Here is a 221,758-nt window from a genome sequence, read left to right as displayed (position 1 = left end):
TCAATTAAATATGGCCTCTACTAATCCGAATATTAAATGGATCGTTGCGCTTGTCACATTTGTATCGCTAGCCAGTCCGTTTCTTTACTTTTACTTGTTTGCTTATTTGTTTGGAAGACGATTTAGTGAAAAAATTGAAAGACCTTTTAACGAGCTGATGACCGCAGCTAAAAACATTCAGCATAATAATTTGGATTTTTCGCTGTCCGTGACTCAAGACGCAAAAGAATTGAGTCAGCTGCTCCATGCCTTTGAAGAAATGCGAAAAGAATTAAAGGAATCGCTATCTAAACAGTGGAGGCTGGAAGAAGACCGCAAAGATATGACGGCTGCGATTGCGCATGATTTACGAACGCCTCTTACGATTATTCACGGTCACACCGAAATTTTAGTAGAAGGAAGCAAAAAAGACCCGGAGAGGCTTAATCGATATTTACATACGATCTACACAAATACACAGCGTTCGATTCAACTATTAAATCAGCTGCAAGAAGTATCTGTCATAGAAAATCCGGGCTTTACCGTAAAGAGTGAGCCTATTGATATCAACACATTTGTTCATGAGAAAGCAAACGAATTTCAGCTTTTATGTCAAAAAAAAGAGATTGCATTTGTATCTTCAATTAGTGAAGCAGAAGCATCAAACCCATTTTACGGAGATCCTCAGCGCATTTCTCAAGTGTTAGATAATATCATCACAAACTGTATTCGCTACACGCCTGAACGCGGAGAAATAGTTTGGAATACCATGATTCATCACAACGAAGTAATCTTTGAAATACATGATACGGGCCCCGGCTTTACGTTATCGAACAAAGAACAGCTGTTTAAAAAGTTTTACAGAGAAGATGCGTCGAGAACAAGCGGCCACGGAAACTTGGGGCTAGGCCTTTATATTGCTCATTCCATTGTGAAAAACCATGGAGGAAGCATCAAAGCCGATAATAAAGAGATGGGAGGAGCATTGTTTAAGATTGTTCTTCCGATGGGAAAAAAGTAAACGCATAAAAAAAGAACCCTCAAAAAAGAGAGTTCCAAAAAGGGTAAGTAAGAAAGAAATGTACATGTTCCTTTGGGGGGACTGCATCTGTACAGTAAAATTCATACCCGGTATACCTCTATTGAAACGTTGAAAAATAATCCAATAATAGAAAAGAATAGTTGATAATATGCTTTATAATCTATAAAAAAGACTGCAAAGCGGTTGTATACCGCACCTTGCAGTCTTTCTCTAGTTTATTTGCTTAAAAATTCTCTCATAAATTCATTCACTTTTTCTGGCTGCTCATGCTGGGGCGCATGTCCCACACCGTCTAAGCGGTGGATCGTTACATTTGGAACGTACTCTTCAATGCCATCTAAATTACTATTTTCAAACGCTTCGTCCGCATTTCCCCATACAATTAAAGTCGGAGACTCGAATACTTTATGCGGCAGAGCTACAGGTTTATGAACGCGCTCTTCAAATGGATAAAGGGAAGACGCACGATAGTAGTTAAGCATGGATTTCATTGCATTTGGCTGATTCCACGCCTCTACGTATTTAGCTTCTTCTTCTTTAGTTAAATAGCCTTTTTTAATGCCGGGCTCCGTCCGCATTTTTCTTAATTTTTCACTATTATTCGCGAGTAGCTCATCTTGAGAATTTGGCTGTTGGAAAAAGCTCATATAGCTGCTGGCTTCTCGTTGAGCAGGATTTTCAGCAAGCTCTCTTATAAATGTGTAAGGGTGCGGTGCATCAAACATCACTAACTTTTTGACATACTGCGGATATGTATAAGCAAAGGCCCATGCAACAGCACCGCCCCAATCGTGTGCCACTAGCACACATTCTTTTTCACCAAATGCTTCAATTAGCTGTTTTACATCTTCCATTAAGTGAGGCATGCTGTAAGAAGAAATTTCTTCTGGCTTACCTGATAAGTTATAGCCTCGCATATCTACAGCTACCACGCGGTAATCTTTCGAAAACTCGTCTAACTGATGGTGCCACGTATACCAAAAGTAAGGGAATCCGTGTAAAAACAGCATAAGCTCGCCTTCACCTTTTGTTACGTAATGAAGATTTACATCATTTACTTTCACATAACCATCTTTAAACATGTTACTCATCCTTTCGCTTTTAACCTTTATTATAGAAAAACTTTACTCTTTATTAGTTGATGCATCAAATAATATGGTTACTTTACGTAATAAATGAGCTATAAAGCTCTTTAAAAACCCTTATTTTGGTTATTGTTTGTGAAATATAACCTCGATGTTCCTAGGGTGTACGCGACGCTTCATCTGGCTCATGAGAAGCAAATATTTATAGAACGCTAGAAATAAAGAACTCGCGTTTGTAATGAATTCAGCAAAAAAGCTCTCTAAAAGTACTTTTAGAGAGCTTTTTTTTTAAAATCACCGGCTTTGGCAATTCCTAAATTGGATTCAAAGTCAGTAATGTAAACACAGCCATTGGTATATTTTTCAGATGCTTTATAGCTAAAGTCTCTACTTGTACTATAATCTTCACCTATAGGTTTATAAGCTTGAATAGATTTAATTTGGTTGTCTAAAGACAATTCAAAATTATGAGTGGCTTTTTTTAATTGTTCGAGCTGCAGTTTTGTATAACTATCACGATGTTTTTGGATTTCATCTTGCATAAGTTCTATTTTATATTTAGATAGGGTGTTAATATGATCGATCGCAGGTCCCATATCTCTTTTTATTTGTGCTTTAGAAGAACGCATATGTTTATTATCAAATAAGGCCAACTCGTTATGGTCTTCATCCCAATCTTTTGTTGCATCTATCATGTCATGCATATTGTTCATTAGCGTAACTTCATAGATAGTCTTGCTTGAATTAAATTTTTTATAAGATTTTACATACTCTTTTTCTGTTAATGCATCTACATCTCTTTTTGATTGCGCAATGCTTTCTTTTAGCTCGCTATCACTTTGCGTTTCTATTTTTGACGTACTATTGATAGACGCAGACAGCAGGTTAAAATCGTTTTTATAGCTTTGCAACGTTTTATCTTCTATCTTTCCGTCTTTATTGATTAAGCGTTCAGACTCATTTTGCGAAAATTTCAGCTCTATGGCTAGCTCTTTTTTTGCCTCGCTTCCATCTATGCTGTCATTGTTTGAACGTGTGGGACTGCACCCCATTAATCCAAGCGCCAAAGCTATCGTAATGGTCCCAGTTGTTATCTTGTTTATGTTCCTCATGTTGAAACTCCATTTCTATTTGTTTATTACTTACATATAAAGACTATATCATATAAATGGAATATTTATCTTTATATACTATTAAATGTTACATTTTATGTAGATAAACTAAAAAAGTATTATAATGGAATTTATAAAAATATTGTTAAAAGAAAAAACAAACAAATAACCATGCACTTATACTTTTTTACTATTAATATGACGTCTAAAGGAGGAAATCAATATGGCTGGAATCGCTAAAACCCCCGAACCACCTTATTATGCTGTTATTTTTGCTTCTGAAAGAACGGAAGGTGAGAAGGGCTACGGGATAATGGCAGACAAAATGGTAGAGATTGCATCTAAACAAAAAGGCTTTTTAGGAATAGAAAGTGCCAGAGATCAAGACTTGGGAATTACCGTTTCATACTGGGATTCCTTAGAATCAATAAAAATATGGAAAGAAAACTCAGCTCACCGCGCAGCACAGCACAAAGGGAAAACCGAATGGTATCAAAATTTTTCGCTTAGGGTTTGTAAAGTGGAAAGACATAGCTTTTTTGAGATGTAAGGCGTATATGGTTGATTGTTTTAAAAAAGGGGAGAAGCCGTTATGTTTTATGGCGTTATAGGATTTATAGCCGTTTTTATCACTTTGTGTTCATTAGAAGCAAAGCTAAGAACGATTGTTAAACAAAATGGTAGAATCATTGAATTATTGAGAAAAAGAATAGGTAGTAAGAAAACGCTAATAGACTCATCGTTTATAATATCATCTCCTGATTTTAGTTACGGGAGATGTTTTATTTTAAGTGTAATATCAAAGCACATGTTTAAGAGTGCATAAAAAAAACCTCAGTGGGAGGTCTAGTTATTACTATTTAATCAAAGCGCTTATAACAAGCTCATTTACTGTCGTATGTCATTCAAAGGTTGTGTCAAAAGCTAATATAAGGGAGGCTATATTTATCGTTCCACCTAGAATAATTAGCTGAACTTCGTAATTTTATAACAAAATATTTCATTTAATCACCGTATTTTTTTCTGTACGTGAGAAACGTTATTAAATATACAACTGAAATCATCGTTAGAAATATTAGCGGTGAAATACCATTGCTATCATAAGAACTTTTCCCTTGAAAGTCCGGTAAATGGACTCTACAACTTCTAAAATTAGCATACCTATAACTACCACAAATGCGTATGATTGAGCCTTCGTGCTGATAAATTTCCTTCTCTCATCACCTTTTCGAGAAGATGAGGTAACAAAAATCAAAATTCCGCAAACTAACAGGATGAATGAATACACAATTTTAACCCAATCCATTTTACTCCTCCTTATTATAAATGTAAAAAGTATTTTACATTTATTATTGTAGCATCAGTTCCAAAAATGTCAAACTCTTTTTACATTGTAAATTATTTGTATGGAAGAATCGCTATAAAAAAGTGGATATCTTTAAAATGGTTTTATAAAACAAAGTCATGTTACAAAGTGACTTAAATTAACTCAACTGGTAAAATGGAAGTAACAGGAATTTTGTGTTTCACTAACTAAAAGTGAGGTGGGTTGTTTGGTTCTTCATAAAAAAACAGTTTCTTTTGTCGCTCTTTTCTTACTGCTGTTAGTAATAAGCTCAAATTACGTGTTGTATCATTCTTCTTTTGGACTACAGTCTTTGCCTGCTGATCTAACCGAAGTGGTAGTAGGTTCTATTTTAGATTTAAGCCTTGTCGCTCCGCTCTTGCTTTTAGCCTGGCAGCGTAAGTTCAGCGTAAAATATTTTATTGTATTAATGGCCACAGGCCTTATTGCTGCGCGTTTTATCATTCCGAGTGAATACTTGGCTTCTTTTCAGTCGGTTATGTGGCTAGGTGTTGGAATAGAAGGGGTACTCATTCTATTCGAACTTTCACTGCTGTTTATGCTGGCTAAAAATTTATTGCCTATTTTTAAAAGAGTCAAACCAAGCTCTTTGCCGCTTTTATTTTCTTTTTCGCGTGCTCTAAACGAAAGATTCCCCAAACAAACTTTTATACACATACTGTGTTCAGAAATGCTGATGTTTTACTATGCGTTTGGAACGTGGAAGAAGCAGCCGAGTACTGAAGGGAATACGTTTACTCTGTATAAACGCTCCAGTTTTATTGGGTTTCAAATTATGATTATTCATGCGATTGTCATTGAAACATTAGGGCTTCACTGGCTGCTGCACAATACGTCTATCATTCTTTCAGGCGTTTTACTGATCCTTAATATTTATAGCATTGTTTTCTTCATAGGAGACATTCAAGCGTTGAGGCTTAACCCTTTGCGAGTTGAAGACGACCGCATATACGTTTCGTTTGGCTTAGCAAAGCGTATGGAAATCCGATTTCAAGATATTGAAGAAATAATTGAAGACACTCACACCTTAGGACAAAAAATACCCAGCACCACGATTGAATTTATCGCACGCGATTTTGAAACCATTCATCCTGATCTTTTACTAATACTAAAGTCTCCAATTGAAGCGACGCTTTTTATGGGAATCAAAAAGAAGTGTCAGCAGGTCGCCATTCGAGTAGATGATCCTCATGCGTTTAAAAAAATAGTTAAAGAACGTTTGGAGAAAGCTCAGAAGGCATTAATCTAAGATTCTAAAAAGCTAGGACCCTATAGATATATAAGGTCTTTTTGCTAATGATCAGTTACTGGACATAAATAGTGAAGTGTTAGCTGTATTTTAGTAAGATGGAAGTAATAGGTAATGCGGCAAAGGGGGATAGGGTATGGGAATTTTTTTTAGAGGAAAAGAGAAGTATTTAAACTCTATAGAATGGCTATCTGAAAACTCAATCCATTTAAGAGAACCAACTGAATGTATGCCTGAAGAGTTTGAATTTCTCCGTCATATAGTAAAAGATAAGAGAATTGTGTGGTTAGCGGAAAACGGTCACAACATAAGAGAACATAATATGATGAAGTCAAAAATAATAGAATTTCTACATAAAGAAATGAATTTTACCGTACTGGCATTTGAAAGTGGATTAGCGGAATGCCATAGCGCTAATGAGTTAAAGGAAGAGTTTACAGATGAAGACTTTTTAAAAAACGCGATTTATTCTTTATGGGCAACAAAAGAAAATCTGTCTTTGTTTCAGCTAATGAAAAAATCGGATTTAAGTTTAATAGGAATAGATATTAATCCTTCTTCTAATCCTGATCTTTTCGTAAAATTTGTTCAGCAGCTGAGTTCCGTAGTGTCTGAAGACGTGATAGAAAAGATAGAATACATTGAAGCAGGCGCGTATAAATGGTACTACCAACTAGGGCAATATAAAGCGAGAAGAAAAAAAGTTCCAGCAGAAATGCTACGTGAGTTTGCAAAGTTTAAAGAAAAAGCAAGCGCAGTGATAGCAGACTTAGAAGCTATACATAAAGAATACATTTTCAATCTTGAAAATCAAGAGCCTGTACGTCAGTTTAAAATAATCCTTCGCTGCCTGCAAAATCGCTTGTATTTTATAAAACATTTTCATAACAACTACCGAACATATAAAAAAGTAAGAGAAAAACGAATGAAGGAAAATTTAGAATGGATTTGTCAAGAACTGTACCCTAATGAAAAGATTATTATCTGGGCACATAACCTTCATATTTTTAAACAATATAAAACGTTTACAGGCTTTGAACCACTAGGAGCAATCGTTTCTAATGAAATAAAAGAACAGTCTTATTACTTGGGCTTATTTATGTATGAAGGTGAAATACATACGGATACAGGGCACCCTTATAAAATAGAGAAGCCGCCTAAAAAAAGTCTAGAGGACTATATGCATCAAGTGCAGTCACCGGCTTTATTTACAGATTTCTCACAGCTTGAAAAAAATTCAGGAAACAAGTGGATATTCACTAAAACCATCTTTTTAGAAAGTGGTACCATGCCAACGTTATTTGTACCGCGTGACCAGCTAGACGGTGCTTTACTTGTTGAATCTGTTTCTCCGCCCGAGTATCTTAAACGCAATAAAAATAAATAAGAAAACGTAATGACCAAAGGGAGTATGCACATTGAAAATCTATAAATTCAGTAAAGAACAAGGCAAAAAAGTAGAAAAATATCAGTCGCATTTAGCTACTTACGTAAAAGTGATTCAAACAAATGAAGCAGCTATCATTGGTTTTATGTATATAGACGGAGAAGGAACGATAGGGCATCATCAAGCTCCTATCTCTCAGCTATTTATCGTAGTCGAAGGTGAAGGGTGGGTAACAGGAGAGGACCAAAAGCGAATTTCGATTAAAAGTGGGGAAGCGGCACTGTGGGAAAAAGGAGAATGGCATACTTCGGGAAGTGAAACCGGCATGACGGCCATTGTTATTCAATCGGAGGAGCTACATCCTGAAACATTTATGGAGAGAAAAAAGCACGCTTAGATAAGTTGTCCAAGCGTGCGGCTTTCTTATAAAATGCTGAATTTTTTGAGAGCAAATTCAATTCCGTCTTCACTCGATTTCTTCGTGACAAAATCTGCGGCGCTTTTTAACTTATCAGATCCGTTGCCCATCGCAATTCCAAGGCCGGTTAACTCTATCATATCGATGTCATTTTCTCCGTCTCCGAATGCGATAGCCTCGGATTGATGGATGTTAAAATAGTTTAAGACCTTCAGAATAGCTACTGATTTTGTAATTTCTTCTTGAAGAACACTTACGACAAAAGGGTGCCATCTTTTAAACATTAACTGGGGAAATCGCTGTTTATACTGTTCAGCCGTTTTATCATCACCATACAGACACATTAAATAAATATCTTCGTCATAAATACGCTCATTAATTTGAGGGTAATCACTGAGCGATAATGTTTCTTTCAGTGCTTTTAAAATATTATCATCTTTAATTCCGTTCATGCTGAGTTCTTTTGTATAAAATGAAAGACCGTGATTTTGCGAGGCTGCATATTCAAAGACTTCGCGCGCGACGTGCTTATCCATGGACAGCTTATGAATGACTTCTTCATTATGTACAGTAAACGCTCCGTTTGCGGTAATAAGCGTATCTATGCCTAATTCTCTAATTTCTTCACAGAGAGATAAAGGTCTGCCTGTTGCGGCAACAACTTTTACTCCTTTGTGCTTTAAGCTTTTTACAATCTTTCGAGTTTTGCTAGAAATAGTCCCGTTTTCGTGATGAGTAAGAGTGCCGTCCACGTCAAAAAATACAATTTTATAGATCATAGTAATCTCCTTGCTTAAACAGCTTTATCTCTTTTTACATTTACAAACAATAGCGCACAAATTAAAATAGCAGCTACATATAAAAATGCAGAAACAACCGGTTTATGTAAAAAAGCAGTATGATTGTGTGAAGAGTCATACCAATAAAGAGCGGCTAAAAATAGAAAAGGCAGTAGTTTCTTCATGTTGTCACCTCCTGGTTTTATTATACATATTTTCCTTGTATTTGTATGTACTCTTACTAAGAGTGATAGAATAATAGTATTTTACATAAGCAAAGAGAAAGAGAAGTGACGAATATGACGATACATCACTATATAGGTTCTCCTTATGAATTGCCTACAGGAAGTTTTGGCACAAAAGAAACGCTGATGCCTCTATCCGAAGTTTCTCCTTTTAATCGAAATCAAAAGAAAGATAAGCTGATTACAATCTATGAAAAAGAAGAAGATGCGTACGGTATTAGTATCAATCACTTAACCGACGGGTACAGTGACATAAAGCACGTATTCACCTTGCCCTATATCTACGAATTATCTTGTGATGCACATTCTAAATCAATAAGAGAGTTGTTTACTTATATTGAAGAACAGCTGATGGAGGGCTGTCACATTGAATTATATTCTTGCTTGGACGGTGATGAAGCGGAAGAAAAAGATTCAAGTCTAGATACGAGTATTAACTTAAAAACCCTGTATTTTGGAAAACATTATAAATTAGACAAAAAGAAGTACATCTATGAATTAGGGGAAATGTTTAAGTTTGAAGATAAACAATTTGTAGTAGTGGTGAAATGAGTGGGTTAGCCTGTAACCTTTGGGTAAGAGTTATAGGCTAACCAGTTTAGGCAGACTGATATTTATAAAAAAGGCTTGATATATGGAAGGCTTAAACCAACGTAAATAACAAATGACATAAGCAAGTAGCAGCCGATAACACTTCTTCTAACTGGTTTAGAAGCTTTTTTTAGCCAGCCCCAATGCTTATCATCATGGTCAAAGATGAAGTAATCCAAAATGACAGATAATGTGATAATAACAGCAATTATTAATAAGCCCATATGTATCCTCGCTTTCAGTTTATAAAGTGATTTCCTATTTATAACAATATACCTTATTATCCAATTAATTACAAAACGATAAAACTTCTATGAAATCTATGGGGAGTTTTTATATAAGGTAGTTAACGGTTTAGTATTAACTACCTTATTATGGTGAAATCCATAGCGTATAGTATAGCTCTTCTTTAAAGGCAGCTATGACAGTATTGGATGTAGTAAAAGAAGCAAAGGTATTATAATCACTGAGATTTAAAAGGTAATATGTTTATTTTATAGATAAGGGAGGTTAGTTAAAGTGGCACGAATTATCAACTTTTGGTCATTTATCTGTGCATTACTATGCGTCGTGTTCTTTTTCATCGCATTTTATCATTCATCATTATTGAATATAAATTTATGTTTAGCAATTATGCTATTTTTCATCAGCATCGCAGGATTCTTTGGAATAAGCAATTGGACATCGGCTCTGAGAAGTATTCTAACAGTGGTAATTAGCGGTGTATTAATCTTCGTTACAGGGTTTATTCTCTTTACCGGCTACCTTTTCTCGTAGCACGTACATAAGAAGTACAACGATGAAATTATGAATCGATATGGACAAGAACTCTTGCAGTTTACTTACTCGTACGCAAACAGAGTAGCCGTTGCAGAGGATTTTTAATGATGAATTTTCTTAATAGCATATAAAAAGAACAAACAGCAGCTGCCGTTTGTTCTTTGTGATGTTTACTCTATTATTATATTTACATGAACTCAATTTAAATATATTGATCTATTAAAAAAAGAGAGCTAGTGCGCCTCTAATTAGTTATTTAGCGTTTTCACTAATTGAATAGCTTCAAATTCAATCTCTTCGTTTTTCTTTTCAATTGCTCCGCCAATCATAAACACATCAATGAAGGCCCAGATTCCGAATCCACCAAGCGTTAAAGTCATTGCAATTGCCATTCCGATGTTTCCTGCATAGTAACGGTGTCCGCCTAGGCCACCTAGAAAGAACCATAAAGCATAAGCAATTCCTTTTGATTTACTTTTTTTATTCATTTCTGATTGAACCATTGCTAGTTGCTCGGCTGTTAAATCTTTCTTTGCTAGTAAGTTCTTCAAATTTTACTTCCCCCGAATATTTATATATATATTTTTTCAACGAGTAATAATATACCACATATAGGTGACTCGAGACTCAATTAATTTCCATATGGTGTATTATACTCTTCTAATGTAACAATTTGTTCCTATATAAACGCTTTCTTACTATTAAATGGTTTTCGTGCACGTCGTTATGTACGAAAAGAGGGGAGTATGGCTGAACGTAAAGAAATGAATAAGCTCTAATTAACATTTTTGAAGTCTTTCTTTACTCTTCTTTAAACAAATAAATATCTAGTTTTCAGTTATCACAGCTTTTTCTGCTAGACGATATAGATAAATAGTCAAAAAACCTAGAAACACTATGTTTCTAGGCTTTTTAAAGCTAGTAGTATGCATCTAATGTAGAAATACTAATAACCTTATGTAAGATCATTATCTTCGTACGTTTCTTTTCGCCACTCGTGATAAAAAGTAAGTCATTTTAGTCTACAGTCGTCCCCGCAAATACAAACGTAATAATCCCTAATACAAAGAACAGCTGAGAAATCACGCCTACTATACTGCAGATCAGTCCGGCAATTGCGAGTCCTTTACCGCCTTGATTGGTAGCAGCTATTTCGTTTGATGCTTTTTTGTAGAGGATAATGCCGATAATACCTGTAATAAACCCGATGATTGGAATAAAAATGGACAGGATACCTAGAGTTAGAGAAACAATAGAGTGGGTGTTTATTTGAGGTTTTGTATTAGTTTCCAATAGATTCACTCCCTATGAATTATATTTTTTTGATTATACCATAAAAAGGAATAATATCCTTTTTATTAATAAAAGTAGAAATTTTTAGAATTATATGTGTCCCAGTATATTTTCTATACGTCATTTCATCAAACGTATAATGACATGTACAAAAAGAAACCTACTTTTTTGACTCCTATAAGGAAATCGGTTTTGTGGGCTACCTTAGATTAAAACTGCTTCACAAAACATTTAACCTAAATTAAGGGAAATATGATACAATAATCCATAAGGATGTGAATAAATGGAATTGTTTATACCGGATGCTTTTCTGTATTTATCATTTGCGATTATGACGGCATTCTTTGTGCATGCTGCTATTAAACTAGCTACGTTTCAAACAATACATAAGCATGTTTGTCTGCAGCAAAAGGACATGTATCTTATACAAAACGTGAATCTTTTACGCGTTCAGAATCTCATATGCTGCGTGTATTACAAATTTAAATTTATATATTCTGTTCACAGACAAGAAGCAATAGGTGAACAAGATGATGAAGGTCCGCATTCGCCAGTATTTTTTTCGTTTAACTAAAAAAATACTGGAGGAATATAAATGTTAAAACATAAAAAGAAGCTTTTCTTTATTTTTGTTTCCATTTTTCTACTTGCCGGCTGTGATTCAGCAAACGTTATTCAAAGTTCGCACACTCACTTTTTTGATCACTATTTTATTTATCCTTTTTCACTACTCATTTTGTTTATAGGAAATACGTGGCTTCATCAAAGTATTGGTTTTTCAATTATGCTTGTGACGGTTGGCGTACGTATGCTGCTGGCGCCTTTAAACATTCTTCAATATAAAAATCAGCTGAGCAATAAACGTATCCAGCCTCAGCTTCAACAGCTAAAAGATAAGTACAAAGATAAAGATCCTGAGAGTCAGCAGCAATATCAGCGTGAAATGATGGAACTGCTTAAAGAAAATGGAGCCAATCCTCTTATGGGATGCCTTCCTTTACTTGTTCAGCTTCCTGTCTTTTCAATCGTGTACTACGCAATTAGACGAATAGATGAAATTAGCGCATCATCTTTTTTGTGGCTTGCCTTAGGACATGCAGATCCGTATTTTATTCTTCCAATCGCAGCCGCAGTTGCTACGTACTTGCAGTCAAAAGTCATGCAAAAGGATGTAGAAGGAATGAATCAATCGCCCGCAGTGTTATCTCGAATTCTTTCGCCCATCATGGTGCTTTCATTTGGAATATTTTCACCATCTGGTCTTGTTTTATACTGGATGACGGGCAGTTTGTTTATGATTTTTCAGTCTTTTGTATTAAAGAAGGTTTTTCAAGAAAAAGTAGCGCTTGAAGCAAAATAAAGAAATTAAAAGGTTGCTCTGCTAGGAGCAGCCTTTTAGTGAAAGGAGGGGTACGGTGAAGAAATATATCATTTCATTCGGCGTAACAATTGGCACCATAGCAATTTTATTTTTTATCGGCAATACATTTCATATTTCGTTGCTTTCAGTTCAGTGGATTTATGTAAATGAACCGGAAAATTTTCAAATGGAAGCAAAAGGCGGTTTAATACCAGTAGCTATTGGACTTATTGTTGGTTTTATAACGGACTACGTATTAAGTGAAAAAGAAAAAAAGCAGGGTCATCAATTATAGTGAAGGAAAAGGATCTTTTATAGGAGATCCTTTTTTTATTTGTGATTTCGCTAAATAGGTCAGGCAAGAATAGTACAGGGAGCTGTTGGCTATTTAGTCGAGATATTAGCGGCATCAAGCTTACCGATCGCTTCTTCTTTGCATGTTTCTATCTTATATACTCTTTTTGGGATGATAATGTATATTGCTTCTTACTTTATTGCGCTGTCTATCTACCGGAAGAGAGAATTTTAGTGTGAATTGATTTTGAAGTAAAGACTAAAAAGCGTTCTTCAAGGCTATTTATCAACAAATAATTCAAACAAAAAAACAGCTACAACATTTGATAAACTAAGCAAGCAAGATCCCAAAAATATAGCCGATATTATTGGTAATCAAGCTTAACTTATTAAGGTTTTCACAAAAGTTAATTGTGTCCTCTATACACATGTATTATAGTAAAAGATGCAGTTTCAAAATGAGAAAGGAGATTATATGGGGAATTTGTTTAAACATGCTTCAAACGTATCAAAAACCGCTTTTATTGCTACACTGATTTTGTATATCATTATTGTAGCGTCTTTTATTCCGTCAATTGTATTTGCGGGGAATGTATTTGCTACACTAATCAAAATAGCAGCGGCACTTTTAATCTTAGTAACAATCCTAGGAATGATTTATTCGCTCTTCATTAAAGGCGGTCAAAAATTTCTTTTTTTACTGTTACATGCCGCTTCTTTATTTATTGTTTTGTTTTATATCTCTGCTTTTATGCTCGCTAAAAGCGCTGAGTTGACATAGTGAAGAGGAATTACATATGCAAAAAGGCAGGAGAAATCCTGCTTTTTTTATTTTTGTATGATTTCAAAAGGACTCTTATGTTCCGGAGAGGCGCTGCTGACTATTTGGCTAAATTTGTTTAACAAGAAGAAAAGAAGGAAAAGGAAGAAAAAGGAGATGTGATAATTTGGCAATATTCATAAGCTTGGAAGCTGGGGGTTGTTCTAACTTTATCCTGTTATAAAAGAGGGGACATTAATACAATGAAATGGTACAAGCATGCACTCATTCCTTTTGCCATAGGATTTTTAAGCTTTGTATGTTTTATGATTTATAGTAAAGCAGCAGAAAATGCGAGTTTTCAGCTGAACCAGGCGCTGTTTATTTCAATAGGTATAGGTATTGGTGCAGTTCCAGTCTCATTTTTTGTAGAGTACCAAAAGAACAAAGAAAATAAAAAGTTTCATAGCTAAGTTGTTTACGGAATGGCCCCTAGTTCTTTATTTTGTTGGAAAAGGGGGGCATGTGTATTTTATATCTGTCTGGTCCTCATGAACTAACCTATTGATATTTTAGTATTAGATGAAACAAATTTTTTAGGTGTTAAAGTCTGTAATCTATGAAATTCATGTAACTAAGCATCTCATGGATTCGAATGTAATTAAATCAACGGGCATAGTCCTGAAGTTCACTCGTTAATTCTTCTACACTGTCAAATTATGTTGATGGAACTCTGCACATATCTCGGCTGAAGCCTATTAAAGAGCTGAAAAGCCACTAATTACTATCAGTGGCTTAGAGAAATCCTTATTATCGCTGTTCTGATTCAACCAAAATTTTAACTTGGTTTTTTTCCTTAATCAGGCTTTCGAATCCTTCTTCAATTACATCGTCTAGAGCTATCTTTTTCGTTACTAACTTTTCGGCTGAGAAGTAGCCTTTTTGCATAAGAGATAATACCGCTGGGAACACGTTACGATAGCCAATGATTCCTTTAACAGTTCGTTCTTTAATTACAATATCATTTGGTAGAATTTCTGCTCCTTTTTCCCATATGCTAACGATAATAGTTTCTCCACCAATTCCTGTAGACTGGATTGCTTGACGTAATACGATAGGTACGCCTGTTACTTCAAATGATACATCTACGCCACCGTCAGTTAATCTAGCAATTTCAGCTACCGTATCTTTAACTTCAGCAGGATTAATGATGATTGCTCCTAATTCTTCTGCTTTCGCTTGTCTTTCTGGAGATAATTCCACTGCATAAATATCGGTTGCACCTGCTGCTTTCAACGCTTCAATGACAAGAAGTCCAATGGGGCCACATCCAAATACAGCAACTTTGTCTCCTGCTTTTACTTTACTTGAACGTACTGCATAAAGAGCTACTGCCGCTGGTTCTACTAGAGCACCTTGTTCATAAGATAAATCATCTGGAAGTTTGAATAAAAGTTCTTCGTCTACCGCAACATATTCACTAAGACCTCCACCGCCTCCGGCTAAACCTAAGAATCCCATTTGTTCATCTAGGTTATAAGCACCTTGATGTCCATGTGTAGCAAAGATTGGCTCAACTACCACACGATCACCCACTTTATAATGAGTTACACCTTCTCCAACCTCTACTACTTCACCTGAGAATTCATGTCCAAGCGTCACTGGAGCAACCTCATTAGTGAGAGGGTGCGGTTTATCAACTGGAATAAAGATGGGACCGCCTAAGTATTCATGCAAATCACTACCGCAAATTCCACACCATTTAACTTTCATTTTTACCTGACCAGCCTGTACAACCGGTTCATTTATTTCTTCAAGACGAATATCTTTTTGATTATGCCATCTTAGCGCCTTCATATACTACATCTCCTTGTGTCATTTCTTTTACTATACCTATAAGTATACAACCAGATATACTTATGGTAAATTTAGTTAATATTAACGATTGTTAAGTAATACTTAACTAAAAGAAAAAAGAGGGCATTATGAATATTGAACAGTTAAAACATATGGTGGAAATAGATAAAACGGGTTCACTAAAAGAAGCAGCTGATAACCTGCATATTACGTTACCTGCACTAAGCCAATCTATAAAAAATTTAGAGAAAGAACTAAATATAATGATTTTTCATCGTTCCAGAAGAGGATCTATTCCAACTGAAGAAGGTCACAGGTTAATTGAAAAGGCCAACTCTGCTTTATTGAAAATTCAAGAATTTATGGATGAAGCAGAAGCGTATACAAATACAATGAATGGTGAAATAAAGATTGCAACCTACCCAGGACCAATGGAGATTCTCGTTCACTTAATAACAGAAATTAAAAGAGAATATCCGAACATAAAGGCTTCTGTCTATGAAAATAGCACCGAGTATATTATAGATAAAGTTCTAGAGGGGGAGGTAGATGTAGGTTTTATTACTTATACAGAAAAAGAAGAAAAAAAGTATCGGAACTTGGTATTTAAAAAGTTATTAGATGGTCATATGGTAGCTGCAGTAAATAAGAAGTCGCCATTAGCTAAACAAACACTCATTACTGAAGAGATGTTGCTCAACCAGCCCATTGTTTTATATAACGACAAATATATTCAGGAATTTATGAAAGGTTTTAGTTCATTACCATTTGATATCTTGTTTACTACCAATAATGTAGATACAATTCGTAATACATTGGAAAATAATACGGCAATAAATATAGGATTTGACTACGCATTTAAAACAGATGCCGGCTTATCTAGAAGTGATCAATATGTAGTCGTTAACTTTGCTCCTCCGCATTACAAAACTTATTCTTTTGGCTACTTTTATAACGCCAATAATGGTCTTTCTAGAATAATAAGAGAATTCTTAAAGCGGATTCACAGAACTATAGTAAATAACGAATTATAAAGAATGAAGGTTAAAAAAGAATTATTTGAGAGAGAGGGAAAGGTGTGAACGTCATTTAACCTTAATTTTATCGTTATGTAGTAGTTTGCTCATTTTTTTATTGTCACTGTTTCAATGGGATTTAGATGATCGTATAGGGAAATACGTAAGTCCATATATATGGTTATTCTTTGTCATTCCTTTCTTTTTACTACTAACGCTGTGGACATGGATTTATCTGTTTAGCAGTAGAAAGTGGCTGCCTTTAGTTATTCAAGTGATAACCGTTGTGCTGTGGTTCTTCATTCCGTTTGAGCAACTTAATTTAGACATAAACTTTAAACTTCATCAGCAGAAGAGAGAAGAAGTGGCAGCTAAAATACAAAAAGGTGTCCTGAAACCCGATGAAGCCAACTACCCATCGTTCAATTTTTTACCCAATGAACCCGACCTCTCATCACTAATTGATTTACCGAAAGAGTATGTGAGCGTATCTAGAGGTCGAGATGATGTCGCAGTAGAAACCAAAGGAAAGGCAATCTCCGTACTTTTCTTTACAAACAGTGGGCTCTTCGGTCATTTCTCAGGTTTTGTTTATGACCCAAACAACCGTAAACCTTCATCAGGCGATTTTGGTCTGAAGTTTGAAGAAATAAAAAAGTTACAAAGGAATTGGTATTATATATCTTATTAGTTAAAAACAGAGGCTTTGAATTGTAATTCAAAGCCCCTGTTTTTTTAGATTTCTGGTAATTTGTTTTACGATATCCATGGTATATCAGCACTAAACGAGATAACTTTTTTAAAGTGTTCAAGTTTGTGATCAATCGGACTCATGCAACTAAGCGTCCTGTGAATTCGGATATAATTAAACCAATGGATGTAGTCCTTGTAGTCTACTTGACCTTAAAAATCTGTGCAGCCTGGCCACATAGACTCTATAGGTACTATAGGGTCTAGTTATCTTGTTTGATTAACAACAAAGAAATCTAATTCATCAAAAATAACTAAAAGAATAAATAGCAAGAATTTTTAAGAAAATTTTAATAACTTGCTAAGAAACTTCTAATTTCCTCTTTATTTTTTTGTAAGTTGTCTCCTTTAAGATAAAAGTAATCGAGTAGCCCACCTTATTTTAGATGGATGAAAGCTAGATAAGGTTGTATGACGAAAATACGAATGGGTAACCTCACTACTTAAAATGGAGGCTGATGTACACTTATGAATCTAGAGGTTTTTCGAAATTACTCCTTGCATCATTTGAAGAAAGATATACTATCGGGTATTGTTGTTGGCATTATAGCTATACCTTTAGGGTTAGGATTTGCGATAGCTTCTGGAATATCGCCTGTTACAGGACTTTATACAACGATTGTAGCGGGCTTGCTAATTGCTATTTTAGGTGGATGTAGGTTTCAAATTGCGGGACCTACCGGTGCGTTTGTTCCTGTTTTATTAGGAATTGTGTTGCAATATGGCTATGAAAACTTATTAATTGCCGGCTTTATGTCCGGAATTCTCCTCATTATCTTTGCGCTATGTAAAGTAGGAGCTTTAATCAAGTATTTTCCGTCCTCTATTATTGTAGGATTTCAGTCAGGAATTGCGCTGATTATCTTTAGCGGGCAGATTCCAAACTTCCTTGGATTGCACGCTATTGAAAAATATCAGTACTTTCATTTGAATATAAAAGAGATCTTTGGTAATTTACACTTCATCAACATCTATAGTATCGCTACAGCGGGATTGTGCTTAGCTACGATTTTAATTGTTCTTTACTTTTCGCCTAAGTCGCTGGGAATGTCCTATTTACTTGGAATTATTGTATCAACGGGCTTGGCATCTTTTTTCTTTGCAAATCAGTTTGAAACGATTGGTTCCATTTACGGAGAGATACCTCGTCATTTCCCGGCGCCAGCGTTTCCAGATATAACAGCGGAGAGGGTGGTAACTCTTTTACCTTCTGCATTTGTCATTGCTATACTTGTAGGGTTACAATCTTTACTGACAGCTCGCGTTGCAGATGAAATGACAAAATCAAAGCACAGCAGCAAAAAAGAACTGATTGGCCAGGGAATCGTAAACATGGTAACGCCGATGTTTTCAGGTATTCCCGCAGCAGGAGAGATTGCAAGAACGGTTACTAATATTAAAAACGGCGCTTCCTCTCCAATTGCAGGAATCACGCACGCTATCTTTGTGTTGATTGTGCTGCTAGTGCTCGCTCCGTACGCTTCATACGTGGCGCTTGCCAGTCTCGCGCCAGTACTAATGGTCGTGGCATGGAATATAAGTAAGAAGGAACAGTTTGCAAAGGTAGTAAAAGAAAAATCGTTTCATTCACTGGTTCTCCTCACGACCTTTTTGTTAACGGTGTTTACAAACTTGACAGTAGGAATAGCCGTTGGATTATGCCTGTCCGGTGTACACTTTATGGTGAAAAAGAGTCAAGAAAAACAAAAGCTATTAAGAAAAACTGGTTAATGTAAGTATATAAAATAATACGCGTAAAAACCCCCACTGTATGCTTAGACAGTGGGGGTTTTAGTAGTAATGAAAAAGACTATCTCAATTACTTTCTTCAAACCAACAGCGGGCGTTATCGAAAAGCATGTGCTGAATTTGCTGTTCGGTTACGCCTTTTCTTTTTAATTCCGGCACGACTTCTTCTAACACAAAGCTTATTGACCACTTTGGAAAACGTTCTTCAATTGCGTCTTCTGGAAACCAGTCCATTGTACAGCAGTAGTCTTGTGATAGAAACATGCGGTTTGAGTATCCTTGTTTGGCTAACTCAATGACCGTGTTATTTCTATTTTCAGTTGAACATTCTCTTGTCAAACCGTAGCGGTCCATTCCGATAAAGGCACCTTGCTTTAAGATGTTTGAAATATATTCAAGGTTATCCGTATCTCCCGTATGTCCAATCAGAATTTGATTCGAATTAGCGCCTTCTTCAAGTAAGATATCAAGCTGCTTTAAGCCTGTGCCGCTTGCAGGATGTGAAGGGGTCATAATCGGCACGCCCGTTTTTTTATGAGCTCGTGCGACAGCGCGCATTACTTTTTCTACATCCGCCGTTACGCCAGGTGCATCTGTAGCGCATTTTAGAAAGCCTGCTTTAATCGACGTGTTTTGAATACCAACTTCGATGTCTCGAACAAACAGGTCTGCCATATAGTCAATGCTACGGGTTTGAAAGTGGGTAGGGGTGTAGGTATACGTATAAATTCCTGTAGCTGTAATAATTTGAGTGTCCGTTTCACGGGCAATTTTTTCAATAAAACGAATATCGCGCCCTTGTTCCATCACCGTAGGATCACAGATTGTTTTGACTCCGAGCTTCTTTGCACGATTTACTTGTTCGACTGCTTTTGCAACTTCTTGTTTCTCATCATATAAATGAGGAAACTGTGCATAAACAGATTCAGAACGAACGCGCATATGCTCATGAATTAACGTTAGCCCTAGTTCTGACGTATCGACTGGGCCTGTTACAGAATTGATAAATGTCATAGTATGGTTTCCTTTCTAATATACCTGTAAATTAAAAAGCGGGTGATTAGGTACAGTTTTGATTTAATCTGTTTTGTTTTTATATATAGAGTTCTGTTATAAAAACACATATTGCATTACACAAAATATGTATTGTCTTATACAACACAAGGGTCTTTTACTTGCTATAACAAAAAATCCTTCTTTCTAAACAGAAAGAAGGACCATTCATATTGATGATTACCCAGCATTTACGCTGTAATCATCACCGTTTAATTTACGAAATTTCATATAGCTGCCAACTCTCCAAATAACAATATATATAAAGGCTAGCGTCATCGTTAAGACCGCGAAGTCTATCGAATCTAATCCTTTAAAGTACTGACTCAAAGCCATTCTTATGAAGATAATGGCGATAATCACATATTTAAAATTCTTATTTGGCTTTGAATAAATGAAGCCATCTTCTCTTACTTCATAGTCTGTTTGGCTAAGCATAATAAGTCCAAATATAACACCTAATACACCAGCAATCAGCATTTCCCAGTAAGGTGGTAAGTGAAAGGGCTGGCCCGGTATGTGCATCAGCTGACTTAGACTAAGGGAAAATGCAATCAATATGAAAAAAATAGGTGCTAATATACCAAGTCCATTCTTTTTAATGGGCTTATTTTTCTTTTTCATCTTTCTCCAAATAATGAATCCAATAAGAGCAATCACAAATATATAAATAAGCAGCATTTCCATCGTTATTTTGCCTCCTTTTTTATTTCTACGTTCGTACAATCCACTATTTAGTATAAACAATAAAAGGATAGAGATAAAAGTGCATTCTTTCATTTTTTACACATGAGAATTCTCACTATTTTTTATTACTGTCGTTGTAGGTTTTGGTATACGCCTCATTAACTGTTTCTTTCTTTTTTACCACAATATGTTAGAATTATAGAAAACGAGAAAACGTAAGGCAGGGAGATCCTGCTTACACGCTGCCATGGTTATAGAGGTGAATGAGTTGAGGTTAGGAAATCAATTGCAAAAACTAAGAGAAGAACAAAAAATGTCTCAAGAAGAGGTTGCTAAGCAAGTAGGGGTATCTGTCCAAAACATACATAAGTGGGAAAATAATCAGAGCTACCCTGAAATTCGGCATCTTTTAAAGTTAGGGGACATCTATGGAACAACCATTGATGAATTTATTAAAAATAATGCTGCATTACAAAATAGAATAAACATTCGGGAAGAAGAAAAAGAAGACGACGATGAACTGCTTCACCCAGGTTTTTATATCGGAATTGGTATTATGTTTCTTGGTACTTTTCTTAGCCTGATTATCGGCAATCTTACAATCACGATGGTGACCAACATCGCTGGAATGTTAATTACTTGTTTTTATAAAGATATCTTAAAACTTTTAAAAGACGTCAAAAAAGATTTTTATGAACAAGGGTAAAAGGGTAAGCAGCGTAAGCCATCCGATAGAATAGCAGAAAAATAATGAGGTGTACCGGGTGAAAGAATTAAATGTGAGTTGTATGACCATATCTTTTTTATGTTTAGTAAGCTATTACTTATTTCGAGTGGGGGCATACGCTTTAGCCAGCAGATATATACACAAAACGTCTGAAGGAAGTGTTTGCAATTGGGCGCTTAGTGTACTTGTTAGAGGCGGTAAAAAAATGGAGTTCAGTGATTATGTCACGTGGGCAGGGTTTTGTGTATTTTTGTACCTTGTGTAGTTACATTAAAAAAGTAAGGAACTATTTACTAAGTGGATGTCACGCTGTCATCAACACATTCGGTCAGCCTAACAAAGCTATCCCTTTATACAGCGAAGTTACCGAGGTAGTTATTCAGGTGATGAAAGAGCTTAGCATAAAGAGGTATATTGGTGTAACGGGGGGATCTTTAGATATAGACGGAGATAAAAAATCCATTCTTAATAAAATAGGAGCTATGGCATTTCATCTTCTTTATTCTGAAATGATAGATGATAAAAGAAAAGAACTGCAGCTTCTTCAAACACGCAGGCTAGATTGGACGCTTGTACGTCTTCCTTTTATTAAAGAGCACCGAAAATCTCAGGCGATAAAAGAAGATGCATTTGATATGCCGGGATTCAACATATCTTCTCGTGATATTGCGAGGTTTATGATAGAGCAGATACACAATTCATCTTACATAGGCAAAACCCCGTTTATATCCAATTAACGAGTTGAATATGTCAGAATGGAATAAAAAGGTAATTAAAGGAGGGCGTATGTCTTTTATTCTTAATAATTGTATGGCCATTAGCATCGTATTTGTGGTAATCCTTTTTGTAAGTATCGCGTTTAACAGAAGAATAGCTTCCCTAGTTATTTCCTTTCTTACTGTGTTATTCGGTTTATTTCTACTTCTTTATTCTTTTTCTAAAATAAGCGGGTTTGACGCGCTAGACATCCAGATAAAAGGGATAATAATTATCGGAGAAGGATTACTACTACTCGTTGTTACAAGCGTATTCATTTCCGCTCAAGAGGCAAAAAAAAGGGCTGTAACGTGAAAAATAAACGGCTGTTAAAGGTGAGGATAAAATGGCAATTGGAGTTGCATTACTTGTTTTAGTATTAGGTCTGATGTTTGCAAGCGGACTAAGCCAAGGGAAATCAGCTAAAAGAAAATATATAGTGTGGGGAACAACAACTATATTAATCATAGCTCCGTTCTTTTCGTGGGCCGTTTCGATTTTGTTTGCGGTTAGCCAGGAAGAAGGTTTTGCAGGAGCTGCATTAATGATGTTATTGTTTCCAGTTTTCTTTTTAATAGGACTCGTTACGCTTTTAATAGGAATCTTTAAAAAAGAGAGTGTGAATAAACCTGTTTAGGAATAGGGAGAGAGCTATCAAAAGTTCATATCCGCAGATGAATTAATGATGGGGAAAGATAATGCTGCTTTTGTGTATGAAAGTGTTCCTGGTATAGTAAAGGTTTCGGTGTTGAAATCCGAAGGGAAGTTACTGCTTCTTAATACAAGTTAATTTGCTGAAAATTCTAAATTGATTATTCCTATAATTAAAGTATGATTTTTGTTTATTCTGCACGTTTTTATTTAAAATTACTAGGGTTAAATCTAAAAAAAGCAATATAAATAAAGTAGAAAAAAGCATAAAAATCCTATTCTAAAAGGATTTTTATGCTTTTATTAATATTCAATAAAATGATGGGTAAATCATACCTTACAATTCTGATAAAAATAGTATAAATTATAATGTATATAGGGTAGTATGTTTACAGAATTTAAAGGAGTGTGTATGATGCCGTTTAGTTATGTTTCTCACTTATATTGTCCTAAATGTAAAAAAGAATATAGTCCAAAAGAAAAACATCAATTATGTGAATGTGGCTCACCTTTATTAGTAGCGTATGATTTAGAGAGACTGAAAGACAATCTAAGTCCAGAAGATGTCCAAAGCAGAGAACCAAATCTATGGAGATATCATGAATTGCTTCCAGTAGAAGATCCAGAAAACGTCGTTTCCTTAGGAGAAGGGATGACTCCGCTTATAAAAATGCCTAAGCTAGGTAAAGAAATGGACATTCCAAACTTATATATGAAAGATGAAGGCATTATTCCAACGGGATCATTTAAAGCTAGAGGCGCCGCTGTAGGGGTGTCAAAAGCAAAAGAACTGGGCGTTGAACAGTTAGCGATGCCTACAAATGGGAATGCCGGAGCTGCTTGGTCGCTTTATTCGTCACGCGCTGACATAAAAGCAACCGTTGTTATGCCAAAAGATGCGCCTGTTATTACACGAAATGAGTGTGCTGTCGCTGGAGCTGACCTTTACTTAGTAGATGGACTCATCAGCGATGCGGGTAAAATTGTCGGTGAAGCTATTAAAGCCTGGGGTCTTTATGATGCTTCTACGCTTAAAGAGCCGTACCGAATCGAAGGTAAAAAAACAATGGGCCTGGAAATTGCTGAACAGTTTTCTTGGAATCTCCCTGATGTGATTTTATATCCAACAGGAGGAGGCGTTGGTTTAATCGGCATCTATAAAGCGTTAAATGAATTAAAAGAGCTTGGCTGGATTAAAGGTGATCTTCCTCGTTTAGTTGCGGTACAAGCTGAAAACTGTGCGCCTATTGTAAAAGCATGGAATGAAAGAAAACAAGAATCTGAATTTTGGCCGGATTCTTCAACCATTGCCTTTGGTATTAACGTACCAAAAGCAATCGGAGACTTTCTTGTTTTAGAAGCCGTATACAATACAAATGGCTGTGCGATTGCGGTGGACGAAGATAAGATTGTGGAAGAACAAAAAAAGGTTGCACAGCTTGAAGGTTCGTTCATTTGTCCGGAAGGCGCTGCAACATTTTTAGCTGCACGCCGTTTGCGAGAAGAAGGATGGATCAAAGAAAACGAAACGGTTGTGGCTTTAAATACAGGGCTTGGAGTTAAATATCCAAACACGGTAGATATTGAAGTCCCTGTTTTAGAACGAAATGGCAGCCTTACTAAAAAATAAAGCAAGTAAAAAATAGATCTTCTTCTAAGCGGAGGTCTATTTTTTTATTTTATCGCAGATAAAACGTTTATCTAATGTAAAAAAATGTAATAATTGTGAATCTTTATATTCAAAACTATACGGGTGTATTTAGGTTTAAAGTTCGTCTTATGGGGTATCTAAGAGAAGAAAGAGAGTATCTTTCTAACCGGAAAAACAGCGTGGTGAGGGAGTGGAGCTGGCATATTACACAAGTTGAAGAATATGCCAAAAGTAACACTGTAAACCAGCTTGCTTTTACAGTAGAAAACTTACTTGAAGCCACGAATGATTATACGGAGAAAGGAGTTGAATTTTATCCCTCGAACCCCAGCCAACTCTTAAAGTTTTATTCTATGGACCGAATCATCCATTGCTGCACTTGTTAGAACGAGCTTTATATTTATTTTTAAGGCTACATAATTTTTGTAATAGAAACAGTGTATTTATTACAAAATAAAGCTTATATCTAATGAGTTGTAACAATAATTGTCAGATAACCTGAGTGGAAATTGCTACCAAGCACATTGTAAACCAGATGCGCTATCTTTAACGACAAGTTACTATTTCAGCTAGTGTAATTCCATCGAAAACGATCCCTATTTTAGGCGAAAATCGTTTTTTTAATAGCAATGAATTGTACGTTGAAATAAAAAAAGTTTATTTTGGTTTTAATTCATTTATTTGTTAGCGTTCCTTCCTCAGCATTTTTTGGCTTCAATCCCTTTAGCTATAACCTTTTTTAATATTTAACATCACATGAATAGTTTTCGTTTTTTACTTAAAAATAAAGAGTGTTACAACACATTTAAGAGTGAAATACAGTAAGTCAAATTTGACTTTACTACTCAGTCTTGTATAATCGTATACCGCGGAGGTGACGTAATGAAATGAAGTTTAACAAGAAAAAAATTAACGTCGTAGATATTGACAAAGCTAAAAAAAGCGTCTTTGCTACAGGAGTAGGAAACGCGATGGAATGGTTTGACTTTGGCTTGTACTCATATTTAGCCGTGATTATTAGTCAAAACTTTTTTAGCGCAGTTGAAAATGATCAGCTCAAATTAGTGTTCACATTTGCCACATTTGCGATTGCCTTTTTAATGCGTCCATTAGGCGGTGTTATATTCGGTAAAATTGGAGACAAGTTAGGAAGGAAAGTCGTTTTAACCACCACCATTATTTTAATGGCCTTTTCCACATTACTCATTGGGTTATTACCTACATATGATCAAATCGGTATATGGGCACCCATCCTTTTATTAATTGCACGAATCATTCAAGGTTTTTCAACTGGTGGTGAATATGCTGGTGCGATGGTGTATATTGCAGAATCGTCTCCAGATAATAAGCGAAATGTGCTTGGAAGTGGACTAGAAATCGGTACACTTGTTGGTTATATTCTTGCTTCACTGCTAGCTAGCTTACTATTTTTTATTCTGTCGGATAAACAAATGGCCTCATGGGGCTGGAGAATTCCCTTCTTATTAGGATTGCCTTTAGGACTTATTGGTTTTTATTTACGAAGAAGTTTAGGGGAAACACCTATTTTTGAAAATGAAATTTCCAATGAAGACGAAGTCGAAGAAGAAAGCTTCCTCTCTATTTTAAAAAATCACAAAAAAGATGTGTTTGTTTGTTTCGTAGCCGTGGCTTTCTTTAACATTACAAACTATATGCTATTATCGTACATGCCTTCTTATTTAAATGAAATTATTGGTTTATCAAACACAGTTGGTACTGTATTAATTACGGCAGTTATGATTTTAATGGTGCCGCTTGCTCTTATGTTTGGAAAATTGAGCGACAAAATTGGAAACAAGAAAGTTTTCTTAATCGGTTTAGGCGGATTGAGCTTACTGTCAGCCTTTTCGTTTTATTTAATCAACTTAAATGGTTTAGTCTTTGTTTCAATCGGTATTCTTATTCTAGGAATCTTCCTTGCTACGTATGAAGGAACAATGCCAGGGACGCTGCCAACAATGTTCTACACAGATATTCGCTACCGAACATTAGCGATCACGTTTAATGTTTCAGTGTCTATCTTTGGAGGAACGACGCCATTAGTTGCGACATGGTTAGTTCACGCAACAGGCAATCACTTGGCTCCAGCGTTCTATTTAACCATTGTGAGCATCATCGGATTTTTCGTGATTTTATTCTTGTTTGCAAACACAGCAGGAAAATCACTCAAAGGTTCATACCCAACGGTTGCTTCTAAATCTGAATACAATGAAGCGGTTGAAAATCCAAAAGATTCATTATGGTGGCATACAGAGCAAACAGAAAAATAAAGTAAATAAAAAGCAGCTGCTACATTAACTGCTGCGCAAAATATGAACACTTAAAAAGAGCCTTCTCCTTGTATAGCATAGAGAAGGCTCTTTTTATCATTCAATAATTTATCCCATTCCCTGTATTTGCTATCTTTGATTCTGTATGTTACGATTAAGTTAATTATTTTTGTTCGGTATAAGATTGAGAGAAGAGAAATCTCTTCCATAGAATTTTTTATCTTAAGATAGTATGGTTGGACAAGGGTAGTAATACAAGTGTGGAGTATTCCACACCAGGAGGCAATATTATGGAACAAGGTACAGTAAAATGGTTTAATGCAGACAAAGGCTTCGGTTTTATCGAAATTGAAGGCGGAGACGATGTATTCGTACATTTCAGCTCTATTCAAGGTGAAGGCTTTAAATCATTAGAAGAAGGTCAAAAAGTGACGTTTGATATCGAACAAGGCCAACGTGGAGCACAAGCTGCTAACGTTCATAAAGTAGCATAATTAAAACTAAAAAAGACTCCACATAGGGGTCTTTTTGCTTTGGATTTTAATAATTTAAAAAGATTACTTAAAAAATAAGTAGAGACATTTGTGACAGAATGCTATTAAAGAAGGTTTACCTATATGTAAAATCCTGTGTCGCAAAAAAATAGAAAAACCCCCTTATGGTTATAGAGCTGTATGCTTTAGGAGTACATATACGCCTGGAGGTATCAAAAATAACTAACCTTCGCTGGATTAGCCATTGAGAGATCACGTTATATTTCCCGATAAATAAAGTTAAAAATTTGATTATTTTTGATAGGAGAGAGGATGAGGGATATGAGTATAAGCTTATTTTCTAATGGAGAAATTGTAAATATAAAAGCATCTAATGAAAGAGTGATCATCTTAAAAAGCCATTATGTAAAAAACATGAAAAGATACTCTTATACAGTGGATAAATATCCAAGTACGTTTTTTTTTGAAGAAGAATTAATGAAACATGAATAAATATTGATTTATAGTTTGGGTTTTGTCTATACTATGCTATACTGAATTTACCATTTGTATTACCGATTACTATTTTTGTATTAATAAGCCCTATTCCTCAGTGGATAGGGTTTTATTATGACATTTTCAAGGAAATGAAAAAGACAGACTCCATGGAGTCTGTCTTTTTATATTTATGATGGATTACGCTTTTTGAACGTTAGAAGCTTGAGGGCCGCGTTGACCTTGTTCTACGTCAAATGTAACTGCTTGACCTTCGTCTAAAGATTTGAAGCCTTCGCTTTGGATTGCTGAGAAATGTACGAATACATCGTCTCCGTTTTCGCGTTCGATGAATCCAAAACCTTTTTCTGCGTTAAACCATTTTACTTTACCTTGTTCCATAATTGTTGCCTCCTAGTGTGACACGCACACATTGTGTTACTATCCTTGCCCAAATCTACAGACGAAAGTTATTTAACTTATCAATCTTTACCGAACAAAAATAATTCTTCTTAAACTTAACAGAAATAGGGACTTATTGCAAGGATAGAGTCTGTACAGCTAGAATTTCTCTTTTATCTATGTTTGCACTATGTGAGCTAAAAAACGATACGTAAGCCTCCTTAGTTCAAATAAAGAGAATGTTTATGGTACACTCAAATAGTAAAAAACATTTAAAAGTGAGGAATTATATGAACACAACTAAAAAACATCACAGGCCTAAGCGGCTAAAAATTGCTTTCCGAGCATTAATGGTCATTATCGGAGGAATTATTGCAGCTTACGGCTTAGAAACTGTCTTAATTCCAAACCATGTTTCAGATGGAGGGGTAACAGGCATTAGCATCGTTGCTTCAAACCTATTTGGCTTGCCACTTGGGGTTCTCATTGCCATTATCAACATTCCTTTTGTATGGTTAGGGTATCAACAAATTGGGAAAAGCTTTGCCATATTTTCCATCCTCGGAATTGTCTCATTAGCTGTCGGTACTAGCCTCATGCATCACACTCCAGCAATTATTGAAGGAGATACACTACTCGTAACCGTTGTTGGCGGTATTATCCTTGGGTTTGGAATGGGAATTGCACTTCGTAACGGCGGGGCCTTAGATGGCATCGATATGCTGGCCGTACTGCTTTCTCGAAAATTACCGTTTGGAACAAGTGATCTTATTTTGTTCTTAAATGCATTTGTATTTATTTTCGTTTCATTAGTATTTGGTCTCCAAGGCGCGATTCTTTCTGCAATTGCATACTTTATTGCATCCAAAGTTATTCACATCGTAGAAGTAGGGCTAAGCGGATCGAAAACCTTCCAGATTATCACTTCTCAGCCTGCGTTAATGGTAGAGACAATACGTGATCGTTTAGGTCGAAGCGCTACATACAAAGAAGCTTACGGCGGTTATTCTCATGAAAAATTTAAGGAAATCACATGCGTAATCAACCGCTTGGAAGAAAGCAAGATGAAAGAAATTATCAACGAAATTGACCCAACGGCTTTTGTTACGGTATATGACGTAGCCGAAGTTAAAGGCGGTAATTTCAGAAAGAATAATATTCACTAAGTTCACAAATCACTACATTTGTACGAACACTCTGCAATAATCCACCTTTAGGTTGGGGTGTAGAGATAAGAAAAGCAGCGTGATGTTTTACATCCGCTGCTTTTTTATATCGTAAAATCCATTTAGTACAAGGCGCCCGTTGTATAGCTAACGGCAGGTTTTAAAACCGGATATGCTAAAAAAGTGAAACGGTCAGAATTAGGGTGGATAAGGTATCAGCAGACATTAATGTGATGATTTTTCCTCGGTTTTTCTCTTCATCTAACAAAGCCAACAGAAAAAATCCCTGAACGTAGAAGAACAGGGATTCAACAGAATGATGATTCTTATATAATACAAAGGATGACTTTTCCTGTCTCAGAAAGGTCATCTTTATCGTACCATCACCAAGGACTTGGCGCTGTGCGTTTTCTCACAGCGGGAGAAGAAAAAATCTGCTATTGTATAGAGGTCGGAGTAAACTTTCTTAATTATGTGCGCTTCTTTCATATGTATCGAACCTGCTGACTGAGATCAGCAGGTTTTTTTATGTTACCAGCTAGCTGTCATCTTTAAGGGGGCAAGATCGGTTAATCTTTATAGACAAATAGACTTTATACCATTTTATCCCTACGTAAAATAGGTTAAAATAAAGAGGTGAGGCGTGGAGAGAAAAGAGTTAAATAAAAGGTATTTAACATCATAATCACAAGCTTGCTGAGTGATTATACTAAATGGTGAACGTTGAAAGGGGATACATAGTTTTGAATACAAAATATCTAGATTTACTTGCACAAAAGTATGATACGGAAGAAAAAGTGGTAACCGAAATTATTAACCTTGAAGCTATTCTTCATCTGCCAAAGGGGACTGAACATTTTGTCAGTGATTTGCACGGCGAGTATCAAGCTTTTCAGCACGTGCTGCGAAACGGTTCAGGAAATGTAAAAGAGAAAATTAAAGATCTTTTTAAAAACGTATTATCTGACAAAGAAATCAATGAATTTGCGACATTGGTGTATTACCCTGAAGAAAAATTACCGTTGATCAAAGCACAGTTTCGAAACAAAAAGGAACTCTATCAATGGTATACAGAAATCATTGATCGTATGCTTAATCTTATTTCGTACGCTTCTTCTAAATACACGCGCTCTAAACTGCGTAAAGCATTGCCGGATCAATTTGTGTACATTATTGAAGAGCTGCTATATAAAACGGATGAATTTACAAATAAAGAACAGTACTATACAAAGATTGTTCAGCAGATTATTTCTCTGGGACAGGCCGATAAGCTTATTATAGGGCTTGCTTATACGACGCAAAGATTGGTTGTGGACCATCTGCACGTAGTAGGGGATATCTATGACCGTGGACCTGAACCGGATAAAATTATGGATACGCTGATTAACTATCACTCCGTTGATATTCAGTGGGGAAATCACGATGTGCTATGGCTAGGCGCTTTTGCGGGTTCGAAAGTGTGTCTCGCCAATATTATTCGTATCTGCGCGAGATACGACAATCTAGATATTATTGAAGACGTATATGGCATTAACCTGAGACCGCTGCTTAACTTGGCGGAGAAATATTATGATGATAATCCTGCTTTTAGACCAAAAGTAAGCTCGAGTGACAAACTATCCGATCACGAGCGACTACAAATTACGAAAATTCATCAGGCCATTGCGATGATTCAATTCAAGCTTGAAAGTCCGATTATAAAAAGACGTCCTTTCTTTAATATGTCGGAAAGGCTGTTGCTTGAAAAAATCGATTATGATAAAAATGAAATTACGATATACGGAAACACGTATCAGCTAGAAAACAGCTGCTTTGCAACGGTTAATCCGGCGCAGCCTGATCAGCTATTAGAAGAAGAAGAGCATGTGATGGAAAGACTGCTGCTGTCTGTACAGCATTCGGAAAAGCTGGCGAGACATATGAAGTTTCTTATGAAAAAAGGCAGCCTTTATTTGAAATACAACGGAAACTTATTAATACATGGCTGCATTCCTTTAGATGAAGAAGGAAACATGGAAAAAATGACGATTGAAGATAAAACGTATGCAGGCCGCAACTTGCTTGATGTGTTTGAACATTACTTACAAGAGGCTTTTGCACATCCTGAAGAAACGGATGATTTGGCAACAGATATGGTCTGGTACCTATGGACAGGAGAATATTCATCACTCTTTGGGAAACGTGCCATGACGACGTTTGAAAGATATTTTATCAGTGATAAAGCAACGCATAAAGAGAAAAAGAATCCGTATTACTATTTACGGGAAAATGAAGAAGTCTGTCAAAACATCCTCGCAGAATTTAATCTGAATCCTGATCACGGCCATATTATTAATGGTCATACGCCGGTCAAAGAGATTGAAGGAGAAAATCCAGTCAAAGCAAACGGAAAGATGATTGTCATTGACGGCGGTTTTTCAAAAGCGTATCAATCCACAACAGGGATCGCTGGATACACGTTATTATATAATTCTTACGGCATGCAGCTAGTCGCTCACAAACACTTTAATTCAAAAGAAGAAATTTTATTAGAAGGAACGGACGTCTTATCCGTAAAGCGATTGGTCGATAAAGAACTAGAGCGAAAAATGGTTCTAGAAACAAACGTCGGAGAAGAATTGTTAAAAGAAATCTCTATTTTAAAAGATTTAAGAAAATATCGCTATAGTTAAAGATAAAAAAGAGCAGTATGCCCCTGGGGCTTCTGCTCTTTTTTATTTAGAGGTACTACACTGTCATTTCCCAGCTCGACATTTCCAGCCAGTTCTCTTGTTCACGATAATCGGGCATGATTTTCCCCACAAGACGCCAAAAGGACCGATCATGATTCATGTGAACCATGTGGCACATTTCATGAACGACTACGTAATCAATGACGTGCTGCGGTGCCATTGCCAGCCGCCAGTTAAAGGTTAGCTGACGCTTGGAATCACACGTGCCCCACGCTTTTTTGCTATCCGAAATCGAAATGGAGCGCGGCTTTGTTTTAAAATGTTTTTGATAGGAGGAGATACTCTTGGTTACTAGCGCTTTACATTGTTGATAGTAAAAGCGTTTGAGCGCTTGTTTAATCGCTTCATCGTCGTGCTGATTGACATAAATCTGAAGCGTGTTCGCTTCAAACACTACAGAATCCTTTGTAATAGTCGAATCGTGATGAATCTGTATCGGATAGTTTTTTCCTACATACAAAAACCTTTCTCCGTGTTCATAGACTTTTTTCTTTGGTCCATGCGTTCTATCTTTCATTTCGTTTATTTTTTGCTGAATCAATGCCCAGTTGTTCTCTAATAACATACGTACTTGTTCAGTAGACGTTCCTTTAGGAGCAAGGACTTCGACCGTTCCGTATCCGTCTACTTTAATTGCAAAAGAACTTCGGTTTTTATATCGTATTTCGTAATGGATACTCTGATTTGAAAAAGTGTGTATCATTTTATCCTCTATATTGTACGGTTAAGCCTCTTAGGAATTTTCGTGCAAAATTCTCTTTGCACGGTTTGTAATTTTTGTGGCCTTTTTTTCGCAATAAAGCACCTAATTCTGCTTTAGATACACGTATGCCACCGTCATCAAATACTTCTAACATCTCTTCACTGGTTAGGGACAAAGCAATTTTTACTTTCTTTAATAAGACGTTATACATATTTTGATTGCTTTGAACCGGCGCTGGCGGTGCTTGCCCTGGTTTAGGGTCTTGTTTTCCTCTTTTAAAGGTAATAAAACCGTTTAAAAAAGAATCTAACATATCGTTACTGCACGAGATGTGTTCGTCCGCATGAACTGCATCCTCGTCCTCTTCGTCCGGTGTTCTCGTAAGGATCTTTAATACGTCTTCTTTTGTTACGTCTACCCCGCCAAGATGAAAGATCTCTACCATTTCTGTATTTTTTAAATCCAAGGCATATCGTAATCTAATTAAAATATCGTTATTATCCATTCTTGCTCCTCCTATAACTTGCTTGCTGTATGTAAAAATCATGACTGCCACAATCTGAACGAACTTGGTTAATATCAGTACAATTATAGTAACAGGTTCCGCTGGAATTCTAGGTTATTCCATTCATTTCTACAAACATATAACTTCTCATATTTATCAGCCTTCGTCAACTCTTGAAAAAGAACGATTTGCTCATATTATGCCCGAACAGACTCTTTACCATAACAAAAATTAGGCGCCGCAGTCTGCTAAAGGAAGCTGAGGCAGCTTTATTTTTTTAAGAACGGATAGGACAATTTTTGAAGTTGGAGGATCCCTGTATGCTGCTAGAATGATATACCTTACTAAATAAATAGTTTTACGTATTTATTTAGTATGTAATTAGGAGTATGATAGTAGTAAAAAAAGAAAGAGGTCAACAGATGAATTCAACATACTCACCAAGAGAATCAACCAAAATCAAAGCTTTATCCATGCATGCGCTTTTTATCGCACTGACGTTTGTAGCGACAATGTTTATCAACATAAAGCTTCCAATCATGGGTAACGGAGGCCTTATCCATTTAGGCAACGTTCCTCTTTTTATAGCAGCCTTTATTTACGGCAAAAAAACAGGAGCCATCGCAGGGGCTTTTGGAATGGGGTTATTCGACCTCATCTCCGGCTGGACAGCATGGGCGCCGTTTACGTTTATTATCGTAGGGGCCATGGGCTTTTTAGCAGGTCTTATATCTGAAAAAGCACCTGGTAAAAGAGCACTTGTGAACACACTGGCAGTTGTTGCTGCGCTGATTGTAAAAGTCGTCGGCTACTATGTTGCCGAAGTGATTCTTTATCATAACTGGATCGTTCCACTCGGCTCTATACCGGGAAATGTGATGCAAGTGGTTATAGCGGGTATCATCGTCGTTCCGCTTGTAGCACGCTTAAAGAACAGAGCGGTACAGATTTAATCGCTCAATCGTAAGTCGTTTTACCATTATCCTATCCTTAAGTGATATACTTGATAGATATTCATCAAGTGAAAGGAGCGGAAAACACCATGAAATATTTAAAATCACAGATGAAGCAGCTCATTAAAGACAATCAGGAACTGCAAGGTAAGCTGAATGGACTGATGAAAGAGCACAGCCTTGAAAAAAACTTTGCTCTTAAAGCTCTGTACCATGCAGAAGTGGCTGAAGGCGGGAAATATCAGCTTGCCTATCAAGCATTAGACGCACCGAAAAAGTAATGGCCTTGTTGCTCATCCGTATATTTCTTCATCCTAAAAAGGTAGCCAAATAGCGTATTTGGCTGCCTTTTTTAGCAAATAGAATGACATAGAATCTATTCGTGTTTGCACGGTTTCTTTCTAACTGCTTAAATCTTGATAAATAGGGTATGTAAAAATAAATGCTAGCTATCGTTCTAATTATATAAGAAAAGAGGAAAATAGCGATGACCGTATCTGCTTTAGAACAAGAAAAAGTAGAATTACCAAATGGAGAAATAGTAAATTACCGAAAGAAAAAGGGCGGAAAAGAGGTACTTTTGTTAATTCACGGAAACATGAACTCTTCCCTTAACTGGGATGTATTAATGAACGAACTTCCAGAACATATCACAGCTTATGCGATCGATTTAAGAGGATTTGGAGACTCCACATATCATACACCTATCCACACAATCAAAGACTTATCAGATGACGTCAAGCTGTTTGCAGATGCTTTAAAGTTGTCTGCTTTTACAATAAGCGGCTGGTCACTAGGAGGAGCAGTGGCCATGCAGTATGTAATTGATTATCCTCATGATGCCAAAAATTTAATTCTCTTAAGCTCCGTCAACATCAAAGGCTATCCCATCCCGAGAAGAACTTTTCTAGAACTGCCTATTCCTAACAACTTTATACAAACCAAAGAAGAAGTAAAAGAAGCATTTAGAATGGTAGAAAACGCAAAAGAAACAAAAAATATATGGTTTTTAAAAATGATGCTGCGTCAATTTTTATATACAAAAAACAAGCCATCTGCTGATCAATTTGAAAAGTATTTACAAGAAACGATCAAGCAGCGCAATTTAATTGACATCAACTACGCACTCATGAGATTTAATATTTCAAATGATTTTAATGGTGTTGTTCAAGGAACAGGAGAGGTAGAAAAAATTACGATTCCTACTATGGTTATTCAAGGAGATGAAGATAAGATGGTTTCTACAAGAGATGCATCTGACATCGCGAAAGGCATAGGGGAAAATGCGACGTTAAAAATTATGAAAGGTGTGGGTCACTGTCCGCTGTTAGATGATTTAAGCAGTTTAATGGACTTATACAATGCTAATTTAAGCAGGGCTTAGAAAAATCGCGATTCTCTCTAGTAGCAGAAGTTTTATTATTGCTAGATGCAGCATGTTCTAAATTAACACAAGGAAAAGGATCTGCCTGCAAAATGCTGTGAGATAAACAAAGCCTGTTACCTTCTAAGGAAGCAGGCAACTAGTAAATAAAACAATTACAAAAAACGTAAGGTCTTTTAAAGATGCTTACGTTTTTTATTGATGACACTTATCAAATTTAATGTTGTTTTTCAAAATAAAGAAACAGATTGGTAATCCATTTTGATAGCAGTATCACACCGAGATAAAATACAAATAAATGACCGTAAGTAGCCCATTCATGCAGCTGGAAAAAGCCAATCCCTGTTAATAGCGGTTTGAAAATAAAAGCAAAAAACAAACAAAGAGCAGTTGCATATACATAGTAATTTTTATGATGGTTAATTGTCCATTGATAAAGAAGCATAAAAGAGACAGGAATAAGCGAAGCATCTAGGCTAAAGCTTACGGGTATGATTGTGTTGATTTGGTAAGGATACGTCCACAGCCCGTTATAAACTCCAGCGGTATCACTATAGTGAAACCAAACGTGCACGTTAAATCCATAAAACCCTAAGTGAAAGGCTTTTTTTCGGTCAATTGAAAAATAGAGAATGACTAAAGGTAAAATGAAAGCGCCCAAGGTAACCCAAAACTGCCAAGAGCCTGGAGTGGAGTAGTGCTGCCAATATTCAGCCCACGTTTTGGCTAGATTTTTTTGTGTGCTATGTATTTTTTTAAGATATTCCTGTTGGTTTGGTGTCAATGCAATCCATCCTTTTTAAGTAAGCAAAATTTCGTTACTTTTAAAATGCCCTTTTCTTAAGTTTTGGATACCTTTTCCTGTTGAGTTGTTTGTATTTTTCTGCACGTAAAACGATGTACGTATTTGGGGTGATCTGTATACTTACGTCGGTTTTGCTGCTGGGAGGGGCCGTTTATCAGCTCATCATCTAAAAATAAAAAGCAGTTACAGCGACTGCTTTTTTCCATTTTTATGAAACTTTTAGCGCGGTTATTACGTATAAAAGGTATCAATAAAACAGTAGAAAAAGGAGTGGTTTTTTGTCTGAAGAAAAGAAAAAGACAGATTATCTAGGAATGGGATTAGGTCTGGGCGTTGCGATGGGGACTTCTCTTGGGATTCTTATGGATAATATTGGGTTAGGTATTGCGATAGGAACGTCCTTAGGTGTTGCTTTTGGAACGGCAATGAATCAAAAACATAAAAAGGAATAAAATTCTGAAAGAAGGAGTGCAGAATGAAATATTTTGATGAAGCAAAAGAACTATGGTTAAATTATGTTCCCAGAAATGGGCAGTCGGATATCGTAGAAGGAGAGGTCATCCGAGCCATTGAAAGGCTTCGCTGTGAAGCTCAAGGCAACGGAAATGCCAATTGGGACGGCGGATTTGAGATGCTGGTGTTATATATACTAGACGTATTAAATGACTCGGATGTATTCAGCGCAGCTATGTTAGCCGAAATAAAAGCCGATGTTCACACCTTGCTCACTTCGGCAGAAGATCCATATTTAGAAGACGACGTATACGATCGTTTGACGGACCGCGTCATTGAGTGGCATATCGCCAAAGACGGACCTATCAAACGAGAAAAAAATCCTCAATTGTATAGATAAACGTGAGAAAGGAGCTGTTTTAAACAAGCTCTTCTTTTTTTGAGTTCCTGAATCTTTATTTAACCAACATGTATCTAATTACATCATGTGCTAAATAAATACAAATAAAAAATCAGCGGTTTACATCGCAGCAGTGTAGCATAAGCTTCTTAAAAAATCCATTCATAAATGGTTAAATGTTTGCTGACCTCCATAAAAAGTTCATAACTGACGCTGTTGCAAACACGTATAGTATTATATCTTTTACTAAATAAGAGATAAAGGAGAAGCGCTGATGTATATTCCAAAGTATTTTAAAGTGAATGAGGAACAAATAATGTATGAATTTATTGAAGATAATGGATTCGCCACTTTGTTTTCGTATCATAATGAAAAGCCTTATGCTACTCATTTGCCCCTGATGTTAAACCGGAAAGAAAAAGCTTTATACGGACATTTTGCTCGTCCGAATCTGCAGTGGAAAGATGCTGAAAATCAAGAAATTTTGGTTGTTTTTCAAGGGCCTCACTGTTATATTTCACCGTCTTGGTATGAAACGAATCAAGCTGTACCAACATGGAATTATGAAGCTGTTCACGTGTATGGCACCATGAAAATGATTGAAGAACCAACAGAACTGTTTGAGCTGCTGAGGAAGATGGTGGAGAAATATGAAAGCCCGAGCAGTACATATACACTAAATGACGTTGATCCTGCTTATATGAATGGTTTAAGCAAAGGAATCATTGGGTTTAAAATCGACATCAGCAAAATGGAAGGCAAACAAAAGATAAGTCAAAATCATTCAGTCGAAAGACAACAGTTAGTCATAAAAAAATTAGAGCAGACGTCTCGTGAAAATGAAACAAAAATTGCGGAGCTGATGAAGCAAAATGTGCAGCGATTCCTTAAGAAGTAACCGCTGTTGGAAAAGATCAGCAGTTTGTTAAAGGGAAGATAAAGAGAAACTAACTATGTGTTTAGTTTCTTTTTTATGTTCACAACATTTTCTTGTTATTGACAAACAGGCTGTATCTCCTTTAAAATTATCTTTAATTAAAGATAATTAAATTAAAGGTAATTTCAGTGAAAGTTAAAAAATTTATATATTATGAAAAGAGGCGGAGCAGATGGAATTGTTAGGGTTGCATCATGTATCTATTTTGACGGGGAAAGCTGAGAAAAACTATCAGTTTTTCACCAAAGTTTTAGGCATGCGATTAGTAAAAAAAACGGTGAATCAAGATAACACTCAGTCTTACCACTTGTTTTATGCAGATGGAGAAGGGACGCCAGGAACGGAAGTAACGTTTTTTGATATTCCGGGGCTTGCAAGAACGCATCAAGGTGCATCTGACATTTCGACTGTTTCGCTTCGCGTTAAAAGTACGGATTCTTTACACTTTTGGAAAGAGCGCTTCGAGCAGTACGGAGTGGAATATGAAGAAATAGCTAAACGAGCTAATCGTGATACGTTAGCATTTAAAGATTATGAAGGGACACGTTTGCTTCTTGTTGCGGACAACGGTGAAAAAGGGGTAAGAGCAGGCGTGCCGTGGAAGCGCGAAGACATTCCGTTAGAACATGCGATTATCGGTTTAGGACCGGTCACGCTAACGGTGGGTACGGCAGAACCAACTGTTGACGTACTGACAAATATTATGGGATTTCGCTACGTGGGTTCTTATCCATCTCTTGCAGGAGACCATAGAGATATTTTGGTTTATGCAACAGGTGAAGGCGGAAGCGGAGCCGAAGTTCATATTGAAACGAGACCCGATTTGCCGAAAGTTCGCTTAGGTCGCGGTGGCGTTCATCACGTTGCATTCCGTGTTCCAAATGAAGAAGAATACAATAAGTGGGCAAGCCGGTTAAACGAAAACAGTCTGCCGAATTCCGGTAAAGTAGAACGATACTATTTTAAAGCACTTTATTTCAGAGAACCAAACGGCATTTTATTTGAATTATCAACGGACACACCTGGATTTGCGACCGATGAACCGCTTGAAACGATGGGCCAAACATTAGCGCTGCCGCCATTTTTAGAGCCTAAGCGCAAAGAAATCGAAGAGAAGCTGAGACCGCTAGATTTGGACGAAACGCTATAGAATTCTTAAGGTGCCTGCCGCCTATTAAGACATGAAAAAACTCCAGTGTTTATACTGGAGTTTTTTAGGTTAACAATCATCGTGACGGAAACCGAAACCACAAGCACCAATAATAATGAGTAAAATAAACAGTACGATGATAATGGCAAAACCATTACCTCTGTGGCAAGGAGCTTCATATCCATAATCCGGCATGAAATATCCGCAGTGTGGTATCATGTGCTCATAAGTAGGAGCTGTATAGCCGTGGTGAGCCATAGCAGGTGAGAACGGCATATTTTCATTAGAACTAAAAGGTGCGTTTACGTTATTATGCATTTTGATATCTTCCCTTCATTTATAAAACTTTTATAAAGCTTTGATAACTTATTCATATGTTTCAAGACCCTCATATGAAGCTTATTCACAGCCCAATTATGGTTGATTAACTATATTTTATGGTGAATGGAAATGAAGCAGTGAGTTTTACGATGCTTGTGGCCTTATAAGTTATGTCAGAAGGGAAGGAGTTTACCTGTTTTGATTGTATACCGCTGTTTCTAGAACGTTTTATGATGAACGTTTTGATTTTCTTAATTCTATATCGTATACGTACCCAAGCCTTCGATGGTTCATAACGTCTTCAGGGGTTGTATTCCAAGGATACATCGGATCTCTAAAGTTTTGACCAAATGGCCCGTTTTTCATCGGCTGATAGTTTTGATTGCGATGAACAATTTGCCATACAGCCCAAATACGATCCACATTTGCGTGGTGTAAAAAGAAGACAGGATCATTCGGAGCAGTAGGGACAACGCCCATCTGTCCGCCAACCCAACGGTGTACGCGATTGTGAAGCTGCGGCCCGTTAATAAATCCTTCAAGCTGATTACGAAAGCTGTTTTGGCTGGTCATGTCCCAAGGCGGAGTGTCATACTGGGTTATTTTTAAAGCATCGAGAACATCATCTCGAGTAGGCAGTGTAGGTGCCTCTTTAGTTGCTCCAAAATTACGTTTTAGCCCTCCGGAAGGATTTCCTTGTTCATCGATCGTCGTCCAGCGCCCAGCTGCAAATGGCCCGGTATCGACGATAAAATCTTTTTTGGGATTTCCGTTTCCTCCCATAAAATCTGCACTCCAAATTTGTGATTGTGAGGGATCCTGCAGCTGTGCATCCGTTTCCCATTCCCAATAAGGAAGGGTTACTTCTGGATTGATTGACTGAAGGTCACGTTCGAATCGTAAAAGGTATTCACGATGCCACGGTAAAAAAGCAGAACTCATATGTGCTGCATTTCGATTGCTGCCCGGAGGAGTATGAAATTTACCTGCTGCACCATGCCAGGCTATATAGCGGTCATATATCCCTTTTTCCTTTAGTATTAGCACGGTACGAACAAAATCTCTTTTTTCCATGTCGGTAAGATGTAATACGTTTTTTCTAACTCTGTACTTGTTACTCATTTTTTAACCTCTTTCTAAAAAAGAAGCAAGGGGCTGTTTCTTTTTTATATTTAGACTATGTCCAAGAGGTAAAAGTGCTACTGTAAATTTACAGAGACTTTTTTAAAGGTGTAAATCATAAATAGAGGTAAAATAAAAAAAGCAGGCATGCGCCTGCTTTTATTCACTGCATTATTATTAATGACCAATTGGATACATGGTCGTTACGCTGTAGTCGTAGTCTTTACCTCTGTAGTCAGTATACACAACTCTAACTTCTTGGTTTAAAGAACTAATATACTTTTCTTTAACGTAGTTGCCAGATTTATTGTTGGTGCCGTCTTCACCTTCGTTAATGACTTCTTCAGCAATAGACATCGCTTGTTTTTCATTTAAATACTTGCTGAATTGGCTTTTACCTTGATAATTGTCAACGCCTGGTTTTTGCATATGCGCGACAATGTGGCAATATCCGTATTTATCATTTCCTTCTTGTAAGACAAGTTCTTTGCCGGTAAATAGCCTGTCGCTTTGAGTCTCTGCAGAGCATTGGTTGCTTGATGCAGTGTCCGATGTGCTACTCGATGTGCTGCTTGAATTTTCATGCTGCTGAATGAGGGAAATAGGCGAATTGTTGGTAAATACAGCGATGAGGGCAATCACAAGTGCTACAATAGTGTATAGTATTTTGCTGTTTTTAAAAAAATCCATTCCTTTATGCGTCTCCTTTTTGAATCAACATTAAAATCAAATCGACTTTCTTTTCTAGCTGATCAATTAAGTTTTGTTTTACTTGTTCTGATTGTAATAAAGCGCTTCTTAGTTCGTCCATATCTTTTTGCATATACGCACGGTTTTCTTTTTCTTGCTGCAGCTCTTTTTGAAGAGCGTGTATCGTGGACAGCAATTCTTTATCTTGGTTCATTTCTGCGTTCACCGCCTCTGTGTTGATAAAAAGCAACTTATGCCCACTATATAAAATACCACTATCTCCGCTGTAAATCGACTATTTGGATAGGAAATGAGTCCTCTCGGGTGAGGTTTTAGCAGGATATTGCTAGTTGAGAGGAGAATAGTATGGTTTACCGTAGATATATGAGCTACGCAGAAAAGAGGGAAGAAAATGTTTCCGGAATTAGAGACAAAACGGCTGATATTAAGAAAAATTGTAGAAGATGATGCCGGTGAGATTTTAGAATGCTTTTCTGATGAAGAGGTGCTGCGCTATTACGGGCAAAAACCTTTAGAATCGATCAACCAAGTGAAGGAGATCATTAAGAATTTTTCCAAAAGCTACGAAGAAAAGCAATTGATTAAATGGGGGATTCAGCTAAAAGGAAAAGAAAAGCTGATTGGAACAATAGGGTTTCAAGAGTGGTCTTCTGGGCATAAGAAAGCAAACGTAAGCTATGCTCTTTTTCCGGAGTATTGGAACAAAGGATACGCAACAGAAGCCGTTCATGAAGCGATTTCTTATGGCTTCAACGAACTTCAATTAAATCGCATAGGAGCGATTGTATTTACGCAAAATAGTGGATCGATCTCCTTGTTGAGCAAATTAGGATTTAAAAAGGAAGGGACGCTAAGAGAGTACATGTTCCAAAACGGCATCCCGTTTGATACATATATTTATTCGCTACTGCGCGGGGAAGCAAAGATATAATTATAAGCATAAAAAAGGAACATGGGGAGATGTTCCTTTTTTTATGCTTACATTTTTTATTAGAACGTACGTGCAGCTTCTTTAGCGCGCGCAATGCCGTCTTCTTTAATTTCTTGTGCTTTATCTGGCATTGCAGCCTGCCCTTCTACAAATAGGCTTCCGATAGAAGGAACCCCGAAGAAGTTCATCATAATGCGCATATAGCGATGACCCATTTCTAGTTCACCAGCAGGGCCGCGAGAGTAGATACCGCCGTTTGCTTGAATATGATAAGCTTTTTTATCTGTTAATAGACCTACAGAACCTTCTGCTGTATATTTAAATGATTTTCCAGCTACTGCTACAGCATCTAAGTATGCTTTCATCACTGGTGGGAATGAGAAGTTCCACATTGGTGTAACAAATACATATTTGTCCGCTTGAGCAAATTGGTCACTTAACTCGTTTAAGCGAGCAACTTTGCGCTGTTCTTCAGGAGTAAGCGCGTCAAATTCTGCGCCGCTTCCAAGTTTACCCCATCCGCTGAATACATCGCCGTCGATGTGAGGGATATGCTCTTGATATAAATTAACGTGAACCACCTCATCCGTTGGGTTTACTTCTTTATACTCGTTAATGAATGCGTCTCCCGCAGCCATACTGAATGATTGCGTAGCATTGTTAGGGTTTGCTGTAATATATAATACTTTTGCCATAATTCTTTTCACCTTTCTGTCTTCAATATATAAATGTTGTTTCATAATTAAAAATAATATGTTCGAAAACATCTACTACGTTATTAATAGTAACTTACGTAACAAATTTAGTCAAAGGTTTTTTATTGGGTTTTATCATATTCACAAACGTTTTTAAGAGTATTACGCTTTTGGATTTTGTAGCTAAACCCTTTAAAATAAAGGGTGTATTTCTGTTTAAAGCGTGATTTTAAACGTTATTGATTTAGAGGAACTATCTTTTTTGAACGTAGATAATTAAAAAATGAAAAAGAAAAATCGTGTATTTTTGTTTCGTACGTTATTAATGGTAACAAAAAATAACAGCGTTTAATGGTTCATTTAAGACATGTTTTTAGGGTAGAACGATTTAGAAAGAGTGGATTATTTCAAGGGAAATATAAGATAGAAAGGAGGGAAGAAAAGAAAAAGACCTCGATCAGCTTCGAGGTCTTTTTGATTTTTATTGAATTTAAAACGTCTTGGCCATTGAACGGGCTTTTTGGAGTGCTTTTTCTTTAATTTGCGGAATTTGATCCGGGAATTTCACTTGCCCTTCAATAATAATGCTTTTAAACGCTTCGATTCCAAAGAAGTCCATCATGATTTCCAAATAGCGATGGCCCATTTCTCTTGCTATTTCAGGGCCTTCTGAATACACGTCTCCGCGGGATTGAATGTGAATTGCTTTTTTTCCTTTAAGCAATCCCTGAGCGCCTTCTTTTGTATATGTAAAGGTTTTGCCTGACACGGTAATCGCATCAATGTACGTTTTCATAATCGCAGGAACGGAAAAATTCCACATTGGCGTAACAAAAATATATTTGTCAGCGAGTACGAACTGTCCGCCTAGTTCGGCTAATCGTCCCACTTTTAATCGTTCATCCGTTGTTAAATCCTGGATGGAAGAGTGAGAACGAAGCTTTTTCCATCCGTTAAATACGTCTGCATCTAAGTATGGAATATCTGCTTGATATAAATCTAAATGAACCACATCATCTTCTGGATGTGTTTGCTTATACACGTCGATAAATTCTTTCCCCACAGCCATGCTAAGCGATTCGTCTTCGGCTAAAGGGTGTGCAGTAATATAGAGAACATTTGCCATGATGCTCATCCTTTCTATGGAGTAATTTTAGTAACTGACATTAATCTTGGACCCAGCTTTCTGCCCACTGGCTAATCGGCCCTAATATTTTGCCTAGCTCTGTTCCTTTTTGAGTCAGCGAATATTCAGAACGAATAGGGCGGTCTGGAATAACATTTCGGACAACGATTCCGTGGTCTTCAAGCTCTTTAATCCGTTCTGTCAAAAGCCTTCTGCTTAAGGCTGGTATACTTTCATTTAATTCACTAAAGCGTTTAGGACCGCTCATAAGTACATAAATGATTAATCCTGTCCACTTCTTGCCAATCAGTTCGAAACTTTTTTCTACTTTAGGTTGAATATCTTTTGGTTCGTCCATATTACGTATCCTCCTTCAAACAATATGGATGAAAAATAACTTATGCATTTATTGTAACAGAAAAAGCATAAAAACATGTGGAAACTTTGGGTGAAGCAGGGTGAAATGAATAAATTCACTAATGTTTGTACCTTGCTTTTTGTTTTATAAAAACTTTTCACACATAGGCTTGTCACAACATACGATGTACGAATTCACTTGAAGAAAAGGTGGTATGAGCATGGCAGGAGTTATTAACATCTGTAACACGAGAATTAATGGTATGGCAAGAAACGGATCGATGAATTTTGGAGAAGTTCTTCACAACGGACACACAGCGGATGTTAAATCTGTTGGAATCAACTCAACCTATGGAGACATTTCAGCTGCTTGTGCGCGAATGAAAAATACGAATGTGGACCCCGATGTATTTGATCAAACAGATTTAGCGAATATTGATAGCGCGTATGGAAATCAGATATAAAGGTGAGCTGCTTATAACAATTGAAGTTGTAAGCAGCTTTTTAGCTTATTTTCTTGCTGCGGAGATATAGGATAAGCTTCCGCTTACTTTTTACAGTGCACGACATCTTTTCCATTCCCGTACATATAAAGCTAATCCCTTTATCTTAATACCAATAAAATAGTAAGGTATGACATGTTCAAGAAAGAGGCGAGACTATAAAAAGAGGCGCTATAAGAACAGTGTAGGTATGCGTCATCTATGTAAATCTAATAAAAATTGGTAAATAATGAATCTTTTTTGCCACTGGCTCGTATTAGTAAGTAGATTAATTATTTTGATGAGGAAAAGAGGTAGTACATTGAAAAACAAAGGTTTGATCGCTACGATCATTGTGTTAGTGATTGTTGCAATTTATGGAGTGAGCTCTTACAATAGCTTCGTGAGCGCAGAGGAAAATGTAGATAATAAATTTTCCCAAGTAGATAACCAATTAAAAAGACGATCTGATTTAATTCCTAACTTAGTGGAAACGGTAAAAGGCTACGCTAAGCATGAGCAGGAAGCGATTGATTCAGTCACTCAGGCAAGAGCGCAGCTAGCTGGAGCTAAAACTCCTGAGAACAAAGCTGATGCTGATCAACAGTTAAGCAGCGCATTAAACCGCTTGCTTGTAGTGGTTGAAAAATATCCCGATTTAAAAGCTAATGAAAGCTTCAGAAGCTTAATGGACAGTTTAGAAGGAACGGAAAATCGACTCGCTGTAGCACGTAAAGACTATAACGATGAAGTTACAGAATACAATAAATCGGTTAAGCGATTTCCTAAAAACATGTTAGCGCGTACGTTCGGTTTTGACAAAAAGCCATATTTTGAAGTAACAAATGAAGAAAAAGAAGCGCCGAAAGTTGATTTTGGGAGCGATAATTGATGAAATTTCTTGCTTCGTTTGCTTTATTATTGTCTCTTTTATGTAATATGGTAAGCGTTGCTTTTGCTGCACCTGATATTCCAAATCCGGTAGGCGATATTTACGTTCAAGATTTTGCTCATCTATTAAACGATCAGGAAAAAGCTAAAATAAACCAAATGGGCAGAAAACTGGATGATGAAACGAAAGCTCAAGTAGCTATTCTTACCGTGAATTCATTAGGTGATTCGGATGTAGAAGAGTATGCAAATGAAGCTTTTCGAAAGTACCAGCTCGGTGATAAAAAGCTGAATAATGGCGTTCTCATTTTGCTCGCTAAAGAGGAACGGAAGATTCGGATTGAAGTAGGATACGGGCTAGAAGGAGCCATTACCGATATCAAGTCTGGAGAAATTTTAGATTCTTATGCCATTCCTAACTTAAAAAATGACAAATACGATACGGCTCTAGAAAGTACATACAAAGCTGTTTATAACCAAGTCGTGAAAGAGTATGATTTAGGAACAGATTTTGAACAAAAAGTGCCAAAAGCATCCCCGCCTTCTGATAGCGGTGTTCATTTAACAACACTTCAAACGCTGCTGATTGCAGCTGTTATTGTGGGCTTGCTTATAGTCGACTTCGTCTTTTTTAAAGGAGCGATTACACAATTTCTGCTAAACTTCCTTGTGATGTTTGGAGGAAGAGGCGGAGGTGGTGGCAGCGGCGGAAGCGGTCCTCGCGGAGGGGGAGGCGGCAGCTCTGGAGGCGGAGGAGCGAGCCGGGGCTGGTAAAAAGATAAGAGTCAAAAGAGGCTGGGATAAAATTAGGTTAGTTGAAAGAAGATCCGAACGAGATGGATTCTTAATTGAGAATCCAACGCGTTCGGATTTTTTATTTGTATGGTGAACATAGCTTTCATATATTCATTCAGTTCCTTCTAGCAGTTGATTGGAGGGCAAGGCTAAGACTCACCAGCCGCCCGCGGAAAGCGAAGTCTTGCACGGAAATCAACTGCGGTGTCACAAGCAGTTCAGCTCATATATCCTATTTGTACGTATTTAAATCGAAATAATTAAGTATGTCTCAACCTCTTTTTTGCTTTGTACAGTTATACCTTAAAAAATAGATTTTTTCCATTATATAAGCATAATCAGAAAAATTTAGGGAACTAAGAAAAAAGTTAGAGATTTACAAATAAAAAGGAAGGGTTTATATGAATACATTTAGATGGATAGCGGCAAGGAAACAGCTTTCTCCTCGTGCGTTCAAAGATGAGTTAAATAGCCAAATATGGTTTAGTCCCTTAATTTATGCTTTTTTTTCTGTTCTTTTAGCTGCATTGACGCTGTTTCTCGACTATTATTGCAAAGTAGGAGAGAAAGTTCCTTCATTTTTTTCAATCAACATGAGTTTAACCAATACGTTAGTGAGTACGATTATGCCGGGCATTCTGTCAATTACGACATTTACTTTTAATTTAATGCTTGTTGTGTTTACATCATTTGCAGCTCAGTTTTCTCCTCGCGTGTTAAAAAACTTTGCTTCTTCTAAGTCTACTCAGCGAATTTTGGGTATTTTTATAGGGAGTTTTTTGTATACACTTTTTGTTTTTTTATTTTTAAACAGCTCTCAAGTAGACGGATATTTTGCGATTCCGTTTGTGACGACAGCCCTGTCTGTTTTTAGTGCTGGCACGTTTGTCTACTTTATTAATCATTCTGTTAGGTGGCTGCAAGTAAATCATATGACTCAATCGATGAAAACAGCGTCCATAAAAGCAATTAAGACAACGATTCGAGAGGAACTGGAGATTCATCGAACGCAGTCTAGTCATAGCGAACAATTTTCCTTTCCAAAAGGAGAGAAAAAGCCGGTATGTATTCAAACATCCGGTTATATTCAAACGTTGAACTACAGCCAACTGATTCACTGTGCCAAAGAGCATAATTTAGTGATAAAAATGGAGCGTGAAGTAGGGGATTATGTGCTCAGCGGAACCGTATTGTTTTATTATTGGCATAGAGATTCGACAGAGCACGATGAAATGGATTGCACCGTCTTTCACCAATATATCCATGTAGGGAAATCTCAGACTGATATTCAAGACACTACGTATATTATTACGAAGTTTGTGGAGATGGCGATTAAATCACTAGGAAATGATGACTTCAAAACGGCGGTTAACTCCATTCACCAAATTAGCGATATTCTTCGGGAAATTTGTGATGTTAGTCAATTTTCTTCTTACTTAGTTGATGACAGCGGCGTGATACGAATGGTGATCCCTGACAAAAAATTTGAGGACTTTTTATATGATGGATTTGCTAATATACGGCACTATGCGAGACGGAATATTATCATTACGATGGAGCTGCTCAAAACGCTTGGAAATCTCGCTGAGGCCATTGGACCAGCTTATTACGACGATATTTGGGAGTTTGCGGTATACATCTCTAAAGGCTTTGAAGAAGAATATCTATTTGTTCAAGATAAAAAATATTTTTTGCATATTCTTTATGATTTAGCTATTTCTACAGAAAAGGAAGAGCAATATGAACAAATAACTAAACAAATGAACGAGTAAAAAAGCCGAAGTCAACTCGTGACTTCGGCTTTTCTTTTCTTTATTTATTTGAACGTTTTAAGATGCTTTTTGCATGTGAAAATGTATCAAAGCTTGCTTTTCCGTGATACGCACCCATTCCGCTGTCACCTACGCCGCCAAATGGAAGGTAGTGAGATGTCATATGGTTAATCGTATCATTGATAGAACCGCCGCCGAATGACACGCTGTTTAAAATGTGATCTTGAATCGCTTCATCTTCAGAGAAAAGATAAAGTGCTAATGGTTTTGGACGTTTTACGATTGCTTCAATCACTTCTGAGATTTCGTCGTATACGATGACTGGAAGAATTGGTCCAAAGATTTCATCTTGCATTACATCGTTTTCCCATGAGATGTTGTCAAGAACAGTTGGTTCAATAAACAGACGAGAACGGTCCGTTTTGCCTCCAAAAACGATATCTCCGTTTGTTAAGAAGTTGCTAAGGCGATCAAAATGCTTTTCGCTCACTACGTGAGGGAAGTCTAGGTTTTGTGAAACATCTTCGCCGTACGTGTTTGTTACGACTTCTTTTAGGTTAGCTAGCAGCTCGTCTTTTACATTTCGCTGAACAAGAATGTAGTCTGGCGCTACGCAAGTTTGGCCAGCATTTGCAAATTTACCGCGCGCAATGCGTTTTGCTGCTTCTTTAATATTTGCATCTTCGTGTACAATTGTAGGACTTTTTCCGCCTAGCTCAAGCGTAACAGGCGTTAAATGTTTAGCAGCAGCTTCTGCCACAATTTTGCCGACCATTGTACTTCCTGTAAAGAAGATGTAATCAAAGTGTTCTTTTAATAAAGCCGTGCTTGTTTCTACTTCACCTTCGACTACAGTCAAGTATTCTTCGTGGAAGTTTTCATTAAACATCTTAGCAAGAAGGCTTGACGTATGAGGTGTTAATTCAGAAGGCTTTAACACCACGCAGTTACCTGCAGCAATCGCTCCTACTACTGGTGATACAGCAAGTTGGAACGGATAGTTCCATGGTGCAATCACTAGAGCTAAACCGTATGGATCTTGATAAATGTAGCTTTTTGCTCCTGCGTGAGTAGATGGTGTTTCTACTTCTTTTGGCGCTGCCCATTCTGCAAGGTTCTCAACTGCAAAGTCGATTTCGCTTAGCACAAGGCCAACTTCTGCACGTTTTGCTTCAAATTCTGGTTTGTTAAGGTCAGCTTTTACTGCTTTTAAAATGTCGTCTTCATGACGTACAACAAGTTCTCTTAATTTCTTTAGCGTTTCGATACGGAACGCAACGTCTTTAGTTTTACCGCTATTAAAGAATGAAAGCTGTTTTTTTGTAAGTTCTTGATAGTTATTCATCAGAAAATCTCCTTTTACTTCACATTTTTAACTCTTTATTCAATGAACAGAAATAGCTGCTGCTTATTTCCAAGTTGTAACCGTATTGACCGGTAAACGGTAAGAAGCATGGCCTTCGCTTGCTGCTTTGCCGATTGAGATAAGCATAATTGGAAGATAACGTTCTTTATCTAAACCGAATGCTTCTGCGATTAATTCTTTTTCATATCCGCCGATTGGATTTGTATCGTATCCGTGAGCACGAGCAACAAGCATAAGCTGCATAGATACAAGACCGGAATCTATTAAAACGATGTCTTTCATATCAGCTTTTGGCATGTTTTCATAAATCGGCTTAAAGAAATTTAGCTGCTGTTCTTTAATGTCTTGAGGCATATAGCCAAGCTCTACTGCTTTGCCGAAAATTTCATCTGCATATTCAACGTTGTTCATGTCACCAAACACGGCAATAACAGCTGAAGATGTATTAACTTGTTCACTGTTAAATTTTGCGAGTTTAGCTAGCTTTTCTTTTCCTTCCGGCGTTTCAATTACAACAAAGCGCCACGGCTGCATATTAACAGAAGAAGGAGCGCGCATAGCTTCTGTAAGAATTTCTTCCATTTCCTCACGGCTAATTTTTACTGAAGGATCATATTTTTTAATTGAACGACGTTTTAAAGCAATTTCGTTAAAATCTTTTATAGTCATAGTCATTATTCCTTTCTTTTTAGGCGTTAAGGTTATTTATTGTCATTTCCGTATTTTTGATTGTGGAAAATTGTTTGACATATCAATAATTGATACATCAACAATATAATGCATTGATTTAAGAATTGCAAGGGAAAAAGTTTAAACTTTTGAAGTGGTGTTAATTGGAAGTGTGAAACCACATCCTGCAAGGAACAGAGATGAAGAGAGTAAGTGATAAAAATAAATACTAAGAATGATAAAACAAAAAGTTTGACTACTTTATTTCTCTTGGTTACGATAAGTAACGAAAGAAGTAAAGATGAATTTGCTATTTTTCAAAGGAATGACAGTTTGAGAAAGAAGAGATAGAGAAATGTTTATTCTCTTTTTAAAACCTAAACTGTATTTATAATTAGTACAGTATAGCAAGACATATCACGCAGGAAAAGTAGGAGGACTTCAAGATGTATACAGATTTAAAAGATAAAGTAGTAGTTGTAACAGGCGGATCAAAAGGATTGGGTCGCGCAATGGCCGTTCGTTTTGGTCAAGAGCAGTCAAAAGTGGTTGTAAACTACCGCAGCAATGAAGATGAAGCGCTAGAAGTAAAAAAAGAAATTGAACAAGCTGGCGGTCAAGCAATTGTTGTTCGAGGCGACGTAACAAAAGAAGAAGACGTTGTGAATCTTGTAGAGACAGCTGTTAAAGAGTTTGGCACATTAGACGTTATGATTAATAATGCTGGTGTTGAAAACCCAGTTCCTTCACATGAATTATCATTAGAAAACTGGAATCAAGTAATCGATACAAACTTAACAGGCGCGTTTTTAGGAAGCCGCGAAGCGATTAAATATTTTGTTGAAAATGACATTAAAGGAAACGTTATTAACATGTCCAGCGTTCACGAAATGATTCCTTGGCCACTATTTGTTCACTATGCAGCAAGTAAAGGCGGTATGAAGCTAATGACGGAAACATTGGCTCTTGAATATGCGCCAAAAGGTATCCGCGTAAATAACATTGGACCAGGCGCAATCGATACGCCAATCAACGCTGAAAAATTCGCAGATCCAGAACAGCGTGCAGACGTAGAAAGCATGATTCCAATGGGCTACATCGGCAACCCGGAAGAAATTGCATCAGTTGCAGCATTCTTAGCATCGTCACAAGCAAGCTACGTAACAGGCATTACACTATTTGCTGATGGCGGTATGACAAAATATCCTTCTTTCCAAGCGGGAAGAGGTTAATAGGTAGAACTGAACGAAAAAGACCCCGGAATATTCCGGGGTCTTTTTCGTATTGTCATAAATGTACGGATTATTTACCGAATATTTGAAACTTTTATTGAAGTGTTACGTATATAAGCTAACGACGAATAAAGGACGTGTTGATATGCTATCGGAAACGATTCAACAAAAAGTAGATCAGTATAGAGGTTTTTATATCAGCTTAAAAAATGAACTCAAATGGAAAGTGGCAGATCCGAAGCAGTTTATGGCTATCGCTTCTATGTATGCAGTGAAAGGTAAATCGCTTCAGCTTCAGCCTTATCTAGAGTTAAGTGACTATATTAAAAATCAAGTAGGAATGTTTTCCACATTAAAATCATCGCAGCGTTTTACGATCGCAGCCATGCTAGATACCCGCTATGAGAATCCAAAAGAAACGTTTCATGAATTTCTGGATGTATATGATCAATTGGTACAAGGAGGGTTTACCAGAGGCGCATTTACGTATATCGCGGCTTCCGCTATGCTGTCGAATGAGTCAAGTCGAAGTCATAAAGAAATGGTTCGAAGGTCAGTAGAAATTTATCAAGGCATGAAAAAAAAGCATCTCTTCCTTACATCAAGCGGTGATGTACCTCTTGCTGTGCTATTAGCTGAAACGAGCGAATTTGTTGATGATTTGATGCGTGAAATTGAACACTTTTATACCACATTGGCGCAGCATGGATTTAAAAAAGGAAATGACCTTCAATTTTTAAGTCATATTCTCGCAATCGATAAAAACTTACATGGGGATACACTTATTGAAAGGTGCCTAGCAGTAAAAGAAATCTGTGAATCGGCAGGTATGAAAGTAAAAGCAATGCATTACCCGGTCATTGGCTTATTAGCACTGTTTGAAAAACCGGAAGCTGAAATTGAAATTATCCATGAAGCGGTAAAGCAGCTGAATGCAGATAAACTTTTTAAGTGGCATAAAGACATCAATGTTATGCTGGCGGTTAATCTGGTTATCAGTGAAAAGCTAAAGGATTCTAGAGTGATCGAAACAGGCATCTATACAACGATTGAAACGATTATTCAAGCCCAGCAAGCGGCTATGCTAGCGGTTATTGCGAGCACTTCAGCAGTTGCTACTACGACTACTACTTGATAAATTAACCGGCTATAAAAAGAGGCTGGGACATAACTACATGAATCTAACCTAAAGATGAACCAATGGAATAAATGAGCTGAACCGCTTATAACACCGCGGTTGATTTGCGTGCAAGGCTTCGCTTTCCGCGGGCGGCCGCTGAGCCTCCTCATCCCTTACGCTCCTGCGGGGTCTCACCTGTTCCGGTTTCCCCGCAGGAGGCCCTCCAATCAACCGCTAGAAGTACCCCTATACATGAAACCTGCGTTCACCATACCGATGAAAAAATCCGAACGAAGTTGATTCTCCATCAAGAATCTTGATTCCTCGTTCGGATTTACATTCAACTAGAATACTTTTATCTCAGCTTTTCTCTTAAAAAGTATAAACCTCGCCATCATCTGGAACAAAGACGTTAGATGTCATGTCTTTTTCTTTGATAAAGCTTTTTAATTCTTCTCTTGATAGCGTCCAGTGATTTACAGCTTCCATATGGACAGAAATAATCGTAGCCTGAGGAGCAGCTTTAAAAACTTGGTAAATATCTTCTTTCCCCATCACAAGAGAACCGCCTTCTAAAAACTGATTATCGCCGCCGTTTACGACAATGACATCCGGTTTATGTGTGTTGATTTCTTCTCCAACAGCAGGGTACCATACCGTATCTCCAGCTACATAGAGCGTTTTTTCGCTATCGTGGTTAAAGACAACTCCGCATACTAACCCGGCAAGTTTTAAAATTTCTCCTCTTCCGTGTTCGCCTTTTGTTTTGATTAATTGGATGCCTTGAAAGACTGTATTCTTTGTGAGTGCTTCTACATTTTTAAAACCAGCTTCTTTTACTACTGCGGCATCTTCTTCATTTTGAACGAACATTTTGATATCGTTTGGCAACGCCTGTTTAGCGGCATCGTCAAAATGGTCTAAATGGAGGTGAGTGACAATAACCGCATCTACATCAGCAATAATTTCTTCAAGCGATAACGGTAGGCTTACTAATGGGTTGTTTTGATCTTGTCTGATCGAATTTGGGAAAGGAGGGTACGTACCTTTTTCCGCTAACATGGGATCAATTAAAAACGTTTTTCCTCCGTATTCAACAATTAGAGTAGCGTTACGAATATGTGTAATCTTCATCTGTATCTCTCCTTTTTTTGATCTACGTATAGTTTATAGGATGCTCTAGTTACAAATACATAGATAAAATCAAGTCTTTTAACACTTTCACTTGATAAATGAAAGAATAGTAGTCAAAAGTAAAAAGAACCGAAACAGTGCTGTTTAGGTTCTTTTTAGGATTTCTTTTATCTCTTTATGTATACGTACTTGGTTGCGTCCATGTTGTTTGGCAGCGTACAGGGCGATATCTGCTTTATTCACCAGCTCATCTAACGTTTCATTTTCATGTTTTTCCGCTTGTGCTACTCCAAGACTTAGCGTAACAGAAATGGTTTCTTCATTAATCAGTAAGGGCTGAGTCTCGACGTGACGGCGAATTTGGTCAGCCAGCGTTTCGCCTTCGGATAAAGTATAGCCCTTTAGCGCGAGTACAAATTCTTCACCGCCGTACCGAGCAAAAAGAGCTCCTTGCGGTAATACGGACTGGGAGGCTTTTACGACATGTACAAGCACCTGATCGCCGGTATAATGACCATACGTATCGTTCACTTTTTTAAAATAATCTATATCAAGTAAAAGAAGCGTAAAAGAAGATACGGACTTTTTTGCTTCATCGAATGCTTGCTTGCTGCGCTGAAAAAATGCTCTGCGATTATAAATTTGCGTCAGCTCATCGTAATAAGCTTGATTTTCAAGCTTTAGCTGAAGTCTTTTTAGCTCCGTGATATCCGTAAAAATAAGCAGCAAGCCGTGACTGTTGTTAGCATATTGCAACGGAGAGGTGCGAACTTGATACGTATACTGAAATTGATCCGCAGAAAAAAGCTGCAGCTCTTGACTGCTTTTTCTATTTTCTAATGTAAAAGGAAATGAACTGTCCGATAACGTGAACCAAATATCAGCAAAACGTTTTCCAAACATCGCTTTTTTTAGCTGCGGAAACATGTTCTTCGACGCTAAGTTAAATTCAATTAATCTGTAAGCTTCATCAAGCACGATAACACCGTCATTGATGCTGTTAAATATCGCATCTTTAGCAACGGGCATGACCGTAAACATACGCGACGAGTTAATGGACCATAAATATAAAAAAGAAGAAACCCATAAAACCATCGGAACTGGATCAATTCCCTGCGGCGTAAAGCCCATTAAATAGACAAAAGCTGTAACGATAGGGACTAATTGCCCCACCATTAATGCAATTAGCTGCAGGCGGTAAGCTTTGGCTGTTTCTTTCCAGCGGTAAACGGCGAGCAAAAAAGCAACGAACATAGACGAAAAGATGAACATGCCGTGAATCGTGTACCATGGTCCAATTTCTTGATGAACGTAAGGAGCACCTAAAACTGGGTCAATTTCAAACACTCGGTAATGAAGGTGATGCCAGTCATTTGTTGCGACCATGATCAAACTAATAAACGGAATGATAAAAAGTGCAAAAGTATGTTTTTTCCTCACCTTTATGCCGACATACTGCATAACAAACAGCAGTCCTGCAGGAGGTGAAAAAGGCATGCCCACGTATTGAATGAAGGTCCAAAATTTCATTTCCTCGAGGTTAACGGATAGTAAGCTAAATGCCGCACCAATACAATAAACGGTGGTGAAGCCTGTATGAAGAATAAATAAATGCGCAATGTTAGCGTAGTGGTGACGCTTAATAAATACGTAAAAACATAAGTATAGATTAAGAACACCGGACGTGCAGATAAGCGTTATATAAGCTGTTAAATCTAAATTCACAATTGTATCCCTCATTAAGAAAGCATTTTTAGTTAAATGTAGCACAGTTGAAATAAAATGTGGATGTTTTATGTGGGAAATGAGCAGTGGATAGTAGAGGGATAACGCGTTTATAAGCAGCTTCTTTATGAGAATAGTAGATTGTTAAAAATTCAGTATTTTATGTATTGACATCGCTTTCATAGTAGAATATAATTTCAGTAATAACTTAAAACTGGATTGTTACTGATTCGATCAGGCATTACCTGTGTTAAAAATACGTGATGTGTTCATGTGTTTTTAAGATGGGATTTTTACGTTTGTTCTGATGTGGGGGAAGCATCTATGAAATTTGTTAAAGTATTTAATAATAACGTAGCATTGGTCAAAGACTCCTCTAATGTAGAATGGGTCATCATGGGAACAGGCGTCGGTTTCCAAAAGAAAAAAGGTGATCCAGTTGATAAGGCTGTCATTCGACGAAAGTTTGTGGCGGAGTCGTCCAATATTCGTAGACCGCTGGCTCAAATTCTAGAGAGCATCAAACCAGAAATTCTCGAGGTTTCTGTAGAGTTAATCAAGCAAGCAGAAAGAGAAATAGGTGAGCCTTTTCGCACTAATATTCACTTGACTCTTGCGGATCACTTAAATTTTGCGATCGAACGAAGCCATAATGGCCTTGAATACGCGCAGCCAAGCCGCTGGGAAGTTAAGAAGCTTTATCCGAAAGAGTATAATGCTGCGGTTAACGCTATTCGACTAGTGTATGACCGGCTTGATGTGCTGCTTCCTAAAAGTGAAGAAACGTTTCTCACCTATCATTTTGTAAACGCACAGAATGTACAAGCAAAAGTGGAAGAAACGATGAAGATGACTGAAGTGATTAATCGAATTATCGATGTTGTTCAATATCATTTTCAGCTAAAACTTGATGAAGAATCCATGAACTATTCTCGTTTTGTCACGCATCTACGATTTTTTGTTTTGCGTCAGCTGGATCAGAACCCACATGTTTCTCCTGAAGTTGATGCTACGCTGCTGGATGTCGTAAAAACAAAGTATGAAAAAGCATATAAAGCTGTTGAAAAAGTGGCTAATTTACTTCATAAACAGCATGGTTGGTCTTTGACTTCAGATGAAAAGCTTTACTTAACGCTACACATTTGGCGAGTGACGAATCTAGTAGAAACTGAATAATTTTTCTTCATTGGAGGATTGTTACTGACTCGATCAGGCATTACCCAAGCAGACATTTGCATGTTACAAACATGCGGTGATCTGTTTGGGTTTTTTTATTGAAAAAAGGAGGGATATAAATGACTTCATATAAAGAAACAGCTAAAGAAGTAGTAGATAAAATCGGTGGAGCACAGAATGTTAACCAGGCTTGGCACTGCGTGACGAGACTTCGCTTTAATCTTCATGATAAAAATAAAGTCCAGGTGGAGGAAATTAAGCAAATAAAAGGAGTGATGGGCGCTCAATTTTCCGGTGATCAGTTTCAAGTCATTATTGGAAACAGAGTTGCTGAAGTTTTTGAAGAAGTTGAACCTTTGGTAGGAAGCGGAAGCGCTGCTGAGGGAAAAAACGGCACGAAACAAGGGGTTGTTTCACTTGTGATGGACAGCATTTCGGGGATTTTTACTCCTGTTTTGCCAGCGCTTATTGGTGCGGGTATGCTAAAGGCTTTTGTCGCTTTATTCGCTACGCTAGGATGGCTGAGCATAGAAAGTGATACGTACGCAGTGCTGAATGCAATCGGAGACGGAGTCTTTTACTTTCTGCCATTTTTCTTAGCTGTTTCAGCAGCTCGCAAGTTTAAAACAAATGAATACTTAGCGCTTGCTTTAGCAGCTGCCATGCTGTATCCGACCTTTGTAGATGCAGCGCGAGGCATTACGAAAATAAAAGAATTCACGTTATTTGGAATCGATTTTATATCCATTCCAGTCGTGAACTATACGTCTAGCGTTATACCGATTATTTTAGGTGTACTTCTATTAAAGTATCTATATAAATTTGTTCGCTCATGGATGCCGGCTACTATTACTGTCATGTTTTCACCGTTGCTTGCACTTTTAATTGCGGCACCTATCACGTTATGGATAATCGGTCCGCTTGGAACGTATATGGGAGACGGGTTAGCCATTATGTTCTCATGGATGTTTGAAACAGCAGGTCCGCTGGCAGGTCTTTTACTAGCAGGTCTTATGCCTCTTATTATCATGACGGGTATGCACTATGCAATAGGTCCGATCGCCATTCAAAATCTAAAAGTATATGGATTTGACAATGTTTTAATGCCGATGATGTATATCAGCAACCTCGCTCAAGGAGGAGCTGCATTCGGAGTAGCGTTGAAGACGAAAAATAAAGATTTAAAGCAAGTTGCGTTTTCATCGGCCATTTCAGCTGTTATCGGAATTACAGAGCCTGCTATGTACGGGGTAAACATGAAGTTAAAAAAACCTTTTTATTACGCTATTGCGTCTAGTGCACTGCTCGGTGGCTTTGCTGGGTGGTATGGGTTTAAAGCTTTTACACTAGGAGGATTAGTCGGAATATTTGCTGTCCCTACGTTTGCAGATCCAAGCGGCGCAGCAGGCAATTTGATTGTCGCCGTGGCTTTAGCGGCAGCGGCCGTTATTTTACCAGCTGTTTTGGTACTAACTCTTGGATTTAAAGATATTGCTTCAGAAGAAACAGAAAAAAATACAATAAAACTTGAAGAACATCCTGTCAAAGAAGAAGCGCCACTGCAAAATGTTTCTCTAGCAGTAGAGGCGAAAAAAAGTGGTAAAACAAAAAGCGTCTTCTCTCCTTTACAAGGTGAACTTGTTCCGCTGCATCAAGTGTCAGATCCAACTTTTGCTCAAGAAATTATGGGGAAAGGAATTGCAATTGAACCTAGGGAAAACCGCGTAGTTTCGCCTATCGCTGGCACGGTTATGGTGCTTCCTGATTCTCAACACGCAATCGGCATTAAAGGAGAGGACGGAGAGGAGATTTTAATTCATATTGGAATTGATACGGTTTCTTTAAAAGGAGAGCATTTTAAGGCAATGGTGAAAGAAAAAGATTATATAAATGCAGGGCAGCCGCTCATTGAATTCGACCGGCATGCGATTGCAGAAGCTGGATTTGAAACCGTTACGATGATTATTGTCACAAACACAGCGGAGTATTTAGATGTGCTGTCTGTTAATGAAATAGGTCCAATTTTTGAAGGGGAACAGCTACTTTCTGTAGTCAAATAAATGCTATTTTTAATAAAAATATGAGAAAAGGACGTGGGGATTATGTTAACAAATGATACTGTATTTAAAAAAGGATTTTTATGGGGAGGCGCAACAGCTGCTAACCAAATTGAAGGAGCTTACGACGTTGATGGAAAAGGGCTGTCTACTGCAGACATGATCCGGTTTGTACCGAAAGATGAACGAACTGGTTACTCAATGGATGTAAAAGCAGATTATATTGAAGATGTGCTTAACTACAAAGTCAATGATCGTTTTCCAAAACGTACGGCTATTGACTTTTATCATCGCTATAAAGAAGATATCGCACTGTTCGCAGAAATGGGGTTTAAAACGCTTCGCATATCAATCAACTGGGCGAGAATTTTCCCAAATGGAGATGATGTGAATCCGAACGAAGCAGGTTTACAATTTTACGATAACCTATTTGATGAAATGTTAAAGTACGGCATTGAACCATTAGTGACCCTTTCGCATTATGAAATGCCGCTTGAGCTTACCCGTAAATACAACGGCTGGTACAGCCGCAAGCTAATTGGCTTTTATACACGCTACGCGGAAACGGTATTTACACGCTATAAAAACAAAGTAAAATACTGGCTGACGTTTAATGAAATTAATGTGATTACCCATAGCCCTTATACAGGCGGCGGTATTTTAGTTGAAAACGTTCCGAATCAGTCAGCGGAACAAATTGCGTATCAAGGGGCTCACCATCAATTTGTGGCGAGTGCACTTGCCACTAAGTTAGCTCATGAAATTATTCCAGATGTAAAAGTAGGGTGTATGCTTGCACGTATGACAACGTATCCTGTTACGAATCATCCGGATGATATTTTACTAGCACAGCATAAGAATGACTTGAACTTATTTTTTACAGATGTTCAAGTGCGCGGAGAATATCCAAAGGTAATGGAACGTTACTTTAAAGAGAACAACATTCAAATCGTAAAAGAAGTAGGGGATGATGAAATTATCAAACAATATCCCGTTGACTTTATTTCATTTAGCTACTATATGTCTCTTTCTGTCACAACTCAAAGTGAAGAAGACAATGTTCTAGGAAATATGATTGCAGGCAGTGTAAAAAATCCTCATCTTCAAACGTCCGATTGGGGATGGCAAATCGATCCGAAAGGACTTCGCTATACGCTACAAGATTTTCATAACCGTTACGGCAAACCGCTGTTTATCGTTGAAAATGGTTTAGGAGCTTATGACAAAGTAGAAGAAGACGGCTCTATTCATGATCCGTACCGCGTAGATTATTTAAGACAGCATATTGAACAGATGAAAGAAGCGGTCAAAGATGGTGTAGACTTAATGGGCTATACCGCGTGGGGACCTATTGATTTAATCAGTGTATCAACAAACGAAATGTCAAAACGATACGGCTTTATTTACGTAGATCAAGACGATGAAGGAAATGGTACGCTTGCACGATCTAAAAAAGATTCCTTTTACTGGTATAAACAAGTGATTCAGACAAATGGAGAAGATTTATCTTCCTCCACAAAAGTCAAAGTTTCTCAGTAAAAAACATATGCCTGAAAACACGCGATGTTCCTTCATCTGCGTGTCTTCAGGCATATTTGTATTTACAGTCTATTTAAGTTCACCGTTTTACAAAGGTGTCACCTGCATTTTTTTTTGTCTAAAAAAAACCCAATCGGTAAAGCCGATTTCTTTAAGACGTTTTTTTACTAGTTCAAAGTCGTCTCCAATGCGCTCCGGGTCATGAGCATCAGAACCGAATGTAATATGTACCCCGTAGTACAGAGCTCTTTCTAAAATATCATCTGCAGGATACCAGCCTCCGCAGTCTTTGGTTTTACCTGATGTATTCACTTCTATGGCAATGTCATGTGCTGAAATCACTTTTAGCGTCTGATCAATTACAGCTGTCTCGATAGAAGAAAAAGAGGGATAGAATCCTTTCATGGCATCAATATGGCCAAGAATTTGAAACATTTTGCTTCGGGCGGACTCTTCGATCAGCTGATAATACGTTTCTTTCGTGCGCTGCTTTTCTTGCTGAGAAAGTCCTTCCCATCGCGTTTTATGAAAGATGCTGATTTCATCAACTTGGTGGACAGAGCCGATTATGTAGTCAAACGGATATTTTTCATAATGGCTACGATATATCGCCGCATGCTCTGGAAAGAAATCAGACTCCACCCCTAACAGCACTTCGATTTTTTCTTTATATTCTTCTTTTAGTTTTAAAATCTCAGCTACGTATCCCGAAAATGCGCTTTTTCCCATCGCAATATGAGGGTACGGCTGATCTTCTTCGCTCGCAAAATAAGGAGAATGATCCGAAATTCCAATGATATCAAGCCCTTTATCAATGGATGCCTCTATATAATCTCGAATCGTTCCCCGAGCATGTCCGCATCGGTCGTGATGGGTATGAAAATCAAATTTTAAATCAGCGTTCATTTTTCATCACCTCTGTCATCTTTTTATGTGGTGTATAAAATATTCTACAAAGAAACAAAGTATCCCCCTTAGAAATGGATGAAGAGGATATTTCTTGGCTTGCTGGTGATTCATCTACTAAAAAGATTGTACAGAAACAAGTTATTTTATTTAATTTGCCGCAAAAATTGAAATGGAATCCATACCAAAAATTACATTTGATTCGGCAAGCTAAAACGCATATACTACTCATACACGATCTGAAACAACGTTCAGGTAATCGCTGCATCATTTGATGTAGAGGAAAGTCCATGCTCGCACGGTGCTGAGATGCCCGTAGTGTTCGTGCCTAGTGAAAAAATAAGCTAGGGCAGCTTGGCTTATAGCTTAGCTGACGGCGGGAAAAACCACCTAAGTCCTCGGATATGGTCGAGTATCCCTGAAAGTGCCACAGTGACGAAGCTTTGCTGGAAACAGCAAAGGTGGAACGCGGTAAACCCCACGAGCGAGAAACCCAAACAATGGTAGGGGAACTGTCTCTAAGGAATCAAACGGAGAGACGGACGGTTACATGTGTAATCGTAGATAGATGATTACCGCCTGAGTACGAGAGTAAAATCGTTTGCAGTACAAAGGTACAAAACATGGCTTATCGAACGTTGTTGAAACAGAGACTGACTTTACAATATGTACTCAAAACAAACCAATGAGGTTTGTTTTTTTGTTTGTTATTTTTTCAAATCATAGCGCAGACTCATTGATAGAGTGCTTGAATTTTCCTTATTGTAGTATGAGGACTTGCTATTCTTTTTTACTAGAAGGGTTTAAGTTTAACTGAGATTCGCTTTTTCTTTACATAGAGGAAAAGGGTATATGTAAATACATATTAACTAAATTGCTGTATAGTTTACTTGTACTTACTAAACATGGGGAAAGGGAGAATATTCATGATTAAGAAAATGGAACATACAGCAATTATTGTTGGAGATATGGATGAAACGATTCACTACTACGGGGATATGTTTGGCTTTAAAGTTCGCCTTCAAGGCTCTACCGAAAAAAGAGAGATGGCTTTTTTGTATCTTGAAGAACAGCCAAGTATCGAAATTGAGCTTATTCGAGATATTGATCCTATTGGCGAGTATAACAAAAGCGGGATTGTGAACCACCTTGCGTTTACGGTAGAGGATATAAATAAGGCTATTAAACATTATAAGAACAAAGGAATTGAATTTTTATCATCTGAGCCTCAGCCAACACTTGAAGGCGGCCGTATGATTTTATTTCACGGACCTAATGATGAACTGCTGCAGTTAGTAGAACGGGTTAAACTTTAAAAAGTTTACTTTAAGAGGTACATACAAGAAAAAATGCGTTTTACATTCTCAAAAAAGACCTTTCTTTGATTGCGATAGAAAGGTCTTTTTGAGGTGAATTTACTATGATATCTTAGTTAGCTTTTTAATAACTTTCCTTACGTTTCATGACAAATTCTTCTTTCTGCTAAAAAATGATGAGTATAAAATTTTATAAAGGCCGTATACAGCAATCATCAAGATGAATTAAAAACTTCCTCGAGTATGTTTCCATTTTTTATCGTAACACCCGCTATCTATAATGTATAATTCATTATAATCATATTTTTCATACATCTATGTAATGAATAGAACGGTTTGATAAGGAGATGGTACGAAGTGGAATGGCAGCAGTTTAAATATTTTCAAACGCTCGCACGTACGCAGCATATGACGCGGGCAGCAGAAGAGCTGTTAATTACGCAGCCTGCGCTCAGTCGTTCAATCGCTCGTTTTGAAGAGGAAGTGGGAGCGCCGCTATTTGACCGGCAAGGACGTTCCATTCGATTGAATCAATACGGTAAAGTCTTTTTGAAGCGTGCAGATAACATAATGAAAGAATTTGATAAAGGACAAGAGGAAATTCAAGCGCTGCTAGATCCTGAAAAAGGGCAGGTGTCACTTGGATTTTTACATACGCTCAGCACAGATTTGATTCCAGATTTAATCGCGTCATTTCGCAGCTTATATCCTAAGGTTAATTTTCAACTGAGGCAAAGCCCTTCTCACGTTCTTCTTGAGCAGCTGCAGCTGGGCGAATTAGATCTTTGTTTGATTGCGCCTATGGAAGAGAAATCGGTCATCAAGTGGCAGCATCTTTGGAGTGAAGAGCTGTTTGTGATCGTACCGAAAAATCATCAGTATGCTCGCCGTGAGAGTATCCCACTAGAAGAAATTGCTGAAGAATCATTTATTCACTTAAAAGAAGGTTTTTCTCTTCGTCTTACGTTTGAGCAGTTATTTGAAGAGACAGGGGTAAAGCCTCACATCATGTTTGAAGGAGAAGAAGCTGATACCGTAGCGGGACTTGTAGGAGCCGGCTTAGGAATTTCTATCCTTCCAGATTTACACGGAATCGATCAAAGTAAAATAGTGAAAATCCCATTAGCTAAAGCCAACTGCCACCGAGTAATTGGACTAGCATGGATTGAAGGAAGATATCTATCACCGGCTGTTAAACAGTTTAGAAACTTTGTTTTACATAAATTCCATGAGCAGAAATAAAGGTGTTTCGTAGCCTAGACTTGTTTACAAACTCAGTCCTTTTTTCTTTTAAATAACCTTTTTAAAATCGATCTCTTTTTACCTACTACGCTGCTTTCTTTTGAAGCTTCTACTAATTCTGAAATGGCCTGCTGTTCACGCAGGCTTTTACGCAAAGATTGAATAAGCTGCTTATCTTTTTCCTGAAGAATTTGTTTTGTATCAGGCTCTTGTTGGGGTGAAGGCTGTACCGGCTGTTCGGGAGATGTCGGCTGCTGGTCGTCGGCCTCGGGCTGGTCAGCTGCTTCTGCTGTGTTCTCTGTGTCCTCTTTGTCTTCTTCTATAGACACGGCAGCTTGATCCTCGCTTGTAGTTAAAGAGAATTCTTTTTGCAGCGCTTCATTGATTTCTTCTGCTTGATAGCCCTCATCGTAAAGCTGCTTGATTTTCATTAAAATGGTCGCAGCCGCAGCTTCGTATTGTTTTGGTCGATGATCTTCTTTTTGTATAAAGAAATATTGGAATTTATCTATATATCTTCTAATCGTTGAAGTAGGAATACTCGTTTCTTCAGATAACTCTTTTACACTAAGCCATTTTGTCATTTTCTCACCACTTTTTAAATGATTACTTATTCGTCAGCATCAATTTGAAATTGTACTAGTATCTACTGTTTATCTTATCATGTAACGCTTCTACGTACCTTGCTGTGTTGGTTTCTGTAACGTTTTTATAATCACAGTGTCATAAATGAGGTATAAGCTGCCACTCGCACAAAGATTTGTTAGTTGAAGAATAGGAAATATAAGCATTTGTTTGGAGTATGTTGAACAATGATGAGCGTACTTCTTATTATTATCTTATAATGGTGCTGAAGAAAAATCGAGTGATTACTTCACGTTTAATGATTATGGTAATGTTGTACTAAAGAATAAAAGGAGGAGCAGCATGAGTTTTACAGAACGAGCAGTAGCACTTATTAAACAAATACCATCCGGGAAAGTAATGACATACGGACAAATTGCCGGCCTGGCTGGTAGTCCGCGAGGTGCAAGGCAAGTTGTACGAGTACTGCATTCGATGAGTAAGAAACATAATCTCCCCTGGCACAGAGTCATTAATTCTAAAGGGGAAATTGGGTTTAAAGACGAAGAAATGTACGTTGTTCAAAAACTTTCACTCGAAGCGGAAGGAATACTCGTTTCTTCGGATGGAAAGCTTGATCTTAAAGTCTATCTCTATGAACCTGACGTGTATAAATGACGAAACAGATTGAGACAGAACGAAACCAATTCCATCTAAAGGCTAACAAATGAGATAAAGGAGCTGAACCGCTTGTGACACCGTTATTAAATTCCGTGCAAGACTTCGCTTTCTGCTGGCGGCCGGTGAGCCTCCTCGTCGCTTGCGCTCCTGCGGGGTCTCACCATTTCCGCTTTTCCCGCAGGAGACTTCGTCTTGCCCTCCAATAAATAGCTAGAAGCACTTACATTTACCTTGCCAATGAAAAATCCGAACGAGTTTGATTCTCCATCAAAAATCAAACTCGTTCGGAACTTCCTTCAACTAACATATTTTCTTATTTATGTTTTTCAAAAGCCAGCTTTAATCCAAACCCGATTAAAACGACTCCTGTTGCTTTATCCATAAAGCGCTGAACGCTAGGTGCTGTGAGCCATTTTCGTAAATAGTTAATAAAAAAGACGAATACGAAAAACCACGTGATAGCAAGGATCGTATACGTTATTCCCATAAGAAGTAATTGAAGCGTTACGTTTTGATCACTTTGAACAAATTGAGGTAAAAAAGTTAAGAAAAACACCGCCACTTTTGGATTAAGGACGTTTGAGACAAGACCTTGACGAAAAGCGGATGTTTCTTTTGACTTCTCCTCTTTTATAGGAGAAACTGTATCGATTTTTTTAGAAAGAAAAGCAGAGATTCCTAAGTACATTAAGTACAGGGCTCCTGCATATTTTACGATTTCAAATGCCAGAGCTGACTGAAGGAGAAGAGCAGATAAACCAAACGCGGCGGCGAGTGTATGAACTAAAGAGCCGCTCGCTAAGCCTAATGCCATTTTATAGCCGCCCGTTTGTCCATCTGCCATCGTTCGTTTGGTAATAAGAGCAGTATCGATACCAGGGCTCATAATAACAAACAATGTGAGAACCAAAAAGGTCAAGATGTCATTCATTTTTTTCTTCCTCCTTACTGTGATAGTATTAAACTGTCTTTTATTTATTAAATATAATTTAACATAAGTAGCGCCATTTATTAAGTTTAATTTAATAAAATTAAATGTAATTAAACACCTTTTACGGAGGAATCATCATGGAAAACATAGATATTGGAAAAAAAGTAGAGAAGTTTCGAAAAGCAAAGGGACTAAGCAGTCGAGAATTAGCCAAATTAGCGGAGATTACACCGTCTATGTTAAGTCAAATTGAACGGGGATTAGCTAATCCGTCCATTTCAACGCTTAAAATTTTAGCTAAATGCCTCGATGTTCCCACTTTCAGCTTTTTACTTGAAGAAATAAACACCTCTCATTTAGTCGTACGGTCGAACGAGCGTAAAACGATGAAAGTAAAAGAGTTAACGTATTCGCTAGTATCACCAGACTTTACGGGAAATCTAGCTACGGCGATTATGGAAGTACCGCCGATGAAGTCTTCATCAGAATCTCCTTTAGCGCATAAAGGGGAGGAAGTGGCATATGTCTTAGAAGGAAAAATTAAGGTGTATTTGGAAGAGGAAGTATACGTGCTAGAAAAAGGAGACAGCGTCAAAATCCCTTCGCATCTGAAGCACAAATGGGACAATCCGTTTGAGGAGAAAGCGGTGATTTTATTCTCAGTTACACCGCCTGTTTTTTAAAATACTTACGGTTTTCATACTGCTCATCTTCAGTGTTAGACATTTTTATTATATAAATGTGATAAAGCTATCATGTTCGTGGGGATAAACAATTGATAAAATAGCATTGTTGGTAATCTCTACCTAAGAGAATACATACTAAATACTTTTTTGAAAGGTGTTGAAGGGTAATGAAGAAATGGAAAGAGATGTTTCGTACTTCAAAGCTTAAAAAAATGATGCCTGTACTCGCTCTGTCGTGCGCGGCGGCTGTAAGCTTTTCAAGCAGCGAGGTACATGCTGAAACGGTAAAATGTCAAAGACAAGAAACTAAGAGTGATCGAGAGTTTGCTAAGCTTGAAGAAAAATATGATGCGAATCTTGGCGTTTTTGCATTAGATACGGGTACCAATAAAACGGTAACGTATCATCCGGATGAGCGCTTTGCTTATGCGTCTACTCATAAAGCTCTTGCTGTCGGTGCACTTTTACAGCAGAAGTCAATCGAAGATCTCAACGAGCGAATCTTTTATACGCGCGATGACCTTGTGAACTATAACCCAATTACAGAAAAACATGTTGATACAGGCATGACTCTTCGAGAACTCGCGGATGCATCGCTTCGCTACAGCGACAATACGGCAGGGAACTTAATTCTGCAGCAGCTGGGCGGACCGGATGGATTTAAAGAAGTTTTAGAAAACATAGGAGACGATGTGACGCTGCCTGAGCGCTTTGAACCGGATTTAAATGAAGTGAATCCAGGAGAAACCCACGATACAAGTACACCAAGAGCACTTGCTGCAAGTCTTCAAACGTATGTACTTGGACAGGCACTTCCTGAAGACAAACGTGCACTTCTAACGGATTGGATGAAACGAAATACAACAGGGGATGCGTTAATACGAGCGGGCGTGCCGAAAAGCTGGGAAGTAGCCGATAAGACAGGCGCAGGCTCATACGCGACGCGAAATGATATTGCCATCCTTTGGCCGCCAAAAGGAGATCCAATTGTTCTTGCGATCCTTTCTAATCGTACGGAAAAAGATGCGGAGTATAATGATAAACTGATTGCAGAAGCGGCTAAACAAACGGTGAAGAATCTTAAAGTTACTCGCAAATAAAGTTGGATAATAGTAGTTTAAATGTGAAAAAAAGATTGATAGAACATTCTATTATTAATTAGAAAAAATATAGGAAGGAAGTATCTCTTATGAAAAAGATTTTTCCAATTGTTCTATCTTTCGGTTTATTAACGAGTGTATCTTTTAGCACAGTTTCAAACGTAGATGCGGGAGCTAAATCTTATAAAAACTGCACGGAATTAAACAAAGACTATAAAGGCGGCGTAGCTCGTGCGGCTAATGTAACAAATAAAGGCGGCAAAACAAAGTACAAACCGTATGTGTCAAAATCACTGTATGATGCTAATACAAAGCTAGATCGAGATAAAGACTACATCGCCTGTGAAAAATAAATACTAGCTGACTCATCCAAGCGCTTATTGTAAGCGCTTGGATTTTTTATTATCATCAACTCCTGTATGTTGCGAGCCGAGGTCAAAAATTAGTCAAATCGCACAAAAAAATATCAGAAAATTCACATAAATAATAATGAACTTGCGTTGAAATTCGTATACACTATGTACATGTTAAGTTAACTTACATCTAATGTTAGAAATGAGAGTGGAAATAGTATAAAAAAGGAGTTGAGTGTATAGTGTCTACAAATGCAACAAGTTCCGTTATAGAAGAGATGCATTCTCATCAAGATACAGGTCTTGATCCGTCACTGAAGCCAAAAGCGGAAAGTGATCGAAAGCTAACTCCGATGTCCTATATGTTTATGTGGATTGGAGACGGCGTTAATTTAGGAAATATGACGCTTGGGGCTAGCTTGGTAATCGCAGGTACTGCGGTATTAAATCTTTTGCAAACGTTTGTGGCAGCGATTATTGCCATTGGTATTATTTCTACTTTTTTTGTGTTAAATGATCGAATTGGCTATAAGACGGGCATACCGTATGTGATGCAGCTTCGAATGTCTTTTGGAATAAAAGGTTCCGTCATATCGTCTCTTTTACGAGGTATTCCAGCTATCATTTGGTATGGTTTCCAAAGCTGGACAGGCGGTACAGCTTTAAACGAAATCGGGAAAATTGTGAGCAAAGGGTCTTTTGATAATCTTGTTCTTTGTTTTATTATCATTCAGCTGCTGCAAATTGTGCTTTCCCTATACAGCTTCCACGCGGTTAAATGGGTAGAGATGCTTGCTTCAATCATCATATTGCTTGGCCTTGTTTACGTATTTGGTGTTCTTTTAACTTCTCATAGTGAGGTAGTAGAGGAGAAGTGGGTACATACAAAAGGTTCATGGGGACTTCCGTTCTTTTCTTTCATTATGATGTTTATGGGAAATTATGCGGCGATTTTTCTAAGCGCAGCCGATTACTCTAGAGAACTGAAGCCAGGAATTAGCGACACAAAGCGTGGGTTCTTATACTTTACACCAATTCTAGTAGCCTACGGCTTCGTTCTTACAATCGGGGCAATGCTTGCTTCTGCTACGGGTATATCTAACCCTGTCAAAGCGTTTGCGGTTGTAGTGGATAATTCATATATTACCGTCGCTGTATCAGCTTTTATTGTGATTGGCGTAATTGCCGTAAACATGGTGGCAAATATTATTCCGCCTACGTATGTGATTACGCTGCTGACAAAAGCAAACTATAAAGTGGCGGTTACCATTACCGGACTGCTTGCTTTTTGTTCATTCCCTTGGGTGCTTGTTCAAGATTCGTCAGCTGCAGGACTTGGGCTGTTCATTTTAATTTACTCTGCTTTTTTAGGGCCGATTGTTTCTATTTTACTAGTCGATTACTATATTTTACGGAAACAAAGAGTAAACGTAGAAGAATTGTATCAAGAAAAAGGACCGTTTTCCGGCTACAATCCGTGCGCCATGCTTGCGATGCTCATCGGTGCAGGTGCTGCGTTTATCGAAGTTGATTTAGGTTGGATTATAGGAGTTGTAGTCGCAGGAAGCGCATATATTCTTTTGACGAAATTTACTTTTAAACATTCAAAATTTAAAAAAGGAACCATCTTTGAACAATAACATTCCATCTATAAAAGCCTTTGCTTGCCGCAAAGGCTTTTTGTTTGTTTTCTATCGCGTCAGATTAAAACTCTTTGTCTAGTTCCCAAAAGAAGTGGGTAAAGTAAAGAAGAGTAAAAAGTTACTTCTATTATGAGTTGCTTTTAACAGGAGCGCATCTAATGTATCGCATCAATCATAGCTTAAAGGAGAGGGCAGAGTATGTATGAATTTAGAGTGTATACTCTTCGAGATGGAAGCGAAAAGGTAATCAAAACGCTGAAACATGAATCGTTTGCTGATGAAATTCAACGAGCGGGAATTAAACAAACAGAAATTGCGCAAACACAGCTAGTAGATAAACCGAGATAAGAAATTTGCATTTATTCTTACACTTAAAAAAGATGGGTTCCTGTGTCTTTACGCAGGAGCCCATCTTTTCTAATTTCTTATAGTTCTTCACCGTTTGTTTCAATTACATGTTTGTACCAGTTAAAGGAATCTTTTTTGTAGCGCTTCATTGATCCGTTTCCTTCGTTGTCACGGTCGACATAAATCATGCCGTATCGCTTTTTCATTTCGCCTGTTGTAAAGGAAACAATATCAATAATTCCCCACGGCGTATAGCCCATTAAGTCAACACCATCGTACGTCACAGCTTTTTCTAACGCTTCGATGTGAGATTTTAAATATTCAATTCGTGATGCGTCATGAATGGATCCGTCTTCTTCAACCGTATCAATGGCGCCAAATCCGTTTTCTACGATGAACAGCGGAATCTGATAGCGGTCGTAGAAGCGGTTTAACGTATAGCGCAAGCCCGTTGGATCAATTGACCAGCCCCAATCGCTTGATTTGATATAAGGATTTGCTACGCCGTTTGGCAATCCGCCGTTTACGATATCGCCCGTGTTGTCAGCTTCAACGTCGCTTTTAACCGTTGTGGACATGTAATAGCTGAAGCCTAAATAATCCACTTTTCCGTTTCGTAAAATTTCTTCGTCGCCTTCTTCAAACGGAATATGATAGCCTTCTCGTTCGAATTCTTTTAACGCATAGCTTGGGTAATAGCCGCGAACTTGAACGTCAGGGAAGAAGTAGCGCTGTCTCATTGTTTCTTCTGCTAACATCACATCTTCAGGATTTGAAGAATACGGATAGATTGGCACGTGTGACACCATCGCTCCGATTTGGAAATTCGGATTAATTTCTTTTCCTTTTGATACGGCAAGAGCACTTGCAAGCAGTTCATGATGTCCCGCTTGATACATCACTTCTTTTGCATTTTCACCCGGCTTTACAGAAACGCCGGAGTTCGTCCATAAGAATAGAGGGTTGTTTACGTCCATTTTGTTGTTAATTTCATTGAACGTCATCCAGTACGTGACTTTATCTTTATAGCGGTCGAAACAAACTTCAGCGAATTTCACAAAGCAATCTACCGTTTTTCGGCTTCTAAATCCGCCGTATTCTCGAGCTAAATGGAGGGGCATTTCAAAGTGAGACAGCGTAATAACCGGTTCAATTCCATGCTTTAACAGTTCATCAAATACATCGTCGTAGAATTTTAGTCCTTCTTCGTTTGGCTCAGCTTCATCGCCTTTAGGAAAAATACGGCTCCAGCCAATAGATGTTCGCAAACATTTTAAGCCCATTTCTGCAAACAGCGCGATATCTTCTTTGTAGCGGTGGTAAAAATCAATTGCTTCGTGATTCGGATAAAATTTATCATCTTCTACTGTTTCAGTGATTTGTCGCGCTATACCGTGCGCACCTGCAGTCATAACGTCTACTACGCTCGGTCCTTTTCCGCCTTGGTTCCATCCACCTTCAAATTGATGAGCTGCTAATGCGCCGCCCCATAAGAAATTCTTTGGCATTTTTGTCATTGTTAGTTCCTCCTTATTTCACTACGGTAAATAATGTTTGATTCAACCCGCTATTTTCAATATCTTCAATAATCACTTCTCGATAAGCGCTTGAATTGGTGATAATAACCGGCGTAATCGTTTGTAATCCCTGTGTTTCAATAAATTCTTTATCAAATTCAATGAGTAAATCGCCTTTTTTAAACTTTACACCGTCTTCTACATGCAGCGTAAACGGCTTGCCGTCTAACGTAACGGTATCTAATCCAATATGAACAAGTAATTCAACGCCGTATTCTGATCGAAGGCCGATGGCGTGCTTTGTTGGGGCTACCATGACAACCGTTCCGTCAAAAGGTGCATAAAGCTTATTATCTGAAGGATCAATCGCTAATCCTTCTCCCATCGCACCTGAGCTGAATACTTCGTCCGGTACGTTAGAAAGAGGGATGACTTTTCCGCTAAACGGTGCGCTGATCGTTTCTTCATTGTCGTTCGGGTTGCTGACAGCTACTTCGTTTAAAGAAGCAGTAGCTGCTTCTTTTGCTGCATCTTCTCCGTAACCAAACACTTGAATAAGCACAACGGGAAGAATAATCGCAATGGCGCATCCAATTAAAATTCCCCAGATTGACATCGGGTAGTCTTGACTGATCCCGTTTACAATGGTCAAAGGACCGGGAAGTCCTGCGTAAGCAAAGTAATAAGGGTGAAAGAAGCTTGCTACAACAGCACCAATAGCACCAGAAACGCAGCCAAAGATAAACGGCTTTTTGAAACGTAAGTTTACGCCGTAAATGGCTGGTTCTGTAATACCAAATAATCCTGTTATCCCGGCTGATACGCTGACTTTGCGTGCTTCTTGGCTTTTTGCTTTTAAAATAACCCCAAGTACCGCTCCAACTTGAGCTACCACGGCAATTGTTTGATACGCTTGAAACGAATCTCTGCCGTTTAAGTCAAAGTTAGCAAGTACCATCGGCGTAATTCCCCAGTGTACTCCGAAGATAACAACAATTTGCCAGAACCCGCCAATGATTGCTCCGGCCAAAGCAGGTACGTTTTCAGCTAAAAAGTTATAGCCATGAGCGATTCCGTTGGCACCCATCGTAGTAACAGGACCAATAAGCAAAATTGTTACTGGAACCATAATTACCATACATAAAAACGGAACAAACAGCGGTCTAACTACTTCATGAATGCTCTTATTTAGGAACCTTTCAAGATAAGACAAAATCCATACTAAAAATAAAGGCGGTAAAACAGAAGAAGTATAGACCGTTTCGGATAAGGGAAGACCTAAAAACGTAATGCTGCTTCCGTCTGAAATTTTCGCCGCCATTTCTGCCCATGTGGGACTCACTAATGCTGCACAGCAAGCCACTGCGATGTAGGTATTAGTTTTAAAATGCTTGGATGCTGTGATGGCGATAAATATAGGTAAAAAAACAAACGGTGCCCATGAAATGAAGCTTAATACTTGAGACGTACCCGTTTTTGCAAAGCTATCCGAAAACAAATTAATTAAGATTAACGAGCCCTGCAAAATTCCTGCCGCTGCTAGGATGTATACAAACGGTGCAAACACAGCGGACATCGTAGCAATCACGCGATTTAAGATTGTCCCTTTGTTTTCAGTTTGCTCCTCTGTGGTATCCAAGTTTACTAAACTAGCAAACTCTTCATAAACGTCTCCCACGTGCTGCCCAATAACAACTTGGAACTGTCCGCTGTTTTCAACTACCGTAATGACACCTGGCATAGAAGACACCGTGCGGTTGGCTTCTGGCTTTGAGCGTTTTAACACAATTCGCAGCCTCGTGGCACAGCGTGTAGCGCTTACAATATTTTCTTCGCCGCCCACCGCATCTAAAATGTCTGCCGCAAGCTTGTGATAATCTCTAATTTTACCTCCCATACGTTTAACCCCCTTGTTGAGTATACGCTTTCAGTATAATTGTATCGATACAATTTATCAATACCCAAATAAAATAATAATCAATAAATAATTTAAGTTTAGGGTGTGCAGTTAGATTATGGTATAATCGTGTTATTCTCGAGACAAATTCAGTAAAGAGGTATAGCTATGATCAAATACCAACAAATTGCAATTGAAATTGAAACCTATATTGAAGAACATAAGCTTCAGCAAGGAGAAAAGCTGCCTGTATTAGAAACCCTGATGGCGCAGTTTAAGGCGAGCAAAAGTACCGTAACAAAGGCCTTAGATCTGCTGGAGAAAAAAGGCGTTGTTTTTCAAGTGAGAGGAAGCGGCATTTTTGTCCGCCGTCATAAACGAAAAGGATATATCGGTTTGCTTTCTAACCAAGGATTTACAAGTGAACTTGAGGATTTTCATTTAACATCGGAAGTGATTGAGCTAGATGTACGAAAGCCGAAGCAAGAAGCCGCGTTAAATTTAAACATAGCCGAAGATAGCGACGCATATTATGTCAAAAGAGTACGGTATATTAACGGCCAGACGCTGTGTCTAGAAGAATCATTTTATAATAAATCCATCGTTACATACTTAAATAACGAAATTGTGTCAGAGTCTATTTTTCATTACATTAAAGAAGGCCTTGGCTTAAAAATCGGGTTTTCTGATCTATATCTTCACGTTGGTAAGCTGAACGAAGAAGAAGCTACATACTTAGGATTAAAAGAAGGCGATCCTAAATTATTTATTGAAACGCTCTTTCACTTAGCGAACGGCCAGCCGTTTGACTTTTCAAAAGTGACGTACAACTATGAACAATCTCAGTTCTTTTTACAAGCAACGAGTCATGTTTTATAAAAAAGTGTCTGTCTCTCAATTAGTAAGGAACGAGAGGCAGGCACTTTATTTCATTTTTTCAATAAAAATATGAAATAAGATAATGATTGTAATAAATAGGAAATTAATATACGATAAAATGGATAAAGGGTTTATAGAAGAGATAAGGAAATGAGGTGCGAAGTTGAAAAAGATGCTGAGTTATCTTATTCCAATGCTTTTTATGTTTGGTTTGCTTTCCATGAATTTATTTCAGCCGACTAAAGGCGATTTTATCGCTGTAGGTGTGATATCGATTCTTGCAGGTGTTGTGATTGGTTTTATAATGAACATAGGCAGTGCAGTATTAAAAACAGTCAAAAGTAAGATGGAGTAAACTGATTGGAGGCGGTGGAGGTTTTGAGTGAAAGTATCATTATTCAGCCATATGCTAGCAAGTATCAACAGCAAGTAGTGGATTTAATTCTTCATATTCAGCAGCAAGAATACCAAATTCCAATAACGGAAAAAGATCAGCCTGATTTGTTTGAAATCGAAAACTTTTATCAACAGGGGAATGGAAATTTCTGGGTTGCTGTTTGCAACGAAAGAGTAGTAGGAAGCGTAGCTTTAATAGACATTGGCAGCCATCAAGTAGCGCTGCGGAAAATGTTTGTAGCAAAGTCTTATAGAGGAGCAAACTTTAAAACAGCTCACCGGTTATTGCATACAGCTATCGCTTGGGCAAAAGAGAGAGAAGTGGAAAGAATATATTTAGGAACCACATTACAATATAGAGCTGCTCATCGATTTTATGAGAAAAATGGGTTTCAACATATAGAGAAAGAAAAGCTGCCTGAGAATTTCCCGGTGATGAACGTAGATAAAAAGTTTTATACATATAAGGTATAAAGTAAGCCGCTAGATTCATAAATCTAGCGGCTTTTACTTTGGCAATGTCTCTTGATAATGAACTCTTCTTTTAAGTAGAAAATTGTCTAACTGAGCAATTAAAATCCCTGCGACCACAATAACAGAACCAATCAGTTCTTTAAGCGTAAACAGCTCATGCAAAAAAAGAACGGCAAACAGCGCAGCAAAAATAGGCTCTGTTGCAAAAATAAGTCCTGTGTGAGTAGGAGTTGTATAGCGCTGCGCAATAGCTTGACAAATGAATCCAATCGCGCTGCAAAGAACGCCAAGACCTAAAATCGCAATCCATGATGATAAAGTAGTTGGGATGCTAGGGTGTTCAAATAAAAAGCTGCAAGTCAGTGCAAATAATCCAGCAAAACCCAGCTGTAAAATGCCGAGAGCAATTGGATTTTCATTTTTTGTAAATGTGCCAGTTAACGTAATATGAATGGCATAACATAGTGCGGTTCCAATGCAAAGTAAATCACCAGCATTCATATGAAAGGAGTGCTTTAAAGTTAAAACACCTATACCGGTTAGGGTAGTGATAACGCCAAGCCCAATCGGCCAAGAAGGAAGCTTCTTCACTAACAAGCAGTTGAGCAACGGAACAAAAATAACCGTTAAACTGACAAGAAACCCGGCGTTTGAAGCAGACGTCATGCTGACGCCAAACGTGACAAATGCAAAAACGGAAAACAGTAAAAAGCCTAAAATAGCGGATGATAAAATCGTTTTGCGCGTGATTTGTCGTAAAGGCTTATGAAAAAACAGCCCGGCAATGAAAAAAGCAATCAAACATCTAAGCGCAATAATGGTAAATGATCCGAGCGAACTCAGCCCCATTTTCATAAACACGTACGACATGCCCCAAAATACGTTTACCCCAATCATCATCACATTTGCTCGTGTGCGGTAACTCACGTTCAACCCTCCATTTTTTATCATGTACCCACAGTATACAAAGGAATTTGATATTAATAAAATGAATCTTTATAATGATAAACGTGAATTAAATTCATGTTTAGGCGGGATAAAATGAGCTTAGTAAAATACGAAATTTTAAACAAAGTAGCGGAATTGCAAAGCTTTACAAAAGCGGCAGATGCGATGGCGCTCACGCAGTCAGCGGTCAGTCATGCCATTACAAATCTTGAATCGGAATTTGGATTTCCGCTTGTAAATCGAAACAGGTCGGGTATTACCTTAACAACAGAAGGCGAAACGATGCTTCTTGCCATTCGGAAAGTGCTGCAAGAAAATGAAAAAGTTCATCAAGAAGCAGCCAGTCTCTTAGGTCTTGCAAAAGGAACGATTAAAATTGGCATTTTTAAAAGCGTGTCGACCAAATGGCTTCCTGAAATTATTCAGCTGATGGAAAAAAACTACCCTGATATTCAAATTCAGCTCAAAGAAGGCGATTACCTTGAAATTGAACAGTGGCTGCTGAGCGGAGAAATAGACTGCGGCTTTATTAACATTACGCATTCAAGTCAATTTCATATTATTTCTTTAAAAAAAGATCGACTGCTGTGCGTCGTATCGAATCAAAGTGCTCTATATCATCAGCAAACCGTTTCTTTTGAAGATCTAGAGAAAGAACCTTTTATTATGCCGACATACGGCGGTTATCATGATATTAAGCAATTGTTTGAAGAACGTGGCATTCAGCCTGAAATCCGCTTTGAATTAATGGATGAAAGTGCTATTTTATCGATGGTTACGCATCACTTAGGAATTAGTATTTTACCTGAAATGCTTTTGGATTCGATCCCGCAAGAGCTGCGTGCGATTCCGTTTCAAGTGGACAGCTACCGTTCAATTGGTCTAGCTACTCGTTATCATCTTTCACCTGCAGCCAAAAAATTTGCTGAAACAACGCAAGCATGGCTGCAAAATTCGGACAAGTAAAAAGTTATTTATAAAACCAAAAACGGATATTTCATAAGACTCTTAGGAACTAAGCGCATCTTTGTGCTATAATAAAGCTATACAATTACCTATTAGTCATCATTGATGACTAATTTTTTTTGGAGGATAATATGGAAGATTTATTACAATTAAAGAACAAGAACATTGTTATTATGGGAGTTGCCAACGACAGAAGTATTGCTTGGGGTGTTGCAAAAGCCCTTCATCAAGTAGGAGCAAACTTAATTTTTACATACCGTAAAGAACGTTCACTAGGAAAATTGAACAAGCTGTTAGAAAAAAATGAAATTCAAGCATCATTAATTGCTGAATGTGATGTAAACAGCGACGAAAGCATTGAAGCAGCTTTCAAAAAAATCGGAGAAGAAGCAGGCACAGTTCACGGAGTGATTCACTCTGTTGCGTTTGCTCACTCAGAAGATTTAAACGGCGAGTTCATCAATACATCAAGAAGCGGATATGCATTTGCTCAAGATACAAGCGCTTATTCATTTATCGCGGTAGCGAAAGCAGTAAAACCTCTTATGACAGAAGGCGGTTCTCTTGTAGCAATGAGCTATCTTGGTGCAGAACGCGCAGTTGAAGGCTATAACGTAATGGGCGTAGCGAAAGCAGCGCTTGAGTCTTCAGTAAAATACTTAGCGTTAGACTTAGGGAAAGACAATATCCGCGTAAACGCGATTTCAGCAGGTCCAATTCGTACACTTGCAGCAAAAGGTATTTCTGACTTTAACCAAATTCTTCACAAAGTTGAAGAAAAAGCACCTCTTAAGCGTAACGTAACGCAAGCAGAAGTTGGCGACATGACGGTTGTATTACTGAGCCATCTTTCACGCGGCGTAACAGGAGAAATCGTACACGTAGACGCTGGTTATAATATCGTAGGTTAATTCCAAAACACCTTCTCAAATGAGAAGGTGTTTTTTTATGGGAAGACAAATGCATCCAAAAAAACACAGACCCCTTAAAGAAATATTATTAGCAATAACGTGAATCATAAGAAATATTCATTCTATACTTCTAGATAAATACGTGCTTCCACTTATAAAACAAGAGCTCATGCGTATAAGTAAAGATAGGAAATACGTAATTTAATTCACAATTAATCAAACGCCTATATTTTAAAATAGATAAGCTCTAAATCCTAAAAAAAACATATGATGTGGCAAAGGAAAAGGAGTTGAAGAAATATGCATCAAGGACAGCAGCATTATGTTCCATGGGAACAATGGCATCACCAGCATCCGCACGGCACATGGAATCAATGGCATCAGCAACATCCCCATGTACCTTGGGAGCAGTGGCATCACCAGTATCCGCACGGCACATGGAATCAATGGCATCAACAACATCCATATACACCTTGGAATCAGTGGCATCATCAGTATCCGCACGGTACGTGGAATCAGTGGCACCAGCAAAATCCATATGTGCCATGGAATCAGTGGCACCATCAGCATCCACACAGTTCGTGGAATCAATGGCATAATATTTATCATCAAAGCTAATCAGCTTTTTACCATAAAAGGTCCGGTTCTCCTTGGGAACGGGACCTTTTGTGTGTAGACGTGAATGATGCAGTAAGCTTGATTTTCAGCGCTGTATACGAGCGACGATGATGAAGAATATGTTTGGTCGATAGGGTAGGGGATACACAAATAAAGCGGATTAAAGACCACCATTCATGATGTTTAAGCTGTATAAAATGAAATAGTTCGCAGTAAAGCAACTATGTAAACAAGCAAAAATTAAACATAATTTTCTTGCTTGACAATATACCTATAGGGGTATAATAATAGAGCATGTAAACAACATCAAATTGATAGCAAAGCGGTGATTGTTATGCTCTATATAGCAGTGTTGTTGCTTGCTATTTCATTTATCGCATACAGACGTTATTATCCTGTTAAAGGAATACAGTGCATACGTGAATCTGAAGCAAAAGAACTTGGGCCAACGGTTGTAGATATTCGTCATTATCATGAAGTTCGCGATTCTATTGGTATAGTTATTCCGTATGCGTATCTCAAACGCTTTTATTCAGAAATTCCACAGGGCAGCGTTCATCTGATTGCCGCAGATAGAGTGGAGTTAAATTTAGGCGTACGGTTCTTACGAAAAAAAGGTTTTGAAGTGCGCAGCTATGAGTTAGCAGCGTGTAAGTGTAAAAATAAAGGAAAGAAAGGGGTATTCGATTATGGAGTATAACCAACAAGTGAAAAATCGCCTGCGCCGAATTGAAGGCCAGCTAAAAGGCGTGCTTAGCATGATGGAGCAAGGAAAAGACTGCCGAGACGTCGTGACTCAATTATCTGCTGCAAGAAGTGCCATTGATCGCACAATGGGAGTCATTGTGAGCAGCAATCTTGAACAGTGCGTCAGAGAAAGCCTGGAGCAAGGAGAGCCAACGGAAGGTTTAGTGAAAGAAGCTGTACAGCTGTTAGTGAAAAGTCGTTAATAATTGTCACCTTGTTTAAGGTTGACGAATATCATTATTCAGTATAATATACCCTTACAGGTATATGTATATAAAAAGGAGAGATAAATACTATGAAAATTGATCAAGTTTTAGATGCAAAAGGATTAGCGTGTCCAATGCCAATCGTAAAAACAAAAAAAGCAATGGATACTTTAACAACAGGTCAAGTATTAGAAGTGCAAACGACAGATAAAGGTGCTAAAAGTGATTTAACAGCTTGGGCAAAATCAACAGGACACGAGCTTATTGATTTTAAAGAAGAAGACAGCACATTTATCTTTTACATTCAAAAAGGCTAATTTTTTTAGATTTAAATATACCCCTTAGGGTAATAGGAGGAACAACATGACTGATCAAAAGAAACGAACAACGATTGTATTATTTAGCGGTGATTACGATAAAGCGATGGCAGCTTATATTATTGCTAACGGAGCGGCAGCTTATGATCACGAAGTGACGATATTCCATACGTTTTGGGGGTTAAATGCGCTTCGTAAAGAAGAAATGGTGCCGGTGAAAAAAGGGTTTTTAGAAAAGATGTTTGGCAAAATGATGCCGCGCGGTGCGGATAAAATGGGCTTATCTAAAATGAACTTTGCAGGTATGGGAGCTAAAATGATTAAAAACGTAATGAAAAAGCATAATGCCCTAACGCTGCCGGAGCTTATCGAAATGGCACAAGAACAAGATGTGAAGCTAGTGGCTTGTACGATGACCATGGATCTTCTAGGGTTACAGGAAAAAGAACTGCTAGATAATATTGAATATGCAGGCGTAGCGGCGTATCTAGCCGACGCAGAAGACGGAAACGTAAACTTATTCATCTAAAAGATAACTCATGAAGCGAGGGTTAATATGATTATCAATGCGCTTATTATCGTCTTTCTGTTGTGGTTTTTGTATCAACGTTTTGCACCAGTAAAAGGTATTCAGCAAATAGCCACAACGGAGTTAAAAGCAAAGTTGAAAAATAAAAATAACCAGTTGATCGACGTGCGAACACCGCATGAATTTCGTACCAAACATATTAAAGGATTTCGAAACATTCCTTTATCAGAACTGCCGGCGCAAACAGGCCAGCTTTCAAAAGACAGAGAAGTAGTCGTTATTTGTCAAAGCGGAATGAGAAGTATGAAAGCAAGTAAGCTTTTGAAAAAGCAAGGTTTTACATCCATCACCAACATTAAAGGCGGAATGAATACGTGGAGATAAATCAAGAAGGAGGAGACGTAGCGTGAAGGCAATAACAGCACAAGAAGTAGAACAATTAGTAAAAAAACAAGAACAAATTCACATTTTAGACGTGCGTGAAGTAGAGGAAGTAAAAACAGGTAAAATTCCAGACGCGTTAAATATCCCGCTTCCTTTATTAGAATTCCGTATGCATGAGTTAGATAAAGCAAAAAATTATATTGTTGTCTGTCGTTCTGGTGGCAGAAGCGGAATGGCAGTTCGTTTTCTTGAGCAGCAAGGCTACAGTGTAACGAATATGACCGGCGGAATGATGGAGTGGAAAGGGGAAACGGTCTAATTTTTTTAGAGAAAAATATACCCCTACTAGTATTTAAACCAAGGAGGAAAAAGAAATGATGCAAGCAAACTTCGTATTAGATGCAAAAGGGTTTGCGTGTCCAATGCCAATCGTAAGAACTAAGAAAAAGATGAATGAATTAGAAGCAGGTCAAGTACTAGAAATTCAAGCAACGGATAAAGGCTCTACGGCTGACTTACAAGCGTGGGCAAAAAGCACAGGTCATGAGTATTTAGGTACCGAGACAGAAGGTGACGTTCTTCACCACTTTCTTCGTAAAGGCGGTGCCGAAAAAAACGTAACGCCAATTCCTGAAATTCCATTAGAAGAATTTGCGAAAAAAGTAGAAAATGATGAACATCTTCATATTTTAGACGTTCGTGAAGTAGAAGAATATGATGCAGCTCATATTCCAGGCGTAGTTCATATTCCGCTTGGTGAAGTAGAAAAACGTTCGAATGAGTTAAATAAAGAGAATGAAATTTATATTATTTGCCACTCTGGAAGACGAAGTGAAATGGCAGGGCAAACGATGAAAAAGCAAGGCTTTAAAAACTTAATTAACGTGGTTCCTGGTATGTGTGACTGGACAGGTAAAGTAGAGTAACCAATGAATCATAGTGAATTAAAAAAATTTGATATTTTATATACCTAAGGAGGTATTTTAATATGACAGTGCATGTTCTTACTGCAAAAGAAGTTACATCTAAAATTATCAATAAAGAAGCGTTATTTATCTTGGACGTTCGTAACGAAAGTGATTTTAGCGATTGGAAAATTGAAGGTCATCAATTTCAGCATTTAAACGTGCCGTACTTCGATCTTTTAGACGGAGTAGAAGAAATCTTAGAAAAAATCCCTTCTGATAAAGAAGTGTTAGTTGTCTGCGCCAAAGAAGGTTCATCCGTTATGGTAGCTGACATGCTTTCAGAAGCGGGTCTTACCGTATCGTACCTAAAAGGCGGTATGAAAGCGTGGAGTGAATATTTAGAGCCTGTTAAAGTCGGAGATTTAAAAGACGGCGGAGAGATCTATCAGTTTGTTCGTATCGGTAAAGGATGCCTATCATATATGATCGTATCGAACGGTGAAGCTGCTATTATTGATGCGACGCGTATGGCGGATGTGTATATTAACTTTGCCAAAGAACTTGGTGTCACAGTTAAGCACGTGTTTGATACTCACCTTCATGCAGATCACATTTCAGGAGGAAGAGTTATTGCTGAAGCAACAAATGCAGCTTACTGGCTGCCTCCAAAAGATGCAGAAGAAGTGGTTTTTGACTACAAGGCGTTAGAAGAAGGCAGTGATGTCGTGATTGGTAACACAACGATTACGATTCAGCCTCTTTATTCACCGGGTCATACGATTGGATCAACTTCTTTTATCGTAGACGATCAATACTTGCTTTCAGGTGATATTTTGTTCATCGATTCAATTGGACGTCCTGATTTAGCTGGTATGGCTGAAGACTGGGTAGGCGATCTGCGCGAGACGCTTTATACACGCTATAAAGCATTATCAGATGAGCTAATCGTATTGCCAGCTCATTTTATGATTATTGATGAGCTAAATGACAACGGCAGCGTAGCTGAAAAATTAGGTACTTTGTTTGCGGAAAATCATGGACTAAATATTGAAGACGAAGCAGCGTTCAGACACTTAGTAACAGATAACTTACCGCCGCAGCCAAATGCATATCAAGAAATCCGTGAAACCAATATGGGAAAAGTAAGTCCAGATGAAGAAAAACAGCGTGAAATGGAAATTGGACCAAACCGCTGTGCGATTCGCTAAGTGAAAAATTCAATCTAACGAAAGGAGAGAAAGAAATGGAATCAAATAAAGTACTAGATGCAAAAGGGCTGGCATGTCCAATGCCGATTGTTAAAACAAAAAAAGCAATGAATGAACTTGAAGCAGGTCAAGTGTTAGAAATTCGCGCAACGGATAAAGGGGCGAAAAATGACCTTGCAGCCTGGGCTAATTCTGTCGGTCACGAGCTTCTTCAGACAGAAGAAGGCGACGTTCTTAAATTTTGGATTAAAAAAGGATAAGAAATAATGGACGAAAAGGGTATCTCTTGTAAAAGGTACCCTTTCCTTATATGAAACGGAGCGACTATAGATGGATCTTACATTTATCATCACGCTTTTTCTCATTGGATTTATTGGGTCGTTTATTTCCGGTATGGTCGGTATTGGCGGGTCTGTTATTAATTATCCGATGCTGTTATATATTCCTCCATTAGTAGGAGTAGGAGCATTAACCGCGCATCAAGTCTCAGGTGCAGGAGCTATTCAAGTATTCTTTGCGACAATAGGCGGCGTATGGGCATATCGAAAAAGCGGATTTTTAAACAAACCATTAATTTTATATATGGGCAGCAATATTCTAATCGGCAGCATGCTTGGAAGCTACAGCTCACATTATATGAGTGAACAAGGATTAAATGTTGTATATGGAGTTTTAGCTCTTATTGCGGTTATTATGATGTTTATTCCAAAGAAAAATTTAGATGAGATAAAAGAAGGCGAACTTCAATTCAATAAAGGATTAGCTTCTATTTTATCACTGCTTATCGGAGCCGTAGCAGGCGTGTTAGGAGCAGGAGGAGCCTTTATTTTAGTTCCTGTGATGCTCGTGGTGCTTAAAATTTCAACTCGAATTACCATCGCAACTTCACTAGCCGTTACCTTTATTTCTTCCATTGGTTCGACGGTTGGAAAGCTGATAACGCATCAAATCCCTTTTATACCTGCACTTATTTTAGTTGCTGCAAGCCTAATTGCCTCTCCAATCGGTGCAAAAGTGGGGCAGAAAATGAATACAAAAGTGCTTCAGTGGATCCTTGCCGGTTTAATTTTAGCAACGACAATTAAGATTTGGTGGGGATTGCTATAAAAAAAGCTAAAGCTATGGATTCCCATAGCTTTAGCTTTTTTTATAGTACTTCATCACTTTCCACAAACGTTTCAAGCGCAGGATGAAATTCTTTTTGATAGTGGTTAAACGGACATACTTTCACAACAGTAGAGCGAAGCGCATTGGATTTTGATGTATTTAACACTTGCTTGCATTTAGGGCATCGTTCATTAAACAGAAAATGAAGCCATTTCACTTTTCATCACTCCTGTACTAAAACCTTTAAATCTTATCGAGTTAATAAGGATTATAAAGGGTTTTATACGGAAGGTCAATGAAAAGGGAATTTTTAAATGTTACGAAGCTTTTTTAACTTACGCTGATACGCCAGGTAAGGAAGTCCTGGAAATACTAAAAGCACTGTTGAAATCATTAATAAAATGTCGCTAATCATTCCTACTGCTTCCGGCAGCCAACCGTATGAGCTCATAGCGTTAAAAAACAGAAAAAACACCATAGCAACAAGAATAGATAGAGCTGCTTTGCCTACCGAATGCTTTTCTCGTTTGTATCTATCAATAGTAGTTTCTACATCAGAATAGATAGGTTTTGTTCCCGGAGGTGCGCTGAAAATATGCATTGCATGACCTGTTGAACAAATGTGATGCCATCCAGCATCTTTAAAAAACAGAAAATATTCATCATCTGCATTTTCTTGAAAATCCAGTGAATATTGAAGGTCTTGAGGCTCTCCTTTTTTTAATGTATATCCTAAAAATGCAAAACGATCTAAGAGCCAGCCTTTTTTAGCATAGTCGCTGAGCTTTTGTAAATCTTCTTTCTCTGCAAAAGCCGTTCCGCCGCTCATTATGTATTTTGTCTTTTTCATTTATAAACCTCCTAAAGCATCTTCAGCGTGTTTAATCATTTCTTTACGGCGCTGAATTTCTTTTTTTAAAAACTGAATTCCTTTTTCCGTTGCAACATACGTTTTCTTTTTGTCTTTGCTTTCGCTAAAAGGCGTAATTAACTCAGCTGCAAGAAGCTTTTTAATCGTGGTGTACATGGATGCAGGTCCAATCGAAAACTGTTGATTGGTCATGTCTTCAATGGTTTTCATAATAAGATATCCGTGTTTTGCTTCTATGAGGGACACTAAGATGTAGTAGGACGTGTCGGTAAGTTCCCCCGTCTCTAATGAATCGTTTCGCGGCATATTCAGCCTCCTTATATCATTAAACGATATATCGTTAATTGATATATATCATTTAATGATATAAGCAGTCAATATAAAATGTTAAATTTCAGGTTTATGATTACCTCATGAAACGATTTAACGAGTATAAAAGGAAAGGAATCTTACAAAATAATTTACTGAAATAAGTATATTTGTATAAAAAATTAAGAATTTGTAGAATTTATTGTTTATTTATTTGATTTTTATGTTATCCTTTTTAACATACATTAAATACAAGGCCATAATTATCGTACAACCTTTGATTTGTATTACAAATAGTGAATGAGAAAAATATGTACCGAAAGGAGAACGTGGCATCAAGAAGAAATGAAGAGTCAGAGAGCAAGCAGATGCTGGTTGTCTATTAAAAAGGCATTTTCCAAGGCTTAAAAGAAGTCTGAGCTCATAGGGAAGGTTTTTGTTTTAATTTTTCTGACTATTCGAATAATTAACCCGTTATTAAAAGTTTAAAATCTAGAAAAGGAATGATCGTCAATGAAAGATAAATTTGCCCAACGAGCTAGTCTTGTAAAATCCTCTGAAACGCGTGAAATCTTAAAAGTAACGGAACGACCAGAAGTCATTTCGTTTGCAGGAGGACTTCCCGCACCGGAGCTATTTCCCGTTGAAGCAATGAACGATGCGTGCCGAGCCGTATTAAATGAAGACGGAGCGGCTTCGCTTCAATACAGTACAACAGAGGGGTATATCCCTTTACGAGAAGCAATTTCTAAACGAATGCAGCATATCGGCATCGAATCCACAGTTTCGAACATTTTAATTACGTCCGGATCTCAGCAGGCAATAGATCTTACCGGAAGACTGTTTCTTAATGACGGAGACGTGGTAATCTGTGAAAGCCCAACGTACCTAGCGGCCATTAACGTATTTAAATCCTACAATGCGACGTTTGTAGAAGTAGACATGGACGAAGACGGAATGATTATGGAAGAGCTAGAGAAAAAGCTTCAGGAAAATCCCCATGCTAAATTTATTTATACGATTCCTGATTTTCAAAATCCTACAGGGCGCACCTTAACGCGAGAAAGACGTCAGCGAATGATCGAACTTGCGAACGCATACGACGTGCTAATTGTAGAAGATAATCCGTACGGAGGAGTCCGATTTGCAGGAGAAACGCTGCCGCCGGTTAAGCATTTTGATACAGAAGGCAGAGTGATTTACATCAGCACATTTTCTAAAATCTTTGCACCAGGTCTTCGAATCGGCTGGGTATGTGCAGATGAAGCTTTTATTGATAAGTACGTAGCGTTTAAGCAAGTGGCTGACTTGCATACGGACAGCTTTGCTCAGCGCGTAACCGCTAAGTACATGGAGCTTTATGATATCGAAGAGCACATTCAAAAAATTAAAGCCGTATACAAAGAGCGATGTACCCAAATGCTATCGTGCATTGAAGAATTTTTCCCGGAGAATTTGTCTTACAGTAAGCCAGAAGGCGGATTGTTTATTTGGGTGGAACTGCCCCAAGGAATCGATTCAGCACATATCTTTTCAGAATGTCTAAAAAATAACGTAGCCTGTGTGCCTGGAACACCATTCTTTCCAAACGGCACAAGAAACAATGCGCTGCGCTTGAATTATTCTAATATGTCTGCTGAACAAATCGTTGAAGGCATGAAGCGCATGGGAGACGTATTGCATCGTGAATTGACAAGGGAAACGACTGTTTTATAAAAAGAATGGAAAAATCAAATAAAGCGATCTTATTGATTCATGAAATATACGGTGTGAACGATCATATGAAGTTTATGAAAGAGAAATTGTCTAAGTTAGAAGCAGATATTATCTGTCCTAACTTATTATCTAAAGACGTTTCTTATAGTTATGAAGAAGAAGGAATGGCTTATCAAAACTTTGTTCAAAACATTGGTATTGATGAGGGTTCAAGACAAATTAATAACATGTTAATTCAACTAAAACAAGAATATGAAGAAGTAGGAGTTATAGGCTTCAGTGTAGGAGCAACAATGTCGTGGCTATGCAGTGAAAACAATTTGTGTAACTTTGTGATTGGCTGTTACGGATCGCGTATTAGAGATTATGTAAATAGAAGTCCTGCTTGCCCAACTCTTCTTATTTTTCCTACTGAAGAGCAAACATTTGATGTAGACTCTTTAATAAATTCATTGGAGCAAAAAAGAGAGCCGCTTTTGGAAATCATAACGTTTTATGGCGTTCATGGTTTTATGAATCCTTTTTCACGAACCTTTAATAAAGAATCAGCAGACCAAGCCTTTCAAACAATAAGTGATTTTCTCGAAAAACAATTAGCTGATCACTAGCTATGTATTCTGAAAGTGATACCTTACAATAAGCAGAAACTGACCCTTTTTCAGTACATATACATGTATTAACATTTTCTTTAGACGTATCGAAAAGGAGCGAGATTATGCTAAAGTCAGGTGAACTTGTAGGAACATCGGTAAAGCTAGTGCCGCTTGAAAAAATGCATGAGCAAGGACTCTATGAAGCTGCAAAACCGAAAGAAATTTGGGAGCATCTCCCGGTAAAAGTTCATAGTCTAAGTGATATGAAACGGCTGATTGCAAGTGCTTTAAAAGCCAAGCAAGAGGGAAGAGAGCTGCCTTTTGCTGTGTTTGATATAGAGTCACATTCGATTGTAGGAAGCACAAGATTTTTAGATATATCACTTCCCAACAAAAGCGTAGAAATAGGGTGGACATGGTATCATCCGTGCGTGTGGCGCACCCGTGTTAATACGGAGTGTAAGTATTTATTATTAAAATACTGTTTTGAAGAGCTGAAGCTTCACCGCGTTCAATTCAAAACGGATGTACGAAACAATCGATCTAGAGAAGCTATTAAACGGTTAGGGGCCACGCAAGAAGGCATCAGCAGAAAACATATGGTTTTACCTGATGGAGACGTACGAGATTCGGTTATCTTCAGTATAATTGACGACGAGTGGCCGTTTGTCAAAAAGCGGCTAGAAGATTTTTTACATGCAGCCAGTCAGGGGAATAAAGAAAATGCCAGCAATTAATGGCATTTAACGATCAAAGGCACAAGCTATAGCTTGTGCCTTTGATCGTTAAAGAGCCTCTTTAATAATTTTTTTATAGTAAAGAACAGATAAAATACCAAAAATAGAGTACAGGGCAGTATAGACAATCATCACGATAATCATAGGCATCCAAAGTTCTGTTCCAAAAAAGAACCAGCCGGATTGGACGGCAAAATAGCTGTGAAGCAAGCCTATGGTTAACGGGATGCCGAAGTTAAAAAGCTGCTTAATCATTATGCCAGTTAGTAAGTCTTTTTCGGTAAAGCCTAATTTTCTAAGAGTCGTATAGTTTGGTTTTTCATCTTCACTTTCATCCATTTGCTTAAAGTAAAGAATGCACCCTGATGTGATTAAAAAGGCTAGTCCAAGGAAAGCGACAATGAACATAATTAGACCCATAGTCTGCTTTTGGCTTTTTACCGTTTCGATACGCGAATCATTGAAGGTATGATTGCCCAATTTCATTTCTTTGAAAATCTCATTTGCTTTTGGTAAGTCATTTTCTTGTGATATATCTATCCCTGTGTACATAGAAGATTCTCTTTGAATAGAAGGATCCACGTCTTTTTCCAGTTCATTAAACACGGAATCGGCTACAATCACAGTAGGCATACCGCTCGTAAAATAGGTAGATAAGAGAAATTTTCGATTTAAACCTATATACTTTTGCGGAATGACTTTTTTCTTTCCTTTTAGCTCAATTTCTCCGGAATCTTTAAATGAATTTACTCGTTGAAGCATATCATTATAGCCGGTAAACAAAGTTTCATTTTGAGCTACATTTACACCACTAACAGATTTTTCATTAACAACCGAAAAAACCATAGCGGACGAGTCTACCATCGGGCCTTCCAAATTATTTTCTAAGATGTTTTTTACGTTTGCTTTTACTTGGATGACGTCGATCTTTTTTTCCGTATATGCTATTTTCTTTCGATCCAGTGCGGCTTTAAACGAAGCAGCGTCTTTTGTATTATTGATAGAAAAATCGTTAGGCACATAATCTTCGGCCGACTTTTCAGCAGAATAATAAGAGATGTAGCTCAAGCACAATAGGCCAATAGCCAGAGCCGATACGGTTGTAATAACCGTCAGCAACAATGCGTTTGATTTCATCCGAAACATAATCGAAGAAAGAGATAGTACATCGTTAATTGACAAATAGCCTTTTTTGCTTTTTCGCATCAGATTTAATAAAAAGCGAACTGAGCCTTTATAAAACAAATAGGTTCCAATGATAACCGAAGCTAAAATGGATACCATTGCGATGGACAAAGCATTCATGCTTGTAAAAGATCCGTCAAACAATTTAGCAGAAATATAGTAGCCGGAAGCAATAAAGATCATGCCAAGAATTCCAATAATAATTTCAAGAATACTGATTTTTTTTGTTTTGCTTTCTGTTGATGACGTAACGCGGAATAAAGCCAAAATGGTCTGTCTTTTAATAAAAAGATAGTTCATCGTCATAATCAGCAAATAGATAGCACCGAATACAATCAGCGTTTGAATCAAGGCTTCTTCGGAAAAATGAAGCTTGGCAATGCCTTTTGTGTCGGTGATTTTAAACAAAATCATAATGACCGCTTTTGAAAACGAAAACCCGATTAGAATGCCGACAATCAGTGAGGCAAAGTACAGCATAAAATTTTCAACGGTCAAAATCCGGAAAATTCTTGTTTTAGTCATGCCAATTAGCTGAAATAAGCCAATTTCTTTACTGCGCCGTTTGATGAATATCATGTTTGCATATAATAGAAAGATAGAAACGATGGCAACAAGTAAAACAGAAGCGGCCCGAACCGCTGCGCCTCCTTTAATTGAACCTTTGGTTGCATCAAGAGCAGGGTCATACTGCAGCGTTACAAAAGCAAAATATAAAGCTGCGCTGAAAATTAGTGCAAAAACGTATAAATAATAGTTTTTTACATTCTTTTTGAAGTTGCGAAAAATCAGCTGATTAATGTTCATGTTGAACTCCGCCTAGCACGCCTTGAGTTTTCATAATATCGTCAAAAAAGGCTTTTTGCGTTTGGTCGCCTTTGTACAGCTGCGTATAAATTTGTCCGTCTTTTATAAAAATGACTTTGCTGCAATAGCTGGCTGCCACTGGGTCATGCGTTACCATCACAATACTTGCGCTTCTTTTGTCATTAAGCTCGGTCAGTTTGTTTAACAAATCGCTTGCCGCTTTTGAGTCAAGTGCACCGGTTGGTTCATCAGCAAAAATCATGCTTGGCTCATGAATAAAGGCTCTTGCAGCGGAAGTACGCTGCTTTTGTCCTCCGGAAATTTCACTTGGATATTTATCTTTCAGCTCATGGATGCCGAGCTGTTTGGCCAGCGCGTCAAATTTTTTGTGAGCTACTGCTGAAGGAGTTTTTGCAACAGAAAGAGGCAAGAGGATATTTTCTTTCACTGTCAGCGTATCAAGCAAGTTATAGTCTTGAAAGATAAAGCCTAAATGTGTTTTTCGGAAGTTTGCTAACTGCTTTTCTTTCATTCTGCTAATTTCATTTCCTTCGATTTTGATGGTTCCTCCGTTGATTTTATCAATGGAGGAAAGCACGTTCAGAAGCGTCGTCTTGCCTGATCCTGAAGCGCCCATAATTCCTACAAATTCTCCTTTCATAATCGTAATGTCTACGCCTTTTAATACTTCTTGTCTATTAAATTTATTTCCGTAGCTTTTATGAATATTAGTTGCTTCTAATATGTTCATATGTAATCACTCCTTTAATCTGATACGTTTATTATAGAAAAAGGGCTTTAGCTTTTCCTTTGATTCGCCGAACAAATAACGAAAGCATGTGACATTTTTGTCACATGCTTTTCATATCCACAAAATCATTTGATTTAGGAAAGGCAAGTGTAAATGTTGTGCCTTCATTAAGAGCAGACTGCACGCCAATGTGAATAGAAAGGGCCTGCGCAGCTTTTTTAGCCAGATATAAGCCCATACCTGTAGCACGGCTGTCTTCATGCTGCGTAGTTGAGGTGAAACCTTTCTCAAAAATGCGCGGCATATCTTGAGGAGAAATGCCCCGTCCGTTATCTTTTACCTCGATGTATACTTGACCGTGGTGCTCGTAGCTTCTAATCATTACATCAGATTCTTCACTGTACTTGACTGCGTTTGTTAACAGCTGTCTCATAATAAACGAAAGCCACTTTGCATCACACAGTACACGTTCTGCCTGTAGGTCTACATCAAACCCAATATTTTTTTGCATGCACCAAGCTTGCAGCGTTTTGATTTCAGTGAAAATAAGGGACTCTAAATCCAGATGTTCAATATACATATCATTTTCGATAAAGAAAATGCGCTTTTGATGCAGCTGTTGATCAAGTAAAAAGTGAATACGGAGCCATTCGAACGTCAAGTTTGCTTTAACTTCTCGATTTTCTAAACGTTCAATTATTAAATGCATCGCAGTTAAGGGCGTTTTAATTTCGTGAATCCAAGCTAACAGTTCATCTTTTTCCTGCGTCACGTGCAGCCGAGTTTGCACGCCATCTTTTTTCGCCTGTTCTAATTGTTGCATCAGATTTCGCTGAACAATCTTTTCAAACGGACGCAGCGGATGAGAAAGAGTAGAAGAATCAAAGAAGTCTTCTTCATCTTTTAGCTTTTGGTAAAATTTCGTTTCTTTCTGATAGCGGAAGACGCAGAAAATAAGAAAGATAATCGATGATAAAAACACGATATAGAGAATCGAAGACAGAGGAATGGATTCATCAATATACGCGATAAAAAGCATAAAAAAATGTATGATAAAAAAGAAAAGGATCCAGCTTAGACGCTCGCGAATAAAGAGTTTAATCATAGCGTTCCTCTTCAATGGCTACGTAGCCTTGACCGACTTTTGTTTCAATAAAAGTTCCCAGTCCAATTTCATCTAATTTTTTTCGCAGGCGATTGACGTTTACCGTCAGCGTATTATCGCTGATAAATCGTTTATCTTCCCACAAACTATTAATCAGTTCATCTCGGCTTACAATCGTATTCTTTTTATGTATTAAGCATTTTAAAATAAAGATTTCATTTTTGGTTAAATCGATAGCTGTAGATCCCGCTGATACTTTATTTTTTTCATAATCAATCGTTGCGCCTTGCCACGAAAGAAGGTTTACTTGTTCAACGCTGTAATTATATACGCGGCGGAGAAGAGCCTGTATTTTTGCTACAAGCACATCAAAATGAAACGGCTTTTGCACAAAGTCGTCTGCTCCAAACTGCATAGACATTACCATATCAGAAGGATGATCACGTGAAGATAGGAAGATGATAGGGATTTTTGAGTGAGAACGAATCATTCTGCACCAGTGAAATCCGTCATACTTCGGCAGCTGAATATCCATAATAACCAAATCAGGTTTTACCTCGCTAAACTCCTGCATAACGTTACTGAAATCACGGATGCCGTAAACATCATAAGACCATTGCTCCAACCGCTCTTTCAGTTCGTTAAACAGTGTTACATCGTCTTCAATTAAAAGAAGTTTAAACAATCACACGTACCACGCTTTCTGTTTTTATACTTATTTTATAGCAATATCCTTTTATTTACCATATGTGATAGTAGATTCACCGGCGTTCTTTATAAAATGTGAAAGAATAGCTTTCGAAGAGCATAGTTTATAAACATATATTGAACTCTAGTGAAGAAGGGAGAGCTATTATGAAAGCAATGGTATGTACAAAGTATGGTAAACCAGATGTTCTTCAGCTTCAAGAAGTGGAAAAGCCTATTCCAACAGAGAATGAAATACTGTTAAAAATTCATGCCACCACGGTCACATCGGGCGACTGCAGAGTGAGGAGCTTTAATAGTCCACTGCTATTGTGGCTTCCAATGCGAATAGTTTTAGGATTACGGAAGCCTAGAAAATCAATACTAGGCGTAGAGCTGTCCGGAGAAGTAGAGGAAGTCGGAAAGAACGTAACGCGGTTCAAAAAAGGCGATCAGCTTTTTGCAATGCCAGGTATGAAGTTCGGAGGATATGCGGAATATATCTGCTTACCAGAAAAGGGGACAATAGCCGTAAAGCCAGAGAATGTAACTCATGAAGAAGCCGCCTCTATTTCTTTCGGCGGCACGACGGCTCTCCATTTTTTTAGAAAAGGAAACATTCAAGCTGGGCAAAAAGTGCTTATCTACGGTGCTTCAGGTGCCGTAGGAACTGCCGCTGTACAGCTTGCTAGCTATTACGGAGCTGAAGTGACAGGCGTGTGCAGTGCTAAAAATAGTGAACTAGTAAAGTCTTTAGGAGCAGACCGCGTCATCGACTACCAACATGAAAATTTTACTGAAAAAGAAGAAAGATACGATCTTATCTTTGATGCCGTTGGGAAAATCACAAAAAATCAGTGCAAGGAAGCGTTAGCCTTAAATGGACGCTTTGTTTCGGTCGAAGGGCAAGGAACTGCCAAAGTGCAGACGAAAGATTTATTGCTTCTAAAAAAACTGATGGAAGAAGGGCAGATAAAATCAGTGATTGATAGATGCTACTCTTTAGAACAAATTCCAAACGCTCATGAGTATGTAGAAACAGGACATAAAATAGGGAGCGTAGTCGTTACGTTAAAAAAGTAAAAAAGAGAATCTCTATAAAAGATCCTCTTTTTTACGGTATTAAACTTTACTCTCCGCCTTTAATCCAAAGTTCAAGCGGAAGCCCTACAAGGTTCTTTCCGATCCATTCTCTGGCAATATTATTAGAAGGGCCCATAGCAATGCCCGCTCTGGCATCTCGGAACAAACGTTCAATAGGGCCTTTTTTATAGCCGTATCCGCCGCTTACATCCAATGCAATTCGCGTTGCTTTGTTGGCTACTTCTGAAGCGTGCACTTTAAATTCAGTTAGCGGGAGGGTAAGGACACCTTGTGCTTTTTGTTCAGCTTGTAAAATATCAAGCTGTTCTGCCAAGTCAATTTGCCATGGTTTTGTGCTTTCAATGAGGACTTTTGCTTCAGCAATCTGCTGGCGAATGACTTGATAGTCGCTAAGCTGGTTATTAAAATCGCGGTGAATCGTTCGCGTTGCATGGTTAACCGCAAGCTCTAGCGCATGTTCCGCTACTCCAAGCCAAGCAGAACCAAGGCCAATTAAATAAATAGGGGAAACACCGTTTAAGACGATTTCTTTCCCTGTTTCTTCACTGCCTAGAAGGTCTTCTTTTGGCACGTGTACATTTTTATAAGAAATCGGACCGCTGTGATTACCGCGAACGCCCAGCGCTTCCCATGGACTTGCAGTGATGCCGTCGGATTTTCCGTCTATAATAAAAAAGCTAATATCCGTTGCTTCTTGTGCTTCAGGACTGCGTGTTTGAACCACATAAAAATCAGCTTGCCCAGCGCTTGTAGTAAATGATTTGTCAGCATTAACTACATAATCTTCGTTATTTCGCTGCGCTTGACTGAAGTTGTACCACCAGTGTCCTCCTGAGGCTTTTTCACTTGTAGAATACGTACCAATCAGCCCTTGGTCAATTGGTTGTAACCAGCGTTTTTTTTGATCATCGTTTCCGTACAGCGTAATAGTTTGAACCGCTCCGACATGCATCACGTAAACTAAAGCAGTGGAAGCACAAGCTTTTGCAATTTCTTCAGCCACAATTGCAAAAGCCACGTGATCAAGCTCTAAGCCGCTGTATGCTTTTGGTACAAGAATGTTTCCCCAGCCTGCTTTAATAAGCGCTTCTAAATTTTCTCGTGGAAAAGCTCCTTCTTCATCTGTACGGGCTGCATTAGGCCGAATGACTTCATCTACGAGAGACGCAATTTTCTCGCGGATGGACGCGTAATAAGCGCGCGTAGATTGATTGTATACAGGACGTGCAGAAATTTCGACTGACATAACATACCTCCAAAGATTTTAATGTTCATTGTGATAAACTATTTACAATGCGCCCGCTTTTTCTTTTAGTTCCTGTTCTTTTTGTCTTACGAGCGGAATAATGGTTTCGCCAAACGTTTTGATTTCTTCATCATAATGTAAAAAGCCTGTCAAAATAATATCCACACCAATTTTTTTGAGTTCGATAATTTGATTGGCGACTTGTTCGGCTGTGCCGATAAGGCCAGTTCGGAAGCCGTCATTATACTGAACTAAGTTTTCAAATGAAGAGTTTGCCCACATGCCTTCACCTTGAGGAGAAGCTTTGCCCGCAAATTTTACTTGACTTTCAAATCCTTCAACGGCTTCTTTATCTGCTTGTAGAACAATTTCTTTTAGCACTTGTTTTGCTTGTTCTTCTGTTTCACGGACAATGACAAACCCGTTTACGCCGAATTGAATATTACGGCCGTTTGCGTTTGCTTTTACGTCTTCAATTTGGTTTTTTAAGTTTTCAATCGAGTTGCCGTTCATGAAATAAACGTCTGATACTCGGCCTGCCATTTCACGGGCGGCTTTAGAATTTCCTCCTTGAAATACTTTTGGCGGCTGAAGAGGCTTTGGTTTTAACGGTGCGTCATTTAATCGGTAAAAGTCTCCTTTGAACGTAGTCGTTTCGTTTTTCCATAGTTCTCGAAGCACGTTAATAAATTCTTCAGAACGGCGGTAGCGCTCATCATGATCTAGCCATGGTTCGCCGTAGCCGTTAAATTCGCCTTTAAACCAGCCGCTTACAACGTTCACAGAGACGCGTCCGCTGCTGATATGATCAATAGTCGAAATGATTTTAGCAAATACGCCGGGATGCCATAACCCCGGAAGAACCGCTGTAATAATGTTGATTTTTTTAGTAGTGGCGGCCAGAGCAGAAGCGAGAGTCGCAGCTTCTAGTTGATTTTCAGCTCCATAGCTTGCAAAAAATCTAGTTTGCAAGAGAACATAATCAAAGCCCACCTGCTCGGCAATTTGCGCATACCGGCTGTTTGCCTCAAATGACCACTCTGTTTTTTGAGGAATGTTGGAAATGACAAGGCCTCCGCTTACGTTCGGGGCCCAATAAGCAAATTGCAAACTCATATGTAACGCCTCCTTAGTTAAGTAGTGAAAATAAATGAGCTGGGTAAAACATTCATCTCCTTAAATGCCAAAGGCTCTTATCTCGCTTCAAGTTGAAGAGAAGATAAGAGCCTTCAGTAGCCTGACAGGCGGTACGGATGCTGAATGTACATATAGTTATATCACCGGTTATTCCGATAGTCAAAGTGAGTTTTGAGAAATTTAAAAAGAATGAAATCGTAATTAAGTTTAACTAAAGAAGTAAGAGATCATCTATTTTAACTAAAAACAAACTTGACTTATAGGAATAGTGAGTATACTATTCAAATATGCTAAATAAATGAGAGGTCAACAGCTATTTTCTCTAAATAAATAGCTGTTTAAAAATAATCGACCAGACGACTGGAGATGCTTTGAACAATCAAAGCATCTCTTTTTTATTTGTCGTAAAAAGGAGGAAGTATACGTTGAGTAAAAAAAGAAAGCTAATGCTAGGAGCAAATATTAAAGGACTTGGAAATACGACGGATGGATGGAGACATCCGGACGTAGAGCCTGATGCGAGCATTAATATTGAGTTTTACAAGAGGCAAGCGCGTATATTGGAAAAAGGACTGTTCAGCTTTGTCTTTATTGCGGATGGGTTAGCAATATCAGAAAAGTCCATTCCTCACTTTTTAAATCGTTTTGAGCCCATTACGCTACTGTCAGCTATTGCTGCTTCTATGAATCATATCGGTTTAGTTGGGACGGTTTCAACAAGTTTCAGTGAGCCTTTTACCATCGCTCGTCAGCTGATGTCTCTTGATCATATCAGCGGCGGGCGAGCGGGATGGAACTTAGTCACTTCTCCACAAGAAGGGGCAGCGCGCAATCACAGCAGAGGATATCTTCCTCTTCACAGCGAACGATATGAAATTGCAAAAGAGCATCTCGACGTAGTAAAAGGGCTGTGGGATTCGTGGGAAGATGATGCTTTTACCTATCAAAAAGAAACCGGTCAGTTTTTTGATCCAAAGAAAATGCATACTCTTGGATTTAAAGGCAAGCACTTTCAAGTTCAAGGGCCGTTAAATATTGCTCGTTCAAAGCAGGGACATCCGGTTGTGTTTCAAGCGGGTTCATCAGAAAGAGGAAGAGGATTTGGCGCAGAAAATGCGGATGCGATTTACACCAATGCACATACACTAGAAGAAGCGCAGGCATTCTATCAAGATATGAAAAATAGAGCAAGAGACCACGGCAGAACCCCTGAAGAACTTCTCATTTTTCCAAGTATTGATTTAATTATAGGAGATAGCGAGGAAGATGTAGAAAGAAGATATCAAGAGCTTGCCGCTTTAATTCCAATCGATCATGCCATTACATATTTAGCCCGTTTCTTTGATGATTATGATTTTCATCAATTTGACGTAGACGCACCGTTTCCAGAGTTAGGGGATATAGGAGCAAATGCGTTTCAAAGCACTACAAATAAAATTAAACAAGCGGCAGCTGCTAGGAAGTTAACGTTAAGAGAAGCGGCACTTGAAACAATTTTGCCTCGTTCGCCGTTTTCAGGAACCCCGGAGCACGTAGCGGATGAAATGCAAAAATGGCATGAGCAAGAAGCAGCGGATGGATTTGTGCTTCGCCCGTTTATGAGCGAGACGTTTCATCAGTTTGTAGAAAAAGTGGTGCCTATTTTACAAGAGCGTGGGCTTTACGACACTTCGTATAAAAGCAGTACGCTGCGCGGAAATTTGAACCTTTCCGTTCCAGCCAATCGATATAGTCAAACAGAGGAGGAGTATGTGTATGACAGTCAAATTAATCAGTGAATACAGCGTCACAGAAAGCTTAAAAAAGCAGGTAATTGAGTGGAGAAGACATTTTCATCGCTATCCTGAATTATCGTTTCAAGAGCACCGAACGGCTCAGTTCGTTGAAGATACGCTTCGTTCGTTTGGAAGCTTTATCATTACGCGTCCTACACCAACAAGCGTGGTGGCTAGATTAATAGGAAAAGCGCAGGGAAAAGTGGTTGCGATTCGAGCGGATATGGACGCGCTGCCGATTGAAGAAGAAAACACGTTTGCATTTGCTTCAGTTCATAAAGGCGTGATGCATGCATGCGGGCATGACGGTCACACGGCTATTTTATTAGGAGTAGCCTCTGTTCTTTCTCAATTGGGGAATGAATTTAAAGGAGAAATTCGCTTGATTTTTCAACACGCAGAAGAGCTGCTGCCCGGGGGAGCGCAGGAGCTTGTGAAAGAAGGCGTGATGGAAGGTGTGGATTACGTGATTGGCACTCATTTGAATTCTGGTCTTCCGGTCGGAGAAATAGGCGTGCTTGCAGGTCCTATGATGGCTTCGCCTGACACGTTTAATATATCGATTAAAGGAAAAGGAGGGCACGCTGCAGCGCCTCATGAAGCAGTTGATGCCATTGTTGTAGGAGCGCAAATTGTGACGAATCTCCAAACGATTGTTTCAAGAACGACGAATCCAATCGATAAATTAGTCGTATCAGTTACACAATTTCACGGAGGAACTACGCACAACGTACTTCCTGATAAAGTGGAGCTTAACGGTACCGTTCGCAGCTTTGACGCGGCTCTGCGAAAAAAAGTTCCGGCACAAATTGACCGGATTGTAAAAGGACTAACCGAAGCCTACGGTGCAGAGTACACCTTCACATATGAAAATGGGTATCATCCCGTCATTAACTCTGAAGAAATTACGCGTTTAATTGAAGAAACAGCTATCGAAGAATATGGAAAAGAACGTGTAAAGACGCTGTCTCCTAAAATGGGAGGAGAAGATTTCTCAGCTTACCTGCAGGAAACAAAAGGAGCTTTTTTTAACATTGGAGCGCGAAATGAAGAACAAGGCATCGTATACCCTCATCACCATCCGAAATTTACGGTAGATGAAGCCTCGCTTGAAGTCGGAGTAAAGATGTTTTTGTGCGTCGCAGAAAAGTTGTTGGCTCGTTAAAAAAGAGATTCAGACATAAAATTACCCCAATCTAAAGGCGGAAAAAGGGACAAAGGAGCTCGTATGGATGGCTTGTGACACCGCGGTTGATTTCCGTGCAAGACTTCGCTTTCCGCGGGCGGCCGGTGAGCCTCCTTGTCGCATACGCTTCTGCGGGGTCTCACCTATTCCGCTTTCCCCGCAGGAGTCTTCGTCTCGCCCTCCAACCACAGCTAGAAGCTACTACATACGTGAAACCTGCGTTTGTCCTAACCTCTCTTCTTTACGACATCTTACTTCGTATCCTTATAATTGGTCGCAAATCCTGCTGCAATTAAACCAATCAAACCCAACACACCTACAATAACGGTTATGACTATTACGTTCACCTCAACCGCTCTTAATAATACGCTTTCATTTGTTTAATTTTACCATTAGTCTTCATGTGAAAGAAGCTTTTCTTTTAAAGGCTCTAGCTTCTTAAATTTTTGATCGTAGCTTTGCCGTTTTAACATGTCATTAGTGATGATTAGCGCATCTTCTTTACGCCCTGCATACAAGTAAGCTTCAATGACTTCGTCAAATCCTTCTGAGTAAGGAAATTTTTCATATTTTGCTAGTTTAAATGAGGCGTCGTAGTGTTTCGTTGCTTGTTCATACTGCTTTAGTTTCAAAAGCATACGCCCGTTTGCTAAATGTAAATCGGCACGTTCTAAATCCGTAAGGGTATGAAGTTCAATCCCTTGGTTGCGTACATCAAGCGCATCTTCATATCGCTTTTTTTCTTCTAGCTCAAACGCTCTCTCATAAAAATGGCCAAACTTCGTTAACGGTCTTTTTGATTTATAGATTTTATAAATGCCGTATAGGACCAAAAGCAGTAACCAAAGCAAGTCATTCAACTCTCTTTCATATCTTTATGTATAATATTTATATTAAAGGAAATTAAATTCAATTGATAGATTTATTGAAAGAAAGACGTTTGGAGGTATACGATGGTCATCAGCCAGCAGATTTACCATGTGAAAGGACCTCAGTACCTCATTCGCTCAGCTGCCACTAGCGATGCAGGCGAATTATCTCACCTGAGAGTTCAGCTAGATGGAGAAACGGAAAACTTAGATCGTGAGTCAGGAGAAGGGTATATGGATAAAGGGGACTTTGAAGAGCTTATTAGTCGTGACACGGAGAGTAAACGAAGCTTATTTTTAGCAGCGGTTATACATAATGAAATTGTCGGATACTCAAGGTGCCAAGGCAACGAGTTGAAACGATTTGCTCATAAAGTAGAGTTTGGTGTGTGCGTCGCAAAAGAATGTTGGGGATACGGAATTGGCAAAGAGCTTTTACAGCAGTCCATACTGTGGGCAGATAGCGCGGGCATGAAGAAAATGACGCTAAATGTGCTAGAGAACAATAAAAAAGCGATTGATTTATATACAAAGTTCGGGTTTGAAATAGAAGGAGTATTAAAAAATGACAAGGTGCTGTCTGACGGCAAGTACTATAGTACGGTGATGATGGGTAGGTTTAATGGATAAGAGAACAAGGTGCTGTCTGACGGCAAGTACTATAGTACGGTGATGATGGGTAGGTTTAATGGATAAGAGAACAAGGCGCTGGGAAAACAGCGCCTTGTTCTCTTATTTTTTCGTTTCACGAACCCATTTCACAATATCATCAATGACATAAGAAGGAATGTTGGCTGAAACAGCATACTCAGCCGGCGTGCTTTTTTCACCGGTTCCTTCTGTGAAAAAGTGGTTGAGCTTTGGATAAAGCTTAAAAGAAGTGTTGGAACGCTGAGATAAGCTTTGTTTCCAGCCTTCAAAATCTTCGGTCGTTACTTGATAATCACGCGCTCCTTGTAAAAGAAGCAGCGGCGTGTCCTGAGATTTTGCGACTTCTGCAGGGTGCCAGTGAGCTAAGTCATACCAAAAATAAGGAGTTCCAAGGCGGAATTCTTTTGGCGGCTGAGCTGGCGAAAAGCTTGGGTCTTGTAAAATGGCAAACTGCTGCTGAAAAAGAGCAAGCTGCTCTTTTGGAAGCTGATTCAGCGATACAAGATAGGCATATTGTTCAAGCATTAACTCTGGAAGCGTGCGGCTCGGTGCAGCAAGTAAAACAGAGCCCCGCACGCTTTTGTCCGGCATTTGATTTAAAATTCTGGGCATCATCATGCCGCCTTGACTGTGTCCCAGTATAAAAATATTGCGGCTGTCGATGCCTTTTTGTTTCGCCATTGCTTTGACTGCGAGTACGGTGTCATCCGTTGTTTCATCGTCAACGTTTATTTTACTTTCACCGGACATTTTAGCTGTATGTTCGTATGTACGCTTGTTGTAGCGTAAAACGGCGATTCCTTGAGAAGCCAGTCCAGAAGCCAGATCTCGAAACGGCTTTAAGCTCATAAACGTTTCATCTTGATCAGAAGGTCCTGATCCGTGAACTAATATAACAACGGGTACATTTTGATGTTTTGAACGTGTTGGAAGAGTGAGCGTTGCTGGAAGTTCGTAAGGTGCTTTGCCGATTGAAAGCTGTTTTTCACTGTAGTTCTCAGGGGTGTCATAAGGCGGTGTGGAAAACGAAAACTGGCGCTCCACCGGTACGATTCGCCAATCATCAATTTGACGATTTTGACTAAAGCGAATGGTTAAAGTAGCTGATACGTGTTCAAATTCAATTGGAATTTCTATATTTCGATGAACGGTATTGACTTCACCTTGTACAGATGTACCAATTTTTTTTACAGAACCAAACTGAGCCGTTAGAGCTGACCACCATGTTTTTAGGTTGTCTTCACTCATTTTGGACTGCAGGCTGCGGGAAAAGTAGCGCTTAGCTTCTTTTGTTTTGCCGTTGGCCACATTCGTTAAAAATGCGTTTGCTCGTTTGACTTCAACTTTTGCTGAGTGATGAGCAGCATTTTCCGCTGCTTCAGCTTGAACAGTTGAAGTGGACATAGGGAGTACTTGAAGCCCGAGTGCTAAAGAAACAGCGAGTGGAAGTGCAGCTTTTACTTTTTTCATACATCATCCTCCTTGGCGATTCTTGTACTCTATCAGTATACCAATTTTAGGTAAAAAGAGTCATGTCATTCTAAGATAAAAAAAGCCGCTGCGTTATGAATATGGTAAAATAAAGAAGTTGTATTATTTAGAAAATTTAAACACCTGAAAAAGGAGGCGCTTTCATGACCTATGATCCGCATTATCATCCATATCCATCTTACCGAGTTCCCATTTATGCAAAAAAAGGAATGGTATCTACGTCTTAGCCGCTCGCAGCGCAGGCAGGCCTTGATATTTTTAAAAAAGGCGGCAATGCCATTGATGCAGCAATCGCGACAGCAGCGAGCCTTACAGTATTAGAGCCCGCCTCTAATGGAATCGGAGGAGACGCGTTTGCGCTTGTTTGGACCAATAATCAGCTGTACGGACTAAACGCTAGCGGACCTTCTCCGCAGTCTATTTCTATTGATGCACTAAAGGAAAAAGGATACAGAGATATTCCTAAGTACGGAATGATTCCCGTTACGGTTCCCGGGGCTCCGGCTGCTTGGGCTGCTTTATCGAAGCGGTTTGGCAAACTGCCTCTTTCTCAAGTGCTGCAGCCTGCTATTCAGTACGCCAAAGAAAGATTTCCGCTAGCGCCTACTCTCGCGAAACAATGGAAACAAGCGTACGATACGTTCAAACGAGTACATACAAGTGAAGAATTTGAGGCATGGTTTCAAACGTTTGCCCCAAATGGACGAGCACCAAAAGCAGGAGAGATGTGGTCATCCATACATCACGCCCGTACGTTTCAGCTCATTGGCGAAACAAATGCAGAAGCGTTTTATAAAGGTGAGCTTGCGGATCGTATTGATGCATTCAGCAAAAAATATAGCGGCTTTTTATCCAAGGAAGATTTGGCTGCTTATGAGCCTGAGTGGGTGAACCCGATTTCCGCTCACTACCGTGGATATGATGTGTGGGAAATTCCTCCGAACGGTCAAGGGCTTATTGCGTTAATGGCATTAAATATCGTTAAAGGCTTTGAGCTTCAAGAAAAAGATGCGGTGGGTACGTATCATAAACAAATAGAAGCAATAAAGCTTGCGTTTGCGGACGGGGAAAAATACATTACGGAAGAAGCAAAAATGAGCGTGTCTGTTAGTGCGCTTCTGTCTGATACATATGCAAGCTATCGCCGCGGCCTTATAAAAGAACATGCCCTGCAGCCTGAAGCCGGAGAACCTGTTGGAAGCGGAACGGTGTATTTAGCAACGGCTGATGAAGAAGGAAACATGGTTTCGTTTATTCAAAGCAATTATATGGGCTTTGGTTCTGGAATCGTTGTGCCAGAAACGGGAATTGCCTTGCAAAACCGCGGACATAATTTTTCAATGGATCCTGTTCACGATAACTGTCTTGCTCCTAATAAAAAAACGTTTCATACCATTATTCCAGGCTTTCTCACTAAAAATAATGAGCCCGTAGGACCGTTTGGCGTGATGGGAGGTTTTATGCAGCCGCAGGGACATATGCAAGTCGTCATGAATACGATTGACTTCCATCTTCATCCTCAAGCCGCTTTAGACGCGCCAAGATGGCAGTGGAAAAAAGATAAAACGGTGCTTGTAGAGCCAGCTTTTCCCTCACACGTAGCACAAGCGCTTGAACGAAAAGGACATATAATTGAAGTAGCCGTTGATTCAATGGCATTTGGGCGCGGACAGATTATTTGGTGAGATCCTGAAAGCGGCGTGCTATGCGGAGGAAGTGAATCACGAACGGATGGATTTGTAGCTGGATGGTAACGGGTAAAAGAAACAGAATAGTTGGAGGGAAAAGCCCGTACTGATTGGAGTTGGGCTTTTTTCATGTCTCAACCATATGTATAAATCTCTTCAAAGAACTTAAAACTAAAACAAACATGTACGTATGTAAGCAGAACGTGGTTAGAACAGCCGTCTCAAGCTGCCAATTGACATGAAGGTAGGCTAATAACACTTGGTGAAAGGAGCGAAAAGGTGATGAGAAATAAAAAGTTTGAAGTGAAATTTTTACGTGTAATGCTACTTATCGCCCTGGGGATTCTCCCTTTTTTATTTAGAAAACCACCAATTAAAGATTGGCTGCTGGCCTATGTATTTAACGCCTTAACAAATGGTATTATTGATAAATTTATTATAACTCACGGCCTTCTTCGATATCCAACTCGCTTATTGAAAAAACAGTTTAGAATTAACGTGTTGTTCGACTTTTTGCTGTATCCTATGATATCCGTCATGATTAACCAGGCTACGTATTACGATAAAGGGTTGAAAGTTCTATATAAAATTGTGCTTTTTACGATCCCGATGTTTTTTATTGAATTATGGGCTGAAAAACGAACGAAGCTCATCGAGTGGAAAACAGGCTGGATGTGGTACCACACTTTTACTAGCGTAACGTTAAAATCGTATCTTAACCGAATGCTGATTGGATGGATTCGAAAAATTGAAAAGAAGCAGGAAGAAACGAAAATACAATAACAGAGGTTCTAAAAACGATGTTAGAGAGGTGAACAAAGGTGCATATTTCTGTCCTTCTATGGCTGATTTTTCAAAATATCCATAAGAAAACGTGGAAAAAAATACGCGAGCTGTATGCTGGGATTTTATACGTGAGCTTTTTTAATATTCTCTACTACTTTTTATGTAATGATAAATTGCTTTGGGATTTTAAATCTTCTCATCTTTCATTAAAAGGACTGCGTATTTTACATCTTATGTTTATTACACCTCTAATGACTTTGTCGTTCTTAGCTACCTATCCGTCTACGCTCGCTAAGCAGGTGAAATATATTGCAAAATGGGTATGTACAGCTTCGTTTGTAGAATGGATTGGACTCAGTTGCAAGGGGATTACCTTTAGGCACGGCTGGCATTTAGGGTGGTCAGCACTTATTTATGTAATGATGCTTATCTTCTTGAGATGGTTTCAAAAAAAGCCTTTTGCGGTCTTACTGCTCTCAGTTTTAGCAACAGTGGTTCTCAGCGTTATCTTTAAAGTTCCCGTTAGCAAACGGATGCTAAAACATCCGCTGAAACGAATATTGACTCGGCCTTTAAAAGATCATGTGACTCAAGCTGTTGCGAATAAAGTAAAGCGAAAATGCCTGCTTCTCAAGCTGTTTTCGTAAGTTCCTGCTCTCTGTGAAGAGCAGGTTTTTTAGCTTACTGGAGGAATAACGTCCGTCAGCAGCAGAATGAAAAAAATCAGGCCCACTCCCGTAAAGCTTAAAGAAGCAAGAAAATAAGCCGTCCAGCGCAAACGAAACGGATTATGTTCAATATTGGCCCCAGACATTAACCTCATGGAATGAGCTTTATAGTGAGAATGAGCGCTGTTGCTTCCGCTGCTTGAAAACCAAAAAGTCAAAACTGAAAACAAAAGTCCGCTAAAAAACATAAGCTCAATAAAGCGAATAGACAAAAATGATGAGCACGCATAGGTTAATCCAGCTTCAATAAGCAGTGTAATAACAAAAATAAGCTGAGTTTTCTTCAAAAAATTCCCCCTTTTTTCTCTGTGTCTAATTTTCATTATATAATAATTAACATGTATAAAAAATCTCAAAAATTCTTTTATTATGATATAATGGTAATAAATGTATTATGTGAAAGAGTATTCAAAACCCGTACGCATCACGATTATAAGCTCTTTTATAATGATGAGACTTACTATATACGCTGCGCTTAGCTTCAAGTGCGTAGAAGTATGTATGGACTTAGGGGAGACTGTGATTGCGATACTAGCAGCGGGAGCACTTCTGTTATACGGTACGTTAGAGCTTTGGTTTGCGCCTCGTAATTCTTCCTTTTTTAAAGGGTGGAAGCAAAAACTAGCCGTCATTTTACCGTTATACGCAGTTACATTTGGCATATGGTTCGTGTTTTTTTCGTAACAAAAAAAGTCTTACAAAAAGGAGGAATGAAAAATGGAAATCAATTCATACCTCATTCGGTTTTCATGTATGCTGATGCTGATGTTTGGAGGGTTATTTATTATACGGTATGTAAAAACAAGTGACCTTTATTTAGATCAGCTTCTTGTCTTTGGAGCAGGTTTTGTTCTATTTATCGGCTCACTTATTTGGAAAAGAAAACATCAGCAGCAAAGAAATAGAAAAGCTTGTTAATCTCATAAAATTGTGACAGTATAAAATAGATAAAAAACGTAATCTCGTGATCGTACCATTGGTTACGAGCTGCTGCTGGAGGAAAAGAAAATGAGTGTACCTAATTGCCCAAGCTGTCAATCACAGTATACATATGAAGATGGAAACCTGTTCGTCTGCCCGGAGTGTGCGCATGAATGGAGGCAAGATGAAAAAACAGAAAGTACGGAAGAACAGCTTACTGTAAAAGATGCAAACGGAAACCTTTTAAAAGACGGCGATTCAGTTACTGTCATTAAAGATTTAAAAGTAAAAGGAAGCTCATCGGTTGTAAAAATCGGAACGAAAGTAAAAAGCATTCGTTTAGTAGAAGGCGATCATAACATCGATTGCAAAATTGACGGATTTGGAGCGATGAGCTTAAAATCTCAGTTTGTTAAAAAAGCATAAGAATTAAAAAAGCCAGGATGAAGAACAACTTCACTCTGGCTTTTTTCTATGTGTTTTAACGGATAAAGCAAAATATATAGACCAATTTGTCTATTTTAGAAGGAATCTAGCTAAATGTCCCGAACTTACTTAAAGTGTCTGAGAATTTGGATATTAATGGAATGGATGTCCGTTTCGTGAAAGCAAAAGGGAGGGAGAAATGTGAAAAAGTTTTTAGCGTTTCAAATTTTAATTGCATTAGTAATCGGAGCTGTTATCGGGCACTTTTTTCCGGACTTCGGGATGGCTTTAAGACCGGTAGGGGACGGGTTTATCCGCCTCATTAAAATGATTGTGGTGCCGATTGTCTTTTCAACCATCGTCATAGGTGCTGCGGGAAGCGGCAGTATGAAACAAATGGGGAGTCTAGGGTTAAAGACGATTATTTGGTTTGAAATCATTACTACCATCGTATTAGGAATCGGTCTGCTGTTAGTAAATTTGCTAAAGCCCGGAGTAGGCCTCGATCTTTCTCATCTTGTTAAAAAAGATATCGGTGAATTATCTCAGTACACCGACAAAGTCGTAGACTTTAAACAAATGATTTTGAACATCATTCCAACGAATATCGTAGATGTGATGGCAAAAAATGATTTGCTGGCCGTGATTTTCTTTGCTATTTTATTCGGTGTTGCCGCTTCAGGAGTTGGTAAAGCATCCGAACCTGCAATGAAATTTTTTGAATCCACGGCTAAAATTATGTTTAAATTAACGCAAATTGTTATGGTCACAGCGCCTCTTGGTGTACTAGCGCTAATGGCTGCATCTGTAGGGCAATACGGCATTGCACTTCTGCTTCCAATGCTAAAGCTAATTGGAACCGTCTTTTTAGGTCTTTTTATTATTTTATTTGTTTTATTTCCCCTTGTTGGGTTTTTATTCAAATTCAACTACTTTGAAGTATTCAAAATGATTTGGGATTTGTTTCTTATTGCGTTTTCAACAACAAGTACAGAAACGGTGCTGCCACAGCTGATGGAGCGGATGGAAAAGTACGGATGTCCTAAGCGAGTCGTGTCGTTCGTTATTCCGTCGGGCCTGTCGTTAAACTGTGATGGATCTACTTTGTATTTATCCGTTTCATGCGTCTTTTTAGCACAGGCTTTTAACATCGATATGCCGTTAACTCAGCAATTATTTATGATGCTTATACTGGTGATGACAAGTAAAGGAATTGCAGCTGTCCCGTCAGGTTCACTTGTTGTTCTTTTAGCAACAGCCAATGCAGTAGGTCTGCCGGCTGAAGGAGTGGCAATTATTGCAGGAGTAGACCGGATCATGGATATGGCAAGAACAGGAGTCAACGTTCCGGGCCACGCGATTGCCTGTATCGTCGTCTCAAAATGGGAAAAAGTATTCCGCATCCAAACGCCAATTCCGCCCGGATCTCACACGGAATCTCTATAAAACCAACCTCCGCTTTAGTCTATAGAGCGGGGGTTTTTTGTTACATCTTCAAACATTGATTAACGATATAGACTAGAGTGATTTGCCGTACTCAGCCTTCCTCACAAAATGAGCACCAGCCGCTTAAGAATGTTCACAAATTGTTCACTTACGAAGGAGGAATGTAAAAAGCTATACTAATCCAAGTAAAAAAGATGAAAAGGATGAGGAATGTGCCAACAACTAAAAAAGAAAGTATGTATTTTGGAATGATGATGTGCGGAGGGATGGTGCTTGTGATGACGGTGTATAACATGTTAATGAATGACGTCATCGGGCATATCACACTCGCAGAAGGTATTTTGAACTTGGTTATCACATTTGTCGTTGCCATGGCTGTCGAAACTTTTTTTGTCGGTCCCGTAGCAAAAAAAGTAGCATTTTTACTGCCGTTTGATAAATCGAAACAGTTAAAAGTCGTGTTGATTTTGTCGTCATGTATGGTGATCGGAATGGTGCTTTGCATGTCTGTATACGGATTAATTACGATGTCGATTACGAAAGGTTTAGGCGGAGAGCCGCTTCTTTCAAGCTATGCATTGATCGTTATGAAAAACTTTATCGTGGCATACCCGCTTCAGCTTCTCATAATGGGACCTTTAGTTCGCGGATTGTTTATGAAGTTTGTGAAAAAGAATACCACAGCTGCTTAAGTCAAAACCTTAAGAACGCATATTTTCTTAGGGTTTTGTTATGCAATGCTGTTTGGTAAGAAGAGAAGAAAGTCACTAAATGAAGATTGATTTGGCGTCATTTATTTAGAAATACTTACTCTTTAAAACGTTTCAAAGTAACGCTCTTGGGTACACACAACATTAATGAGGAGGAGATAATATGGAAGCAAAAGCAAAGAATGTTGTGGGGGTATACGAAACGGAACAAGAAGCAATTCAAGCTGTAGAGAGTTTGAAAAAAGAAGGGTATACATCAGAAGAAATATCTATCATCGGCAAACATAAAAAGACCAAAAAAGTTCAGAAAGAAACGAATACCAAAGCAGAAGGGGCAGCAACTGGAGCACTTACCGGAGGTACGCTAGGGAGCTTGACCGGAATATTAGCAGGTGCCGGCGCTCTTGCCATACCGGGAATAGGCCCAATTGTGGCAGCTGGTCCGATTGTAGCTACATTAACAGGTGCAGCAGCTGGTGCGAGCGTAGGAGGTCTGTCTGGTATTTTAGTAAGTATGGGAATTCCAAAACAGCAGGCCGAACAATATAATGATTCAGTCAAAGAAGGCAGCTTGCTTGTTTTAGTAGACAAAGAAGATTCAGATCATGATGGAAATCCGAAAGCGCCTTTAACCGGAATGATTTTATAGAACGTATGATATGTAGGAGAAATCTGTCGCAGTGCGGCAGATTTTTTTATGCACTGATTTAAACACATTCACCTAACAATAATATTCCATAATAGTTAAAAATATCAAAATATATCATGGTGTATCGAGTAATAATATGCCTTAAATTATAATGTAATATTATTGTAACAATAATGTATTTATTGTTTTATTCTAGAGTTATATTCTTGATAAAAGCTTTAACAATAGGGTTTATGTCCAATGATTATCCATAAATTAACTGTAAATTATTATACTTATTAGAATAATTTTCTAATTTATTTTCAGGAATTACTTTTTAGCAAATTATTCATGTTTGAAAGAGGGCTAAAAAGTATATTTCAAAAGTATGTTTAATTAAAAAGTTAAGCAGATTGATTAGTAGCATCATTCATTTAGCTAAATTTCAAAAGGAGCTGCTAAAAATGAGTATTCAAAAAAGTACAGATAGTTCTAGTTTAGCAGAAGTGATTGATCGAATTCTCGACAAAGGGATTGTCATCGATGCTTTTGCCCGAGTATCACTCGTAGGAATTGAAATTTTAACGATTGAAGCACGAGTTGTGATTGCAAGTGTCGATACGTGGCTTCGCTATGCAGAAGCCGTCGGGTTATTAACCGACAAAGTAGAGGAAGAAGGGCTGCCTGGCCGAACAGAGGAGCGAGGTGCAGGGCTTAGCTTTTAAGTCTTTTAATCGTAAGAAAATTCATTAAATAAATAATAATAAGAGAAAAGAGGATGAAACATGTCAACAACTGATAACAATGTGCAAAATGAAAAACAAGAAAATCAGCAGCAGGAAGAAAAAACGCAAAACTCTTTAAATCTTGCTATTTTAGGAGGCGTAGTAGGAGCAGGAATTGGGCTTCTTTCAAGTCCTCAAACGAGTAAAAAAGTACTCAGCCGCTTAGGACAATCAGAAATTGTACGTGCGACAGGACAAGAGTTAAGAAGAAACGCACAGGATATTCTAACGCAGCAAGCGATGGGAGCATTAAGACAGACGGCTACAGGCTATCTTGAAAAAGACAATTTAAGCAAGCTGCTGGCACCTAAAAAGAAAAAAGAAGAGGCATCAAATGAACAGGGAAATGCGCAGGAAGAAGTCAGCGAAAGCGCAGAAATGGAAACGTCTCAGTACGAAGAGCTAAAAGAAGAAAATAAAAATATGAACGATCAGCTGCAGCGCATTGAAGAGATGCTAAACAAACTCATGGACGCTAAAAAGTAAGATATTCGTCCTGAAGGGGAATTTCATGGATAAAAAAGATGTGGAGAAAGCAGCCTTAAAAGCAGGAAAAAAGATTATCGATCATACGCCTGAACCTGTTAAGGAAAAGGTAGAAGAAAAGGTTAAAGAAAAAGCGAAAGAAAAATTTGTCGAAAAAACTGAAGGGAAACTGCAGGAAAAAGCAAATGAAGCGTCAGAAAAACTGCAGGAAACAAAAGAAAAAAATGCCAGTAAGGTACACGGCAAAGGGGAAGACGCAAAAGAAAAGCTTCAAGACGTCTTACTATCAGTAAAAGATAAGCTTAGCGATGTGAAAGAAGCTGGAGAGGACTTTCAAGAAAGAGTTTCTTCTTCAGACGATAAAGAGAAGTTAAAAAATAAGCGGAAAATAAAAGGTGTAAATCAGATTAAAAAAGCAACGGATATTAAAAGCTCTACTAAGATTAAAAGTTCCACTGATATTAAATCATCTACAGATTTAAAAACAATGGGATCATAAGCGAAAGGAGAAATGAGATATGTCTATTCAAAAAAGTACTAATAGTTCAAGTTTAGCAGAAGTTATTGACCGTATTTTAGATAAAGGAATTGTTATTGACGCTTTTGCAAGAGTTTCTGTTGTAGGAATTGAAATTTTAACGATTGAAGCGCGAGTGGTTATTGCCAGTGTTGATACATGGTTACGCTATGCAGAAGCAGTAGGGCTTCTTCGTGACGACGTAGAAGAAAACGGTCTTCCTGAACGTTCAAATTCAAGTGAAGGGCAGCCGCGTTTTAGTATTTAATATGAAGTGATATGGAACCTTCCTTTTTTGAGGTTGGTTCCAGCTTTTAGATCTAACTATTGGAGGCTACTAAAAATGGAAATTAAAAAAATTATGCAAGCCGTGAACGACTTTTTCGGTGAACACGTAGCTCCTCCTCATAAAATTACCTCGGTGGAAGCTACTGAAGATGAAGGCTGGAGAGTTATTGTTGAAGTCATTGAAGAACGAGAATACATGAAAAAATACGCAAAAGATGAAATGCTCGGAACGTACGAGTGCTTTTTAAATAAAGAAAAAGAAGTTATTTCATTTAAACGACTCGACGTCAGATATAGAAGCGCCATTGGCATTGAAGCATAAACGATAAGATGGCAGGAGGAACGTAAAAATGACCGTCTTAACAGACAAAAGGAAAAAAGGCAGTGGAACTTTTATACAAGATGACGAGACAAAAGAGGTTCTTTCAAGAGCGCTGAGCTATTTAAAATCCGGCTATTCCATTCATTTTACAGGTCCTGCCGGCGGAGGCAAAACCTCTTTAGCGCGAGCGCTTGCTAAAAAGAGAAAGCGTCCTGTAATGCTGATGCACGGGAATCACGAGCTCAACAACAAAGATTTAATTGGCGATTTTACGGGATACACGAGCAAAAAAGTAATCGACCAGTATGTTCGTTCGGTATATAAAAAAGATGAACAAGTGAGTGAAAACTGGCAGGATGGCCGATTGCTTGAAGCTGTAAAAAATGGCTATACGCTGATTTACGACGAATTTACTCGTTCTAAGCCTGCAACGAATAATATCTTTCTATCGATATTAGAAGAAGGCGTGCTGCCGCTGTATGGAGTAAAAATGACCGATCCTTTTGTGCGCGTGCATCCCGATTTCCGCGTCATCTTCACAAGCAACCCAGCTGAGTATGCCGGCGTATATGATACGCAAGATGCGCTTCTTGACAGGTTAATTACCATGTTTATTGATTATAAAGACATCGACAGAGAGACAGCGATCTTAACGGAGAAAACGGACGTAGAAGAAAACGAAGCGCGCATAATTGTAACGCTCGTAGCAAACGTGCGAAACCGCTCTGGAGACGAAAACAGCAGCGGACTTAGCCTGCGGGCTTCCCTTATGATCGCTACTCTTGCCACGCAGCAAGACATTGCTATTGACGGAAATAATGAAGAGTTTCAAACGTTATGTATGGATGTTTTACATCATCCGCTTACTAGATGTTTGGATGAAAAAAATGCAAAAAGCAAAGCCGAAAAAATCATTTTAGAAGAATGCAAGAATATAGACAGTGAAGAAAAGTAAAGGAGTTTGAAAACATGAGTGAAACAAACGAAACAGGTATTTATATTTTTAGCGCCATTCAAACGGATAAAGACGAAGAATTTGGCTCGGTCGAAGTAGAAGGAACAAAAGCTGAAACGTTTTTGATTCGCTACAAAGACGCGGCTATGGTAGCAGCTGAAGTACCGATGAAAATTTATCATCCTAATCGCCAAAATTTATTAATGCATCAAAACGCAGTAGCAGCGATTATGGACAAGAACGATACGGTTATTCCAATCAGCTTTGGGAATGTATTCAAATCAAAAGAAGATGTAAAAGTTCTTTTGGAAAACCTTTATCCGCAGTTTGAAAAGCTGTTTCCAGCGATCAAAGGAAAAATTGAAGTCGGTTTAAAAGTAATTGGGAAAAAAGAATGGCTTGAGAAAAAAGTAAACGAAAATCCTGAACTTGAAAAAGTATCAGCATCCGTAAAAGGAAAATCAGAAGCAGCCGGTTATTATGAGCGTATTCAACTTGGGGGAATGGCTCAAAAGATGTTTACTTCTCTGCAAAAAGAAGTCAAGACAGATGTGTTTTCCCCGCTTGAAGAAGCAGCAGAAGCAGCAAAAGCAAATGAGCCAACGGGCGAAACGATGCTTTTAAACGCGTCTTTCTTAATTAACCGAGAAGATGAAGCGAAGTTTGATGAAAAAGTGAATGAAGCGCATGAAAACTGGAAAGACAAAGCCGATTTTCATTACAGCGGTCCTTGGCCTGCTTATAATTTTGTAAACATTCGCCTAAAAGTGGAAGAAAAATAACGTGCTTCACAAATTAGTAACCGCACCTATTAACCTTGTAGTGAAAATCGGCGAAAAAGTACAGGAAGAAGCTGATAAACAGCTATATGACCTTCCGACGATTCAGCAAAAACTCATTCAGCTTCAAATGATGTTTGAGCTTGGTGAAATTCCCGAAGAAGCGTTTCAAGAAAAAGAAGAGGAATTGTTAATGAGGTACGAAATTGCGAAACGAAGAGAAATTGAACAATGGGAAGAGCTAACACAAAAAAGAAATGAGGAATCCTAGATGGGAGAATTACTGTATTTATACGGTTTAATTCCAACAAAAGAAGCAGCATCCATAGAGCCGTTTCCATCTTATAAAGGGTTTGACGGAGAACATTCACTGTACCCAATAACGATTGATCAGGTGACGGCTGTAGTTTCTAAACTGGATGCTGACACCTATTCAGAAGAAGTGATTAAAGAAAAAATGGAGCAGGATATGAGCTGGCTGCAGGAAAAAGCATTTCATCATCACGAGACGGTAGCCGCTTTGTACGAAGAATTTACGATCATTCCATTAAAATTTTGCACCATTTATAAAAGTGAAGAAAGTCTGCAAGCAGCTATTGAGATTAACAAAGAAAAGATAGAGAATTCACTGACGCTGCTTCAAGGAAATGAAGAATGGAACGTGAAGATTTACTGTGATGATACGGAGCTTAAAAAAGGGATCAGCGAAACAAATGAAAGCGTGAAAGCGAAAAAAGAAGAAATTAGTCACTTATCACCAGGAAGACAGTTTTTTGAAAAGAAAAAAATAGATCAGCTGATTGAAAAAGAATTAGAACTTCATAAAAACAAAGTGTGTGAAGAGATACATGACAAGCTTAAAGAATTATCGCTTTATGACTCTGTTAAAAAGAATTGGAGCAAGGATGTAACGGGCGCAGCTGAACAGATGGCGTGGAACAGCGTGTTTCTTCTCCCGTCTCTGCAGATTGCTAAGTTCGTAAACGAAATAGAAGAGCTTCAGCAAAAGCTTGAAAATAAAGGCTGGAAGTTTGAAGTGACGGGACCATGGCCGCCCTATCATTTCTCGAGCTTTGCGTAAAGTGAGGAATTAACATTATGTCTCTTAAACAATCCATGGAGAATAAAGATATTGCTCTTATTGATATTTTAGATGTCATTTTAGATAAAGGAGTCGCCATTAAAGGAGACTTAATCATTTCCATAGCTGGCGTCGATTTAGTGTATTTGGATTTGCGGGTGCTTATTTCTTCGGTTGAAACGCTTGTGCAAGCAAAAGAAGGAAATCGCAAACCAATCACTTCTGAACAATTTGATAAACAAAAGGAGGAATTAATGGATGCAACCGGTCAGCCAAGCAAATGGGCGAATCCACTTGGATCCTGATCAAGCTGAACAAGGCTTAGCGCAGCTTGTGATGACAGTTATTGAGCTATTGAGGCAAATCGTTGAACGTCATGCCATGAGGCGGGTGGAGGGTGGAACGTTGACGGACGAACAAATTGAAAACTTAGGAATTGCACTAATGAACTTAGAAGAAAAAATGGACGAGTTGAAAGAGGTGTTCGGTCTGGACGCAGAAGATTTAAATATTGATCTTGGACCGCTAGGCAGCCTGCTTTAAGCGGTCGGTAGGAGGAACAGTATGGCAGTCGAACATAATATGCAGTCAAGTACGATTGTAGATGTGCTCGAAAAGATTTTGGATAAAGGAGTTGTTATAGCGGGGGACATCACCGTAGGAATTGCAGATGTCGAGCTATTAACGATAAAGATCCGCTTGATTGTGGCTTCGGTTGATAAAGCCAAAGAAATCGGCATGGACTGGTGGGAAAATGATCCCTATCTCAGTTCAAAAGGAGCCAATAACAAAGCGCTCGAAGAAGAAAATAAAATGCTGCATGAGCGGTTAAAAACGCTTGAAGAAAAAATAGAAACGAAACGTTAAAAACTGTACGCTACTTAAAAAATGGAGGGATTTACAATGGCAACTGAAACAAAATTAGATAACACACAGGCAGAAAACAAGGAAAATAAAAACACGGAAAACGGTTCAAAAGCAAGCAAAACAACAAGCAGCGGACCAATCAAACGAGCGGTAGCAGGAGGCATCATCGGTGCAACGATTGGATATGTATCGACTCCTGAAAATCGAAAAAGTCTCCTTGACCGCATTGATACAGACGAATTAAAAAGCAAAGCATCAGATTTAGGAACCAAAGTAAAAGAAAAATCAAAAAGCAGTGTGGCCAGTCTGAAAACATCTGCAGGAAGCTTGTTTAAAAAAGATAAAGATAAATCAAAAGATGATGAAGAAAACGTAAATTCTTCTAGTAGCGAAACAGAAGACGATAATGTTCAAGAGTACGACGAGTTAAAAGAAGAAAATCAAACTCTTCAAGATCGCTTATCACAGCTTGAAGAAAAAATGAACATGCTTGTTGAGCTTAGCCTCAATAAAAATCAAGACGAAGAAACGGAAGATACAGATTCCGACGAAGAAGAGAACGATGAGAATGAAGAAAACGAGCAGGACGATGAAAACGAAGAAGAAACATCTAAGCCTCGTAAAAAGGATAAAAAAGAAGCTGAACAAGAAGAGGAAGAAGAAAGTGAAAGTGACGAAGACAGCGAGGAAGAAGAGGAAGATTCTCGCTCAAACAAAAAAAACAATAAAGTAAAAACAGAAGAAGAAGACGAAGATGAAAGCGAAGAAGAAAAAAAGGAAGCGAAACCAAAAAAGTCAACAGCTAAAAAATCAAAAAACACAAAAGCAAAGAAAAACACGGACGAAGAAGATGATGAAGCAACATCTCTTTCTAGTGAAGACGATACAACAGCCTAAGGCGTAAAGGAGGAAAGAAAGACATGAGTACAGGCCCTTCTTTTTCAACTAAAGACAATACGCTTGAATACTTTGTGAAAGCTTCTAATAAACACGGCTTTTCACTTGATATTTCATTAAATGTAAACGGCGCTGTGATTTCCGGTACCATGATTTCAGCAAAAGAATACTTTGATTACTTAAGCGAAACGTTTGAAGAAGGCAGTGAAGTGGCTCAGGCGCTAAGCGAACAATTCTCTTTAGCAAGCGAAGCGAGCGAATCAAACGGAGAAGCAGAAGCCCATTTTATTCATTTGAAAAATACAAAGATTTACTGTGGAGACAGTAAATCTACTCCTTCTAAAGGCAAGATCTTTTGGAGAGGGAAAATAGCAGAAGTAGACGGGTTTTTCTTAGGAAAGATTTCTGATGCAAAATCAACGAGTAAAAAGAGTTCATAAAAAACGGCGGGGTGATTGCCCCGCCGTTTTTTAGTGATGTGATGAGATGTGCAGCTTCTTTTTTCGATACATGAGCGGAGTCATCTTCATTTCTTTTCGAAACTGATTAATAAAATAGCTTGTACTATTAAACCCTACTTGATAAGCGACGTCCGTCACATTTGCTTCTGCTTGCTGCAGCATAACTAAGCTTTGCTGAATTCGATAGTTTAATACATAGGTCAAAGGCGATTTTTTTAACATTTTCTTAAAATATCGACAGCATTCAGAACGGCTCAATTGTCCGGCTTTGGCAATATCATCGAGCGTAATCTTTTCAGCAAAGTGCAAATGAATCCAATTAAGCATTTGCTTCATCCGCTGATTTTTGATCATTTCTTTTTCATTGTATTTCAGCTGCAAACCGTTAAGAATTAAATTTTTCCAAAGTATGCTGAGTTCAGAGGCAATCTCTATTTCATAGTGGTGCGGCTGCTTATGAATCCATGTGTATATCTTATGTATAGACTCTAACACGTTATTTCCCCAGGCTTGCTTTGGACTGATGAATAAATGAGATAGATTCGTTGCATGAATGTAGGGATAAACATAATTTGTGAAAAGTTCTTGCGGCACAAGAAAATGAGGAGAAACATTTAAACAAATATACACGCAGCCGGATTTGTTTATGTCTTCAGTCATATGAAGACATCCGCTGTTAATAAACAGTCCGTAGCCTTGTTTGACAATCACTGTTTTTTCATTTATTTGAAAAGACGCATCACCTTTTATAACCAATACAAATTGAAGCTCATCATGCCAGTGAAGAGGGATGTAGCCGTTTATGTGATCGCCGATCGTCGTTTGATAACATGCTACTGGCAGCTCAACGGTGCGATGGGTCGTTAGCTCTTTTAAGTTTTCATCAATTTTAAAATGGGCTGCTGGCATACATGGTCACCTCAATATATTTATATTTTTTAATGCAATATGCGTATTTTCCGCCCCGTTTTTCACTTATTATAACACTATTATTATAATAAAAGTGAGGGATGAAAGATGAACGATCTTAGCAGAAAAAAAGGGTTCTTCTTTGTAACAACTGGAGCTATATGTTGGGGGGTGGGAGGAACGGTTGCTCAAAAGCTTTTTCAAGAATTTGAAATCAGTGTAGACTGGCTTGTTTCAGTACGGCTGCTCATTGCAGGTTTTTTGCTGCTAATGATTTCATGTATGAAAAATAATCGTTCTCACGTATTTGGAGTATGGAAGAACCGAAAGTCAGCTTTTCAGCTCGTCGTTTTTGCCATAGTTGGTATGCTCGCCGTTCAGTATACGTATATGGCTTCTATTAAGCATGGAAATGCAGCAGTAGCTACGCTGCTGCAGTATTTATCACCAGTGATGATTATCGTTTATTTGCTTTTGCGCAAGCAGTCTATATTTACGCGACAAGACGTCATCACTGTTCTGCTGGCACTCGGGGGCTGCTTTTTTTTATTAACAAACGGCTCTATTTCTCAGCTGTCTGTTCCTGTATCTGCCGTTGTTTGGGGAGTGCTGTCAGGTGTAGCAGCAGCATTTTATACGCTGTATGCCGTGCCGCTGATCAAAAAGTACAGTTCGCTTGTCATCGTTGGCTGGTCAATGGTAATTGGGGGAAGCGTAATGAGCTTTATTCATCCTCCTTGGGAAGCGTCAAGCTTATCACCAATAACCTGCGGATATATTTTATTTGTCATTATTTTTGGCACGATGCTTGCTTTTTGGTTTTATGTAGAAAGCCTGCAAAGTCTTTTACCTAAAGAAACGAGTTTGCTTGGAAGTTTAGAGCCTTTAGCCGCTGTTATTACAACTGTTGTTTGGCTGAAAGAGCCTTTTGGTTTTTATCAATGGATAGGCACAGCTTGTATTATTGGATTAGTTCTATTACTCACACGAACGAAACAAGCATCTTCTGAGACGACACTTTCAGCATAAATAGGGGCTTGCTAAAAGAAGAAGCAAACCAATGTCACTTTGCCGCCGAATCTGTAGAAACTCGTTTGACTTTTAAAATCTTTACATATTGAATAAACACTCTTTCTTTTGTAGAGACATTTAATTTAGCAAGTCTTGATGCGTCATCTCGGTTTTTAGCAGATTCTATCACAAAAGTTCCTTTGATTTTGGCTTCATCTTTTAGAACGGAATACTGTATTTCAAATCGTTTTGCTTTCGTTTTCTGCATAGTGATTGATAAGCTCCTTTGCCTGATAGATTAATGTATTGCTATGAAATAAGCTTCGATAAAAAGGAAGGAAAGAACGTAACATATACTACTAAATGAAATGCAGAGCGGCAGTGACTTTTATCACACCACAACCTAGTATTTCATCTTTTTACCAAAAAAGATAGGGTGTTTTACCGTTGCTGCTTATAAAATCTTTTATTCTTTCTGCTTGACCTAGAGTTAACTCTATGGTTTATCTTGTAGTAGTATCATTTCAAGGAGGGGCTTTATATGAAGTATCATACAATTGCTAATACTGACTTACACGTATCAAATTTAATTATGGGAAATATGCGTTTAACAGAGCTTTCTTTACAAGAAGCAGAGAAGCTAATCCGCACAGCGATGGAAGAAGAAATTAACTTTTTTGACCATGCTGATATTTACGGTCCTAATTATGTAGGACAATGCGAAGAGTATTTTGCAAACGCTATACAAATGAATTCAAGTCTTCGTGAGAAAATGGTGATTCAAAGTAAATGCGGCATTAACTCAGCGAAAAATTACTATGACTTTTCAAAGCAGCATATTATAGACTCTGTTAACGGCAGCTTAGAGCGTTTAAAAACAGATTACTTAGATCTTTTATTACTTCATCGCCCAGATCCATTAATGAATCCTGAAGAAGTAGCAGAAGCGTTTAATGAGCTTCAAAGCAGCGGAAAGGTACGTCACTTTGGGGTGTCGAACCATAACCCAGCGCAAATTCAGCTGCTTGAAAAATATATCAACCAAAAGCTTGTCGTAAACCAAGTGCAGTTCAGCATCGCACATACGCCAATCATTGACTCTGGTATTTCTTTAAATATGGGCATCGACCAAGCTGTGAACCGCGACAGCAGCGTGCTTGAATATTGCCGTTTAAATGATATAACGCTTCAAGCGTGGTCGCCATTCCAAAACGGATTTTTCGAAGGACCTTTCCTCGGCGATAAAGAGAAATTTGGAAAGTTAAACGAAGTGATTGATCGCATCGCAAGTAAATATAGCGTAACGAATACAGCGATTGCCGTTGCATGGATCACAACTCATCCTGCAAACATCCAAGTAGTGCTTGGTACTACAAATATTCAGCGTATGAAAGATGCAAGTAAAGGTTCAGAAATCAAGTTAACGCGCGAAGAGTGGTACGATATTTATAAAGCCGCTGGCAACATGGTGCCTTAAGCGCTGCAGTTCTTAAAATAAAGCAGGTAACTCCGTTCGGATATGGAACGGAGTTACCTGCGTTTTACGATAAGTAACTACTGGTTAAGCTAGAAAAAGATTTAGCAGCAGCTCAATTATCTTTGTGACGCCAAGACCTAACAAAAAGGCAATAAAACCGCCAATTACAATGGTAAGCATCATGTGAGCAGTATTCATCGTATTCATCCTTTCAGGTTTAAATATATGTTGCTGCTGCTTGTACAAAAAGTCTGCAGCATAAAGAGCTCAATGAAGAAGACTATAAAAGAATAAATCCTCGGGATAGCTGGAGGTCAAGACAAACTCATCATGTTTTTCTGAGAAGTTTAAGGTGTAGGAGGAAGCAGTATGACGTATACCATTTCACAAGTTGCAAAGAAATTGAACGTGACAATTTATACCATTCGCTATTATGATAAAGAAGGGCTTTTTCCATTTTTAGATCGTACAGCGTCAGGGAATCGTATTTTTAAAGAACAAGATATTGAATGGATTGATTTAATTTGCTGCTTAAAAAGCACAGGTATGCAAATCAAGGACATTCGGACGCTTATTGAAAACTGTACGCTTGAAAATGCCGTGCTTGATAAAAGTCTGCAAATGCTGATGGATCATAAAAAAGCGGTACAAAAAGAAATCGAAGAAATCCATCATAAGCTTGAGACGATTGATTATAAAATTAAGCACCTGCCGGAAATGTATGAGCGAATTGTTAACAAGCCTTCAAACTAAACAAAAAAGGAAGCGTAAAAATGATCGAAAAAGTAGTACCTCTCACTGCAGAGAATATGCAGCAGTGCATTAATTTGTATATGAATGTATTTACAAAAACACCTTGGAATGAGCCGTGGACAGAGAAATCAGCTAGAGAAAGGCTGACTGATTTAATGCACACACCTAAATTTATGGGCTATTTATTTTATGACCAAGGAGAGTTGATTGGAATGATTGCAGGTCACGCGAAAAAATCATACAGCGGTATGACCTTTTACGTGGCCGAGCTTTGCGTCAGCGCAAGTGCGCAGGGAAAAGGGTACGGTTCAGCTATCTTAAGCCGGTTTGAGAACGAACTTCAAAGACACGATATCAACAGCTTGTATCTCTTGACGGCGACTGGAGGAGCTGCACAGGCTTTTTATGAAAGAAACGGCTATACTGTCAATGATCAGCGCGTTGTCTTGAAAAAAACGTTTGTTTAATGTTTAGCATCTACATAGAGCAGGAAGAGAGTTGCAGAGTGACTCTCTTTTTAATTAATCTTTTTATCTATTAATATGTAGAAGAAAAGGAAGTATGAACAAGAAAAATAAGGTGATGGGAAGAAGCAGACAAGAAACGGCAGATTAAAAAAATCTATTTTTTTACAATGGTTAGTCTTATTATTACCTGGTTCATAAGCACATTTAAAAACAGTGCCCATTATGTGGACACTGCTTTTTCATAATAAAGTGGAAAGCTAGCTTTTGGTGAAAAAATTAGTGGAAATGAAGCTGTTCATCATTATTTCTAATGATTAGCAACCGCCAAATCCTCCCCAGCAAGCACAGCCGATGATGATTAATAAAATGAATAATACGATGATTAAAGCAAAGCCACTGCCAAACCCGCCGCCGCCGTAACCGTAACCGCCATAACCACAGCCACCATAGAAGCCCATATATTTCACCTCCAAGTTCTGAGTACATTTTTAACATATGCCTGAAATGCAAAAGTGCTCCAAAAATATCCAATGATTTCAATGAAAATAAAAAAAGATAAGAAAATAAGATGGACACGGTACTTTTTTTCACTTTTTACATAGGATGAATCATCCCAAGATCTCATATATGAGCCCCCATGTTATAACAAAGCAGGCTAATACCACTTCCTCCTTAGCCTGCGTACATAATGAAGGAGAAGCCGAAGAATTTTTTCTTCGGCTTCTTATTTTTTACTATGAAATAAACACGTTAGTACTTTCCCTATACCATTCTAAGTCAGGATCCGCTTTTAACGTAAGGCTTTATATCCATCCACAGTTAATCAGAGCGTGCACCCCACTTAATATAAAAAACTATCTGGTGATTTTCCAGGTGGTTTTTGCGTGGAACTTTTTATGTAGTGAAGAAGTTATATATTTACGCACTTACTGGGGGTCTGTGTCTAAAGCAGAAGATCACGACATGATGTTTATCAATACTTTAGTCGTGCACTTTATATGCTCATGGTATTAAGAGTCATGATTAATTCTATTGTATAGAAGATTAGTTTAATGAATGGCCTCTTTAATCACCTGACCTTTACGTTAATAACTTGCTTACTATCCTCGAAAAGCTTAACCCACATACTTTCATCCTGCTGCATGCAAAAATTAGCTTATATTGGGCATAATAGAGAAAAGAAAGGAGGCGTTTGCATGAATTTATTATTTGGAAACCCTTATTGGCAGACAACTGTAGCGAAGCCACCTGTATACCCATCTCTAGAGGAAGATATTGAGTGCGATGTTCTTATTATTGGAGGAGGAAGTTCAGGTGCACAATGTGCTTATTATTTATGTGAGCAGGGGCTTGATGTTGTGGTTGTTGATAAACGTAAAGCAGGGCATGGAAGTACAATTGTAAATACCTCTCTTATTCAATATTTAGGAGATAAATTGTTTTACGAATTAGTCAACACGTTTGGAGAAGAAAAAACAGTCCGTCATTATAAGCTGTGCGAACAGGCTATTACAGATATTGAGGAAGCAGCTAAAAAGCTTCCGATTAATGCAGAATTTATAAGAAGAGACAGCTTGTATTATGCAAGTTATGAAGAAGATATCACGAAGATAAATAAAGACTACTTTTATATGCAAAAGCATGGATTTGAAGCTGAAATCTTATCAGAAGAACAAATTGAAAAAGACTATGGATTTAAAAAACGAATGGCAATGCTTATTAAAAATGATGCAGAGCTGAACCCTTACAGCTTTACACTCGGTCTGTTACAGTATGGAAAACAGCATGGGGTTCGGATGTTTGAAGAAACAGAAATTGTCGGTCAAAAGTTAGAAAAAGATGAAGCTGTATTTTTCACTAAAAATAAATCACAAATCGAAGCTAAACATGTCATTATGGCAGGAGGCTATGAAAATCAAGAATTTAAGAGAGAGAAAAAAGCTGTACTTACAAGTTCGTATGCAATCGTTACGACTCCTGTAAAGGATTTTACAGGATGGAAAAATCGAAATTTAATTTGGGAAACAGCTCGACCGTATATTTACATGAGAACAACTTACGATAATCGAGTCATTATAGGCGGTCTTGATGAAAACACGATTGTGCCGCAAGAACGTGATGCTAAACTCGTTCATAAAAGAGACAAACTTTTAAAAGAGTTCAATAAGCTTTTTCCTCATCTTCAAGTCGAAGCTGATTATTACATAAGCGCTTATTACGGAGGCACTCATGACGGCCTTCCCCTCATCGGAATATATGACGAAATGCCTAACTGTTACTTTCTAAGCGGATATGGAGATAACGGAACGGTGTATAATATGGTGCTAGCTAAAATCATAGCAGAACATATCACAACGAAGAAAAGCAGTGATTTAGAACTTTACATTCAAACAAGAAAAGTTTAATATGTGAGAAAATGGAAGGTTTTTAAAAAAGCCTTCTTTTTTTACATACATTTCTTGAAGTAGAGGAGAGACATAGTATGATAGAGGGTCACGCTATTTATTTACGCCCGTTAACTGTCAGCGATGCGCATGACAGCCTTCAGTTGCAAAAGGACAATCGCGGCTTTTTTGAACAGTTTTCTATGATTCGAGAGGATTCTTTTTATACGTTGGAAGGCCAAGTAGAAAAAATTAAGCGTCATGAAGAGAACAGAAAAAACGATCAAGAATACTATTTTGGTCTTTTTCAAAAAGAGAATAATAAGTTAATTGGCACCATTAGTCTTTTTCAAGTGCTGCGCGGATCTTTACAAAGCGCGTTTATCGGCTATTTTCTAGATCAGCATCATAGTGGAAAAGGGTACGCAACAGAAGCGGTAAAAGCGCTTGTTGGCTACGCGTTTGAAGAGTTGCATCTTCACCGCATTGAAGCCGGTGTCATGCCTCGTAATATGCCTTCTCAGCGAGTACTTGAAAAAGCAGGGTTTCATAGGGAAGGAATAGCTAGAAAAAATGTACATATTAACGGTATATGGGAAGACCATCAAGTCTTGGCTATCCTTAACCCTAACGATGAAATAGAAGAAATAAATGAGTTCTTAAAATTTTGATATACGTTTTCGGATTTAAAATTTATAATGAGAATAAGAGAATAGAACAGTCTATATTTAAATAGTAGGTGACTAAGGTAATGGAAGAGAGGAACATCAATGAAAAAGCCGTTCGGGATGTATTGCAGATGGCTAGCGAAGTAGTCGGAAGCAGGACGCTGTTTGTAGGGATTTTCGACGAACAATTTTCAGTTATGAAAGCCTTTAATAAAGAAGGGGGAAGCCTTGTAGAGGATGGACTGACGCTGCCGTTAGAGCTTGCGGTATGCAACTTAGTCACGTGTGATGAACCCCTTGTTATTCCCAATACAAAACGCGATGTTAGAACGTCTAATTTAGCCATCATTGATGGTGCCCGGGTAGGTTCTTATTTAGGAACACCTATTGTGCTAGAAGACGGGAGAATGTTTGGTACTTTATGCGCGGTCGATCCGGATCCTTATCAGTTTAGCGAAAGTGAAATTCAAGGGTTAAACCGGCTGGCTGGTATTTTGTCTCATATTATTTATAAAAATCAAGCGGCTGTTTTGCCGAAAATTGAAGAGAAAATTCTGCAGCTTGATAAACTGGCGCTCGTAGGGCAGCTAGCAGCAGGGTTAGCGCATGAGATTCGAAACCCGATGCAGTCGGTGCGCGGTTTTATTCAATTTCTATTTAATGAAAATGAACAGGCAGAGCCTTTTCAAAAAATTGTTCTTGATGAACTGGACCGTATGAATGCACTCATTAACAACTTCTTGCTTGTCACGCAGCCAACAGCGCCTAAAAAAGAAATTGTATCGATTGTAGAAGTTATTCATGATACCGTTGCTTTCTTGAAAAGTGAAGCTGCGCTGTATAATGTCGAAATGAACGTAAGAATAGAAGGAGCCATTCCGCTTGTATCAATCGATCCTGCTCAAATGAGACAAGTGTTTATGAATCTTTTGAAAAACGCCATTGAAGCAATGGAGAAAAAGAAACGCGGGGAAGTAAATCTTATTATCAAAGAATGGGAAGGTTGGGCTCTTATTGACATTCAAGATACCGGCTCTGGCATTCCGCTATCTATTATTAATAAAGTAGGAAATCCATTTTTCTCAACAAAAGATGGAACAGGCATGGGGTTAGGGCTTTCTATTTGTAAAACGATCATCAACGAGCATAACGGTAAGCTTGCGATTGAAAGTGATGAGAACGGGACAGTGGTGACGGTGAAGCTGCCTTTGACGCTTTAAGATAAAACAAAAAAGAAAGGAGAGCAAGCACTCATCCTTTCTTTTTTGCTGACCTTTTTAATATGCTGAACTGTCTTCAATCCAGTATTCATAGTCTTCCGCATCTTTTTTATTTAACTTTTTGCCGTTGATGTAAATTTTGTCCCACTCGTAAATTTGTTTATCCAAATAAACGTTAAACACAATGCGTACATGCTCTTTTTCCGTATAATCGTAGCCGGTAAATTGTACAACGTGATGACGGCCTTCTTGCTTGATGTAGGTCCATTTTGGATGATCGTTGTACGTTTCAAGCGTAATTGCTTCGTCGCCGTAGCGAACTACATCTTTAATATTCGTTTTTGTTGGTAAAAATGATAATCCCGCTCCGACTCCAAAAGTAATCACAAGCGCTAAGATGCTTAAACCAATAGCAATTCCGATGTGAGTGCCGCCTTTTATTTGCAAATAAGCTTCTTTCCGCTGCTCCGGCTGAGCTTCGGCTCGAGCTAACACGTTTTTAACGTGCTTATAATACCAGCGGTTGGCACATAGCCCTGTAATAAGTGAAGCACCGCCGAACACAATTGCGTCGGACCACTCTGGTATGTCTACAAAGCACAAAAGGGAAAACCAAATTACTTCAATAAGCGATAAAATAAAAAAGTGCTTATACATTTTTCGGTATGCAAACCAAGCGCTTGTCAGAAAAAAGGCTGCCCAGTTCCACGTGTTGTTTTTAGCTGGATTGGCTGTTTTTCCCCATTTTAAATCATAATACGACGTATTCGTTCGAACTACTTTATGCTCTTCTTCAAAAGAAACGAGTTCATTTACTGCTTGTTCTTCCATTTAAAACACCTTTCATTGGTTATAATCTATCATCTAAAATGACTCTATTATTATACATTATTTCTAGTATTTTTCTATTCTTCCTTAAATTATTTTTAAAGTAAGAATATTTGTGCTATGGGTTTTTCAACAAGAACTTTCATAAAAAAGAAGAATATGGTAGATTTGAAGAAAAAGGAGCTGCTTGAACGTGAATCATTTAAAGAAAGCCCTGCACCAATCGTGGTCAATTCATTCAAGCACGAAGTGGACGGCTGATAATCCTTCTAAGGGACAGTGCGGCGTGACAGCTCTTGTCGTTCAAGATCTAAAAGGAGGAGATATTTTAAAAACTCCGTGTGAAGAAGGGTGGCATTTTTATAATAAGCTCAGCGAAAAGCGCTATGACTTTACACAAGAACAATTTCCTGAGCCTCTCCAATATGCAGACATTTTATCCAGTCGGGAAGAAGCGTTTATGGATACGAATAAAGAGCAATATGAGGCTTTAAAGAAAAACGTAATGACCTATTTTATACATAAAAATTCCCTTTAGAAAGGAACACATAAATGAAAAGTATTCAGTATTCCATTGTTGATGTATTTGCACAGAGAAAATATACGGGAAATCAGCTCGCAGTTTTTAAAGACGCAGGAAGCCTTTCAGACAAAGAGATGCAGCAAATGGCTAAAGAAATTAATTTTTCTGAAACGACGTTTATCACGTCTGCTTCTGCAAAAGGAGAATATAACGTGCGGATTTTTACGCCTAATGAAGAAGTACCATTTGCAGGCCATCCGACGCTCGGTACCGCTTATGTTATCCGAGAAGAACTAGAAGAAAAAGATACAGAGGAGCTTATTCTTCATTATAAAGCAGGTCCTACGCCCGTTACATATGATGAACAAAAAGATGTGCTATGGATGACACAAGGTCAGCCGACGTTTGGGAAAGTGCTTGATAAAAAGCGAGTGGCGGATGTGTTAAACCTTGATGAAGCTTATATCGACACGCGTTTTCCCGTTCAAGAAGTATCCACCGGTCTGCCGGTCATCCTTGTCCCGTTAACATCATTAGAAGCAGCTAAAGAGATACATGTAGACAAAGAAAAATATTTCAAACTGATAGAAAATACAGAAGCAAAAGCGATTATGGTCTTTTCGCCGGAAACCTATAACCAAGATCATCAGCTAAACGTGCGAGACTTTGCCGACTACTACGGCGTTCCAGAAGATGCGGCAACAGGCAGCGCCAACGGCTGTTTAGCAGCATATTTAGTTAAATACGGCTATTTTAATCAGACCGTGATTGATATACGTATAGAACAAGGATACGAAATAGGAAGACCTTCACTGCTGTACGTAAAAGCTAGTTATGACGGAGAGAAATTTCACATTCAAGTAGGCGGAAAAGTCGAGATGATTGCGAGAGGAGAATGGATTTTGTAACAAGCCGTTCATCTGCTGTTCACAATAAGTTCTTATCCTAATAAAAACGCAATATGACCGCGACGTTTGGTTACACTAGTAAACAGATAGATACTGAAAGAATAAATGATGGCGGCCAAAAGGCCGCCATTTTAAATGGTTGATAAAAGGAGTGGCAGAAGAAATGATTCATATTTTACTGGCGGATGACGATGAGCATATGCTGCAATTAGTTCGTCACTATTTGCAGCTTGAAGGCTATATGGTTCATGAAGCAAAAGACGGTGAGGAAGCTTCGGGTCTGCTTGCTAAGCAGCACATTCATTTAGCGGTTGTCGATATTATGATGCCTCATAAAGATGGGTATGAAGTTTGCGAAGAAATACGCAGCTATTATGATTTTCCGATTATTTTATTAACGGCAAAAGATCAGCTGGAAGACAAAGAAAAAGGCTTTTTAGCAGGAACAGATGACTATGTGACAAAACCGTTTGAACCAAAAGAATTGATTTTCCGAATCAAAGCCCTGCTTCGCAGGTACGAAGTGGTAAATGAAAAAATGATCGTGCTGAACAACACCTTTATCGACCGAAAAAGCTATGAAGTGCACTGCAGCGGGCGACTGTTAATTCTTCCAATGAAAGAATTTGAATTATTAGCTCAGCTTGCGAGCTATCCAGGAAGAATTTTCACAAGAGAAGAATTAATTCATCTGATATGGGGAGCGGATTTTAACGGACATAACCGCACAATCGATGTACACGTAAAAAGGCTGCGCGAAAGGTTTGAACATACCGATGATTTTGTCATTACGACGGTTCGAGGCGTCGGCTATAAGCTTGAGGTGACGGCAAAATGAAGACGCTCTATTTGCGGATCGTCCTGACAACCATTGCTGTAATGGTATTTAGCAGTCTCCTAGCGTTTATTTTAGCAAACGTTTATTATCAGTACAGCTTAAAACCTTATAACGATCAAAAGCTTACGCGTATGGCAAAAGACATTGCGAGCTTTTACGAAAGCAATAGGGGCGTGGATCAACAAGCTTATTTACAGCATATCAGTAAATTAGGCTATCAAATATATGTGGTGGACAGGAGCGGATATGAGACGTTTTACGGACGGGAATTTAGAAATCAGCGCTTAGAAAAGAGTGCTGTCAAACAAGTCCTGGACGGGAAAATGTATCACGGAATTGCAAACTTTCCTTCACAGGTGTTTGTGACGGGATTTTTTGATAATGTGTTAGCCAATACCATCGGCGTGCCGTTAAAAGGAGAAAGTAACAGGCAGCAAGCGCTGTTTATTCGCCCTGATATTCAGCTGCAGTTCGGGGAAATGCGCATTTTTTTCTCGGTCATTTTACTGCTGATGATTGTATTAAGTATTTTATTTGTACTTATTAGTACGCGTTATTTAGTAAAACCAATCGTCAAGCTAACGGAAGCGACAAAACAAGTGGCAAAAGGAAAATACAACGTTGAGCTGTACGTAAAGCGCCGAGACGAAATCGGCGCGCTTGCTTCACATTTTTCCGAGATGGCTAAAAGTTTAGAGCAGCTTGAAGAGATGCGCCAAGAATTTGTATCCAACGTGTCGCATGAAATTCAGTCTCCGCTGGCGTCCATTCAAGGGTTTTCGAAAACGCTCCGTTCTGCACATCTTTCTGAGGAACAGAGAAATGAGTATCTGTCTATTATTGAAGAAGAAAGTCGGCGCATGTCGTCGCTCAGCAAACAGCTGCTTACGCTTGCTTCACTTGATAAAGAAAGTCAGCATATCGACAAAATCCCGTTTGATGTTGCAGCTCAAATCAAGCAAGTGCTGTTCATGACGGAGTGGAGCTGGCGTGAAAAAGAGTTAGCTATTGAAATGGATCTTCCTTCAACGATGATTTCAGGCGATCAAAAATTGCTTCATCAAGTGTGGACAAATTTGATTACAAACAGCGTAAAATTCACGGAAGAAGGAGGAACGCTGTCTCTTCGCGTTGGTATGGAAGACACGCATTGCCACGTTGAATTTCAAGATACGGGAATCGGCATGTCAAAAGAAAGCCTCCCGCATATTTTCAATCGTTTTTATAAAGAAGATAAAGCAAGAAGTCGGACGGAAGGCAGCAGCGGTCTTGGCTTAGCGATTGTAAAGCAAATTGTTGAGATGCACGAAGGCTCCATTCATGTTGAAAGTGAAAAAGGAAAAGGCAGCACCTTTCACGTTTATCTTCCGAAAATGTAATGAGCCGTTCATCTTCCATTCATTTTCTATTTTTATACTTTAAATAGAATTAAAAAAGGAGATGAAAGAAACATGTTTTTGGCTTTACGTGAATTGAAACATGCGAAGCTGCGCTACTTACTCATTGGCGTGATTATGGTGTTAATTGTATGGCTTGTACTTTTTGTATCAGGCTTAGCAAAGGGGCTTTCCTCTGACAATGCTTCAGCTGTTCAAGAAATGAAAGGAAATTACGTTGTGCTTCAAAAAGAAGCGGATCAGCGTCTTACGCGCTCTGTTTTATCCATAAACAAAACAGAAGATATTCAACAACTAAGCGGCAAGAAAAAAGCTGAGCCTCTTAGTGTGATGATGACAGCCATTATAAATGAAGGAAAAGAGAAAAAAATAGACGCCTCGTTTTTTGCGGTAAACACAAGGGGCTTTTTAGCTCCGAGTGTCACAGAAGGAAAGATGATTAAAAACGATGCGAAAGGCGAAGCTGTGGCAGATTCTTCGCTAAAAGAAGAAGGCGTAAAATTAGGTGATACGATAAAAGATACGGCTTCAGGAAAAAGCTTTAGGATTGTTGGTTTTACAAAAAATCAGTCGTTTAGTCACGCGCCTGTCATTCATATTAATTTGAAGGAATGGACTACGCTTGAAAGCACAGGTGCTTTTAATGCAGTCGTATTAAATATGAACAACCAGCAAGCACAGGCTCTTCAAAAAAAAGAAGCTGACATCGATGTAATCAGTAAAGATGAAGCGTTAAAAGGAATTCCAGGTTATCAAGAAGAACAGGGCTCGCTTTTAATGATGGTGGCGTTTCTTTTTATTATTGGAGCTTTTGTGCTAGCCGTCTTTTTCTATGTAGTGACGCTTCAAAAAATGAATCAGTTTGGCGTGTTAAAAGCCATCGGAGCAAAAACAAGTTATTTAGCGCGGACGATTTTATCTCAAGTGGTTGTGTTAACTTTATGCAGTCTTGCTATTAGTATTGGACTGACATACGGAGTAGCTGCCATTTTGCCTGATTCGATGCCATTTACTTGGATTTATCGCTAATCGTAGGCTGTTCGGCGCTGTTTGTAGCTGTTTCTGTATTGAGTTCATTATTGTCGCTGTATCGCGTAGCAAAAGTAGATGCGGTTGAAGCGATTGGGAGGGGTGTTTAATGAGTGAAGAAAAATTAGTTTTAGAGAATGTTAGCAAGTCGTTTGGAGAAGGAGAAAACGCTGTAGTCGTATTAAATGACCTATCGCTGCGTGTGAAAGCCGGAGAGCTTGTGGCGATTGTCGGTCCTTCTGGTTCTGGGAAAAGTACCTTTTTATCTATTGCAGGGGCGCTGCTTTCACCGTCTAGCGGACGTGTAATTATTGACGGAGACGAGATTAATAAAATGTCTCCATCACAAATGAACAGTATTCGTCTGAAGAAAATTGGCTTTATCTTTCAATCAGCTAATTTAATTCCGTATTTAACGGTTCGCGATCAGCTTCTTCTTGTAACGGAACTAGAAGGAATTCGAAATAAAGAAGCGAAAAAAAGAGCGGATGATTTGCTTGAAAAACTAGGGCTTGCTCATCGAAAGCATCACTATCCTGAAAGTTTATCCGGAGGAGAACGCCAGCGGGCAGCGATTGCAAGAGCGTGGATGAATAACCCTGAAATTATCTTTGCAGACGAGCCGACGGCAAGCTTGGATTCAGAGCGAGGAAGAGCAGTCGTGCAAATGCTCGCAGATGAAGTGAAGCTAAGGGGCAAGTCAGCTGTAATGGTTACACATGACCACAGAATGCTGGATTTATGTGATCGTGTTGTGTGGATGGAAGATGGAAAATTAGTAGAATCAAATAGCGTGCAAGTTTAAAAAAGTGCTGCTCTTGACAAGAGCAGCACTTTTTTTGCGTTCTTCATTGTGCATATATTTGTCGTCTCGGTTTGGCGCCTCCATACGTTCAATTCTTTATTAGTAAATCAGTTAGTTATTCATATTCCACTTCTTTAAAAAGCGTGTAGCGAAAATAAAACAACGCTATTTAGGAAGGAAGAAAATAAGACACAGGAAATGAAAAAGCAATGAAGAAATAGTAAAAAGGTGATGAAACGATGAGAAAAAGGAGTGAAAGCAATGATTACAAAAGTCGGTCAAATTATGGTATATGTAAACGATCAAGATCAAGCGGTAAAGTTTTGGACAGAAAAAATGGGATTTCAGGTTATGTCTGAACAAAATAACGAACAAGGCATGAAGTGGATTGAGCTAGCGCCGGTAGCGGGGGCCGAAACAACCATTATCCTTCATAACAAACAGCTAATAGCAAAAATGCAGCCAGAATTAAATGTCGGGACTCCTTCGCTGCTGTTTTTTACAGAGAATGTGGATGAACTATACAGAGATTTAACAGCTAAAGGCGTAACGGTGGGAGAAATCGTATCTATGCCTTCAGGAAAAGTCTTTAACTTTTCAGACAGTGAAGGTAACTATTTTGCAGTTATGGAAAATGGGAATAATAAATAGAGCAAAAATACAAAACACCGGGAGCATATATATTCTTCCGGTGTTTTACAGGCAAAACAGGATGAGTTACTCTTCATTGTTATTAGTGAAATTAAATTAGCTTATTTCGCCCGTACTTTCCTGCGATTTGTCCACCTTGAGATGCATTTTGCCCGCCGTTTATAGCAATTTGTCCGCCTTCATATGCAATATTTGTATAATAATTAATGGTTACACAGCATGGTTTTTTCTTGCGAGAACGCTTTTTAGAAGAATAATCGCTTTCTACATAATATTTTCCATCTGCTGAATTGTAGTAGCAATAATATTTTTTTATAGAATTCACTCCTTTCATCATAACTACTATATTTTATTTGTTATGCAAAGGTGTGCTTGTACATATGTGTATTAATATTCGTTTTATTTCTACAGGACGTAATAAGCTATTTTATAAATCAAGGAGTGTTGCCCCTTATGATAAAACTAATGGAAGAAAAGGTGGTGCTAAGAGAAGCGACACGGGAAGATATCAATGAACTTTATTAATGGAAATACGAAGAAAAAACCAAGAAGCAAAAAAGTGGAACGGCATTGATTAATATAGTCTCATTATTTAAGGCTTCTTCCTTTATGAATGGAAGAAGCTTTTCTTATGTCAATCATGTCAATCATGTCATCTGTAAGACCTAGCGTGTATAAAATTAAAAGAAGGAACGTTTATATAGGTCTGCTCAAATCAGCTACTGTGTTAAAAACATCAGGGGGGAAATGCATGCGGGCAAACTTTAAAGAATCTACAAAAAGAAGCGTGAAAAAGGAGAGAACGCTGCAGTTTACACTAAATGTAATCGGAATATTTATGTTTATGGGGATTTTAATCAGGTGGTGGACCGTTCCGTTCGCTGTTAGTAATGATCTTCGAATTTACTATAATCCAGATTTTCAAATGAAGCCCAGTGAGTGCAAGGAATTTCTTGCGTTTACTTTATGGGCATCAAGCGTGTATTTTATGTTAATCAACGTTTACTTTTTAAGCAAAACAGGTAGAAGACTAGTCTGTACCGTGCTTGTTTTACTGGCTGTTTTTAACCTCTATATGATGCTTACGCTTCTTGTTGCAGTGACGCATTAAAGTTAAAGTGTGAGTGTAGCTCAAAAGAAAGAGGTCAACTTCTTGTTTCTCTTTTGGATTGAGCTACGATTTTTTTATGGGAAAAACAGATAGGTCTTCAAACATCTTTATTAGTTGAGCTTTCATATTACTTCCACCTTTTGATATTTTCACCTGACACATATGTAAATATTATGTATGTTTTTAATTTCATATAATTCTATCAAATCCATTAAAGCAGTTTTATTTTTTAAATTCAACCGAAAAGTATTTTCATTATTTTTCCATAAACTAAACGAGATAAGCTGCTATAAGGTTTAAAGAAAAAAAGAAAAATGAAATTATTTTTTACAAGTTTAATATCTTGACGAAAAAATATTTCAGGAATAAGATATGTTACATAAAGTAACGAGTGAAAGAAAAGTTACTTTTTAAAGATTATATTTTTCCTAACAGGAGGAAGAGATATGGAAGCGATGACTTTTGTTTTATTCGGTTCAACAGGTGATTTAGCGAAACGCAAAATTTATCCTGCACTCTATAATTTATTTGTAGACGGGAAAATCCCTAAATCAATTTCTGTTGTGGGACTAGGCAGAAAGGAGATGTCCGATGCTGATTTTCAGAAAAAGGTAGAAGAATCTATTCACACTTTTTCACGTCGCATCGAAAAAGATTCATCTCTTATGCAGCATTTTCTTTCAGCTTTTCGCTACAGCCAATTGGATGCAACAAATGCTGAAGACTATAAAAGTCTGTTAAATCTAGTAGAAGCACGAGAAGCAGAACTAAACATTCCAAGCAACCGGATGTTTTATCTCTCCGTTGCACCAGAATTTTTCGGTACGATCGCCGAGCATATTAAAGACAGTGGCTTAGGTGCTACAAAAGGTTGGAAACGGTTAATTATTGAAAAACCGTTTGGCCATGATCTACAGTCAGCTCGACAATTAAACGAAAACTTAAGCAAAGCGTTTAAAGAAGAAGAGATTTACCGCATTGACCACTATCTTGGCAAGTCGATGGTGCAAAATTTAGAAGCGCTGGAATTCGCTAATCCCATTCTTCAATCATTATGGAATAACGAACATATTGCGAATATACAAATTACAGCAAGTGAAACGGTCGGAGTAGAGGAAAGAGCAAGCTATTATGACCATTCAGGAGCCATTCGAGATATGGTCCAAAATCATATGCTGCAAATGCTGATGATGACGGCCATGCACTTACCGGCTCGCATTAGCGCTGATGATATTCGAAACGAAAAAATAAATGTGTTAAAAGCGCTTCGTCCGCTTGTAAAAGAAGATATGGATCTAGACGTTGTTCGCGGTCAATATGAGGCTGGAAAAATAAACGGGTCTTCAGTGGAGAGCTACGTAAATGAGCCCGGCGTATCACCATCTTCGCAGACGGACACGTTTTTAGCAGCTAGACTATATATCGATAATTCGCTTTGGAAAGGCGTTCCTTTCTACATTCGTACAGGGAAAAGAATGGCTGAAAAAGCGACGCGAATTGTTATTGAATTCAAAGACTCTTTAAAAGAGTTGTACTTAGACAAAGGAGAAACAACATCTCCAAATCTGTTGATCATTGAAATTAACCCGCATGAAAATATTACGCTGCAGTTGAACAGCAAAAATCCATTTAATCATGGTCATATTGAGCCTGTACAAATTAATTTTTCAGGTCAGCAAGAAGGAGCACCGGAAGCATATGAGCGTCTTATTGCAGATGCATGTGCCGGAGATTCTACATTTTTTGCTCATTGGAAAGAAGTAGAACTAGCTTGGGAATGGGTTCAGCCGCTTCTTGAAGCGTTTGAGGAAAATACAGTGCCGCTTCATAAATATGCTGCCGGTTCACATGGCCCTGATGCATCAAATGCACTTTTAGCAAAAGACGGTTTTAAATGGTGGCTGGATGAAGAAACAGCGAGTCAATCACGCGAAGGGCAGCCAGTTTAATACAAACAAAGCGAAAGAAGGATGACACATGAGTACCAACATAGACACACTTGCAGTTAACACGATTCGCACCCTGTCAATCGATGCGGTGAACGCAGCCAATTCAGGCCACCCAGGGCTTCCGATGGGAGCGGCTCCGATGACCTATGCGCTATGGGCGAATCACTTACAGCACAATCCGGCAAATTCAAGCTGGTTTAGCCGAGATCGTTTTGTCTTATCAGCCGGGCACGGTTCAAGCTTGCTGTATAGCATGCTTCATCTAAGCGGATACAATGTATCAATAGAAGATTTAAGAAGCTTCCGCAAGCTAAACAGTAAAACACCGGGGCATCCTGAATTTGGCCATACGGACGGCGTAGAAGCCACAACAGGTCCTTTAGGTCAAGGAATTGCAAATGCAGTGGGAATGGCGATGGCAGAAGCCCATTTAGCAGCAAAATTTAATCAACCAAATTTCCCTATCGTTGATCACTATACGTATACGTTAGTAGGCGATGGTGACTTGATGGAAGGCATTTCTTATGAAGCTATGTCCATGGCTGGCCATATGAAGCTTGGCAAACTTATCGCTTTATATGACTCCAACGATATTTCGTTAGACGGGGAATTAAATCTTTCGTTTAGTGAAAATATCCAAAAAAGAGCGGAATCTGCAAACTGGCAGTATTTGCGTGTAGAAGATGGAAATGACGTAGATGAAGTCACAAACGCAATCGGAAAAGCTAAGCAGCATACCGAACAGCCAACGCTCATCGAAGTGAGAACAATTATTGGCTACGGAAGTCCAAAAGTAGCGGGAACAAATAAAGCACACGGCAATCCGCTTGGAGAAGAAGAAGCAAAAGCAACAAAACAAGCCTATGGCTGGGAAACTGAAGAAAACTTCTATGTTCCAGAAGAAGTAAAAGCCCATTTTGAAAAGCTAGAAGAAAAAGGGATGAAAGCAGAAGCAGAGTGGAACAAGCTATTTGCTTCTTACCAAAAAGAATACCCTATGCTCGCTGATGAATTAGAGCATGCCATCACGGGCGAAGCGTTAATTGAAGTGAATGATATTTTAACATTCTCATCAGAAAAAGCGATTTCGACTCGTGTTGCAAGCGGAGAAGCTATTAATTATTTCACTAAATCTGTGCCATCTATTTTTGGAGGCAGCGCTGATTTATCGCATTCCACGATGACGGACATTAAAGAAGGAGGCCCTTACGCACCAGGATATTTCGGTAATCGAAATATTTATTTCGGAGTACGTGAACATGCAATGGGAGCGGCCGGTAATGGAATGGCCCTTCACGGCGGTGTGAAGCCGTTTGTCAGCACATTTTTTGTTTTTAATGATTACTTGCGTCCAGCGATTCGTTTAGCTGCACTGCAAAAACTGCCGGTCACATATGTGTTTACTCATGATTCCATAGCAGTAGGAGAAGATGGACCAACTCATGAGCCGGTTGAACATTTGGCTTCTCTTCGTGCAATTCCCGGGCTTACCGTAATCCGTCCGTCTGATGCAAACGAAACAGCAAGCGCTTGGGCTTATGCGCTTCAGCAAGTGGAAGGTCCTGTAGCCTTAGTGCTCAGCCGTCAAAACTTGCCTGTATTTGAAGAAACAAAACGAAATATCAACGACCTAGCTAAAGGAGCTTACGTACTAACCGAAACAAACGATAAACCGGAGATGATTTTCATCGCTACAGGTTCTGAAGTAGCACTAGCGGTCAGTGCTAAAGCTCAGCTAGAACGTGAAGGTACATCCGTACGAGTTGTGGCAATGCCTAGCTGGGAGCTGTTTAACAAGCAGTCAAAAGAGTATCAAGAGCGCGTCTTGCCTGAATCTATTTCAAAACGAATCTCTCTAGAAATGGGAATTTCACTTGGCTGGGAACGTTTTGTAGGACCAAAAGGAAAAGTGTTAGCAGTTGACACATTCGGTGCTTCAGGAACCGGAGCTGATGTGATGAAGCTGTTTGGATTTACAGAAGAAAACGTAGTGGCACAAGCAAAAGAATTGCTAAAGGCTTAAATAAGAAGATAAATAGAAGGAGCTGTTCACATGAAAGTAGGATTAGTTGGTTTAGGGAAAATGGGGATTAACTTAGGACAAAACTTATTGGATCAGCGTCATGACGTTGTAGCATTTGACGTAAATTCAAACGCAGTAGAACAAATGAAAGAGTACGGTGCTTCAGGAATATCAAGCTTGCAGGAGCTTGTTCAGTCACTAGAAACACCAAGAGTTGTCTGGCTGATGGTTCCTCATACGGTTGTTGATTCTGTTATTAGTGAAGTGACGCCTTTTTTAGCTGAAGGAGATATCGTAATTGAAGCCGGAAACTCTCATTACAAAGAGTCTATTCGACGCTATAACGAGTTAAAAGAAAACAAAATCCACTTTATGGACGTTGGAACATCTGGCGGAATGGAAGGCGCTCGTAACGGAGCATGTTATATGATTGGCGGAGATCGTGAAGCGTGGGAAATTGTTGAACCTATTTTCCGCGATACAGCAGTAGAAAACGGATATCTATACGCTGGAGAAGCAGGCAGCGGGCACTTTCTAAAAATGGTTCATAACGGCATTGAATACGGCATGATGGCTGCAATCGGAGAAGGATTTGAAGTTCTTGAAAAAAGCCAATTCGACTATGATTACGAAAAAGTGGCGAGAGTATGGAACAATGGATCTGTTATTCGTTCATGGCTAATGGAATTAACAGAAAATGCATTCTCTAAAGATGCTAAGCTAGATGACATCAAAGGAGTTATGAACTCTTCTGGTGAAGGGAAATGGACGGTAGAAACCGCTCTAGACCTTCAAACAGCTACGCCAGTTATTGCGATGTCTTTACTGATGCGCTATCGCTCGCTTGAAGATGATACCTTTACAGGAAAGGTAGTTTCCGCGCTTCGAAACGAGTTTGGCGGTCATGCTGTGGAAAAGAAATAACAAGTGAAATAGTGGGTATAGTAAAAAAAACTAATGGAGGAATGAAAAGATGAAATTTTTTATTGATACTGCAAACCTTGACGATATTAAAAAAGCATACAAATTGGGCGTTTTATCTGGAGTCACAACAAACCCTTCTCTTGTTGCAAAAGAAGGCGTAAAGTTTGAAGACCGTATTGAAGAAATTTTAAAAACCGTTCCAGAAGTAGAATCCGTTTCAGCAGAAGTGACGCCGGATGCCGAAACAGCAGAAGACATGATTGCGCAAGCAGAGGAACTAATCAAAATTAACGGCGGAGATCAAAACATTACGATTAAGCTTCCAATGACGATTGCTGGATTAGAAGCGACTCGCTACCTTGCTAAAAAAGGTGTAAAAACAAACGTAACGCTTATTTTTACTGTAAACCAAGCGCTTTTAGCAGCTCGTGCAGGTGCAACGTATGTATCTCCGTTCCTTGGTCGCCTTGATGATATTTCAGAAGACGGCGTACAGCTTGTGGCTAAAATTGCCGAGTTGTTCCGCATTCAAAATATCGACTCTCAAATCATTGCGGCTTCTGTAAGACATCCGGACCACGTTACACGCGTAGCCCTTGCCGGAGCTCATATTGCAACTATTCCATATTCAGTAATCGAGCAGCTTGTTAAACATCCTTTAACTGAACAAGGAATTGAAAAATTTGCGGCTGATTGGAAAAATGCTGTTCAAAACTAAGTAAAAGATAAAGAACGTGCGCATTCTAGAAAAAGAATGCACGCGTTCTTTCATAATATCCCTAAAGAGGTAAACATCATGAATACAATAGACGCTAAGATTATTAAAACCCAATACGGTTCAGAGGTTTATGTAGATGACGTAGAGCATATTAACTTTAAAAGCCTTCATGCGCTGAAAGTGAACCAGCCGCTCTATCGCATTGAATTTGAAATTGGCTACTTTTTATTAAAAGAACATAGATATTACGAATACGAAAAGAACTATTTTTGGCTTGCAGTAAGCGAAGATTTTAGTAAGCTCATTATTCAAGAGCCTGATATGGAAAGCTTATTTGGAGCTAAAAGTGAAGACGAAAGAAAGGCGACAAAAGAGCTTTTAAGTCAGTGGCTCATTCATACCGAGGCTTATAAAAAGCAATTAAACCAACATATTAATGACTGCAAAAAAAGTAATAAAACAAATGAGGGTATAACGCCTATTTTAGAAAAGTTGCTGCATATTTCAGCAGCAGACATTGAACAAGCCCCAATCGAGAAATTAGCTGCTTCACGAGCAGTTTAACTTAAAAAAGTAGATAGTATTCATAGCTGTAAAAGAAAAAAGATGCTTCGTTTAAAACGCGAAGCATCTTTTTTTCATTCTTTATAAAGAGCGGGTTTATCTTTAGGAAAGGCTCTTTTTACATAGATTATTTCCTGATAAGAGGTGATAAAATACTCTTTCAGGAGGCGGTTTCTCAATGATTAAAGACATCTATGCCACGTTTTCGGACTTAACCAAAGACGAGCAAATTCAACTATTTAACCTTTTAAAATTCCTATGTTGAAACGACTGTATTACTTATTCCGCTAAAGCCTCTGTTACTTGAATAGCTTATACCAGTATAAAGTGGTTTCAATAGTAGGATTATATGACTGCTTTAGTGTGTCAACGCCACCTAGTATGAATCCTTGTTTCACATAAAATCTGCATGCACCAAGATTATCATCTTGTGCTTCCAAGGACATTCCTATAAGTTTTCTTTGTTTTGCCCACTCTTCTGCTTTATTTAAGAGCAACTTTCCGACTCCACTGCCTCTATAATCTTTTTTAGTAGCAATGTTTTCATGGAGAAAGACCTAACGATTTTTCATGTCCGTACCCAAAGCAGCGTACAGCAGCTAACCCAACCATTATTTCGTCAAGTCCCACTGTATTTTCCTTATCTAAAGATTGGCCTGAACACGTTCATTCCTACGGAAATTGGTTTATGGACAGTGACCATAGCTATCAGCCGGAAGAGAAGCTTGAAAGGTTTTTAAAGGCTGGAGAACCGCCAGTTTATATTGGATTTGGAAGTGTTGGGGATAAAAAAAATGCAGGCGAAACGACTGCTTTAGTGATTAAAGCCTTAAAACTTGCCAAGAAACGAGGTATCATCAATACAGGAGGAAGCGGAATGAATCACACGGAAGAGATACAGAAGACATTTTATTTGTAAAAGATATTCCTCATGAGTGGCTGTTTCCTAAAATGTCTGCCGTTGTTCATCATGGAGGAGCAGGAACAACAGTCGAAGGCCTTCGAGCTGGTGTTCCAAGTATTATTGTTCCTTATGGAAATGACCAATTCGCTTGGGGAAGAAAAATTCACGAGCTAGGAGCTGGAGCAAAAGCCATTCCGAGAAAAGAATTGACCGCTGAAAAATTATCCGCAGCCATTTCCTATACGCAGGTTAATGAAATTCGATCCAAAGCACAAGAAATTGGAAAACAAATCCGAGCTGAAAAAGGAGTTGAAAAAGCAGCTCAGGTGATTATTAATACACTCGAGACATTCGGGAATAAATAAAAAGTAAGCGAGCGTGAAAAAAATGCCAAAAGTAAGGGAAGGATACGCTGAAAAAAAGAAGTAAGAGATTTTAGAAGCAGACAAAAGAGTATGTAAGAGCAAACCGGTGCATGATGTAGCCATGCGAGATATCGTCTTGGAATCTGGAATGAGTCAAGGAGGCGTGTACAAATATTTTTCAAACCTTGATGAAGTATTTGGCGGACTTCTTAATCAAGAAAGCGTCAGCTATAAAGTAAAAGATAAAATTGAAGCCCTACTTCAGACAAAGAAAGATTCCTTTGAAATGCTGCATGATTTCATTATGTATATTGGAGAGCATATTCAAGAATCGATGACAGCAAGAGGAGAAATTTACTTTGAACTAGTAGCGTTGTATTCAAAAGACCCTCAGCGTTTTATGAAAATTGAAGATCAGCTAGTTGAAGTATCTAACCTTAAATATATTCAAAAGAAGCTTCACGACTTTATCACGGAACAAATAGAAGTAAAGAATTTCTCTCTGGCTGTACCAACAGATGATCTGCTAGCTTTTATGGCTACAACGATCAACGGAATCACACAAAATCCAGCACCGGTTTACAACGTCGATGAACAGAAACAAGTTACAGAAGAGGCAAATGTAGAACGTCATATAATTACGCTGTCCATAGCTGTCCGAAAGATGTTAGGTGAATAAGTACAGTTGCAATCTTGAAATGTTCCTTGTAGTATTGCCAGCAGCGTTAAGTTTGTATAGAAAAAAGTTTTTGTAAATCCTCCACCTCCTCTGAATAGTTTTGCAAAAATTAAGCATAATACCATTGCAAACTATATTTAAGGAGATGGAAAAAATGAAAAAAGGACTTATCATTGCTTCTTCAGTTCTTTTTCTTTCAGGCTTAGCTGCATGTGGAGGAAATAAAGACAATAACGCAATGGACAATACTCAAAATGACTTACGCAACACTTCTACAAACAACGGAGTTGATAACAATATCCCAAGGGACAACACCGATCAGCCCACGAAATCAGTTGAAGCAGCGCAAAATGTAGAAGATATGAAGGAAGTTGATGATGCGTATGTACTTCGCGATAATAATAATGCTTATGTAACAGTAGATCTAGCCGGAAATGACGCAGCGGACAACAATGATAACGGTAAGGTTAACAACGTAACGTATAACGGCGATACTTACCATGAAGTTTCAACTGATTTTGAACAAAAAATTGCGGACCGCGTGAGAGAAGCAGATAATAAAATCGACAAAGTATACGTGGCGTTTGTAAACACAGGTCTAGATAACATGAACAACAATAACGTACCTGGTGTAGATAAAAATGACAAGATGTACAGAGATGATGAAAAAGACAATAACCGTGATCCGGAAGATATTATAGAAGATCCAAAAGATATGATGGACCGTAACAACAAAGATCAATAACATCAAAAAGGCCTCTGAATCCCCAGAGGCCTTTGTTTCATTAACTAAGTTCGAGTAAAGAAATAAAAATCGGAAGAACACAGCAAGAAACGGCTGAAATAAAATCAAGCTCGTTCTGTTTTTTTGCAGAAAGCGTGAACTCCATCAAAATAATTGTTAGGATACTCATGAAAAGCGTTGCATAAAAAAGAAAATCGCGCTGACTTTCCACTAAAAACAACACCGCATTTAAAATCAAAATAACGGCATAAAGAAACTTAAGCAGCACGTGAAGCTGCATGCTGAATTTATTCTCTTGTTTGTAGCGCAAGATATAGACAAAAAAGAAAATAAATAAAGTTAATTGCCATGAGGCAGGAAGTAGCTGCTGCCATAGATTGTCCAAGAAACTCATTCCTCCTATAAAACGATGATGCATATATATAAAGCACACGTTTTTATTTTAAAAGTGAAGAGTATCTTTAGGCAAGAGCAATTTTTCATTTTTTATAGACTTTTAATATAAAAAAAGAAAGGTCATCACGACCATTCTTTTTACTTCACTTCAATTAAAACCTTCGTACCGTCAGGAAACTCGTCTACTTGATGTGAGATCCAAGACCCGGCGCCTCGGTTGTCTGAAGGCTTTACATATTCAATATCTGCGCCGTTTCCGCCTTCTTCACAAAAGGCCATCGGAAACTCATCTCGGTCATAGCCGCTTTTAGTCGGAATGCCTTTTAAAGACTCACGGCGGTTTTCCTCAGCCCCGTCTCGGTCGATTGTACAAACAGCCGATTTTCCTTTATCGATTGCATGTTGAATGTGCGCTGCAGTTTCAGGGTAACGATCAGCAGGGAAGGTAATTACTTCATCGTAGGAGGTATTCGTTGAAGAGTTCTGCTCTAACGGATTTCCTTCAATCATAACAATAACGGCTAATACTAAAATTAAAATACCAGAAACAATTTTTTTCAATCTGTAAAACTCCTTTATAAAACGTTTATCACTTTTATTTTAAAGTAATAAGAAAAAAATGTAAAAACATATAATGGAACTAGCTAGAATCCATAAGAAAAATATAAGCTCACGCGCAGATGCTGAACGTGAGCTTATGTCTAATGATGAGAGTGATGATGATGCGTTTTGTTTTCAGCTGGCTGCAGTGAACGTAACTCTTCTTTCGATAATTTGCCTACTGCGACTTGCTGAGTAGGAAGGATGTGCTCACCGCGGGCATTAATATCGGTTTGAATATAGTAAATACCATCCTCTTTAAAGGCTGCTTTTGCTTTATACATACTGCCGTCATAATGTGCCTTTGCTGTTTCAACTTTACCGGGAGCATCTTTTTTCCACACTTTAAACTGAACGATTTTGGCATCATCCACCGTTTTATTTTCTTGCATTACATGCACTTCTAACACCTGTGTGCTCTGTGGCTCTATATTTTCAGGAAGCATCACATGCGCAGACAGAGGCTTTTGCTGCTTGTAGAGCTGGTCTGCGTTACTGTTTACAGAGCACGCGGAAAGTACAAGTGTACTAAATATGATCAATCCGGGTATTTTCCATTTGTTCATTGTTACTGCACCTCACATCGTTTCATAAATCATGCGTTTAAAAACCGCTTCAATGCTGGAATTCGTTTGATGACAAAGAAATCTAAAAGCCACACGATAATCAAGGACAGTCCGACTAAAGGAAAGACGAGACCAAACACCACGATTATACACGTCACGATTCGCAGTGCATTTCCTTCAGGAACTTTAGGAGCCCCCATATTTTTAGCTGGTTTTCGTTTCCACCACAGTAAGGCTCCGCTGATAGCGATACCAGCAATTCCGATACAAATAATAAGGCCCATAAGCTGATTTATAAATCCAAACTGTGTGCCTTTATGAAGCGTAATACCAAGTGCAATCAATTTGCCCATAAATCCATAGTTGCCGTACCGATAATCAGCTAAAACAGCTCCAGTATATTGATCAAGGTGAATGGTTGCTTCATCCTGAGCCCTTGGTGAAAAAACAGAAAGCGTATATACGCTTTGAGGTTCTTGCGGGATGGAAATGGTGTAGCCGTCGTGAATATGCTGTTCTTTTGCAATACCTACAATGTCATCAAGCGATACTTTTGTATATTGCTGAGCTGTGGAGCTTGGAACTTCTAACGTTTCAGCTCCCCAAGGCACGTCCGCTACATCTTTTGTTTGCACGCTTGAAGTAGGCGCACTGCCTACCCAAATAGACGGAGGGTATCCAACGCCTGCGTTTGTGGCGATTTGCTGAAACGCATTGCCCCACAGTCCTGACCACGGAAGGCCCGTTAGTACGAGAAAAAGCATACCAGCTGAAATCCAAAAGGCCGGTACCGCATGAAGATCTCGTACAAGCACGTTTTTACCTTTTGAAAAACGAGGAATCAGCACGCCTTTTATTTTGTCTTTTTTGCGCGGCCACCATAAAAAAGCGCCGGTTACAATTAAGACAATCGCCCAGCAGGCCGCAAGTTCTACAATACGATCACCCACGGTTCCTGCCATCAGCTCTCCGTGAAATTCTTCAATTTGATTCATTAAGCGACTCGAATCATCTAATTTTCCTATGATGTGACCATTATGAGGATTAACGAAAATCGTATATGTATGGTCTTTTAATGAGATTCCTACTTCTGAAGAACGAGTGGGGCGATCACTGGGCTTATAAGTCAACACGTCAGCACCTGGATACTTTTCCTTTACAGCCTGTACTTGTGCTGAAGGAGATACGGACTGTGACTGAGCTTGTACATGATACAAGTCGTGGTACAGTCTTTCCTCAATTTGAGGCTTGAATAAATACATACCGCCAGTAACAGCTAATATAAGAAGAAACGGAGTAAACACTAAACCCGCATAAAAATGCCAGCGCCATGTGGCTTTGTATAGACCTTGAGAACGCGCCGTGCTTTTTTTATTTGTACTCGTTGTCTCTTCTTGCTTTTCCTGCATCATTTTTTCCTCCTTTTTACTAACTAACGTGCTTTTATTATAGAAGGAAAGGGAGAATTAGCCATCACTCCTGAGAGTGATTGTTGGGACTTATAAGAGGAAGGTGCTAATAAAAAAACAGCTCGTGAAAGCTGTTAATTCATTAAGCCATTTTGAAACGCATAGCTTGTCAGCTGCACGCGGTTTTCTAAATGAAGCTTGCTTAAAATATTTTTTAAATGGCTTTTTACCGTGTGTTCAGAAATAAATAACTGCGCGGAGATATCGCGGTTCGACAGTCCTTTAGCCACTAATTGAAGTACTTCAAGCTCTCGTGCAGAAAGGGGAGTGTCGGGTTTTGTAATGGACGTTTCCTGAGGAAACTCTTTTAAAATTTGAAACGCAATTTCTTTTGACATAGGAACTTCATCTAAAGCGAACGCACGCAAATAGTCGTACCACACTTCAGACTGCAGGTTTTTTAACAAATAGCCCTGTGCGCCTTTTTTCAGCGCATCAAATAAATCCGTAATATCGTCTGAAACCGTGATAACCACAATTTTAACGTACGGAAACTGAAGCTTAATTTGTTTTGTCGCTTCTAAGCCGTCCATCACAGGCATTCCAATATCCATTAACACGATATCGGGCATTAATTTTTCAGTCAGCTCAATAGCTTCTTGCCCGTTGGTTCCTTCGCCAACAATAATAAAATCTTCATATTCTTCTAAAATATCGCGAATGCCTTCTCTCGCATGAGCATGATCATCTACAATTAAAATACGAAACGGCTGCATTTACGTAACCTCCTTTTTAATACTAACAGTCGTTTGATTCTGTTTTCGCTGAATAGAAAAGTCCCAGTTCATATCTTTAGCACGATCTTTCATAATTTGTAAACCAAGCCCGGCCTTGAGAGAGTCAGAGGTAAAACCTATACCGAAATCTGTAATTTCACAAATCCATCCGCCTGCCGTTTCACTGGCTGTAATCCAGATTTTATTTGTTTTTGCATGTTTAATGACGTTCATAGCAGCTTCTTTCACACAGGCAAACAGCTCATTTTTTTCTTTTCTCGACAGCGTTGTTTCTGACAGTCTCCAATCTAAATTTACATCTAGTAAATGAGTATGTGTTAAATCATCGACGTATTGATGAATGCTTTCAGTCCAGCTTTCTGAAGAGTCTGAAGGAGAGTGCTTTAAATTTGTAATCGCTTGGCGCGTATCGTCATGAACATGCTGCAGAGTTTGTTTCATTCGTATAAAATCAGGATCCTGCTCTAAGTTGTTTTTTCTTCCGAACTTGTTCATTTTAACAGATAGGAGGAACAGCGACTGCGCAATGCCATCATGCAGTTCACGAGCTAATTTTTCACGTTCAATAAGTGCTGCTTTCTTTTCTTTTTCTTGTCTTAGTTCCTCTTGTATTTTTTCTAAAATAGAAAATAAATAGCGGACAAACACAAGCGTGACAAAAAAGACAAGGAGCGGAGAAAGCACATTTCCCATATCCATTGAGATGTAAGGGAGCAAAAAGGCATGGCGAACATACTCCCAAAGCGCGATGGTCAGAGTTGGAAGAAGCAAAATCAGCCATTTAATTTGTCTATATTTCACGGTATCCCTTCTTTCGTCCATAAAATGTGTCTATATTTTATCATTTGAGCGGAAAATTACTAGAGGAAAGAAGAGAAATCACTCTTAAGAGTGATTAGTACCACCTGTAGCTGAACGGATAAAAGTAATGGAAAAAAGTCTTATCTGCAATATCATACAAGAAAAGTTTTCGAGTGAATAGTATGGTTAAAAAGCTTAGTATGTGACAAGGAGGGGTCGATTGATGACAAAAGAAATTCGCACGGCGCACGTTGATGCCGATTTACATATTGAAGCTTACCGTTTTAAAGGAATTATGCAAAAGTTTCCTGCTCATTTTCACGAGTATTATGTGATTGGATTTATTGAAGAAGGTCAGCGTCATTTAATTTGCCAAGGCAAAGAATACATCATTAACCCAGGAGATTTGCTGCTGTTTAATCCGTATGATGTCCATAGCTGTGAACAAATCGACGGCAAAACGCTTGATTATCGCTGTATTAACGTGACGCCAGAAGTAATGAAAAAAGCTGTTTTTGACATTAATGGCAGTGAAAGTCTTCCGCGTTTTAACAGCAGCGTGGTGCAAAGAAGTGATGCTGTCTCTAGTTTAAAAGAGCTTCATTTGCAAATTTTAAATGGTGAACGTGAGTTTAAGAAAGAAGAGTTATTTTTATATTTGCTAGAAGAACTCATGCAGGATCATTCAAATCTTTCTTTTCTTTCGTCAGCCGTTGACACGTCTCATGAAATCACAACTATCTGCAGCTATTTGGAAGACAACTATACAAACAAGATCACGCTGGATGAATTAAGTCAGCTAATTGGATGGAGCAAATACCGGCTGCTGCGTTCTTTTACAAAGCAAAAAGGAATCTCTCCATATAGCTACTTGGAAACAATTCGAATCAATCAGGCTAAAAAGCTGCTAGAGCAAGGAAAAAAACCGATTGACGTATCGTTTTTAACGGGATTCAGTGATCAAAGTCATTTGACTCGATTTTTTAAAAGTCAGGTTGGGTTAACACCAAAACAATACATGAAAATATTTGAAAGTGAAAAGAAAACAGGATGCTAGTAATAGCTCAAAAGGGAGAGAAGAACTGTGGATCATTTAGCTGCTTACATGCTGATGGCATTGGTCATGTCCATGATACCTGGTGCTGATACAATTCTTATCATGAAAAATACGCTTCATCACGGAGCAAAAGCAGGACGTTTTACCATACTCGGCATGGCTACAGGCCTCACGTTTTGGACGTTAATTGCTGTGCTTGGCTTGTCTGTTGCTATTGCGCAGTCGGTGTATCTGTTTAACACGATTAAATATATAGGGGCAGCGTACTTATTTTACTTAGGCATCAAAATATTTCTGACAAAAAATACGCTCTCATTGGAGGCCATTTCAGAAGAAACAAAAACTGTAAAGTCTTCATCTAATCGTTGCTATAAAGAATCATATATGCAAGGGGCTCTTAGTAATTTTCTTAATCCTAAAACGGTATTAGTTTATATTACGTTTATGCCACAGTTTATTAACTTGGATGCACACACAAATCAACAGCTTCTGATACTTGGTTTTATTCTGACGCTTATAGCGGTAGGGTGGTTTTTAATCTTGGTGTATGTAATAGATTACGTGAAAAAATGGCTTAAAAAACCGGTATTTCAAAAAGCTTTTCAACGATGCAGCGGAGTGCTGCTGATCGGTTTTGGAATAAAAACAATAGTGTAATAGTAGCTAGTAAGTAAAAAGAGGCTGGTATAAAAATTGTTAGTTGAAGGAAGATCCGAACGAGTTTGATTCTTGATTGAAAATCAAACTCGTTCGGATTTTTTTATTAGTATGGTGAACATAGCTTTCATATATTTATTCAGTTATTTCTAGCTGTTGATTGGAGGGCAAGGCGAAGACTCCCGCGGAAAGCGAAGTCTTGCACGGAAATCAACAGCGGTGTAACAAGCCACCCATACTAGTTCATGTATCCAATTTGCTCGTCTTTAGGTTGTATTGATTTAACTATGTCTCAATCTCTTTTCATAACGTTTAAAAACACGTAAACGAAACAATTTGTTGTGTATCCACACCGAAAATGGTCCAAAAACGTCCGTTCCATCTAAATCCTGCAACTGATCGCGGGCCTACAAAAATAGGAAAATACCAGAAGCTAGAGCCGTTTCTAAGCCATATGAACGTGTTGCGGAATAGACATAGAGAAATGGCTCCTGGATCAACGGCAAATGGAGTTGCCGTTTGTTGAGCTGGAATAAATGCCGGCGGAGGGGAAGTTGGGGCTTGCTGCGGGTTAGGTATAGGTAAACCGCCTGGTGGTCTAGGTGGGCCGGGCGGTAGTTGAGGTCCAGGAAATCTTGCTGAGTAAGAATAAAAATCCATGTAATTAATGTCCATTTTTTAATCATCTCTATTTTTTTATCACTATTTTATAAAGTATGAGAAAGCTGCCTAAAGGGATTGGGCAACTATAGCGTTTTTTACATAGGTCTTTTTTATGAAGAAAAGTTTGGTTCCTAAGTCGGAAATAAATTCCTTCATGAACTCGATAAAAGCTGAATAGGATAAAACAGAGTGTGTTTTTAGAGGAGGACTTTTCATGGATAACAATCCAAAAAAGATGTTTACACCGGTTAAGACCTATCAACCTTTCCACAGTATCTATGATCCTTGCCGGCCGATAGGAGTTAAATATTATTCTACGCCGCCTCAATTGTACATGGGATTTCAGCCGCCGAATCTGCAGCAGTTTTCACCGAAAGAAGCGCTAAAAAAAGGAACGCTGTGGCCGGCTTTTTGGGACTACTATGAAAATCCATACAAAGATAAGAAGAGGGATGAAGAATGAAAAATCTACCTCCGGAGTACTATCAGGATTTAGAGGAAATACAGGCCATTGATTTTGCACTAGTAGAATTAACGCTGTATTTAGATACCCATCCAAATGACCAGCACGCTATGCAGCAGTTTAACGAATACGCGCAGCAGGCTATGCAGTTAAAAAGAAACTTTGAAACAAAGTACGGGCCGCTCCAGCAGTATGGAAACAGCTATACCGACGGAAAGTGGAGCTGGGGAACAAGCCCTTGGCCATGGCAAATATAAGCAGATAAAGGCGGGAACTATATGTGGGTGTATGAAAAGAAATTGCAGTATCCAGTGAAAGTAAGCACGTGTAATCCAACGCTTGCCAAATATTTAATGGAACAATACGGGGGAGCGGACGGAGAGCTTGCAGCAGCACTTCGTTATTTGAATCAGCGCTATACGATTCCCGATAAAGTTGTTGGACTGCTAAACGATATCGGGACAGAAGAGTTTGCTCATCTTGAAATGATTGCTACGATGATTTATAAGTTAACAAAAGATGCAACGCCGGAGCAGCTGAAGGCAGCGGGATTAGCAGAACACTATGTGAACCATGATAGTGCACTTTATTACAATAATGCTGCTGGGGTTCCGTTTACAGCTACTTATATACAGGCAAAAGGAGATCCGATCGCAGATCTTTATGAAGACATAGCTGCAGAAGAAAAAGCAAGAGCTACATATCAATGGTTAATTGATATATCAGATGATCCCGATTTAAACGACAGCTTACGGTTTTTACGAGAAAGAGAGATTGTTCACTCACAGCGGTTCCGTGAGGCCGTGGAGATTTTAAAAGATGACAGAGACAGAAAGAAAGTCTTTTAACTAGTAAAAAAACATCCCCCTTGGCGAATGCAAACGAAAGGAGGGATGTTTTTTGTTGTGGCTGCGTTGATTATGCGCTAGAACTGCAGTGACAAGAAACAACCTTTAATTTCCCTTCAACATCTTTCCAAACTCGCGTATAGCTGTATTCGCCTCCGATCGATTCACCGGTCGCCAGCGACCCATTTAACGCTATTTTTGTAACCGTAACGGCAAGTTCTTGAAACAGGTTAATTTCTTGATCCAACACTTCGATGCCCGCTATATCAAGACTTTTTGAACGATGAGCATTTATATCTTCTTCTTTTGACAACCATTGCCCAAGGTGATTCACAAAAATAAGCTCATCTGAAAGTAATTCTTCTAATAGCTCTACGTTATTAGAAAGCATGGCTGAACGAAGCATTTCTTCGTATTCTATAACTCTTGCTTGGTTCATTTTTAATCCTCCTTTACGCCTTGTGTAACTCTTTTCTATTTCCACTTTGCTTTTCCTTTAAACTTCTGTCCTTAATAAATTATGTTATATTATGTTAATATAGGGGATAAGTGGACTAATTTTCTGTAAGCGCAAAAGATTCTGAAAGGCTCGGTTAATTACCTTTAAATGGTATAAAATTAGAATGAAAGAACCTTTTATTTCCACTTTTCTAGTTATCTTTTTACTATTAAGATGCAGTTTTTTATACTTGTAATTGTAGCGGAATGAACGTTCATTCCGTTTTTGAAAAGAGGTGATAAAGTGGAATCTACTCCAACAAAACAAAAAGCGATTTTTTCTGCTTCGCTTCTGCTGTTTGCAGAAAGAGGATTTGATGCAACAACGATGCCAATGATTGCAGAAAATGCCAAAGTAGGAGCAGGAACAATTTATCGCTACTTTAAAAATAAAGAAAGCCTTGTAAATGAATTATTTCAGCAACACGTAAACGAGTTTTTACAGTGCATTGAAAGCGGTCTGGCAAACGAAAGAGATGGATACCGAGATGGGTTTCATCATATCTTTGAAGGTATGGTGACATTTACTAAAAACCATCCTCGGGCTCTTGGATTTATTAAAACTCATAGCCAAGGAGCTTTTTTAACGGAAGAGAGCCGCTTAGCATATCAAAAGCTGGTGGAATTTGTTTGTACATTCTTCAGAGAAGGACAAAAGCAAGGTGTGATTAGAAATCTTCCTGAAAATGCGCTAATTGCTATTTTATTTGGAAGTTTCATGGAAGTATATGAAATGATTGAAAATGACTACTTATCTTTAACTGATGAACTTCTTACAGGTGTAGAAGAGAGTCTGTGGGCAGCACTTAGCAGACAATCATGAAACTTAACAAGTGAAAGAGGGATAACATGACAATTAAAGAAATGCCTCAGCCAAAAACGTTTGGAGAGCTTAAAAATTTACCGTTATTAAACACAGATAAACCAGTTCAAGCTTTGATGAAAATTGCGGATGAACTAGGAGAAATCTTTAAATTTGAAGCGCCTGGCCGTGTAACGCGTTACTTATCAAGTCAGCGTCTAATTAAAGAAGCATGCGATGAATCACGCTTTGATAAAAACTTAAGTCAAGCGCTTAAATTTGTACGTGATTTTGCAGGAGACGGATTATTTACAAGCTGGACGCACGAAAAAAATTGGAAAAAAGCGCATAATATCTTACTTCCAAGTTTCAGTCAGCAGGCAATGAAAGGCTATCATGCGATGATGGTCGATATCGCCGTGCAGCTTATTCAAAAGTGGGAGCGTCTAAATGCAGATGAGCATATTGAAGTACCGGAAGATATGACGCGCTTAACGCTTGATACAATCGGTCTTTGTGGATTTAACTACCGCTTTAACAGCTTTTATCGAGATCAGCCTCATCCGTTTATTACAAGTATGGTACGCGCGCTAGATGAAGCGATGAACAAGCTGCAGCGAGCAAATCCAGATGATCCAGCTTACGATGAAAATAAGCGCCAGTTTCAAGAAGATGTCAAGGTAATGAACGACCTAGTAGATAAAATTATTGCAGACCGCAAAGCAAGTGGTGAACAAAGCGATGATTTGTTAACGCATATGCTAAACGGAAAAGATCCAGAAACAGGTGAGCCGCTTGATGACGAGAACATTCGCTATCAAATTATTACGTTCTTAATTGCGGGACACGAAACAACAAGCGGTCTTTTATCATTTGCGCTGTATTTCTTAGTGAAAAATCCACATGTATTACGAAAAGCAGCAGAAGAAGCAGCACGAGTTCTAGTAGATCCTGTTCCAAGCTACAAACAAGTCAAACAGCTTAAATATGTGGGCATGGTCTTAAACGAAGCGCTGCGCTTATGGCCAACGGCTCCTGCGTTTTCCCTATATGCAAAAGAAGATACGGTGCTTGGAGGAGAATATCCTTTAGAAAAAGGTGATGAACTGATGGTTCTGATTCCTCAGCTTCACCGCGATAAAACAATTTGGGGAGACGATGTAGAGGAGTTCCGCCCAGAGCGTTTTGAAAACCCAAGCGCGATTCCGCAGCATGCGTTTAAACCATTTGGAAACGGTCAGCGTGCGTGTATCGGTCAGCAGTTCGCTCTTCATGAAGCAACGCTTGTACTTGGTATGATGCTAAAACACTTTGATTTTGAAGATCATACAAACTACGAGCTGGATATTAAAGAAACCTTAACGTTAAAACCTGAAGGCTTTGTTGTGAAAGCAAAATCGAAAAAAATTCCGCTTGGCGGCATTCCTTCACCTAGCACTGAACAGTCTGCTAAAAAAGTACGCAAAAAGGTAGAAAATGCTCATAATACGCCACTGCTTGTGCTATACGGTTCGAACATGGGAACAGCCGAAGGAACGGCGCGTGATTTAGCGGATATTGCGATGAGCAAAGGATTTGCACCACAGGTCGCAACGCTTGATTCTCACGCTGGAAATCTTCCGCATAAAGGAGCTGTTTTAATTGTAACGGCTTCTTATAACGGACACCCGCCTGATAACGCAAAGCAATTTGTCGAGTGGTTAGACCAAGCGTCTGCTGATGAAGTAAAAGGTGTTCGCTACGCTGTATTTGGATGCGGCGATAAAAACTGGGCGACAACGTATCAAAAAGTGCCTGCTTTTATCGATGAAACGCTTGCCGCTAAAGGGGCAGAAAACATCTCTGACCGCGGTGAAGCAGATGCAAGCGACGACTTTGAAGGCACATATGAAGAATGGCGTGAACATATGTGGAGTGATGTAGCAGCCTACTTTAACCTCGACATTGAAAACAGTGAAGATAATAAATCTACGCTTTCACTTCAATTTGTCGACAGCGCCGCGGACATGCCGCTTGTGAAAATGCACGGTGCATTTTCAGCGAACGTTGTAGCAAGCAAAGAGCTTCAACAGCCAGGCAGTGAACGAAGCACGCGACACCTTGAAATTGAACTTCCAAAAGAAGCTTCTTATCAAGAAGGAGATCATTTAGGTGTTATTCCTCGCAACTATGAAGGAATAGTAAACCGTGTAACAGCAAGGTTCGGTCTAGATGCATCACAGCAAATCCGTCTGGAAGCAGAAGAAGAAAAATTAGCTCATTTGCCACTCGGTAAAACAGTATCAGTAGAAGAGCTTCTGCAATACGTAGAGCTTCAAGATCCTGTTACGCGCACGCAGCTTCGCGCAATGGCTGCTAAAACGGTCTGCCCGCCGCATAAAGTGGAGCTTGAAGCCTTGCTTGAAAAGCAAGCGTACAAAGAACAAGTGCTGGCAAAACGCTTAACAATGCTTGAACTGCTTGAAAGATATCCGGCGTGTGAAATGGAATTCAGCGAATTTATCGCTCTTCTTCCAAGCATGCGTCCGCGCTATTACTCAATTTCATCTTCACCTCGTGTGGATGAAAAACAAGCAAGCATCACGGTTAGCGTTGTCTCAGGAGGAGCATGGAGCGGATATGGGGAATACAAAGGAATTGCGTCAAACTACCTTGCCGAGCTGCAAGAAGGAGATACGATTACTTGCTTTGTTTCTACGCCGCAATCAGGGTTTACGCTGCCAAAAGACCCTGAAACGCCGCTTATTATGGTCGGGCCAGGAACAGGCGTCGCGCCGTTTAGAGGTTTTGTGCAGGCTCGCAAACAGTTAAAAGAACAAGGACAGTCGCTTGGAGAAGCGCATTTATACTTTGGCTGCCGTTCACCTCATGAAGATTATCTGTATCAAGAAGAGCTTGAAAGCGCCCAAAATGAAGGCATCATTACGCTTCATACCGCTTTTTCTCGCGTACCAAATCAGCCGAAAACATACGTTCAGCACGTGATGGAACAAGACGGTACGAAATTGATTGAACTTCTTGACCAAGGAGCGCACTTCTATATTTGCGGAGACGGAAGCCAAATGGCCCCTGACGTTGAAGCAACGCTTATGAAAAGCTATGCTGACGTTCACAAAGTGAGTGAAGCAGACGCTCGCTTATGGCTGCAGCAGCTAGAAGAAAAGGGTCGATACGCAAAAGACGTGTGGGCTGGGTAAATAAAAAATAACCTCCGCTATTTAGCGGAGGTTATTTTTTATAGCGAGGTGAAGACACAACTAAACCCATATCATCTAAAGGCGAACAAATTTGAGAAATGAACTCGCATAGATCGCTTGTGACACCGCTGTTGATTTCCGTGCAAGACTTCGCTTTCAGCGGGCGGCCGATGAGCCTCCTCGTCGCTTGTGCTCCTGCGGGGTCTCACCTGTTCCGCTTTTCCCGCAGGAGTCTTCGCCATGCCCTCCAATCAACCGCTAGAAGCAATTAAACACATTAGAACTGCTTCCACTATGACAAAAAAACAGAAATATTAACTAATGATTTCACTTAATATTTCTGTTTCACCTTCAACTAAAATACTTTTGTCCCAGCCTCATTTTTATAGCGCCTTAGCGTTTCTTCTGCGTGATAGCAGATCTTCTCAATTAGCTCCTGAGGTTCTTCAATAAGGGCATGAGCACCTAAGGTATAGAAAAAAGAAGCCATGTAGCTTAGTTCATTTCCATCAGTTATCGTATCAATATAGCCACCGCCGTCATGCGTTACCTTCACATGATTTTCAAGCCACGGAACGCCTTTACACTGACGAACGCCTTCGTGCGTCAAGGTTACTTTCAACGAAATAGGCTGTGTGTTTACCGGAGTTGTTTCCAGCCATTCTTTTAACGTAAGAGACATATTTTCGTCTTTTTCTAAAATTTTTAACGAGTGAATACGATCCGCTCGAAACAATAACACTTTTTGCTTATCGTAGGAATAAGCGGGGCAGTACCATAAACCGTTATGAGCATAAATGCCAAGAGGTTTGACTTGTTTTCTTGTTAGCCCCGTCTTTGAATCATAAAGAAATTCAATATATTTTCCTGCAAGACTTGCTTCTAACAGCTCTTTTAAATAAGGAGTATCTAGATTTCTTTTTGGATTCCAAAATGCAATATGAGCACTCATTTTATCTACTTTTTTCTTTGTTTCCTCAGACAGATACATATAAAATTTTTGAAGAGCCGCATGAATTTCTGCATCAAATGGGAGGTTATGATAATGCTGCAGAGCTTGATAAGCAAAAAAGATAGAAATAGCTTCTTCTTCCGTAAACAAAATAGGGGGGAGAATACGATTTTTTAACACTCTGTAGCCGCCGCTTCGTCCTTTTTCACCGTAAAGAGGCAGTCCTAATTCACTTAAGTCCAGCAAATAGCGCTGAACGGTCCGCACGGAAAGACCAAATTCCTCCGCTAGTTCTTTTGCTGTAAACGTTCTTTTTGTATTAATAAACATGAGCATATCAACAAGCCGTCTAGACTTAGCCATTTATTTTCACCTTTTTCTTTTAATGTGACAAAATTTGTCGTATTAAGATGATATCATACAGAAACAGTAAAGTTGAAAGGAGAAAAGGGAATGAAGAAAAAAATCGCCGTATATATTGCGGCAAGTTTAGACGGGTATATTGCAAGAGAAAACGGAGAGATTGACTGGCTGGAAAGCGTAGAAGGAGAGGGAGACAACGGCTACGAAGCGTTTTATCAAACGTGTGATGCGGTCGTTATGGGAAAAGCTACGTACGACCATGTGCTAAAGCTCACCTCTGAGTTTCCTTATTCCGATAAAAAGTGCTACGTATTTAGCCGCTCAGTTCAAGGAAAAAATCAACATGTAGAGTTTGTAAACGAAAGCGTAACGTCATTTCTCAACAGCTTAAACCAAGACAATAAAAAAATATGGCTAGTAGGAGGCTCGGATATTCTCGCTGATTTCTTAACAGCAAAGAGGGTGGATGAATTTATCATATCGGTTATTCCCGTTTTGCTTGGGGGTGGTATTCCGCTATTTAAGCAAGGGATTCCAGAAATGAACTTGAAGTTCACTCATATGAAGCAGTACGGGCAAATTGCTCAGCTTTATTACGAAAAAGAATAAGCTCTTCGTAATAGAAACTCTTGCTGTAGTGTCAGTGTGCTCATCGTGTATTTGACATCCAGATATTGTTATTTTAGGGACAGTGACATCAAGACCGTGTTTTTTTCATAGTATATTTTTGGGGTGAAAAAATGCCAAGAGTAAGTTATCGAGATTCAGATGTTGCTTTAATGGCAAGGATGATGAGAGCAGAAGCTGAAGGCGAAGGAAAACAAGGCATGCTGTATGTTGGAAATGTCATTGTAAATCGTCTTAAAGCAAACTGTTTAGATTTTAAGAATTTAAGATCCGTTCCGCAAGTTGTTTATCAGGTGCAGGGAGGCAACTATTCGTTTGAAGCTGTTCAAAAAGGAAACGTATTTTACCAAAGAGCAAGAAGTGTTGAAAAAAGGCTAGCCAAAAAGAATTTGGATTACTGGAGAGAACACCCGGGGAAATATGCCTTGTGGTACTTTAATCCATACGCTCCATGCCCTCCAACCTGGTACGGTCAACCGGCTTCTGGTCAATACAAAAATCATTGCTACTATGAGCCAAAGCCTGGAACATGCGCTAGCGTTTATAACGGGTAGATAGCTTAGAAAATATGCTGCATTCTGAAAGTCTGGCCTCAAATCCAAACCTTTAGGTGCAGGTGACAAGGTAGTTGTTCTTCATATAATAAGAGAAAGCCCTCTTTTAATAAAGAGGGCTTTTGCTAATTCGTGGATTTCTCATTTTGCTTCAAATCTTATGTTTTTACCGGCATCAAATTCCGCTTGCACCTTCGTTTTTGTATCTTTTAATACCCAAGACGCCTTGATCTTACCTGTTGCTAAAATTTCTTTAATTTGCTTATTGTTTAAGCCTTTCGTATAAAGGAAAAATTCTCTTGTATAGATGTTTTTATTTTCTTGCTCTTCATCTGCACCGCTGCCAAACCAATATCTTGTTTGCTGATCGTCTTTCATGTTATTAAAAGCTTCTTTATAGTTAGGTAGCTTAACTTGAATATTCGACAGGTAATCCGTACCGCGTAAAGTAAGGATCATATGTACTTTGTGAAAATCTTTTTTAGAAGGGCTTGTTAACCCTGATGTTCCAACTTTACTAAATTCTTTTTTCGTCAGCGGTTTAACTGGAGTAGAGACAGAAACTTTTGGATCTGAATTATTTGTCACAACGTCTTCGGTACTGCAGGCACCTAAAATGAACAGCGTTAAAAGAGCATAGACTGCTCCAAATGCTTTTTTCTTCATGTTCATTCTCCTTTTTATTTGACAGATAATGGTACTCGTTCGCTATGTTCATTGTATTTACCTCCATTTGTTTCAATGTCATGATTAATAAGGAAAAGTGTAAAAACATTAAAAAGAGAAATGCCGCGGCATTTCTCTTTTGGTTCTATGAATCTGGATTAAGCGAAGTATGCGTATACTCCGGCATACGCTCTTCTTTTTCCGTTAGCTGAGTATCGGGGCTTTGCTGCTCTTGTGAAATAGGAGACAGCGTAGATTTTTGTTCATGATTCATGTTTGTTATTCCTCCTTATATAAAGTGAGCTGTTAATCAAGCGAAAGCAAATCATCTTGAATTCGCTGCGTTAAAGATGCCACTTGCTGCATTAAACTGTCATTTTCCGCCTGGAGCTTTTGATAAGACTGATTTGCTTTTGAACATAGGTAAGGGTCTGTTTCCCACCAGTCCATGCCAATTTCTCTTGCTTTATCAATAGAAGCGACAAGCAGCCGGATCTTTATTGTTAAGAGTTCAACATCAGCAATTTGCACTTTAATATCTCCAGCAATAACAAGACCTTTATCTAATACTTTTTCCAATACTTCTACAATGGTGCCCAGCTGCCCGTTATGTTCCGCCGCCATTTTTTCACTCCTTGTTATAACACTTTTCCTAGGGGACCTAGATCAATATTTAAATCTTCATTTGTAAAGTTAAACACTGATTTTAGCTCCTCCATTTTGTTCTCTAACGTCATTAGCGCCACGCCCAAATCTTCGATTTGAGCGTCCGTCAGGTTTCCGCTGTCGACTCGACGAATCGCATGTTTTTCAATGAGCTGCCGCAGTAATTCAATGACGGTTAAAACAAGCTGCGCTAGACCTTGTTCAGCATTTTCCGCACTCAGCTCAATGCGGCCGTTTCGTTTAGGTGTATTTTCCATCTCGCAACGCCTCCGTTTCCTGTTCAAGCTGCTGAGAAGAAATGATTTGACGATCATGAGAGCCTATCAGCGTTTCTACAGAAGAAATCAATACCCGCAAATCAAGATAGACTAAATCAATTCCGGCAATTGAAATCAACAAATCACCTTTAATGGCAATTCCTTTATCGAGGATCACATCTAATATATCAATGAGGGCGATGTCTTTTTGCTCGAGCGTTTGTTTTCGCAGCGATGTCATCCCGCATCTTTCTCCGAGCGCAGAGTGTCGATATGATAAGCAGGCCATGGTCCTGTTACTTCGATGTTCAGTCCCATTTCACTATAAAACGTTTGCTTGTCGCTAATGGCTTTTAAAAACGATTCCACATTGTTCTTTGAAAGAAGGTAGATGCTGTTCCAGCACATGCTGTAGCTCTCGCCGGTTATTTTTTGACTCCAGTTATTTTTGATTTTATGATAAGCGGCGTAAGGACTTATCTCACTGTGCAAGTGATCACAAAGCGAAAGCTGTTCTTTTTCTGTTTCTTCTTCAATCAGCCTTTCTATCTTTTTACGTTCGAAAAACTGCCTGCCGGGAGGCAACGCAGTTATTTCTTCTTTTTTCGTTTGGATCGTTTCATTATGGGTTAGCAGATAGTTCTTTAAAGAATTCGTATGGGCATACACTTTTATATTCCATTCTTCAGATCTTTTTAAAAGCTGAAGAGAAGAGAGGGTTGTTTCTTTGTTATCGACAATACTTTCTTGACAGCTTTCCTTACTTTTGTAGACCGTACAAAATTTCATGGGAAGAAGCGTGTAGTGACTTTGTAAGAAAAGAAGAGTCTCATGGTGATGCATGGCTTTGTCCTGCAGCCATTTCATATCGTGTTCAATCTTTTCTTTCAGCATTTCTTCCGAATACTCATCGCTTGGCAAGTCGCATACAAATGCGGTAATGTCATCAAAGTAAAGAGCATAGATAGGGTTGTTCTGATCCATGCCTTCAAGTGAAGGAAAGGGCATTTCCTTAGCTTCTTCGGTTGGAACTAGACCATATAAATAAATGAGCTTTTCCATCTTTTAACCTCACTTTTGTTTCTTCGTCATTGATTCCCATCTTTTTAATTCATATTCTTTTGCTGCTTCATACCTCAGCAGCAGTTCTTTTTCTTTTTCCATATATGCATCTTCTGGTATTTCTCCAAGCTCATACATCATTTGAAGATGAACGATTTTTTGCTGAATAAAAGAGACATCGTAAAGTTCTTTATCCGCTTCTTCCTTGATTTTCTGTCCGACTTTTACAATGAGCGTAACAGGAGACAGCAGCAGTTTATGAATCATACATTCTCTTCTACTTTTAGTTGAATATTAATAAAGTTATAAGCAGCCCACGGTCCGGAATATTTAAAATCGGCTTTGTGCTTCCATTTTTCATACAGGTCATTTACACGTTCATCAAACGCTGCTTCTTTTTCTCGGTCAATTAAAAAAGAAGCATTCAAAAGCATCGTTTCGACAATAGGAGGGTTGAGTCTCGATGCTTCAGCCATCGGTTCTAAATGTTGATACAGCTCTTTTTTACAGTCGTGCTGAAGCTTTAAAAAGAATTTCTGAGCTGTTTCTCCGTGCGCAATTTGCTTATAAAAATCAGCACTGGCAGAACGCAGGTTTCGTACTTGATGCAAAGAAGAATCTTGATTCACTTTTTGTTTCAGCCAGTCCGGTTTCCCAATTACTTTTAGTCCGACTTCTATTTTTCCTTTCAACTGGGGGAAAAGGGAGGCGAACTGTGGATATAAGTTTTCTAACAGCATTTCAACATCTTGTTGACTATGAAACACATTGCCAAAGCTGATTGGAATAACGGAATCATGTTCACTCATTACTTTGGAAATCACCTGCTGGTGCGCTGTGACGTTCTCTTTTGTAGGATGATAAATTTTAAGAGGAAAGGCAGCGGCCACTATAGCTGCATCTCGGTAGTGAATGGTAAAAGTAGCTCTTTCTTGATGATCAATCGTGACGCTGCCAAACGTATGCGTCTCGGTGGCGGGAATGCTGCAAAAAATATAAATACCTGTTGCTTCACTCATCGATTTTTGTTTCATTCCTTTCCATTAAAATGATAGGCTTACTTCTCTGCTGGGGAGCTTCGATAGCGCAGACTGGTGCGTGAAAAAGACGTAATGTTATGCTGCTTATTGACGAGCACTTCATAGATACCAAGCAGTTCATCTTTTGCATAGCGCCTCATATACTCCTGTTCTTCAAATGCTTCAAGTGTTATTTTCCATCCTCCATTTTGAATCGATTCATACGAAATAATTCGATGAGGAGGAGCAACGTGTTCTTTAAAAAAATCAGTCACGGATTCCATGATTTCGGCTACTTTCACTTCTCTAATCCACCTTTATGAGTTTATAAATCTAAATCTTGTAAAAGGTTTAGCTGTTCAAGTTTTTTTCCGCCGTTATTCGAAGAAAGAAAATCTTCTCTTTCATTATGAAGCAGCCGAACTGCCTCGGCATACCTCAGCCATGTGTCCACACTGGCAATCACGATTCGAGCTTCGATGGTAATTAATTCAATACCAATAACGGAAATACGAGCGAATACGTCAATTACCACGCCTTTATCTAAGATGCGGTCAACTACTTCAGCTAGACTAGAACAATCGTTTGATTTGTTAATCGTCATGATGAAATTCCTCTCATGTTGCATAGTAAAATATATACGTTTGCTAATCTTGCTATTAATGTGTGTGATATTGTAAAAAATATACAAATAAAACGCGCATAAATTAAAAAATAGTATAAAATACCATGATTATTTTTGTTTTAATACGGGTAGAGTTAAGTACATTACTTTTATCCATTGATGAATGAAAACACATACATAAAAAACAAAAGGAGTGGAGAAAGATGAGAAAAGAAGAGCAGCCGGTATTATCTGATTTTATTGAAAAGGACCAATTTGAGTTAAATTCATATTTAACTTCTTTACTTGAAACAACAAGTGAAAAGAAAGAAAATCAAAGTTGATGAATTGAAAACATAAAGGGCTACTTTCCATCTGGAAAGTAGTTTTTTCATTTGCGAACTTGATATACTTATTGGACAAAGAGGTGAGAAAGATGAACAAAAGCGACGTGGTTTCGAGAAGTATTTTAACAAAAGCGACCGGATTTTTGGCATCTGGTTATACTCATAGTTTAAATCCGTATGCCGGATGTGCATTTTCCTGCAAATTTTGCTACGTGCGAGAACTGCCAATTCAGCGTTTTAAAGAGATGGAGTGGGGGACATGGCTAGAGCTGAAAGTCAACGCAGCTGAAGTCTACCAAAAAGAAATACAAAAGCTGCGAAAAAAAGAGCAGCCGGTGCGCATCTTTATGTCTTCAGCGACAGATCCCTATCAGCCTGCTGAGCGTAAAGCAGGCATCACACGTGCCCTTTTAGAAACGATGATCAATCATCCGCCTGATTTTTTATTGATTCAAACAAGGTCGCCCCTTGTGACGAGGGATATTGATTTGCTTTTACAGCTTCAAAAAGTATGTAATCTTCGCGTATCGATGACTGTTGAAACGGACCGAGAAGAGGTAAAACAAATTTTTTCTCCTTATGCTCCGGGAATGAAACTTCGTATGAACGCGTTAAAAAAAGTAAAAGAAAGCGGAATTTCAACGCAAGTAACCATTGCTCCAATGCTTCCTTTCACGCCTGAATTTCCTGAAAAAATAGAAGGAATGATGGACCGAATTTGCATTGATACCTTGTACTTAGGAGACGGTTCCTTAGGTAAAACGTCTAAAAGGCTAGGGATGCCGGAATTATTTGAGAAGTACGGTTTCCTAGACTGGTATGACAAAGACATTCATGTCAAAGCCATTCGTTATTTTGAAAAGTTTTATCCTTCTTCGATGATTTATCTTTCTCAAGAGGGATTTGCCCCGTAAAAAAAGAAGGGCTAGAAGAGCCCTTCTTTTTTATATTAGTTTTTATACGTATCAAACATGTTCGTATCGTCAGGTACGTTTTCTAAGTAGCTGATTTTTCCGCTGTCATCTAGCTTAGCAATATCTTTTCCCGTTTGAGTAAAGACGCTGCCAGATGCACGTTTTCCGCATACTGCCCAAGGCGTTTCAAACTTATCTGTACCTTCAACTGCTTTCCAGACTTCGAACATATGCTTAATATCAGCATTTTCTTTAAACACCATTTTCACAAACAGCTTCCAGTTTTCAATGCCTTGCTTTTCGTGGCCGTTTAAGACAAATATGATATCTTCTGAAAAAAGCCCCACTAATTCTTCAAATGCTTGTTCGCTTGTACGTGATTGATCGAATAAATCAAAATATCTATTTAAGTTTTCCATAATGATCTCCTTTGGGTGCTACAGCACCATTTTTTCTTCTACTGTCGCTTTTAGCATGTCCAGGTTTTCTTTCGGACATTTTTTGTTAATTTCATTTGTGAGCATAGCAATGGTTTGCCGTTTTAAGATAGATTGCCACGAAGATTCGGCTTCTTCCATTAAATCGGATAATAAGCAAATATCTTTGTCTTTTAAGTTAAGCATATCGTGAAAAATACCGCTTGATGAGTAAAGAGACTGCTTACCTTCAATGGCTACGTATACGTCATAAATACGAATTTCTTCCGGCGTTTTCTTTAAGCGAAATCCACCTTTGCTACCAGGAACGGAAGCAAGTAAATCAGCGCTAACCAGCTTGCGAAGAAGCTTTTGAAAATACGTAGGCGAACCCCCAAGCTGAGTGCTGATGACATCTCCTGGCAGCACCGCTTTTTCAGGTAAAAACGTCAGCAGCAAAATGGCATACACCGATTGCTCAACGCCTGTTTTCATATGCAAAAACATCATCTCCTGCTTTATGTGTACAATTTGGATAATGATTATCCACATTTAGATTATCATACCGCTTATGAATCAAAAAATAAAGCAGTTACTTAATATGCACGCGATATTCGTGTATACTGTGAAAGAAGCAGCAACAAAATACGGAGATGAGAGAATGACAACTATTGCAGATATCGCTCGACTTGCAGGAGTAGCAAAAAGCACTGTATCCCGCTACCTTAACGGAGGGTCTGTGAGCGATGCGACGAAACGAAAAATCGAAGAGATTATTAAAGAAACAAACTATAGCCCAAATGCGTTTGCTCAAAGCTTAAAAGCGAAAAAAACAAATATCATTGGTGTAATTGTTCCGCGCATGGGTTCTTTTGCGACTTCCCGCACATTAGATGGTATTGACCAAGAACTTAGAGACCACCACTATCAAATGATTATTTCCAATTCTAATCAAGATTTAGAAAGAGAAATCGAAAATATCTATACGCTGGCTAAGCAGAAGGTGGCAGGTATTATTCTTCTTGCCGTTCAAATCACAAAAGCTCATTTGGAAGCGTTCCGCACAATTTCAATTCCCGTTTTGCTAATTGGACAGCAGCATGAAGAAGTCCACAGTTTAATTCACCAAGACTACGAGGCTGCATGCGACATTGGAAGGTACATAGGAGAAAAAGGGCATAAAAAAATCGCTTTTTTAGGCGTAACCGAAAAAGACATAGCTGTAGGTGTAAAGCGAAAAGAAGGCGTAAAGGAAGGTCTTAAAGACAGAGATTGCGAGATCCGCTGTTATCAAACAAGCTTTAACATGAGTGATGCAATCGAGGCCGCTACGGCTGTGATGAAAGAATTTAATCCGTCCATTATTGTATGTGCGACCGATAACATTGCGCTTGGCACGTTAAAGGCAGCTTATTTAAACGGACTGCGCGTTCCGGAAGATGTATCCATTACCGGCTTTGGAGGCTACGAAATTACAGGTGTGATTCATCCCAGCTTAACGACCGTAAAATATTATTATAAAGAAGCGGGACAAATGGGGGCACAGCGAATCATTAAGCTAGTCAACGGAGAACAAGTCGAAAAGCTGACACTTTCTAACTATGAATTGGTTGAGAGAGAAAGCGTTGACAACTGCTTTGCATAAAAAAACGATTGACAGGATGTAGGAGATGCTATAGTATAAGTGGTGTAAATACAAACAAATAATTGAACGTATCTCCTAAAGGGGAGTAGCTTTAACAGCAAAGTCGTCATTACAGAGATTATCTCTCGGCTTTGTTGGCGACATTATGTTGTTAGCAAGACCTTTACCGCTTATTTGGTAAGGGTCTTTTTTGTATTCAATTATAAAAAGGGAGGAAAAGGCTCGGACATTTAGAGGAGAAACGTTACAGAAAAAGAGAAGGTGGAGGTAACTATGGAGGAACTAATTGGCGTATCAGTGCAAGGTTTGCTGCAAATTATTTTTCTTGATTTAATTTTAAGCGGGGATAACGCAATTGTTATTGCAATGGCGGCTCGTAACGTACCAAAAGATTTACAAAAAAGAGCGATTTTAATTGGAACAGGCGGCGCGATTGGCCTTCGATTATTATTTGCGGCTATTATTGTCCCTTTATTGAAAATTCCATTAATCGGAGCGGTCGGCGGTTTGATGCTAGTATGGATTGCATATAAATTATTAGCGGACAATCACGATCACGGCGACAATCCTCAAGGTGGAGCAACGGTATGGAGCGCGGTTAAAACGATCATTATCGCAGATGCGGTCATGTCATTAGACAACGTATTAGCTCTAGCAGGTGTAGCTCATGAATTTGTCCCAATTATGATTGGTGTATTAATTTCAATTCCGATTATTATTTGGGGAAGCAGCTTTATTATGAAAGCAATGGAAAAATTTCCGATTATTATTTACGCTGGAGCAGCGATGCTTGCATGGTCTGCTGGAAAAATGATTGTTGAAGATAAAATTATCGGCGGATTTGTTCCAAGTACAGCTTTACATCTCGCTGTTCAAGTTATCTTAACTATTGCAGTTGTAGGTATTGGGTACATGAAAAACAAAAAAATGAAAAAAGAACAAGCCCATGCAGCTTAAAAAAAAGAGCGTACGGATAATCCGTACGCTCTTTCTTTTATGATTCGGGGTAGTGCATAAGCAAAAAAAAGCTTGCTTCTTCTTCAGAAGAATTGATATAGCTGTGAGAGGTGTTTCCTGAAAAATGCAGAGCGTCTCCCGAGGCTAATTCATGTTCTTCATTTTCAAAACGAACCGTTAATTCGCCTTCTTTAATAAGTAAGTATTCATCTCCTAAATGAGTTTTCGCTTCGTGCACGCACCAGGGCTTTAATGTGACGATGTAAATTTCAAACTTTTTTTCCGGATGATAAGGAAAAAAAGAATACACTAAGTAATCACCTTTGTTGTCCGTGATGGGATCTAGCTGCCTTATGCTTACTTTCTGCACATCCGGGGTGTCTTCTTTCATAAATACAGAAAAAGAGACTTGAAGACCGTTGGCGATTTTCCAAAGCGTGGTAACCGTGGGACTGGATTTACCTTTTTCAATTTGTGCAAGCATTGCTTTACTAACACCCGTTAATTCGGAAACTTGATCAAGTGTCAAATTTCGATTTTTTCGTAATTTAACAAGATTTTTAGCAATAATATCTTGAATCGCATCCATTGTTGTACTCCTTTAATTATTATAAAGATAGTATAACATACCGTTGTTTAATATAACGTATAGATGTATAATATAGCGGAAAAGGAGGGAGTATGGTGATTGCAGAAAAAGCAGTACAGCAAAGAGAAAAAGGGGATTTAACGTTCAGACAAGGGGCTAAGGATTGTATCCCTACGCTACTCGGTTACATAAGTATAGGGCTTGCTGCCGGGATCGTTGGAGTGTCCTCGCATCTTTCCGTTATGGAAGTTACTTTATTATCAGCGCTCGTGTATGCCGGGGCAGCACAGTTTATTATTTGTGCACTGATGGTTGCGAACAGCTCGATTTCAGCTATTATTCTCACAACATTTATTGTGAACTTACGACACTTTCTTTTGAGCGCTACGATCGCGCCTGAATTTACAAAATATTCGTTATTAAAAAACGTCGGAATTGGAGCCCTTTTAACAGATGAATCATTTGGGGTGTCTTCAAGTAAAATTGCAAAAGGTGAGCCAATTAATGACCGCTGGATGAACGGATTAAATATAACGGCTTACGTCAGCTGGATTATCGCCTGTACGACAGGAGCTATTTTTGGTCATATGCTATCGAACCCGGAAGCCTTTGGGTTTGATTTTGCCTTAACAGCTATGTTTTTAGCGCTGCTTGTTTTACAAATCGAAAGCGTGTTACCTTCAAAGCTTAATCATTACTTACGTTTGATTCTTTATATGGCGATTCTTATGATTGTGCTGTCTTTTTTCGTACCTTCACATGTGGCTGTATTGATTTCAACGATTATTGTAGCGACAATTGGGGTGGTGACGGATAAATGAGTATCCACTACCCAACACTCATCGTTATTTTAGGGTGTGCCCTTGTTACCGTAGTTCCTCGCATTGTTCCGTTTTTAGTTGTACGTAACATCGCGCTGCCAGAACCCGTATTAAAATGGCTATCCTATATTCCTATTTGTATTTTAACTGCACTTGTTGTAGAAAATTTTATCATTCAAGCAAATGACAGCGTAAAGATTAACTGGCCCGTCATTATCGTAGTCATTCCAACCTTACTGATTGCCCTGAAAACCAAAAGCTTATCCATCACCGTTATTAGCGGAGTTGGAATGATGGCGCTGCTTCGTTTTTTTCTTTGGTCATGAAAGCTCAAGTTATGCTCTTGAGCTTTTTTACTGTCTCCTTTACGTACGCTTTTTCATATAGTATGATAAGAGTGTAAATTAGAAGCCAATGAAAACAAAAATATAAATGAGGTGCTTTTATGAGCGGAGTAGTATCTAAATAGGAAAAATTAAATGAAATAAATTGAATAAGTAAGATGGGTATTTTTTTGAAAAAATAAGGTACCCTTTGTTTGCTTATGAATTTATTTCACTGCCTATGAAGATACCTACAATGCTTTATAAAGGGTTCGGCATTTGTCGTCAGGGAGGCGTCTGTTTTTACAGAGCTTTCTTTTGTGATATGTGCCCTAGACGCCTGATTAACGCAAAAAGCTGTGGGATCACCACAGCTTTTTTTGTTTACCTTTTTCATTGCCTTCTAATAAATAGGTATCTTCATATGTGATGACAAATCATAGTGAGGAGAAAAACCATGAATACGATGACATTTGAAAAATTGCAGTATCATGAATTAAAAAAAATCGTAAAATCTCACTGCGTAAGTGAGCTGGGAAAACAATTAATGGATAAACTTCAGCCGAGCACATCTCTTAAAACAGTAAAAAACCGACTTAAAGAAACAACGGAAGCACGAAGACTTCTAGATGCTGAGAAATCACTTCCGCTATCAGGTGTCTCAGGTATAGGAAGAGTCATCGAAAAGCTTGAAAAAGGCATGATTTTAGAACCCGAAGAGCTAATGCGCGTATCCGATTTTTTAAAAGGCTGCAGAAAAGTAAAACAATATATGGTGGATAAAGAATTTTTTGCTTCGCTCTTAAGTTCCTATGCCCATTCGATGAAAGAACTGACAAGTATAGAAGAGGAAATTAATTTTGCGATCAAGGCTGGAAAAGTAGACGCCGCGGCAAGCAAAGAGCTCAAGCGTATCAGAAGACATATAGAAGGAACGGAAGCTAAGATTTCAGAACAGCTTGCGAAATTTTTACGAAACAGTAAAAACAAAGAGTATATTCAAGACTTTTTTATCAGTAAAAAAGGGGACCGCTATACGATTCCGATTAAGGCCTCCTATAAAAATCACGTTGGAGGAACAATTGTTGAAACATCCTCTAAAGGGTCAACAGTGTTCATAGAGCCGGCATCTATTACAAAGCTGAATGCGGAACTAGCGATTTTGAAAGCAGAAGAAGAGGTAGAAGAATATCAAATTTTAGCGTCTTTAACAGGTTTAGTGTTAGAGAAGCTAGCTGATATTCATATTAATTTAGAGCTAATTAGCCAATACGACATGGTGTTTGCCAAAGCAAAATACAGTAAACAGGCAGACGGAATCGAACCTAAAATTAATGATTATGGATATATTCATTTAAAAGGCGCATATCACCCGCTGTTAACTGGTGAAATTGTTCCGCTTCACTTCGAAATTGGCGAGAATTATCGAAGCTTAATTATTACGGGACCTAACGCAGGAGGAAAAACCGTTGTCTTAAAAACGATTGGGCTACTGACACTCGCTACAATGTTAGGATTTCATATTACAGCTGATGAAGGAACAGAAATTGCATTGTTTGAGCATATTTTTGTCGATATCGGCGACAACCAAAGTATTGAAAATGCGCTGAGCACCTTTTCCTCACACATGAAAAATATATCGGCTATTTTGCAAAAAGCAACGAACAATACACTGCTCCTATTCGATGAAATTGGCAGCGGCACCGAACCGAATGAAGGAGCTGCACTTGCGATTGCGATTTTAGAAAAGTTTTATCATATGGGCTGCATAACGGTCGCGACTACGCATTACGGAGAAATTAAGCGTTTCTCAGAAATTCATCCTGACTTTATGAATGCCGCAATGCAGTTCAACAGTAAAACATTAGAACCGCTGTATCAACTGTTAATTGGAACATCTGGAGAAAGCAATGCGCTTTGGATTTCAAAGAAGATGAAGGTAGAAGAAGAGATTTTACAAAAAGCAAAGTTCTATATGGAAAGCAAATCGTATGATACAGAAGTCGTCAGAGAAAATAAAATAAAAAAACCAACTATTTTGAAGGAAAAGAAAAAAGACCATGTTGAATACCAAATGGGAGATCGAGTCAAACTGTTAGATTATGAAAATCATGCGATTGTTTATAAGTCTAAAGACAACACAAACAATATAGTCGTACTCTATCAGAATGAGTTAATTGAAGTAAACGTTAAGCGAGTAGCTCTTGAAATCAAAGCTGCTGAATTATATCCCGAAGGCTATGACCTCGATTCGTTATTTATTAGCTATAAAGATCGAAAAGAGCAGCATGATCTGCAGCGAGGATCAAAAAAAGCATTGCGGAAAATTGAAAAAGATATACGCGAAAATAGATAAAGCAGAAACCCAGCACTTATAAGAAAGTGCTGGGTTTTGTTTTTATGTAGCTTCTCAAAAATACATAGCGCCCTTTTGTTAATGACTTAAAAGGTAAGGAGGTTTCCTTTAGCTATATTAGTAATCTATAGGTATAAAAAACATCTCTCACCTCTCTAATGTACCCGAGAGATGCGTTTAATAAATTATTCGTTTGTCGGAACGGGAAGACTCTTGAGCATTGTAAAACAAAAAGCCATTTTTTTTGCAAAATGTAAAGGAGGCTCTACAGATTGAATATGAAGATACATAAGGACCGGTTCTGTAAAAAGCCAATGGTTATGCAAAGCGCTTACGATAAGACCTTGCCGCGCAGCAGCTTCTGTAAAACGAGGGATTTCTTCTTGTAAAATAGCAATCTCAGCCAAGTTTAACGCGTTTCCCTGTGCGTCTATCGCCTCAAATGATACACCAACAGGAACGACAGAGCTGCTTTTCCGCCCTTGAACATGAGCTTGAAAGCTTCTTTTAAGCGACACTGAGCATCCTGTTGGACTAACTTTGCTTTTAGCGTTTAAAATCTGGCCAAACTGCTGACAAATTTCACTTGTAGTATACATATAAGCTCCTGCCTTTCTTCTATACTCTTAGTAAGCTTTATGACATAAGAGCTTCACTTATGCAAACAGTGTTCTTATAAAAAAATCCCCTTCACGATGAAGAGGATTTTTTTATTATTCAGCATGCGATGAGCGTTCGTTTAACAAATTTTCATAAAAACGGGCAAGTGAAGCAGAAAGGTATGGAATAGACCATAAAAAGCCGATTCCTAGTGTAATAATACTTAATAAAAACCAGCCAAGAAAGCTTAGCAGCAGCAGGAAGTACTGTCCTTTGTAACCATTCATCAACCTGCGGCTTTCTGTAATCGCTTGATTCATCGAGTAAGTAGGATTGTCTTTACAAATATAGTACGTTTGTGAATATGCCAGTGCTTTGATAATTCCAGGAATTAGTAAAAGCAGTGACCACAGCATCACATAAAGAGTCATAAGTACATAAATTCCTAGTGACTTTACATAAAGACCGAAGTCTTGGAATGTTTTGAACAAGTGTCCCAATTGGACAGATTCACCTCGTGCTAAACCTAAAAATGCCCAGTAGTTCGCCATGAGAAGAGGCGAGAAGACAATAGCAAAGGCAGTTGAAATCCATGAGGACGAATCAGATTCATCTTTCATCCAATTGTCATAGCCGCCGCTTGCCACAATTTCAAATGGAATAGGCAGAAGCGTATATACTCCGTACGTCACCACCGTCAGTAAAATCGCTAGTCCCCAGCGATTCTTTAAAGAAGCTTTAGCTTCTCTTTTAATCGTACCGATGTTCATGTTGTTCCTCCTTTAATGTTGCAAAACAGTATCTTTTTGCTTGTATTAACATGTAAACCATGCACAATTGTTAATTTTGTATGAAATGAAAATAATAGTCAATAGGTTCTGAGATGAAAAGCAAAGCTCCTGCGAAAAATTTTTACTAGACAGATAGAAATCGCTAAATAGGTACAATCTGCTTTTGAACTGCTTTTGAAGAAAGAGGAGGTGCAAAAGCACTGTGTGCGATGCTTTATTTTAGCATGAAGTGAAACCCTCATGGACAGACTTTCTAAGATAGGAGGGATTTCTATGTTTGAAATGATCAAAATGATGCAACAAGTCTTAAATGAAAAGGAATTTTCTTATTGGGTTCATCAAGATCTTTTTAGTTTTCAATGGTGGCTCATAGTGGTGATAAACGCTCTTTTTCTGCTGCTTTTTTACTTTTTTATTGATAGACAGCGCCTCTTTTTTATGCTGCTCGTTTTTTTTATCAGCTTTGACATAGTCGGTTTGGTAGATGAATTCGGCAAATTTTTTAACCTGTGGTGCTACCCTCACCAGATGATTCCGTTTACAGATCGCTTCAATACGGTTGACTTTGCTATTATTCCAGTAAGTATCGCACTCGTCTACCAATTTTTTAGCAAATGGAAATTTTTCTTTATCGCACATGCCGTTAATTCTGCCATTATTGCTTTTATAGGCATTCCGCTATTTAGAGCGCTGCATTTATATGAATTGCTGAACTGGACAATTTTTTATTCTTTTCTTACAGTATTTATCATAGGACTTGTGGTGAAAATCATTAGCGATTGGATGGCAGGTAAGAAGAGACGCTATAGCGTCAGCTGAACAAACCATACTTCTATCTATACGGGATATGAGTATGGTTTGTTTGTATGAAAATAACGCGTTATTTCTTTATAATAGGCGTAAGAGGAGATGAATAAAAAATGGAGAACGCTACCCAAATATTTTATGAATTAGAATGCATGCACTTAAAATCAGAAGTACGAACCTCTGCTAAAGAGCTTTCAAACATTCTTGCAGATGATTACGTGGAGTTTGGCAGTTCAGGCACGGTATGGAAACGAAAAGATTACAATAACAATCATGTACTCTCGCCAGATATATTCCAAATCTCTCATTTCCATATAGACATATTGTCTCCTGACTGCGTATTAACTACCTATCATCTTATGAACCATACGGCAGAAAAAAAGACGCTTCGCAGTTCTATTTGGCGAAAAAGAGAAGAAAAGTGGCGTTTGTTTTTCCATCAAGGCACAGTGACAAACGATAATCAATAAATAAGATTATTTGGTTATTATTATACTTTCCCTCTATTTGATGCTATGATGAAAGTATATTTTGACGTAAGGGATGTTTTGAGATGAGCAAAAATAACGTAAAAAAAGAAGTATTTTCATGGATTAAGTCCATTGTTATTGCATTGGTTATTGTAGTGGGAGTTCGACATTTTTTATTTGCGCCAACTACAGTTCACGGTGAATCGATGTATCCAACGTTTGAAGATTCAAACCGCGTTATTTTAAATAAAATCAGTGATGTTGATCGCTTTGATATGATTGTATTTCATGCACCGGACGCAGATGAAAATTATATTAAACGTGTAATTGGACTGCCAGGAGATACGGTAGAAATGAAAAACGACGTTCTATATATTAACGGTAAAGCTTATAAAGAGCCGTATTTAAAAGAATCTAAAAAATCTCTTGCACCTAATGAAAAATTCACGGAAGATTTTACGCTTCAAACGCTGCCTGCAACTGATGGCAAAGTGAAGGTACCGAAAAATTCACTGTTTGTAATGGGGGACAACCGTCCTGTAAGTCATGATGGACGAGCATTTGGCTTCATTCCACAAAAATCAGTTATCGGAAAAGTGCAGTTTCGCTACTATCCGTTAAATGAAGTAGGCGAACCGAAATAAAAAAAGGGAAAAAGGCTGGCGGAATTTAATTCGCCAGCCTCTTTTATCGGGTTAAAAGAACTGATTTTAAAAAACGATTTGCTTTATGAGAGTTAAACATCTTCTAAGGAATTAGTAAATTAGACCTTGTTTTTTTCTTTGTTTAGGAAATCATAAGGGTGTTTAAAAAGGGACTTCTAGGTACCTATGTTACTTCAAAGTAAGAGGTGGTACTGGTAGGTAAGTAGTTTTTATGGGTATACAGATATATGAAGATAAAGAAGCAAGGATTTTGGAAAGGAGCAGGTCAGCATGAAAAACGTATTAATCATTAATGGACACGAGTATTATAAAAAGTCAAAAGGAGAGTTAAATCAGACGATTTTTAACGAAATGCAGCATTTACTCACTGATCAATTTGACATTAAAACAACGGTGGTTGATAAAGGCTACGAAGTAGAAGAAGAAATTGAAAAGTGGCTATGGGCTGATGTTGTGATTATGCAGACGCCTATTTACTGGTTCAGCATTCCCGGAAAGTTTAAGCAATATATTGATCGCTTGTATATGGATAACATTTTCTTTAAAGGCTCCAATCAATACGGGCGAGGCGGCTTATTAACGGGGAAAAAATACATGTTTTCTCTCACGTGGAATGCGCCGGAAGCTATTTTCGACAATGACGAAGCTTTCTATGAAGGAAAAAGTTTAGACGAAGCTATTATGCATTTGCATAAAATGAATCAGTACGTCGGTATGAGTCCACTTCCAACTTACTCTATTCATGATGTAGTCAAACATCCAAACGTTGATCACTACAAGCATAAATTAGAAAACCATGTAGCAGAAGTATTTGGAATAGGAGAGCATCAATAAAAGTATAGCCGTTCGTTTTCTGAGAGTATCCTTAGATTTTACAGCTAGTAAAAGAAAAAAACTGCTTTCTATCCATGTAATGGATAGAAAGCAGCTTTTTTACGTGACAGTTTCAAACTTCAGGGTGTGAGGTGGGATAGTTTTTGTTTACCCGTCTATACCTAAATAAAACAATCTAAATGATAATGAAGTAGAAATTATTTATTCCGTTTGTTTATAAATTGTTTAAATATAAGAAGAAGCAGTTTAGCTTTGGAAAATAAGGGAAGAAGCATACTAACTTGCCTGTGTATATTTAGAAAAGGAGGGATAAAGATGTCGTTAGCTCATTTTGATGATATTTCAGAAATTTGCTATGCATGTGAAAAACAGCCTCTTGGGAAAAGACAAAAACGCATTGGCGTTTGGACGGAAAAAGAAATGAGAAAGCCTGTTGAAGAGAGAGTAGAAAATCAGAAGGTGGTCGCACTTTCTCGTTAATGTAAAAAAGCCTTTAGCTCATCTAAAGGCTTTTTTACGTATTGGCGTTTGGATATGTGTGAAGGGTCATAGAAGCAATGGTTATAAATCTTCTAGTCTTTGAACTTTTTTGCCTTCTATTTTATGCTGTTCCATCGTTTCTTTTAACTCTTTGTTCGCCGTTGTCATCGTCGTTTCATTTGTTACGCCCATAAATGACCAGCCGTGAGATTCAAGCCAGTACTTGAATTCCCGCAAAAACTCTTCCTGCGTTCCTCCCGTATGATAAAAAGCTCCTTGAATTGTAATAGCCGGTTTCTCCGTGTTATACGTCACATACATTTTATTTGCACACATCCAAATAGACCTCCTTTATTAATAAACAAACGTAAATTGACAAAGAAGCGCTGAATCATTCCTCAATAGTTACACTATTTCTCTATCTGACTGCTGTTTTCCTTTTTATCTCTGCGATTAATCATAATAAAATCAAGTTTTTTACAGAAAGAGGAATGTAAGTAAACAGATAAAAAGCTCGTTTCGCAATGAAATCGTCATATTTCTACATATTCTTTAAGGGGCGTGTAAAAGTTGTAACATAATGAATGGCACTGTAAGAAACTTAATCCAATTAGAACAAATGTTACTGTTTTTTTTAATGAAAAGACGAATCTATATGCTAAGGTAATAACAGGTTCAAATTTTAGGAGGTAGTTTTTGTGAGTAAAAAACGTGTAAAAAAATGGGCAGTTGCTTCTGCAGCGTCTGTAGCATTTCTAGCAAGTCAAGGAACAGCATCAGCAGCAGCTTCGCACAAAGTCGTAAAGGGAGATACCTTGTGGGGGCTTGGCCAACAAAATGGGGTTACGGTAGATGAACTGAAAGGTGCTAATAACCGCCAAAACGACATGATTTACGTTGGAGAAACATTAACGATTCCTGACCAGGGACAAGCACAACCTGCCGCTAGTCCGGCAACATCTGTACATACAGTAGCACAAGGCGAAACGTTATATCATATTGCAGCACAAAACGGCATGACTGTGGATCAGTTAAAAGCTGTTAACGGTTTACAAAGTGATATCATTACCATCGGACAAACATTAAAACTTCAAGGAGAAGCACCGGCGCCGGCACAAACTGCTCCGTCTACATCGGTTTCTGCACAAGATCAAGATTTACTAGCAAGATTAGTAGAGGCAGAAGCAAAAGGTGAGCCGTACCAAGGAAAAGTAGCGGTAGCAATTGTGGTATTAAACCGTGTGGCTTCACCGGAATTCCCAAATAACATTCACGACGTTATTTATCAGCAGCTAGGAAACGGCGTATATCAATTTTCACCAGTAGCAAACGGAGCAATTAATCAGTCTGCATCAGAAGAATCAAAACGAGCGGTAAGCGAAGCATTGACAAACCCGCATGAAAACGATGCGCTGTTTTTCTATAATCCAAAAATCGCTGAAAGCCAATGGGTTGCAACGCAGCAAGTAACGGCAGTTATCGGAAACCATGTATTTGCAAAATAAGTAGATTTCTTTCAAATATAAACATATATTTCATATATATGTAGTATTGATACAAAGAGGCTGCCACAAAAGTATTTTGCTTAAAGTTAAATCCGAACCATTAATAGTTATTAATGGTTCGGATTTTTTGTTGTTATGGTAAATGTAGATTTCATGTATGTAGTGGCTTCTAGCTGTTAATTGGAGGGCAAGGCGAAGACTCCTGTGAAAAAAGCGCATGCGACGAGGAGGCTCATCGGCCGCCCGCGGAAAGCGAAGCCTTGCACGGAAATCAACAGCGAGCGATCCATACTAGCTCATGTATCAAATTTATTTGTCTTTAGATTGGATTAATGCTGTTATGTCCCAATCCTCTTTTATATGAAGAGAGAAATAGCTATTTTTAAGTCTAATTGAACCTTAAAATGCCTTAACAGATCCATCTGTTAAGGCATTTTTTTGCTTGAATTTTGAGAAAACCATTGATTATTTAGAGAATAATGATATGATAAAGAAAGTCAATTGATAATGATAATCATTTACACGTGATGAAGGAGGAGATAACTAGACTTATAGAGGAAAGAAAGGAGTAAGGAAAGTTGAAGTTTTATCAGTTAATTCTTGTATTTGCTGTACTATCCGTTTTGTCTCTTTTTGTAGGAGTACAAGATCTGTCAGCGATGGATCTGTTTCATTTAACAAAAGAAGAAAGCCAAACGCTGTTTTTTAGTCGTTTCCCTAGGCTCTTGAGTATTATTATGGCGGGAATGAGCCTTAGTATTTGCGGATTAATTATGCAGCAAATTACGCGAAATAAGTTTGTATCTCCAACAACGGCAGGGACGATGGACTGGGCAAGACTTGGTGTGTTAATTTCTCTACTAGTATTTGCTTCAGCAAGTCCTCTATTAAAAATGAGCATTGCTTTCATTTTCTCACTTGCGGGCAATCTATTGTTTATGAGAATACTAGACAGAATTAAATTTAACGATACAATTTATATTCCACTAGTCGGTTTAATGCTCGGCAGTATCGTAAGTTCCTTGGCTACCTTCATCGCCTACAAATACGATTTGATTCAAAACCTTTCTTCGTGGCTGCAAGGCGACTTTTCGCTAGTAGTCAAAGGGAGATATGAACTTTTATACCTGAGTATACCGCTCTTAATAATTGCTTATCTTTACGCAGATAAGTTCACGGTTGCCGGTATGGGAGAAAGCTTTTCAATCAATTTAGGCGTGAAATACAAACAAATCGTAAACATTGGATTAGTCATTGTTTCGCTTATTACGTCGATTACGATTTTGACCGTTGGCATGCTGCCTTTTTTAGGATTAATCATCCCAAATATCGTATCGATTTACCGTGGAGATCATTTGCGAAAAAGCCTGCCTCATACAGCGCTGCTTGGAGCTGTGTTCGTGCTTGCGTGCGATATTTTAGGCAGAGTCATTATTTTCCCTTATGAAATCTCTATTGGGCTAATGGTCGGTGTAATAGGAAGTGCGATCTTTCTTTTTATGCTGATAAGGAGAGGTCGTTATGCATAACAAACATAAAATCATCATTCTCGCAGCGCTGGCCGTTTTATCAGTGGCGCTGTTTATCAGCTACGATTTAGGCTACTGGCAGTACACGCTGCCGCGAAGAATTGAAAAAGTCGCTGCGATTGTTTTAACCGGAGGAGCCATTGCATTTTCATCCGTTATCTTTCAAACGATTACCAATAATCGAATTCTAACTCCTAGTATTCTAGGGCTGGATTCACTGTATTTATTTCTGCAAACGTTTATTGTGTACATCTTTGGCTCGACGAATATTGTCATCATGAACAAAAATCTTAATTTTCTTCTTTGCGTTTCGCTGATGATTATCTTTTCGGTCTTGCTTTACATACTGATGTTCAAAAAAGCCGGTAAGAATATTTTCTTTATTTTACTGGTTGGAATTGTGTTCGGCACGTTATTTAAAAGCATGTCTTCATTTATGGAAATGCTGATTGACCCGAACGAATTTCAAATTGTACAAGATAAATCATTTGCAAGCTTTAACAATGTTAATACTGATTTGCTATACATAGCAACCGTTATTTTTATCCTGCTTGGCATTTACGTGTGGCGCTTTACATCCATATTTGATGTCCTGTCGCTAGGAAGAGAACACGCGGTAAATTTAGGTATTGATTATGATAAGCTCGTCAAAAAAATGCTGATTGTGATCGCCATTTTTGTCTCAGTAGCTACAGCGTTAGTTGGGCCTATTACCTTTCTTGGACTGCTTGTTGTGAACCTTGCGAGAGAGCTGTTCAAAACGTATAAGCACACCTATCTAATGATAGGCTCACTGCTGCTTAGTGTTATTGCCCTCGTCGGAGGAGAATTTATTGTTGAAAAAGTGTTCACCTTCAGCACTACGCTGAGCGTCATTATTGATTTTGCCGGCGGAATTTACTTTATTTATTTGCTGCTAAAGGAGAATAAATCATGGTAGAAGTAACAAATGTCAGTAAAACATACGGAGAAAAAACGGTTTTAGAAAAAACATCCGTCGTGATTCCGAAAGGGAAAATCACGTCATTTATCGGCCCAAACGGAGCGGGAAAAAGTACGCTGCTTTCCATTATGAGCCGTCTGATTAAAGCTGACTCAGGGTCAATATCAATAGAAGGAAAAAATATAGACAATATTGACAGCTCAGATTTAGCCAAAAAAATGAGCATTTTAAAACAGTCCAATCAGCTGAATATCAGGCTTAGCGTACGTGAACTCGTAAATTTTGGAAGGTTTCCTTATTCAAAAGGCCGCTTAACAAAAAGCGATGAACAAGCGGTTGATCAGGCGCTGAGTTATATGAAGCTTGAAAGTATTCAAGACAAATACTTGGATGAACTGAGCGGGGGACAGTGTCAGCGAGCATTTATCGCTATGGTCATCGCCCAGGACACGGAGTATATTTTCTTAGATGAACCGCTCAATAACTTAGATATGAAGCATTCTGTTGAAATTATGAAGCTGTTGAAACGTCTTGTAGAAGACTTAGGCAAAACGATTGTGATTGTCATTCACGATATTAATTTTGCGTCTGTCTATTCGGATTACATCGTGGCGCTTAAAAACGGTGAAGTAATCCGTGAAGGCCCAACAGAAACCATCATTCAAACGTCTGTATTAAAGGATATATACGATATGGATATTCCGATCGAAACGGTTGGCGGACAGCGTATTTGCGTGTATTTTTCATAAAATTTATTCATGAGGTGACGAAAGTGAAAAAAGTGTTATTAATGTTTGTAGCAGTCTTAACTGCGATTGTTGTAGCCGCTTGCGGTAATCAAGGAGCAAAAGAAACAACAGGTGGAGAAAGTAAGCAAAAAGAGACGGTAACAGTAACCGATCAGTTCAATAAAGACGGAATTAAAATTAAGAAAAACCCTAAAAAAGTTGTAGTATTCAGCATGGGTGCACTTGATACACTAGATAAACTAGGGGTTGAAGTAGCGGGCTTGCCAAAACAAGCGATTCCTGAGTATTTATCAAAATATCAAGATGATAAGTATGCTAATGTAGGTGGCTTAAAAGAACCTGATTTCGAAAAAATTGCAGAATTAAAGCCAGACTTAATTATTATTCAAGGTCGCCAAGCAGATTCATTTGACGAATTCTCAAAAATTGCGCCGACGATCTATATCGATACAGATAACCAGCACTACATGAAGTCATTTAAAGAAAATACAAAAGTACTAGGACAAATTTTTGATAAAGAAGATCAAGCGAAAAAAGAGCTAGCAGCGATTGATAAGCAAATTGCAGATTTGAAAAAACAAGCGAACAAACTAGATAAAAAAGCGCTTGTCATGATGGCAAATGATAGCAAAATGACAGCGTTTGGTCCGGGTTCTAAATACGGATTAATCCACGACGTATTCGGTATTAAAGCAGCAGACGAAAGTTTAGATCCATCCGCTAAGCACGGCCAAAGCATTTCATACGAATATTTAGTTAAGCAAAATCCAGACTACTTATTCGTCGTTGACCGCGGCGCCGCAATCGGTGAAAAATCATCCGCCAAACAAATTGTTGAAAATGAGTATGTAAAAGAAATCAACGCGGTGAAAAACAATCACGTTGTGTATCTTGATCCAGGCCTTTGGTATTTATCTGGAGGAGGCCTTGAGTCAATGGCTGGCATGATTAAAGAAATTAAAGCAGGTATAGAGAAGTAATAGAGAAAAAAGAGCTGGTTTTGACCAGCTCTTTTTTTTGCATTCAAAGTATTCACGGTTCCGTGACTGTAAAAAGACTGCTACAAGCAGTTTTTTTGCTTATAACAAAGGGTGTTATCCACGTGTTTCCATATGCGGTCTTTTAACTACCCAGAATAAAAAGACCGCATATGGAAACAGTAGTTATGTGCACATGTTAGAAAGATGGCACGCTAGAATAGTTAGGAAAAAAAGCAACAGGTACTGTAAGTGAAAAATCTTATAGCGGACAAAAATCTACATAAGTTAGTTCAAAAACAAGTAATGTCAATAAAAGGAGTGTTTCATATGTATTATTATAAAGAAGGATTAATTAATGGCATTAAACCGGATAAGCCCGATCCTGCGGCCGCGAAGGTACTGCAAGAAACCTTAGGCGGGCAGTTTGGTGAAATGCGGACAATGATGCAATATTTCTTTCAAAGCTCTAACTTCAGAGGAAAAGAGACGCAGTATCGTGATTTAATGAAAGGTGTTTTTTTAGAAGAAATAGCTCACGTAGAACTCGTTCAAAATACCATTAATGCATTGTTAGATGAATCTGGCGGAGCTGGGGTAGGAAGTCAAGGTTCAGATCAGGCTCCTCTTGATGAAGCCGTAAAACATGCTAATCCTCATCACTATATTATGGGCGCTCAAAGCTCACTGCCAGTGGATGCGGGCGGAAATCCATGGAACGGCTCGTGGGTTTATAATCACGGAAATCTAGTGGCTGATTTGCTGAATAACGTTGTATTAGAATCAACCGGTGTTTTACAAAAAACAAGGATATATGAAATGAGTTCTAACCAAACGTTAAGAGAAACGCTAGGTTTCTTAATTGTTCGAGATAATGCTCATCAAAATGCGTTTGCAAAAGCTCTTGAAACATTAGGCGTGGACTGGGGAAAGCTATTCCCTGTACCAAATTACGATATTAACAAATACCCTGAATGCAGAAAATTTGTCGAGATGGGGTATCATAACACGCAATTTGATTTTAGGTTAGATCCGCATCGAATGGGAGAAATATTCCAAGGGCAGACGCCAAGCAGAAATGGCGGAGACTTGAGCGTAACACCTCCACCTGAAGCTTTTCCAGTCCCTCATTTATCTGAAATGCCAAATGAGCATGCTCCAGGTTTAGGAGACATGAATGCATAAAAGTATGTGAATCGACTGTAATTAAACAAAGCTAAAATAAATAAAAAAACATTGACTGAGAGCTAGTAGTCAATGTTTTTTTATTTGCTTTAGCGAAATTCTTTCATTTGTCTAGCGCAAAGCACATCTCGCCATTCCTGTAAGGGCATGATAAAGTGCTTTTTTTACATCTGTTTGTGAATTTATTTGTTTTTTATAAGAAGAAGAGGGAATACTTTCTTTAATCGCTTGTGATAGAAAGCTAATAAGGGGCATGCTGCTATGAGTAACCAAAAAGATGAATTTTTATTTAAACGAGAGCTCTATCGCTTAGTACAAGAATACAAACGCTGTAAAGTTGAAGAAATTAGACAGGCAATTAAAAAGGATATTCTTCTTTTGAAGAAGGTTATAAATAACTAAAATAGATAAACACCGGCAAAAAAGCTCATGTTAGTTAATAAATGAGCTTTTTTTGCTGCTTTAAACTTGTTCAAACGAATTAGTATGTCTATAAATAGTCTCAGGAAGATTATGGACCATGTTAAACAGAGCTAACGCAGTTGTTTCTAGTTCTTCATAACGATAAATGATATCGTTTTCAATATCGCAGATTTGAAAACTGTTTAATTGTTTTGAATAACTTAGTGTAAACCTATTGGCAAGAGTATGAGTAATGTCGCTATCTCTATAATTTACTAAATTTGCTATCATGTGCTTAATTTCAGTTAGGTTCATCCACCAAGTCACCCTTTCATGTTATTGAAGTTATCATACCATGTACAGGTAGTTTGAATGCTTTTTTTTACAATTTGTAACAACAATTTTCAAAATGAAACATAAAGGTAACAAAAATTTAAAACGAGCAGCTTAACGCAAGCTGAACATTTCCTATGAGGGGGTAGGATTTTCTTTGCAGTAGGTCAACTCCAACTTTTTATCTGCGATTTCTTTTAGCCCAATACGAATCATACTGAATACTAAAATCCATAATATAACCGTTAAAATTGTATGTCCAGCGGGCAAAATACCTAGTATAGGTGAGTCCCAAAGAGCGTGCATAAAAACGACAAGCAAAAATACACCGAGAAATTTTGGTTTTATCAACATGCTCCACTGAAATTTCTTATTTCCTTGGACGATGCAGACGGCAGCTCCAGTCAAGGCAGCCCAAGCTACATGTCCTCCAGGAGCAAAAATACTGCGCCAAAGTATTGTAGAATAAAGCATGTGAAAGCTGCCGGAAAGAAGTGCCCGTAAAGCATAGCCAGCGGTTTCAAAAGCAGCAAAACCAGCTCCTATTGCAGCTCCCAAGAGGAGTCCGTTAAGGATATATCTATATTTAAGATTGCGCACAAAATAAATAACCGCGATAACTTTAGCCAGTTCCTCGCATATTCCAATCACGATCACGTTTGTGTTATTTCCCAGAATATCATAAAACACAAGTGCTAATAAAAGTGAGAGGATTCCGCCAATAAAAACGACATAAACAATTTTGTAAATAGCAATATTCTGCGGAGCGTTCATTTCCCAAAAGAAAATGAGCGTAGTAAACGGCACTGCAAAAGCACCGACTACAATAAGACCGGGTATGAAGTTGATGTTTTCGAACAAGCTTACGCCTAGATATAGCCCTAAGTATGCGACAAGCGCAATAAGAAAGACCCTTGCAAAAAGCCAAGGCTTTGGCCATGTATTTACAACTTCTTCTATTTTAGGAGTCGTAAGCCCTGTTCCTACAATAAAAAGCCGTTCAGCTTCCATTTCACTGTGCTGTCGGAAGACTCGAGAGAATATATTTCGAAATTTGGGTTCAACCGAACGTTCATTTCTTGGGATTTTATCAACACGATGGGCAAACAAGTAGAATATGCTGTAGTTTTCGTCGTGTTCCACGATTTCATGGCCGCAATTTAAGCAGAATTTTACCCCTTCCGGATTAGAATAAGCGCAATGGGGGCATTTCATTTATCTTCCTCCTTTTTCTAGATACAAATCGTTTGACACTTGTCTTATGACATCTTCTACATATATTATGTGAGCCGATGAAAAAAGCATAAGAGGGTTTGATAGGTAATTTGCTTAAATAATGGAATGGTATGTATATAAAAGACAGAAGCTATTGCTAAAAGAGACCTCATTAAACCAAAAAAGGCTGTGTTATAAGCCGAACATTCGACTTACAGCACAGCCCTTTATATGATTGAAAATGTGGATTTAAGCCTGTTTTCTTTACAATGCTACTACGCAATAAAAAAGCTTCCTGAAATAAAAACGATGACACCAATGACCATCATTAATGTTTCGCGGTCTTTTTTTTCTGTTTTTTTATTAGCAGGCAGCAGCGATTTTGAAAGAGGCTTGGCAAAAATAACGACAAGCATGCAAACAGCAGCAAAGATGCCAAGCGCCACCTGAAAATTACCTTCAATAAAGACGCATCCCATTAAAAGTACAAGACTTATTTTTAGAAAAATTTTTGATAGGTTCACTATCCACACTCCTTTAGAACACTTAATACGAAAGACTTAGTGATTTTTTTATGTGTCTGTTGTTTTCTACGGCTTGAAGGAGAAAATGAGCGACGTCAGAACGGCTGATGTTGCGTCCGTTTTCTGGTATGCTAGCTTCTCCTATACGATAATACGTAGTTAATGGACCGCTCGTTAAACCCATTGGCCGAGCAACAGTCCAGTCGAGCCCGCTTACCTTCAAGAGCTTCACCGCTTCGTGATGATCGCGAAGCACATTTTTTAAAATGCGCTGAGCAAGCCAGCCCGTCATGCCTGGAATTTCTCCGTCGATTCCGGCAGAAGCCGTGTAGGCAATACGCTGAATTCCGTTTTCGTTCATACATTGAATCAGCAGATTTGTCGTTTCTACTAAAAGGGTAGAATGCCCTAGATTTTCGGTTCCAAGACAAGAAATTACTGCATCACACCCTCGCATGGCCTGACACACTTCATAATAATCAAGCACGTCGCCTTGTATGATGTGTACGTTCGCATGCGTTATCTTAAGCTTAGATGGATTTCGCACAAATGCTTTTACATAATGTCCGTTTTTAATCGCTTGCTTTATTAATTCCTGTCCGGTCCTGCCGCTTGCGCCAATCAAAAAAATGTTCATACGATCAACCCTTTCGTTTCAATGTAGGTAGTAAAAACGAAATTTTCTTTTACCATAACACATTTTTCTCGATTTAGCTTGTCAAAACATAAAAGCTGCTTACGAGATTCATCAAAGTAAGAGGTATCCTCTGTTCTTTTTTAAAACTTATGTCATAGACTGTCTAGAAAACAAAGAAATGTACGAACGGTTTATAAAGGTGTTTAATGCTATAGAAGCGAAAGGGTATTATAGGAATAAGGGACGAACAGAAGGGGCGATGCACTATGAAAAAATCGGTAAGCCGAGCACGTGTTATCATAGTACTAATAGGTTTTCCGCTCATCTTTCTCATTATGGCACTTGTGACGGGTGAGTGGCGATATATGACTTGGACTATTCCGCCTGCACTGATGTCATGTTGGACGGCACTCTTTGTATTAAGGAAGCAAGAAGAAAGATAACAGGAAATTTGAACTATTGCATCGAATTTATAGAAAAAGTATAAAATGATAGAAAGCTATAGTAAGAAAATTTAATGAAGGACGGTGTGAAGATGAACGGACAACAGTTATTGTATGGGTTGCTTACGTCTAAAGGCGATATCCTAAGAGCTGCTTATGTGTTATGTGACCACCGCATTTATACGGAAATGTCAGCACAGTATCAGCAAACGGAGCATACAGATTTTCAAGCGTCATTGGTAGAAGAAATGAAATTGCTTGAAAAACAGCCTGAAGTAGACATGCATCTGCATATTTTGCTTGAAATGGCGAAGTTTTTTGAACTTCCTGTTTCCCATGCTACAACAAATGGCGAGCTGTACGAGTTAAGCGATAACATTGGAAATTTGCTTGTATCTAAATACAATGAGCTGTTTTCAATTGCACGCTGTCATACGCTAGAAGACATAATGCGCCATCAAATCCGACTGTTCTTTCATCTAATTGATTCGCAATACATGATTGCTACAAATCGTCAGCAAGCTGTGTTTCAGCAGCAGCTGATGAATTGGATTGAACAGCTGCCCCCCATGTATCAGGAAAGAATGATTGATGCATTAGGAGAATATCAGCAGGAAGCACTTGTGAAACTGCTGCAAAAAAAAGGGACAATCGAGCTATACAAACAGCTTCCTCTGCACGCATACCCTGCTATTTCAGGCCTTATGGCAACCGTAATGAGTATCTTTATTCCCGTTAATTACCCGCCAGCACTGCTATTTAGTATGAATGCGCCGCTGTTTTTAATGGCGAGCTTTGAAAGTCATGAAATTATTGCAAAACGCAAAGAAGCTGGAACTTTTTTGCCGCTGTTATTAGTAGTTGTTCAGCTGATGTGGACGTACAAGCTTGAGCATCAGGATGAGCTGTTGAATTATCAGTCTCTGCTGATCAAGTGGTCATCTGTACACACAACGTATCAAGATTATATGAAAAAGAAAGAGCAGTCACTGTTTGACCGTGAACGGTTAGACAGCTTTATTTATAAAACAGAGCAGTATGTTAAGCAGCTCCGCGCTACGGAGAAAAAGACGGTGAAGCAAATTGAAACGCTCAAAACAGCCATCCGCCATCAGCTTGATGAAATGGAGCTCACATCGTTAAACGGAGGACTTGTGCTTCAAAAAATGATTGAAGAGCATGAATCATTAAAACAAGATGTAGAAGAACTGCAGCGCAAGCTTTCGATTAAAGGTGACTTCTTCTCTAAAGTAAGACTGACGTTCCGTTCTGCAGAACGAGCGGTCAAAAGCAAAGTGAAAGAAGTAGAGCGTAAAAAAGTACTTATGCAAATGACGGACTTTATTTTAGCAAATCGCTTGCCCGTATGCGTGGATATTCAAAATGAAATTTATGATTATCAAGACGAGCTGACGACGACTATTTTTCAAATTAATCAGCAGGTCGAACTGCTTGAAGAAACAAAACAAAGCCGCCAGCTAGCCGATGCAAAAGTACGCCGCTATGATCAAGAAATAAAGCGATTCGAACGGAACTACTATGGCTTAAAAGAAGGAACCGTTGAAGAGATGGCACAGTGAAACTGGGACAAAAATATTTTATCCGAACGAGTTTGATTCTTGATAGAGAATCAAACTCGTTCGGATTTTTTTATGGTGGTCATGAACATAGGTTTTATGTATGTAGCTGCTTCTAGCTGTTGATAGAAAAGCAAAGCCCTGCACGGAAATCAACAGCGGTGTAACAAGCGATACATACGAACTCATTCACCCCATTTGTCTGCCTTTAGATTGGCGTAATTTAGTTATGTCTCAATCTCATTCTCATTCTCATTCTCTGTCTGTAGGAGCTGATAGCTGATCTTTATACTCATCTACATAGAGCATGCCGTTTGTTGACACAACTGCATACAGCACTTGGTTCAACTGAAGCTGACGATTTGAAAGCTCAAGGTTGATCCACTGTTCGGTATATTGAGATGTTAAATTTTTTTGAATAATTTCTCCGTCCATGATGAGTTCTACCGGTAAATTCATTTCTTTAAACGGCTTAGATAAAACGTCCTGTTTGGCAATGTTTTGATAAGCAGTTTTCTTTAATACTGACAGTTTTCCGCTTACTTCTAAAACAGCAAATTCTACTTCAGCAATGTTGAATGTTCCTAGTTCTCGTAAATGCTGATTCAAGTCGTCAATAGAATATTTAACTTTTTTCATATTTGCTTCAAGAAGCTTTCCTTTTTCCATAATAACCGTCGGGCGACCTGAAATCCATTTTCTCAAGCGCCTGCTTTTTAGAGCTGTTGATGCTAAAAGAAAATGAATGGCCACAAGAAAAGCAAAAGAAGCGAACATCGGCAGAAATTTTAATTTTAAATCAAATCCCATATTTGCGATGAACGACCCAATAATGATGGACATCGCAAATGTAAAATGATTATTATGCGTGTTAATTTGTTTTCCAATCAGGAAAGTTGTAATGCTTAAGATAATAAAAGAAACAAAGGTTCTAAGAAGGGACATGAGAATGTCTTCCATAGGTTGTGATGTCACCTGCTTTCTCATAAATAGAAAGAGTATCTATCTCTATAGCGTTATCCATTTAAAGGATCGTTATACAAGAAAAAGCATCAAGAAGAAGTGCGGATAATGCGTTCACATTCGGCTGCTTAAAAAGGGGCGGAAAGGCTGTAGGTAAGGGATCAAAGCAAACAAAAAGAATGTGCAAATTCCTTTGAAATTTTTTGGAGGATTTGTTACAATAAAGGTGCTTATTTTTGTTCGGTAAGGATAGTTCGAAGTGTTCGTCTTGACTTATTGTAAGAGCAGGAATAGAGTAATATACAATGTGTGGATTGTCACACAAGGAGGAAAAGAGATATGTTACAAGGTAAAGTAAAATGGTTCAACGCTGAAAAAGGTTTCGGTTTCATCGAAGTAGAAGGACAAGACGATGTATTCGTTCATTTCTCTGCTATCCAAGGCGAAGGTTTTAAAACTTTAGAAGAAGGTCAAGAAGTTACATTTGAAATCGTTGAAGGCAACCGTGGACCACAAGCTGCTAACGTTCAAAAGTAATTTTTTTTATAAAGTTTAAGCCGATCAGCAGAACGTTTCTCTGGTCGTTCGTTAAACTAAACTGGGAGAAGGCCCCTTTTATAAAAGGGGTCTTTTCCTGTTCGCTTTTTACACCTTGTTGACGATTTCTTTGATTTTGTAGAAGTATTCAAATATGAAAAAAACTAGTCACGCAGTATAAAAAAAGCGTATAATGAAATGATGAAAATAGGAATTGTAGAGCAGAAAGGATTTTAAAACGTATGAGCAACCAACTTCAAGAAACGATGGTCGATTCACGTCGTACATTCGCCATTATTTCTCACCCGGATGCCGGGAAAACAACGTTAACAGAAAAAATGCTGTTACTGGGCGGAATGATTCGTTCAGCCGGAACGGTTAAAGGAAAAAAATCAGGCAAGTTTGCTACATCTGACTGGATGGAAATCGAAAAACAACGTGGAATTTCGGTTACATCAAGTGTTATGCAGTTTGAGTATAAAGATCACTTTATTAACATCTTGGATACACCAGGACATGAAGACTTCAGTGAGGATACGTATCGTACCTTAACGGCTGTAGACAGTGCGGTCATGGTTATTGACGGAACAAAAGGGATTGAAGCACAAACGCTTAAACTTTTTAAAGTTTGTCGTATGCGCGGTATTCCCATCCTTACATTTATCAATAAATTAGACCGTGAAGGAAAAGAGCCGCTTGAGCTGCTTGAAGAAATTGAAGATGTACTCGGTATTGAATCATACCCTGTAACGTGGCCAATTGGCATGGGGAAACGATTCCAAGGAACGTATGACCGCTTTTCAAAACAAATTGAAGTATACCAAGGAAACAAAGAGTCATATTTTGCAGACTTTGACGGGGAAAATATCGACGATGAAATTAAAAAACACGTCGATGAAATGTATTTACCAGGCTTAGTCGATGATTTATCTCTATTAGACGAAGCAGGTAATGATTTTTCAATTGAAAAAGTAAAGCAAGGCCTATTAACACCTGTTTTCTTCGGAAGTGCGATTGCAAACTTTGGTGTACAGTCTTTCTTTAATTCATTTTTACAATTAACATCACCGCCGCAGCCTCGTGAATCAACGAATGGCACCGTTCAGCCTACGGATGAAAACTTCTCAGGTTTCATCTTTAAAATTCAAGCGAACATGAACCCGGCTCACCGCGACCGCATTGCGTTCGTACGCGTATGTTCAGGAAAATTCGAGCGTGGAATGAACGTGACGCTAGCAAGAACGAACCGCAAAATGAAGCTAGCGCAGTCTCATCAGTTCTTGGCATCAAGCCGTGAAACAGTAGACACAGCGTATCCAGGAGATATCATTGGCTTATATGATTCAGGCACGTATCAAATTGGTGACACAATTGTAGGAGAGGGAAAAGTATTCGAATTTGACGCTCTTCCAAAGTTCCCGCCTGAACTGTTTGTAAAAGTTCGTGCGAAAAATGCAATGAAATCCAAGCACTTTGAAAAAGGGATTAATCAGCTTGTACAAGAAGGAGCCGTACAGCTTTACCGTACGCCGTTCTTTGGAGATTATATTTTAGGAGCAGTGGGTGAACTTCAGTTCCAAGTGTTTGAACATCGCATGAAAGGTGAGTACAATGTCGATCTTGAATTCACGCGCATGTCTCATAACATTGCAAAATGGGTAGACAAATCAACAATTGAAGATCGCATGCTAGATTCTCGCGTGATGCTAGTAGAAGATCGTGATAAGCATTCCGTTCTTATGTTTGAAAACGATTTTGTATGGCGTTTGTTCCAGGACAAATATCCATCTGTTAAATTCCTAGATCCGTTTAATCTATAAAAGAGTATAAAAAAAGGAAAACGATACATACTACTTTCATAAGTAGACAGTCGATTTTCCTCCTTTGCTTAAGAGTCAGTATTTACTGGCTCTTTTTTTAGTGAGCCACTGATTTTAAATTTAAAAGAATGACTCCTGCAATGATTAATACGATGCCAAATACCATCGTGAGACTGCCGCTTTCTTTCCAAATGACTACGCCAATCACAGCTGTCACAGCAGTTCCTACGCCAGACCAAATGGCATATGCAACGCTGAGTGGAATGTGCTGAAGCGATGTGGAAAGCGCATAGAAAGCAAGACCAAATCCTAATAAAACACCAAGACTAGGCCAAAATTTTGTAAATCCGTTTGATGCTTTTAACATAGATGTACCGAATAATTCCGAGCTAATTGCAATCGCTAAAAATAAATAGGCTTTCATCGAAAACCCTCCTCTGTTAATTTCCGAAGTTGTTGTTGAATCTGTTTTTGCATGACTGGATCCACGGGTGCAAGCCCAAACATTTGGCTGAACCATAGTCCGTCAGCTGCTAAGCGCACAATGGTAGCAAGGACTGGATCAATGTCGTCTTGTTCAATGTGCTGCTGCCACTTTTCGTATTGCTTTTGAAAGTGCTGCAGGAGTTCAGGATTTGTTGCAATACCTGCAAGTAACCCCGCGCTCATCACTTGTTCGCGCTGCAGGTCACGAAGCGTCTCAGAGAGATAAGCCCGGCTCCATTTGCCAGGAGAATCGTCATGTTCAACTTGTACGTTTAGTCCGTCATCATATTTCTTTGTGACTGAATACAGCATTTGCTTAATCAATTCATCTTTTGAAGAGAAGTGATACAACAAACCGCCTTTACTGACGCCGGCTTCTTTTGCTACTTTTTCAAGCGTTAAATTTCCAACGCCGTCACGCTGTACAACCTGAGTAGCTGCAAGCAATATATCATCAAATGTAGACACATGAATTTCCTCCTTTTTGATTTTCCCTAGAATACTTTACCGTCTGGACGGTTTGTTTGGCAATACTTTTATTTCGAATTTCAAAAAAAAATTTTGTGCACACTAAAATATAAAGTATGAAAACAAAAATAAACGGGGAAACAAAGGGTTAATCCCTTTACTACCTTTACTATATGAAGAAAAAGAAAAAATAAAGCCTGGGTATATGAAAGATAAAAGAAAGGTGTGAAGAAACAGATGAGGGATGTGTATCAAAGTTTTCAAGAACTATTACAGTGTGAACGAGCGGGAATTGATTACGAAATAGAATGTGTCATTCGCCGGAGAGAAATTGTCGTGCTTGCTATTCACGGAGGAACGATGGAAATTGGGACAGAAGAAGTAGCAGAAAAAATAGCAGAAAAGCTGAACGCAACGGTGTACGTATTTAAAACGCTGAAAACAGAAAATCCGTTTGAATTGCATGTTACGTCTGCAAACTACGATGAAGAAATGGCGCGTCACCTTGTTAAAAAATCAGCGGTCACGATTTCTCTTCACGGTGCCTACAGCGACGTCTGTACGACTTATATCGGAGGAAGAGACGAAGAGTTAGAAAAAGCGGTGCGTCATGCGCTCTCAGGTTTTCCGATCAGTGAAACGCCCGTACATTTAAAAGGCGTTTCACCTCGAAATATCGCAAACGGCAATCAGCGGCATAAAGGACTGCAGCTTGAAATAACCACTCCGCAGTATGAACAATTATTACAGGATAATCAGCTGTTTAACGAGTATGTGAATGCGGTAGTATCAGCTGTGAACTCAGTGATGTAAAGATAAATTCAACAGCTTCCTGTGTATTGGCTGCAATAAAGGCTGTTTGTACATTAGCCCATTTTTCCCGTGCATGTAACGTGTCGTGCCCAGCCCCTGTTAACACTAAAATACATTGAGCCCCTGCTGCACTGGCCGCTACGAGGTCTTTCCACCGGTCGCCAATCACGATGCAGTTAGCCAAATTTAAGCTGTGCTCTTCGGCTGCTTTTAACAGCATGCCCGGCCTTGGTTTGCGGCACGAACAATTGTCCGAATCTTCATGAGGACAAAGGTAAACATCATCAAATCCAAAAGCTAAAAGCTCAGAGATAAAGTCTGATTTCTTTACCTTTCCTTTTGCAACATCGGGCTGATTCGTAAAGGAAAACAGCGGAATGTTTTGTTTCTTTATGTCTATAATCGCTTGCTTTGCTTGGGGAAACAGCTGAAAATCACCTGGATATTGTATTTCATTACTGCCGCCAATTGTTCCGTCCCGGTCTAAAAATATTGCTTCAATCATATTCTTCACCTCTTTTTCTATCATAATATAAAACAGGATTAATTTGGTAAAAACTTTGTTTTTTGAAAAAAATTAAAGAAATATGACTGTCTTTTTACTTCTCATCATATGGATAAGTTAAATAGAAGTGGTGAGGAGGGGAAGACAAGTGAACGAAGAATCGTTTTATTCACCATTTATAAGCGAAGACGGAAAGAAAAAAACAATTGGAGAAATTGAGTTTTCAGATGTGCAGCGCATGATGGAAAAACATTTAGAAGAAGGCTATCAGCTTGAGTTCAAGCGCGAAGTAAGCTCAACGGTCAAACGGAAAATCCCAAATATCATCGCTTCGTTTGCCAATGAAAAAGGAGGCTGGCTTATTTTTGGCGTAGATGAAGACGACCATTCCATTAACCTGCTCGAGCGCAAGGAATATGAGCTGTTTATTAATAATATGCTTAAAGATGTCACCAATCCCATTCCTCGTATCGTTACGCGTTTTTTATCACCTGAAGATCACCCCGGGCAAGGTGTTTTTGTTATTTGGATTCCCGAAGGTCCGAACCCTCCGTACATGTCTTACGGGAAAATTTACAGAAGAATTGGAAGCGGCACATCTCCCGTTACGGAAATCGATGATCGCTATCATTTAGATCGACTCTATCAAAAATCCGAGGATCAAACGCAGCGAATAGAGGAATTTTGCACAAAAGAACTGTCTATCTATAACAGAAAATGGCCGATGCACGGGAAAAGCTATATTCATTACGGGATGTGTAATATGTACGTGCTGCCACTATATGATTTGCATTTAGTTGAACAAACGGAAGAAGAACGGTTAAAGCAATATATTTTAAGCAAGTCTAGCGAACCAAAACACTATCGTTTGGACGAGGAAAGTACGGTAATGCTACATACGCCGTTTGTTAAAGCCTCTTATTCAGCCGAATCCATCATTTTTCGAAGCACAGATGTGATTGATGCGTATGATAAAACAATTGCGTGGGAGCAGTTTTATAACGGATCAGCTAAGTTTCATATTCCTATTCCGTACATGGAAGAATCAAAACAAATTCATGACGTATTAAAGTCAAGTATTTCAAGCTACATCGATGAGACGATTTTTGAGCAGTTTCAATATATAAACGGACCCTTTTTTCTCACATCTTTAATCAGCTGCATCGGCGGATACATCGAGTGTATGATGGAATTAAAAGCAGAGCTGGAAGATATGATTATTGTGATTGACTTAGAGAACGTTCGAAACGATGTGCTTTACTTTCCGCATAAGCAATTTCAAACATTTCTAGAAGAAGAAGGGCTCGTCTTTTCAGATAAAAAGCAATACCGATTTAATCGATCATTTAAAACGACAAAATTAGGAGGGAATCTGGAGCTTCTTGCCTACGTTGATTATATCGTGACAGCGTTTGGCCTTTCAAAAAACCAGTCCATTGACTTTCTTAAACACTCGTTAAATCAAGGATAAAATATACAATTTTTTGACAATAACTAAAAAAATGACAAAAGTGAAAAAAAGTATGATAATATCTTTCGTAAGTAATGAGCAAGTAAAGAAGAGAAAGGGGACTCTTTTTTACGGATGCCGTTGCTAGGTAGGGTTAAACATAAGGGGAGAAAAGGCAATGAAAAAAGCGACATCCATACTTCTAATTGTCCTAGCACTGGCTGGGTTAGGAGGAGTATGCGCTGCTTATTACCATTTGGAGCAGCAAAAGCAAACGGAAGAAATGACGTATGAACAGAACTACATAACCGTAAGAAATGCATGAAAAAACCAGCCAATCGGCTGGTTTTTTTGGGGTTTCAAGTCATAGTAAGTAAAATAAAGATTTTGCTTGTTCAGTTTTTTTAAATAACTCCAATGATGTATAGACGCAAAATAGAAAGCCGACGCTTGAAAAAACAAAAAACAAGCGGAGAAAAGGGCGTTTTTTTTGAATGCGAAAGTACGTAAAGACAACGAGTGAACATACAAGAAGTACGCTCATAGCAGCAAATTGAATCGCGAGGTCTGCTAAATCATCAACCGTACGTTGAAACAGCTTTAGCGTTTCGTCGTTCAAATCAGTCTCAGGAATGTTCGTTTTGTCTTGTTGATTTAACACCCCTACATCCCATTTTTCTCGACTATAATCATGAGAAACCGTGTAGTAAAACGGACCAAGCTTTTTTTCATGTGAACCATCATCAGCAAGTGCTGAAGCTGGATGCATGAATGCTAGAACAAAAAATAAAAAGCTCCACTTTCTCATTACAAAAGCCTCTTTCTAACTCAGTCTATCTCCCATTATAAACCAAAAAATTTTATGTTTCCATCATCCCTCTTTCCTATTTCAAATTCTATATATAAAGTGAAAGGGGGAATAAAAGATGGCAGAAAAAATTCAGCATTCAAGCCAGCTTCGCTTAGTATTAGAACAAGGAATAAAAGAGGATGGAAAACCCGATTTGAAGACAAAATCCTATATGAACATTCAGCCTGGAAGTTCTGCAGATGCTCTCGTTACAGCGAGTGAAACCATTGCCAGCCTGCAGTCGCTGCCGCTTGTTGAAATCAACGAAGTTGTCACGTTTTCACTTTTAAAATAAGAAAAGAGGTAGAGTATGAAAACTTTAACGATGCAGTTTTTGAATGAATCACAAAAAGCAGTAAGCCTATCGATTGAATCACCAAAAGATACGTTAGACGCAGCGGCCATTGCAGCAGCAATGAATGCACTGATCGCAAGCGATGTCTTTACTTCAAGCGGCGGAGCGCTCGTTGCAAGAAAAGGCGCTCAAATCGTTGAGCGAAATGTAACCGAGTTTACGATTTAAAAATCAAAGTCCTTCCACTTCGGTGCGAAGGGCTTTTTTAAAAGGAGAGAGGAAGATGACAGAGTGGTTTACGCTTGTTTCAGACGTTGGTTTTCCAGTGGTGGTGACGCTTTATTTACTCCACCGCATTGAAGCCAAGCTTGATACAGTTGTGCTGTCCATTCAGCATTTAACCGAGGAAGTAAAAAAGTGATTATGACAATTGTAAGGCAGTTGTAATCGAAAAGTTGACGGATTTGACACCTCACACTACAATTAGTAGTGTGAGGTGTCAAATATGAAAATTGAAAAATTCAAATTTAATGAAACTGGCCTTAATCGCTTTTTTGGCCCGCTTGAAGCAAAAATTATGACGGCTTTATGGAATGGAAATGAAATGTCCATTAAAGACGTACAGCACGTGCTAGAGAAAGAAAAAGCAGTTAACTTCAACACCGTTATGACAGTCATGAATCGATTGGTGGAAAAAGGCGTGTTGCAAAAGCATTTAAAAGGACGTACATCCATGTATCAGCCGATTCTTTCTAAAGAGGAATTTATCGATGCTCAGTCGAAAGAGTTAACGCACGAATTGATCGATGAATTTGGCTCGCTCGCTGTTACTCATATGCTTGATGCGTTAGAAGAAGTGGATGATTCACTATTAAGCATGCTCGAATCAAAAGTCAAACAGTTAAAAAAGGATGAATAATCAATGAATCAAGGAATACTAAAGCGTTCTAAGCTTATTTTTAACCTGTGCTTTTTTATTGCCGTGACGTTGCTTATGCAAATGGGCATGTATGTGCTGCATTTGCTGTTTGGATGGAATTTATCATTTAACTTAATTTTACTTTGTAACAAAGTAGCCCACTTTTTCGGCTTGTTTTTTATTGAATACATGCTGAATGCGGTTGTTTTTCATACGATGTTTGTACTGTTCATTAAAGCTGTAAAGCAAGTAATTCAAATGCGGAAAGTCCGTAAAATGATTACGAAGCTACGAAATGAGACAATAACGGCTGACCTACAAAAAGCGTACGGAAAAGATTTAACAGTCTTAACAACAGATCAGCCTATTGCATTAACAATGGGGTTGTTTACACCGCACATCGTCCTGTCTACAGGATTGCTGTCGGTGCTTGATGAAAATGAACTAGAAGCTGTTATTTACCATGAGCAGTCACATGTTGCAAACAAAGATCCGCTCAAAACGTTTTTATTAAGCACGCTTGCCTCTGCATTATGGTATATTCCGTTTATTAAATGGAGCCATAAACGCTTCAAAGTCATGCGTGAAGTGCTGGCTGATCAAGATGCTATTGTAAAAAATGGCACGCCCGCTCACATTGGCAGCGCACTTTTAAAAATGGTAAAAACCGGACAGACCAGCTTTTCATGTGTGCACGTATCGTTTGCTGATACGTCGGTTAATTATCGCATTCAATATATTTTAAATCCGGAAACGAAAATGCCGATGCAGCCTCCTGTTGTTTTAACGCTGACGTCGCTATACGTGTTTTTTATTTTGTGTGCGCTAATTTTTACAGCTCTAACAGCTTTGTAAGTGTGTAAGAGAGAAAGAAAAGAAGGAGATGAGGTTGTGTCAAAAGCAAAGAAAAAGAAAAAAGTAACGCCCAATCAGCAAACGTCCTCGAGCAAGTGGATTTTTTGGGTGATTGGAATTATTGCGGTCTGTATTTTAGGGTTAATCGTCCTTTCTAATATGTCAAAGGGCGGAGGAGATGAAAAGGCGGCTCTTACATATGATAACCAGCCGTATCTTGGAAAAGAGTCAGCCCCGGTAGAAGTGGTAGAGTTTGGAGATTACAAATGCCCGGCTTGTAAAAACTTCACGGAATCCTTTTTCCCGCTGATTCAAAAAGATTATGTAGATACAGGCAAAGTCAAATTCTACTTTATGAACTATGCGTTTATCAACAACGACTCTTCTCGTGCAGCAGAGTTTGCTGAAACGGTATACAAAGAGCTTGGAAACGATACATTCTGGAAATTCCATGAACTTCTTTATAAAAAGCAAAACGCAGCGGACGAAAAGAAAGATGTCTTAACGGAATCTTACTTAGAAGATACGCTAAAAGAAGTGTCAAGCGATGCCGACGCGAAAAAAGTAGCGAGTGCATTTAAAGACGGAAAAGGAAAAGATGCGTTTGATCAAGATATGAAGACAGCCAATGACTTAGGCATCACAGGTACACCAACCATTTATGTAGGCGGCAAAAAATTCGAAGGAAAAACAATCGATGATTTTGATCAAATGGTCAAAGATGCCGCTAAGGAGAACAAATAATGAACAAGTCTTTGGTTTTCGGGTGGATCACAGCGCTGATCGCGGTGCTTGGAAGCTTGACGTTTAGTGAAGTTCTTCACTTTATCCCGTGTGAACTTTGCTGGTATCAGCGAATTTTAATGTATCCGCTCGCGATTGTGCTAGGTGTAGCCGTGTATCGGAATGATACGTTCATCTACAAATACGTCCTGCCGTTTTCTGTGATTGGTATGGCGCTTTCAGGCTATCATTATTGCCTGCAGAAGATACCGGCTCTTAAAGCATTTGAAACGTGTACAAGCGGTGTTCCTTGCTCAGGTCAATATATTAACTGGCTTGGGTTTATCACCATTCCTTTTTTAGCGTTTATTGCTTTTACCATTATTACGATTATGATGCTTGTTCTTCGCAAGCAGGCGAAAAAAGCTTAACCTCCGGGTTAAGCTTTTTTGTATGGACACAAAAAAAGTCCCGCTTACAAGAAGCGGGTGCAAATAGGGTACATCTATGAAAAATGATGAAATTGTTTTGACAAGAACAGTATATAAAAGAAAAGTGAAAAAACGGTGAAAAGAGAAAAGCTTTTTTAAAAAATAAGGGGAAAATATGCTTTTCTTATAAAAAAAGCCCCGCTCCCAAAAAGCGGGGAATAAATAGGGGTCATTTATGAAAAATGATGAAATTGCTTTGACAAAATTAGTATACAAAAGAAAAGTGAAAAAACGGTGAAAAGATGGAAGCTTTTAGAAAAAATAAAAAAAGACCTGTTTTGGGGAAACAGGTCACTAGAAAGGGAGTAAAACTATGAAAAAATATGCTAATTGGCTTTCCACATACTATCTTACCGCCCAATAGTGAAAAAACAGTGAAAAGAAACATCAAACAAAAAAAGACCTGCTCTGGGGAAGCAGGTCTTCAAAAGGAGTAAAACTATGAAAAAAATATGCTAATTGGCTTCGCAAGTACTATCCTATACCTTTATGGTGAAAAAATGGTGAAAAGAGAAAATGGATATAAAAAAAGACCTGCTCTGGGGAAGCAGATCTTCAAAAGGAGTAAAACTATGAAAAAAATATGCTAATTGGCTTCGCAAGTACTATCCTATACCTTTATGGTGAAAAAATGGTGAAAAGAGAAGCGGGGTATAAAAAAGACCTGCTTTGGGGAAACAGGTCATTAGAAAGAGAGTAAAACTATGAAAAAATATGCTAATTGGCTTTGCAAATACTATCGTATACCTTTATGATGAAAAGATAGTGAAAACAACATTAGGATATAGCTCCTATTTTTCTATATTATAGATTTATCTCTCGTTAATAGGGTATACGTTCATTAGAATCCATATTAATTTGAAGAACTTGCAGGGAGGAATAGATATGGAAAAAGAAAGCAAAGCAACTACGGATCAGCGCGTGATTCACCGTAGTCGAAATAGCTGGTCAGGCTTTTTGTTTGGCGTAGGGTTAGTTGCTTTTATTGATGAAGCAGTGTTTCATCAGCTGCTTCATTGGCATCATTTTTATGATAAGTCCACAACGGCCGCTGGTTTAGTGTCGGATGGTTTGTTTCATGCATTCAGCTGGTTCGCTACAATTGCATCACTTTTTATGGTGGCAGATCTAAGGCGCCGGGGCGGCTGGTGGGTAAAAAGGTGGATAGGAGGAGTATTGCTTGGAGCCGGGGCGTTTCAGCTTTATGACGGGACCGTGCAGCATAAGCTTATGGGACTTCATCAAATCCGGTACGGAGTGAAGATTGCACCTTACGACATTACGTGGAATGTACTTGCATGTTTGATGCTGCTTATTGGCATCATTTTAACGTGGTTTACACGTAAACAAGGTGCACATCATGATTAAATATGAAGTATTGTCTCAGCTTTTATTAGCCCTGCCTTTTGTCGCTGCCTTTTTTTTATACATGTGGGCTGTAGCGTCTTCGAATGCAACGTATAGAAAATGGTCATTATATAGGACGTCCAGCTGGACACTTGGTATTTTATGCGCCGTATCTTCTGTAGCAGGACCGTTCGCAGCCCGTGCTCATATGGACTTTACTGCGCATATGACGGGGCATTTGCTTTTAGGTATGCTAGCTCCGCTTTTAATGGCGTTAGGAGCACCTCTTACGCTGCTGCTTCGCACGCTTCCGGTTCATGCAGCCAGAAAAGTGTCAAAACTTTTAAAAGGGCGGTTTGTTCGGTTCATCAGCAGTCCGGTGACAGCTTCTGTTCTTAACGTAGGAGGACTTTGGATTCTTTATACAACAAGTCTGTATGGTATGATGCATCACTCTTTTTTCGTGCATGTCGCTGTACATATTCACGTGTTTTTAGCCGGCTATTTATTCACCGTATCCATGATTTCAATCGATCCTTCGCCGCATCAGAAAAGTTTTACGCACCGGGTTTTCGTATTAATAATTGCTCTTGCCGCTCACGGTATTTTATCAAAATATGTGTACGCTCACCCGCCTATGCATGTCTCAGCGGAAGGGGCACAGCAAGGGGCTATGCTGATGTATTACGGAGGCGATTTAATCGACTTATGTTTAATTGTGCTTCTTTGTTATGAATGGTTTAAGCGGGTTCAAAAAGTATCTCTTACATAAAAAAACGCGCAGAAAGCATTATGCTTTCTGCGCGTTTTTTAGTGAATGTTTCGTTTTTTAAAGCGTCCGCCGCGGACTTCGGTAATATCTGCAACGGCTAAAAAGGCAGTAGGGTCAAAATCTTCAACAATGGTTTTTAGCTTTGATTCTTCAAGGCGCGTAATGATGCAGAAAATCACTTTTTTATCATCGCCCGTATAAGCACCTTCACCGTGCAAATAGGTAACGCCTCGACCTAGACGCGCATTAATCGCATCGCCAATTTCGTCGGAATATTCACTAATAATCCAAGCTGATTTTGATTCTTCCAATCCTTCCACAACCGTATCAATGGCTTTAGCTGCAATGATGTACGCAAGGATGGAATACATGGCGCGGTCCCACGTGAACACAAATCCCGCTGCTCCTAAAATGAAGAAGTTGAAAAACATCACAATTTCTCCTACAGAAAACGGAATTTTTTTACTGATTAAAATGGCAAGTATCTCCGTACCGTCAAGCGCTCCGCCGTAGCGAATTACGAGTCCAATTCCAATTCCGAGAATAATTCCTCCAAAAACGGTAGCAAGAAGAACGTCTGCAGTAAACGCGGGGACTTCATGAAACATAGAAGTTAAGATGGATACAACCAGTATGCCAAAAATAGTGGAAAGGGCAAATGTTTTCCCCATTTGCTTATACCCGATAAATACAAACGGAAGATTTAGTACAAAAAGAAAGATTCCTAGATTTACGCCAGTAATATGCGAAAGCATAATGGAAATACCGGTAATTCCTCCGTCGACAACGTGGTTTGGAACAAGGAAAATTTCAAGTCCTGTGGCCATGAGCAGCGCACCAATGGCAATAGCGATGGCCCTTCCAAATACCTGTCCCTTGGACAGCTTTCGGTGCTGAATTTTCGTTTTTTCGAGTTCTGTCATTTGCATGTCTCCTTTGATGTCTCCTATGTATTTCTCACTTTAGAAAAGTGAAACTATCTTTAATTATACCTTACTGTGCACAATTAGTGGGGATAGACGGCTTAATTACTTGTTTCACCACATAAAAAAGCCTGCTTTAGAGTCATAAGCAGGCTTTTTAAGGAGTAAAACGATGAAAAAAGATAGTTGGCTTCACGGCTTTAACTATATAGAAACTTGATGAAAAAATAGTGAAAACGCCGGCATGTGCGGTAAGAAAATCGGGGATACTAGTTAATAAAGGCCAAAAGGAGATGACGAAATGAGCGTGTGGATGATGTATAATCACTTGATGCATTCGCAAATCTTTTTAAGCAGCGTATTGATTAGCGGTATTCTTCTTCTTAGCGGAGGGTTTGTGTACGGCAGAATAATGAGCAAAAAGTGAACCTAATATTGCCACGGATAGGTTGTTAATGGAAGATGCTCAATAGCTGCTTGGTTAATGTTATACTTGCTCCATAAGCTTAGCGTGGAGGTGTCAGCATGAGCAAGCATCATGATCTAACAGCATCATACGGAGAATCGTTAGTGACGTGTGAACATCAGTTTGAAGCTAGCTATTACTATCATCAAGTGCGCGAACAGTGCATGAATCACATTCATGAAATAAGCAAAGCGGTAGATGAATTCACCGTTGATTTTACAGACGAAAGTTTGAAAGTATTAGAGCTTCTTTACTATGATCTAGAAGACAGCAATTGTTTTGACTATTTTTCGATGACAAAAGAAGAATTCGAAGAGTGTATGGGCGTATACTTTGGTGAAGTGGTTACGTCTACTATTGACGAAGCGCGCTGGGTTGTGAAAGAATATCCGCTTATGGAAAACAAGTATGTGACCGGAATTGAAAAAGGAAATCTTTCACTCATGTTTCCCCATGGCTTTTTTAACCATAAAGAGCGTCATCCAGAGTGCGTTTTTACTCTTTATCATTTATATATACAGCTGCAAAAATAGGAAAAAAGGTGAACGTAAGTTCACCTTTTTTTATTGTCCCAGCTTTATGGGAATATAAATATCCATTTCATATGTATCACTATATAAATTGCTGTGTATAGCTGTATTTACAATTTCAAGAGCAGGACCTTCAATCATGCTGTAAGGAGAGTTCGGCAGCCATTTATTCCAGATGCTGTTGTACGTCGACCCGAGCGATGTAATGGGACCTCTGTGTTTAAACTGCAGGTATGTAAACGAAGGAAACGTATGAACACTCATACCGTTTGGAATACAAGCCGTATCAGCCACTTCTTTCCCTGCAATATAAAAATAATTTTCTTTTTTCGGAGCCATGCAAATGCCTGTAATCATATGAGGTTCCTTTGAAGAGGTAATCATTTCTTTTTCTTTAAGTATTTGCTTCAAAAGATTCTCTTTTTGGTATTCTCCGTTTTTTGCTATGCCTATCACTGAAAATCCTTCTTTATATACAACTTTACCTTGCATAATCCACCTCGAATTTTTCAAGCTCTAGCTTTTATTCTATCAATCATAAATTACTTTACCGTGATTGTAACATAATCTTAAGTAGATATCGATGCAGAAAATGGAACATGAGCAAAGCTTCAAACACATGCTTGAGATACTCTAATTATTACATAAAAACAGCGCGGGAATTCGTACGCTGTTTTTACGAATGAAACACTTTATTTATATAACGTTTATGAAGAGTGAATCCGGGAAACTCCTTAATATAAGTCAAAATGGTAGCTAAACCAGTAGTCGTCCTGCACATTCTTTGTGTTTGAAGCGACAATATGCTCATGACCTTGTTCGTCCGTGGCAATCCAGTTGTAGTTGATATCCATTTTAATCGGATACATATTGCCTTTTTTAAACAAAATAACGGGGGGAGTTACTTCAACAAACTCGTTTAGTTTTTTAACAACATCTTCTTTACAGCGAATTAGCTCCATGTCTTTTTCTCCTTCGGTGTTATTGCACAATCATATTTTTTGCGTTGTGCACAATATATAATTTAAAATAACAAAAGTAAGTTTAGCACATTTTACAAAAAACAGAGAAATAAAAAGGAGCGATATCGATGAATGAACAAATTTTATTAGCAGAACGCCCAAAGGGAATGCCAACAAAAGAAACGTTTAAATACGAAAAAATTGAAATGCCTACAGTGAAAGAAGGCGAGGTACTTGTTCAAACACTGTACCTTTCTGTTGATCCGTATATGAGAGGACGCATGAACGATACAAAATCATATGTTCCTCCATTTGAGCTAAACGCACCGCTTGCAGGCGGCATTGTAGCACGCGTGACGGAATCAAAATCAGATCGCTTTAAAGAAGGCGATATCGTGACGGGTATGCTTCCTTGGAAACGCTATTCAGCTGCAGAAGCAAAAAACTTACAGAAAGTTGATCCAAAGCTAGCGCCAATTACAACGGCTATCGGCGTTCTTGGTATGCCTGGTCTCACAGCTTACTTTGGACTGCTTGAAATCGGTCAGCCAAAAGAAGGCGAAACAGTAGTCGTTTCCGGTGCAGCAGGTGCTGTTGGATCTGTTGTTGGTCAAATCGCTAAAATTAAAGGCGCACGTGTTGTCGGCATTGCAGGTTCTGAAGATAAAATTGCTTATTTAAAAGATGAGCTCGGATTTGATGAAGTGATTAATTATAAAAAAGGAAATGTGAAAGAAGCGTTAGAAGAAGCGTGTCCTAATGGCGTTGATGTTTACTTTGAAAACGTCGGCGGAGAGATTTCAGATGCAGTTGTTAGCTTATTAAATAAATTTGCGCGCATTCCGCTTTGCGGTCAAATTTCACTGTATAACTTAGAAAAACAAGATGTTGGACCACGTGTTCAAACACCTTTATTAATTAACAGTGCGTTAATGAAAGGCTTTATCGTAGCCGACTATGCAGACAAATTCCCTGAAGGCATTAAGCAGTTAGGCGAATGGGTGCAGCAAGGAAAAATCAAGTACAGCGAAAACGTTGTAGAAGGTTTTGAAAATGTACCTGAAGCGTTCCTTGGTTTATTTAAAGGAGCAAACTTAGGAAAACAGCTTGTAAAAGTAGCAGAATAAGCATAAAAAACCGTGCAGGATCATTCCCGCACGGTTTTTTTTACATGGTTGAAGCCGTTTGTTGTTTCGCTTCTTCTTCCATATGTTCACCAGTTCGTTCGATTGGCGAGCGTTTGTGATAGCGTCCAAGCAGTCCTGTCATGATGAAGATACCGATTAACGAATAAAGAACTTGAACTACGCCGAATACCACTGTTGCAGAGCCTACAATCAACACATCTGTCAAAAGCATTGTTTTACCTGGATTAATGCCAAATCGTTTATCAAGAAACACGCATAGCATGTTGATTCCGCCAAGAGAAGAACCGTGGCGAAACAAGAAGATCAGTCCAATGCCGACAATAACGCCGCCCACAACCGCAGCTACAAGCGGATGCGGAAGCGCAAACGAAAAGTTGGCAGCTAATAAATCGGACATCACTGACATCAGGCTAACGCTGATGAAGCTTTTTATCGTAAATTGAAGTCCAATTTGCGTAAGAGCCATAAAATAAAATGGTAAATTGATAATAAAGAACAATACCCCAAATGAAATACCGGTTAAATGCTGCAAGACGATTCCAAGTCCTGCTGTTCCGCCAATAACGAGGTTAGAAGCAGTTAAAAATTGAATTCCGATGGCAACGCACAAACAGCCAAAGGTAATCCATCCCCATTGTTTTACGTGATTCATATCTCCATCCCCTTTTGTATATTTATACAATACTTTCGATAGAAAACGCCGTCTTTTAATTCACAAAATCTATTTTACTATATATCTTTTCAAAAAAAAGCACTTTTGTGAGAAAATCTAACACAAGATTAAAAGTTAGATAATTCAGATTTATTAAGTTTTTTGAAGCGAATGAGTGATAAACCAATATGTTTCTAAAAAAAGATTCCAAAGAAAGAATGAGAAAAACGGATTTTGGAAAATGTATAAACAAATATTTGGATAATGGTTAAAAAAAGGGAGAAAACATTAGTTAAAACGAACAATTTTAACTAAAATCAAAATATAATTCGTATTTGTATTGATTTTTCGTTTAATTGAGGTAATATATAACATTATTAGCATGAAAATATGTAGAGATGGAAGTGGATGCGAAATGAATAAGAAATTATCAGCGTTGACAGGGGTGGCTGTACTTGCTTTTTCACTGACAGCATGTGCCCCTCAGCAGGAAAAAGAAGTGTCTGCTGAGAAAAAAGAACCCGCTCAACATCTAGCTGATCAGCAAATCATGGCCGACGCTTGGTACCAAACATCCGGCGAAATGAAAGCTTTGTATTACCAAGGCTATAATACTGGAAAGCTTCGTTTAGATGAGGCGCTTGCAAAAAGTACCGATAAAAAGCCTGCCATTATTTTGGATTTAGATGAGACCGTGCTTGATAATAGCCCATTTCAAGCTTCAGCAATCAAAACTGGCAAAGGATTTCCTTATAAATGGGATGAGTGGGTGCAAGCAGCAAAAGCGAAAGCAGTACCAGGTGCTGTTGATTTCTTGACGTATGCGGATCAAAAGGGTGTAGATATTTACTATATTTCGGGCCGTACAACTTCTCAGCTTGAGGCAACAATTAAAAACCTAAAGAATTTAAATATTCCTCAAGCAACCAAAGACCATGTGCTATTAACGGGGCCAAAAGATGAAGGAAAAGAAACGCGCCGTCAAAAAGTAGCGACGAATCATAATGTAGTTCTGCTGTTTGGTGATAATTTATCTGATTTTAGCGGCTTTGATAAAAAGTCCATTACTGATCGAAATAAGCTTGTAGAAGAGCAAAAAGAAACGTTTGGCCAAAAGCTAATCGTATTTCCAAATCCAATGTATGGAGATTGGGAAGGAGCTATTTATAACTACGACTACTCAATTTCGGACAAACAAAAAGATAAGCTTCGCCGCGAACAGCTTCAGTATTTCAACTAAAAAAGAGATGGAGACATAACGAAATCGCTCCAATCCAAAGATGAACAAATTAGATACATGAGCTGAACCGCTTGTTACATCGCTGTTGATTTCCGTTCAAGACTGCGCTCTCCAATCAACAGCTAGAAGCACCTGCATTGAAACCTATGTTCGCCATCACAATAAAAAATCCGAACGAGGTTGATTCTCCATTAAGAATCAATCTCGTTCGGATTTCCCTTCAACTCACATATTGTTGTCCCAGCTTCTTTTAATCTTTTCACTATTGCTTGTTCAAACGATAACTTGTCCAAATGATCCTGCTTTTTAAGAAAGAAGCCAAGGGGCATAAGGAGCTTGCTTCCACTCGTGTTTTAACATGCCATAAATCACAAGGTCATGGTAGTGATCATATAGGTATTCACCTTCTCTGCAAATGCCTTCTTCTGTAAAACCTAGACGCGTAGGGATGGCTTTACTTTTTTCGTTATTAACGCCGCAGCGTATTTCGACTCGATGAAGGTTTAACGTATTAAATGCATAGTTCAGGCATCCGTGTACGGCTCTTGTCATAATACCTTTTCCTTGAAAATCATGTCCAATCCAATAGCCAAGACTTGTACTTTTGTTTCCCCAATTAATTCCGTGAAAACCAATCATCCCTGCGATTTCTCCGTAGTACCGAATGATGGCCTGGAATCCTTGGTTATTATAATATTGAGCTCTCCATTCAGGGATGAGTTCATCATAGTCAGCAATACTTTGCATGCTATCTACCCATGGGAGCCATTCTTTTAGGTAAGGTCTTGACTCGTTAATAAGAGAAAGCAAGGGGAAAGCGTCAGTTGATTCAATCAAATGCAAACTAACTTCGTCATCAATTTTGTATTCAAACATACGAAAGCCTCCTGTGATGATGGGCCTGCTGAGATAAGCGTAGCGTGTAGGCAGTTCTAACATCTAGTTTTTCTTTATTCTACCACAAGTAACAGAAGGTAGAACGAGGAAGTTTAGGCTAAAAGTAAATAACGCATAAAGTCGATAGGATTTTAATGATTAAAAAAATTAATAATTGAAAGCACTTTTATCAATATTTTTACAGAAAAGAAGCATATACAGTGATACAATGGAAGAAGAGATAAGGCGTTGTATTTATACATACTTTATAACAAACATGATATTGGATTGATAAAAGCAGGTGGTAAAAACATGGATGTACAACTATTAATAACGGTATTTGCACTCGGGTTTTTCGGGTCATTTTTAGCAGGTATGCTTGGAATTGGAGGATCAGTTGTTTTGTATCCGCTGTTGCTATTTGTTCCGCCTCTTGTAGGAGTGGGAATGTTCAGCGCGCACGAAGTAGCTGGTATAGGGGCCGTACAGTCGCTGTTTGCGTCTGTTTCAGGAGCTCTTGCTTACAAAAAGGGCGGCTATTTAAATAAACCGTTAATTTTATATATGGGTATCAGCGTCTTAGTTGGCAGTCTCATTGGTTCAACACTATCAAACTCGTTTTCAGAAGGAATGATCAATTTCATTTACGGCGTGATGGCAACAATTGCTGCAGGATTAATGTTTATGCCAAAAAAAAATAATCCAGCGGCCGATTCATTCGAAGTGACGTTTTCAAAACCTTTGGCAGCAGCTCTGGCGTTTTTAGTTGGAATTTGCGGGGGGATTGTCGGAGCAGGGGGCGCATTTTTACTTGTTCCTATTATGATTACCGTGTTAAAAATTCCTGTGCGCGTAACGATTGCAAGCTCATTAGCCGTGACGTTTATTTCGTCTATGGGAACAACATTCGGTAAAGTAATGACGCATCAAGTCCTTTTGCTTCCGGCGCTTATGATTATTGGAGCAAGCTTACTAGCAGCTCCAATCGGCGCTTTCGTAGGGCAAAAGACGAAGGTAGCGTCGCTGCAAGTTATCTTAGCGATCGTTATTACGGCGACTTCCCTGAAAATATGGTTTGATTTACTAATGAAATCTATTCATTAAAAAAAGCTGACTTTTTAAGGACAGCTTTTTTATTTTGTTGTTGATGACACAAGGTGAGCGACTAAAATATAGCGTTCAGGTGCTGAACCAACGTAGTTAAATGGATAACAGGTGCTGACGGTTAAAGTGGCTCTAGGCTTTGGCACAATAACAGTCCGGTCATCTGCATCAACGATTCGTACTTTGTTCACTTTGTATGTGAAGGTGCCTGCTGCCGTGTTCACCACGAGCGAATCGCCTTCACCCACGTCGCCAAGCTTACGAAAAACCGTATCGCGATGTCCTGATAGAACAGAATTGTCGTTTTGACCAGGCAATACGCTTCCTGCAAAATGACCCACGCCTTTTTCTAATTCATCTTCGTTCGTACCGTGATAAATCGGCAGCTTAGCGTTTAATTTAGGAATATATAATTCTCCCATTAAATCACCGATTTTTGGCTGTTTCGGGTAAGACACATTTGACACTTTCGGCTTTTTTTCCGAGCTAGCAGTACGAGAGTGTACCGCTTTTTTAGCTTCAGCAGAAGAAGCTTCAGCAGAAGAGTCTGCTGTTGAAGAGTCCTTGCTTTTAGAAACTGAAGCTGCGGCTGGTTCTTCTGTGTCCATTGTTTTAAATGCCAAATAGCCTCTTGCAAATTTATAGGCGTTTGTTGTTGTAAACCAAAGACCAAAGCAAATGACGGCGGCTAAAAGGGAAAGAACAATCAACCGCTTTTTGCGATTGATTGTTCTTCTTGTTTTTCTTGGTTCCATTTTATGCGCGTCTCACTTTGCGGAAAAGAACAAAGCCAGCTGCTACAAGCACTAATCCAATTAATGTATTTGTTACATAATTAGAAGCCGTTTCCGGAAGTTTTCCACCTTTAACGGTTTTTTGTACAGCGCCATTCGTTTGTTTCTTCACCGGTTCTTGTTTCTTTTCTACTGCTGGTTTTTGTGCTTGAGCTGGTTTTGCTACAGCTTCAGCAGATTTTTCTACTTCTTTTCCTGTGTCTGTGATGATATCAGAATTAAACATATCGCCTGTGATCACCATGTCTGCTAAAAATTTACCGTCTGTTGTATAAAGAGAAATTTTTAGACTTGCATTTTTTAATTCTTCTAAGTTGATTAAATCAGTAAGAGAAAGCGGTCTTTCATTTCCGCCTTGTACAAGTGCAAACTTAGCGTCTAAATGGAAGATTGATAGCATTTCTTTATAAATAGACATTAATTCAGCAATTTGATCCGCAGATAATTCTGTCGCTGTATCAAAATCTTCGAATGCCGCTAAGCGCTCGCCTAATTGATCTAAGCGGTTAAGCGTTGCTTCATTTGAAAGCTCATCTTCTAACGATGTAAAATGTGCTTCAATTCGATTTAACTCTTCTGAAGTTAAGCCTAATTCAGACTGCATAAACGATAGTAAGCCGCTTAAATCTTCTTCGCTTAATTCATCATCGTAAGAAGCGTCTTCTTCATCATATGACTCATCATCTTCATACCAGTCGTCGCCCTCTAGATAGAAGCCAACATCCTCGTATAAATCATCTAGGTACACATAATCGTCTAAGCTTTGACCGTTCTCTTTTAATAACGCATTCAAGCTTGTTTTGTCTAAGTCAAAATCTGCATACACATCTTGCACGTTATGTAAGTCAGCTGCAATTGGTTCACCTAAAAAATCTTCTAAATCTGCGATTGTATCGTAGTTTTCAAGACTATCGTCATACAGTGAAAGTGAATATTCAACGTCGTCTTTGGTTACTTCAAAGCCTCGCGTTTGGCTTACCGATTTTAAATACTTGTTGAAATCTGCGTCAAATGTTGACGCTGCTGCGAATGAAGACGTTGGAAATACGCCAACAAACAGCAGAAATGATAATAGTATTGCCCCCAGTTTTTTCATCAATTTTCTCCTTTTTTTTACGTTTTCTACAAGATTATATAGGAAGAGTTATAAATTTACAATATATACTTATATTATATATACCTTGAATATAGTGGTGATTTAAGGGATTTATAGAACTATAGATTTTGAGAACACCGTATGAAAGGGGGTGGAAAGCCCTAGATAGAAAAAGGAGGAAATAAAGAAAAAGGTTTATAATTGTTTTTGACAGAGGCAGAAATATAAAAAAGTATCAAAAAAGAACAGCACTTAGAAGCTGTTCTTTTTGAAATGATATGTAAGCCTTAGCATAGATAGTTGAAATTCGATACCGTTCCGCTTTAGAAAAAGGTGGTTACGAGTTATGATTTTAGTAAGGATAGTGAAGAAAAGTGAGAGCGCGGTTTTGTCAGCTCTATTTTGATTCCTTTTAGCCTTAAACGTTCTACAAACTGTTTGCGTTTTTTTCGCTTTTCATGCGGGGATTGATTCATATTTGCCTCATCCTCCATATTTAGTCAAGTAGCTAACATATCATTATCATAATCAAAAGATGACGGTTACACAATAAACATTCTCAAATATTCACAAAGATTTAAAATTTGTTACATTGATAGTGTACATGTACCCCATTCTCTTTTTTTATAACATCTCAATGTGCTGTTTTTAAATCGAAGTTTTGTAAATCCTGTCGCAGGCTAAAAAACGCGCTGACTTTTATATTTTGATTCACTGTGCTTAAAAGCTATACTAGTAGTGCGTATAGAAAAGAGTAAACCGAATTTTTACATCTCATCTATTCGTATACAAAAAAGAAAGAGGGATTTTCATGAAAACAGAACAGCAGTATTTTGAAGAAGGAAAATCAATTCAAACATATATGAACGACATGAGTACATTAAAAGAGGAAAGTTTAGCTGTTTATGAACAATTTCAGCTTCCTAAAGATGGACTGGCTGACAAATTAAAGGCTCACAAGCTTCACTTCTTAGCGATTACTGAAGATTGGTGCGGAGATGCGATGATGATTAACCCAATCATTCGTAAAGTAGCTGAAGCTGCCGGTATTGATGTGCGCGTTGCACTGCGAGATGCGGACACCGAATTAATTGACCGTCACTTAACAAACGGAGGACGTGCCATTCCGATTATTTTAATTTTTAATAATGAAGGGACGTTACTTGGGAAGTGGGGCCCCCGTGCTCCCGAAGTTCAGCAAATCGTCGATGAGCTTCGTGCCACGCTTCCTTCAAAAGAAGATCCTTCGTTTGAAGAAAAACAAAAAGAAGTCTTTTCTTCGTTACGAACAAGATATAAAGAAGAACCGGCTCTTTGGTCGTATGTTTATAACAGCTTTAAAGAAACGGTATTAGCTGTTGTGAAATAACTTAAAAAAGCAAGATAAAATGAAGCATTCATTTTATCTTGCTTTTTTTTCTGGTTATCCCATCGAAATACGCTTGTATATCACTTTAACGGAAAGGCTGCTTTTAATAATGTCTGTGTTCAAAACGCGCACTTTTAAGTAAGAAAATGTACAAAATTCTAAAAATAAAAATATTTTTTATTCAAAACGCGTACTTTTTAACTTGATGATGATATAATAACAAATAATAAATGAAGAAAGGGGACGCGTGAATGAATGTAAAAGCTTTTGGTTAGTACTTTTAAGCAGCATTTTTAGAGATCAAAATGAATTTTATTTTTTAAATTTAATGAAAGCGCTTAATAACTAACTTCTCAGAAAATATAGAAGAAAGGTGTTAGATACATGAATAACTTACATAGAAAAATGGGAACGTTCTCTCTCATGATGGTCGGTCTGGGATCTATTATTGGATCAGGATGGCTGTTTGGAGCATGGAGAGCTGCTCAAATTGCAGGTCCCGCAGCAATTGCTTCTTGGATTATTGGAATGGTTGTTATTTTATTTATAGCTCTTTCTTACAGTGAACTAGGATCGATGTTTCCAGAAGCAGGAGGTATGGTTAAGTATACGCAATACTCGCACGGCTCATTTCTGGGCTTTATTGCGGCTTGGGCAAACTGGATTGCAATCGTATCGGTTATTCCTGTTGAAGCCGTTGCTTCTGTTCAGTATATGAGTTCATGGCCGTGGGAGTGGGCGAAATGGACAGGCAGTTTAGTAGAAAACGGGATTCTTACCGGAAAAGGCTTAGCTATTGCTACAGGACTATTAATCATTTATTTTCTTCTAAATTACTGGACCGTAGGCTTATTTTCGAAAGCTAATTCACTTATTACCGTGTTCAAGATTGTAATTCCAGGGCTTACGATTGGTGCTCTTTTATTTGCAGGGTTTCACGGCGGGAATTTTTCTTCTGCAGGAGGCGTTGCTCCAAATGGATGGGCAAGCGTTTTGACAGCTGTTGCTACGTCTGGGATTGTGTTTGCTTTTAACGGTTTTCAAAGCCCCATTAATATGGCGGGAGAAGCGAAAAATCCGGGACGCTCTATTCCTATTGCAGTAGTAGGTTCCATTTTAATTGCGACCGTGATCTATGTATTGCTTCAAATTGCGTTTATTGGAGCGGTAAATCCTTCAGAAATCGTAAAAGGATGGAGTCATCTTAACTTTAATTCGCCGTTTGCCGATTTAGCGATTGCGTTAAATATTAACTGGCTTGTTATTGTTTTATATGCCGATGCTTTTGTATCGCCATCAGGAACGGGTATTACGTATACAGCTACCACGTCACGCATGATTTATGGTATGGAAAAAAATAAATACTTGCCGAATATACTGGGACGAGTTCATCCGCTTTACGGAGTTCCTCGTCAAGCCATGTTCTTTAATCTATTTGTCTCATTCATCTTTTTATTTTTATTTAGAGGCTGGGGAATATTAGCCGAAATTATTTCTGTAGCTACGTTAATTTCATATCTTACTGGTCCTATCACAGCTATGACGTTAAGAAAAACGGGGACCGAGCTTTATAGACCTTTACGTATAAAAGGGTTAAATGTAATAGCGCCTCTTGGCTTCATCTTTGCTTCACTTACTCTTTACTGGGCAAGATGGCCGTTAACTGGACAGGTATTATTTATTATTTTAATAGGGTTACCGATTTATTTTTACTACCAAGCAAAATCAAAATGGAAAGGCTTTGGTCAAAACTTCCGAGCTGGGGTTTGGATGATTGTCTACTTATTATGTATGATGACAATCTCTTGGATAGGAAGTGAAAAGTTCGGGGGACTCAATATTATTAAATACGGCTGGGATATGGGTCTTATTGCAATTGTTGCACTATTCTTTTATGCTTGGGCACTTAAAAGCGGATACAAAACAGAGTATTTAAAAGAAGCAATCCATGTTAATAATGAAATGAAAGCAGCGGAAGCACAGACTGCCTCAGCTAAAGAACAGATCATAGAAAAACAAATTAAATAAGTAGTAAAAATGAGACTGGGACAAAAGTATTTCAGTTGAAGTCAAATGCGAACTATTAATTATTTTTTGATTGGTAGTTCGTGTTTTTTTGTGGTTATGCTGAATATAGATTTTATGTGTATAGTTGGTTCTAGCAGTTGCACGGAAATCAACAGCGGTGTAACAAGCAGTCCAGCTTATGTATCCAATTTGTTTGTCTTTAGATTAGATTGATTTAGTTATGTCCCAGCCTCTTCTTTTGTGGATGAATTTTATTTTTTTGAATACTAGATAGTAAAAAATGCTATAATGGTGGGCAAAATCATACAGGGGGAGAACGACTTATGGATATCGTATCAATCACTTCTTTTTTAGGCGTAGCCGCTTTACTTACGGTTATGCCCGGTCCTGATAACTTATTTGTTTTAGCACAAAGCATATCAAACGGTAAATATGCAGGAATCTCGACTTCATTAGGGCTTTGTACGGGCTTGCTTGGTCATATAGCTGCAGCAACATTGGGTCTATCGGCTGTTATCTATCAATCGGCTTTAGCGTTTGCTATTGTAAAATACGCTGGAGCAGCTTATTTATTATATCTGGCTTATAAGACGTTTACAGCAAAAGATTCCGCTCTCGCTGTTGAAAACAAAGAAGCCGTTGAGTACAAGGTACTATATAAAAAAGGAGTGATTATGAATCTGCTAAATCCAAAAGTTTCGCTTTTTTTTCTTGCTCTTTTACCTCAGTTTGTTAATCATTCAACCGGACACGCCACACAGCAAATGCTCGTTTATGGAGCTGTATTTTTAGTTCAAGCGCTGATTATTTTTACGTTAATTAGTCTATTTGCAGGGAAAGTAGGGGAGTTTTTGCGAAAATCTCCGGCGCTGTCTAAGCGGCTTAATCTCGTGCAAGGCTCTATCTTTACGCTTATTGGCTTAAAAATTGCTTTTAGTGAGAAATAGCAGAAGATAAGACGGTAAACCTGCTTTTTATCTGCATTAATAGGCGGGGGCATAAGTAGTTTAATTAAAGGAAGATCCGAACGATAAATCCAATTCGCTCGGATTTTTTATGTCTATGGTAAAAGTAGGTTTCATGTATGTAGTTGCTTCTAGCTGGTGATTGGAGGGCAAAACGAAGCCTTGCACGGAAATCAACAGCGGTGTAACAAGCAGTCCAGCTCATGTATCCCATTTGTTCGTCTTTATTTTGTGCTTTAAAACAGCGGAGAATACCTAGCAAAATCCTGCTTTCTTGTGTGAATTTTCTCGAATGTTTTAAGGGGACGAACCCTTCTTGTCCAATCACATATATATAGAATGAGAGATAAAACATCTGGCAAAGCCGGTGTTAATCATAAGTTCTTTCATATTATAATTGAAAGGAAAGGTTCACATGAAAAAAGTATGGCTAGATGCAGGACATGGCGGTACAGATTCAGGTGCTTTAGGAAATAATTTGCGTGAAAAAGATATTACGCTGCAGCTTGTACTACACGCGCGGGCGTATTTAGAACATAACTATTCAGTAGATGTTCAAGTAACTCGTTCAACCGATGTGTTCGTTTCATTATCAGATCGAGCGAGCCGGGCTAATGCATGGGGAGCGGATATTTTTGTTTCTATGCACATTAATGCTGGCGGCGGTACTGGATTTGAAACGTATCGGTATCCATCACAAGAGGGAAGTCAATCTTCTCTTTTACAAAAAGAGCTGCACACGGAGATTTTAACAATCATGCGGAAATTTGGAACGATTGCAGATCGCGGTTTAAAAACGGCCAATTACGCTGTACTGCGTGAAACAAATATGCCAGCTGTCTTAACAGAAAACTTGTTTATCGATACGACAGCCGACGCTGAAAAATTAAAAAGCGCTACGTTTCTTCGAGAAGTGGGAGAAGCGCACGCGCGTGGAATTGCTAAGTATTTAAACTTACCTTCTAATCAAGTTACATTCTATACCATTCAATCTGGAGATACATTTTATAGTATTGCAAAGAAGTATAATATCACCGTTCAGCAGCTGCAGGATGCAAATCCTGGCGTAGATCCTACAAAACTGCAAATTGGTCAGCAAATTGTTCTTCCTGTCACTACGTATACTGTACAAGCAGGAGATACGTTCTATAGCATTGCGAAAAAATATAGCATAACCGTTCAGCAGCTGCAGGATGCAAATCCTGGCGTAGATCCTGCAGAATTACAAATTGGTCAGCAAATTATCATTCCAGCTGTTTAATATCTGTAAATAAAAAAGATGACACGGCAGCGTGTCATCTTTTTTATTTATTGAACTAATCTTACAAGCATATGGGCAAGGTGATGCTGCTGTTCTTTGTCTCCAACCTTCCACAGTTCGTGAAGCAGGTTTTCCTCTCGATTGCGCGGCTCTTCATGCTTAGCAAGGTAATCAGCTACTTTCTGAGCTGTTTTAGCCAGCTGTTCCTCATTCATCCCTAACTTTTCGCCTTTTGAGACCTTGTCCCCTAGATAACTTTTAAATCCTTCGAAGCTAGAGAGAATATCCTCTTTTTTCTCCTCGCTCATCGAATTAATTGCTCCTTCAACTTTTGCTGAATGATTTGTTTCTACAGAATTACTCATAGTTTTTTTCTCCTCTCATGGTTATATTTGGGTGTTAGAAAGCATATTCCCTGAGGATTCAGTAAATAAACGTCCAAATGTTTTATTTTTATATTATGGCGTTTTACAAGGACTTAAAAGCTGGGGTCAAACGAGATTTTATCAACCAATAATAAAATGACAAAAAAGACTTTGAATAAAGAAATCAAAGTCTTTTACTGATTTTTATACTGAAGCATCATACTTCGGGCGTAGGAGTAGGCGTGGCATAGCCTTCCTTATATTTATTATCGATTTCTTGACGAATTTCTTCTATGCTTTTGCCTTTGCTGTAGTCTACTACAGCTTGAGCGGCTATTTCTAAACAGACGCCGCATTTTGTTCCGTGATCATCCCACGTCACTGCGCCGTTTCCTTTGTTTTCAAAAATAAAACAGTCGTAGTTGTTTTGATGATTAGCTTCTTCTCCACATCCGCAGTAGCAAGGAATGTTTTCTAGTAAGGTTTGATGCTTAGCAGCCGCTGCATAAATAAGCTGCATGTCTTCGGGCTTGTCACTCAGAAAAGAGGGAAGAGTTTCACTATTTTTTGTTTCTTCTCGTTTATCACCTAATGTGTGCTGCTGATATTCTTCATGTTGTGTTGCTTCTGTACGTTTGCTGCCTGAACTTTCTTTACTTTCGTTTCCGCAGCCGGAGACCATGCTTGCTGCAAGGACAACTGTTATGACCTTTGATTTCATCATCAAAATGTTCATCCTTTCTTCAATTAAAGCCAGACAATAATATGTAGACCCATCATGTTAAACAGGCATCATTCGTCTTTGAAGTCATTCATCAACTTTCTGCAAAATAATTTTCCGATACATACCTTTCAACATGGCGCTTGAATTCTCCTTCAAGATAAGCTGATCTCGGCTTGCTTCAAACACATGTTCAAAAGAGAGCCCAATATCCGTTCCTAGTAATTTTACGAAAGGGCGGAATATTTTTTTAGGAAAAGCCGCTGATTTCTTTTTGGTTTCAAATTTATCAAAAATCAGGATAGTTCCCTTAGGTTTTACTACTCTTGTCATTTCTTTTAAAGCTTGCTTCGCATCAGGTACTACGCTAAGAATTAAGCTTGCTACAACCACATCAAATGAAACAGAGTCGAATGTTAGCTGCTGAGCGTCCATTTGGTGGAAAGTTATAGATCGATTTTTGTATTTATCTTTTGCTTTTTGAAGCATTTCACTGGAATAGTCGATGGCTGTTACATTTACTTCATGAGGAATAAAAGCTAAATCTGCACCCGTTCCAACACCTACAAATAAAATGCGCTGTTCAGATGAAAAGTGGACGTCTTGAAAGACTTTTTTTCTGGCTCGATAAAACATCCCGTTATTAAAAAACGCATCATAAAAAGGGGACCAACACTTATAAATAAATTGATTCCAGCGGTTATTCACGTAAACCCTCCTAGAAAATAAGCTTTCCAACGCCTGCTGGAAAGCTTATGGATTACATTTATTGTTTCATTTTGAGTAAGCGAAGACTGTTTAAAATAACAAGTAGCGCTGCTCCTGTATCGCTTAAGACGGCAATCCATAGAGTAAGCCACCCTGGGAAGATAAAGGCTAAGGCGATGACTTTAACAATAATAGAAAACCAAATGTTTTGTTTGATGACAGCTAATGCTTTGCGGCTTAGCTTCATCGTATGAGGAAGCTTTTCCAAATTGTCTGCCATCAGGACAATATCAGCTGTTTCCATGGCTGTATCAGTACCAGCACCGCCCATTGCAATGCCAAGATCAGCAGTTGCGAGGGCAGGGGCGTCATTAATTCCATCTCCAACCATAGCGGTTTGGTACCCTTCATGTTGAAGCTGCTGTATGGCCTTTACTTTGTCTTCAGGCAGCAAATCAGCGAAATAGCGGTCTACCCGAGACTCAGAGGCAATCATTTTAGCTGTTCCTTCGTTATCACCGGTCAACATCACAATTTGCTGCATTCCGTTTTGTTTGAGGCTTTCTAAAGCAGATACGGTTGTATGTCTGATGGTATCAGCTACGCTAATAATACCTAGAATACTTTTAGCTGTTCCGACAATAATAATCGTTTTACCTTCGTTTTGAAGCTTTTCAATATGAGACCAGCAGTGGGATAGAGGTGTTTCTAAATCTGAGAATAACTTTGCATTACCTGCATAATAAACCGTTTCTTGAATTGTTGCTTGCACGCCTTTTCCTGTAAGAATTTTAAAATTTGATCCTTTTAAAGAACCGACTTTCTTCTCCTCTGCATAATCCACGATAGCGCGGGCAATGGGGTGATTCGAATGATCTTCAAGCGTTTTTGCTATCGCTAAAAGCTGATTTTCTTCAGCAGCAAGCGAAACAACCTCTGAAACGGCTGGTTTGCCTTCTGTCAGCGTTCCTGTTTTATCAAAAGCAATCGCATTGATTGCACCTGCTTTTTCTAAAAATGTCCCGCCTTTAATGAGCACGCCATTTTTCGCCGCGTTTCCAATAGCAGATACAATGGCGACGGGAGTAGAAATGACTAGCGCACATGGACAAGCCACAACTAATAATTCAAGCCCCTTGTAAAACCATTCACTCCATGCACCATCAAACAGGGGAGGGATGACCATAATGAATAAAGCTAAAATAAAGACGATAGGCGTGTAAATGGTTGCAAATTTATCAACAAATGCTTGAGTAGGTGCTTTTTTCTCCTGTGCTTCTTCCACTAAATGAATAATTTTAGAAATCGTCGTATCTTCGACTAGCTTTGTTACCTTAATTTCTAACGATCCGCTTTCGTTAATCGTGCCTGCATAAACAGCATCACCGATTACTTTATCAACTGGAATAGATTCACCTGTAATAGGAGCTTGGTTGATACTGGATTCGCCGTTTGTAATTTCACCATCTAGCGGAATTCGGTCTCCTGGCTTTATGACAATCTTAGTGCCGATTGAAATATCTTCCGCTGCTTTATTAATCAGATGTCCTTTTTCTTTCACCCATGCTTCAGAAGGAGCTAAATCCATCAAACCTCGTATCGAGTCTCTTGTTTGTTCAATCGATCTTGTTTGTAGAGCAACGCCTAAAGCAAATAGCCAAACGACCGTAGCACCTTCAAGCCATTCACCAATAACAGCTGCTCCAAGCGCTGCAACGGTCATTAAAACATTCATGTCTAAGGAACGGCTTTTAATTCCATAATAAGCACTTTTAGCCGGCTTATATCCGCTAACAATCATGGCAATAGCGTAGAGTACAGTTGTCATATAAGAAGCAATTCCTGTATGAGAACCGATAAAACCTAATGCGATGAGAATACCCGAAAAAACAATCGGTCTATTTTGGCCTTTATGGTGCCGCGATTCAGTAGACTGCCTGCTGCCGGTTACTAAAGTAGCGGTATACCCAGCTTTAGATACTTCTTTAATAATGTCATCGGCTTCGTTATCGTGCTCAATTTGTGCTTTTCCCGTTGAGAAGTTCACGCGTACATCTTTGACAGCAGGAACTGTTTTTAAATGATTCACAATCGTGTTCGCACAAGCCGCGCAGTCCATTCCTTCAATCAAATACGTTTTCATTTTTTTATTTGATTGGATAGGCTCAATGTTAAACCCTAGTTTTTCTACTGAGGTTGGAATGAGTGACAGAGCTGACTCACTTGCCGCCGCTACCTGGAGCTTCCCTGTATTATAGTTGAGAGTTACGTGGTGAATATCGTTTAATGTTTTTAAACTTTTTTCAATCGTCGCGGCGCAGGAAGGACAATCCATTCCATATACGCGGTATTCAGCCGTTTCTTCTATGTCACTGTCGCCTGATACTATATCGTGATCACTGCAGCAAGAATGCTGGCCTTTGTCGGTCGTTAACGCAATCGTATCTGAACAGCAGCTGTGACTGTGTTCATGACTCTTTGTGCCGCAGGAAGAAGGCTCTTCAGTAGATGCGGTTTCTGAAGAAGAGGAGCAGCAGGTCTTGCTTTCAATTTCTGGCGAAGAAGATCCGCTGCAGCAGTTTCCGGTATGCTGATGATTTTTTTTATCTTCGTGTTTCATTGTGTCCCACTCCCTATACGGTAAGAAAAACTTAAATAGTTACGTCTTGTTTTTTAGCAAACATGATATCAATTACTTGTTTAATATGTGCATCTCTTAAAGAATAAAAAGCTAACTTTCCTTCTTTGCGATAATTGGAAATTCCTATGTTACGCAGCAGTCTTAAGTGATGAGAAGCAGTCGCAACTGTAGAGCCTACAATATTGGCTACGTCACATACACATAATTCCTCGCCTTTATACAGAGCCAAGACGATTTTAAGCCTCGTTTCATCTCCTAACGCTTTGAACAGGGCAGAAACACCTTGAACAGCTTCGGCATCGATAGCAGGCTTAATACTATTCACTTTTTCTTCATTAAAACAATAAATATCACAGCGGTCTTTTGGCATAATTTCCTCCTTCATTCAAACATTCAAATGATTGTTTGTTTATAATATATGTCAATTTTAAAAAATGTTCAAACATTTATTGATTATTCGGAATTTTTTTCTGAGCAAAACATAAATATAGGAAGAATAAATATGGAAAGTATGCCTATTAGTGTATGTACTCTGGACTAAATAGTGCGGGCAAAAAGAGAATGACTTTACGTGCAGAACAAAACAAAAAGCCACTCCCTGTGAACTGAACCCGAAAAGTTAGACCCTTTATCTAAGCAGCGAATGAGGATTGAATTCTGTATTCTACAGGGGTCAATCCTTTTAATTTTACTTTTATTCGTTTGTGGTTGTAATAAACAATATACC

General features: G+C 38.6%; 266 protein-coding genes, 1 other RNA gene and 5 pseudogenes (1 of these 272 cut by a window edge). 172 read left to right on the top strand and 100 right to left on the bottom strand.

All coding sequences use genetic code 11. The annotated features are described in order from the left end of the window. Positions 1-1,000, top strand: partial view of a sensor histidine kinase gene (locus ACN6NE_RS01360; protein WP_474324174.1) — the 3' portion only. 464 nt of this gene lie to the left of the window's left edge; only the last 1,000 of its 1,464 coding nucleotides appear in the window; its start codon lies off the left edge, out of view; its stop codon occupies positions 998-1,000. Between the two features lie 236 nt (positions 1,001-1,236). On the opposite strand, the gene ACN6NE_RS01355 is transcribed toward ACN6NE_RS01360, so the two are convergent. Both ACN6NE_RS01355 and ACN6NE_RS01350 read right to left on the bottom strand, forming a co-directional pair. Beyond that, the gene (locus ACN6NE_RS01355; protein WP_474324172.1) at positions 1,237-2,103 is read right to left on the bottom strand and encodes an alpha/beta fold hydrolase; all 867 of its coding nucleotides are present in this window, start codon (positions 2,101-2,103) and stop codon (positions 1,237-1,239) included. A 275-nt stretch (positions 2,104-2,378) separates the two neighbouring features. Next, entirely contained in the window at positions 2,379-3,218 is an 840-nt protein-coding gene (locus ACN6NE_RS01350) for a hypothetical protein (RefSeq protein ID WP_474324171.1), read from the bottom strand. Positions 3,219-3,441: 223 nt separating this feature from the next. Between ACN6NE_RS01350 and ACN6NE_RS01345 the strand changes: the two genes are divergently transcribed. Continuing rightward, complete coding sequence (locus tag ACN6NE_RS01345) at positions 3,442-3,768, top strand: antibiotic biosynthesis monooxygenase family protein (RefSeq protein WP_129703166.1); 327 nt, start codon at positions 3,442-3,444, stop codon at positions 3,766-3,768. A gap of 454 nt (positions 3,769-4,222) precedes the next feature. Here the strand turns inward: ACN6NE_RS01345 and ACN6NE_RS01340 are convergent. Beyond that, positions 4,223-4,524, bottom strand: a pseudogene (locus ACN6NE_RS01340) (hypothetical protein). 238 nt (positions 4,525-4,762) lie between these two features. Between ACN6NE_RS01340 and ACN6NE_RS01335 the strand changes: the two are divergent. From ACN6NE_RS01335 to ACN6NE_RS01325, 3 genes are all read left to right on the top strand, one after another. Further along, a complete protein-coding gene (locus ACN6NE_RS01335; protein WP_474324169.1) occupies positions 4,763-5,833 on the top strand; it encodes a beta-carotene 15,15'-monooxygenase in 1,071 nt (356 codons plus the stop codon). Between the two features lie 136 nt (positions 5,834-5,969). Then, positions 5,970-7,220 (top strand): erythromycin esterase family protein, encoded by a 1,251-nt coding sequence (locus tag ACN6NE_RS01330; RefSeq protein ID WP_474324167.1) that lies wholly within the window; start codon positions 5,970-5,972, stop codon positions 7,218-7,220. 31 nt (positions 7,221-7,251) lie between these two features. Then, the gene (locus ACN6NE_RS01325; protein ID WP_474324165.1) at positions 7,252-7,617 is read left to right on the top strand and encodes a cupin domain-containing protein; all 366 of its coding nucleotides are present in this window, start codon (positions 7,252-7,254) and stop codon (positions 7,615-7,617) included. A 26-nt stretch (positions 7,618-7,643) separates the two neighbouring features. Here ACN6NE_RS01325 and ACN6NE_RS01320 read toward each other — a convergent pair whose 3' ends face one another. Together ACN6NE_RS01320 and ACN6NE_RS01315 are read right to left on the bottom strand one after the other, a co-directional pair. Then, the gene (locus ACN6NE_RS01320; RefSeq protein ID WP_474324164.1) at positions 7,644-8,417 is read right to left on the bottom strand and encodes a Cof-type HAD-IIB family hydrolase; all 774 of its coding nucleotides are present in this window, start codon (positions 8,415-8,417) and stop codon (positions 7,644-7,646) included. A 14-nt stretch (positions 8,418-8,431) separates the two neighbouring features. Further along, positions 8,432-8,602, bottom strand: a complete 171-nt coding sequence (locus ACN6NE_RS01315) for a hypothetical protein (protein WP_165351627.1) — start codon at positions 8,600-8,602, stop codon at positions 8,432-8,434. A 114-nt stretch (positions 8,603-8,716) separates the two neighbouring features. On the opposite strand from ACN6NE_RS01315, the gene ACN6NE_RS01310 reads away from it, so the two are divergent. Continuing rightward, positions 8,717-9,214, top strand: a complete 498-nt coding sequence (locus ACN6NE_RS01310) for a hypothetical protein (protein WP_474324321.1) — start codon at positions 8,717-8,719, stop codon at positions 9,212-9,214. A gap of 62 nt (positions 9,215-9,276) precedes the next feature. Here ACN6NE_RS01310 and ACN6NE_RS01305 read toward each other — a convergent pair whose 3' ends face one another. Beyond that, positions 9,277-9,477, bottom strand: coding sequence for a hypothetical protein (locus tag ACN6NE_RS01305; protein WP_129703154.1), 201 nt, complete (start codon positions 9,475-9,477; stop codon positions 9,277-9,279). A 295-nt stretch (positions 9,478-9,772) separates the two neighbouring features. On the opposite strand from ACN6NE_RS01305, the gene ACN6NE_RS01300 reads away from it, so the two are divergent. Then, positions 9,773-10,030, top strand: a complete 258-nt coding sequence (locus ACN6NE_RS01300; protein ID WP_474324163.1) for a hypothetical protein — start codon at positions 9,773-9,775, stop codon at positions 10,028-10,030. 251 nt (positions 10,031-10,281) lie between these two features. On the opposite strand, the gene ACN6NE_RS01295 is transcribed toward ACN6NE_RS01300, so the two are convergent. Then, positions 10,282-10,584 (bottom strand): TM2 domain-containing protein, encoded by a 303-nt coding sequence (locus ACN6NE_RS01295; protein ID WP_129703150.1) that lies wholly within the window; start codon positions 10,582-10,584, stop codon positions 10,282-10,284. 466 nt (positions 10,585-11,050) lie between these two features. Then, the gene (locus ACN6NE_RS01290) at positions 11,051-11,326 is read right to left on the bottom strand and encodes a DUF4190 domain-containing protein (RefSeq protein ID WP_129703148.1); all 276 of its coding nucleotides are present in this window, start codon (positions 11,324-11,326) and stop codon (positions 11,051-11,053) included. A 283-nt stretch (positions 11,327-11,609) separates the two neighbouring features. On the opposite strand from ACN6NE_RS01290, the gene ACN6NE_RS01285 reads away from it, so the two are divergent. The 5 genes from ACN6NE_RS01285 to ACN6NE_RS01265 all read left to right on the top strand — a co-directional run bounded on the left by ACN6NE_RS01285 (position 11,610) and on the right by ACN6NE_RS01265 (position 14,213). After that, positions 11,610-11,900 (top strand): hypothetical protein, encoded by a 291-nt coding sequence (locus ACN6NE_RS01285; protein ID WP_129703145.1) that lies wholly within the window; start codon positions 11,610-11,612, stop codon positions 11,898-11,900. 21 nt (positions 11,901-11,921) lie between these two features. Further along, complete coding sequence (yidC, locus tag ACN6NE_RS01280; RefSeq protein ID WP_474324162.1) at positions 11,922-12,686, top strand: membrane protein insertase YidC; 765 nt, start codon at positions 11,922-11,924, stop codon at positions 12,684-12,686. A gap of 55 nt (positions 12,687-12,741) precedes the next feature. After that, positions 12,742-12,981, top strand: coding sequence for a hypothetical protein (locus tag ACN6NE_RS01275; protein WP_129703142.1), 240 nt, complete (start codon positions 12,742-12,744; stop codon positions 12,979-12,981). 474 nt (positions 12,982-13,455) lie between these two features. Beyond that, positions 13,456-13,761 (top strand): hypothetical protein, encoded by a 306-nt coding sequence (locus tag ACN6NE_RS01270; protein ID WP_129703140.1) that lies wholly within the window; start codon positions 13,456-13,458, stop codon positions 13,759-13,761. Positions 13,762-14,003: 242 nt separating this feature from the next. Then, the gene (locus tag ACN6NE_RS01265) at positions 14,004-14,213 is read left to right on the top strand and encodes a hypothetical protein (protein WP_474324159.1); all 210 of its coding nucleotides are present in this window, start codon (positions 14,004-14,006) and stop codon (positions 14,211-14,213) included. Between the two features lie 337 nt (positions 14,214-14,550). Here the strand turns inward: ACN6NE_RS01265 and ACN6NE_RS01260 are convergent, their stop codons facing one another. Further along, a complete protein-coding gene (locus tag ACN6NE_RS01260) occupies positions 14,551-15,597 on the bottom strand; it encodes a 2,3-butanediol dehydrogenase (RefSeq protein ID WP_129703136.1) in 1,047 nt (348 codons plus the stop codon). A gap of 128 nt (positions 15,598-15,725) precedes the next feature. On the opposite strand from ACN6NE_RS01260, the gene ACN6NE_RS01255 reads away from it, so the two are divergent. Together ACN6NE_RS01255 and ACN6NE_RS01250 are read left to right on the top strand one after the other, a co-directional pair. Continuing rightward, positions 15,726-16,631, top strand: a complete 906-nt coding sequence (locus tag ACN6NE_RS01255; protein ID WP_129703134.1) for a LysR family transcriptional regulator — start codon at positions 15,726-15,728, stop codon at positions 16,629-16,631. 85 nt (positions 16,632-16,716) lie between these two features. Next, a complete protein-coding gene (locus ACN6NE_RS01250) occupies positions 16,717-17,304 on the top strand; it encodes a hypothetical protein (protein WP_474324156.1) in 588 nt (195 codons plus the stop codon). Positions 17,305-17,369: 65 nt separating this feature from the next. Here ACN6NE_RS01250 and ACN6NE_RS01245 read toward each other — a convergent pair. After that, positions 17,370-17,498: pseudogene (locus ACN6NE_RS01245) on the bottom strand (IS3 family transposase); the annotation flags it as partial. 333 nt (positions 17,499-17,831) lie between these two features. Between ACN6NE_RS01245 and ACN6NE_RS01240 the strand changes: the two are divergent. Beyond that, entirely contained in the window at positions 17,832-19,094 is a 1,263-nt protein-coding gene (locus ACN6NE_RS01240) for a SulP family inorganic anion transporter (RefSeq protein WP_129703132.1), read from the top strand. A gap of 84 nt (positions 19,095-19,178) precedes the next feature. On the opposite strand, the gene ACN6NE_RS01235 is transcribed toward ACN6NE_RS01240, so the two are convergent. Together ACN6NE_RS01235 and ACN6NE_RS01230 are read right to left on the bottom strand one after the other, a co-directional pair. After that, positions 19,179-20,126, bottom strand: coding sequence for a phosphotriesterase family protein (locus ACN6NE_RS01235; protein ID WP_474324155.1), 948 nt, complete (start codon positions 20,124-20,126; stop codon positions 19,179-19,181). A gap of 219 nt (positions 20,127-20,345) precedes the next feature. Then, complete coding sequence (locus ACN6NE_RS01230; protein ID WP_438616500.1) at positions 20,346-20,852, bottom strand: CcdC protein domain-containing protein; 507 nt, start codon at positions 20,850-20,852, stop codon at positions 20,346-20,348. A gap of 247 nt (positions 20,853-21,099) precedes the next feature. On the opposite strand from ACN6NE_RS01230, the gene ACN6NE_RS01225 reads away from it, so the two are divergent. The 7 genes from ACN6NE_RS01225 to ACN6NE_RS01195 all read left to right on the top strand — a co-directional run bounded on the left by ACN6NE_RS01225 (position 21,100) and on the right by ACN6NE_RS01195 (position 27,914). Further along, positions 21,100-21,558 carry a helix-turn-helix domain-containing protein gene (locus ACN6NE_RS01225; RefSeq protein WP_474324153.1) on the top strand — a complete coding sequence of 153 codons (459 nt, stop codon included), beginning with the start codon at positions 21,100-21,102 and terminating at the stop codon, positions 21,556-21,558. 242 nt (positions 21,559-21,800) lie between these two features. After that, positions 21,801-22,316: an NAD(P)H-binding protein gene (locus tag ACN6NE_RS01220; protein ID WP_129703120.1), complete on the top strand. Its 516-nt coding sequence runs from the start codon at positions 21,801-21,803 to the stop codon at positions 22,314-22,316. A 365-nt stretch (positions 22,317-22,681) separates the two neighbouring features. Next, the gene (locus ACN6NE_RS01215; protein WP_129703118.1) at positions 22,682-22,972 is read left to right on the top strand and encodes a hypothetical protein; all 291 of its coding nucleotides are present in this window, start codon (positions 22,682-22,684) and stop codon (positions 22,970-22,972) included. 429 nt (positions 22,973-23,401) lie between these two features. Next, a complete protein-coding gene (locus ACN6NE_RS01210; RefSeq protein WP_328258164.1) occupies positions 23,402-24,616 on the top strand; it encodes a threonine synthase in 1,215 nt (404 codons plus the stop codon). 908 nt (positions 24,617-25,524) lie between these two features. Further along, positions 25,525-26,928, top strand: coding sequence for an MFS transporter (locus tag ACN6NE_RS01205; RefSeq protein WP_129703116.1), 1,404 nt, complete (start codon positions 25,525-25,527; stop codon positions 26,926-26,928). A 290-nt stretch (positions 26,929-27,218) separates the two neighbouring features. After that, positions 27,219-27,422 carry a cold-shock protein gene (locus ACN6NE_RS01200; protein ID WP_013056405.1) on the top strand — a complete coding sequence of 68 codons (204 nt, stop codon included), beginning with the start codon at positions 27,219-27,221 and terminating at the stop codon, positions 27,420-27,422. A gap of 321 nt (positions 27,423-27,743) precedes the next feature. Next, positions 27,744-27,914, top strand: coding sequence for a hypothetical protein (locus tag ACN6NE_RS01195; RefSeq protein WP_013058097.1), 171 nt, complete (start codon positions 27,744-27,746; stop codon positions 27,912-27,914). Positions 27,915-28,097: 183 nt separating this feature from the next. Here ACN6NE_RS01195 and ACN6NE_RS01190 read toward each other — a convergent pair whose 3' ends face one another. Continuing rightward, positions 28,098-28,298 (bottom strand): cold-shock protein, encoded by a 201-nt coding sequence (locus tag ACN6NE_RS01190; protein ID WP_013058096.1) that lies wholly within the window; start codon positions 28,296-28,298, stop codon positions 28,098-28,100. A 290-nt stretch (positions 28,299-28,588) separates the two neighbouring features. Between ACN6NE_RS01190 and ACN6NE_RS01185 the strand changes: the two genes are divergently transcribed. Together ACN6NE_RS01185 and fbp are read left to right on the top strand one after the other, a co-directional pair. Next, positions 28,589-29,464 (top strand): YitT family protein, encoded by an 876-nt coding sequence (locus ACN6NE_RS01185; protein WP_129703112.1) that lies wholly within the window; start codon positions 28,589-28,591, stop codon positions 29,462-29,464. A gap of 743 nt (positions 29,465-30,207) precedes the next feature. Further along, a complete protein-coding gene (gene fbp, locus ACN6NE_RS01180) occupies positions 30,208-32,136 on the top strand; it encodes a fructose-1,6-bisphosphatase (RefSeq protein WP_474324147.1) in 1,929 nt (642 codons plus the stop codon). A gap of 55 nt (positions 32,137-32,191) precedes the next feature. Here fbp and ACN6NE_RS01175 read toward each other — a convergent pair whose 3' ends face one another. Both ACN6NE_RS01175 and ACN6NE_RS01170 read right to left on the bottom strand, forming a co-directional pair. Further along, complete coding sequence (locus tag ACN6NE_RS01175) at positions 32,192-32,899, bottom strand: M48 family metallopeptidase (protein WP_129703108.1); 708 nt, start codon at positions 32,897-32,899, stop codon at positions 32,192-32,194. Position 32,900: 1 nt separating this feature from the next. Then, positions 32,901-33,404 carry a YehS family protein gene (locus tag ACN6NE_RS01170; RefSeq protein WP_129703106.1) on the bottom strand — a complete coding sequence of 168 codons (504 nt, stop codon included), beginning with the start codon at positions 33,402-33,404 and terminating at the stop codon, positions 32,901-32,903. Positions 33,405-33,826: 422 nt separating this feature from the next. Between ACN6NE_RS01170 and ACN6NE_RS01165 the strand changes: the two genes are divergently transcribed. The 3 genes from ACN6NE_RS01165 to phaZ all read left to right on the top strand — a co-directional run bounded on the left by ACN6NE_RS01165 (position 33,827) and on the right by phaZ (position 35,741). After that, the gene (locus tag ACN6NE_RS01165) at positions 33,827-34,357 is read left to right on the top strand and encodes an ECF transporter S component (protein ID WP_129703104.1); all 531 of its coding nucleotides are present in this window, start codon (positions 33,827-33,829) and stop codon (positions 34,355-34,357) included. 89 nt (positions 34,358-34,446) lie between these two features. Next, complete coding sequence (locus ACN6NE_RS01160) at positions 34,447-34,638, top strand: hypothetical protein (protein WP_013058089.1); 192 nt, start codon at positions 34,447-34,449, stop codon at positions 34,636-34,638. A 206-nt stretch (positions 34,639-34,844) separates the two neighbouring features. Further along, complete coding sequence (phaZ, locus tag ACN6NE_RS01155; RefSeq protein WP_129703102.1) at positions 34,845-35,741, top strand: intracellular short-chain-length polyhydroxyalkanoate depolymerase; 897 nt, start codon at positions 34,845-34,847, stop codon at positions 35,739-35,741. Positions 35,742-35,958: 217 nt separating this feature from the next. Here phaZ and ACN6NE_RS01150 read toward each other — a convergent pair whose 3' ends face one another. After that, positions 35,959-36,525 carry a CBO0543 family protein gene (locus tag ACN6NE_RS01150; RefSeq protein ID WP_129703100.1) on the bottom strand — a complete coding sequence of 189 codons (567 nt, stop codon included), beginning with the start codon at positions 36,523-36,525 and terminating at the stop codon, positions 35,959-35,961. Between the two features lie 299 nt (positions 36,526-36,824). Between ACN6NE_RS01150 and ACN6NE_RS01145 the strand changes: the two genes are divergently transcribed. From ACN6NE_RS01145 to ACN6NE_RS01130, 4 genes are all read left to right on the top strand, one after another. Continuing rightward, positions 36,825-36,998: a glycine zipper domain-containing protein gene (locus tag ACN6NE_RS01145; RefSeq protein WP_165351626.1), complete on the top strand. Its 174-nt coding sequence runs from the start codon at positions 36,825-36,827 to the stop codon at positions 36,996-36,998. Between the two features lie 23 nt (positions 36,999-37,021). After that, entirely contained in the window at positions 37,022-37,399 is a 378-nt protein-coding gene (locus ACN6NE_RS01140; protein ID WP_129703098.1) for a hypothetical protein, read from the top strand. A 274-nt stretch (positions 37,400-37,673) separates the two neighbouring features. After that, positions 37,674-38,297, top strand: coding sequence for an FMN-binding negative transcriptional regulator (locus ACN6NE_RS01135; RefSeq protein WP_474324145.1), 624 nt, complete (start codon positions 37,674-37,676; stop codon positions 38,295-38,297). 211 nt (positions 38,298-38,508) lie between these two features. Further along, positions 38,509-39,486 carry a ring-cleaving dioxygenase gene (locus tag ACN6NE_RS01130; RefSeq protein WP_098326100.1) on the top strand — a complete coding sequence of 326 codons (978 nt, stop codon included), beginning with the start codon at positions 38,509-38,511 and terminating at the stop codon, positions 39,484-39,486. 69 nt (positions 39,487-39,555) lie between these two features. Here the strand turns inward: ACN6NE_RS01130 and ACN6NE_RS01125 are convergent, their stop codons facing one another. The 4 genes from ACN6NE_RS01125 to ACN6NE_RS01110 form a co-directional block, all read right to left on the bottom strand. Further along, positions 39,556-39,744, bottom strand: a complete 189-nt coding sequence (locus tag ACN6NE_RS01125; RefSeq protein WP_474324319.1) for a YjcZ family sporulation protein — start codon at positions 39,742-39,744, stop codon at positions 39,556-39,558. Between the two features lie 291 nt (positions 39,745-40,035). Continuing rightward, a complete protein-coding gene (locus tag ACN6NE_RS01120) occupies positions 40,036-40,929 on the bottom strand; it encodes a tyrosinase family protein (RefSeq protein ID WP_129703091.1) in 894 nt (297 codons plus the stop codon). A 177-nt stretch (positions 40,930-41,106) separates the two neighbouring features. Further along, positions 41,107-41,571 carry a hypothetical protein gene (locus ACN6NE_RS01115; RefSeq protein ID WP_240702241.1) on the bottom strand — a complete coding sequence of 155 codons (465 nt, stop codon included), beginning with the start codon at positions 41,569-41,571 and terminating at the stop codon, positions 41,107-41,109. A 52-nt stretch (positions 41,572-41,623) separates the two neighbouring features. Next, positions 41,624-41,833, bottom strand: coding sequence for a hypothetical protein (locus ACN6NE_RS01110; RefSeq protein ID WP_129703087.1), 210 nt, complete (start codon positions 41,831-41,833; stop codon positions 41,624-41,626). A 198-nt stretch (positions 41,834-42,031) separates the two neighbouring features. On the opposite strand from ACN6NE_RS01110, the gene ACN6NE_RS01105 reads away from it, so the two are divergent. Next, positions 42,032-42,571, top strand: coding sequence for a GNAT family N-acetyltransferase (locus tag ACN6NE_RS01105; RefSeq protein ID WP_129703085.1), 540 nt, complete (start codon positions 42,032-42,034; stop codon positions 42,569-42,571). A gap of 59 nt (positions 42,572-42,630) precedes the next feature. On the opposite strand, the gene ACN6NE_RS01100 is transcribed toward ACN6NE_RS01105, so the two are convergent. The 3 genes from ACN6NE_RS01100 to ACN6NE_RS01090 all read right to left on the bottom strand — a co-directional run bounded on the left by ACN6NE_RS01100 (position 42,631) and on the right by ACN6NE_RS01090 (position 44,750). Next, positions 42,631-43,266 carry an FMN-dependent NADH-azoreductase gene (locus ACN6NE_RS01100; RefSeq protein ID WP_129703083.1) on the bottom strand — a complete coding sequence of 212 codons (636 nt, stop codon included), beginning with the start codon at positions 43,264-43,266 and terminating at the stop codon, positions 42,631-42,633. 490 nt (positions 43,267-43,756) lie between these two features. Beyond that, positions 43,757-44,392, bottom strand: a complete 636-nt coding sequence (locus tag ACN6NE_RS01095) for an FMN-dependent NADH-azoreductase (protein WP_129703081.1) — start codon at positions 44,390-44,392, stop codon at positions 43,757-43,759. Positions 44,393-44,432: 40 nt separating this feature from the next. After that, positions 44,433-44,750 (bottom strand): winged helix-turn-helix transcriptional regulator, encoded by a 318-nt coding sequence (locus tag ACN6NE_RS01090; protein ID WP_013058076.1) that lies wholly within the window; start codon positions 44,748-44,750, stop codon positions 44,433-44,435. A 220-nt stretch (positions 44,751-44,970) separates the two neighbouring features. Here ACN6NE_RS01090 and ACN6NE_RS01085 point away from each other — a divergent pair, with 220 nt between their 5' ends. The 4 genes from ACN6NE_RS01085 to ACN6NE_RS01070 all read left to right on the top strand — a co-directional run bounded on the left by ACN6NE_RS01085 (position 44,971) and on the right by ACN6NE_RS01070 (position 48,689). Further along, complete coding sequence (locus tag ACN6NE_RS01085) at positions 44,971-45,213, top strand: spore germination protein (RefSeq protein ID WP_474324142.1); 243 nt, start codon at positions 44,971-44,973, stop codon at positions 45,211-45,213. Between the two features lie 340 nt (positions 45,214-45,553). Beyond that, entirely contained in the window at positions 45,554-46,123 is a 570-nt protein-coding gene (locus ACN6NE_RS01080) for a LemA family protein (RefSeq protein WP_474324141.1), read from the top strand. Further along, positions 46,123-46,896, top strand: coding sequence for a TPM domain-containing protein (locus ACN6NE_RS01075; protein ID WP_474324139.1), 774 nt, complete (start codon positions 46,123-46,125; stop codon positions 46,894-46,896). The genes ACN6NE_RS01080 and ACN6NE_RS01075 overlap by 1 nt, the downstream gene beginning before the upstream one ends. 422 nt (positions 46,897-47,318) lie before the next feature. Beyond that, positions 47,319-48,689, top strand: coding sequence for a DUF2254 domain-containing protein (locus ACN6NE_RS01070; protein ID WP_129703070.1), 1,371 nt, complete (start codon positions 47,319-47,321; stop codon positions 48,687-48,689). A 40-nt stretch (positions 48,690-48,729) separates the two neighbouring features. Here ACN6NE_RS01070 and ACN6NE_RS01065 read toward each other — a convergent pair whose 3' ends face one another. Together ACN6NE_RS01065 and ACN6NE_RS01060 are read right to left on the bottom strand one after the other, a co-directional pair. Continuing rightward, positions 48,730-50,034, bottom strand: a complete 1,305-nt coding sequence (locus ACN6NE_RS01065; protein ID WP_474324137.1) for an aldehyde dehydrogenase — start codon at positions 50,032-50,034, stop codon at positions 48,730-48,732. A 63-nt stretch (positions 50,035-50,097) separates the two neighbouring features. Then, positions 50,098-50,724, bottom strand: coding sequence for a nitroreductase family protein (locus ACN6NE_RS01060; RefSeq protein ID WP_129703066.1), 627 nt, complete (start codon positions 50,722-50,724; stop codon positions 50,098-50,100). A 446-nt stretch (positions 50,725-51,170) separates the two neighbouring features. Between ACN6NE_RS01060 and gdh the strand changes: the two genes are divergently transcribed. Beyond that, on the top strand, positions 51,171-51,956 hold the full coding sequence (gene gdh, locus ACN6NE_RS01055; protein WP_060745243.1) for a glucose 1-dehydrogenase: 786 nt from the start codon (positions 51,171-51,173) through the stop codon (positions 51,954-51,956). A 145-nt stretch (positions 51,957-52,101) separates the two neighbouring features. Next, positions 52,102-53,091, top strand: coding sequence for a DUF4003 family protein (locus ACN6NE_RS01050; RefSeq protein WP_474324135.1), 990 nt, complete (start codon positions 52,102-52,104; stop codon positions 53,089-53,091). Positions 53,092-53,448: 357 nt separating this feature from the next. On the opposite strand, the gene ACN6NE_RS01045 is transcribed toward ACN6NE_RS01050, so the two are convergent. Then, complete coding sequence (locus tag ACN6NE_RS01045; protein ID WP_129703062.1) at positions 53,449-54,210, bottom strand: MBL fold metallo-hydrolase; 762 nt, start codon at positions 54,208-54,210, stop codon at positions 53,449-53,451. A gap of 144 nt (positions 54,211-54,354) precedes the next feature. Beyond that, entirely contained in the window at positions 54,355-55,935 is a 1,581-nt protein-coding gene (locus tag ACN6NE_RS01040; protein WP_474324132.1) for a histidine kinase N-terminal 7TM domain-containing diguanylate cyclase, read from the bottom strand. 324 nt (positions 55,936-56,259) lie between these two features. Between ACN6NE_RS01040 and ACN6NE_RS01035 the strand changes: the two genes are divergently transcribed. From ACN6NE_RS01035 to ACN6NE_RS01025, 3 genes are all read left to right on the top strand, one after another. Beyond that, the gene (locus ACN6NE_RS01035; protein ID WP_029323116.1) at positions 56,260-57,111 is read left to right on the top strand and encodes a PRD domain-containing protein; all 852 of its coding nucleotides are present in this window, start codon (positions 56,260-56,262) and stop codon (positions 57,109-57,111) included. A gap of 119 nt (positions 57,112-57,230) precedes the next feature. After that, positions 57,231-59,171: a beta-glucoside-specific PTS transporter subunit IIABC gene (locus ACN6NE_RS01030; RefSeq protein WP_129703058.1), complete on the top strand. Its 1,941-nt coding sequence runs from the start codon at positions 57,231-57,233 to the stop codon at positions 59,169-59,171. A gap of 42 nt (positions 59,172-59,213) precedes the next feature. Next, positions 59,214-60,707: a glycoside hydrolase family 1 protein gene (locus ACN6NE_RS01025; protein ID WP_474324130.1), complete on the top strand. Its 1,494-nt coding sequence runs from the start codon at positions 59,214-59,216 to the stop codon at positions 60,705-60,707. 87 nt (positions 60,708-60,794) lie between these two features. Here the strand turns inward: ACN6NE_RS01025 and ACN6NE_RS01020 are convergent, their stop codons facing one another. Beyond that, positions 60,795-61,613, bottom strand: coding sequence for a histidinol-phosphatase (locus ACN6NE_RS01020; RefSeq protein WP_474324129.1), 819 nt, complete (start codon positions 61,611-61,613; stop codon positions 60,795-60,797). A 247-nt stretch (positions 61,614-61,860) separates the two neighbouring features. On the opposite strand from ACN6NE_RS01020, the gene rnpB reads away from it, so the two are divergent. The 3 genes from rnpB to ACN6NE_RS01005 all read left to right on the top strand — a co-directional run bounded on the left by rnpB (position 61,861) and on the right by ACN6NE_RS01005 (position 64,171). Then, positions 61,861-62,249: RNase P RNA component class B (gene rnpB, locus ACN6NE_RS01015), an RNA gene on the top strand. A 290-nt stretch (positions 62,250-62,539) separates the two neighbouring features. Further along, entirely contained in the window at positions 62,540-62,929 is a 390-nt protein-coding gene (locus ACN6NE_RS01010) for a VOC family protein (protein ID WP_129703052.1), read from the top strand. Between the two features lie 357 nt (positions 62,930-63,286). Further along, positions 63,287-64,171 (top strand): LysR family transcriptional regulator, encoded by an 885-nt coding sequence (locus ACN6NE_RS01005; RefSeq protein WP_129703051.1) that lies wholly within the window; start codon positions 63,287-63,289, stop codon positions 64,169-64,171. 32 nt (positions 64,172-64,203) lie between these two features. On the opposite strand, the gene ACN6NE_RS01000 is transcribed toward ACN6NE_RS01005, so the two are convergent. Beyond that, complete coding sequence (locus ACN6NE_RS01000; RefSeq protein WP_474324128.1) at positions 64,204-64,755, bottom strand: MerR family transcriptional regulator; 552 nt, start codon at positions 64,753-64,755, stop codon at positions 64,204-64,206. 343 nt (positions 64,756-65,098) lie between these two features. Between ACN6NE_RS01000 and ACN6NE_RS00995 the strand changes: the two genes are divergently transcribed. Then, a complete protein-coding gene (locus tag ACN6NE_RS00995; protein WP_013058058.1) occupies positions 65,099-65,413 on the top strand; it encodes an MGMT family protein in 315 nt (104 codons plus the stop codon). Between the two features lie 316 nt (positions 65,414-65,729). Here the strand turns inward: ACN6NE_RS00995 and ACN6NE_RS00990 are convergent, their stop codons facing one another. Continuing rightward, the gene (locus ACN6NE_RS00990; protein ID WP_129703047.1) at positions 65,730-66,347 is read right to left on the bottom strand and encodes a LysE family translocator; all 618 of its coding nucleotides are present in this window, start codon (positions 66,345-66,347) and stop codon (positions 65,730-65,732) included. Between the two features lie 137 nt (positions 66,348-66,484). Between ACN6NE_RS00990 and ACN6NE_RS00985 the strand changes: the two genes are divergently transcribed. The 5 genes from ACN6NE_RS00985 (at position 66,485) to ACN6NE_RS00965 (ending at position 70,477) form a co-directional block, all read left to right on the top strand. Continuing rightward, a complete protein-coding gene (locus ACN6NE_RS00985) occupies positions 66,485-67,030 on the top strand; it encodes a cupin domain-containing protein (protein ID WP_029323096.1) in 546 nt (181 codons plus the stop codon). Between the two features lie 170 nt (positions 67,031-67,200). Then, complete coding sequence (gene bla / locus ACN6NE_RS00980) at positions 67,201-68,133, top strand: class A beta-lactamase (protein ID WP_474324125.1); 933 nt, start codon at positions 67,201-67,203, stop codon at positions 68,131-68,133. Between the two features lie 89 nt (positions 68,134-68,222). After that, positions 68,223-68,486, top strand: a complete 264-nt coding sequence (locus ACN6NE_RS00975) for an excalibur calcium-binding domain-containing protein (RefSeq protein WP_129703043.1) — start codon at positions 68,223-68,225, stop codon at positions 68,484-68,486. Between the two features lie 242 nt (positions 68,487-68,728). Beyond that, a complete protein-coding gene (locus tag ACN6NE_RS00970; protein ID WP_474324124.1) occupies positions 68,729-70,126 on the top strand; it encodes an NCS1 family transporter in 1,398 nt (465 codons plus the stop codon). A 201-nt stretch (positions 70,127-70,327) separates the two neighbouring features. Further along, the gene (locus ACN6NE_RS00965) at positions 70,328-70,477 is read left to right on the top strand and encodes a hypothetical protein (protein WP_013058052.1); all 150 of its coding nucleotides are present in this window, start codon (positions 70,328-70,330) and stop codon (positions 70,475-70,477) included. Between the two features lie 77 nt (positions 70,478-70,554). On the opposite strand, the gene bglA is transcribed toward ACN6NE_RS00965, so the two are convergent. Both bglA and ACN6NE_RS00955 read right to left on the bottom strand, forming a co-directional pair. Next, complete coding sequence (bglA, locus tag ACN6NE_RS00960; protein ID WP_129703039.1) at positions 70,555-71,994, bottom strand: 6-phospho-beta-glucosidase BglA; 1,440 nt, start codon at positions 71,992-71,994, stop codon at positions 70,555-70,557. A 13-nt stretch (positions 71,995-72,007) separates the two neighbouring features. Next, positions 72,008-73,891, bottom strand: a complete 1,884-nt coding sequence (locus tag ACN6NE_RS00955) for a beta-glucoside-specific PTS transporter subunit IIABC (protein WP_474324122.1) — start codon at positions 73,889-73,891, stop codon at positions 72,008-72,010. A 168-nt stretch (positions 73,892-74,059) separates the two neighbouring features. On the opposite strand from ACN6NE_RS00955, the gene ACN6NE_RS00950 reads away from it, so the two are divergent. The 3 genes from ACN6NE_RS00950 to ACN6NE_RS00940 all read left to right on the top strand — a co-directional run bounded on the left by ACN6NE_RS00950 (position 74,060) and on the right by ACN6NE_RS00940 (position 75,640). Next, a complete protein-coding gene (locus ACN6NE_RS00950) occupies positions 74,060-74,770 on the top strand; it encodes a GntR family transcriptional regulator (protein ID WP_474324120.1) in 711 nt (236 codons plus the stop codon). 172 nt (positions 74,771-74,942) lie between these two features. Then, positions 74,943-75,125, top strand: coding sequence for a hypothetical protein (locus tag ACN6NE_RS00945; protein ID WP_240702749.1), 183 nt, complete (start codon positions 74,943-74,945; stop codon positions 75,123-75,125). 23 nt (positions 75,126-75,148) lie between these two features. After that, on the top strand, positions 75,149-75,640 hold the full coding sequence (locus ACN6NE_RS00940) for a GNAT family N-acetyltransferase (RefSeq protein ID WP_474324119.1): 492 nt from the start codon (positions 75,149-75,151) through the stop codon (positions 75,638-75,640). A gap of 33 nt (positions 75,641-75,673) precedes the next feature. Here the strand turns inward: ACN6NE_RS00940 and ACN6NE_RS00935 are convergent, their stop codons facing one another. Further along, positions 75,674-76,567 (bottom strand): DMT family transporter, encoded by an 894-nt coding sequence (locus ACN6NE_RS00935; protein WP_129710634.1) that lies wholly within the window; start codon positions 76,565-76,567, stop codon positions 75,674-75,676. A 114-nt stretch (positions 76,568-76,681) separates the two neighbouring features. Between ACN6NE_RS00935 and ACN6NE_RS00930 the strand changes: the two genes are divergently transcribed. The 13 genes from ACN6NE_RS00930 (at position 76,682) to ACN6NE_RS00870 (ending at position 84,489) form a co-directional block, all read left to right on the top strand. Further along, positions 76,682-77,554: a LysR family transcriptional regulator gene (locus tag ACN6NE_RS00930; RefSeq protein WP_129710633.1), complete on the top strand. Its 873-nt coding sequence runs from the start codon at positions 76,682-76,684 to the stop codon at positions 77,552-77,554. A 131-nt stretch (positions 77,555-77,685) separates the two neighbouring features. After that, positions 77,686-78,465: an enoyl-ACP reductase FabI gene (gene fabI / locus ACN6NE_RS00925; protein ID WP_129710632.1), complete on the top strand. Its 780-nt coding sequence runs from the start codon at positions 77,686-77,688 to the stop codon at positions 78,463-78,465. A 300-nt stretch (positions 78,466-78,765) separates the two neighbouring features. Then, entirely contained in the window at positions 78,766-79,083 is a 318-nt protein-coding gene (locus tag ACN6NE_RS00920) for a hypothetical protein (protein WP_129710631.1), read from the top strand. Positions 79,084-79,417: 334 nt separating this feature from the next. After that, complete coding sequence (locus ACN6NE_RS00915; protein ID WP_129710630.1) at positions 79,418-79,783, top strand: sulfurtransferase; 366 nt, start codon at positions 79,418-79,420, stop codon at positions 79,781-79,783. After that, positions 79,773-80,033, top strand: coding sequence for a metal-sensitive transcriptional regulator (locus ACN6NE_RS00910; RefSeq protein WP_028409367.1), 261 nt, complete (start codon positions 79,773-79,775; stop codon positions 80,031-80,033). Before ACN6NE_RS00915 ends, ACN6NE_RS00910 begins: the two co-directional genes overlap by 11 nt. A gap of 92 nt (positions 80,034-80,125) precedes the next feature. Further along, the gene (locus tag ACN6NE_RS00905; protein ID WP_474324116.1) at positions 80,126-80,353 is read left to right on the top strand and encodes a sulfurtransferase TusA family protein; all 228 of its coding nucleotides are present in this window, start codon (positions 80,126-80,128) and stop codon (positions 80,351-80,353) included. Between the two features lie 46 nt (positions 80,354-80,399). Beyond that, positions 80,400-80,882, top strand: a complete 483-nt coding sequence (locus tag ACN6NE_RS00900) for a DsrE/DsrF/DrsH-like family protein (protein ID WP_474324114.1) — start codon at positions 80,400-80,402, stop codon at positions 80,880-80,882. 27 nt (positions 80,883-80,909) lie between these two features. Further along, positions 80,910-81,266 (top strand): rhodanese-like domain-containing protein, encoded by a 357-nt coding sequence (locus tag ACN6NE_RS00895; RefSeq protein WP_129710629.1) that lies wholly within the window; start codon positions 80,910-80,912, stop codon positions 81,264-81,266. A 22-nt stretch (positions 81,267-81,288) separates the two neighbouring features. After that, positions 81,289-81,585, top strand: coding sequence for a rhodanese-like domain-containing protein (locus ACN6NE_RS00890; RefSeq protein WP_474324112.1), 297 nt, complete (start codon positions 81,289-81,291; stop codon positions 81,583-81,585). Positions 81,586-81,640: 55 nt separating this feature from the next. Continuing rightward, a complete protein-coding gene (locus tag ACN6NE_RS00885) occupies positions 81,641-82,192 on the top strand; it encodes a sulfurtransferase TusA family protein (RefSeq protein WP_474324111.1) in 552 nt (183 codons plus the stop codon). Positions 82,193-82,254: 62 nt separating this feature from the next. Further along, positions 82,255-83,382, top strand: coding sequence for an MBL fold metallo-hydrolase (locus ACN6NE_RS00880; RefSeq protein ID WP_474324109.1), 1,128 nt, complete (start codon positions 82,255-82,257; stop codon positions 83,380-83,382). A gap of 35 nt (positions 83,383-83,417) precedes the next feature. Next, a complete protein-coding gene (locus ACN6NE_RS00875) occupies positions 83,418-83,642 on the top strand; it encodes a sulfurtransferase TusA family protein (RefSeq protein WP_474324108.1) in 225 nt (74 codons plus the stop codon). 70 nt (positions 83,643-83,712) lie between these two features. Further along, entirely contained in the window at positions 83,713-84,489 is a 777-nt protein-coding gene (locus ACN6NE_RS00870) for a sulfite exporter TauE/SafE family protein (protein ID WP_474324107.1), read from the top strand. 40 nt (positions 84,490-84,529) lie between these two features. On the opposite strand, the gene ACN6NE_RS00865 is transcribed toward ACN6NE_RS00870, so the two are convergent. From ACN6NE_RS00865 to ACN6NE_RS00855, 3 genes are all read right to left on the bottom strand, one after another. Continuing rightward, positions 84,530-84,706, bottom strand: coding sequence for a hypothetical protein (locus ACN6NE_RS00865; RefSeq protein ID WP_474324106.1), 177 nt, complete (start codon positions 84,704-84,706; stop codon positions 84,530-84,532). Positions 84,707-84,799: 93 nt separating this feature from the next. Next, a complete protein-coding gene (locus tag ACN6NE_RS00860; RefSeq protein WP_474324104.1) occupies positions 84,800-85,339 on the bottom strand; it encodes a DUF2812 domain-containing protein in 540 nt (179 codons plus the stop codon). Then, on the bottom strand, positions 85,340-85,666 hold the full coding sequence (locus ACN6NE_RS00855; protein ID WP_474324102.1) for a PadR family transcriptional regulator: 327 nt from the start codon (positions 85,664-85,666) through the stop codon (positions 85,340-85,342). 516 nt (positions 85,667-86,182) lie between these two features. On the opposite strand from ACN6NE_RS00855, the gene ACN6NE_RS00850 reads away from it, so the two are divergent. The 3 genes from ACN6NE_RS00850 to ACN6NE_RS00840 all read left to right on the top strand — a co-directional run bounded on the left by ACN6NE_RS00850 (position 86,183) and on the right by ACN6NE_RS00840 (position 88,715). After that, positions 86,183-87,385 (top strand): aminotransferase-like domain-containing protein, encoded by a 1,203-nt coding sequence (locus ACN6NE_RS00850; RefSeq protein ID WP_129710624.1) that lies wholly within the window; start codon positions 86,183-86,185, stop codon positions 87,383-87,385. Between the two features lie 65 nt (positions 87,386-87,450). Further along, a complete protein-coding gene (locus ACN6NE_RS00845; protein ID WP_474324100.1) occupies positions 87,451-87,993 on the top strand; it encodes a dienelactone hydrolase family protein in 543 nt (180 codons plus the stop codon). A 107-nt stretch (positions 87,994-88,100) separates the two neighbouring features. Beyond that, the gene (locus ACN6NE_RS00840) at positions 88,101-88,715 is read left to right on the top strand and encodes a GNAT family N-acetyltransferase (RefSeq protein ID WP_474324098.1); all 615 of its coding nucleotides are present in this window, start codon (positions 88,101-88,103) and stop codon (positions 88,713-88,715) included. Between the two features lie 48 nt (positions 88,716-88,763). On the opposite strand, the gene ACN6NE_RS00835 is transcribed toward ACN6NE_RS00840, so the two are convergent. The 4 genes from ACN6NE_RS00835 to ACN6NE_RS00820 all read right to left on the bottom strand — a co-directional run bounded on the left by ACN6NE_RS00835 (position 88,764) and on the right by ACN6NE_RS00820 (position 93,248). Continuing rightward, a complete protein-coding gene (locus tag ACN6NE_RS00835; protein WP_474324096.1) occupies positions 88,764-90,707 on the bottom strand; it encodes an FtsX-like permease family protein in 1,944 nt (647 codons plus the stop codon). Then, the gene (locus ACN6NE_RS00830; RefSeq protein ID WP_129710620.1) at positions 90,697-91,458 is read right to left on the bottom strand and encodes an ABC transporter ATP-binding protein; all 762 of its coding nucleotides are present in this window, start codon (positions 91,456-91,458) and stop codon (positions 90,697-90,699) included. Before ACN6NE_RS00830 ends, ACN6NE_RS00835 begins: the two co-directional genes overlap by 11 nt. Positions 91,459-91,558: 100 nt before the next feature. Next, positions 91,559-92,563, bottom strand: a complete 1,005-nt coding sequence (locus tag ACN6NE_RS00825; RefSeq protein WP_474324094.1) for a sensor histidine kinase — start codon at positions 92,561-92,563, stop codon at positions 91,559-91,561. After that, a complete protein-coding gene (locus ACN6NE_RS00820; RefSeq protein ID WP_098332368.1) occupies positions 92,556-93,248 on the bottom strand; it encodes a response regulator transcription factor in 693 nt (230 codons plus the stop codon). The genes ACN6NE_RS00825 and ACN6NE_RS00820 overlap by 8 nt, the downstream gene beginning before the upstream one ends. Positions 93,249-93,418: 170 nt before the next feature. On the opposite strand from ACN6NE_RS00820, the gene ACN6NE_RS00815 reads away from it, so the two are divergent. After that, on the top strand, positions 93,419-94,333 hold the full coding sequence (locus tag ACN6NE_RS00815; RefSeq protein WP_474324092.1) for an NAD(P)-dependent alcohol dehydrogenase: 915 nt from the start codon (positions 93,419-93,421) through the stop codon (positions 94,331-94,333). A 46-nt stretch (positions 94,334-94,379) separates the two neighbouring features. On the opposite strand, the gene ACN6NE_RS00810 is transcribed toward ACN6NE_RS00815, so the two are convergent. After that, positions 94,380-95,600: an acyl-CoA dehydrogenase family protein gene (locus ACN6NE_RS00810; protein ID WP_474324090.1), complete on the bottom strand. Its 1,221-nt coding sequence runs from the start codon at positions 95,598-95,600 to the stop codon at positions 94,380-94,382. Between the two features lie 42 nt (positions 95,601-95,642). Then, the gene (gene sfnG / locus ACN6NE_RS00805) at positions 95,643-96,716 is read right to left on the bottom strand and encodes a dimethylsulfone monooxygenase SfnG (protein WP_474324089.1); all 1,074 of its coding nucleotides are present in this window, start codon (positions 96,714-96,716) and stop codon (positions 95,643-95,645) included. A 446-nt stretch (positions 96,717-97,162) separates the two neighbouring features. On the opposite strand from sfnG, the gene ACN6NE_RS00800 reads away from it, so the two are divergent. Both ACN6NE_RS00800 and ACN6NE_RS00795 read left to right on the top strand, forming a co-directional pair. Beyond that, the gene (locus ACN6NE_RS00800) at positions 97,163-98,515 is read left to right on the top strand and encodes an LLM class flavin-dependent oxidoreductase (RefSeq protein ID WP_474324087.1); all 1,353 of its coding nucleotides are present in this window, start codon (positions 97,163-97,165) and stop codon (positions 98,513-98,515) included. Next, on the top strand, positions 98,493-99,677 hold the full coding sequence (locus ACN6NE_RS00795; RefSeq protein WP_129710614.1) for a M20 family metallopeptidase: 1,185 nt from the start codon (positions 98,493-98,495) through the stop codon (positions 99,675-99,677). The genes ACN6NE_RS00800 and ACN6NE_RS00795 overlap by 23 nt, the downstream gene beginning before the upstream one ends. A 21-nt stretch (positions 99,678-99,698) precedes the next feature. Here the strand turns inward: ACN6NE_RS00795 and ACN6NE_RS00790 are convergent, their stop codons facing one another. Beyond that, complete coding sequence (locus tag ACN6NE_RS00790) at positions 99,699-99,887, bottom strand: hypothetical protein (RefSeq protein ID WP_474324085.1); 189 nt, start codon at positions 99,885-99,887, stop codon at positions 99,699-99,701. Positions 99,888-100,090: 203 nt separating this feature from the next. Then, positions 100,091-100,549, bottom strand: coding sequence for a hypothetical protein (locus tag ACN6NE_RS00785; protein ID WP_474324084.1), 459 nt, complete (start codon positions 100,547-100,549; stop codon positions 100,091-100,093). A gap of 102 nt (positions 100,550-100,651) precedes the next feature. Here ACN6NE_RS00785 and ACN6NE_RS00780 point away from each other — a divergent pair, with 102 nt between their 5' ends. Beyond that, positions 100,652-101,197, top strand: coding sequence for an N-acetyltransferase family protein (locus tag ACN6NE_RS00780; RefSeq protein ID WP_474324082.1), 546 nt, complete (start codon positions 100,652-100,654; stop codon positions 101,195-101,197). A 102-nt stretch (positions 101,198-101,299) separates the two neighbouring features. Here the strand turns inward: ACN6NE_RS00780 and ACN6NE_RS00775 are convergent, their stop codons facing one another. After that, positions 101,300-102,688 (bottom strand): alpha/beta fold hydrolase, encoded by a 1,389-nt coding sequence (locus ACN6NE_RS00775; RefSeq protein WP_474324080.1) that lies wholly within the window; start codon positions 102,686-102,688, stop codon positions 101,300-101,302. A gap of 164 nt (positions 102,689-102,852) precedes the next feature. Between ACN6NE_RS00775 and ACN6NE_RS00770 the strand changes: the two are divergent. The 3 genes and pseudogenes from ACN6NE_RS00770 to ACN6NE_RS00760 all read left to right on the top strand — a co-directional run bounded on the left by ACN6NE_RS00770 (position 102,853) and on the right by ACN6NE_RS00760 (position 105,830). After that, positions 102,853-104,463 (top strand): annotated as a pseudogene (locus ACN6NE_RS00770) (gamma-glutamyltransferase family protein). A 216-nt stretch (positions 104,464-104,679) separates the two neighbouring features. Next, positions 104,680-105,180, top strand: a complete 501-nt coding sequence (locus ACN6NE_RS00765) for a CBO0543 family protein (RefSeq protein WP_129710657.1) — start codon at positions 104,680-104,682, stop codon at positions 105,178-105,180. Between the two features lie 38 nt (positions 105,181-105,218). Beyond that, the gene (locus tag ACN6NE_RS00760; protein WP_474324078.1) at positions 105,219-105,830 is read left to right on the top strand and encodes a CBO0543 family protein; all 612 of its coding nucleotides are present in this window, start codon (positions 105,219-105,221) and stop codon (positions 105,828-105,830) included. Between the two features lie 29 nt (positions 105,831-105,859). Here ACN6NE_RS00760 and ACN6NE_RS00755 read toward each other — a convergent pair whose 3' ends face one another. After that, positions 105,860-106,198 carry a hypothetical protein gene (locus ACN6NE_RS00755; RefSeq protein WP_129710605.1) on the bottom strand — a complete coding sequence of 113 codons (339 nt, stop codon included), beginning with the start codon at positions 106,196-106,198 and terminating at the stop codon, positions 105,860-105,862. Positions 106,199-106,430: 232 nt separating this feature from the next. Here ACN6NE_RS00755 and ACN6NE_RS00750 point away from each other — a divergent pair, with 232 nt between their 5' ends. The 20 genes from ACN6NE_RS00750 (at position 106,431) to gvpU (ending at position 117,459) form a co-directional block, all read left to right on the top strand. Continuing rightward, positions 106,431-106,595: a hypothetical protein gene (locus tag ACN6NE_RS00750; protein ID WP_240702741.1), complete on the top strand. Its 165-nt coding sequence runs from the start codon at positions 106,431-106,433 to the stop codon at positions 106,593-106,595. Positions 106,596-106,628: 33 nt separating this feature from the next. After that, positions 106,629-106,829 (top strand): hypothetical protein, encoded by a 201-nt coding sequence (locus ACN6NE_RS00745; protein ID WP_474324075.1) that lies wholly within the window; start codon positions 106,629-106,631, stop codon positions 106,827-106,829. Between the two features lie 90 nt (positions 106,830-106,919). Continuing rightward, positions 106,920-107,258: a zinc ribbon domain-containing protein YjdM gene (locus ACN6NE_RS00740; RefSeq protein WP_129710602.1), complete on the top strand. Its 339-nt coding sequence runs from the start codon at positions 106,920-106,922 to the stop codon at positions 107,256-107,258. Positions 107,259-107,459: 201 nt separating this feature from the next. Continuing rightward, entirely contained in the window at positions 107,460-108,704 is a 1,245-nt protein-coding gene (gene gltP, locus ACN6NE_RS00735) for a glutamate-aspartate/proton symporter GltP (protein WP_129710601.1), read from the top strand. A gap of 212 nt (positions 108,705-108,916) precedes the next feature. Further along, positions 108,917-109,396, top strand: coding sequence for a DUF2798 domain-containing protein (locus tag ACN6NE_RS00730; protein WP_129710600.1), 480 nt, complete (start codon positions 108,917-108,919; stop codon positions 109,394-109,396). 181 nt (positions 109,397-109,577) lie between these two features. Then, on the top strand, positions 109,578-110,063 hold the full coding sequence (locus tag ACN6NE_RS00725) for a general stress protein (RefSeq protein WP_043981350.1): 486 nt from the start codon (positions 109,578-109,580) through the stop codon (positions 110,061-110,063). Between the two features lie 443 nt (positions 110,064-110,506). After that, a complete protein-coding gene (gvpA, locus tag ACN6NE_RS00720) occupies positions 110,507-110,767 on the top strand; it encodes a gas vesicle structural protein GvpA (RefSeq protein WP_013058000.1) in 261 nt (86 codons plus the stop codon). 60 nt (positions 110,768-110,827) lie between these two features. Continuing rightward, the gene (gvpT, locus tag ACN6NE_RS00715) at positions 110,828-111,313 is read left to right on the top strand and encodes a GvpT/GvpP family gas vesicle accessory protein (RefSeq protein ID WP_129710599.1); all 486 of its coding nucleotides are present in this window, start codon (positions 110,828-110,830) and stop codon (positions 111,311-111,313) included. A 25-nt stretch (positions 111,314-111,338) separates the two neighbouring features. Then, complete coding sequence (gvpQ, locus tag ACN6NE_RS00710; RefSeq protein WP_474324073.1) at positions 111,339-111,812, top strand: gas vesicle protein GvpQ; 474 nt, start codon at positions 111,339-111,341, stop codon at positions 111,810-111,812. Positions 111,813-111,831: 19 nt separating this feature from the next. Next, positions 111,832-112,098, top strand: coding sequence for a gas vesicle structural protein GvpA (gene gvpA, locus ACN6NE_RS00705; RefSeq protein WP_013057997.1), 267 nt, complete (start codon positions 111,832-111,834; stop codon positions 112,096-112,098). A gap of 75 nt (positions 112,099-112,173) precedes the next feature. Then, positions 112,174-112,440 (top strand): gas vesicle protein GvpO, encoded by a 267-nt coding sequence (gene gvpO / locus ACN6NE_RS00700; RefSeq protein WP_013057996.1) that lies wholly within the window; start codon positions 112,174-112,176, stop codon positions 112,438-112,440. A gap of 28 nt (positions 112,441-112,468) precedes the next feature. Then, the gene (gene gvpN / locus ACN6NE_RS00695; protein WP_474324071.1) at positions 112,469-113,395 is read left to right on the top strand and encodes a gas vesicle protein GvpN; all 927 of its coding nucleotides are present in this window, start codon (positions 112,469-112,471) and stop codon (positions 113,393-113,395) included. Positions 113,396-113,409: 14 nt separating this feature from the next. Further along, positions 113,410-114,177 (top strand): GvpL/GvpF family gas vesicle protein, encoded by a 768-nt coding sequence (locus ACN6NE_RS00690; RefSeq protein ID WP_016764909.1) that lies wholly within the window; start codon positions 113,410-113,412, stop codon positions 114,175-114,177. A 1-nt stretch (position 114,178) separates the two neighbouring features. Beyond that, positions 114,179-114,445 (top strand): gas vesicle protein GvpG, encoded by a 267-nt coding sequence (locus tag ACN6NE_RS00685; protein WP_129710596.1) that lies wholly within the window; start codon positions 114,179-114,181, stop codon positions 114,443-114,445. Further along, positions 114,446-115,255, top strand: a complete 810-nt coding sequence (locus tag ACN6NE_RS00680; RefSeq protein ID WP_129710595.1) for a GvpL/GvpF family gas vesicle protein — start codon at positions 114,446-114,448, stop codon at positions 115,253-115,255. It abuts the gene before it with no gap. A 17-nt stretch (positions 115,256-115,272) separates the two neighbouring features. Further along, entirely contained in the window at positions 115,273-115,560 is a 288-nt protein-coding gene (locus ACN6NE_RS00675) for a gas vesicle protein (protein WP_129710594.1), read from the top strand. Next, positions 115,514-115,798, top strand: coding sequence for a gas vesicle protein K (locus ACN6NE_RS00670; RefSeq protein WP_013057990.1), 285 nt, complete (start codon positions 115,514-115,516; stop codon positions 115,796-115,798). Before ACN6NE_RS00675 ends, ACN6NE_RS00670 begins: the two co-directional genes overlap by 47 nt. A 21-nt stretch (positions 115,799-115,819) precedes the next feature. Then, complete coding sequence (locus ACN6NE_RS00665) at positions 115,820-116,122, top strand: gas vesicle protein (RefSeq protein ID WP_013057989.1); 303 nt, start codon at positions 115,820-115,822, stop codon at positions 116,120-116,122. A 36-nt stretch (positions 116,123-116,158) separates the two neighbouring features. Next, positions 116,159-117,019: a GvpT/GvpP family gas vesicle accessory protein gene (gvpT, locus tag ACN6NE_RS00660; RefSeq protein ID WP_474324069.1), complete on the top strand. Its 861-nt coding sequence runs from the start codon at positions 116,159-116,161 to the stop codon at positions 117,017-117,019. A gap of 23 nt (positions 117,020-117,042) precedes the next feature. Beyond that, complete coding sequence (gvpU, locus tag ACN6NE_RS00655; RefSeq protein WP_013057987.1) at positions 117,043-117,459, top strand: gas vesicle accessory protein GvpU; 417 nt, start codon at positions 117,043-117,045, stop codon at positions 117,457-117,459. A gap of 30 nt (positions 117,460-117,489) precedes the next feature. Here gvpU and ACN6NE_RS00650 read toward each other — a convergent pair whose 3' ends face one another. Beyond that, entirely contained in the window at positions 117,490-118,389 is a 900-nt protein-coding gene (locus ACN6NE_RS00650) for an AraC family transcriptional regulator (RefSeq protein WP_129710590.1), read from the bottom strand. Positions 118,390-118,497: 108 nt separating this feature from the next. Here ACN6NE_RS00650 and ACN6NE_RS00645 point away from each other — a divergent pair, with 108 nt between their 5' ends. Continuing rightward, positions 118,498-119,418, top strand: a complete 921-nt coding sequence (locus tag ACN6NE_RS00645; RefSeq protein WP_474324067.1) for an EamA family transporter — start codon at positions 118,498-118,500, stop codon at positions 119,416-119,418. Positions 119,419-119,452: 34 nt separating this feature from the next. On the opposite strand, the gene ACN6NE_RS00640 is transcribed toward ACN6NE_RS00645, so the two are convergent. Then, a complete protein-coding gene (locus ACN6NE_RS00640) occupies positions 119,453-119,668 on the bottom strand; it encodes a hypothetical protein (protein ID WP_013057984.1) in 216 nt (71 codons plus the stop codon). Positions 119,669-119,941: 273 nt separating this feature from the next. Between ACN6NE_RS00640 and ACN6NE_RS00635 the strand changes: the two genes are divergently transcribed. The 3 genes from ACN6NE_RS00635 to ACN6NE_RS00625 all read left to right on the top strand — a co-directional run bounded on the left by ACN6NE_RS00635 (position 119,942) and on the right by ACN6NE_RS00625 (position 122,097). Further along, positions 119,942-120,877: an aldo/keto reductase gene (locus tag ACN6NE_RS00635; protein WP_474324065.1), complete on the top strand. Its 936-nt coding sequence runs from the start codon at positions 119,942-119,944 to the stop codon at positions 120,875-120,877. Between the two features lie 369 nt (positions 120,878-121,246). Then, positions 121,247-121,630, top strand: a complete 384-nt coding sequence (locus ACN6NE_RS00630; protein WP_025751010.1) for a MerR family transcriptional regulator — start codon at positions 121,247-121,249, stop codon at positions 121,628-121,630. 20 nt (positions 121,631-121,650) lie between these two features. After that, on the top strand, positions 121,651-122,097 hold the full coding sequence (locus ACN6NE_RS00625) for a GNAT family N-acetyltransferase (RefSeq protein ID WP_129710587.1): 447 nt from the start codon (positions 121,651-121,653) through the stop codon (positions 122,095-122,097). A 314-nt stretch (positions 122,098-122,411) separates the two neighbouring features. Here the strand turns inward: ACN6NE_RS00625 and ACN6NE_RS00620 are convergent, their stop codons facing one another. Next, positions 122,412-122,555 (bottom strand): YjcZ family sporulation protein, encoded by a 144-nt coding sequence (locus ACN6NE_RS00620; protein ID WP_075421040.1) that lies wholly within the window; start codon positions 122,553-122,555, stop codon positions 122,412-122,414. A gap of 738 nt (positions 122,556-123,293) precedes the next feature. Here ACN6NE_RS00620 and ACN6NE_RS00615 point away from each other — a divergent pair. The 3 genes from ACN6NE_RS00615 to ACN6NE_RS00605 all read left to right on the top strand — a co-directional run bounded on the left by ACN6NE_RS00615 (position 123,294) and on the right by ACN6NE_RS00605 (position 126,369). Beyond that, a complete protein-coding gene (locus ACN6NE_RS00615) occupies positions 123,294-124,502 on the top strand; it encodes an NAD(P)/FAD-dependent oxidoreductase (RefSeq protein WP_474324062.1) in 1,209 nt (402 codons plus the stop codon). Between the two features lie 77 nt (positions 124,503-124,579). Next, positions 124,580-125,152 (top strand): GNAT family N-acetyltransferase, encoded by a 573-nt coding sequence (locus tag ACN6NE_RS00610; protein WP_474324060.1) that lies wholly within the window; start codon positions 124,580-124,582, stop codon positions 125,150-125,152. An 80-nt stretch (positions 125,153-125,232) separates the two neighbouring features. Next, positions 125,233-126,369 (top strand): ATP-binding protein, encoded by a 1,137-nt coding sequence (locus ACN6NE_RS00605; protein WP_474324058.1) that lies wholly within the window; start codon positions 125,233-125,235, stop codon positions 126,367-126,369. A 57-nt stretch (positions 126,370-126,426) separates the two neighbouring features. On the opposite strand, the gene ACN6NE_RS00600 is transcribed toward ACN6NE_RS00605, so the two are convergent. Further along, positions 126,427-127,200, bottom strand: a complete 774-nt coding sequence (locus ACN6NE_RS00600; RefSeq protein WP_129710582.1) for a DUF2628 domain-containing protein — start codon at positions 127,198-127,200, stop codon at positions 126,427-126,429. Between the two features lie 190 nt (positions 127,201-127,390). Here ACN6NE_RS00600 and ACN6NE_RS00595 point away from each other — a divergent pair, with 190 nt between their 5' ends. From ACN6NE_RS00595 to ACN6NE_RS00565, 7 genes and pseudogenes are all read left to right on the top strand, one after another. Then, positions 127,391-127,735, top strand: coding sequence for a YunG family protein (locus ACN6NE_RS00595; protein ID WP_129710581.1), 345 nt, complete (start codon positions 127,391-127,393; stop codon positions 127,733-127,735). 14 nt (positions 127,736-127,749) lie between these two features. Further along, positions 127,750-128,628 carry a PhzF family phenazine biosynthesis protein gene (locus tag ACN6NE_RS00590; protein WP_129710580.1) on the top strand — a complete coding sequence of 293 codons (879 nt, stop codon included), beginning with the start codon at positions 127,750-127,752 and terminating at the stop codon, positions 128,626-128,628. Between the two features lie 163 nt (positions 128,629-128,791). Beyond that, positions 128,792-129,466 (top strand): response regulator transcription factor, encoded by a 675-nt coding sequence (locus ACN6NE_RS00585; RefSeq protein WP_474324056.1) that lies wholly within the window; start codon positions 128,792-128,794, stop codon positions 129,464-129,466. After that, a complete protein-coding gene (locus ACN6NE_RS00580; protein ID WP_474324055.1) occupies positions 129,463-130,845 on the top strand; it encodes a sensor histidine kinase in 1,383 nt (460 codons plus the stop codon). The genes ACN6NE_RS00585 and ACN6NE_RS00580 overlap by 4 nt, the downstream gene beginning before the upstream one ends. A 72-nt stretch (positions 130,846-130,917) precedes the next feature. Beyond that, positions 130,918-132,002 (top strand): annotated as a pseudogene (locus ACN6NE_RS00575) (ABC transporter permease). Continuing rightward, positions 132,002-132,697: an ABC transporter ATP-binding protein gene (locus ACN6NE_RS00570; protein ID WP_474324052.1), complete on the top strand. Its 696-nt coding sequence runs from the start codon at positions 132,002-132,004 to the stop codon at positions 132,695-132,697. The pseudogene ACN6NE_RS00575 and the gene ACN6NE_RS00570 overlap by 1 nt, the downstream one beginning before the upstream one ends. Before the next feature lie 261 nt (positions 132,698-132,958). After that, positions 132,959-133,348 carry a VOC family protein gene (locus ACN6NE_RS00565; RefSeq protein WP_474324050.1) on the top strand — a complete coding sequence of 130 codons (390 nt, stop codon included), beginning with the start codon at positions 132,959-132,961 and terminating at the stop codon, positions 133,346-133,348. A 91-nt stretch (positions 133,349-133,439) separates the two neighbouring features. On the opposite strand, the gene ACN6NE_RS00560 is transcribed toward ACN6NE_RS00565, so the two are convergent. Continuing rightward, complete coding sequence (locus ACN6NE_RS00560; protein ID WP_474324049.1) at positions 133,440-133,673, bottom strand: hypothetical protein; 234 nt, start codon at positions 133,671-133,673, stop codon at positions 133,440-133,442. A gap of 426 nt (positions 133,674-134,099) precedes the next feature. Between ACN6NE_RS00560 and ACN6NE_RS00555 the strand changes: the two genes are divergently transcribed. The 6 genes from ACN6NE_RS00555 to ACN6NE_RS00530 all read left to right on the top strand — a co-directional run bounded on the left by ACN6NE_RS00555 (position 134,100) and on the right by ACN6NE_RS00530 (position 140,637). Next, positions 134,100-134,459 (top strand): hypothetical protein, encoded by a 360-nt coding sequence (locus ACN6NE_RS00555; protein ID WP_474324047.1) that lies wholly within the window; start codon positions 134,100-134,102, stop codon positions 134,457-134,459. Positions 134,460-134,905: 446 nt separating this feature from the next. Then, on the top strand, positions 134,906-136,408 hold the full coding sequence (gene zwf / locus ACN6NE_RS00550) for a glucose-6-phosphate dehydrogenase (protein WP_129710572.1): 1,503 nt from the start codon (positions 134,906-134,908) through the stop codon (positions 136,406-136,408). 28 nt (positions 136,409-136,436) lie between these two features. Further along, positions 136,437-138,431: a transketolase gene (gene tkt / locus ACN6NE_RS00545; protein ID WP_129710571.1), complete on the top strand. Its 1,995-nt coding sequence runs from the start codon at positions 136,437-136,439 to the stop codon at positions 138,429-138,431. A 30-nt stretch (positions 138,432-138,461) separates the two neighbouring features. Further along, positions 138,462-139,355 (top strand): phosphogluconate dehydrogenase (NAD(+)-dependent, decarboxylating), encoded by an 894-nt coding sequence (gene gnd / locus ACN6NE_RS00540; protein WP_129710570.1) that lies wholly within the window; start codon positions 138,462-138,464, stop codon positions 139,353-139,355. A 49-nt stretch (positions 139,356-139,404) separates the two neighbouring features. Continuing rightward, the gene (gene fsa, locus ACN6NE_RS00535; RefSeq protein ID WP_129710569.1) at positions 139,405-140,073 is read left to right on the top strand and encodes a fructose-6-phosphate aldolase; all 669 of its coding nucleotides are present in this window, start codon (positions 139,405-139,407) and stop codon (positions 140,071-140,073) included. Between the two features lie 78 nt (positions 140,074-140,151). Continuing rightward, entirely contained in the window at positions 140,152-140,637 is a 486-nt protein-coding gene (locus tag ACN6NE_RS00530; protein WP_474324045.1) for a hypothetical protein, read from the top strand. Positions 140,638-140,936: 299 nt separating this feature from the next. Here ACN6NE_RS00530 and ACN6NE_RS00525 read toward each other — a convergent pair. Continuing rightward, a pseudogene (locus ACN6NE_RS00525) lies at positions 140,937-141,182 on the bottom strand (GNAT family N-acetyltransferase); the annotation flags it as partial. A 143-nt stretch (positions 141,183-141,325) separates the two neighbouring features. On the opposite strand from ACN6NE_RS00525, the gene ACN6NE_RS00520 reads away from it, so the two are divergent. From ACN6NE_RS00520 to ACN6NE_RS00505, 4 genes are all read left to right on the top strand, one after another. Then, positions 141,326-141,556, top strand: a complete 231-nt coding sequence (locus ACN6NE_RS00520; protein WP_240702740.1) for a hypothetical protein — start codon at positions 141,326-141,328, stop codon at positions 141,554-141,556. Continuing rightward, complete coding sequence (locus tag ACN6NE_RS00515) at positions 141,544-141,906, top strand: glycosyltransferase (RefSeq protein ID WP_240702748.1); 363 nt, start codon at positions 141,544-141,546, stop codon at positions 141,904-141,906. The genes ACN6NE_RS00520 and ACN6NE_RS00515 overlap by 13 nt, the downstream gene beginning before the upstream one ends. A gap of 67 nt (positions 141,907-141,973) precedes the next feature. Next, positions 141,974-142,585, top strand: a complete 612-nt coding sequence (locus ACN6NE_RS00510) for a TetR/AcrR family transcriptional regulator (protein ID WP_474324318.1) — start codon at positions 141,974-141,976, stop codon at positions 142,583-142,585. Positions 142,586-142,739: 154 nt separating this feature from the next. After that, positions 142,740-143,330 (top strand): hypothetical protein, encoded by a 591-nt coding sequence (locus ACN6NE_RS00505; protein ID WP_129710567.1) that lies wholly within the window; start codon positions 142,740-142,742, stop codon positions 143,328-143,330. Between the two features lie 40 nt (positions 143,331-143,370). Here ACN6NE_RS00505 and ACN6NE_RS00500 read toward each other — a convergent pair whose 3' ends face one another. The 6 genes from ACN6NE_RS00500 to ACN6NE_RS00475 form a co-directional block, all read right to left on the bottom strand. Continuing rightward, positions 143,371-143,724, bottom strand: a complete 354-nt coding sequence (locus ACN6NE_RS00500; RefSeq protein ID WP_223272376.1) for a DUF1516 family protein — start codon at positions 143,722-143,724, stop codon at positions 143,371-143,373. 140 nt (positions 143,725-143,864) lie between these two features. Further along, positions 143,865-144,287 (bottom strand): NucA/NucB deoxyribonuclease domain-containing protein, encoded by a 423-nt coding sequence (locus tag ACN6NE_RS00495; protein ID WP_013083984.1) that lies wholly within the window; start codon positions 144,285-144,287, stop codon positions 143,865-143,867. Positions 144,288-144,427: 140 nt separating this feature from the next. Beyond that, positions 144,428-144,892, bottom strand: a complete 465-nt coding sequence (locus ACN6NE_RS00490) for a FixH family protein (protein ID WP_129710565.1) — start codon at positions 144,890-144,892, stop codon at positions 144,428-144,430. A gap of 29 nt (positions 144,893-144,921) precedes the next feature. Continuing rightward, positions 144,922-146,304: a PepSY-associated TM helix domain-containing protein gene (locus ACN6NE_RS00485; protein WP_474324041.1), complete on the bottom strand. Its 1,383-nt coding sequence runs from the start codon at positions 146,302-146,304 to the stop codon at positions 144,922-144,924. Positions 146,305-146,435: 131 nt separating this feature from the next. Next, positions 146,436-147,077, bottom strand: coding sequence for a response regulator (locus tag ACN6NE_RS00480; RefSeq protein ID WP_014459245.1), 642 nt, complete (start codon positions 147,075-147,077; stop codon positions 146,436-146,438). Beyond that, on the bottom strand, positions 147,078-147,899 hold the full coding sequence (locus tag ACN6NE_RS00475; RefSeq protein WP_129710563.1) for a sensor histidine kinase: 822 nt from the start codon (positions 147,897-147,899) through the stop codon (positions 147,078-147,080). A 223-nt stretch (positions 147,900-148,122) separates the two neighbouring features. On the opposite strand from ACN6NE_RS00475, the gene ACN6NE_RS00470 reads away from it, so the two are divergent. Beyond that, positions 148,123-148,956: an AraC family ligand binding domain-containing protein gene (locus ACN6NE_RS00470; RefSeq protein WP_129710562.1), complete on the top strand. Its 834-nt coding sequence runs from the start codon at positions 148,123-148,125 to the stop codon at positions 148,954-148,956. 27 nt (positions 148,957-148,983) lie between these two features. Further along, positions 148,984-149,613, top strand: coding sequence for a LysE family translocator (locus ACN6NE_RS00465; RefSeq protein ID WP_474324038.1), 630 nt, complete (start codon positions 148,984-148,986; stop codon positions 149,611-149,613). Between the two features lie 312 nt (positions 149,614-149,925). Here ACN6NE_RS00465 and ACN6NE_RS00460 read toward each other — a convergent pair whose 3' ends face one another. Then, positions 149,926-150,288: a transporter gene (locus ACN6NE_RS00460; RefSeq protein WP_129710560.1), complete on the bottom strand. Its 363-nt coding sequence runs from the start codon at positions 150,286-150,288 to the stop codon at positions 149,926-149,928. Between the two features lie 202 nt (positions 150,289-150,490). On the opposite strand from ACN6NE_RS00460, the gene ACN6NE_RS00455 reads away from it, so the two are divergent. Genes ACN6NE_RS00455 through cotJC form a run of 3 tightly spaced genes read left to right on the top strand, consistent with a single transcriptional unit; the run spans position 150,491 to position 151,587 of the window. Further along, positions 150,491-150,739, top strand: coding sequence for a spore coat associated protein CotJA (locus ACN6NE_RS00455; RefSeq protein WP_013057939.1), 249 nt, complete (start codon positions 150,491-150,493; stop codon positions 150,737-150,739). Continuing rightward, entirely contained in the window at positions 150,736-150,996 is a 261-nt protein-coding gene (locus ACN6NE_RS00450; protein ID WP_129710559.1) for a spore coat protein CotJB, read from the top strand. Before ACN6NE_RS00455 ends, ACN6NE_RS00450 begins: the two co-directional genes overlap by 4 nt. 21 nt (positions 150,997-151,017) lie before the next feature. Next, positions 151,018-151,587, top strand: coding sequence for a spore coat protein CotJC (gene cotJC, locus ACN6NE_RS00445; protein WP_013057937.1), 570 nt, complete (start codon positions 151,018-151,020; stop codon positions 151,585-151,587). 70 nt (positions 151,588-151,657) lie between these two features. On the opposite strand, the gene ACN6NE_RS00440 is transcribed toward cotJC, so the two are convergent. Beyond that, positions 151,658-152,026 (bottom strand): nuclear transport factor 2 family protein, encoded by a 369-nt coding sequence (locus ACN6NE_RS00440; protein ID WP_129710558.1) that lies wholly within the window; start codon positions 152,024-152,026, stop codon positions 151,658-151,660. Between the two features lie 303 nt (positions 152,027-152,329). Between ACN6NE_RS00440 and ACN6NE_RS00435 the strand changes: the two genes are divergently transcribed. Together ACN6NE_RS00435 and ACN6NE_RS00430 are read left to right on the top strand one after the other, a co-directional pair. Then, positions 152,330-152,908: a TetR/AcrR family transcriptional regulator gene (locus tag ACN6NE_RS00435; RefSeq protein ID WP_063247369.1), complete on the top strand. Its 579-nt coding sequence runs from the start codon at positions 152,330-152,332 to the stop codon at positions 152,906-152,908. A 26-nt stretch (positions 152,909-152,934) separates the two neighbouring features. Further along, the gene (locus ACN6NE_RS00430; RefSeq protein WP_474324034.1) at positions 152,935-156,084 is read left to right on the top strand and encodes a bifunctional cytochrome P450/NADPH--P450 reductase; all 3,150 of its coding nucleotides are present in this window, start codon (positions 152,935-152,937) and stop codon (positions 156,082-156,084) included. Between the two features lie 355 nt (positions 156,085-156,439). On the opposite strand, the gene ACN6NE_RS00425 is transcribed toward ACN6NE_RS00430, so the two are convergent. After that, on the bottom strand, positions 156,440-157,399 hold the full coding sequence (locus ACN6NE_RS00425) for a helix-turn-helix transcriptional regulator (protein WP_474324033.1): 960 nt from the start codon (positions 157,397-157,399) through the stop codon (positions 156,440-156,442). 90 nt (positions 157,400-157,489) lie between these two features. Between ACN6NE_RS00425 and ACN6NE_RS00420 the strand changes: the two genes are divergently transcribed. Together ACN6NE_RS00420 and ACN6NE_RS00415 are read left to right on the top strand one after the other, a co-directional pair. Further along, entirely contained in the window at positions 157,490-158,008 is a 519-nt protein-coding gene (locus tag ACN6NE_RS00420; protein WP_474324031.1) for a dihydrofolate reductase family protein, read from the top strand. Between the two features lie 131 nt (positions 158,009-158,139). After that, positions 158,140-158,580, top strand: a complete 441-nt coding sequence (locus ACN6NE_RS00415) for a cell wall hydrolase (protein ID WP_129710553.1) — start codon at positions 158,140-158,142, stop codon at positions 158,578-158,580. A gap of 141 nt (positions 158,581-158,721) precedes the next feature. On the opposite strand, the gene ACN6NE_RS00410 is transcribed toward ACN6NE_RS00415, so the two are convergent. The 10 genes from ACN6NE_RS00410 to gvpA (ACN6NE_RS00365) form a co-directional block, all read right to left on the bottom strand. Beyond that, a complete protein-coding gene (locus tag ACN6NE_RS00410) occupies positions 158,722-159,246 on the bottom strand; it encodes a hypothetical protein (RefSeq protein WP_129710552.1) in 525 nt (174 codons plus the stop codon). A gap of 145 nt (positions 159,247-159,391) precedes the next feature. Beyond that, positions 159,392-159,520, bottom strand: coding sequence for a hypothetical protein (locus ACN6NE_RS00405; protein WP_013057929.1), 129 nt, complete (start codon positions 159,518-159,520; stop codon positions 159,392-159,394). 32 nt (positions 159,521-159,552) lie between these two features. Continuing rightward, the gene (locus tag ACN6NE_RS00400) at positions 159,553-159,870 is read right to left on the bottom strand and encodes a gas vesicle protein (RefSeq protein ID WP_474324029.1); all 318 of its coding nucleotides are present in this window, start codon (positions 159,868-159,870) and stop codon (positions 159,553-159,555) included. A 14-nt stretch (positions 159,871-159,884) separates the two neighbouring features. Beyond that, on the bottom strand, positions 159,885-160,169 hold the full coding sequence (locus ACN6NE_RS00395; protein WP_129710551.1) for a gas vesicle protein K: 285 nt from the start codon (positions 160,167-160,169) through the stop codon (positions 159,885-159,887). Beyond that, positions 160,153-160,410, bottom strand: a complete 258-nt coding sequence (locus ACN6NE_RS00390) for a gas vesicle protein (RefSeq protein ID WP_474324027.1) — start codon at positions 160,408-160,410, stop codon at positions 160,153-160,155. Before ACN6NE_RS00390 ends, ACN6NE_RS00395 begins: the two co-directional genes overlap by 17 nt. Next, a complete protein-coding gene (locus ACN6NE_RS00385; RefSeq protein ID WP_474324025.1) occupies positions 160,407-161,231 on the bottom strand; it encodes a GvpL/GvpF family gas vesicle protein in 825 nt (274 codons plus the stop codon). Before ACN6NE_RS00385 ends, ACN6NE_RS00390 begins: the two co-directional genes overlap by 4 nt. Positions 161,232-161,240: 9 nt before the next feature. After that, complete coding sequence (locus ACN6NE_RS00380; RefSeq protein ID WP_014459264.1) at positions 161,241-161,498, bottom strand: gas vesicle protein GvpG; 258 nt, start codon at positions 161,496-161,498, stop codon at positions 161,241-161,243. Beyond that, positions 161,495-162,265, bottom strand: a complete 771-nt coding sequence (locus tag ACN6NE_RS00375; protein ID WP_474324023.1) for a GvpL/GvpF family gas vesicle protein — start codon at positions 162,263-162,265, stop codon at positions 161,495-161,497. The genes ACN6NE_RS00380 and ACN6NE_RS00375 overlap by 4 nt, the downstream gene beginning before the upstream one ends. A 23-nt stretch (positions 162,266-162,288) precedes the next feature. Then, positions 162,289-162,552, bottom strand: a complete 264-nt coding sequence (locus ACN6NE_RS00370) for a gas vesicle protein GvpO (RefSeq protein WP_013057922.1) — start codon at positions 162,550-162,552, stop codon at positions 162,289-162,291. A 23-nt stretch (positions 162,553-162,575) separates the two neighbouring features. Beyond that, on the bottom strand, positions 162,576-162,854 hold the full coding sequence (gvpA, locus tag ACN6NE_RS00365) for a gas vesicle structural protein GvpA (protein WP_013057921.1): 279 nt from the start codon (positions 162,852-162,854) through the stop codon (positions 162,576-162,578). A gap of 436 nt (positions 162,855-163,290) precedes the next feature. Here gvpA (ACN6NE_RS00365) and ACN6NE_RS00360 point away from each other — a divergent pair, with 436 nt between their 5' ends. After that, on the top strand, positions 163,291-164,115 hold the full coding sequence (locus ACN6NE_RS00360; RefSeq protein ID WP_474324020.1) for an SPL family radical SAM protein: 825 nt from the start codon (positions 163,291-163,293) through the stop codon (positions 164,113-164,115). Positions 164,116-164,150: 35 nt separating this feature from the next. On the opposite strand, the gene ACN6NE_RS00355 is transcribed toward ACN6NE_RS00360, so the two are convergent. Together ACN6NE_RS00355 and ACN6NE_RS00350 are read right to left on the bottom strand one after the other, a co-directional pair. Beyond that, the gene (locus ACN6NE_RS00355) at positions 164,151-164,534 is read right to left on the bottom strand and encodes a nuclear transport factor 2 family protein (protein WP_474324018.1); all 384 of its coding nucleotides are present in this window, start codon (positions 164,532-164,534) and stop codon (positions 164,151-164,153) included. 18 nt (positions 164,535-164,552) lie between these two features. Further along, the gene (locus ACN6NE_RS00350) at positions 164,553-165,032 is read right to left on the bottom strand and encodes an RrF2 family transcriptional regulator (protein ID WP_474324016.1); all 480 of its coding nucleotides are present in this window, start codon (positions 165,030-165,032) and stop codon (positions 164,553-164,555) included. A 160-nt stretch (positions 165,033-165,192) separates the two neighbouring features. Here ACN6NE_RS00350 and ACN6NE_RS00345 point away from each other — a divergent pair, with 160 nt between their 5' ends. Continuing rightward, positions 165,193-166,176, top strand: coding sequence for a LacI family DNA-binding transcriptional regulator (locus tag ACN6NE_RS00345; protein WP_205654966.1), 984 nt, complete (start codon positions 165,193-165,195; stop codon positions 166,174-166,176). 273 nt (positions 166,177-166,449) lie between these two features. Beyond that, the gene (locus ACN6NE_RS00340) at positions 166,450-167,133 is read left to right on the top strand and encodes a TerC family protein (RefSeq protein ID WP_016764850.1); all 684 of its coding nucleotides are present in this window, start codon (positions 166,450-166,452) and stop codon (positions 167,131-167,133) included. 37 nt (positions 167,134-167,170) lie between these two features. Here ACN6NE_RS00340 and ACN6NE_RS00335 read toward each other — a convergent pair whose 3' ends face one another. Beyond that, positions 167,171-167,722, bottom strand: a complete 552-nt coding sequence (locus ACN6NE_RS00335) for a helix-turn-helix domain-containing protein (RefSeq protein WP_129710544.1) — start codon at positions 167,720-167,722, stop codon at positions 167,171-167,173. A 95-nt stretch (positions 167,723-167,817) separates the two neighbouring features. Here ACN6NE_RS00335 and ACN6NE_RS00330 point away from each other — a divergent pair, with 95 nt between their 5' ends. The 3 genes from ACN6NE_RS00330 to ACN6NE_RS00320 all read left to right on the top strand — a co-directional run bounded on the left by ACN6NE_RS00330 (position 167,818) and on the right by ACN6NE_RS00320 (position 171,222). After that, positions 167,818-168,543 (top strand): AzlC family ABC transporter permease, encoded by a 726-nt coding sequence (locus ACN6NE_RS00330; RefSeq protein ID WP_129710656.1) that lies wholly within the window; start codon positions 167,818-167,820, stop codon positions 168,541-168,543. Further along, entirely contained in the window at positions 168,540-168,869 is a 330-nt protein-coding gene (locus tag ACN6NE_RS00325; protein ID WP_057235064.1) for an AzlD domain-containing protein, read from the top strand. Before ACN6NE_RS00330 ends, ACN6NE_RS00325 begins: the two co-directional genes overlap by 4 nt. Before the next feature lie 454 nt (positions 168,870-169,323). After that, positions 169,324-171,222 carry an endonuclease MutS2 gene (locus ACN6NE_RS00320; protein ID WP_129710543.1) on the top strand — a complete coding sequence of 633 codons (1,899 nt, stop codon included), beginning with the start codon at positions 169,324-169,326 and terminating at the stop codon, positions 171,220-171,222. 185 nt (positions 171,223-171,407) lie between these two features. On the opposite strand, the gene ACN6NE_RS00315 is transcribed toward ACN6NE_RS00320, so the two are convergent. Both ACN6NE_RS00315 and ACN6NE_RS00310 read right to left on the bottom strand, forming a co-directional pair. Further along, positions 171,408-171,821 (bottom strand): DUF1259 domain-containing protein, encoded by a 414-nt coding sequence (locus ACN6NE_RS00315; protein WP_013083952.1) that lies wholly within the window; start codon positions 171,819-171,821, stop codon positions 171,408-171,410. Between the two features lie 114 nt (positions 171,822-171,935). Continuing rightward, positions 171,936-172,592, bottom strand: a complete 657-nt coding sequence (locus ACN6NE_RS00310; RefSeq protein ID WP_050691011.1) for a DUF975 family protein — start codon at positions 172,590-172,592, stop codon at positions 171,936-171,938. Positions 172,593-172,886: 294 nt separating this feature from the next. Between ACN6NE_RS00310 and ACN6NE_RS00305 the strand changes: the two genes are divergently transcribed. The 5 genes from ACN6NE_RS00305 (at position 172,887) to ACN6NE_RS00285 (ending at position 175,869) form a co-directional block, all read left to right on the top strand. Continuing rightward, positions 172,887-173,432, top strand: a complete 546-nt coding sequence (locus ACN6NE_RS00305) for a CBO0543 family protein (RefSeq protein ID WP_474324012.1) — start codon at positions 172,887-172,889, stop codon at positions 173,430-173,432. Positions 173,433-173,533: 101 nt separating this feature from the next. Further along, positions 173,534-173,890: a nuclear transport factor 2 family protein gene (locus ACN6NE_RS00300; protein WP_474324010.1), complete on the top strand. Its 357-nt coding sequence runs from the start codon at positions 173,534-173,536 to the stop codon at positions 173,888-173,890. An 83-nt stretch (positions 173,891-173,973) separates the two neighbouring features. Beyond that, complete coding sequence (lepB, locus tag ACN6NE_RS00295; RefSeq protein ID WP_025751067.1) at positions 173,974-174,534, top strand: signal peptidase I; 561 nt, start codon at positions 173,974-173,976, stop codon at positions 174,532-174,534. Positions 174,535-174,825: 291 nt separating this feature from the next. Then, positions 174,826-175,389 carry an NAD(P)H-dependent oxidoreductase gene (locus ACN6NE_RS00290; protein ID WP_474324008.1) on the top strand — a complete coding sequence of 188 codons (564 nt, stop codon included), beginning with the start codon at positions 174,826-174,828 and terminating at the stop codon, positions 175,387-175,389. Between the two features lie 315 nt (positions 175,390-175,704). After that, positions 175,705-175,869, top strand: coding sequence for a hypothetical protein (locus tag ACN6NE_RS00285; RefSeq protein ID WP_013057894.1), 165 nt, complete (start codon positions 175,705-175,707; stop codon positions 175,867-175,869). A gap of 81 nt (positions 175,870-175,950) precedes the next feature. Here ACN6NE_RS00285 and ACN6NE_RS00280 read toward each other — a convergent pair whose 3' ends face one another. Beyond that, positions 175,951-176,205 carry a hypothetical protein gene (locus ACN6NE_RS00280; RefSeq protein ID WP_013057893.1) on the bottom strand — a complete coding sequence of 85 codons (255 nt, stop codon included), beginning with the start codon at positions 176,203-176,205 and terminating at the stop codon, positions 175,951-175,953. 362 nt (positions 176,206-176,567) lie between these two features. Between ACN6NE_RS00280 and ACN6NE_RS00275 the strand changes: the two genes are divergently transcribed. From ACN6NE_RS00275 to ACN6NE_RS00245, 7 genes are all read left to right on the top strand, one after another. Next, positions 176,568-177,374 (top strand): cell wall hydrolase, encoded by an 807-nt coding sequence (locus tag ACN6NE_RS00275; protein WP_474324006.1) that lies wholly within the window; start codon positions 176,568-176,570, stop codon positions 177,372-177,374. Positions 177,375-177,952: 578 nt separating this feature from the next. After that, positions 177,953-178,903 carry an ABC transporter permease gene (locus ACN6NE_RS00270; protein ID WP_071272956.1) on the top strand — a complete coding sequence of 317 codons (951 nt, stop codon included), beginning with the start codon at positions 177,953-177,955 and terminating at the stop codon, positions 178,901-178,903. After that, positions 178,896-179,843 carry an iron chelate uptake ABC transporter family permease subunit gene (locus ACN6NE_RS00265; protein WP_474324004.1) on the top strand — a complete coding sequence of 316 codons (948 nt, stop codon included), beginning with the start codon at positions 178,896-178,898 and terminating at the stop codon, positions 179,841-179,843. The genes ACN6NE_RS00270 and ACN6NE_RS00265 overlap by 8 nt, the downstream gene beginning before the upstream one ends. Further along, the gene (locus ACN6NE_RS00260; RefSeq protein WP_129710537.1) at positions 179,837-180,595 is read left to right on the top strand and encodes an iron ABC transporter ATP-binding protein; all 759 of its coding nucleotides are present in this window, start codon (positions 179,837-179,839) and stop codon (positions 180,593-180,595) included. The genes ACN6NE_RS00265 and ACN6NE_RS00260 overlap by 7 nt, the downstream gene beginning before the upstream one ends. Positions 180,596-180,618: 23 nt before the next feature. Beyond that, positions 180,619-181,575: a siderophore ABC transporter substrate-binding protein gene (locus tag ACN6NE_RS00255; RefSeq protein ID WP_474324002.1), complete on the top strand. Its 957-nt coding sequence runs from the start codon at positions 180,619-180,621 to the stop codon at positions 181,573-181,575. 327 nt (positions 181,576-181,902) lie between these two features. Continuing rightward, positions 181,903-182,757, top strand: coding sequence for a manganese catalase family protein (locus ACN6NE_RS00250; RefSeq protein ID WP_129710535.1), 855 nt, complete (start codon positions 181,903-181,905; stop codon positions 182,755-182,757). 261 nt (positions 182,758-183,018) lie between these two features. Next, positions 183,019-183,159 carry a hypothetical protein gene (locus tag ACN6NE_RS00245; protein WP_162871487.1) on the top strand — a complete coding sequence of 47 codons (141 nt, stop codon included), beginning with the start codon at positions 183,019-183,021 and terminating at the stop codon, positions 183,157-183,159. A 468-nt stretch (positions 183,160-183,627) separates the two neighbouring features. Here the strand turns inward: ACN6NE_RS00245 and ACN6NE_RS00240 are convergent, their stop codons facing one another. The 3 genes from ACN6NE_RS00240 to ACN6NE_RS00230 all read right to left on the bottom strand — a co-directional run bounded on the left by ACN6NE_RS00240 (position 183,628) and on the right by ACN6NE_RS00230 (position 185,868). Beyond that, positions 183,628-184,707: a PrsW family intramembrane metalloprotease gene (locus ACN6NE_RS00240; protein WP_129710534.1), complete on the bottom strand. Its 1,080-nt coding sequence runs from the start codon at positions 184,705-184,707 to the stop codon at positions 183,628-183,630. Positions 184,708-184,982: 275 nt separating this feature from the next. Continuing rightward, positions 184,983-185,231: a hypothetical protein gene (locus ACN6NE_RS00235; RefSeq protein ID WP_129710533.1), complete on the bottom strand. Its 249-nt coding sequence runs from the start codon at positions 185,229-185,231 to the stop codon at positions 184,983-184,985. A 22-nt stretch (positions 185,232-185,253) separates the two neighbouring features. Beyond that, a complete protein-coding gene (locus ACN6NE_RS00230; protein ID WP_028414459.1) occupies positions 185,254-185,868 on the bottom strand; it encodes an NAD(P)-dependent oxidoreductase in 615 nt (204 codons plus the stop codon). A 266-nt stretch (positions 185,869-186,134) separates the two neighbouring features. Between ACN6NE_RS00230 and ACN6NE_RS00225 the strand changes: the two genes are divergently transcribed. Then, on the top strand, positions 186,135-186,311 hold the full coding sequence (locus ACN6NE_RS00225) for a hypothetical protein (protein ID WP_016764823.1): 177 nt from the start codon (positions 186,135-186,137) through the stop codon (positions 186,309-186,311). 92 nt (positions 186,312-186,403) lie between these two features. Next, the gene (locus tag ACN6NE_RS00220) at positions 186,404-187,891 is read left to right on the top strand and encodes a hypothetical protein (RefSeq protein WP_474324000.1); all 1,488 of its coding nucleotides are present in this window, start codon (positions 186,404-186,406) and stop codon (positions 187,889-187,891) included. An 18-nt stretch (positions 187,892-187,909) separates the two neighbouring features. Here the strand turns inward: ACN6NE_RS00220 and ACN6NE_RS00215 are convergent, their stop codons facing one another. After that, positions 187,910-188,077: a hypothetical protein gene (locus ACN6NE_RS00215; RefSeq protein ID WP_165351767.1), complete on the bottom strand. Its 168-nt coding sequence runs from the start codon at positions 188,075-188,077 to the stop codon at positions 187,910-187,912. A 63-nt stretch (positions 188,078-188,140) separates the two neighbouring features. After that, positions 188,141-188,863, bottom strand: coding sequence for a DUF421 domain-containing protein (locus ACN6NE_RS00210; RefSeq protein ID WP_240702737.1), 723 nt, complete (start codon positions 188,861-188,863; stop codon positions 188,141-188,143). A 327-nt stretch (positions 188,864-189,190) separates the two neighbouring features. Between ACN6NE_RS00210 and cspD the strand changes: the two genes are divergently transcribed. Together cspD and ACN6NE_RS00200 are read left to right on the top strand one after the other, a co-directional pair. Further along, positions 189,191-189,388: a cold-shock protein CspD gene (gene cspD / locus ACN6NE_RS00205; RefSeq protein WP_013057877.1), complete on the top strand. Its 198-nt coding sequence runs from the start codon at positions 189,191-189,193 to the stop codon at positions 189,386-189,388. 242 nt (positions 189,389-189,630) lie between these two features. Beyond that, positions 189,631-191,208 (top strand): peptide chain release factor 3, encoded by a 1,578-nt coding sequence (locus tag ACN6NE_RS00200; RefSeq protein WP_013057876.1) that lies wholly within the window; start codon positions 189,631-189,633, stop codon positions 191,206-191,208. 97 nt (positions 191,209-191,305) lie between these two features. Here ACN6NE_RS00200 and ACN6NE_RS00195 read toward each other — a convergent pair whose 3' ends face one another. After that, positions 191,306-191,632, bottom strand: a complete 327-nt coding sequence (locus tag ACN6NE_RS00195; RefSeq protein WP_013057875.1) for a DMT family transporter — start codon at positions 191,630-191,632, stop codon at positions 191,306-191,308. Continuing rightward, positions 191,629-192,162: a TetR/AcrR family transcriptional regulator gene (locus tag ACN6NE_RS00190; RefSeq protein ID WP_474323997.1), complete on the bottom strand. Its 534-nt coding sequence runs from the start codon at positions 192,160-192,162 to the stop codon at positions 191,629-191,631. The genes ACN6NE_RS00195 and ACN6NE_RS00190 overlap by 4 nt, the downstream gene beginning before the upstream one ends. 237 nt (positions 192,163-192,399) lie before the next feature. On the opposite strand from ACN6NE_RS00190, the gene ACN6NE_RS00185 reads away from it, so the two are divergent. Then, positions 192,400-192,975, top strand: a complete 576-nt coding sequence (locus ACN6NE_RS00185; protein WP_129710530.1) for a poly-gamma-glutamate hydrolase family protein — start codon at positions 192,400-192,402, stop codon at positions 192,973-192,975. On the opposite strand, the gene ACN6NE_RS00180 is transcribed toward ACN6NE_RS00185, so the two are convergent. Then, positions 192,926-193,480, bottom strand: a complete 555-nt coding sequence (locus ACN6NE_RS00180) for an HAD-IIIA family hydrolase (RefSeq protein WP_129710529.1) — start codon at positions 193,478-193,480, stop codon at positions 192,926-192,928. The genes ACN6NE_RS00185 and ACN6NE_RS00180 overlap by 50 nt on opposite strands. Before the next feature lie 148 nt (positions 193,481-193,628). Between ACN6NE_RS00180 and ACN6NE_RS00175 the strand changes: the two genes are divergently transcribed. Both ACN6NE_RS00175 and ACN6NE_RS00170 read left to right on the top strand, forming a co-directional pair. Then, positions 193,629-194,951, top strand: coding sequence for an AlbA family DNA-binding domain-containing protein (locus ACN6NE_RS00175; RefSeq protein WP_474323994.1), 1,323 nt, complete (start codon positions 193,629-193,631; stop codon positions 194,949-194,951). Between the two features lie 157 nt (positions 194,952-195,108). Then, entirely contained in the window at positions 195,109-195,255 is a 147-nt protein-coding gene (locus ACN6NE_RS00170) for a hypothetical protein (protein ID WP_165351766.1), read from the top strand. Between the two features lie 39 nt (positions 195,256-195,294). Here the strand turns inward: ACN6NE_RS00170 and ACN6NE_RS00165 are convergent, their stop codons facing one another. Then, on the bottom strand, positions 195,295-195,738 hold the full coding sequence (locus tag ACN6NE_RS00165) for a hypothetical protein (RefSeq protein ID WP_474323992.1): 444 nt from the start codon (positions 195,736-195,738) through the stop codon (positions 195,295-195,297). Between the two features lie 118 nt (positions 195,739-195,856). Here ACN6NE_RS00165 and ACN6NE_RS00160 point away from each other — a divergent pair, with 118 nt between their 5' ends. The 9 genes from ACN6NE_RS00160 (at position 195,857) to ACN6NE_RS00120 (ending at position 201,182) form a co-directional block, all read left to right on the top strand. Then, complete coding sequence (locus ACN6NE_RS00160) at positions 195,857-196,075, top strand: DUF1659 domain-containing protein (RefSeq protein WP_129710526.1); 219 nt, start codon at positions 195,857-195,859, stop codon at positions 196,073-196,075. Positions 196,076-196,090: 15 nt separating this feature from the next. Further along, complete coding sequence (locus ACN6NE_RS00155) at positions 196,091-196,303, top strand: DUF2922 domain-containing protein (protein WP_050691548.1); 213 nt, start codon at positions 196,091-196,093, stop codon at positions 196,301-196,303. A 55-nt stretch (positions 196,304-196,358) separates the two neighbouring features. After that, positions 196,359-196,496: a YvrJ family protein gene (locus ACN6NE_RS00150; protein WP_129710525.1), complete on the top strand. Its 138-nt coding sequence runs from the start codon at positions 196,359-196,361 to the stop codon at positions 196,494-196,496. Positions 196,497-196,580: 84 nt separating this feature from the next. Further along, complete coding sequence (locus tag ACN6NE_RS00145) at positions 196,581-196,994, top strand: BlaI/MecI/CopY family transcriptional regulator (RefSeq protein WP_129710524.1); 414 nt, start codon at positions 196,581-196,583, stop codon at positions 196,992-196,994. 3 nt (positions 196,995-196,997) lie between these two features. Then, positions 196,998-197,849, top strand: coding sequence for a M56 family metallopeptidase (locus ACN6NE_RS00140; RefSeq protein WP_129710523.1), 852 nt, complete (start codon positions 196,998-197,000; stop codon positions 197,847-197,849). Between the two features lie 36 nt (positions 197,850-197,885). Next, the gene (locus tag ACN6NE_RS00135) at positions 197,886-198,593 is read left to right on the top strand and encodes a DsbA family protein (RefSeq protein WP_014459307.1); all 708 of its coding nucleotides are present in this window, start codon (positions 197,886-197,888) and stop codon (positions 198,591-198,593) included. Next, positions 198,593-199,003 carry a disulfide oxidoreductase gene (locus tag ACN6NE_RS00130; RefSeq protein WP_129710522.1) on the top strand — a complete coding sequence of 137 codons (411 nt, stop codon included), beginning with the start codon at positions 198,593-198,595 and terminating at the stop codon, positions 199,001-199,003. The genes ACN6NE_RS00135 and ACN6NE_RS00130 overlap by 1 nt, the downstream gene beginning before the upstream one ends. Before the next feature lie 945 nt (positions 199,004-199,948). Continuing rightward, positions 199,949-200,431 carry a DUF2243 domain-containing protein gene (locus ACN6NE_RS00125; protein WP_129710521.1) on the top strand — a complete coding sequence of 161 codons (483 nt, stop codon included), beginning with the start codon at positions 199,949-199,951 and terminating at the stop codon, positions 200,429-200,431. Then, positions 200,424-201,182 carry a cytochrome c oxidase assembly protein gene (locus ACN6NE_RS00120; protein WP_474323989.1) on the top strand — a complete coding sequence of 253 codons (759 nt, stop codon included), beginning with the start codon at positions 200,424-200,426 and terminating at the stop codon, positions 201,180-201,182. Before ACN6NE_RS00125 ends, ACN6NE_RS00120 begins: the two co-directional genes overlap by 8 nt. A gap of 38 nt (positions 201,183-201,220) precedes the next feature. On the opposite strand, the gene ACN6NE_RS00115 is transcribed toward ACN6NE_RS00120, so the two are convergent. Next, positions 201,221-202,105, bottom strand: coding sequence for a YitT family protein (locus ACN6NE_RS00115; protein ID WP_057244419.1), 885 nt, complete (start codon positions 202,103-202,105; stop codon positions 201,221-201,223). 301 nt (positions 202,106-202,406) lie between these two features. Here ACN6NE_RS00115 and ACN6NE_RS00110 point away from each other — a divergent pair, with 301 nt between their 5' ends. Both ACN6NE_RS00110 and ACN6NE_RS00105 read left to right on the top strand, forming a co-directional pair. After that, positions 202,407-202,532: a hypothetical protein gene (locus ACN6NE_RS00110; protein ID WP_276319822.1), complete on the top strand. Its 126-nt coding sequence runs from the start codon at positions 202,407-202,409 to the stop codon at positions 202,530-202,532. A gap of 98 nt (positions 202,533-202,630) precedes the next feature. Continuing rightward, entirely contained in the window at positions 202,631-203,104 is a 474-nt protein-coding gene (locus ACN6NE_RS00105; RefSeq protein WP_474323987.1) for a hypothetical protein, read from the top strand. A 30-nt stretch (positions 203,105-203,134) separates the two neighbouring features. On the opposite strand, the gene ACN6NE_RS00100 is transcribed toward ACN6NE_RS00105, so the two are convergent. Both ACN6NE_RS00100 and ACN6NE_RS00095 read right to left on the bottom strand, forming a co-directional pair. Then, positions 203,135-203,593 (bottom strand): GyrI-like domain-containing protein, encoded by a 459-nt coding sequence (locus tag ACN6NE_RS00100; RefSeq protein ID WP_129710518.1) that lies wholly within the window; start codon positions 203,591-203,593, stop codon positions 203,135-203,137. A gap of 242 nt (positions 203,594-203,835) precedes the next feature. Beyond that, the gene (locus ACN6NE_RS00095) at positions 203,836-204,063 is read right to left on the bottom strand and encodes a hypothetical protein (RefSeq protein WP_016764806.1); all 228 of its coding nucleotides are present in this window, start codon (positions 204,061-204,063) and stop codon (positions 203,836-203,838) included. 128 nt (positions 204,064-204,191) lie between these two features. Here ACN6NE_RS00095 and ACN6NE_RS00090 point away from each other — a divergent pair, with 128 nt between their 5' ends. Then, positions 204,192-205,190, top strand: coding sequence for an NADP-dependent oxidoreductase (locus tag ACN6NE_RS00090; RefSeq protein WP_474323985.1), 999 nt, complete (start codon positions 204,192-204,194; stop codon positions 205,188-205,190). A 40-nt stretch (positions 205,191-205,230) separates the two neighbouring features. On the opposite strand, the gene ACN6NE_RS00085 is transcribed toward ACN6NE_RS00090, so the two are convergent. Then, complete coding sequence (locus ACN6NE_RS00085; RefSeq protein ID WP_098248079.1) at positions 205,231-205,863, bottom strand: YitT family protein; 633 nt, start codon at positions 205,861-205,863, stop codon at positions 205,231-205,233. Positions 205,864-206,278: 415 nt separating this feature from the next. On the opposite strand from ACN6NE_RS00085, the gene ACN6NE_RS00080 reads away from it, so the two are divergent. Then, positions 206,279-207,103, top strand: a complete 825-nt coding sequence (locus tag ACN6NE_RS00080; RefSeq protein WP_129710515.1) for a 5'-nucleotidase, lipoprotein e(P4) family — start codon at positions 206,279-206,281, stop codon at positions 207,101-207,103. A 306-nt stretch (positions 207,104-207,409) separates the two neighbouring features. Here the strand turns inward: ACN6NE_RS00080 and ACN6NE_RS00075 are convergent, their stop codons facing one another. After that, entirely contained in the window at positions 207,410-207,979 is a 570-nt protein-coding gene (locus ACN6NE_RS00075) for a GNAT family N-acetyltransferase (RefSeq protein ID WP_013083913.1), read from the bottom strand. Between the two features lie 312 nt (positions 207,980-208,291). Between ACN6NE_RS00075 and ACN6NE_RS00070 the strand changes: the two genes are divergently transcribed. Beyond that, positions 208,292-209,083: a sulfite exporter TauE/SafE family protein gene (locus tag ACN6NE_RS00070; protein WP_013057848.1), complete on the top strand. Its 792-nt coding sequence runs from the start codon at positions 208,292-208,294 to the stop codon at positions 209,081-209,083. A 29-nt stretch (positions 209,084-209,112) separates the two neighbouring features. Here the strand turns inward: ACN6NE_RS00070 and ACN6NE_RS00065 are convergent, their stop codons facing one another. The 3 genes from ACN6NE_RS00065 to ACN6NE_RS00055 form a co-directional block, all read right to left on the bottom strand. Next, positions 209,113-209,838, bottom strand: a complete 726-nt coding sequence (locus tag ACN6NE_RS00065) for a class D sortase (RefSeq protein ID WP_474323982.1) — start codon at positions 209,836-209,838, stop codon at positions 209,113-209,115. A 1-nt stretch (position 209,839) separates the two neighbouring features. Next, on the bottom strand, positions 209,840-210,973 hold the full coding sequence (locus ACN6NE_RS00060; RefSeq protein WP_121945510.1) for a processed acidic surface protein: 1,134 nt from the start codon (positions 210,971-210,973) through the stop codon (positions 209,840-209,842). A 344-nt stretch (positions 210,974-211,317) separates the two neighbouring features. Then, complete coding sequence (locus ACN6NE_RS00055; RefSeq protein WP_013057845.1) at positions 211,318-211,449, bottom strand: hypothetical protein; 132 nt, start codon at positions 211,447-211,449, stop codon at positions 211,318-211,320. Between the two features lie 335 nt (positions 211,450-211,784). Here ACN6NE_RS00055 and ACN6NE_RS00050 point away from each other — a divergent pair, with 335 nt between their 5' ends. From ACN6NE_RS00050 to ACN6NE_RS00035, 4 genes are all read left to right on the top strand, one after another. Beyond that, on the top strand, positions 211,785-212,342 hold the full coding sequence (locus ACN6NE_RS00050; RefSeq protein ID WP_025751101.1) for a thioredoxin family protein: 558 nt from the start codon (positions 211,785-211,787) through the stop codon (positions 212,340-212,342). 384 nt (positions 212,343-212,726) lie between these two features. Beyond that, positions 212,727-214,370, top strand: a complete 1,644-nt coding sequence (locus ACN6NE_RS00045; RefSeq protein ID WP_129710513.1) for an APC family permease — start codon at positions 212,727-212,729, stop codon at positions 214,368-214,370. Positions 214,371-214,693: 323 nt separating this feature from the next. Further along, complete coding sequence (locus ACN6NE_RS00040; protein ID WP_129710512.1) at positions 214,694-215,317, top strand: LysE family translocator; 624 nt, start codon at positions 214,694-214,696, stop codon at positions 215,315-215,317. Positions 215,318-215,750: 433 nt separating this feature from the next. Further along, entirely contained in the window at positions 215,751-216,596 is an 846-nt protein-coding gene (locus ACN6NE_RS00035) for an N-acetylmuramoyl-L-alanine amidase family protein (protein WP_129710511.1), read from the top strand. Positions 216,597-216,643: 47 nt separating this feature from the next. Here ACN6NE_RS00035 and ACN6NE_RS00030 read toward each other — a convergent pair whose 3' ends face one another. The 6 genes from ACN6NE_RS00030 to ACN6NE_RS00005 form a co-directional block, all read right to left on the bottom strand. After that, a complete protein-coding gene (locus ACN6NE_RS00030) occupies positions 216,644-216,961 on the bottom strand; it encodes a DUF3243 domain-containing protein (protein WP_013083905.1) in 318 nt (105 codons plus the stop codon). Between the two features lie 217 nt (positions 216,962-217,178). Continuing rightward, entirely contained in the window at positions 217,179-217,685 is a 507-nt protein-coding gene (locus ACN6NE_RS00025; RefSeq protein WP_474323977.1) for a PCYCGC motif-containing (lipo)protein, read from the bottom strand. Between the two features lie 84 nt (positions 217,686-217,769). Further along, complete coding sequence (locus ACN6NE_RS00020) at positions 217,770-218,390, bottom strand: class I SAM-dependent methyltransferase (RefSeq protein WP_474323975.1); 621 nt, start codon at positions 218,388-218,390, stop codon at positions 217,770-217,772. A gap of 58 nt (positions 218,391-218,448) precedes the next feature. Next, positions 218,449-221,010, bottom strand: a complete 2,562-nt coding sequence (locus ACN6NE_RS00015; protein WP_474323974.1) for a heavy metal translocating P-type ATPase — start codon at positions 221,008-221,010, stop codon at positions 218,449-218,451. A gap of 31 nt (positions 221,011-221,041) precedes the next feature. Then, positions 221,042-221,401, bottom strand: a complete 360-nt coding sequence (locus ACN6NE_RS00010; RefSeq protein WP_129710508.1) for an ArsR/SmtB family transcription factor — start codon at positions 221,399-221,401, stop codon at positions 221,042-221,044. A gap of 262 nt (positions 221,402-221,663) precedes the next feature. Further along, positions 221,664-221,758: IS3 family transposase (locus ACN6NE_RS00005; RefSeq protein WP_157842248.1), on the bottom strand; the 95-nt coding region annotated here is incomplete at its 5' end.

Source organism: Priestia sp. 53B2 (assembly GCF_056099005.1).
This window is presented reverse-complemented; position numbering and strand designations above follow the sequence as displayed.

Excerpts from the sequence above, each read along its gene's own strand:
- ACN6NE_RS01230 (WP_438616500.1), bottom strand. The coding sequence starts at position 20,852 with ATGGAAATGCTGCTTATTTATATATTTGTGATTGCTCTTATTGGATTC.
- ACN6NE_RS01140 (WP_129703098.1), top strand. The coding sequence starts at position 37,022 with ATGAAATATTTTGATGAAGCAAAAGAACTATGGTTAAATTATGTTCCC.
- ACN6NE_RS00245 (WP_162871487.1), top strand. The coding sequence starts at position 183,019 with ATGAGTAACCAAAAAGATGAATTTTTATTTAAACGAGAGCTCTATCGC.
- ACN6NE_RS00625 (WP_129710587.1), top strand. The coding sequence starts at position 121,651 with ATGATCGAAAAAGTAGTACCTCTCACTGCAGAGAATATGCAGCAGTGC.
- ACN6NE_RS00325 (WP_057235064.1), top strand. The coding sequence starts at position 168,540 with ATGAGTATCCACTACCCAACACTCATCGTTATTTTAGGGTGTGCCCTT.
- ACN6NE_RS01210 (WP_328258164.1), top strand. The coding sequence starts at position 23,402 with ATGCCGTTTAGTTATGTTTCTCACTTATATTGTCCTAAATGTAAAAAA.
- gvpQ (WP_474324073.1), top strand. The coding sequence starts at position 111,339 with ATGGATAAAAAAGATGTGGAGAAAGCAGCCTTAAAAGCAGGAAAAAAG.
- cspD (WP_013057877.1), top strand. The coding sequence starts at position 189,191 with ATGTTACAAGGTAAAGTAAAATGGTTCAACGCTGAAAAAGGTTTCGGT.
- ACN6NE_RS00100 (WP_129710518.1), bottom strand. The coding sequence starts at position 203,593 with ATGCAAGGTAAAGTTGTATATAAAGAAGGATTTTCAGTGATAGGCATA.
- bla (WP_474324125.1), top strand. The coding sequence starts at position 67,201 with ATGAAGAAATGGAAAGAGATGTTTCGTACTTCAAAGCTTAAAAAAATG.
- ACN6NE_RS00285 (WP_013057894.1), top strand. The coding sequence starts at position 175,705 with ATGTCGTTAGCTCATTTTGATGATATTTCAGAAATTTGCTATGCATGT.
- ACN6NE_RS00880 (WP_474324109.1), top strand. The coding sequence starts at position 82,255 with ATGACAGTGCATGTTCTTACTGCAAAAGAAGTTACATCTAAAATTATC.
- ACN6NE_RS01000 (WP_474324128.1), bottom strand. The coding sequence starts at position 64,755 with ATGACAAAATGGCTTAGTGTAAAAGAGTTATCTGAAGAAACGAGTATT.
- ACN6NE_RS00870 (WP_474324107.1), top strand. The coding sequence starts at position 83,713 with ATGGATCTTACATTTATCATCACGCTTTTTCTCATTGGATTTATTGGG.
- ACN6NE_RS00895 (WP_129710629.1), top strand. The coding sequence starts at position 80,910 with ATGATTATCAATGCGCTTATTATCGTCTTTCTGTTGTGGTTTTTGTAT.
- ACN6NE_RS00160 (WP_129710526.1), top strand. The coding sequence starts at position 195,857 with ATGGCAGAAAAAATTCAGCATTCAAGCCAGCTTCGCTTAGTATTAGAA.
- ACN6NE_RS00430 (WP_474324034.1), top strand. The coding sequence starts at position 152,935 with ATGACAATTAAAGAAATGCCTCAGCCAAAAACGTTTGGAGAGCTTAAA.
- ACN6NE_RS01315 (WP_165351627.1), bottom strand. The coding sequence starts at position 8,602 with ATGAAGAAACTACTGCCTTTTCTATTTTTAGCCGCTCTTTATTGGTAT.
- ACN6NE_RS01070 (WP_129703070.1), top strand. The coding sequence starts at position 47,319 with ATGAATACATTTAGATGGATAGCGGCAAGGAAACAGCTTTCTCCTCGT.
- gnd (WP_129710570.1), top strand. The coding sequence starts at position 138,462 with ATGAAAGTAGGATTAGTTGGTTTAGGGAAAATGGGGATTAACTTAGGA.
- zwf (WP_129710572.1), top strand. The coding sequence starts at position 134,906 with ATGGAAGCGATGACTTTTGTTTTATTCGGTTCAACAGGTGATTTAGCG.
- ACN6NE_RS01110 (WP_129703087.1), bottom strand. The coding sequence starts at position 41,833 with ATGAACCAAGATAAAGAATTGCTGTCCACGATACACGCTCTTCAAAAA.
- phaZ (WP_129703102.1), top strand. The coding sequence starts at position 34,845 with ATGACCGTATCTGCTTTAGAACAAGAAAAAGTAGAATTACCAAATGGA.
- ACN6NE_RS01200 (WP_013056405.1), top strand. The coding sequence starts at position 27,219 with ATGGAACAAGGTACAGTAAAATGGTTTAATGCAGACAAAGGCTTCGGT.
- ACN6NE_RS00080 (WP_129710515.1), top strand. The coding sequence starts at position 206,279 with ATGAATAAGAAATTATCAGCGTTGACAGGGGTGGCTGTACTTGCTTTT.
- ACN6NE_RS00415 (WP_129710553.1), top strand. The coding sequence starts at position 158,140 with ATGCCAAGAGTAAGTTATCGAGATTCAGATGTTGCTTTAATGGCAAGG.
- ACN6NE_RS00615 (WP_474324062.1), top strand. The coding sequence starts at position 123,294 with ATGAATTTATTATTTGGAAACCCTTATTGGCAGACAACTGTAGCGAAG.
- ACN6NE_RS00395 (WP_129710551.1), bottom strand. The coding sequence starts at position 160,169 with ATGGAAAATACACCTAAACGAAACGGCCGCATTGAGCTGAGTGCGGAA.
- ACN6NE_RS01265 (WP_474324159.1), top strand. The coding sequence starts at position 14,004 with ATGAAATGGTACAAGCATGCACTCATTCCTTTTGCCATAGGATTTTTA.
- ACN6NE_RS00620 (WP_075421040.1), bottom strand. The coding sequence starts at position 122,555 with ATGGGCTTCTATGGTGGCTGTGGTTATGGCGGTTACGGTTACGGCGGC.
- ACN6NE_RS00290 (WP_474324008.1), top strand. The coding sequence starts at position 174,826 with ATGAAAAACGTATTAATCATTAATGGACACGAGTATTATAAAAAGTCA.
- gvpO (WP_013057996.1), top strand. The coding sequence starts at position 112,174 with ATGGAAATTAAAAAAATTATGCAAGCCGTGAACGACTTTTTCGGTGAA.
- ACN6NE_RS00405 (WP_013057929.1), bottom strand. The coding sequence starts at position 159,520 with ATGAATCATGAACAAAAATCTACGCTGTCTCCTATTTCACAAGAGCAG.
- ACN6NE_RS00345 (WP_205654966.1), top strand. The coding sequence starts at position 165,193 with ATGACAACTATTGCAGATATCGCTCGACTTGCAGGAGTAGCAAAAAGC.
- ACN6NE_RS00665 (WP_013057989.1), top strand. The coding sequence starts at position 115,820 with ATGGCAGTCGAACATAATATGCAGTCAAGTACGATTGTAGATGTGCTC.
- ACN6NE_RS00155 (WP_050691548.1), top strand. The coding sequence starts at position 196,091 with ATGAAAACTTTAACGATGCAGTTTTTGAATGAATCACAAAAAGCAGTA.
- ACN6NE_RS00170 (WP_165351766.1), top strand. The coding sequence starts at position 195,109 with ATGAAAAAAGCGACATCCATACTTCTAATTGTCCTAGCACTGGCTGGG.
- ACN6NE_RS00590 (WP_129710580.1), top strand. The coding sequence starts at position 127,750 with ATGAAAAGTATTCAGTATTCCATTGTTGATGTATTTGCACAGAGAAAA.
- ACN6NE_RS00015 (WP_474323974.1), bottom strand. The coding sequence starts at position 221,010 with ATGAAACACGAAGATAAAAAAAATCATCAGCATACCGGAAACTGCTGC.
- ACN6NE_RS00125 (WP_129710521.1), top strand. The coding sequence starts at position 199,949 with ATGGAAAAAGAAAGCAAAGCAACTACGGATCAGCGCGTGATTCACCGT.
- ACN6NE_RS01225 (WP_474324153.1), top strand. The coding sequence starts at position 21,100 with ATGGTTATAGAGGTGAATGAGTTGAGGTTAGGAAATCAATTGCAAAAA.
- ACN6NE_RS00300 (WP_474324010.1), top strand. The coding sequence starts at position 173,534 with ATGGAGAACGCTACCCAAATATTTTATGAATTAGAATGCATGCACTTA.
- ACN6NE_RS00195 (WP_013057875.1), bottom strand. The coding sequence starts at position 191,632 with ATGAAAGCCTATTTATTTTTAGCGATTGCAATTAGCTCGGAATTATTC.
- ACN6NE_RS00810 (WP_474324090.1), bottom strand. The coding sequence starts at position 95,600 with ATGTCAGTCGAAATTTCTGCACGTCCTGTATACAATCAATCTACGCGC.
- ACN6NE_RS00885 (WP_474324111.1), top strand. The coding sequence starts at position 81,641 with ATGATGCAAGCAAACTTCGTATTAGATGCAAAAGGGTTTGCGTGTCCA.
- ACN6NE_RS00185 (WP_129710530.1), top strand. The coding sequence starts at position 192,400 with ATGAGGGATGTGTATCAAAGTTTTCAAGAACTATTACAGTGTGAACGA.
- ACN6NE_RS00010 (WP_129710508.1), bottom strand. The coding sequence starts at position 221,401 with ATGCCAAAAGACCGCTGTGATATTTATTGTTTTAATGAAGAAAAAGTG.
- ACN6NE_RS01160 (WP_013058089.1), top strand. The coding sequence starts at position 34,447 with ATGAAATATTTAAAATCACAGATGAAGCAGCTCATTAAAGACAATCAG.
- ACN6NE_RS00605 (WP_474324058.1), top strand. The coding sequence starts at position 125,233 with ATGGAAGAGAGGAACATCAATGAAAAAGCCGTTCGGGATGTATTGCAG.
- ACN6NE_RS00555 (WP_474324047.1), top strand. The coding sequence starts at position 134,100 with ATGCGGGCAAACTTTAAAGAATCTACAAAAAGAAGCGTGAAAAAGGAG.
- bglA (WP_129703039.1), bottom strand. The coding sequence starts at position 71,994 with ATGACAAAAATGCCAAAGAATTTCTTATGGGGCGGCGCATTAGCAGCT.
- ACN6NE_RS00250 (WP_129710535.1), top strand. The coding sequence starts at position 181,903 with ATGTATTATTATAAAGAAGGATTAATTAATGGCATTAAACCGGATAAG.
- ACN6NE_RS00975 (WP_129703043.1), top strand. The coding sequence starts at position 68,223 with ATGAAAAAGATTTTTCCAATTGTTCTATCTTTCGGTTTATTAACGAGT.
- ACN6NE_RS00225 (WP_016764823.1), top strand. The coding sequence starts at position 186,135 with ATGAAAAAATCGGTAAGCCGAGCACGTGTTATCATAGTACTAATAGGT.
- ACN6NE_RS00775 (WP_474324080.1), bottom strand. The coding sequence starts at position 102,688 with ATGAAAAAAGTAAAAGCTGCACTTCCACTCGCTGTTTCTTTAGCACTC.
- ACN6NE_RS01260 (WP_129703136.1), bottom strand. The coding sequence starts at position 15,597 with ATGAAGGCGCTAAGATGGCATAATCAAAAAGATATTCGTCTTGAAGAA.
- ACN6NE_RS00040 (WP_129710512.1), top strand. The coding sequence starts at position 214,694 with ATGGATATCGTATCAATCACTTCTTTTTTAGGCGTAGCCGCTTTACTT.
- ACN6NE_RS00385 (WP_474324025.1), bottom strand. The coding sequence starts at position 161,231 with ATGGAAAAGCTCATTTATTTATATGGTCTAGTTCCAACCGAAGAAGCT.
- ACN6NE_RS00315 (WP_013083952.1), bottom strand. The coding sequence starts at position 171,821 with ATGTATACTACAAGTGAAATTTGTCAGCAGTTTGGCCAGATTTTAAAC.
- ACN6NE_RS01085 (WP_474324142.1), top strand. The coding sequence starts at position 44,971 with ATGGCAGGAGTTATTAACATCTGTAACACGAGAATTAATGGTATGGCA.
- ACN6NE_RS01190 (WP_013058096.1), bottom strand. The coding sequence starts at position 28,298 with ATGGAACAAGGTAAAGTAAAATGGTTTAACGCAGAAAAAGGTTTTGGA.
- ACN6NE_RS01255 (WP_129703134.1), top strand. The coding sequence starts at position 15,726 with ATGAATATTGAACAGTTAAAACATATGGTGGAAATAGATAAAACGGGT.
- ACN6NE_RS00505 (WP_129710567.1), top strand. The coding sequence starts at position 142,740 with ATGAAAAAAGGACTTATCATTGCTTCTTCAGTTCTTTTTCTTTCAGGC.
- ACN6NE_RS00830 (WP_129710620.1), bottom strand. The coding sequence starts at position 91,458 with ATGAACATATTAGAAGCAACTAATATTCATAAAAGCTACGGAAATAAA.
- ACN6NE_RS01105 (WP_129703085.1), top strand. The coding sequence starts at position 42,032 with ATGTTTCCGGAATTAGAGACAAAACGGCTGATATTAAGAAAAATTGTA.
- ACN6NE_RS00520 (WP_240702740.1), top strand. The coding sequence starts at position 141,326 with ATGGACAGTGACCATAGCTATCAGCCGGAAGAGAAGCTTGAAAGGTTT.
- ACN6NE_RS00320 (WP_129710543.1), top strand. The coding sequence starts at position 169,324 with ATGAATACGATGACATTTGAAAAATTGCAGTATCATGAATTAAAAAAA.
- ACN6NE_RS01195 (WP_013058097.1), top strand. The coding sequence starts at position 27,744 with ATGAGTATAAGCTTATTTTCTAATGGAGAAATTGTAAATATAAAAGCA.
- ACN6NE_RS00085 (WP_098248079.1), bottom strand. The coding sequence starts at position 205,863 with ATGAATCACGTAAAACAATGGGGATGGATTACCTTTGGCTGTTTGTGC.
- ACN6NE_RS00955 (WP_474324122.1), bottom strand. The coding sequence starts at position 73,891 with ATGGGAGGTAAAATTAGAGATTATCACAAGCTTGCGGCAGACATTTTA.
- ACN6NE_RS01010 (WP_129703052.1), top strand. The coding sequence starts at position 62,540 with ATGATTAAGAAAATGGAACATACAGCAATTATTGTTGGAGATATGGAT.
- gvpU (WP_013057987.1), top strand. The coding sequence starts at position 117,043 with ATGAGTACAGGCCCTTCTTTTTCAACTAAAGACAATACGCTTGAATAC.
- ACN6NE_RS00450 (WP_129710559.1), top strand. The coding sequence starts at position 150,736 with ATGAAAAATCTACCTCCGGAGTACTATCAGGATTTAGAGGAAATACAG.
- ACN6NE_RS00090 (WP_474323985.1), top strand. The coding sequence starts at position 204,192 with ATGAATGAACAAATTTTATTAGCAGAACGCCCAAAGGGAATGCCAACA.
- ACN6NE_RS00230 (WP_028414459.1), bottom strand. The coding sequence starts at position 185,868 with ATGAACATTTTTTTGATTGGCGCAAGCGGCAGGACCGGACAGGAATTA.
- ACN6NE_RS00455 (WP_013057939.1), top strand. The coding sequence starts at position 150,491 with ATGGATAACAATCCAAAAAAGATGTTTACACCGGTTAAGACCTATCAA.
- ACN6NE_RS01205 (WP_129703116.1), top strand. The coding sequence starts at position 25,525 with ATGAAGTTTAACAAGAAAAAAATTAACGTCGTAGATATTGACAAAGCT.
- ACN6NE_RS01170 (WP_129703106.1), bottom strand. The coding sequence starts at position 33,404 with ATGGATAATAACGATATTTTAATTAGATTACGATATGCCTTGGATTTA.
- ACN6NE_RS00305 (WP_474324012.1), top strand. The coding sequence starts at position 172,887 with ATGTTTGAAATGATCAAAATGATGCAACAAGTCTTAAATGAAAAGGAA.
- ACN6NE_RS00200 (WP_013057876.1), top strand. The coding sequence starts at position 189,631 with ATGAGCAACCAACTTCAAGAAACGATGGTCGATTCACGTCGTACATTC.
- ACN6NE_RS00145 (WP_129710524.1), top strand. The coding sequence starts at position 196,581 with ATGAAAATTGAAAAATTCAAATTTAATGAAACTGGCCTTAATCGCTTT.
- ACN6NE_RS00860 (WP_474324104.1), bottom strand. The coding sequence starts at position 85,339 with ATGAAAAAGACAAAATACATAATGAGCGGCGGAACGGCTTTTGCAGAG.
- ACN6NE_RS00640 (WP_013057984.1), bottom strand. The coding sequence starts at position 119,668 with ATGCAGAAAACGAAAGCAAAACGATTTGAAATACAGTATTCCGTTCTA.
- ACN6NE_RS00130 (WP_129710522.1), top strand. The coding sequence starts at position 198,593 with ATGAACAAGTCTTTGGTTTTCGGGTGGATCACAGCGCTGATCGCGGTG.
- ACN6NE_RS00630 (WP_025751010.1), top strand. The coding sequence starts at position 121,247 with ATGACGTATACCATTTCACAAGTTGCAAAGAAATTGAACGTGACAATT.
- gvpT (WP_129710599.1), top strand. The coding sequence starts at position 110,828 with ATGTCAACAACTGATAACAATGTGCAAAATGAAAAACAAGAAAATCAG.
- ACN6NE_RS00850 (WP_129710624.1), top strand. The coding sequence starts at position 86,183 with ATGAAAGATAAATTTGCCCAACGAGCTAGTCTTGTAAAATCCTCTGAA.
- ACN6NE_RS00215 (WP_165351767.1), bottom strand. The coding sequence starts at position 188,077 with ATGAGTTCGTATGTATCGCTTGTTACACCGCTGTTGATTTCCGTGCAG.
- ACN6NE_RS00485 (WP_474324041.1), bottom strand. The coding sequence starts at position 146,304 with ATGATGCAGGAAAAGCAAGAAGAGACAACGAGTACAAATAAAAAAAGC.
- ACN6NE_RS00765 (WP_129710657.1), top strand. The coding sequence starts at position 104,680 with ATGAGAAATAAAAAGTTTGAAGTGAAATTTTTACGTGTAATGCTACTT.
- ACN6NE_RS00150 (WP_129710525.1), top strand. The coding sequence starts at position 196,359 with ATGACAGAGTGGTTTACGCTTGTTTCAGACGTTGGTTTTCCAGTGGTG.
- ACN6NE_RS00920 (WP_129710631.1), top strand. The coding sequence starts at position 78,766 with ATGCATCAAGGACAGCAGCATTATGTTCCATGGGAACAATGGCATCAC.
- ACN6NE_RS00995 (WP_013058058.1), top strand. The coding sequence starts at position 65,099 with ATGAGTTTTACAGAACGAGCAGTAGCACTTATTAAACAAATACCATCC.
- ACN6NE_RS00875 (WP_474324108.1), top strand. The coding sequence starts at position 83,418 with ATGGAATCAAATAAAGTACTAGATGCAAAAGGGCTGGCATGTCCAATG.
- ACN6NE_RS00360 (WP_474324020.1), top strand. The coding sequence starts at position 163,291 with ATGAACAAAAGCGACGTGGTTTCGAGAAGTATTTTAACAAAAGCGACC.
- ACN6NE_RS00650 (WP_129710590.1), bottom strand. The coding sequence starts at position 118,389 with ATGCCAGCAGCCCATTTTAAAATTGATGAAAACTTAAAAGAGCTAACG.
- ACN6NE_RS00470 (WP_129710562.1), top strand. The coding sequence starts at position 148,123 with ATGACAAAAGAAATTCGCACGGCGCACGTTGATGCCGATTTACATATT.
- ACN6NE_RS00845 (WP_474324100.1), top strand. The coding sequence starts at position 87,451 with ATGAAGTTTATGAAAGAGAAATTGTCTAAGTTAGAAGCAGATATTATC.
- ACN6NE_RS01235 (WP_474324155.1), bottom strand. The coding sequence starts at position 20,126 with ATGACATTTATCAATTCTGTAACAGGCCCAGTCGATACGTCAGAACTA.
- ACN6NE_RS00070 (WP_013057848.1), top strand. The coding sequence starts at position 208,292 with ATGGATGTACAACTATTAATAACGGTATTTGCACTCGGGTTTTTCGGG.
- ACN6NE_RS00460 (WP_129710560.1), bottom strand. The coding sequence starts at position 150,288 with ATGGACATTAATTACATGGATTTTTATTCTTACTCAGCAAGATTTCCT.
- ACN6NE_RS00950 (WP_474324120.1), top strand. The coding sequence starts at position 74,060 with ATGATCAAATACCAACAAATTGCAATTGAAATTGAAACCTATATTGAA.
- ACN6NE_RS00380 (WP_014459264.1), bottom strand. The coding sequence starts at position 161,498 with ATGATTCATAAACTGCTGCTGTCTCCTGTTACGCTCATTGTAAAAGTC.
- ACN6NE_RS01020 (WP_474324129.1), bottom strand. The coding sequence starts at position 61,613 with ATGAACGCTGATTTAAAATTTGATTTTCATACCCATCACGACCGATGC.
- sfnG (WP_474324089.1), bottom strand. The coding sequence starts at position 96,716 with ATGAGTTTGCAATTTGCTTATTGGGCCCCGAACGTAAGCGGAGGCCTT.
- ACN6NE_RS01090 (WP_013058076.1), bottom strand. The coding sequence starts at position 44,750 with ATGGACGAACCAAAAGATATTCAACCTAAAGTAGAAAAAAGTTTCGAA.
- ACN6NE_RS00795 (WP_129710614.1), top strand. The coding sequence starts at position 98,493 with ATGACAGTCAAATTAATCAGTGAATACAGCGTCACAGAAAGCTTAAAA.
- ACN6NE_RS00900 (WP_474324114.1), top strand. The coding sequence starts at position 80,400 with ATGACTGATCAAAAGAAACGAACAACGATTGTATTATTTAGCGGTGAT.
- ACN6NE_RS00050 (WP_025751101.1), top strand. The coding sequence starts at position 211,785 with ATGAAAACAGAACAGCAGTATTTTGAAGAAGGAAAATCAATTCAAACA.
- ACN6NE_RS00165 (WP_474323992.1), bottom strand. The coding sequence starts at position 195,738 with ATGAGAAAGTGGAGCTTTTTATTTTTTGTTCTAGCATTCATGCATCCA.
- ACN6NE_RS00410 (WP_129710552.1), bottom strand. The coding sequence starts at position 159,246 with ATGAAGAAAAAAGCATTTGGAGCAGTCTATGCTCTTTTAACGCTGTTC.
- ACN6NE_RS01125 (WP_474324319.1), bottom strand. The coding sequence starts at position 39,744 with ATGGCTCACCACGGCTATACAGCTCCTACTTATGAGCACATGATACCA.
- ACN6NE_RS01185 (WP_129703112.1), top strand. The coding sequence starts at position 28,589 with ATGAACACAACTAAAAAACATCACAGGCCTAAGCGGCTAAAAATTGCT.
- ACN6NE_RS00375 (WP_474324023.1), bottom strand. The coding sequence starts at position 162,265 with ATGAAACAAAAATCGATGAGTGAAGCAACAGGTATTTATATTTTTTGC.
- ACN6NE_RS00055 (WP_013057845.1), bottom strand. The coding sequence starts at position 211,449 with ATGAATCAATCCCCGCATGAAAAGCGAAAAAAACGCAAACAGTTTGTA.
- ACN6NE_RS01220 (WP_129703120.1), top strand. The coding sequence starts at position 21,801 with ATGTCACGTGGGCAGGGTTTTGTGTATTTTTGTACCTTGTGTAGTTAC.
- ACN6NE_RS00530 (WP_474324045.1), top strand. The coding sequence starts at position 140,152 with ATGAATACAATAGACGCTAAGATTATTAAAACCCAATACGGTTCAGAG.
- gvpA (WP_013057921.1), bottom strand. The coding sequence starts at position 162,854 with ATGACGATTAACAAATCAAACGATTGTTCTAGTCTAGCTGAAGTAGTT.
- ACN6NE_RS00840 (WP_474324098.1), top strand. The coding sequence starts at position 88,101 with ATGCTAAAGTCAGGTGAACTTGTAGGAACATCGGTAAAGCTAGTGCCG.
- ACN6NE_RS00930 (WP_129710633.1), top strand. The coding sequence starts at position 76,682 with ATGAGCTTAGTAAAATACGAAATTTTAAACAAAGTAGCGGAATTGCAA.
- ACN6NE_RS00990 (WP_129703047.1), bottom strand. The coding sequence starts at position 66,347 with ATGAATGACATCTTGACCTTTTTGGTTCTCACATTGTTTGTTATTATG.
- ACN6NE_RS01165 (WP_129703104.1), top strand. The coding sequence starts at position 33,827 with ATGAATTCAACATACTCACCAAGAGAATCAACCAAAATCAAAGCTTTA.
- ACN6NE_RS00965 (WP_013058052.1), top strand. The coding sequence starts at position 70,328 with ATGTATGAATTTAGAGTGTATACTCTTCGAGATGGAAGCGAAAAGGTA.
- ACN6NE_RS00095 (WP_016764806.1), bottom strand. The coding sequence starts at position 204,063 with ATGGAGCTAATTCGCTGTAAAGAAGATGTTGTTAAAAAACTAAACGAG.
- ACN6NE_RS00740 (WP_129710602.1), top strand. The coding sequence starts at position 106,920 with ATGAGTGTACCTAATTGCCCAAGCTGTCAATCACAGTATACATATGAA.
- ACN6NE_RS00120 (WP_474323989.1), top strand. The coding sequence starts at position 200,424 with ATGATTAAATATGAAGTATTGTCTCAGCTTTTATTAGCCCTGCCTTTT.
- ACN6NE_RS00025 (WP_474323977.1), bottom strand. The coding sequence starts at position 217,685 with ATGATGAAATCAAAGGTCATAACAGTTGTCCTTGCAGCAAGCATGGTC.
- ACN6NE_RS01240 (WP_129703132.1), top strand. The coding sequence starts at position 17,832 with ATGAATCTAGAGGTTTTTCGAAATTACTCCTTGCATCATTTGAAGAAA.
- ACN6NE_RS01135 (WP_474324145.1), top strand. The coding sequence starts at position 37,674 with ATGTATATTCCAAAGTATTTTAAAGTGAATGAGGAACAAATAATGTAT.
- ACN6NE_RS01350 (WP_474324171.1), bottom strand. The coding sequence starts at position 3,218 with ATGAGGAACATAAACAAGATAACAACTGGGACCATTACGATAGCTTTG.
- ACN6NE_RS00910 (WP_028409367.1), top strand. The coding sequence starts at position 79,773 with ATGGAGTATAACCAACAAGTGAAAAATCGCCTGCGCCGAATTGAAGGC.
- ACN6NE_RS00565 (WP_474324050.1), top strand. The coding sequence starts at position 132,959 with ATGATTACAAAAGTCGGTCAAATTATGGTATATGTAAACGATCAAGAT.
- ACN6NE_RS00585 (WP_474324056.1), top strand. The coding sequence starts at position 128,792 with ATGATTCATATTTTACTGGCGGATGACGATGAGCATATGCTGCAATTA.
- ACN6NE_RS00635 (WP_474324065.1), top strand. The coding sequence starts at position 119,942 with ATGAAGTATCATACAATTGCTAATACTGACTTACACGTATCAAATTTA.
- ACN6NE_RS00570 (WP_474324052.1), top strand. The coding sequence starts at position 132,002 with ATGAGTGAAGAAAAATTAGTTTTAGAGAATGTTAGCAAGTCGTTTGGA.
- ACN6NE_RS00580 (WP_474324055.1), top strand. The coding sequence starts at position 129,463 with ATGAAGACGCTCTATTTGCGGATCGTCCTGACAACCATTGCTGTAATG.
- ACN6NE_RS00340 (WP_016764850.1), top strand. The coding sequence starts at position 166,450 with ATGGAGGAACTAATTGGCGTATCAGTGCAAGGTTTGCTGCAAATTATT.
- gvpN (WP_474324071.1), top strand. The coding sequence starts at position 112,469 with ATGACCGTCTTAACAGACAAAAGGAAAAAAGGCAGTGGAACTTTTATA.
- ACN6NE_RS00815 (WP_474324092.1), top strand. The coding sequence starts at position 93,419 with ATGAAAGCAATGGTATGTACAAAGTATGGTAAACCAGATGTTCTTCAG.
- gvpA (WP_013058000.1), top strand. The coding sequence starts at position 110,507 with ATGAGTATTCAAAAAAGTACAGATAGTTCTAGTTTAGCAGAAGTGATT.
- ACN6NE_RS01045 (WP_129703062.1), bottom strand. The coding sequence starts at position 54,210 with ATGAAGATTACACATATTCGTAACGCTACTCTAATTGTTGAATACGGA.
- ACN6NE_RS00140 (WP_129710523.1), top strand. The coding sequence starts at position 196,998 with ATGAATCAAGGAATACTAAAGCGTTCTAAGCTTATTTTTAACCTGTGC.
- ACN6NE_RS01355 (WP_474324172.1), bottom strand. The coding sequence starts at position 2,103 with ATGTTTAAAGATGGTTATGTGAAAGTAAATGATGTAAATCTTCATTAC.
- ACN6NE_RS00075 (WP_013083913.1), bottom strand. The coding sequence starts at position 207,979 with ATGTTTGAATACAAAATTGATGACGAAGTTAGTTTGCATTTGATTGAA.
- ACN6NE_RS00265 (WP_474324004.1), top strand. The coding sequence starts at position 178,896 with ATGCATAACAAACATAAAATCATCATTCTCGCAGCGCTGGCCGTTTTA.
- yidC (WP_474324162.1), top strand. The coding sequence starts at position 11,922 with ATGTTAAAACATAAAAAGAAGCTTTTCTTTATTTTTGTTTCCATTTTT.
- ACN6NE_RS01035 (WP_029323116.1), top strand. The coding sequence starts at position 56,260 with ATGAAATTTGTTAAAGTATTTAATAATAACGTAGCATTGGTCAAAGAC.
- ACN6NE_RS00220 (WP_474324000.1), top strand. The coding sequence starts at position 186,404 with ATGAACGGACAACAGTTATTGTATGGGTTGCTTACGTCTAAAGGCGAT.
- ACN6NE_RS00060 (WP_121945510.1), bottom strand. The coding sequence starts at position 210,973 with ATGAAAAAACTGGGGGCAATACTATTATCATTTCTGCTGTTTGTTGGC.
- ACN6NE_RS01320 (WP_474324164.1), bottom strand. The coding sequence starts at position 8,417 with ATGATCTATAAAATTGTATTTTTTGACGTGGACGGCACTCTTACTCAT.
- ACN6NE_RS01270 (WP_129703140.1), top strand. The coding sequence starts at position 13,456 with ATGGGGAATTTGTTTAAACATGCTTCAAACGTATCAAAAACCGCTTTT.
- ACN6NE_RS00690 (WP_016764909.1), top strand. The coding sequence starts at position 113,410 with ATGAGTGAAACAAACGAAACAGGTATTTATATTTTTAGCGCCATTCAA.
- ACN6NE_RS00945 (WP_240702749.1), top strand. The coding sequence starts at position 74,943 with ATGCTGAGTTATCTTATTCCAATGCTTTTTATGTTTGGTTTGCTTTCC.
- ACN6NE_RS01025 (WP_474324130.1), top strand. The coding sequence starts at position 59,214 with ATGTTAACAAATGATACTGTATTTAAAAAAGGATTTTTATGGGGAGGC.
- ACN6NE_RS01095 (WP_129703081.1), bottom strand. The coding sequence starts at position 44,392 with ATGGCAAATGTTCTCTATATTACTGCACACCCTTTAGCCGAAGACGAA.
- ACN6NE_RS00600 (WP_129710582.1), bottom strand. The coding sequence starts at position 127,200 with ATGGAAGAACAAGCAGTAAATGAACTCGTTTCTTTTGAAGAAGAGCAT.
- ACN6NE_RS00355 (WP_474324018.1), bottom strand. The coding sequence starts at position 164,534 with ATGGAAAACTTAAATAGATATTTTGATTTATTCGATCAATCACGTACA.
- ACN6NE_RS00915 (WP_129710630.1), top strand. The coding sequence starts at position 79,418 with ATGCTCTATATAGCAGTGTTGTTGCTTGCTATTTCATTTATCGCATAC.
- ACN6NE_RS01120 (WP_129703091.1), bottom strand. The coding sequence starts at position 40,929 with ATGAGTAACAAGTACAGAGTTAGAAAAAACGTATTACATCTTACCGAC.
- ACN6NE_RS00260 (WP_129710537.1), top strand. The coding sequence starts at position 179,837 with ATGGTAGAAGTAACAAATGTCAGTAAAACATACGGAGAAAAAACGGTT.
- ACN6NE_RS00110 (WP_276319822.1), top strand. The coding sequence starts at position 202,407 with ATGAGCGTGTGGATGATGTATAATCACTTGATGCATTCGCAAATCTTT.
- fsa (WP_129710569.1), top strand. The coding sequence starts at position 139,405 with ATGAAATTTTTTATTGATACTGCAAACCTTGACGATATTAAAAAAGCA.
- ACN6NE_RS00490 (WP_129710565.1), bottom strand. The coding sequence starts at position 144,892 with ATGAACAAATGGAAAATACCCGGATTGATCATATTTAGTACACTTGTA.
- ACN6NE_RS01065 (WP_474324137.1), bottom strand. The coding sequence starts at position 50,034 with ATGAATAACTATCAAGAACTTACAAAAAAACAGCTTTCATTCTTTAAT.
- ACN6NE_RS00985 (WP_029323096.1), top strand. The coding sequence starts at position 66,485 with ATGGAAAACATAGATATTGGAAAAAAAGTAGAGAAGTTTCGAAAAGCA.
- ACN6NE_RS00645 (WP_474324067.1), top strand. The coding sequence starts at position 118,498 with ATGAACGATCTTAGCAGAAAAAAAGGGTTCTTCTTTGTAACAACTGGA.
- ACN6NE_RS00045 (WP_129710513.1), top strand. The coding sequence starts at position 212,727 with ATGAATAACTTACATAGAAAAATGGGAACGTTCTCTCTCATGATGGTC.
- ACN6NE_RS00440 (WP_129710558.1), bottom strand. The coding sequence starts at position 152,026 with ATGAACCAAGCAAGAGTTATAGAATACGAAGAAATGCTTCGTTCAGCC.
- ACN6NE_RS01075 (WP_474324139.1), top strand. The coding sequence starts at position 46,123 with ATGAAATTTCTTGCTTCGTTTGCTTTATTATTGTCTCTTTTATGTAAT.
- ACN6NE_RS01330 (WP_474324167.1), top strand. The coding sequence starts at position 5,970 with ATGGGAATTTTTTTTAGAGGAAAAGAGAAGTATTTAAACTCTATAGAA.
- ACN6NE_RS00425 (WP_474324033.1), bottom strand. The coding sequence starts at position 157,399 with ATGGCTAAGTCTAGACGGCTTGTTGATATGCTCATGTTTATTAATACA.
- ACN6NE_RS00400 (WP_474324029.1), bottom strand. The coding sequence starts at position 159,870 with ATGGCGGCGGAACATAACGGGCAGCTGGGCACCATTGTAGAAGTATTG.
- ACN6NE_RS01050 (WP_474324135.1), top strand. The coding sequence starts at position 52,102 with ATGCTATCGGAAACGATTCAACAAAAAGTAGATCAGTATAGAGGTTTT.
- ACN6NE_RS00105 (WP_474323987.1), top strand. The coding sequence starts at position 202,631 with ATGAGCAAGCATCATGATCTAACAGCATCATACGGAGAATCGTTAGTG.
- gvpA (WP_013057997.1), top strand. The coding sequence starts at position 111,832 with ATGTCTATTCAAAAAAGTACTAATAGTTCAAGTTTAGCAGAAGTTATT.
- ACN6NE_RS00310 (WP_050691011.1), bottom strand. The coding sequence starts at position 172,592 with ATGAACATCGGTACGATTAAAAGAGAAGCTAAAGCTTCTTTAAAGAAT.
- ACN6NE_RS00030 (WP_013083905.1), bottom strand. The coding sequence starts at position 216,961 with ATGAGTAATTCTGTAGAAACAAATCATTCAGCAAAAGTTGAAGGAGCA.
- ACN6NE_RS01175 (WP_129703108.1), bottom strand. The coding sequence starts at position 32,899 with ATGATACACACTTTTTCAAATCAGAGTATCCATTACGAAATACGATAT.
- ACN6NE_RS00035 (WP_129710511.1), top strand. The coding sequence starts at position 215,751 with ATGAAAAAAGTATGGCTAGATGCAGGACATGGCGGTACAGATTCAGGT.
- ACN6NE_RS00240 (WP_129710534.1), bottom strand. The coding sequence starts at position 184,707 with ATGAAATGCCCCCATTGCGCTTATTCTAATCCGGAAGGGGTAAAATTC.
- ACN6NE_RS00420 (WP_474324031.1), top strand. The coding sequence starts at position 157,490 with ATGAAGAAAAAAATCGCCGTATATATTGCGGCAAGTTTAGACGGGTAT.
- ACN6NE_RS01100 (WP_129703083.1), bottom strand. The coding sequence starts at position 43,266 with ATGGCAAAAGTATTATATATTACAGCAAACCCTAACAATGCTACGCAA.
- ACN6NE_RS00745 (WP_474324075.1), top strand. The coding sequence starts at position 106,629 with ATGGAAATCAATTCATACCTCATTCGGTTTTCATGTATGCTGATGCTG.
- ACN6NE_RS00115 (WP_057244419.1), bottom strand. The coding sequence starts at position 202,105 with ATGACAGAACTCGAAAAAACGAAAATTCAGCACCGAAAGCTGTCCAAG.
- cotJC (WP_013057937.1), top strand. The coding sequence starts at position 151,018 with ATGTGGGTGTATGAAAAGAAATTGCAGTATCCAGTGAAAGTAAGCACG.
- ACN6NE_RS00675 (WP_129710594.1), top strand. The coding sequence starts at position 115,273 with ATGTCTCTTAAACAATCCATGGAGAATAAAGATATTGCTCTTATTGAT.
- ACN6NE_RS01285 (WP_129703145.1), top strand. The coding sequence starts at position 11,610 with ATGGAATTGTTTATACCGGATGCTTTTCTGTATTTATCATTTGCGATT.
- ACN6NE_RS00610 (WP_474324060.1), top strand. The coding sequence starts at position 124,580 with ATGATAGAGGGTCACGCTATTTATTTACGCCCGTTAACTGTCAGCGAT.
- lepB (WP_025751067.1), top strand. The coding sequence starts at position 173,974 with ATGAGCAAAAATAACGTAAAAAAAGAAGTATTTTCATGGATTAAGTCC.
- ACN6NE_RS01215 (WP_129703118.1), top strand. The coding sequence starts at position 22,682 with ATGGCAATTGGAGTTGCATTACTTGTTTTAGTATTAGGTCTGATGTTT.
- tkt (WP_129710571.1), top strand. The coding sequence starts at position 136,437 with ATGAGTACCAACATAGACACACTTGCAGTTAACACGATTCGCACCCTG.
- ACN6NE_RS00835 (WP_474324096.1), bottom strand. The coding sequence starts at position 90,707 with ATGAACATTAATCAGCTGATTTTTCGCAACTTCAAAAAGAATGTAAAA.
- ACN6NE_RS00825 (WP_474324094.1), bottom strand. The coding sequence starts at position 92,563 with ATGATTAAACTCTTTATTCGCGAGCGTCTAAGCTGGATCCTTTTCTTT.
- ACN6NE_RS00670 (WP_013057990.1), top strand. The coding sequence starts at position 115,514 with ATGCAACCGGTCAGCCAAGCAAATGGGCGAATCCACTTGGATCCTGAT.
- gvpT (WP_474324069.1), top strand. The coding sequence starts at position 116,159 with ATGGCAACTGAAACAAAATTAGATAACACACAGGCAGAAAACAAGGAA.
- ACN6NE_RS00905 (WP_474324116.1), top strand. The coding sequence starts at position 80,126 with ATGAAAATTGATCAAGTTTTAGATGCAAAAGGATTAGCGTGTCCAATG.
- ACN6NE_RS01305 (WP_129703154.1), bottom strand. The coding sequence starts at position 9,477 with ATGGGCTTATTAATAATTGCTGTTATTATCACATTATCTGTCATTTTG.
- ACN6NE_RS00480 (WP_014459245.1), bottom strand. The coding sequence starts at position 147,077 with ATGCAGCCGTTTCGTATTTTAATTGTAGATGATCATGCTCATGCGAGA.
- ACN6NE_RS00280 (WP_013057893.1), bottom strand. The coding sequence starts at position 176,205 with ATGTGTGCAAATAAAATGTATGTGACGTATAACACGGAGAAACCGGCT.
- ACN6NE_RS01130 (WP_098326100.1), top strand. The coding sequence starts at position 38,509 with ATGGAATTGTTAGGGTTGCATCATGTATCTATTTTGACGGGGAAAGCT.
- ACN6NE_RS00500 (WP_223272376.1), bottom strand. The coding sequence starts at position 143,724 with ATGAGTTTCTTGGACAATCTATGGCAGCAGCTACTTCCTGCCTCATGG.
- ACN6NE_RS01345 (WP_129703166.1), top strand. The coding sequence starts at position 3,442 with ATGGCTGGAATCGCTAAAACCCCCGAACCACCTTATTATGCTGTTATT.
- ACN6NE_RS00390 (WP_474324027.1), bottom strand. The coding sequence starts at position 160,410 with ATGACATCGCTGCGAAAACAAACGCTCGAGCAAAAAGACATCGCCCTC.
- ACN6NE_RS00180 (WP_129710529.1), bottom strand. The coding sequence starts at position 193,480 with ATGATTGAAGCAATATTTTTAGACCGGGACGGAACAATTGGCGGCAGT.
- ACN6NE_RS01030 (WP_129703058.1), top strand. The coding sequence starts at position 57,231 with ATGACTTCATATAAAGAAACAGCTAAAGAAGTAGTAGATAAAATCGGT.
- ACN6NE_RS00680 (WP_129710595.1), top strand. The coding sequence starts at position 114,446 with ATGGGAGAATTACTGTATTTATACGGTTTAATTCCAACAAAAGAAGCA.
- gdh (WP_060745243.1), top strand. The coding sequence starts at position 51,171 with ATGTATACAGATTTAAAAGATAAAGTAGTAGTTGTAACAGGCGGATCA.
- ACN6NE_RS01310 (WP_474324321.1), top strand. The coding sequence starts at position 8,717 with ATGACGATACATCACTATATAGGTTCTCCTTATGAATTGCCTACAGGA.
- ACN6NE_RS00065 (WP_474323982.1), bottom strand. The coding sequence starts at position 209,838 with ATGGAACCAAGAAAAACAAGAAGAACAATCAATCGCAAAAAGCGGTTG.
- ACN6NE_RS00725 (WP_043981350.1), top strand. The coding sequence starts at position 109,578 with ATGGAAGCAAAAGCAAAGAATGTTGTGGGGGTATACGAAACGGAACAA.
- ACN6NE_RS00855 (WP_474324102.1), bottom strand. The coding sequence starts at position 85,666 with ATGCCGCGAAACGATTCATTAGAGACGGGGGAACTTACCGACACGTCC.
- ACN6NE_RS00780 (WP_474324082.1), top strand. The coding sequence starts at position 100,652 with ATGGTCATCAGCCAGCAGATTTACCATGTGAAAGGACCTCAGTACCTC.
- ACN6NE_RS01060 (WP_129703066.1), bottom strand. The coding sequence starts at position 50,724 with ATGACTATAAAAGATTTTAACGAAATTGCTTTAAAACGTCGTTCAATT.
- fabI (WP_129710632.1), top strand. The coding sequence starts at position 77,686 with ATGGAAGATTTATTACAATTAAAGAACAAGAACATTGTTATTATGGGA.
- ACN6NE_RS00335 (WP_129710544.1), bottom strand. The coding sequence starts at position 167,722 with ATGGATGCGATTCAAGATATTATTGCTAAAAATCTTGTTAAATTACGA.